Raw genomic sequence first — 226,902 nt, forward strand, 5'->3', positions numbered from 1 at the left:
CAGATTACCCACGTGTTACTCACCCGTTCGCCACTCATCACCACCGAAATGGATCAGCGTTCGACTTGCATGTGTTAAGCACGCCGCCAGCGTTCGTCCTGAGCCAGGATCAAACTCTCCAACAATGTCTTCGAATTCAATCGAGGCAATTTAATGCTCTCAAAGGAACCTCATACGAGGTTTCAATACATAAGCTCTACTGGCTTAGTTCACTAGCACACTGTTGAGTTCTCAAGCAACACACTCCGAATCCAACCGCTTTATCGGCGGCCAAATCCTCGGCAGTTGTTCCAAGCGATATTCACAAGCTTTTGGTCGAGCATGCCTCAGCCTACGGGTTTAGTCGTAGGGAGTCGGCGGCCGCTCGTGGGCCGACGCTGAACATTACCCGGTCCGATCCGCGGTGTCAACCCGCTCGTCCCGGCCTGGTCCTCCGGGGCTTGCGGCCCCGGTGTGACCCGGTGTTCCTGGCGACGAAGAGAAGATTACATGCCCCGGAACCGCCTCGGAACAGGGGGGTCACTTAACGCCATTTTCGCAGGTCAGGACGCTCACGCAGGGCTACGACGGCAACGTCGGCAGGTACCGCGGCGGGACCCGCGCCGGCGCCACCCGCTCGAAGTCGGCCGCGAGCGCCAGCACCCGGGCGTCGGACCACCGGGCGCCCATGAACGAGATGCCCACCGGGAGAGGTCCGGCAAACCCCGCGGGCACCGTGACGTCCGGGTACCCCGCGACCGCGGCCGGCGTCGACGACGGGATCACGTCGTCGTCGCCCACCGCGCAGTCCGTCTTCCACGCCGGCGGGTTGGTCGGCGAGGCGATCGCGTCGAGGCGGTACGCAGCCAGTGTCTCGTCCAAAGACCGGCGGGCCAGGTCCGACAACTCCGCCCGGCCGGCGAGGTAACCCGGGTCCGTCGGCGGCGGCGCGGCCAGTGCCTGCTCGAACAGCTCCTGCCCGGCGAAGCACGTCCGCTCCAGCGGGTCCGCGCGGTTGTAGGCGATCAGGTCGGCCAGGTTCCGCGGGCCGGTCGGGCGGGTCGCGAGGTAGGCGTCGATGTCGCGGTGGAACTCCGTGAGCAGCGCCGGGAACTCCAGTTCGCCCAGCCGCGCCTGGTACGGCAACGTCACTTCGACGACCGTCGCCCCCGCCTTGACCAGGGAATTCCGGGCCGAAGTCATGATCGGCGTCGGCCGCCGGGCCGAGGACGGGCAGCCGCCACAGGCCGATCCGGGCGCCGCGCAGGACACCCGGGCGAAGCAGCTTCGCGTAGTCCGTCGGCTGGGTGCGCGGATAGGTCAGGGTCGCCGGGTCGGACCGGTCACGACCTTGCAGGACCGACAGCGTCAGTGCCGCGTCGACGACGTGGCGGGCGATCGGGCCCGCGGTGTCCTGCTCAGCCGAAATCGGCACCACGCCGGTGCGGCTGACCAGGCCGAGGCTGGGTTTGTGCCCGACCGTCGCGGTCATCCCGGCGGGGCACACGATCGAGCCGTCCGTTTCCGAACCGATCGCGACCTGGGCCAGTGACGCCGCCACGCCGGCCGCGGATCCCGCGGACGACCCACACGGGTTGTGGTCCAGCACGTACGGGTTGTTCGTCTGCCCGCCGACGCCCGACCAGCCGGACGTCGGTTTCGCGGCGCGGAAGTTCGCCCATTCGGAGAGGTTCGCCTTGCCGAGGATCACCGCGCCGGCGTCACGCAACCGGGTGATCAGCGTGGCGTCCTTCGCCGGGTAGCTGCGCAGTGCGCGGGACCCCGCCGTCGTCCACTGGTCGCGCGTGTCGACGTTGTCCTTGACCAGCACCGGGATGCCGTCGAGCGGGCCGCGGAGGTGGTGCGCGCGACGGCGGGCGTCACTGGCCGAAGCCTGCGAAAGCGCGGCGGGGTTCACGGCCAGGACCGCGTTGACCTTACCGTCGATCCGGTGAATCCGGTCGAGGTAAGTGCTGGTCAGCCCGACCGCGGTGAGCCGGCCGGACGCCATCCGCGCCTGCAGCGCCGGGATGTCGGCGGAGTCGAGGTCGAACCTCGGCGGAGACGCCGATGCGGCGGGCGCCGCGGGGACGAGCACGAGTGCGGCGGCCAGGATCGCGAGGAACACCGGCCGCCGCCCCATCAGAGCACCGGGAGGAGCGTTCGGAGTTCGTACGGGGTGACCGCGCTGCGGTAGTTGTCCCACTCCACGCGCTTGTTCCGCAGGAAGAAGTCGTAGACGTGCTCGCCGAGCGCCTCCGGCAGCAGTTCGGACTTCTCCATCTCGGCCAGGGCTTCTCCCAGGTTCTGCGGTAGCTGGGCGTACCCCGCGGCGCGCCGCTCGGCGTCGCTCAGCTGCCAGATGTTGTCCTCGGCGGGTGGCGGCAGCTCGTAGCCCTTCTCGATCCCCTTGAGCCCGGCGGCCAGGATGACCGAGTACGCCAGGTACGGGTTGCACGCCGAGTCCAGCGTACGGATTTCCACCCGCCGGGATGACGCCTTTCCGGGTGAATACATCGGGACGCGGACGAGCGCGGAGCGGTTCGCCCGGCCCCACGAGACCGTCGTCGGCGCTTCACTGCCGCTGATCAGGCGTTTGTAGGAGTTCACCCACTGGTTGGTGACCGCCGAGATCTCTTTCGCGTGGTGGAGCACCCCGGCGACGAAGGCCTTGCCGGTGTCCGACAGCTCGTGCGGGTCTTCGGCGTCGTAGAAGGCGTTGCGGTCGCCTTCGAACAGGCTGACGTGCGTGTGCATGCCGGAGCCGGGCTGGTCGGTGAACGGCTTCGGCATGAAGGTCGCGCGCACCCCCTGGGTCAGGGCGACCTCCTTGACGACGTAACGGAACGTCATCACGTTGTCGGCCATCGTCAGCGCATCGGCGTAACGGAGGTCGATCTCCTGCTGCCCCGGTGCCCCTTCGTGGTGGCTGAACTCGACCGAGATGCCCATCGCCTCGAGGGTCTCGATGGCGTGGCGCCGGAAGTGCGTCGCCGTGGCGTGGCTGGCCTGGTCGAAGTAACCGCCGTTGTCCGCCGGCTCCGGTTCGCTGCCGTCGTCCGGCATGGTCGAGAGCAGGAAGAACTCGATTTCGGGGTGTACGTAGCACGTGAAGCCCGCTTCGGCGGCCTTCGACAGCTGGCGGCGCAGGACGTGCCGCGGGTCCGCCCAGGACGGCGAGCCGTCGGGCATCGCGATGTCGCAGAACATGCGGGCCGAGTACGGGCCGCCTTCGGGGGTTTCCCACGGCAGGACCTGGAAGGTCGACGGGTCGGGCTTGGCGACCATGTCCGATTCGTACACGCGCGCGAAGCCCTCGATGGCCGAGCCGTCGAAGCCGATCCCGTCGTTGAACGCGCCTTCGAGCTCGGCCGGCGCGACCGCGACGGACTTGAGGAACCCCAGCACATCGGTGAACCAGAGACGGACGAAACGGATGTCGCGCTCCTCGAGCGTGCGGAGCACGAATTCCTGCTGGCGATCCATGGCCGCACCCTAACCACAGCGTGTTAACGGCATGTTTCACGACGCGCCGTGGCAACCGAAGTCACGTCGCGAGTACCGCGACGGGTTTCTTCGCGCGCGTGATGGCCAGCGAAGCGGCCGACGCGATGACGGCCAGGGCCGCCGCGGAGTACCAGGCCAGGGTGTAGTTCCCGAGCTGGTCGCGGACCAGGCCGGCGGCCGACGCGGCGAACGCGGCCCCGAGCTGGTGGCAGGCGAACACCCAGCCGAACACGATCGGGCCGGCGTCGCCGAAGGCGCGGACGCAGAGCGCGACGGTCGGCGGGACCGTGGCCACCCAGTCGAGGCCGTAGAACAGGATGAACGCCCACATGCTCGGCTGCACGGAGCCGGTGAACAGCTGCGGCAGCAGGGCCAGCGAGAGCCCGCGCAACGCGTAGTAGACGCCGAGCAGCACCCGCGGGTCGACGCGGTCGGTGAGCCAGCCGGAGAAGATCGTGCCGACGACGTCGAAGACGCCGACCAGGGCCAGCAGGCTCGCCGCGGTCGTCTGCGGCATGCCGTGGTCGTGCGCGGCCGGGACGAAGTGGGTGCCGACCAGGCCGTTGGTCGTCGCGCCGCAGATCGCGAAGCCGACGGCGAGCAGCCAGAACGTGCGCGTGCGGGCGGCTTGGCGCAGCACCGACAGGGCGCGGCGGACCGAGCCGGTCCGCGGCGCCGGGCGGCCGACCTCGGCCGCGGCGGGTGCGCCGTAGGCCGTGGTGCCGACGTCGGCGGGGTGGTCGCGGATCACCAGCAGGACCACCGGCACGACGGCGAGCGCGGCGATCGCGATCACCAGCGACGCCGTCCGCCACCCCGAGGTCACCGCCAGGTTCGCGATGAGCGGCAGGAAGATCAGCTGGCCGGTGGCGCCCGCCGCGGTCAGGACGCCGGTGACGACGCCGCGGCTGCGGACGAACCACCGCGTCGCGACCATCGCGGCGAAGCCCATGGCCATCGAGCCGGTGCCCAGCCCGACCAGCACGCCCCAGCACAGCACGAGCTGCCAGCTCGCCGTCATGAACACCGTGCCGCCGGCACCGGCGGCGATGACGGTCAACGCCGCCGCGGACACGCGCCGGATGCCGAAGCGCTCCATCAACGCGGCCGCGAAGGGCGCGAAGAGGCCGAAGAGCACGAGGTTCACCGAGACGGCCGAGCTGATGGTGGTGCGGGACCAGCCGAACTCTTCGTGCAGCGGGTCGATCAGGACGCCGGGAGCGGCGCGGAAGCCGGCGGAGGCGAGCAGCGCGACGAAGGCGGCACCGGCGATCAGCCACGCGCGGTGCAGCTTGGGAGCGGGACGGGTCTCAACGGTCACCCAGGCAGTTTCTCCGCGCGCGCGTGACGGCGACAGTGGCCGGAAGGACATCATCCGAAAGGATCGGGCCAACAGTAGGCTTCGGGGATGCGTCGCCTCGCCCTCTTGCTCGTGGTCATGCTGACGGCCGGCTGCACCGGCTCACCCGACACGCGAGGGCCGTTCCCGGCGGGCGCCGACCTGGTCCGCGAGGCCGCGACGTCGTTCGCGGCCGTGCGGGGCGTCCACTTCGCGGCGGGCGTCAACGGCGTCCTGCCGGGCTTGCCGCTCCGGCAGATCGAGGGCGACGCGACCCTCGACGACGGCGAGTCCGCGACCGGCACGGCCGACGTCCAGGACGACAGCACCACCGGCGGCCACACCGAGTTCGGCTTCATCGTCAACGGTGCGCACGTCGACACCGGCACCGAGGCCGGTCCCCTGCCCGACGCGTACACGGTCAGCAGGTTCCTCGGTCCGCACGGCGGGCTGAAGCGGCTGCTCGATGGGGTGACCGACGCCGAGACCGAAGGCCGCGAGAACGTCGATGGCGCGCCCGCGCTGCGCGTCGCCGGGCGCGTGCCCGCCGCGGTGGCGTACAGCGTCCTCGCGCCGGCCGCCGCCGACCTCACCGTCAAGATCTGGGTCTCCGACGACGGCGGGCCACGGCGCTTCGTGCGCCTGTGGGCGCAGGTCCCGCCGGCCGGCAACCACCTCAGCCCGGTGATGATCGAGCTGTCGCTGACCAAGCAGCAGTTTTAACTACTGGCCCGAGCACCGCTTGCCGTCGGGCGGCAGCGTGCCGTCGACCAGGTAGTCCGTGCCCGCCTCGTCCACGCACTTCACGCCCTGCAGGAAGACCGTGTGCTGGGTGCCTTCGAAGGTCAGCAGGGCGCCCTTCAGGCCCTTCGCGAGGTTGACGCCGGCCTGGTACGGCGTCGCCGGGTCGTTGGTCGTCGAGATGACCAGCGTCTTGGCGAGGCCTTCGACGTTCGGCACGTGCGGTTCGGAGGTGTTCGGCACCGGCCAGAACGCGCAGGCGTCCCGCGCCGCCGAAGCCGGGCGGCCGTCGTCCAGGAACGGCGCCACCCGCACGTACTGCTCCTGCGCCTTGAGGATGACGGCCGGGTCCGTGACGCGCGGGTCGTCGACGCAGCGGATCGCCGTGAAGGCGTCCTGCGTGGTGCCGTACCTGCCGTCGGAGTCGCGCTCGTTGTAGATGTCGGCGAGCTTCTCCAGCGTCGCGCCGCGCTGCTGCTTCAGCTCGTTGAGGCCGGAGTTGAGGGTGTCCCAGAGGCTTTCCTGGTAGAGCGCCTGGATCACGCCGGTGGTCGCGTCCTCGTAGGAGAGCTTGCGGCCGTCGCCGACCGGCACCGGGAAGTCGATCAGTGGCCGGACGAGGTCCTGGAACGCCTTGACCGCGGCGCCGGCGTCCGGGCCGAGCGCGCAGTCCTGCTGGGCCGCGCACCACTTCGCGAACTGCGTGAACGCCGTCCCGAAGCCCTGGCCCTGCGCGACGAGGGACTCGACCGCGTCCTGCTCCGGGTCGACCGCGCCGTCGAGGACCAGCGCGCGGACGTTCTTCGGGAACGCTTCCGCGTACGCCGACCCGATCCGGGTGCCGTAGGAGTAGCCCAAATAGGTGAGCTTTTCGTCGCCGAGGACCGAGCGGAGGACGTCCAGGTCCTTCACGACGTCGCGGGTGCCGACGTTGGCCAGCATTTCGGTGCCGTCCTGGGTGCGCTGGGCGCACCTGGCGGCGAAGTCCTTTTCCTGCGACTCCTGCCTCAGCACGCCCGCCGGCGAGCCGTCGGTCTCGCTGTCGTCGGCGCGGTCGGCGTCGCGCTCGGCGTCGCTCAGGCAGTGGATGGCGGGCTGGCTGGCCCCGATCCCCCGCGGGTCGAAACCGACCAGGTCGAAGCGTTTGCCGAGGCCGGTGCTGGTCACCGGCTTGATCAGCCCCGCGGCGGCGACCATGCCCGACGCGCCGGGGCCGCCCGGGTTGACCACCAGCGAGCCGATCCGGTCACCGGTCGCCTTGCGCCGGAGCAGGCCCAGCGTGATCGTGTCCCCGGCCGGTTCGGCGTAGTCGAGCGGCACGGTCAGGCGCGCGCACTGGACGTCCTTCGCCTGGAACGCCGACCGGGAGTCTTCCGACGTCGCGTAAGGTGCGCAGTCGGCCCAGGTCAGGCTCTGGCCGTAGAACCGCTCCAGCCCGGCGGGCACCGGCCCGGACGGCGGGTGCGATTCGGTCGTCGGCGCGGGCGGTTCGGTCTTTCCGGTGGACGTGCACGCGGCCAGCGAGGCCGCGAGCAGCACGGACGTCGCGATCGCGGTGATCCGGCGAGGTGGGATACGTCGGGGCCTGGCGCTGGGATGTGGGAACACGGTTGGATCGTCCCATCCGGCCGCGGAACTCGAACGCACCACCGTCGCGTTGGGTGGTGGAGGCCGGTCGAGCGAGAGAGAACGGGAGACCAGGGGTGGCAGCACTGATCAGCCGGGTGGGCAAGAAGCTCCGCCGGATCATCCAGCGGCCGGGCAGCGTCGAGCTGACCCGCTACGAAGCACTGCTGCCCGCGGTCGAGAAGCTCGAACCCGAGCTCGAGAAGCTCTCCGACCAGGAGTTGACCGAGCGGGCGGGCAAGCTCCGCGAGACGCTGAAGGACACGGCGTTCGGCGACGACCACCTGGTCGAGATCGGCGCGCTGGGCCGCGAGGCCGCCAAGCGCGCGCTCGGCGAGCGGGCGTTCGACGTGCAGGTGCTGGGCACGATGGGCCTGCTGACCAAGCACGTCGTCCAGATGGAGACCGGTGAGGGCAAGACCCTCGCGGGTGCGCTGGCCGCGGCCGGGTACGCCCTGCGCGGAAAGCGCGTTCACGTCGTCACGGTCAACGACTACCTCGCCCGCCGCGACGCCGAGTGGATGGGCCCGGTGTACGCGCTGCTCGGCGTGTCGGTCGGCTGGGTCGAGCCGTCGCACTCGCGGGAGGAGCGCCGGGAGTCCTACGCGAAGGACGTCACCTACGGCGCCGTCGCCGAGATCGGCTTCGACGTGCTGCGCGACCGGCTGGTGACCTCGGTCGACGACCTCGTGCAGCCCGCCCCCGAGGTGGCGATCGTCGACGAGGCGGACTCGGTGCTGGTCGACGAGGCCCGCGTCCCGCTGGTGATGGCCGGTTCGATCGACCGCAGCGACGCCGACGAAGAGGTCGCCAAGATCGTCCGGCGGCTGCGGCTCAACCTGCACTACGAGACCGACAGCGAAGGCCGCAACGCCTGGCTGACCGACGCCGGCTCCTCCGTCGTCGCGAAGTCGCTCGGCATCGAGGTCGACGACCTGTTCAACGAGCAGGCCTCCGACCGCCTCGCCGCGGTGAACGTCGCCCTGCACGCCCACGCGCTGCTCACCCGCGACGTCGACTACCTGGTCCGCGACGGCAAGGTCCAGCTCATCAACGCCGCCCGCGGCCGCGTCGCCGAGCTGCAGCGCTGGCCGGACGGCCTCCAGGCCGCCGTCGAGGCGAAGGAGCAGGTCACCGCGACCGACCGCGGCGAAATCCTCGACTCGATCACCGTCCAGGCGCTGCTGGCGCGGTACCCGGAGGTCGCAGGCATGACCGGTACCGCGGTCGCCGTCGCCGAGCAGCTGCGGGAGTTCTACGAGCTCGAGGTCGCGGTCATCCCGCCGAACACCCCGAACATCCGCGAGGACCTCGAGGACCGGATCTTCGCTTCGCCGTCGCAGAAGCTGCGGGCGATCGAGGAGGAGATCCGCACGGTGCACGAGACCGGGCGGCCGATCCTCGTCGGCACCCAGGACGTCGCCGAGTCCGAAGAGCTGGCCGAGAAGCTCGCGAAGGTCGACCTCGAGTGCGTCGTGCTCAACGCGCGCAACGACGCCGAAGAGGCCGCCATCATCGCCGAGGCGGGCAAGAAGGGCGCGGTCACCGTGTCCACGCAGATGGCGGGCCGCGGTACCGACATCCGGCTGGGCGGCACCGACGGCGCGAGCCGCGAAGAGGTCGTCGAGCTGGGCGGGCTGCACGTCATCGGCACCGCGCGGTACCCGTCGAGCCGGCTCGACGGCCAGCTGCGCGGCCGCTCCGGCCGCCAGGGCGACCCGGGCAGCGCGATCTTCTTCGCGAGCCTGAACGACGAACTGGTGCTCTCGAACGCGCCGGACGTGCCCGACGGGATCGTCCCCGACGAGGAGACCGGCGAGATCACCGACCCGGCGGCGCTGCGGCAGATCAACCACGCCCAGCGCGTCGCCGAGGGCGTGGACCTGGAGATCCACCGCAACACCTGGCGCTACACGCGGCTCATCGAGCGGCAGCGGCGTGACCTGCTGGTGCACCGCGACAAGGTGCTTCGCACCGCGTACGCGGCGGAGCAGCTGGAGAAGGCGCACCCGGAGAAGTTCGGCGAGCTGAAGGAGAAGCTCGACGACCAGGCCAAGCTGGAGCAGATGTGCCGCGAGGTGCTCCTGTTCCACGTCGACCAGCTGTGGTCGGACCACCTGGCGTACCTGACCGACGTCCGCGAGAGCATCCACCTGCGCGCGCTGGCCCGGGAGACGCCGCTGGACGAGTTCCACCGCGCGGCGATCCCGGAGTTCCACAAGATCATCGGCGAGGCCGATGCGCGGGCGGCGAAGACGCTCGAAGAGGCGGAGCTGACCGACGAGGGCATCGACCTCGGCGACGCGGGCGTCCGGCGGGCGAACACGACGTGGACGTACCTCGTGCACGACAACCCGTTCGATTCGGACTTCGAGCAGACCATCAAGAAGGTCCGGAGCATGATCAAGCGGAAGTAGCTCCTGGTTTCGAAAGGCCCCCGTCCGGTTCGCCGGGCGGGGGCCTTTCGATTTCGCCCACATTCGCTCGGCCTTCCGGGTGACGGTGAGCCAGAATGGCGGCATGCCGCAACTGCGCATCGCGCTCGCCCAGGTCAACCCCACCGTCGGCGACCTCGACGGCAACGCCGATCTGCACGTCGAGTGGGCCCGGCGGGCCGCCGAAGCCGGCGCGCACGTCGTCGTCTTCCCCGAGATGTCGCTGACCGGGTACCCCATCGAGGACCTGTCGTTCCGCAAGACCTTCGCCGCCGCCTCGCGCCAAGGCGTCGAGTCGCTGGCGCGCCGCCTCGACGAGGCCGGCTGCGGTGAGCTGCTCACCTACATCGGCTACCTCGACCTCGACGACGTCGGCCCGCGTGACGCCGCCGCCGCGCTGTACCGCGGCGAGGTCGTCGCGCGGCAGTTCAAGCACCACCTGCCCAACTACGGCGTCTTCGACGAGCACCGCTGGTACAAGTCCGGCACCTCGCTCGAGGTCGTCCGGTTCCACGGGCTCGACATCGGCATGGTCATCTGCGAGGACATCTGGCAGGACGGCGGGCCGATCTCGGCGCTGGGCCGCGCCCGCGTCGACCTCGTCGTGGCGCCGAACGCGTCGCCGTACGAGCGGTCGAAGGACGAGCAGCGGCTGCCGCTCATCGCCCGCCGCGCCGCCGAAGCCGGCGCGCCGCTGGTCTACACCAACCAGATCGGCGGCCAGGACGACCTCGTGTTCGACGGCGACTCGCTCGTCGTCGGCTCGGACGGCACGCTGCTGGCGCGGGCGCCGCAGTTCGTCGAGCACCTGCTCGTGCTCGACATGGACCTGCCGAAGACCGAGTACGCCGGCGACGGCTCCTACGAGGGCCTGGCCGTCCGGCGCCGCGTGCTGAGCGAAGAGCCGCTGCCGGCGTACGAGCCGACGGCCGAGCCGGTGATCAGCGAACCGCTGTCGGACGAAGCCGAGGTGTGGCACGCCCTCGTCGTCGGGCTGCGGGACTACGTGCACAAGAACGGGTTCTCGTCGGTCACCTTCGGGTTCTCCGGCGGCATCGACTCGGCGGTCTGCGCGGCGCTGGCGGCGGACGCGCTGGGCGGCGGGAACGTCTACGGCGTCTCGATGCCGTCGAAGTACTCGTCGGGGCACTCGAAGGACGACGCCGCCGACCTGGCGCGGCGGATCGGCGCGCACTACCGGGTCGAGCCGGTCGAGGACATGGTGCGCGTGTACGTCGACCAGCTTTCGCTGACCGGGCTGGCCGAAGAGAACATCCAGGCGCGCACGCGCGGGATGCTCCTGATGGCACTGTCCAACCTGGACGGTCACCTGGTGCTGGCCACCGGCAACAAGACCGAGCTCGCCGTCGGGTATTCGACGATCTACGGCGACGCCGTCGGGGCGTTCGCGCCGATCAAGGACGTCTTCAAGACGCACGTGTGGCAGCTGGCCCGCTGGCGCAACGCCGAAGCCGTGAAGAACGGCGAAACCCCGCCGATCCCGGAGAACTCGATCACCAAGCCGCCGTCGGCGGAGCTGCGGCCGGGCCAGGTGGACACGGATTCGCTGCCGGACTACGAACTGCTCGACGACATCCTCGACGACTACGTCGAGGGCGACCGCGGGTACGCCGACCTGGTGGCCGCGGGCTTCGACCCGGAGACCATCGACCGCGTGGTGCGGATGGTCGACAAGGCCGAGTACAAGCGGCGCCAGTACCCGCCGGGCACGAAGATCACGTTCAAGGCGTTCGGCCGCGACCGGCGGCTGCCGATGACCAACCTGTGGCGCGAGGGCAAGGCCTAGCTCAACGCGACCTGGCGGCCTTCCGGCGTCCGCAGGGCCGCCGTCAGGCTCGCCGTGCCGGCGCGGCGGACGAGGAATTCCAGGCCGAGCGCGTCGGTGGCGGTGGTGACCGAAGCCGGGTCCGGGTGGGTGCCGGTGACCATCAGCAGCGGCAGGGACGGCAGGTCGCGCGTGGTCGGGTGCGGCGTGGTGCCCCAGTCGATGAGGAACGGGCGCAGGCTGCCCGGGGCACTCGGCGGCGTCAGGCGCCAGCGCAGGAGTTCGCCTTCGGCGGTTTCGCGGGACATCTCGACGGCGTCGCCCGGGTCGAACCCGCGGGCGCGGGCCCGGGCGATCGTCGCGTCGATGTCCGTCGTGCGGACCGCCCAGGCGACGAGCGCGGGCCCGGCCAGGTCGTCGATGCCGAACGGGCGCCGGTGTGCCGGGGCCGGCTGGGCGGGGTCCGGGCCGACGACCTCCAGGTACATGCCGGCCCCCAGGTCGGCGAGGTGGTTGGCGGTGCCGAGGCCGACGTGGCGGCCGCCGGGCACGGGCGTGACGCCGGTGAGCGCGGTGACGCGGGCGACGGCCTCGGCGAGGTCCGGGCCGGCGTAGACGAGGTGATCGAGCACGGGCCCATCTTGTCGTACCCCGGTCGTATCGTGGCGCAATGACTGTCGGGTTCACGGTGTTCGACACGGCGATCGGGTTCTGCGGGCTGGCGTGGCGCGGCGACGTCGTGCTCGGGACGTCGCTGCCCGAAGGGAGTGCGGCGCGGACCCGGGCGTGGCTGCTCCGGCGGTTCCCGGACGCCGTCGAAGGGCCGCCGCCTCCGGTGGTCGGGGAAGCCGTGGCCGGGATCGTGGCGTTGCTGGGCGGTGAGCGCCGTGACCTGGCGTCGGTGCCGCTGGAGATGGCGGGCGTGCCGGAGTTCCACCGGCGCGCGTACGAGGTCGCGCGGGCGATCCCGCCGGGCAAGACGCTGACGTACGGCGACATCGCGCACCGGCTCGGGCAGCCGGGGTCGGCGCAGGCCGTCGGGCAGGCGATGGGGCACAACCCGTTCCCGATCATCGTGCCGTGCCACCGGGTCCTGGCGGCGGGCGGCAAGGACGGCGGGTTTTCGGCGCACGGCGGCGTCGGGACGAAACGCCGGATGCTCGTGATCGAGGGTGCGCTGGCGGACGAGCCGACGCTGTTCTGACGGCCCGAGGGTCGGTCTGGCGCAGGAAGCGGCGCGCCGGTCCCCGCGGTGTGTCTGGAGGGGCATCACACGTGACTGGCCGGGCATTACGCGTGACTGGAGAGGCATCACGCGTGATTCAGGGGGCATCACCCGTGATTGCGGGGGCGGCTCGCGTGCCTGGAGGGTCGGGTTGCGTACCTGGGCGGTCGGGTCGCGTACCTGGGCGGTCGGGTCGCGTACCTGGAGGGTCGGCTCGCGGGGGCGCGAGCCGAGCCGGGTCAGGCTGGTTGGGGGTTGGGGGTCCAGGGCTTGAGCCAGGGGGACTCCGGCCAGCCCTCGGCCGCGGCCATCAGGGGGAAGGCCGTGGCGCCGTCGATGTGCTCGCGGATGATGTCCGCGTGGCCCGCGTGGCGGGCCGTTTCCTGGATCAGGTGCAGCAGGACCCAGCGGACCGACCAGGCCTCGACGTCCTCCGGGAACCACGGCACGCCCTTCGGCACCGGGACCGCCTGGCCGAGGTCGTCGATGCCCGCGATGACCTCCGCCGTGCGGGCCGCCACCTCGTCGTAGCGGGCCAGCAGGCCTTCGAGCGTTTCGTCCGGGCCCATGCGGTGGGCGGCTTCGTAGTCGGCCACGCCTTCCGCGAACGGCTTCTGCGGCACCTGCAGCACCGTGTCCATCCAGCCGTGCTCGGTGCTCGCGACGTGCTTGACCAGCCCGCCCACCGACAGCGCGCTCTTCGTCGGAGCCGTTCTCGCCTGCTCGTCGGTCAGCCCGTAGGCCGCCAGCTTGAGGACGTACCGCTGCTGCTCGAGGTAGCTGAGCAGCCCGTCACGCTCGTCGGCCACCGGACGCACGTTTCCCGCCATGTCGATCCTTCCGCTCGGGGACACTGCGGTGATCGTGCCACCCACCACCGACAGTTCCGGGCCGCCGCCGCGTGGGGACGTTAGGCCTGCGGCCGGACGAACGGGAAGAGGACCGTCTGGCGGATGGACGCACCGGTGAGCATCATCAGCAGCCGGTCGACGCCCAGGCCGAGGCCGCCGGTCGGGGGCATGCCGTGCTCCAGGGCGAGCAGGAAGTCCTCGTCCAGTTCCATCGCCTCGACGTCGCCGCTGGCCGCCCGCAGGGACTGCGCCTCCAGCCGCCGCCGCTGCTCGATCGGGTCCGTCAGCTCCGTGTAGGCCGTGCCGACCTCGGACCCGAACGCGATCAGGTCCCAGCGCTCGGCCAGCCGCGGGTCAGCGCGGTGCTGACGGGTCAGCGGCGAGACGTCGGTCGGGTAGTCGGTGTAGAAGGTCGGCAGCACGGTCGCGCCCTCGACGAGGTGCTCGAACGCCTTGAGCACGAGGTCGCCGTGGCTCGGGTCCTCCCCCACCGGCACCCCCGCGGCGGCGCACAGGCGGCGCAGGCCGGCCACCGGCGTCCCGGAGTCGATCTGCTCGCCGAAGGCCGCCGAGACGGCGTCGTGCACCGTCACGACCGGCCAGTCGCCGGAGATGTCGTGCTCGACGAGCTTGCCGCCGGCGTCGGGCCGGCGCACGACCTGGGCGCCGTACGCCGCTTCGGCCGCGTGCTGGACGAGCTCGCGGGTCAGCGTCCGCATCGTGTCGTAGTCCGCGTACGCCTGGTACGCCTCGAGCATCGTGAACTCGGGGTTGTGCGTCGCGTCGACGCCTTCGTTGCGGAAGTTGCGGTTGAGCTCGAAGACGCGCTCGACGCCGGCCACGCACAGCCGCTTCAGGTAGAGCTCGGGCGCGATCCGCAGGTACATCCGCATGTCGTAGGCGTTGATGTGGGTGACGAACGGCCGGGCGTTCGCGCCGCCGTGGACCGTCTGCAGCATCGGCGTCTCGACCTCGAGGTAGTCGGCGTGGTGCAGCCGGTCGCGCACCGCGCGGACCACGGTGGACCGCAGCCGCAGCATGTTCGTCGAGTCCGGGTTGACCGCCAGGTCGAGGTAGCGCTGCCGGACCCGCGTCTCCGGGTCGGTGAGGCCCTTCCGCTTGTCCGGCAACGGGTGCAGGCACTTCGCGGTGACCGTCCACTCGTCGACGAGCACCGAGAGCTCGCCCCGCTTCGACGTCACGACCTGGCCGCTGACGCCGACGTGGTCGCCGAGGTCGACCCCGGTCCGCCAGCGTTTCAGGTCGAGCTCGCCCGCCTCGAGCATCAGCTGGATCTCGCCGCTGAAGTCCTTGACGCGGGCGAAGCACAGGCCGCCGAGGACGCGCAGGTTCAGCACGCGCCCGGCGATCCGGACCCGGTGCCCGGTCGCGGTGTCCGGGGCCAGGTCGCCGAACTTCTTCACGACGTCGCCGATGTGGTCGTCGCGGCGGAACCCGACCGGGTACGGGTCGATGCCGGCCTCGCGCAGCTTGTCGAGCTTGGCGATGCGGACGCGGACCTGTTCGGGGCGCCGCACGGCCTTCGGCGCCGGTGCCGCCGCCGACTCCTCGATCTCCTTGACGCGCGCGACGAAGTCCTCGCTGACCGTCTCCAGCCGCAGCGACCGCGCCCGTCCGGTCGGGACGAACCCTTCGAGCGCGCCCGCGACGATGCCGACCCGCGGCAGCCGCCGGGCCGAGGAGTAGCAGAGGAACCGCGGTTCCCAGTCCGGCCCGTACTTGGCGTTGGACCGGTACAGCGACTCCAGCTGGAAGAACCGCGAGAACACGCTCAGGATCCCGCGCCAGGCCCGCAGCACCGGGCCCGCGCCGATCCGCTCGCCCTCGGAGAACACCGCGCGGAACATCGCGAAGTTGAGCGAGATCCGCTGCGCGCCGAGGTGCTGGGCGGCCGCGACGGTCTCGGCGATCATGTACTCGTTGAGGCCGTTTTCGGCGTCGCGGTCGCGGCGCATGAGGTCCAGCGAAAGGCCGCGGCGGCCCCACGGGACGAACGACAGCAGCCCGCGCAGCTCGCCGTGGGCGTCGTAGGCCTCGACCATGACGCTGCGGCCGTCGCTGGGGTCGCCGAGGCGGCCCAGCGCCATCGAGAACCCGCGTTCGGTCTCGGCGCCGCGCCAGGCCTGCGCCCGCGCGAGCAGCTCGGTCATCTCGGCTTCGGGGATCTCGCCGTGGCGGCGGACGCGGGAGGTGTAGCCCGCGCGCTCGATGCGCTTGACGGCCTGGCGCACCGAGCGCCGCTCGGGCCCGGCCAGGGTGAACTCGCGGACGTCGAGCACCGCTTCGTCACCGATTTCCAGGGCGCGCAGGCCCGCGCCGGTGTACGCCTTCGCGCCGCGTTCGCTCGCGCCGAGCACGCCCGGGGTCCAGCCGTACCGCCGCGTCTCGTCGAGCCACGCGCGGACGGCGTCCGGCCACGCCTCCGGGTCGCCGACCGGGTCGGCGCTGGCGACGCTGGTGCCGCCGAGGACGCGGTAGGTCACGGCCGCGCGGCCGCTCGGGGCGAAGACGACGCTCTTGTCGCGCCGGGTGGCGAAGTAGCCGAGGGAGTCGTCCTCCCCGTGCTCGGCGAGCAGCTGGCGCAGGCGGAGCTCTTCGTCGTCCGTGCGCAGGCCGCGGCTGCGCACGCCGCGGAAGAGCAGGTACAGCGCCGCGGTGGCGACCGCCGTCGCGCTGAGGTCCAGGAAGGCGTCCAGCCACGCCGGTCCCTCGCCGACGCCGATCCGGCGCAGCTGCAGGTTCTCACCGGTCGCGTGGTTGACGACCCAGGCGAAGCGCTCCCACGTGTCGCCGAGGTGCCCGGGGAACGCTTCCGCGAGCCCCCAGCCGACCAGGATGACCACGGCGATCCCGCCGAACAGCATGGTCAGGCCGTCGCGCCAGGCGCTCGGCGCGAGCCGGGCCGGGAAGGCCGGGCGCAGCGCGAGCAGGAACACGATCAGCGCGATCGATGCGAGGTCGGCCAGGGTCAGCACCCACAGCTGGGCCGGGATGTGCCGGACCTGCTTCGGGCCCAGCGTCAGCAGTTCGGGTGACCACAGCAGCGTCGCCTGGAGGGCCAGGGTGAGGACCAGGCCGCCGACCTGGAAGAGCACGAGCGTGTACAGCGCCGCTGCCTTCCGGCGGCGCAGCGCCCCGCCGAGGACCACCAGCAGCAGGACCATGACCAGGCTCGCGCTGGTCGGCACGCTGAGGGCCGAGAACGCCATGTCGATGCCGTTGAGGACGCGGCCGTGCGGGCCGTTCGTGAACAGCAGGACCACCGAGAAGACGGCGGCCAGCTGGACCACGGTCGCGACGATGCCGCCCGACTTCGCCTTCCAGGCGGGCAGGCGGCGGCGCGGGCTCGCGAGGTTTCCCATGGGTGGTTTCGTCGCCTTTCGCGGCCGTTCGGTGGTCATGCCCTCTTCTTGACGTGAGTGAACCCGGATCGGTTGTCCCCCGGCATCAACCTGAAGTCTGACCGCCCGTGGTCCTCGGGGGTGTGAAGCTGGTCGCAGGCGGTTGGGGCCGGTACGGGGGCGTGTCACCCTGTGAGACACCCCTGCTCCACGACCCGGGGACCTCGCCGAGGCCTCGAGGGAAGGACGGTCGACGACGATGTCCGCCAGCGCCGAAGAACCCGCCCCGTACGGCACCGGATCCGCCGCTCCCGCGGCGCGCCCGCCGGGCCGGAAGGTCCGCGTCCACCACCTGCGTGAGCTCAAGGAACGCGGTGAACCGTGGCCCATGCTCACCGCCTACGACATGTACACCGCCGCGCTCTTCGACGAGGCCGGGATCCCCGTGCTGCTCGTCGGCGACTCCGCGGCCAACAACGTCTTCGGGTACGACACCTCGCTGCCGGTCACGGTGGACGAGCTGCTGCCGCTGGTCCGGGCGGTCACCCGGTCGGTCAAGCGGGCCCTCGTGGTCGCGGACCTGCCGTTCGGCTCCTACCAGCTCTCGCCGCAGCAGGCGCTGGAAACCTCGGTGCGCTTCATGAAAGAGGGTCGCGCGCACGCCGTCAAGCTCGAAGGCGGCCGCCGGTTCGCCGCGCACGTCGAAGCGCTGACCTCGGCCGGCGTGCCGGTGATGGGCCACATCGGGTTCACCCCGCAGAGTGAGCACAACCTCGGCGGCTACCGGGTGCAGGGGCGCGGCGAAGCGGCGGACGTGCTGCTCGCCGACGCGCTGGCGCTGCAGGAGGCCGGGGCGTTCGCGGTGGTGATGGAGATGGTGCCCGCCGAAGCCGCCAAGCGCGTCACGGCGGAATTGGCGATCCCGACGGTCGGCATCGGCGCGGGCCCGGACTGCGACGCGCAGGTGCTCGTCTGGCAGGACATGGCCGGCCTGCGGCGCGGCAAGGCGCCGCGGTTCGTCAAGCGCTACGCCGACGTGGCGACGGTGCTGCAGAACGCGGCGGCGGAGTTCGCCGAGGACGTCCGGCGCGGGGAGTTCCCGGCTCCGGAGCACGCCTTCCACGACTGAGCCCGAGCGCCCCAAGGCGGCCTTGGTTGCGTCAGACGCACCGAAGGCCACATTGGGGCGCTTGGGGGTCGGGGTCATCGGTGCTTGAACCGTTCCGCGAGGGTCGGGTCGGATTCCCACCAGAGCGCGGACGGCCCGGCGGTTTCCTCTTCGTCCAGGTGGGCGTCGATCTGCTTCGCGCGCCGGGCGTCGTCGCGGGCCCACCGGACCAGCAGCGCCACCACGAACGGCAGGCCCGCGACGTCGCCGCCGATCCACAGCACGCCCGCGCCGATGATCTGGTCGGTGCGCGGGTCCGGGCCCCGGCCCGGGTGGGCGGCCGCGTAGTGCGCCGGGGCCAGCAGCGGGCCGAGCCACAGCACCAGGCCCAGTGCGCCGTCGAAGATGACCTCGGTGAGCGCGATCCAGATCGACACCAGGTGCGGGTCCTCCCGCGGCGTCGGATCGAGGCCGAGGCGCGTCCAGAAGTACGTGAACCCGGCCAGCACCAGCACCAGCCGCACCAGGCCGTCGACGAACGGCGAGCGCAGCGTGAGGTCGTAGAGCGGCGTCAGGTACAGCACCAGCACCGGCGCGACCAGGACGGCCGTGACGACCGGCGGGAACGTCAGCGCGCGGGCGAGCGGGCCGCGGCCGTGCCGCCGCAGCCAGGCCGCGCGCGGGAAGGCGTCCAGGAGCAGCCGGACCGGCGCGCCCAGTGCGAGCAGCAGCGGCGTGATCATCAGCAGCGTGACGGTCTGGACGGCCCGGACCCAGAAGAACGTCGTGTCGTAGACCGCCAGCGGGGAGCAGGTGACGACGAGGATCGTCGCGAGCCCGAGGAGGAACGCCGTCGTCCGCCCCGGCGGCCAGCGGCGGCCGTGGGCCGCGCGGACGTAGAGCGTGCCGAGGGCGAGCACGCCGATGACCGCCGGAGCGTCGAACGTCAGTGGCACGTCAGACCGCGAAGAAGATCAGGCTGCCGATTCCGGCGACCACGCAGTAAATGGCGAACGGGGTCAGAGTACGCGTTTCGAAGTATCCGGTGAGGAACCGGACAGAAATGTACGAAGCGACCCCGGCGATGACGCTGCCGACGAGCGCCGGACCGAGCGAAGCGTGGTTCTCGGGGGCGAACAGCGTCGGCATCTTCAGCACGCCCGCGGCCAGGATCACCGGCGTGGCGAGCAGGAACGCGAACCGCGCCGCGTCTTCGTGGCCCAGCCCGCGGCGCAGGCCGGCGACCATCGTGATGCCCGAGCGGCTGATGCCCGGCAGCAGCGCGAGGATCTGCGCGGCGCCGATCAGCACCGCCTCGCCGACCCGCAGCTTCGCCAGCCGGACGTCGGTGGCTTCCTCGACGGTGACCGCCCGCATCACCAGGGTTTCTTCGGCCGAAAAGTCCACTGTGTCCGCATCCGCCGCGGCCTTGCCCGGCCGGGAGAACTTCTCGGCGGCGTAGAGCACGCCGCCGTTCAGCGCGAGGAAGATCGCCGCGGGCACCGGCTTGCCGAGGAAGTCGCGCAGCAGGCTTTCGAAGAGCAGGCCGGCCAGGCCGACCGGGATGGTGGCGAGCACCAGCAGCCACGCGAGCCGCTGGTCGGGGGTGCGGACCTCGCGACGGCGGATCGACGTCCACAGCCCGCCGATGATCCGCACCCAGTCCTTGCGGAAGAACAGGACCAGCGCGAGCGCGGTGGCGACGTGCATCGCCACGAGCACCGCCAGGTACGGCGAATCCTTCCCGATGCTCAGGTCCCGCTGCCACGAGCCGCCGAGCCAGGCGGGCAACAGGATGCTGTGGCCGAGACTGGACACCGGAAACAATTCCGACACCCCTTGCAAGGCGCCGACGACAATCGCCTCGACGTAGGTAACCGCGGACATTCCGTACCCCTTTTTTCCTGAATCCCGACACGGAAAGTACCGGCCCGTTCGTTAGCACCGGGCAAGGGGGACGCGCGGGCTCAGCGTCCCCACAGCTGGTGTTCACATGTATGAACATCAATCATGTTCTTGACTGGTGTTCGACTCGTGGCTTAGCGTTTAGCCCGTCGCCGCCACGACGAAGCATCGAACCTCGACGAGGAGGACGGGAATGCGTGTGCGGATCACCGGCCGTCGTGCCCACCCCGACGGCACCGGACTCGCCGTCCCCTCGGAACTCGCGGAAGCAGTCACCCACCGCTGACGCGGCACGGACCGGGGACCCGCTCAGCCCGGCGGCGGGGGCGGGTCCCCACCTTTCTTGGCCGTCGCCCCGGCACCCGGCGGCGAGGCACCGGGGCGGCGGCCAGGGCCCTGCGGCACAGGTTCCGTTTCGCGGAGCCCTCGGCCCGGGGCGCAGCCCCGGAATGTCACAGCCGTCTTTCGGGGGTTCCGGGTGGCGGAGCCCTCGGCCCGGAGCGAAGCTCCGGAATATCACAGCCGTCTTTCGGGGGTTCCGGGTGGCGGAGCCCCCGGCCCGGGGCGCAGCCCCGGAATGTCACAGTGGCGGCATGGACGAGCTCTACCCGCCGATCGGACCGCGCGCCGAAGGGTTCCTGGACGTCGGCGACGGCCACCGGATCCGCTGCCAGGAGGCGGGGAACCCGGCCGGGAAGCCGGTGGTGGTCCTGCACGGCGGTCCCGGCAGCGGGATCGCCCCGATGTCACGGCGGCACTTCGACCCGGCCGCGTACCGGATCGTGCAGTTCGACCAGCGCGGGTCCGGCGCGTCGACACCGGGCGCGGACGACCTCGGTGCCAACACGCTCTGGCACCTGGTCGCCGACCTGGAACTGCTGCGCGAGCGGCTCGAAATCGAGCGTTGGCAGCTCTTCGGCGGCTCCTGGGGCGCGACGCTGGCCCTCGCGTACGCCGAGACGCACCCTTCGCGGGTCAGCGAAATCATCCTCCGGGGCGTGTTCACCGTCCGGCAGAGCGAGCTCGACTGGATCTACCGCGGCGGCGCGGCCCACCTCTTCCCGCGCGAGTGGGAGGCGTTCCTCGCCCCGCTCCCGGCGGCCCTGCGCGACGACCCGCTCGCCGGGTACGCCGGGTTGCTCGACGACCCGGCCGCGGAGGTCCGCCACCGCGCGGCGGTCGCGTGGAGCACCTGGGAAGGGGCGACGGTCTCGGTGGTGCCGCAGGAGTCGTTCGTCCGCCAGTACGCCGCCCCGGCGTTCGCGCTGCCGTTCGCCCGGCTCGCCGTCCACTACTTCACCCGGGGCGCCTGGCTCGAGGACGGGCAGCTGATCCGCGACGCGGGCAAGCTCGCCGGCATTCCGGGGGTGATCGTGCAGGGCCGCTACGACACGGTCTGCCCGCCGGTCACGGCGTACGAGCTGCACCGGGCGTGGCCCGGTTCCGAGCTCAGGCTGCTCGAAGGCGCCGGGCACGCGGTGACGGACCCGGGTGTGCTGGCCGCGTTGCGCGCGGCGACGGATTCATTCCGCGAGTAGCACGGCGAACACCTGCTCGAGCTTGCGCCGCAGCACGTCTTCGCCGGCCCGGCTCAGCTCGGTGCTGCCGATGAGCGTGCGCATCAGCCAGAACCCGGCGATCACCGACAGGGCCAGCGCGGCGCCCGGCTGCTCCCGCTCCGGGAGCAGATCGGTCAGGTGCTTCTCGACGTGCCGCTCGATGCCGGCGCGCAGGATCTCCGCCGCCCGCGGGTTGGCCGCCGAGCGCAGCACGAGCAGGAACGGGTCGAGCCGCCCGGCGTCCGGGGCGGTCCGGCGCACGAGCGAGGCCGCGAGGTCGGCGGCGAGGGTTCCCGGGTCGCCGGTGAGCACGGTCCGCTCGGTCATCGCCGCCTCGACGACCTCGGCGAAGAGCCCTTCCTTCGAGCCGAAGTAGCGGTTGACGAGCATCGCCGTGACGCCGGCGGCTTCGGCGATCTCGCGCACGCCGACGCCGTCGTAGCCGGCCCGGGTGAACGCTTCGAGCGCGGACGCCAGGATCGCTTCCCGGGTCGCGGCGGCGTTGCGGGGTCTCATGTATACGAGTGTAGACTTTCGCTAAGTCTACAGGCGTATACCTCTTGGGAAGGCGCTCGATGGATCTCGGAATCGCTGGTAAACGCGCTCTGGTCACCGGCTCCAGCGCCGGGCTCGGCGAGGCGATCGCGCGCCTGCTGGCCGCGGAAGGCGCGGCCGTGGTCGTCCACGGCCGGGACGCGGCCCGGACGGAAAAGGTGGCGGCCTCGATCGCCGCGGCCGGGGTCGCCCTGGGCGATTTGTCGACCGACGCGGGAGCGGACGCGGTCGCCGAAGCGGCCGGGGACGTTGACGTCCTGGTCAACAACGCCGGCGCGTACGACCACCTCGGGTGGACCGACGCGACGCCGGCGGACTGGACCGCGATGTACGAGGCCAACGTCGTCTCGGCGGTCCGGATGGTCCACCGGTTCGTGCCGGGCATGCGCGAGCGCGGCTGGGGCCGGGTCGTCCAGATCGGCGGCGGGCTGGCGAGCCAGCCCCTGGCCATGCAGCCGCACTACACGGCGACACTGGCCGCCCGGCACAACCTCGCGGTGTCCCTGGCCCGGGATCTGGCGGGCACCGGCGTGACGTCGAACGTGGTCTCCCCCGGCGCGATCCTGGTGGACTCGGTGCGAGAGCTGCTGACGTCAATTGCCCCGCAGCGCGGCTGGGGCACGGAGTGGGCGGAGATCGAAGCGGCCGCGGCCCGCGACCTGGTGCCCAACGACGTCGGCCGCCTCGGCCGTCCCGAGGAGGTCGCGGCCGCCGTCGGCTACCTGGTGAGCCCGGCGGCGGCCTACGTCAGCGGCGCGACGATCCGCGTGGACGGCGGCACCATCCGGTCGGTCCACTAGAGCCGGCCACCCGAAGCCGTGTCGCCCGAAAGCCGTTGCGCCAGGTACACCGGGACCGTCGACACGACGATCAGCACGGCCGCCACCACGTTCACGATCGGCGCCTGGTTCGGCCGGAACAGGTTGTCGTAGATCCAGATAGGCAGCGTCTCCATGCCCGTGCCCAGGGTGAACGTCGTCACGATGATCTCGTCGAACGACAGCGCGAACGCCAGCAGCCCGCCGGCCAGCAGCGCCGAGCGCAGCATCGGGAACGTCACCAGCCGGAACGTCGTGAAGCCCGTCGCGCCCAGGTCCATCGACGCCTCCTCGAGGCTGCCGCCCATCCGGCGCAGCCGCGCGACGACGTTGTTGAACACCACGACGATGCAGAAGGTCGCGTGGGCGATGATCGCCGTCAGCAGGCCGAGGTCGATGCCGAGGATCGTCCGGAACGCGTTGTTCAGCGCGATGCCCGTGACGATCCCCGGCAGCGCGATCGGCAGGATGATCAGCAGCGACACGGGGTTGCGGCCGAAGAACCGGTAGCGCTGCAGGGCGAACGCCGCCATCGTGCCGAGGACCAGCGCGATCGCCGTGGCCGCCAGGCCCGCCTCGACGCTCGTCCACAGCGCGTGCAGCGCCCCTTCGTTGGACGCGGCCCGGCTCCACCACTCCACGGTGAACCGGGTCGGCGGGAAGCCGAACGTCGTGTCCGCGTTGAACGAGTTCAGCAGCACCACGACCAGCGGGAAGTAGATCACCGCCAGGCCGAGCCCCAGCGCGGTCCACAGCAGCTTGCGCACGAGAGCTCCTAGAGGTTGTCGAGCGCGCCGGTACGGCGGACGGCGGCCAAGTACACGAGCATGATCACGACCGGCACGGTCGCCACCGTCGCCGCGAACGGGAGGTTGTTGGCCGCGCCGATGTTGTCGTAGACGACGTTGCCGAGCATCTGCGATGTCCCGCCGACGATCTTCACCGCGATGTAGTCGCCCAGCGACAGCGAGAACGTGAAGATCGAGCCCGCCACGATCGCCGGGAACGTCAGCGGCAGGATCACCGAGCGGAACGTCCGCAGCGAGCGGGCACCCAGGTCACCGGAGGCGTCCACCAGGGAGTCCGGCAGCCGGTCGAGGCCCGCGTAGATCGGCAGGATCATGTACGGCAGCCAGAGGTAGGACAGCGTCATGATGGTGGCCGTGACGCCGTAACCGGGCGAAAGCCAGCTCAGGGCGCCGTTGCCGGACAGCATCGAGCGCCACGCGTACGCCTTCACCAGGTAGCTGGCCCACAGCGGTGTCATCACCGCGATCACCAGGATCCGCTGCGCCCGCGGCGAAGCGAGCTTGGCCATCGCGTACGCCATGGGGAACGCCACCACCGCGTCGATCACCGTGACCAGCGCCGCGATCCCGACCGTGCGGAAGGTGATCGTGCGGTACACCGCGTCGGTGAACAGGGTCCTGAAGTTGTCCAGCGACCAGTCGATGACGACCTGGCCGGTGAAGGCGTCGGTGCGCCAGAACGCCGTGACGAACAGCGCGGCGAGCGCGCCCAGGTAGGCCAGGCCGAGCCAGAGCAGCGGGGCCGACAGCAGGAAACCCAGGCGCAGCCGGGGTTTCCGGTAGAAGAAGGCGGAAACGGCGGTCATCGTGCCTCGCAGGGATGGGTCCGGGAGCGGCGGGCGGAGTGGGGGGACACAGCCCGCCGCTCCCGGAGTTCGGGGGGATCAGCCCTTGATCTCGGTCCAGGCCTTCGTCCACTCGCCGTAGTCCTTGCACTTGACGTCCGTGCGGCCGTCGAGGCACTGCTGGATCGGCGTGGTCCAGTAGGCGATCTTCGCCGCGTATGCGGCGTCGTTGGCGTGGTAGGTGTCGCAGAGGGTCTTGTCGGTCAGCTCCGCGCACGCCTTCGGGTTGGCCGGCGCCTCACCGAAGTACTCGGCGACCTGGGCGTTGACCTTCGGGCTGATGATGTAGTCGAGCCACTTGTACGCGCACGTCTTGTGCTGCGACTTCGCCGCGACCATCCAGGTGTCCGACCACCCGGTCGCGCCTTCGCTCGGCACGGCCGACTCCAGCGGAGCACCTTCGCCCTTGGTCAGGTTGACCGTGACCTGCCAGGCCGTGCCGACGACGGCGTCGCCGTTCTTCAGCGCCTGCGACTCCTTGAGGTAGTCCGACCAGTACTCGGACACCAGCGGCCGCTGCTGCTTGAGCAGGTTCACCGCGGCGGTGAACTGCTTGTCGTCCAGTGCGTACGGGTTCTTGATGCCGAGGTCCGGCTGGTGCGCCATCAGGTACAGGGCGGCGTCGGCGATGTAGATCGGCGAGTCGTAGGCGATGACCTTGCCCTTGTGGGGCGAGTTCGCGTCGAACAGCACCGACCACGAGGTCGGCGCGGGCGTCACCTTGTCGGTGCGCCAGGTCAGCAGGTTCGCGCCCCAGCCGTGCGGAATGCCGTACGCCGTCCCGTTCACGCTGTTCCACGACTTGTTCTTCAGGAACGACTGGACGTCGTGGTAGTTCGGCACCAGCGCGGTGTTCACCGGCTCGGCGTCGCCGGAAGCGACGAGCCGCAGCGACGCGTCACCGGAGGCGGACACGACGTCGTACTGCCCGGTCTTCATCAGCGTCACGGCTTCGTCGGACGTGCCGAACGGCTTGACGTTCACCTTGCAGCCGGTCTGCTGCTCGAACGGCGTGACCCAGTTGACCTTCGGGTCGTTCGAGCCGTTCTCCGCGTACCCCGGCCAGGCCAGGACGTTCAGCTGGCCCTCCGGCTGCCCGAGCGCCTTCAGCGCTTCGAGCTTCGGCGGCGTGAACCCCTGCCCGCCCGGCGGCGCGGACGAACTCGTGCCCGACGTGCCACATGCAGCCAACAGCAGGCTGGCGCCGAGGAGCCCGGCCAGCCGCGTCTTCCTGTTCTTCATGGCAACCCTTCTGGACTACTACTGGACCTGGAAGCTGTGTTCGTCGCGCCAGCTGAGCCGGACGCGGCCGTCCGCCAGGACGCCGTCGGTGTTCTGCCGGACGACCGAGAGCTGTCCCCCGGCGTCGAGCGCGACCGAGTACCGCACGGTGGCCCCGGCGTAGACGACGTCGGTGACCGTGCCGGTGGCGCTGGTGTCCCCCACCGCGGCGGGTTCGGACAGGGCGTCGTCGATGCGGATCTTCTCCGGCCGGATGCTGAACAGCCCGGGTCGGCCGATCACGGACTCGGCGCCGCGGCCGCCGAGCAGGTTCGACGTGCCGACGAACCCGGCGACGAACGCGCTCGCGGGCCGTTCGTAGACCTCTTCGGGCGGCCCGACCTGCTCGATCTTCCCGTCGTTGAACACCGCGATGCGGTCGCTCATGGTGAGGGCTTCGTCCTGGTCGTGGGTGACGAAGACGAACGTGATGCCGACGTCCCGCTGGATCTGCTTGAGCTCCAGCTGCATGGTCTGGCGCAGCTTGAGGTCCAGCGCGCCGAGCGGTTCGTCGAGCAGCAGCACCTTCGGCCGGTTCACCAGCGCGCGGGCGAGCGCGACGCGCTGGCGCTGGCCGCCGGACAGCTGCGCGGGCTTGCGCGAGCCGTAGTCCGCCAGCCGCACGGTCTTCAGCGCCTCGAGCGCCCGCTCCCGGCGTTGCTGCTTCGGGACGCGCTTGACGCGCAGGCCGTACTCGACGTTCTGCTGCACGGTCATGTGCGGGAACAGCGCGTAGTCCTGGAACACCGTGTTGACGTCCCGCTCGAACGGCGCGAGCCGGCTGACGTCGTGGCCGTCGAGCTCGATGGTGCCCCCGGTGGGCAGCTCGAACCCCGCGATCATGCGCAGCACCGTCGTCTTGCCGGAACCGGACGGGCCGAGCATCGAGAAGAACTCGCCGGGCGGGATGTCGAGGTCGACGCCGTCGACGGCGTGGACGTCGCCGAAGTGCTTGCGCAACCCGGAAAGCCGGATCGCCGGGCGCGTGCTTTCCGGCGCCGCGGGCTCTTCCCGCGTCTCGGTCGGTGCTTGGTTGGGCACGGTCAGCCTCACAGTGCGCTCATCACGTGCTTGACGCGGGTGTAGTCCTCGAGGCCGTAGAGCGAGAGGTCCTTGCCGTAGCCGGACTTCTTGAACCCGCCGTGCGGCATCTCGGCGACCAGGGGGATGTGCGTGTTGATCCAGACGCAGCCGAAGTCGAGCTTCGCGGCGGCGCGCATCGCCCGCTGGTGGTCGCGGGTCCAGACCGAGGACGCGAGGCCGTACTGGACGGCGTTCGCGGCCTTCAGCGCTTCGGCCTCGTCTTCGAAGCGCTGCACGGTGATGACCGGGCCGAAGATCTCGTGCTGGCTGATCTCGTCGTCCTGGCGGACGCCGGAGACCACGGTGGCTTCGTAGAAGTAGCCGTCGCCGTCCGCGCGGTGTCCTCCACAGTGGACGGTGGCGTGCGCCGGCAGCCGGTCGACGAACCCGGCCACCTTTTCGAGTTGCGCGGCGTTGTTGAGCGGGCCGAAGGCGACGTCTTCGTCGTCCGGCCGGCCCGTCTTGGTCTGCTCCGCCTGCCGGGTGAGGGCGGCGACGAAGGTGTCGTGCACGTCGTCGGCGACCAGCACGCGCGTGGCGGCGGTGCAGTCCTGGCCCGCGTTGAAGTACCCGGCGACGGCGATGGCTTCGGCGGCCGCTTCGAGGTCGGCGTCACCGAAGACGATGACCGGCGCCTTGCCGCCGAGCTCCAGGTGCACGCGCTTGACGTCGTTCGCGGCGGACTTCGCCACTTCGATGCCCGCCCGGACCGAGCCGGTGATCGACACCGTCGCCGGGATCTCGTGCTCGACCAGCGCACGGCCGGTGTCGCGGTCGCCGCAGACCACGTTGAACACGCCCGGCGGCAGGAACTCGCCGGCGATCTCGGCGAGCAGCAGCGTCGACGCCGGAGTGGTGTCGGAGGGCTTGAGCACGACGGTGTTGCCGGCGGCCAGGGCGGGCGCGATCTTCCAGATGGCCATCAGCAGCGGGTAGTTCCACGGCGTGACCTGGGCGCACACCCCGACCGGCTCGCGGCGGACGAAGGAGGTGTGGCCTTCCAGGTACTCGCCCGCGGCCCGGCCTTCGAGCACGCGCGCGGCGCCGGCGAAGAACCGGACCTGGTCGAGGACCATCGGGATCTCTTCGGCCATGGTCAGCGCGATCGGCTTGCCGGTGTTCGCGGACTCGACCCGGACGACCTCTTCGGCACGGGCTTCGAGCGCGTCGGCGAGCTTGAGCAGCGCGAGCTGGCGCTGGGCGGGCGTCGTCGCGCGCCAGGTCTCGAACGCGGTCGCGGCGACCTGCAGCGCATTGTCGACGTCCTCGGGGCCGGCGATCGGCGCGGTGCAGTAGGGACGGCCGGTGACCGGGTCGATGATCTCCGCCGTCCGGCCCGACTTGGACTCGACGTACGCGCCGCCGACGTAGTGCTTCAGCTCCTGCGGCGGGGTGGGTGGGCTGGTAGAGGACACGGTGCCTCCTGGCTGCGCTCGGGGAGCTAAAACATATAAGTCCATATGTAATAGGACAAGAGGATGCGGCAAGATTGGTGCGAACGGGTAATCGACGGCCGAAGGATCACCATGCGCAAGGGCATGTCGCACAGCGCGCGATCCGCCATGTTCGCGCCGCTCGGCCAGGTCGGGCGGGCGGAGGCGGTGGCGGCGCGGCTGGTCGACGCCATCACGCTCGGCCTGCTCGCCGACTCCGAACAGCTGCCCAGCGAAGCCGACCTGGCCGCGCAGTTCGGCGTCTCGACGGTGACGGTCCGGGAAGCGCTGGTGGCGTTGCGGCAGCAGGGGCTGGTCGAGACGCGGCGGGGCCGCAGCGGCGGCAGCTTCGTCCGCGCGCCGGCCAACCCGCCCGCGGACGCCTGGCGCGCGCGGCTGCGCGAGGTGTCGCTGTCGGACCTGCGGGACGTCGGCGACCACTACCTCGCGATCGCCGGGGCCGCGGCCAAGCTCGCCGCCGAGCGCAGCTCACCCGAGGACGTCGCCCGCCTGCGCCTGGCGGCCGACGACCTCCGCACGGCCCACGGCCTCGACTTCACGCGGGCCGAGCGGCAGTTCCACCTGGAGGTCGCGGCGGCCGCGCAGTCGCCGCGGCTGACGCACGAAGAGGTCCACCTGCAGAGCGAGCTGGGCGGGCTGCTGTGGCTGCCGCTCGCCCCCGGAGCCCACGCGCACGAAGAGCACGTGGCGATCACCGCCGCGATCGACGCCGCCGACGGCGAACTGGCCCGCAAACTCACCGAGGAGCACCTGCTGGGCGCGCTCGACCGCCTCGCGGACGTGCACCTGGAGTTGCCGGCCTCGTAGACTCCAGCAATCCGCGCATCGAGGTGAGCACCGTGAACGACACCCGCACGCTGGCCGGCGACGAGGTCGTCGAGCAGGTTTCCGCGTTGGTGGAAGGGGTTTTCGAGCGGCTCAAGCCCCTGCTGGCCGCCGCCGAGTCGGTACTGGCGGACGCCCCCGCCGCGGCGGCCCTGCACCGGATCCGGCCGCAGGTCGCCGAGGTGCTGGGCGGCCTGGTCATCGGCGCGGGCTTCGTCAGCGCACCGCACGTGCTGACCGATTCGGAGTTCGGCTTCGAATGGTGGACGGCCGGCTCGCCCCCGGCCCAGCTGTTCATCAGCCTCGACCCGGCGAGCGAGAACTTCCTGGACTACACGCGCCAGTCGTGGTTCACGGTCCCCCGCGACACCGGGCGGCGGCACATCAACGGCCCGTACGTGGATTACCTGTGCACCGACGAGTACACGCTGACGTTCACGATCCCGGTCACGCGCGCCGGTGCTTTCGCGGGTGTGGTGGGCGCGGACGTGTACGTGCGCGAATTCGAGCGCGCGGTGCGGCCGCGGTTGCGTTCCCTGGGCCGCGGCGCGGCGTTGCTGAACGCGCAGGGGCGGGTGATCGTGTCCAACAGCGTCCGGCAGCCGACGGGCTCGCTGGTCCGCGAGGCCGACGTCCCGGCGTGGTGGTCGGCGGGCGCGGAGCCCGGGCCGGGCCTGCGGCGCTGCGGGGACTCGCCGATCGTGCTGTTCGGCTAGGTCTGCAGCGCCACCCAGAGCTCCGCGCGGACGCCGGGTGAGTCGAGGTCGCGGCCCAGCAGCTCCTGCGCCTTGGTGATCCGGTTGCGCAGGGTGTGCCGGTGGACGCCCAGCCGCGCGGCGGCGGTGTCCCAGTGGCCGTGGTGCTCCAGCCAGCAGCGGAGGGACTCGACCAGGTCGCCGCGGCCCGTTTCGTCGTGGCGGCGCAGTGGGGCAAGCAGGCCGCCGGCAAACGCTTGCGCCACCACCGGGTCGATCAGCGACAGGAGGCCGCGGCCGGTGTGTTCGGCCGCCGAGACCAGGATTTTGCCTTCCGCCTCCGCCGCCCGGGCCGCCAGCTCCGCCTGCTGGAGCCCGGTGGCGAAGTCGCCGGGGGCGACCGGCCCCGCCACCCCGCCGTGCAGGCCACCGATCCGCAGTGCCGCCTCGGCCGCCGGCTCGACCACGCTCGCCGGGCCGAAGGCGACCACCGACGAACCGGAGCGGGCCGCGAACGACTCACCCTCCATCGCCCCGAGCAGTTTGCGCCGGGCCGCGGGCGGTCCGAGGAACACCAGCACCGACCACGGCGCTTCCGGCGGCTCACCGCCGGAAGCGATCAGCACCCGCAGCGCCAGCTCGGCTTGACCGCCCGCGAGCAATTCCACCAGCCCGGTCCGCAGCGCCTGCCGCGCCGCCGCTTGCGCGCGGTCCTGTTCCAGTGCCAGGGAAAGCACCGAAACCGCGGTGTTCACGATGTGCCGGCCCGCGGTGTCGAGCGGCTCCGCGGTGCCGACGGCGAGCACCCGCCGGGCGCTGGTGTCGAGGGTCTGCAGCGCCACCTCCTGCCCGTCGAGCGAGAAGGCTCGCGTACCGGTGCGAAGCCGCTCCAGCTCTTCGCGCAGCGAAACGCCGTACGCCCGGGCGCTTGCCGGAGCGGCTTCGGTCACGGTCGTGCGATCGAAGAGCAGCACCCAGCCGTCGATCAGCTTCGCCAGCTTCCGCAGCACTCCGGCCGGGCCGCCCTTGCCGACCGCCGTGCGGGTCAGCTCCTGCTGGGCGCGGCCGATGCGGACCGTCGTCGCGTACTCGTCGGCCGCCACCGCGCGCGAGACCGCCCGGGTGATCGCGATGAACGGCGTCTTCCGCGGCACCTCCAGCACCGGCAGCCCCACTTCGGCCGCCGTCGTCACGAGGGCCCGCGGGACGTGCTCGTGGCTCAGCCCGACGCCGAAGCCGAGGCCGGCGACCCCGGCGGCCACGAGACGGCGGACGTAGGCCGGAGCCGTCCCTTCGTCCAGGGCCAGGCCGGTGGTGAGCAGCAGCTCGCCGCCTTCGAGGAAGGCCTGGGGATCCGTCAGCTCGGTCGGGTGGACCCAGCCGATCGGGCGGTTCAGGAGGTCGTCGCCGGTCAGCACCCGCAGCCCGAGCGGGCGCTCGGCGGCCAGCCCGGCCAGCGTGAGTGCCATAACGGCCAATTCTACGCGCGTTCCTGTACGGAACGGCCAGCTGACGGCGCCCGCGGCCGGGCTCATCCTGAGGACGTCCACCGACTTCCCAGGAGCACGCCGTGACCGCAAGCACCACCACCGAGCCGCAGGCGCCGGCGCCCCGGCAGCGCAGGCTGCAGACCGAGATCCCCGGCCCCGTCTCGCGCGAGCTGCAGCAGCGCCGCGCCGCCGCCGTCGCCGCCGGGGTCAGCTCGGTGCTGCCCGTCTACGTCACCTCCGCCAGCGGCGGTCTGCTCACCGACGCCGACGGCAACGTGCTGATCGACTTCGGCTCCGGCATCGCGGTGACCAACGTCGGGCACTCCGCGCCGGCGGTCGTCGACCGCGTCCGCAAGCAGGCGTGCTGGTTCACCCACACCTGTTTCATGGTCACGCCGTACGAGGGGTACGTCGAGGTCTGCGAAGCACTGGCCGAGCTGACCCCGGGCGACCACGCGAAGAAGTCGGTGCTGTTCAACTCCGGCGCCGAAGCGGTCGAGAACGCCGTGAAGATCGCGCGGACGGCGACCGGGCGCCAGGCCGTCGTCGTGTTCGACCACGCCTACCACGGCCGCACCAACCTCACCATGGGCATGACCGCGAAGTCCGTGCCCTACAAGCACGGCTTCGGCCCGTTCGCGCCCGAGATCTACCGCGTGCCGGGCTCGTACCCGTTCCGCGACGGCCTCTCCGGGCCGGAAGCGGCGGCGCTGGCCATCGACCGGATCGAGAAGCAGATCGGCGGCGACCAGGTCGCAGCGGTCGTCCTCGAGCCGATCCAGGGCGAGGGCGGGTTCATCGAGCCGGCGCGCGGCTTCCTGCCCGCGATCGCGGCCTGGTGCCGCGAAAACGGCGTCGTGTACGTCGCCGACGAGGTCCAGACGGGCTTCTGCCGCACCGGCTCGTGGTTCGCCTCCACCGACGAGGACGTGGTGCCGGACCTGATCGCGACGGCCAAGGGCATCGCGGGCGGCCTGCCGCTGTCCGCCGTCACCGGCCGCGCCGAACTGCTGGACGCCGTCGGACCCGGCGGCCTCGGCGGCACGTACGGCGGCAACCCGGTCGCCTGCGCCGCGGCGCTCGGCTCGATCGAGACGATGAAGACCGAGGACCTCGCCGCGTCGGCCAAGCGCATCGAAGGCGCCGTGCTGCCGCGGTTGCGCGCGCTCGCTTCGGAAACCGGCGTCATCGGTGACGTCCGCGGGCGCGGCGCGATGCTGGCCGCGGAGTTCGTCCGCCCGGGCACGACGCAGCCGGACGCCGACCTGACCAAGCGCGTCGCGGCGGCGTGCCACCGCGCCGGGGTCGTGGTGCTGACCTGCGGGACGTACGGCAACGTCGTCCGGCTGCTGCCGCCGCTGTCGCTGTCCAACGACCTGCTCGACGAGGGCCTGTCGGTGCTCGAGCACGCTGTCCGGACGGAGGCCCGCGCATGACGTTCCCGTTCTGGGTCGCCGGGAAGCCGGTGACCACCGGTGCCACCGCCCTCGTCCGTCACCCGTTCGACGGCTCGGAGGCGGGGTCGCACTTCGTGCCCGCGGACGCGGACGTCGAAGCCGCGGTGCAGACCGCGGCCGAGGTCGCCGGCGAGTTCGCGACGCTGCCCGCGCACGTTCGCGCCGGGGCGCTGGACCACGTGTCCCGGTCCTTGGGCGAACGGTCCGAAGAGATCGCCGCGTTGATCACGGCGGAGTCGGGCAAGCCGCTGAAGTGGGCGCGCGGCGAGGTCGGGCGCGCGGTGTCGACGTTCCGCTGGGCCGCCGAGGAGGCCCGCCGCTTCTCCGGCGAGTTGCAGCGGCTCGACACGGACCCGGGCGGCACCGGACGGCTGGCGCTGGTCCGGCGCGTGCCGCGCGGCCCGGTGCTCGGCATCACGCCGTTCAACTTCCCGCTGAACCTGGTGGCGCACAAGGTGGCCCCGGCGATCGCGGTGGGCGCGCCGATCGTGCTCAAGCCCGCGCCGGCGACGCCGCTGACGGCGTTGGTGCTCGGCGAAATCCTGGCTTCGACGGACCTCCCGGCGGGGTCCTGGTCGATCCTGCCGGTGGACAACGAGACGTCGTCGCGCCTGGTCGAGGACCCGCGGCTGCCGGTGGTGTCGTTCACCGGCTCGGTGCCGGTCGGCTGGGCGATCCGCGACCGCGTGCCGCGCAAGCACGTGGCCCTGGAGCTGGGCGGCAACGCCGCAGTCCTCGTCTGTCCCGACTGGCCGGACCTCGACTTCGCGGCGCAGCGCATCGCGACCTTCGCGATGTACCAGGCGGGGCAGTCGTGCATCTCGGTGCAGCGGGTGTACGCGCACTCCGACGTGTACGACGCTCTGGTGTCGAAGGTTCTGGCGCAGGTCGAGGCGCTGCGCACGGGCGACCCGCGCGCGGACGGCGTCGACGTCGGCCCGCTGATCAACGAGGACGCGGCGACCCGGGTGTCCTCGTGGGTCTCCTCGGCGGTGTCTTCGGGAGCCCGCTTGCTGACCGGCGGCGGCCGGTCCGGCGCAACGGTGGAGCCGACGGTGCTGGCGGACGTCCCGGAGGACGCGCCGGTGATGGCCGAGGAGGTGTTCGGGCCGGTGGTCTCGCTGGTCCGGGTGGTTTCGGTGGCCGAGGGCGTTTCGCGGATCAACGCGTCCCGCTTCGGGTTGCAGGCCGGGGTGTTCACCCGGGACGTCCCGACGGCGTTCTCGGTGTCGGCCGCGTTGCAGGTGGGCGGCGTGATCGTCGGTGACGTGCCGAGCTTCCGCGCGGACCAGATGCCCTACGGCGGCGTGAAGGACTCGGGCGTGGGCCGCGAGGGCCCGGCGGCGGCGATGGCGGACTTCACGGAGGAGCGGGTAACGGTGTTGACCGGTTTGACGCTGTAAGCGGTGTGAGACCGCTGATCCTGCTCGACGTGGACGGCCCGCTGAGCCCGTGGGCGGCTCCGCGGCACGCGAAACCCGCCGGCTACGTCGAGCAGGCGCTGCGGCTCTCCCGCTGGAGCCGCAAGCGCTTGCGGATCTGGCTCGACCCGGCCCACGGCCCGCGACTGCTCGCCCTGGCCGGTTCCGCGGACGCGGAGCTGGCCTGGGCAACCAGCTGGGAACACCGGGCGAACCGCTGGATCGGCCCGGCGATCGGGCTGCCGCCGCTGCCGGTGATCGAGTTCCCCGGCCCGTCGCCGACGTGGAAGTTCGGCCAGGTGGCCCGCTTCGCGGCCGGCCGCCCGCTGGCCTGGTTCGACGACGACTTCGACCTGTTCCCCGAGGCGCGGGACGCGTTCCTGGACCGCCGCACGGGTTCGGCGACCGAGCTGATCCCGGTCGACGCGCACACCGGGTTGACCGACGAACACTTCGGCCGCCTCGAACGGTGGCTGCGCGACCGGGTCTAGGTGCTCGCCAGCGCGTCGGTCAACGCGGCGTGCGCCTCGACGAGCGACGGCCCGTACCACGTGAGGTACCGCCCCGAGACCAGCACGTACCGCACCTCCGGGAAGTGGTCCGGGCCGTCCTCCCCCGTGAACGCGTACGGCTCGTCCGGGAGCACCAGCAGGTCCGCGTCCGCCGCGAACCGCGCCCGCAGCTCGTCGATGTCCGGCCGTGGATAGCGCTCTTCCGAAGCCGCGTACGCGTTCGCCACGCCGACGCGGCGCAGGACGTCGCCCGCGAACGTGTCGCGGCCCAGGACCACCCACGGCTTGCGCCACACCGGGACCACCGCGTGGAAGCGCACCGGCCGGACTTCGCGCCACACCTCTTCCGCCGTGACCAGCCACTCCGGCTCGTCCAGCTCGTACGCCTGCGTCAGTATCCGCCGCAGCGAGCCCAGCGCCGCCGGGACGGACGCCGCCGCGGCCATCACCCAGACCGGGATCCCGTTGGCGCGCAGGCGTTCCACGTCCTCCGGTCGGTTCTCCTCCGCGTTGGCGAGCACCAGGTCCGGCGCCAGGTCCAGGACCCGGTCGAGCTTCGGGTACTTCGAGCCGCCCACCCGCGGAACGTCCAGAGTGGACGGATGCATGCAGTAGTCCGTCGCGCCGGCCAGGCGGCCGGGCGCGCTGACCTCGACCGCTTCGGTCAGCGACGGCACGAGCGACACCACGCGTGCGGCCGGTCCGGACAGCGGCACCGGCTCCCCGAGGTCGTCGACGAGGTGGGTCATGCGCGTTCGAACGACACCTTCCGCTTGTCGACGTCGACCGCGGTCAGCCGGACCGCGATCCGCTCGCCCGCGGTCAGCTTCTCCCCCGCGCACTTCGCCATCACCGTCGGGTCCTCGACCAGGATCTCCGCCTTGTTCTCGTCCGCGCGCAGCACCACCGCGCTGAACTCGCCGCCGACGTGCTCGGCCAGCACCCACGCCTCGACCTGGTCGATGCAGGCCCGTTCGACCTTCGCCGCGAGCGTGTCCGACGCGCTCATCCGCTCCGGGACGTCGGCCAGCGCCGCCCGCACCCACTCCGGGACCTCGCGCCCGGCCGAGACGGCGAGGCAGATCTCCGTGGCGAACCGGTCCACCAGCCGCCGGATCGGGGCCGTGACGTGTGCGTACGCCCCGCCGATGCCCGCGTGGGTCGTCAGCGCGGGCAGCTCGCCGTCGAACGCCGTGTAGCCCGCGCCGCGCAGCAGCCGGGTCGTGTCGGCGTAGAGCGCCATAGACGCCGGCTGCCCGGGGTCCAGCTTGGACAGGAACTCCGAGACGGTCGTCCCGGGCGCCCAGGCGATGCCCAGCGCCTCGGCCGAGCGGCGCAGCCAGTCGACGGCCTCGGGCTCCGGGTCGGGCAGCGTGCGCAGGACGCCGATCCGCGCGTCAAGCATGATCCGCGCCGCGGCCATGCCGGTGAGCAGCGAGATTTCGGCGTTCCAGGCGTCGACGGCCGTGCGCGGGCGGCGGGCGAGCACCCAGCCGCCGTCCGGGTCGCCGGTGATCTCCTGCTCCGGCAGCTGCAGCTCGACGGCGCCGCGCCGGACGGCCAGCTCGCGCCGCCGACGGCCCAGCTCGGGCAGCGCGGCCACCGACGGGTGCGGCTTGCCGGCGTCGAGCGCGGCCTGCACCGTCTCGTAGTCGAACTGCTCGGTGGACCGGACCAGCGCGCGGCGGACGCGGGTGGCGGTCGGCTCGCCCGTCTCGTCGGTCTCGATGGTCCAGAGCACCGCGGGCCGGACCTCGCCGGGCAGCAGGCTCGCCGCGCCTTCGGACAGCACCGGCGGGTGCAGCGGGACGTTGCCGTCGGGCAGGTAGAGCGTCTGGCCGCGCCGGCGCGCCTCCCGGTCGAGCGCGCCGCCGGGTGGGACGAAGGCGGCGAGGTCGGCGATCGCGTAGTGCACGCGGAAGCCGTGCGCGGTCTTCTCGACGACCATCGCCTGGTCGAGGTCCTTGGCGCCGGGCGGGTCGATGGTGACCAGCGGGAGGTCCGTCGCGTCCTCCCGGGGACCCGCGTCGGCCAGCGGATCGAGCACCGCCGCTTCCGCTTCGGCCAGCACCTCGGGCCCGAACGACTCCGGCAGCGAGAACTCGGCACGCAGGGGGCCGAAGTCCCCGCCCGCCGAGTGTGTCCTGATCACGAGGGGAGGCACCCCCCAACCCTAACCCGCTCCGGGCCCGGAGATCGCCCGATCGGGCGCGGGCCGGTCGGGTGTACGTTACGCGGCAATAATGAAAACCGTCTTCATTCCCAGAAAGGTCCTCCTGTGAAGATCGCGTTCGTCGGCAAGGGCGGCAGCGGCAAGACCACGCTTTCGTCGCTGTTCGTGGCGTACCTCGCCGACGCGGGCCTGCCGGTGCTCGCCATCGACGCCGACATCAACCAGCACCTCGCCGTCGCGCTCGGCGCGACCGAGGAGGAAGCGCTCGCCTGGCCGACGCTGGGTGACAACACGGCGCTGATCAAGGACTACCTGCGCGGCGACAACCCGCGGATCCCGGACGCGGCGTCGATGATCAAGACGACCCCGCCGGGACGCGGCTCGCGGCTGGTCCGGCCGTTCGAGGACAACCCGGTGTTTTCGGCGTGCTTCCGCCAGCTGGGCGGCGTCCGGCTCGGCGTCACCGGGCAGTTCGACGAGGACGACCTCGGCGTCAAGTGCTACCACTCGAAGGTCGGGGCGGCGGAGCTGCTGCTGAACCACATGGTCGACGTCGAGGGCGAGTACGTCGTGATGGACATGACGGCGGGCGCGGACGCGTTCGCTTCGGGGCTGTTCACCCGGTTCGACGTGACGTTCCTGGTGTGCGAGCCGACGCTCCGCAGCGTCGGGGTGTACCGCCAGTACGCGGACTACGCGCGCGACTTCGGCGTACGGCTCGTGGTGGTGGGCAACAAGGTGACGGACGCCGAAGACGTCGAGTTCCTGCAGGAGCAGGCCGGCGGCGCGCTGCTGGGCTGGCTTTCGGCGTCGAAGCACGTCCGCGCGGCGGAGCGAGGAACGGCCCGGCCGATCGCCGAACTCGAGCCGCGCAACCTCTCGACGCTGCGTTCGATGCAGGCGACGGTGGACGCGGAGCAGCGCGACTGGGCGCGTTACCAGCACCAGGCCGTCGAGTTCCACCTGCGCAACGCGCACGCCTGGGCCGGCGCCGACCTCGCCGCGCAGGTGGATCCCGACTTCGTGCTGGGCCCGGGACTGCCGGTTTAGCCGCCTTAGTCGTCGTCCTGCGCGTCGGCCTGCCGGGTGCGCTCCCGGGCGATGTCGAGGGCGCGCCGGGCGGTGGCCTCGTCCGGGTAGGGGCCGAGCAGGTCGACGCCACGGCTGCGTTCGAGGTGCTCGACCTGGTGGGTGCGGGTGTTGTAGTACCACCCCTGGTCGGGGTTCGGATCTTTGGACATGGTCCTAAGGTTCGCACCCCGCGGCCGGGCTGTCAGCGCTTGTACCGGTAGGGGATCTCGGTCGGCTGCCCGGTGGGGCCGAAGTCCTGCGGTTCTTCGGCGGCGTCCGGGGATTCGGGGAACTCGTCGAACCAGCCGCGCGGGGTGCCCCGGGGCGGGGTTTCGGGTTCTTGGCGGGTGGGTTGCGGAAGCGGGGTGTCCCGCCCGGGAAACACGGGCCGCGCATTCGGGGCGGCGGGCGGGACGGGAGGCATGGTCCCGGGGCCGGGGAAGACCGGCCGCGCCGGGGCGGCGTGCCGGGCGGGGAACGGCTGGGGGGTGGACTCGGGACCGGGGAAGACCGGCTTGGGGCGCGCTGGTGGGGTTTGGGGCGCTGCGGAGGGTTGGTGGATGGGGGTTTGCGGCACGGGGGTTTGCTGGGGTGTGGGTGCTTGCGGGGTTGCAGAGCTCAGCGGTGGGGTGGAGGTTGGCGCTGCGGGGCTCTGCTGAAGGCGGCTTTCCCGCGGGGTAGGGCTGTTCTGGGGAGCAGAGCCTGGCGGTGTTGCAGGGCTCAGCGGCGAGGAGACCGGCACTGCGCTCTGCTGAGCTGCGGGGCTCTGTTGGAAGGGGCTTTCCCGCGGGGTGGGGCTGTGCTGGGGTGCAGCGCCTTGCGCCGCGGCGGAATTCTGCTGGCTGGGGTCATGCCGTGTGGCAGGGCTCGGCGGCGAAGTGGAACTCTGCGCTGCAATGGGCTTCTGCGGAACTTCGGGGCTCTGCTGAGGTGCGGGAGCCTGCGGAGAAGTGAAGCCTTGCGCCGGGTTCTGCGGCGGGTTAAGAGCCGCGGCATACCCGGCCGGGGCGGTGGTTTGCGCAGGGCCGGCAGCCGGGACCGGACCGGGATTGGGCGCAGTCGGACTGGCCGAGCCGGAGTTGATGTCCGCCTGAGAGCCCGCTGGGCCGGGGCCTTGCGCCGCGCTGGGCGCAGGGCCGGATCCGGGGAGGCCAGAGCTGTGGGCGGGAACCGTACCGGCTGGGCCAGTGCTCTGCGCGGGTTCGGGGCTGGCGCTGTGCACGGGAGCCGGGGCGCTTTGGGCAGCCGCTGAACCCGGCACGGGAGTGATGCCATGCGTCGGAACCGGGCCGGGCCCTTGTGCGGAGCCGGGGACCGGGCTGGTGCCGTACGTGGGAGCGGGTGCCGGACCGTTGCCGGGAGCCGGCAAACCGGCCTGCCCCCAGGGCGGCCTGGGCAGGTGAGCGCCGATCATCGGCGGCTGTTCCTCTGGCGCCGCGGACTGGGTCTTATCGCCTGTTGTCGTCGGCTGCGAAGTGCCGGGCGCTCCCTGCGGTTCAGTGGGCGGCACGGTGGCTGGAGCAGCTGTCGGTTCCGTCGATCCGGCAGACGGCTGTGCAGCATCTGCAGCCAACGGTTCCGAGGAGGCGGCCTGCGGTTCGGTGGGCGGCACGGTGGCTGGAGCAGCCGTCGGTTCCGTCGATCCGGCAGACGGCTGTGCGGCATCTACAGCCAACGGTTCCGAGGAGGCGGCCTGCGGTTCGGCGATCGGTGCAGCCGGCGGCTCCGAGAGAGCACCGGAGGGCTCCACCGATTCGGCGGTCGGTGCAACTGGCGGCTCTGAGGAAGCGCCAAGCGGCTCCCCCGATTCGGCGGTCGATTGCGCACCGCCTGCCTCAGCCGCCGTAGCCGACGGCTGCGGCTGCGGCTGCGGCTGCGGCTGCGGCTGCGGCTGCGGCTGCGGCTGCGGAACGACAGCTGCCACTTCCGGCGCGGTGGGCGCGCCTGTCGGGTCATCGGACCCGAGCGAATGGACCGGCTGTTGTTCGGCCGGAGCGGGCGCCTCGATTCCAGCCGCTTCGCCCGCCGTGGGCTCGGCTGGTTCGGGTGAAGCTTCCTCAGGCTGGGAACCGTTCGCCGACTGCGCCTCGGCCGCCGCGGGTTCGACCGCTTCCCTGGGAGCAGCCTCTGGCGCAGGTTCGTCGGATGCTGCTGAAGCACCTTCCGGCAGGCCGGAGTCCTGTGGCGCCGGTTCGTCCGAAGCTGAGGCAGCAGCTTCTGGCTGCTCGGGCTCCTGCAACACCGGCCCGCTCACAGCCGAACCGGCGGACTCTTGCCTCTCCGCCTGTGGCGAATCCGGTCCGCCAGGGGCCGAAGCATCCTGTGGGTGACCCGCCTCTTCCGGCCGCTCCGCCGCCGATCCACTCACGTCAGGCGCCGGTGCCTCCGCCTGACCGGACATCTCCGCCAGCGGCGGAACGGCAGCCTCTGACTGACCGGCGCTCTGCGAAACCGATTCGGCCGACGCCGGTGCGCCAACCTGGTCGAAGCCCTGCGGCGCCGACTCGCCGGAATCCTGCTGCATCGACTCGGCCGGTCCCGAAGGGGCAGCTTCCGGCTCCCCAAAGCCCCGCTGCCCCGACTCGGCCGCTACCGCAGCTTCCGACTGCTCAAAGCCCTGCTGCACCGGCTCCACCGGTCCCGCAGCAGCGGTCTCCGACTCCCCGAAACTCCGCTGCCCCAACCCGACCGGCGCCGGGGTAACAGCCTCCGGCGAACCCACAACCTCCTCCGGCCGAGCCACCGATGACGGCAACGCCACCTCAGGCTCCCCGGCCCAAGCCGGACGCGACTCCGCCGCCGCATGCCGCGGAGACGACTGAGGCGACTGCGGCGCCTTCACCGGCCCCGGCAAATCCGGCTCGGCCGCCACCGACCACTCCGGCGCCACCCCCGCCGCTCCAGGTGGGTGAGCCTCCTGACGGGACTGCGGACTCCCCCACACAGGCTCCGGGACCGGCTGCGCCGCGGGCGGCTGCGCCTGGACCGGCTGCGCCGGGGGCGGCTGGGCCTGGACCGGCTGCGGCACCGTTCGCCACACCGGAGCCGGGCCGATGTTCATCGGGGCCGGGGCCTGCCCAGGCGGGGCCGCGGCCGGGGGTGCCGGGCGGGCCGCCGGCTTGGGGATCGGGTCCAGGCACGACACCAGGACCGACGTGTTCTCCGGGTCGTCGACCTTGCGGCCGCTCCGCTCGCGGTAGACCATCTCGCCGTCGGCGTCCATCTCCACCAGGTAGCCCGCCTCCGCGAGCTGCTCCTCGTCGAGGTCCGCCAGCTTCTCGTACCGGGACGGCACCACCCGGTAGATCGGCCACGCCAGCCCCGCGTGCTCCGCGTGGAACTGGGCCAGCAGCGCCGCCATCTGGTGCTGCCATGGCAGCGACATGCCCTCCGCCAACGACCTCGGCAGGACGACGTACCCCGCGTCCACGCCCGGGTAGCCCTGGCCCAGCTGGTCGGCGAGCGGGGTGCTGGACGCGGGACGCGCACTCTGCCGGGGCGGCTGAGGCGCGCCGAACAGCGCCGCCGGGTCCCCGGGCTCGCCCGCTCCGGGCTTGCCCCGCCTGCCGAATTTGCGTCCCACGTGCTCATCCTCTGCCAGTACGCGGTCACCTGCTCGTGGAAGCGCCGCGACGTCGGTGAATCGGTCCGACCCTGTCCAGGCCCTCGCCACCCATGCTAAACGCCGGGACGGACCGCCTGCGGCACCAGTTCGCGCTCGTCGAACGAGAAGGCCCGGGTGTGCACCGGGACGCCCGTCTGCTGCGCTTCGACGATCTTGTTGTCGCCCAGGTACATCATCACGTGGTGGATGGACGCCGGGTCGGACGGGTCGGTGGCCAGGAACAGCAGGTCACCGGGCTGCGCCTCGCGCACCGGCAGCAACGCGCCGGCGTGGTACTGGTCCTGCGAGACACGCGGCAGGATGATCCCCGCCGACTCGTACGCCCGGAGCATCAGGCCCGAACAGTCGTAGGAATCCGGGCCCGTGGCGCCCCACACGTACGGCTTCCCCTGCTCGCCCAGCGCGAACTTGATCGCCTGCGCGGCGGCCTGGCTGGGCGGCAGCAGCGCGCCCATGCCGGTGCCGCAGGAGACGACGTCGACGACCTGGCCGACCGACTCCACCAGCGTGGCCGCCATCGGCTCCCACTTGTGGTAGCGGTCCGGGAAGCCCGAGCGCTCCACCGCCTGCGCGGCGTCGCCGGGCCGCTTGTTCTCCCAGTCCGGCACCGCGAGCAGCACGTCGTAGAACTTGTTGACCTCGTACGTCGGGTCGGTGACCTGCGCCACCGTGCCCCAGCCCATCGACGGGCGCATCTGGAAGATGCCCAGGGAGTCGCGGTCGCCGAAGGTCAGGTTGTGCAGGCCGGACTCGGTCATCCCGGCCTGGATCGCGACCTGCCACGCCCGCGGCGCCAGCGACCGCTGCTTGCCGAGCGAGATGATGAGCGCGACAATCCCGCGCTGCTCGTCGTCCAGTTTCGACGCGTCCACCGTGCCGCGGTCGCCCTGGCCGGGCTGGGTCGGCCCGACCGAGGCGTCGCAGCTCATCAGGTTCACGCCGCGAGCCTGCGCCTGCTGGTTGTCGATGACGACCTTCGCGGCGACCGCGGTCACGACCAGCGCGCCGATCGCGACGAACACGACCAGCCCCAGCCACAACCCCAGGCGCCGCACGGTCAGCTCGCCTGGTCGTAGTCGGCGACCCGCCAGCCGGCGTTGGTGCTCACCACCGTGATGGCCAGCTTCGGCCCGTCGGTCGGAATGGTGACCTGCACGGACTTCGGGTACGCCGTGCCGGCCACCGGCTCACCGGTGACCTTCGTCGCCGGGATGTTCGCCGGGTCGACCGTGCCCATCACCGGCAGGTACTCGTCGGTGGTGTACGGCTTCAGCTGCGCCAGCCACTGCGCCGAGGTCATGCCGGCCGGGTGGTTCACCCAGGCCGCGGCCCACTCCTTCGCGACGCGGATGGCGTCGGCATTCGGCGTGGTCGGTGTCGGCGTGGCCAGCGGCGTGGACAGCCGCGTCGGCAGATTGGACGTCGGGACGGGCGCGGCGACGCCGGGCGGGGTCGCGGTGACCGAAGTGGTCGTTCCCGGGCCGCCGGGTGCCGCCTTGGCCTGCGGTTTGCCGACGACCTTGGGCAGCACGATGCCGAGCGCGGTGACCAGGATGGCCAGGAACACCAGCGTCCCCATCAGGTGCCGCGGCGAGCGCAGCGGCCACCCCCACAGGCGCCGGTAGACCGCGGCGCGGCCGCGGTTGGTGCGGATCGGCATCGGTCACCGCCCCAGTACTTGGTCGGTGTCCCGCGGTTCCTCGCGGACCTCGATGCCCCGCGACGGCCGGTACAGCACGAAGACCGGCTTGCCCGCGACGACTTCGGGGTCCACGCGACGCGGCTGGGCGCGCACGCCCGGCGTGCGCGGCGCGTAGTCGCTGAACCCGGACTCGGGCGGCCGCAGGTCGGACGGCACGACGACGGGCTCCGGCTCGTCGCTCCAGCGCCGGTCGGCCACCGGCGAGGTGTCGACGCGCCGGCTTTCTTCCCGCGTCGTCGGACGGCCGCCCGCGCCGACGACGACGTACTCGCCGCCGTCGCTGCCGGCCGGGTTGTACTGGCCGAACACCGGGGCGCCGGGGCGGCCGCCCGCGGGCAGCGCGCCCGCGGAACCACGGGGGATGGACCCCGGCCACGCGCCGGACCAGGCCGCGGCCGGGCGGGCGGCGCCGGAGGTGCCGTCGAGGCGCTGGGCGTTGGCGAAGATCGTGGCTTCCGGCCGGAACCGGCCGCCGCCGGCGGTGGCCCCGAGCGGACCGCGCTGCTCGCCGTCGACGACGTCGTCGGTGTCGCGGACGTGCTGCCAGAACTCGTCCTGCGGGGTCGGGCCGTTCTTGTGCCGCCGGAACCGCGAGAAGATCCCGCCGCCGGGCGACGGCACGGCGGCGCCGACCATGCTGACCGACATCTCGACCATCTGCCACAGCCGCCGCACCGGGCGCCCGACCATGAACAGCAGCACGGTGATGAGCCCGGCGAGGACCATCTGCGTGAGCATGTTCAGCGAGTTGCCGGCGTCGAAGATGGCCTGCAGCAGCAACGCGTGCACGCCGGCGAGCACGGAGAGCACGACGAGGTTGAAGGCGACCCCGCCGGCGACCTTGAGCACGCGGCGCAGGATCTCCGGGTGCAGGAGGGCGACGAGGCCGATCAGCGGCGCGGTGAGGGCGAAGAGGCGGATAAGGACCTGGGCCAGGAGGACGCTCGCCTTGGCCAGGAGCTGGAAGAGGGAGTAGACGAGGGATTGGCCCAAGGCGAGGAAGCCGGCGCCGGTGCGGCCGCCGGCTTCGCCGGTGAAGTAGCCGGTGGCGGGGCCGAGCTTGGTGGAGATGTCCTTGTAGGCGTTCTTCTTGCCGTCGATGACGGCCTGGTTGCCGTCGTCGCCATTGCGCAGTTGCGCCCACGTGAAGGCTTGTGCGTCCAGGAGCGGACGGCCGTACTGCTCGGCCTGCGGCGCGGTCGGCGAGCCGAACTCCCCGCGGATCCAGTTCTTGTAGACGATTTCGTTGTGCAGGTTCGTCGGCAGCACGTGCCGGATGACCCGGTCGTTGGAGTCGTCGACGAACCCGGCCTGGATGTTCGTCGTGGTCTGGACGATGGCTTTGTCGATCGGGTCGAAGTACCGCAGCATCGCCAGCGATGACGCGGCGAGCCAGACGCCCGCCAGCGCGTACAGCGCCCGTTTGCTGACCGCGGCCAGGTCACCGCGCCAGATGTTGCGGAACAACATGATCGACATGATCAGCGCGACCAGCCCGAACAGCTGGGCGTAGATGTTGTTGTAGACCTTCTCCGCGCCCGACTTCACCGCGCTGTAGAGCGGGTTGAGCAGGCCGCCTTCGAGCACGGTGTAGTGCAGCGAGTTCGTTGCGCCGACGATGTTCTTGCCGAGGTTGAACAGCTGGTTGCCGCCCCAGGTGTCGAGCGTCGAGCCCGGTGGCGTCAGGCTGATGCCGGTGCAGTTCGTTTCGAAGGTGTTCCAGACGAACCCCGCGTAGCTGTAGTCGACGTACGGGCTGCCCGCCTCGCCGTGGCCTTCGGCGGGGTCGATCGCGCCGACCATGCCCGCGCCGGGGCGTTCCGGGTTGGGCGCCTCGCCGCAGGCCGCCGCGCTCGCCGCCGGAGCGGTCGCGATGGCCTGCAGCCCCAGGACGAGCATGACGGCGAACATCGTCGCCTTGCGTCCCGGCGTGCGCCGCCCCGGCCGCGGACCTTCCTTGATCCGCCGCTTGAGCGAATGCCACCCCGCGGCCAACGTCAGCACGACCGCCAGCGTCAGCACGGTGTTCATGCGGCGTCCCGGCCGGTGCCGCCCTTTCCGCCGGTGCGGGCGGGTTGCTGCCCGTTGGGCGACTCGACGCCGCCCTCCACCTCGCCTGTTTCGGTTGCCAGGGGGTCCGGGGCGCCGAGGAGGTTCTCGTCGGCCAGGCCGACCTCCAGTTCCGCCGCCAGCTCGAAGTCCTGCTCCAGCGCGATGTCGTCCTCCGGCGGGACCGCGACGTACGGCTTCTTCTCCTCCGCCGGCAGCGCCAGCTCGTTGCCCGGACGCCGCGACGGGGCCGCGTCCTTCGAACCCGGGGTCGTGTCCATCACCGCGCGCAGGTGGTCCAGGTGCGGGCCGGAGAAGTCGACGCGGATGCGCTCCACGCCGCCGGCTCCGTCGCCGAAGATGAACTGGCGGGGCTCGACGTCGCGCTCCAGGCCGCTTCGCTGGGAGCCGGGACGACGTCCCAGCGCCGCCACGACCTGCTCGTAGCCCACGCCGACCGGGACCTTCAGCAGCCGCAGCGCGTCCGCCTGGGCGTCGTCGTCGTCGAGGCGGCCCACGAACACCGAGTCCAGCAGGGCCACGAAACCCTGGATCTTCAGGAAGTCCGCCGGGATCTGGGACGACAGCAGGACGCGGACGTTCCACTTGCGCGAGTCACGCGCGAAGCGGTTCATCAGCACGCGCCCGGTCGGGACCTCCGAGAGGAAGAACGCCTCGTCGATCCAGACGCCCTTGCGCATCTCCTTCGGCTTCTCGTACACCGACCGCTGGGTCAGCCACGCCGCCAGGTTCAGCATCTCGACACCGAGCGACTCCGCGTCGGTCCAGTACTCGCGGGGGACGCCGTCCTTCGGCAGGGTCAGCCCGGCCATCGTCAGGACCGTCAGCCGGTCGTCGCGGGTCTCCGAGTACGGGTCCGCGTCCGTCTCCGGGATCAGCAGCGCCATCCGCTCGCGCATCTCGTCGAGGAAGTCCGCGACGACGCCCGCGTGCTCGTGGTGTTCCGACGAATCCCGGCGCAAGGCATCGATTACCTGGCCAGGATCGGCGTCGAACCGGCCGCCCACGGCCCGGACCGCGCGCAGCAGCACGATCCGCGTCTGCGCCATCCGGGACACCTCGTACGGCAGGACACCCGTCAGGACGTCCAGCACGAGACGCCGCCGCGTCGCGCCCGCGAGGGCCTTCTCACGGCGCCAGGAGCGCTCGGGGTCGTCCTCGTCCATGAAGTGCTCGATCAGCGGCTCGGCGACCACCCGGTACGGGTTGAGGATCCCCGGCTGGGCGTTGAGCAGGTTGATCGGACGCGCGTACGGCCGCAGCTCCGGCAGGTCGCACAACCGCGACAGCGGGCCGGAGGGGTCGAGGATCGTCCAGTTCGCCCCGGCGCGCAGCGTCTTGTAGACGATGCCACCGCCGAGGAACGACTTACCACCACCCAGGCCCGCCACCATGGCCGTCAGGCCGGAGCCGTCGCGGATCTCCTGGGCCATCCACGGGTCCCAGGCCACCGGGCGCCGCGTGGCCGTACACGTCTCGCCGAGCAGGATGCCGCGGCGGTCGCCGACCTCGGCGGTCGCCGTCGGGACCGCCGAGGACGCCCAGACCACCGACCCGCGGCGCATGTACGCCGCCGAAGCCAGCGGCTCGCCCGGGATGAACTCCCGCGCCATCGCGTACTGGGCTTCGGGGTGCTCGATGGCGATCTTCGGCTTGTACAGGTCGAGCAGCTGCTGGGCCAGGCGCAGCGCGTCGCGCTCGGTCGGGCCGGACACGGCCAGCCGCCACCAGGAGCGGACCCGGGTGGCCAGCGCGGTGAAGCCCGACGTCATCTCGTCGTCGATCTCCAGCACCCGGCTGGCCTGCCGGGACAGCGACTGCGGCGGTTCGAGCTCGTGCTCGTCGGTGTAGTGCTTGACCTGCGAGCGAACCTTGTTCATCTGCCGCTGCAGCTCGCCGGCCACGTCTTCGGGGCGGCGGACGTAGATGCGCGCGGACACCTCGACCGCGGCGGGCAGCCGGTCGGCGTGCTGGATCCACGGGTCGTCGACCTCGGGGATCTGCAGGCCGTGCATCTGCCCGACGGTGAGGATGGCCAGGTGCCGGGAGACGCCGGCGTTGGAGCCGGTGCGGCCGCGGACGGTCACCGTCGGCGCGTACGGCTCGGCGTAGAAGTCGGCGGCGTCGGTGAAGCTGGCCAGGTCTTCGGGCTCCCAGGCCGCGCCCGGCACCGCGGGCATGTTCCGCGGCGCGGGCAGGCCCAGCGAGCAGGACCGGTGCATCAGCCAGGACATCTCCTCGGCGTGCACCGGACGGCCTTCGAACCCGGCGCTGCCGATGACCTGGTCGAGGTGCTCGACCTCGGAGTCCAGCGCGGTCAGCTCGGCGTCGACGGCCTCGGGCAGGATCCGGCGCAGCACCGGCGCGGCCCGCTCGACCGCGCGGTCGACCATCCGCCGGGTCTGCACCTGGATGCCCAGGTAGACCTCTTTTTCGGCCATCGAGCGGCCCATCAGCTGCTGCTGCTCGCCGATCAGGTAGTCGTCGAAGGACAGCGCGCCCGGGACGTCGGCGGGACGGCCGTGCGCGTTGTAGACGTGCGCCTCGGCCCACATCCGGATCGGGTACGGGCGGTTCGTCACGCGCAGGTGCAGCCAGCGGCCCTGCAGCTCGGCGTACTGGCCGGCGATGGCCGCGATCAGGTCGCGCCGCTGGGAGTCCGAGCGGAACGACCAGCGCTGCGGCGCCAGCCGGTACCAGGCGTAGACCTCGACACCCGTGCGGACCAGGTGCCCGTCGATGCTGCGCACCGCGATCGACGGGGTGTAGGCGGGAATCGCCTGCTCACCGGGCAGGCGGGCCTTGTTGCCCGAGCCGTTCCGCGACGCGCGGACCTGCTCGGGCGGTTGCCACGCGCCCGAGTGCGTGTCCCGACCCCGTGTACCTCGGCTACCGCCGCGACCGAACAACGACTACCTCCCGGCCCGAGCCGGGTTGCCCCGGCTCCGGCGCGCTCGTGGTGCTCCCTGGTTAATCGACGCAGTGGCGCGAAGCGCCCCCGTTGAAGGTGGTGGTGGGGGCACGGCCGAACCGGCACCCAGCGGGCCGCCGTGGTGCCGGTACTGCCGTCTGCGGCGGTGCTTCGGCAGCGGGCGCTCGGCCCGCACCCGGACGCGGCTGGCGCTGACCGCGCCGCCCGTGCCCGTGCTCCGCACCCGGGGGGTGTTCAGCTCGCGGCCCGCCATCGCGACCACGGCGCCGAGCGGGCGCTCGTGGCTGATCTTGGCCGTGAGCAGCCGGGTGATCACGATGGTGGCGACGAACGCCCAGGCCGTCGAGAAGAACCCGAAGCTCCACCCGGCCCAGCGTTCGACGCCGAGCACCAGGAAGAACGTCGGGAAGCCGACGAGCCAGGCGACGTACCGGGCTCTCCAGGGAAAAGTCGCTTTCGGCGGGCCGAGCCACACGGCGTCGACCCGGTAAACCTCGTCATCGGTCCTGATGCGCACGCCGGCCCCGCCCTCAGCCGGTGAACAGGCCGGCGATCCACTGGCCCACGTTCACGCCCGCGCCGCTGACCGCGAGTCCGATGATGGCGAGCGCGATGACCACGCCGGCGAGCCGGCGCATGACACCGGCGTTGTCGCCCTTGCCGCCGCCCAGCCACAGGAGCAGGAGCGCGACGGACAGCAGCACCAGGGGGATGACGTTGTCGAGCAGCCACTGGCGCACGTTCCCGGTGCCCAGTTCGCCGGCGGCCAGCGTGTCGAGGGTGGTCAAGGTCATCATCGCGATACTCCCGGTGCGCGGTCGAGGCCGCGCGGTTCTGGCTCAGGCGGTGCTTCGAACAACATCATGGGGGCTACGAGGGGTAGTGGTCAAAGTGCACTGCGTACAGACCGGCTGGCTCGTCAACCGGCGTGGTGCGGGTGCCACGGGAAAACTCCACGCCCCCCATCATCGCGGCAAGGGGCCTCGGGTTGAAGCCCGGCCACCCATACTTCTCAGTGTGCTGACGAACTCACTCCATTGCCCGGGATTTGCTCACTGTGGGTACTTGCGCTCGCGCCGTTGTGCGGCCTGGAACAGTGTTGCATGACACGATCGGCCGTGTCGCGCGAGTCCGTTCTGTGACGGCCGTCCGCCGGTCGGCGCCTATGTCGATCTTGACCCCGCGTGCTGTCCGTCACGGCATGTCCGAAACTTCACCACTTTTTCACTACATAGCGTGATCTTGACCGTTCACGGTCGGCCGAGCGCGAACACCCCTTCGGGGAACGCGCCCGCGTCGACGACCCGTCGGCTGAGGCCGCGGCACAGTTCTTCGAGGCGGGCGGTCCGCTCGGCACCGAGGTGGTCCCACGGTCCTCGCGCGGCCGTTTCGGTGGCCGCCTCGAGGCGGTCACGCAGCGCGACGCCCGCGTCGGTGAGCGCCCCTTCGGCGTCGAGGACGCCCCGGTCCTTCAGCCGGTTCTCGGCGGCGGTCCACTGCTCGTCGCTCCAGCCGCGGGTGAGCTTGGCCGCGGGCGTGAAGAACCCGCGTCCGGTGGCGCTGTGGGTGACGAGCGCTTCGAGGCCGTCGATCCCTTCGAGGACGAGCGCGGCGATGTGCCCGTCGCCGCGGTGCTCGCGCAGCAGCGTGACGGCGTGCCAGAGCACCAGGTGCGGCTCGCCCGGCCACGGCAGGCCGGCGTGGCCCGCGTAGAGCGGACGGCCCTCCGGACGGCAGCCGGCGGTGGCTTCGCGCGCGAGCTCGGCGGCCTCGGCCACCTCGTCGCTCTTGACGTGCTCGCCGAGGAGCCGGGTCAGCGCCCGGTCGGTGCCTTCGAGCCGCGCGTCGAGGACCTGCTCCGGCGTCGCCAAGGTCCAGGCCCGCGGGATCGTGCGGGCGACGACCTCGGGGTTGAAGTTGTAGAAGGTGGCCGCGACGACGTCGGCTCCGACGGCCCCCATGGGCGCGGCCCGCCCGGCGAAGTACGGCATCCGCCCCGGCCGCAGCCCGACGCCGGCGAACGCGGCGTCGACCTCGGGCGCGAAGTACACGAACGCGTGCAAGGAGTCGAAAGCCGACTTGAACCGCTGCTCGTCACCCGCCATGAGCGCACCCTACTACCGGGTAACCCCCGCCGGAACCACATTCGCCCGGGCCGAAGCGGGCATCTCGCGTGATCCACGGGGCATCACGCGTGTCCGGATGGGCATCACGCGTGATCCGGCGGGCATCAGGCCGATGCCCCTTCAATCACGCGAGATGCCCCTGCAGTCACGGGCTCGGGGCGGACGAGCTGGCATGTAAGCCGGATCCTGTTCCCCGGTCGCCTTGCGGCTTCCGGGGCGGCGGCCATCCATCTCGGCCTGCCGTCGCCGGCAGGCTCCAGCGGCCTACCCGCAGGCTCGGACGGGCCGTCCTCGAACGCCTGCGCAGGAGCCCGGGGGCTCCCTCTTGGCCTTGCTCCGGGTGGGGTTTACCTAGCCGTCCCGGTCGCCCGGGACGCTGGTGGTCTCTTACACCACCGTTTCACCCTTACCCCCGTACAGGACGGAGGCGGTCTGTTTTCTGTGGCACTTTCCCGCGGGTCGCCCCGGGTTGCCGTTAGCAACCACCCTGCCCTGCGGAGTCCGGACTTTCCTCGAGCCGGGTCGCCCCGGCTCGCGACCGCCCTGCCAGCTCGTCCGCAGGCTGGATCGTAGCTCAGCGACCGGCCACCGCCCCCGTGCGGTGGCGGGGCCGGGCTTCGGGCGGCGGCTCGGCGGGCACCGGGTGCTGGCGGGCCAGTTCGGCGGTCCAGTGCAGGACGGCGGCGGGGCTGTCGAGGCCGATCAGGCCGACGAGCCCGCCGTGGCGGACGAAGCCGGTGATGGGCCGCGTGCCCGGGACGGGCGACTCCAGCAGCACGGTGTCCGTCGCGAGGGACGGCCGTCCGGCGACCTGGATCCGGACGCCGTGCTGCTCGGACCAGTAACGCGGCACCGGCGTGTAGGCCCGCGCCCCCTGGGGGCCGGTGAGCAGGTTCTCGGCGGCGGCGCGGCTCATCTCGACGGCGTTGAGCCAGTGCTCCTCGCGGTGCGGTGCGTGGTCGAAGCGGAGGTTGGGCCAGCGGGCGACGTCGCCGGCCGCGACGATCGTCGACGAGCCGACCACGTGGCAGGTCGGCGCGCAGACGACGCCGTCGTCCAGGGGCAGCTTGGCGCCGCGCAGCCAGGACACGGCCGGGACGCTGCCCACGGCGACGACGACGCAGGCGACCTCGACCGCGCGGCCGTCGGCGAACTCGAGGCCGACGTGCGTGGGCGCCGGCCGCCAGCGGCGGATGGTGGTGCCGAGTTCGAGGCGGACGCCGCGGGCGGTGTGCAGCGCCGTGAGCCAGTCGCCGATGTCGGGCCCGAGGACGTCGGCCAGCAGCGATCTCGCGCGGCCGAAGAGGACGACCTCGCGGTTCATCTCCCGCAGGCTGGAGGCGACTTCGCAGCCGATGAAGCCGTCCCCGACGACCGCCACCGGGCCGGGGTTCGTGGCGAGGGCGCGCTTGAGGGCGATCGTGTCGGCGAGGGTGCGGACGACGACCACGCGCGGGTGGCCGTGCGGCGCGCCCGGCAGCCGGCGCGGTTCGACGCCGGTGGCGATGACCAGGCCGTCGTACGGCAGCTCTTCGTCGCGGAGGTGGACGACCTGCCGGTTCGGCGAGAGCGCGGTGACCGGCGTGTCGAAGCGCCATTCGGCGTCGACTTCGAGGGGGTCGGCGAGCAGTGTGTCGGCGCGGCTGACCGCGCCGGTGAGCAGCTGCTTGGACAGCGCCGGCCGGTGGTAGGCGATGTCGGGTTCGGCGCCGAGCACGACGACTTCGCCGTCGAACCCGAGTTCGCGCAGCCGTTCGGCGGCGCGCAGGCCGGCGAGACCGGCGCCGGCGATGACGATGCGTTCGCTCATCGGGTGGCTCCCAACAGGTGGATGGCTCGCATGGGGCAGGCACGCGCGGCGGCCCGGACGCCGGGGACCAGCTGGGCACCGGGGCGTTTCTCGTACGCGAGCTGCCCGTCCAGGCCGAGCCGGAAGACCTGGGGCGCCTCGGCCTGGCAGACCCCGTAGGCGTGGCAGCGCTCGCTGTCGACGTCGACGCGCACGGTGGCCGGTTCCGGGCCGGCTCCGGCGGGCGGCGGGGCCACCAGCCCGGCGCGGGCCAGGACCGGGGCGGGCAGCACGCGCAGCACCGACAGCAGCACCGGCGGGACGAGCAGCGTGATGCCGGCGAGCCAGACGACGGCGAGGTGCCCGCTCGCGATGGCACCGAGCCACGCGTGCACGGCGAGCAGACCGATCGCGAGGTAGCCGGCCTGGTGGAACCGCAGCCAGCGGCCTTCGCGGGCGCCGCGGCGCAGGCCCGCGGTCACCGACACGGCGAGGACGAGCTCCAGCCCGGCGATGCCGAGCGCGTGCCGCGGGGTGCCGTCGTAGAACGGGAGGAGCAGGTCCGCGACGCCGAAGGGGTCGTCTTCGAGGAAGAGGAAGGTCAGCCCGTGCAGGGCACCGGTGGCGAGGGTGACGGCGGCGAGCGCGGTGTGCCCGGTGCGGATCGCGTCCTGGCCGCTGAACCGGCGGACCCAGCCGGTGGCGGCCAGGACGCCCCAGCACAGCGTCAGGCACATGCAGAGGTAGGTGAGGCGGCCGGAGAGCGCGGCGGCCTCGGCGATCCCGGTGTCGTGCGGCGACACCGGGACCAGCGCGGCGAACGGGGACATGGGGCGGCTTACCTCCGGGTGCGCGGCGCGGGCCTGCCGGGGGTTCCGAGCAGGCGGAGCAGGCCGAACGTGGCGACGGCGGCGAGGGCCACGAGAACGGCGCCGAGTGCGACGGCGCCGCCGCCGAGGGTGTCGTCCTCGGTGGCGGAGACGAGCAGGGACGTGGTCTCGGCGAGCCCGGTGCTCTCGAGCAGCGTCAGGTGCCCGAGTGAGGTGTCGACGGCGGTCTGGGCGAACGCGCGGACGTCGTCGTCGCGGGTGCCCGCGCGGACGTCGGAGGCGAGGCCGAAGAGGGTGCCGTACTCGGCGCGGAGGCGGTTGACGTAGGCGCGGTCGAACGCGTCGCCCGAGCCGGCGGCGATCTCGCCGGCCCAGGAGCGCTCCTGGGCTGTGGGCTCTCCCGGCAAGGTGACGGCGAGCCGGTCCGCGACCGCGCGCAGGGCGACCTCGAGCCGGGCCTGGTCGTCGGCGATGCGGAGGGCGACGGCACGCACGCGCCGGTTGGTGGCCCGCTCGACGGCGAGCCTGCTCGACGGCACGGCCCACAACGTGTGCTGCTTGAGCCGGATCAGCAGGGTGCGGTCGGTCTGCTGCAGTTCCCCGGCCGACGCCGGCACGGCGCAGCCCAGCACGAGCGCGGCCGCGGCGGCCAGCAACGCCACGAATCGGAGCGGCATCCCCGTTGTCCCTTCGCGAAGGAGTCCTCACCTCCTGTTACGGGGAGAAGGGGTGGTCCGGTTCTCGCCGTCACCCTTTGGTGACCTGTGACGTGTATCACAAGACGCATTGTGAACTCGTGCGCGGTGGCGGTCGTCGATGGTGCGTCGAATTGAGTGTCGAAACTAATGCATATGGCCTATTAAGTGTTTTTGCGCTACGCTCCGACGACCCCACGGTCCGCCAGTCAGGTGAGGTTGCGAGCTTCTATGGAAGAGCTGGGAAGAGAAAGTCGCGGCCACGTCGGCTACGCCTCGTCCGCCACGGCGGTCGACGCCGGCCCCGCGGCGGGCGACGACCTCGTCCCGTTGCTCTACAAGGACTTCCGAGCCACCCTGTTCGCGCAGGTACTGGCCTTGACCAACCACGACCGGCAGTGGACCGAGGACGTCGTGCAGGAGACCATGATCCGCGCCTGGCAGCACTCCGACACCCTCGAACGCGAGCCCGGAATGCTGCGCGGATGGCTGCTCACGGTGGCCAGGCGGATCGTCATCGACGGCTGGAGGAATCGCCGCGTCCGCCCGCAGGAGGTCGCTCTGGAGATCCCGGAAAACGCCGAGTCCACCGATCGCACCGACAGCTCGTTAGCCGCGCTAACGATTACGGGGGCATTGCGGGAACTGGACGCGAAATACCAGTCCGTCATCTACGAGACGTACCTCGCCGGAAATACCGTTCGACAGGCGGCGGAAATTCTCGGAATTCCGGAGGGGACCGTCAAATCGCGGTTGTACACGGCGATGCGGCAATTGCGGAAGGCGCTCGGGGAAGTGACGATCCGATGAGGGGCCGGAAGGGGGACGCCGCGGCGTACGGGCTCGGCGTCCACGACGATCCGGAAGAGTTCGAGGCCCACCTGCGCGGCTGCGCCCGCTGCCGGGGCCGGGTCGCCGGGTTCACCCCGGTGGCCGGCGCGCTGGCGGAGGCGGTGCGCCTGGGCTACCTGCCGCCGGGCGACGGGGCGGCCCGGCGCCGGAAGCCGGCGGGCCCGGCCGCGCTGCAGGGGCCGGCGGCCGGCCCGCTCCTGCTGCTCGCGCTCGGCGTGGCCGCGTTCACCCTCTGCGGGGCAAGGCCGGCCACGGGGAAGATCCGGTTCGCATCCGCTGCGTCCATCGTCTCCCCTGGTCAGGTCGTCGCCGGTACCGGCAGCGGTCCGCGGTCACTCCCGTGGTCGGCCGGTTTCCAGTAGTCTGCCCCAACCCAACATGAAAGTCCTTACGGTGGATACCGAAGTAAATCCCGAGCACCCCGGCAACGGGGCTTCGGTACCGAAGCGTCCCGCCCCGCGGCTCCCCGGCCGCGAGCCCGAGCTCGGCCGCCTGACCGGGCTCTTCCCGGTCGTGGTGGGCGGCGCGGCCGCGAGCGCCGTGCTGGCCGGTGAGTTCGGCATGGGCAAGAGCGCCACCCTGCGGACCGCCGCGGCGCTGGCCGCGGACGCGGGATTCACCGTCGCGATGGCCACCGGGTCGCGGCTGGAGAGCCACCTGCCCGGGGGGCTCGTCCGCCAGCTGGCCGAGGCGCTCGAGCAGCCGGGAGCGCCTCCGCGTCCGCCGGTCACCGAACTGTGCGGAGCGGCAGGCGAGAGCGAAGCGCTCGACCTCTTCTTCCGGATCGTCCGCGACGCCACCGAGCGGGGTCCGCTGTTCCTCGGCATCGACAACATCCACCTGGCCGACGCCTGGTCCATGCGGTGCCTGGCCTACGTCCGCAACCGCGTGCTCGACCTGCCGGTGCTGCTCGTCCTGACGTCGGTCGTCGGCTATCCCCCGCACCGCGAGGTCGCGCTGCTGGACATGGTGGGGAGCACCCCGGTCACGACCACGCTGAACGGCCTCGGCGACGCGGCCGCGGCCGAAATACTCGGCCTCGCCCCCGGGGAGCTGGCCTCCGCCTGCCGCGAGGCGACCGGCGGCAACCCGGTGCTGCTGCAGGCGCTGCGGCCGCGGCTGCTGCCCGGCGCGGACCCGCACGAGCTCGGCTCGTCGCTGATCGGGCAGGTGCTCACCACGCGGGTGCAGGAGTTCCCGCACGCACCGGCCATCCTGCACGCGGCGGCGATCCTCGGCGAGGACGCCGGCTTCGACCTGCTGGCCCGGCTGGCCGGCGTCGACGAGCTCGACGCGCTGCAGGCGATCGACACCCTGGTCCGGCTGCACGTGCTGAACAACAGCGACCAGCCGACGCTGACCTACTCCTTCGTCCGCAACTCGCTGCTCAAGGACATGCCGCAGACCACGCGGGCGGTCAACCACTCCCGGGCGGCGAAGCTGCTGACCGAGGCGGGGGCGCCGCCCGAGCGCGTGGCCGCCCACCTGCTGGAAGCGACGTCGATCCGGATCCCGTGGGCCGTGGACGTGCTGCGGCTGAGCGCGCGCGACGCCGTGTTCTCCGGACGGCCCGAGCTGGCCGCCCGGCACCTGCGGCGGGCGCTGGACGAGCGGCTCACGTCGGGGCGCCGGATGGCGGTGCTGCTGCAGCTCGCGCACGCGGAGTTCCAGTTCGACCCGCCCGCCGCGGCGAAGCGGGTGCGGGAAGCCGTCGACACGGTCGGCAACCGCGAGACCGCCGCGTACATCGCCACGGCGATGCTGCTGTCCCTCTGCGGCGGCCAGGACGCCCGGCTCGGGATCAGCGCGGCCGGGCAGATCGCGGCGCGGCTCGACGCCGGCGGCCCGGACGCCGTGTGGCCGCTGCTGTGCATGACCTACCTCGCCGAGGCCGGCAGCCGGCTCGGCCCGCCGCCGGAGTTCCGCGACTTCGAGGAGCAGTGGGCGCCGCTGACCGACCCGGCGGCCCAGCGGAGCCGCTCGGCGCTGCTGGCGCTGGACGCCGTCCGCAGCGGCGAGTCGGCGCAGGAGGCCGTCGGCCACTTCGCCGACGCGTTGACCGGCGACGACGGTGATTTCCTGTTCGAACAGCACTACTTCTTCACGCTGGCGACGGCGGTGCTCGCGGAAGAGCCGGCGCACGTCGACCGGCTGTGCCGGGTCCTCGACGTCGAGCGCGAGCCGTGGGACGTGCACGTGCCGCACGGCGCGCTGCCCACCCTGGCCCGCGGGATCGCGCTGCAGGCCAGCGGCGACCTGCAGCGCGCGAGCGTCCACTTCGAGTCGCTCCTGCGGCGGTTCGACGAGCGCGGCGGCACGACGACGTGCCCGGTCGGCGTGCTGTGCGCGGCCAAGCTCGTCGAGTGCTGGGTGGACCTGGGCCGGTTCGAGGCGGCGACGTCGCTGCTGGACCGGATGGACTTCGTCGCCAGCCAGGGCCTGTTCACGCACACGTACCTGCTGTACGCGCGCGGCCGCCTGCGCGTCGCGACGGGCTACACGCGCTTCGGGTTCGAGGACCTGCTCAGCTGCGGGCGGCGGCTGGCGCACCACGGCATGCGGTTCCCGGGGTTCGTGCCGTGGCGCGCGCACGCGGCGCGGGCGGCGCTGGCCCTCGGCCAGGCCGACGACGCGGCCCGCCTGGCGGAGGAGGACAGCACCGCCGCGGCCCGCTGGGGCGCACCCCGGCCGCTGGGCACGGCGCTGACGACGTTGGGCCTGGTCCGCGAGGACGACGAAGCCGAGCGGGCGCTGCAGAAGGCGATCACGACGCTGCGGACCTCGCCGTCGCGGCTGCAGCTGGCGACGGCGTTGACGGAGCTGGGCACGCTGCAGGCCCGCCACGGCCAGTCGGAGAAGGCGATCGAGACGCTCCGGCAGGCGGTGGAGCTGAGCGAGCAGTGCGGCGCGCGCCCGCTCGCCCGCCGGGCGGCGGAGGAGCTGAGATCGGCGCGGCGGGCGCTGACACCGGCGAAGGACAACGAGCACGGGCTGACCCGCCAGGAGAACCGCATCGCGGTGATGGCGGCGCAGGGGCTGACGAACCGCGAGATCGCCACGGCCCTGCACTTGACGCGGCGGACGGTGGAACTGCACCTGTCCGGGGCGTACCGGAAGCTGGGGATCCCGGGCCGGGCGGAGCTGGGTGGGGCGCTGGCGAAGTCTTCGCAGCGGGGGGACGGTCGCTGAGCTGGCGCGGGGTCGCGTGGGTCCGCGGGGCGGCTGCGCTGAGGCGCTGGATGGCGGGGCGCTGGCGGAGTCTTCGCAGCGGGCGGACGGTCGCTGAGCTCGCTGGGTGGGGTGGCCGCTGAGCTGGTGCATTGGTCCGCGGGACGGCTGCGCAAGGCGGCGGGCGGAGCTCGGCGGGGCGCTGGTGAAGTCTTCGCAGCGGGCGGATGGCCGCCGAGCTCGCTGGGTGGCCACTGCAGTGGGGCGGCTGGGCGGCTGGCTTGCAGGTCGATGGCGGCGGTGCTCGCAGCTGAAGTCGCGGGGCCGATGGCCGCTTGATCCGAGTACAAGCCCGCGAGGCGGATGGCCGCCGCCCCGGGCGCGAGCTCACGGGGCCGGAGATCGCCGAGCTGAGGCGCGAGGTGGCGAATCGATGGCCGCTCAACTCGGCGCGAGCTCCAGGCGACGACCACCGAACCGGGGCGAAGGCGGCGAGCCTCAGCCTCCGGAACCCGGGCAAAGGCGGCGAGCCTCAGCCCCCGGGGCTCAGGCGCGAGGCAGGGGGTCTCAGCCCGCAGAACTCAAGGCGCGAGCCGCCGGGCCACACTGCCGCCGTCCACTTCGGACTCCGACCCGCGGGGGCGCCCCCCGTCTTCCACACTACCCGGGGGGACCGACAAAACCGGACCGCAGTTAGCGTGAACGCGTGAATCTCCTCGCGGGCGCGGCCAGTCTGCTGCTGTTGGCCGGTGTGCTCGTCTTCGCCATCGTCCGGCCGCGGGGCTGGCCCGAGGCCGTCGCCGCCGTTCCCGCGGCCGGGGTCGTGCTGCTCCTCGGGCTCGTGAAACCCTCCGCCGCCGGGGCGCGGGCCGTGGAAATCCTGCCCACTCTGGGGTTTCTGGCCGCCATTCTGCTTTTGTCCTTTTTGGCCAGTGTCGACGGGGTCTTCTCCTGGCTCGGCAACCGGCTCGCCGAAGCGTGTCACGGACGGCCGCGGCGGCTGCTCGTGCTCACCTTCGCCGCCGCGGCCGGGGTCACCGCCGTTCTCAGCCTCGATGCCACCGTCGTGCTGCTCACGCCCGTCGTGCTGGCGACCGCCACCAGCCTCGAGCTGCCCGCGCGGCCGCACGTCTACGCGTGCGCGCACCTCGCGAACTCGGCGTCCACGCTGCTGCCGGTGTCGAACCTGACGAACCTGCTGGCCTTCGCCACGTCGGGGCTGACCTTCGCCGGGTTCACCGCGCTGATGGCGTTGCCGTGGCTCGTCACGCTCGCCGTCGAACTGCTCGTGTTCCTGCGCTTCTTCCGGGCCGACCTGCGGCCGCGCGAGACTGCCGAACCGCGGCAGCACCTCGAGACGCCGACGTTCGCGCTCGTCGTGCTCGGCCTGACGCTCGCCGGGTTCGCCGTGGGGCAGCTCGGGCACGTCGAGCCGGTCTGGATCGCGGCGCTGGCCGCGCTGGTCCTCGGCGTGCGCGCGGTCGCGCAGCGGAAGATCCGGCCGTGGCAGCTGATTACCGAGGCGGCGCCGCAGCTGTGCCTGTTCGTGCTCGGCCTGGCTGTCGTGGTGGAGGCGGTGTCGGAGCACGTCCTCGGCGGCGTGCTGCGCCAGGTGCTGCCGACGTCGACGGGCCTGGTCGACCTGCTGATCGCGGCCGGGGTGGCGGCGCTGCTGGCCAACCTGGTCAACAACCTCCCGGCCACGCTCATCCTGCTGTCGGTGCTGGGCCCGCACCCGGCGCCGGGCGTGCTGCTGGCGGTGCTGCTCGGCGTCAACATCGGCCCGAACGCCGGCTACCTCGGCTCGCTCGCGACCCTGTTGTGGCGCCGGACGCTCCCGGAGCCGCCCTCGTTCAAGACGTTCCACGTCCTGGGCGCGCTGACGACGCCGTTGAGCCTCGCCGCGGCGACCGTGGCGCTGTGGCTCGGCCTCAGCTGGGCATCGTGATCGTCTGGCCCGGCTTCATCGTCGGGCCGCAGTCGTCCAGCGGGCCGCCGAAGCGGTCCGCGGCCACCGCCGGGATCGTCTTCGCCGCGTAGTCCTGGGCCGCCTTCAGCTTGGCCGGGTCGGTGACCGCGTCCTTGCGGACCCAGTCGCCGTTGCGCAGGCCCTCGATCGGCGAGCTGTAGATGAGCACGTAGTCGCGGTCCAGGCGCTGGTCCAGCGCAATACCGTTGCCCGCCGCCCAGGGGCCCCACGAGTGGATGAACGTCGGCTTGACCGTGTCGAACACGTAGTTGCGCAGGCCCGCCAGGTCGTTGTCGTGCACCAGGTCGGCGATCGGCTTGTTGACCAGGCCGGCCATGTCGACCAGCTCGAGCCGGCTGGTCATCGACGAGCCGCCGAGGTCCGGCAGCAGCAGCGACGCCTTCGGCAGGCCCAGGATGTCGGCGTAGGTGTTGAAGCCGCGGCCGAAGCGGTCGGCCACCAGGCACGCCGTGATGTTCGGGTTCTTCGCGAACTTGTCCGCCGAGGCCGCGAAGCCGATCGCCGACGGGACGAACGCGCCCACCAGCACCACGACCACGCCGACGCGCAGGAGCGCCTGGCGGTGGCGCAGCAGCTCACCGGCCGACAGCGTGCCCGCGATGACCGCCAGCGGCCAGACCGGGCTGGCGAACCGGTGCTGGTACATCCAGTCGGCGACCATCACGCCGTACGCGACGATCCCCAGCCCCAGCGGCACCAGCAGCGCGACCAGCGACCGGCGCCACGGCGCCTTGGCCAGCGCGAACACGATCACCAACGCCAGCGCGACCACGCCGGTCCAGCCCGCGTAGCCGGCCAGCTCGAACGGCCGCTTCACGGCGTCGAACCCGGGCAGGCCCTGCTGCTTCGCCACCGACGGGTTCGCCAGCAGCCGCCCGAACTCGGCGTGCCGCCAGACGACGTACGCGCCGAACGGCACGGCGAACGCCGCCACCGACAGCAGCGCGAGGCGGAAGCTCTTCCAGAACAGCCCCGAGCGCAGCAGGAACAGCGCGGCCAGCGGGTACGCGCCCGCGTAGATGAGGCCTTCCGGCCGGGTCAGCGCGGCGAACGCCACCAGGACACCCGCCCAGAGCGCGACCTTCGGGGTCAGCAGGACGTCCCGCTTGACCGAGACGAACAGCGTCACGCCCAGCGTGACGACCGCGAACGCGAACAGCGAGTTCTCCAGGCCGGAGACGACCCAGATGACGTACGACGGGATCGTCGCCAGCGTCAGGCCGGCGACGAGCGTCGCGAGCCACGCGAAGCGGGTGAAGATCTGCTTCGCGGCGATGTGGCAGGCCGTCAGGACGCCACCGGTGAACAGCAGGCCCAGCGCCTTCGGGAAGAGCACGTAGTCCGGGACGCCGAAGAGCGTGCCGTGGTCGAAGAGGCCGACGAGCTTGCCGAGGCCGAGCAGCACCATCCACGTCGGGTCGGAGAAGCCCTCGACCGGCGGGGCGCCCGGCTGCAGCACCGGGCCGAGGCCGTCGGCGAAGCTGCGGGCGTAGGAGAAGGTGATGGCGGCGTCGTCGACGATCCAGTGGCCGTACCGGGTGGCGTGGACGGCGACGGCCGCGACGCCGGCGAGCACGGCCAGCACCGGCGCCAGGCGCGCGCCCCAGCCGCGGGTGGCCGTGGTGGTGGCCGGGTCCTCGGGGACGTCGCTCGGGGAGGTCTCGGTGAGTGCGCTAGCCGTCATGTCCTCGTCACTGTTCCGCCCGCAGGCTTCTGCCGGTGGGATACGCGCGAGCCGGCGCCCCCTGAGTGGATCCGTCGGCGGATCCGCCACCGCGGCGACGCGGTCGAGACACTGTAGCCAATACCCCATCCGGGGTCCGCCAGGCGTCGGTGTCGAGCGTGATCCACCCCACACTTTCCCCGGTCAGGCGAGGTGCGAGGTGTCGTTGACGAGCCGGACCGAGGCGTTCCCGTCGGGGTAGAACTCGACGATCGAGAGCGCCGCCAGGTCCAGGTGCAGGCGGAACAGCAGCTGGGGTCCGGCGTCGAGGCCCATCCGGAGCAGCGTCTTGATCGGCGTCACGTGGCTGACCAGCACCAACGTCCGGCCGCCGTGCTCGGCGATGAGCTCGTCGCGGGCCTTGCGGACGCGCCGGTGGACGACGTCGAAGCTCTCCCCGCCGGGCGGCGGCACCGAAGGGTCGCCCAGCCAGGCGCGGTGCAGTTCGGGGTCGCGGTCGGCTGCTTCGGCGAAGGTCAGGCCTTCCCACTCGCCGAAGTCGGTCTCGATGAGGCCGGGGTGGGTCTCGACGCGCCCGCCGAGCGCGTCGGCGACGGCCTGCGCGGTCTGCTTCGTGCGGGTCAGCGGCGAGGCGATGATCGGGACGGCCTCCCCGTCGACGACCAGGCCCTCGGTCGCGGCCAGCCGCTTCGCCGCGGCCGCGGCCTGCGCGCGGCCGAGCTCGGTCAGCGGGACGTCGCCACGGCCGGAGTAGCGGCGCAGGGCCGACATCTCAGTCTGGCCGTGGCGGAGCAGGAGGAGGCGGGTCGGGGTGCCTTTCGCGCCGGTCCAGGCCACGGCGGCGCGGTCGGGTTGCCGGGTGGGGAGTTTCGGCTTGGTGGCCGGGGCCGTGGTGGCGCCGGTGGCCCCGGCGGAGGTAGCTGCCAGGTCCGCGGCGGTGCCGGTCGGGTCGGCGGTGGCGCCGGTGACGGCCGCCGCCCTTGCCGCCGTGCCGGGGCGGCCGGCGGCGGGGCGGCCGGTCGCCGCGTCCATCGCCTCGTTCGCCAGGCGGTCCGCGTGGGAGTTCTGCGCGCGCGGGATCCACTCGTACCTGACGCGCGAGAACCCCGCCGCCAGTTCCTTGGCCCGCTCGGCCAGCGGCTGCATGTCCGGGTGCTTGATTTTCCAGCGCCCGGACATCTGCTCCACCACGAGCTTCGAGTCCATCCGGACGTCCACTGTGGACGCGCCCAGCTCGGCCGCCGCGGCGAGGCCGGCGAGCAGGCCGTTGTACTCGGCGACGTTGTTGGTGACCACGCCGAGGCTTTCCTTGCGCTCGGCGAGGACGTCGCCGGTCTCGGCGTCCTTCACCACCGCGCCGTAGCCCGCCGGGCCGGGGTTGCCCCGGGAGCCGCCGTCGGCCTCGATGACGACGTGCGATGTCACAGACCCGACTCCAGGGTCCGGACCAGGATCGCGCCGCAGTTCTCGCACTGGATGACGTCGTCCTCCGGCGCGGCCTTGATCTCGTTGACCGTGTTGCGGTCCAGCTCCAGCTGGCACGCGCCGCAGCGGCGGGCCCGCAGCAGCGCGGCGCCGATGCCCTTGTGCTCGCGGACGCGCTCGTACAGCTTGAGCAGCGGCTCCGGGAAGCGCGGCACCAGCTTCTCGCGGTCTTCGACGCGGCGCGCGCGGGTGGTGTCGAGGTCCTTGAACGCCTCGTCGCGGCGGGCGATCGCCGCCGCGACGCCGGCCTCGGCCTTGTCGACCTCGGCGCCGGTGCGCTGCGCGTCCAGGCCGAGGGCCTCGCGCTGCTCCATCAGCTCCAGCAGGTCGTCCTCCAGCGCGCTCTGCCGGCGTTCCAGCGACTGCAGCTCGTGCTCGATGTCGGTCATCTGCTTCGAGTTCACCGAGCCGGACGCCAGGAGCTTGCGGTCGCGGTCCTCGCGGGCGCGGACCGACTCGATCTCCTTCTCCTGCCGGGCGATCTCGCGGTCGAGGTCGGACGCGGCGGTCTCCACCGACACGAGCGCGTCGCGGCGCTCGCGGGCGGTCTTCTCCCCCGCGTCGATCTCGGCCAGCTCGGGCAGGGTGCGGCGGCGGTGCGCGGTGCGCGAGAGCTCGGCGTCCACCTTGGCGAGCTCGAGCAACTGGCGCTGCACGGCGGGTTCGGCCTTCACGGTGCTCCTCTAAATCGATGTGCGCTCGGCGCGGACGTTCCACGGGTCGGTGCACCGCGTGGACACGTGAACGTCGACGTTACCCGCAAAGGCCTGCGCCACGAGCGCCGAGGCTTGCCCGCACCAGGGCCACTCGCTGGCCCAGTGGGTCAGCCCGACCAGCGCGGGCACCGGGCCGCGGCCCGCGAGGTGTTCGCCGGCGGGGTGATGCCGCAGGTCGGCGGTGACGAAGGCGTCGACACCGGCCGCGGTGGCCTGCTTGAGGTAGGAGTCCCCGGCGCCGCCGGACACGGCGACCGTGCGGATCGGGCGGTCCGCGTCACCGGCGCCGAGCACGCCGGGCACGGTCGCGGGCAGGGCGTCGGCGACGCGCTGGACGAACGCCGAGAACGGCTCGGGTCCGGGCAGTTCGCCGATGCGGCCGATGCCGGTGACGCCGTCTTCGTTGGGGGTCAGCGGGCCGGTGACGCGCAGCCCGATCGCCGCCGCGAGGGCGTCGGAGACGCCGGGGTCGGCGGAGTCGGCGTTGGTGTGGGCGCAGTAGAGGGCCACGCCTTCGCGGATCATCCGGTGCACGAGCGCACCCTTGGCCGTGTCGGCGGGCACGCCGTGCACGCCGCGCAGCAGCAGCGGGTGGTGCGCGACGATCAGCTGCGCCCCGAGCTCGACGGCTTCCTCGACGGTCTCGGCGACGGGGTCGACGCAGAACAGCGCGCGGCGCACGGGTTCGGCGGGATCGCCGCAGACGAGGCCGACGGCGTCCCACGACTCGGCGAGCGCGGGCGGGTAGGCCCGCTCCAGCACGGAGATGACTTCGGAGAGGGCGGGCATCCGGGAATTTTGGCACGGGCCGCGGTCCCGGCGTTCCGTCACCCGGCGGGTTGGGGGCGCCGCGGCGGCAACGCACCGCCGCGGGCGCCGGGTGGGATCAGTTGCAGTTGCCGCAGCAGCCGCAGCCCTGTCCGGTGCACTTCGAGCAGCACCCGTGCATGATCGCTCTCCTTCCGGTTCGCGTCCTCGCCCGATCGACGCTAAGTGGCCGCCGCGGGCCGCGGATACCGCCGAGCGGGCGGGTGACCGGGTGAACCCGGCGGTCACCCTCGGCGGCGGCACGCCCGGCACCGGCGACACTCGCCGACTCCGCCCGGCGATTTCCGCACCTCGGCCGCCCAAGCCAGATCGAGCGCCCGACGGCAGCGAGCGGGCGACCGGGTGAACTGCGGCGGTCACCCTCGGCAGCCGCACGCCCCGCACCGGCAACGCTCGCCGACCCCGCCCGGCAATCTCCACACCTCACCCTGCCCGAGCAAGCGCCGCGCAGGCACCCCCGGCACCCGGGCCGTGCGGTCTTCCACGCCGGTCCGGTCGTTACCCTCACGGCGTGACGCACATCGTCTTCGTCTGCTCCGGCAACATCTGCCGCTCTCCGATGGCCGAACTCGTCTTCCGGGCCGGACTCGACGACGCCGGGCTCGGGGACGTCGTCCGGGTCGGCAGTGCCGGTACCGGGCCCTGGCACGCCGGGGAGCCCGCCGACAAGCGGGCCCGCGCCACCCTCAAGGCGCACGGCTACCCCACCGCGCACGTCGCCTCCGAGGTTTCGGACGAGGACCTCGCCGCCGATCTGCTGCTCGCCGCCGATCAGGGGCACGCCGACTTCCTGCGGGCGCGGGTCGACGATCCGGCGAAGGTGCGGCTGCTGCGGTCGTTCGACCCCTCGGCCCCCGAAGACGCCGAAGTCCCGGACCCCTACTACGGCGGGGACGACGGCTTCGAAGACGTCCTCGGGATGATCGAGCGCGCGGTGCCCGGCCTGCTGGACTGGGTCCGCGCGCACGGGTGACCGGCGTCACGATCCGCCGCTGTACTGTTTCGCGCCCCTCGGCGATACCCCCTCCGGCATCGTCATCGATGAGGGGAATCGCGTGTTCAAGAGAATTTCGGGTGTGCTTGCGCTCGTGACGGCGGCGGGGGTGCTGGCCGTCGCTCCGGCGGCAGCCATCACCGGGGGAAGTCAAGCCGCCGACGGGACGTATTCGTTCGTCGCCAAGGTGAACACCGCCGGCCGGGCCTGCACGGGGTCGCTGGTCGCGCCGCAGTGGGTGCTCACCGCGTCGACCTGCTTCGGCGACGCCGTCCCGGCGGGACCGCCGCCGTCGGCGGCCACCGTGACCGTCGGCGGGCGGACCGCCCCGGTCACCACGCTCGTGCCGCGGACCGACCGGAACCTCGTCCTGGCCCGGCTCGACGCGCCCGTCTTCACCGTCGCGCCGGTCGCGCTGGCCAAGAGCCCGGTGCAGACCGGCGAAGTGCTGCGGATCGCCGGCTGGGGCCGGACCGCGACCGAGTGGGTGCCGGACAAGCTGTCCACGGCGAACTTCACCGTGCAGTCCAGCACCGCGACGACGCTGGCGGTGACGGCCGACGCGACCACCTGCAAGGGTGACGCGGGCGGCCCGGCGCTGCGCGAGACCGGCGGCCCGGCCGAGCTCGTCGCGATCAACGCGGCGTCCTGGCAGCACGGCTGCCTCGGCGAGACCGAGACCCGCCAGGGCACGTCCGAAACGCGGCTCGACGAGATCGCGGACTGGGTGCGGGCGCAGATCCCGCCGTACGCCATCCGCAACTTCAACGGCCTGTGCACCAGCGCCGGTGCCCGGGTGACCACCGAGGTCTGCGCCGCGGACGCGGTCGCGCAGCGGTGGACGCTCCCCGGCGACGGGACCGTGCGCACTTCCGACGGGCGTTGCCTCGGTGTCTCCGGCACCGCGGTCGGCACCGGGACGTGCACGGGCGCGCCGGAGCAGCAGTGGCGCTTCCCCGGCGACGGCACCCTGCGGACGGCGGCCGGCGCCTGCGCCGACCTCGGCAACAACGCGCCGGCCACGCCGCTGCTGGTCACCGGCTGCGCCACCGGCAACCCGAGTCAGCAGTGGTCCCTCAAGGGCGACGGCACCCTGCGCAACCACAACGGCCTCTGCGCCGACCTCGGCTCGAACGCCGAGCTGACGCCGATCACGATGGTGGCGTGCGGCGAGGGCCAGGTCAGCCAGCGCTGGGGGCTGCTCGGCGGGGTGCTGGTCAACACGAACCAGCTCTGCGCCGACCTGCGTTCGAACAACCCCGGGACGCCGCTGATCATGGTGGCGTGCGGGGCCGGTCAGCCCAGCCAGCAGTGGACCGCGCCGGGTGACGGCACCCTGCGCAACCGCAACGGCCTGTGCGCCGACCTGGGCTCCAACGCCCCGGGCACCCGGGTCATCACGGCCGTCTGCGTCGCCGGGAACCCGAGCCAGCAGTGGCGGCTGGATCGCTGAGCCGCGTTCGCCCCGGCCCGGGCGGTTCGTCCGGCCTCCGTCACACCGGGCGGAGGTCGGCGGGCGGCCCGGCCGGGGTACGGCCTACCGTGGAGGGGTGCGGTTGCGGTTCCTGCTCCGGCCCGGGTGGCTGGCACTGACGGCGGTGGTGTTCACCTTCGCCATCTGCTGCTTCACGCTGCTCTCCCCGTGGCAGTTCAGCCGCAACGCCGAGCGCGAGCAGCAGAACGCCGCGCTGCAGGCGTCGTTCACCGCGGCGCCGGTGCCGCTCGCGCAGCTGCTGCCGCCGGGCAGCGTGCCCGGGGGGCGGACCGAATGGCACCTCGTCACGATCACCGGCCGGTACCTGCCGGACAAGGAAGTCGTCGCGCGGCTGCGGACGGTCCAGGGCGAAGGCGCCTTCGAGGTGCTGACACCGATGCGGACCGCCGACGGCACGGTCGTGCTGATCGACCGCGGCTACGTCGGGCTCGACAGCAAGTCGGCCGCGCAGCCGTTCGCGCCGCCGCCGGCCGGGACCGTGTCCGTGACGGCCCGGGTGCGGGCCGACGAAACCGACCCGAAGAACCGCGACGCGTTCGCCGACGCCTCGACCGGCGGCCGGCTGCAGAGCTACGTCGTCGACTCCCGCGTGGTGGCCCGGGCGGGCGGCCTCGACATCCGGCCCGGGTACTTCCAGCTCGACGTCGGCCAGCCCGGCGTGCTCGGCGCGCTGCCGCTGCCGCAGACGGACTCCGGGCCGTTCCTGTCGTACGCGCTGCAGTGGATCGCGTTCGGGGCGATGGCCCTGCTCGGCTGGCTGTACTTCACGGTCCGCGAGCTGAAGCCGGGCGGGGCGCTGGACGCGTCCTCGGCGCCTTCGCGGCGGAAGTCCGTCGCGGAGATCCTGGCGGAGGACGAGCTCGCCGAAAGTGGCCATCAGAAGTAGGCCGGAACTGGCCCTGTGGCCAGGCCACTTCGCGCGGTGATACTCGGGTCATGTTGATCCACCCCTGGGACGCCTCGCCGGATGCCGAGTGGCGCGAGTGGCTGGCCGGGCACGACTTCGGCCAGCTGATCGCCGGGGGAACCGGCCGCGACCTGCCCGTGGTGACGCCGGCGCACTTCGCGTTCGACGGCGACCGCACGGTCGTGACGCACCTGGCCCGGCCGAACCCGATCTGGCCGTTGCTGGAGGAGCACCCACGGGCCCTGCTGACGGTGATCGGCGACTACACCTACGTCCGCGCGGACTGGAACACGACCGGGGACCCGGCGTACGGCGTGCCGACGTCGTACTACGCGACCGTCCAGCTCGAAGGCGACGTCCGGTTGGTCGACGACCCGGCGGCCAAGGCCGCGCTGCTGGACAAGCAGCTGCGCCACTTCGAGCCCGACGGCGGGCGCGCGCCGGTGAGCGCGGCCCCGGACGCGCCGGACCGGCGGCTGCTGCCGGGCATCCGCGGGATCGAGTTCTCGATCACCGGCGTCCGGGCGAAGTTCAAGTTCGGCGGCAACAAGACGGCCGAGGACCGGACGCGCATCGGGGCCCGGCTGGCGGAACGCGGCGGGCCGCTGGACGAAGAGGCCTTGGCGCAGCTGCGCCGCCGCGGCTGAGCGACCTCAGCCGCGGCGGGCTTCCTCAGCCGCCGCAGGCGGGCTCCGGGAGCACGTCCACGAAGCCGTGGACGGTCTCGCCGGTGGTGTGGTTGCGCGCGTCCGCGGTCATGTGCTGCGTGACGCCCGGCTGGTTGGCCGTCGCGTGCTGCTCCCGGATCCCGGCCGTCGTCGAGACGTCGTCGCCGGTGAAGAAGACCTTGCCGTTGTCGGCGAAGGTGATGGTCCAGGTCTGGCCGGCCACGGTCGTGTGGATCTCGAACTCCTCCCCCACGACGAACGACCCGCCGGGGCCGTCGTCGTCGTGCTTGGACTTCAGCGTGTAGGGCGTGCCCAGGCTGCCGGAGCCTTCCTGCTTGTAGGTCGGGCCGCAGGGCCGGCTCTTGGCGTCGGCGGTGCCGGTCACGACCAGGGTGAGCAGGCTCGCGGCGACCACGCCGGCCGCCATGTGCTTGTACCGCAAGGGTTCCTCCCGGGTTTCGGCGAAGCGTTGCCTACGCTCGTCGATACGCGGCGGGGTTACGCCCTGCGACGCCGGAAGCCCGTCAGCACGGCGAGGACCACCGCGGTCGCCCCCGCCAGCCAGCCCACCACCCGGGACAGCTCCACCGCGCGCGTCACGTGGCCGGCGTCCGGGTTGCGGCCCACGCCCAGCACCGGCAGCTCCAGCACGCCGTGCGGGTACACCGTCCGGCCGCCGACGCGGATCTCGAGGGCTCCGGCGAACGCCGCCTCCACGCGGCCCGCGTTGGGGCTCGGGTGGGCGATCGTGTCGCGGCGCCAGGCTCGCCACGCGCCGCCCGCCGAGCCGCCGACCACCGGGGCCGCCAGCACGGTCAGCGCCGCCGCCACGCGGGTCGGGACCAGGTGGACCAGCTCGTCGGCGCGGTCCACCGCCCAGTGGCCGCGGCGGCCCACCCGGGACCGGCGCAGCAGGCTCACCGCGCGCGCCCCCAGCAGGCCCGGGACGCCCGCCACCGCGCCCCACACGAGCGGGGCCACCACCGCGTCGGACGTGTTCTCCGCCAGCGTCTCCACCGAGGCGCGGGACAACGCGATCGCGCCCAGGCCATCGGCCACCCGTGGGTCCAGTTCGGACAGCGTGGTGCGCGCCGGCTCGAAGCGGCACTCCTCCAGGTCGCGGGCCAGTTCGGTGCCCTGCTGGGCCAGGCCGGCCGCGCCGAGCACGGCCCACGTCGTGATCGCCGTCGCCGAGGCCTGCACCAGCGGGCGGCCCCGGCCCGCGCGTTCGAGCAGCGCCCCGCCGGCCACCGCCGCGGCCGCGGCCAGCACGCCCGAACGCGGCGGGAGACGCCGGAACGCCGTCACCGGAGGACGGCGGCGCGGGTCGCCGAGGGCGCCGTCGGCCGCCACGCCCAACACCAGTCCGATCGCGCGCGCCGCGCTCACCCGTGCCCCCCGGCGGAAGTAAGTCCAGTTCCCCGGGGAGGCTACTCGGCCTCGGAAGCCCCGCCCGCCGCGACTACCCGTCCCCGGCGTCCCCCTCCGCGACCAGCGCCGCGATCTCCTCGCGCGCCTGCACGACGATGTCCCGCATCGCCCGCTCCGCGCGGTCCGCCTCGCCGGCGGCCACCGCCGCGGAAACCTCCAGGTGCAGCGCCACCGCTTCGGGCTGGGGCTCCGGTGGCATCAGGCCGTGGCCGGTCCGCCCGGTGAGGACCTCCGCGACGACCTCCGACAGCTGCCCGAACATCGGGTTGCCGGACGCGGTGAGCAGCAGGTCGTGGAAGGCGATGTCGAACCCGAGGAACGCCGGGAGGTCGCGCGCCCGGGCCGTCCGCGCCAGGCGCTCGCCCAGCGCGCCGAGGCGGCCGCGCTCCTCCGGGGTCGCGCGCAGGGCCGCGTACCGGGCCGCGCACGGCTCGATCGCCGACCGCAGCTCGTTCAGCGTGGCCAGGGCCGCCGGCCGGGCCGGGCCGTCGAGCTGCCAGCGGATCAGCCGCGGGTCGTAGTGGTTCCACTCCGCCGGGTCCCGGACGATCACCCCGACCCGCCGCTTGCTGCTGGTCAGCTGCATCGTCTCGAGCACGCGGACGACTTCGCGCGCCACGGTCCGCGAAGCGCCGAAGCGTTCCTGGAGCTCTTCGGAGCGCAGCACGGTGCCCGGGACCAGGGCACCGTTAGCGATCGCCGCGCCGAGGGCATCCAGGACCTGCTCGTGTCTCACCCGGTCAACCTAACCGTCTGATTCGATTAAGTAGTACTTCATCTTGAATAAGTAGTACTTTTGAGTTTGACTCACCTGAGCACAACGAAGTGGGAGGTGCGGATGACCGTCATCGTGGTGATGGGGGTGTCTGGCTCCGGGAAGACGACGATCGGCACGGCGCTCGCCGCGGCACTGGGCGTCGAATACGCCGAAGCGGACACGTTCCACCCGAAGGCCAACATCGACAAGATGACCGCCGGCACGCCGCTGACGGACGAAGACCGCGCGCCCTGGCTCGAGGCCATCGCCGGCTGGATCCGCGCGCACCAGGACACCGGCGGCGTCGTGACGTCGTCCGCGCTCAAACGCCGGTACCGGGACGTGCTCCGCAGCGGCGGGGACGTCTTCTTCGTCCACCTGCACGGCGACCGGGCCCAGCTGGCCGAGCGGATGAAGACCCGGAAGGGCCACTTCATGCCCGTGTCGCTGCTGGATTCGCAGCTCGCCGACCTCGAGCCCCTCGAGCCGGACGAGGCCGGCATCGTCCTCGACAACACCAGCGGGACTCCGGCGGAAATCACCGAAGCCGCGCTGACCGCCCTTCGGGAGCACGCGTGAACGCCGTCCTCGCCGCCGGCTGGACCGGCCACGACACCCGCCTGATCATCGCGACCGTCGTCGCGATCGCCGTCATCGTCGTGCTGATCACGAAGGTGAAGCTGCACCCGTTCCTGTCGCTGGTGCTCGGCTCGCTCGTGCTCGGGCTGACCGCCGGGATGCCGGTCGACAAGCTGCTCAAGAGCTTCACGAACGGCGTCGGCAGCACGGTCGCGTCCGTCGGCATCCTGATCGCCCTCGGCGCGATGCTCGGCAAGCTGCTCGCCGACTCCGGCGGCGCCGACCAGATCGTCGACACCGTGCTCGGCAAGGCCCGCGGTGCCGCGCTGCCCTGGGCGATGGCCCTGGTGGCCGCGCTGATCGGGCTGCCGATGTTCTTCGAGATCGGGCTCGTCATGCTGATCCCGGTGGTGCTGCTCGCGGTCAAGCGCACCGGGAAACCGCTGATGCTGCTGGGCATTCCGGCCGTCGCCGGGCTTTCGGTGCTGCACGGGCTCGTCCCGCCGCACCCGGGCCCGCTGGCCGCGGCGGGCGCGCTGAACGCGAACGTCGGCATCACGCTGGCGTTCGGCCTGCTCGTCGGCGTTCCGACGCTGGTCATCGCGGGCCCCCTGTTCGCCCGCGTCGCCGCCCGGCTCGTCCCGGACGCGGCGCCGCCGGAGCGCCTGATCCCGGAGCGTGCCGACACGGACAAGCCGCGCCCGAGCTTCGCCGCGACGCTCACGACGGTGCTGCTCCCGGTCGTGCTGATGCTGGCGAAAGCGCTGTCGGACATCCTGCTGGCCAAGGACAGCCAGGCGCGCAAGATCCTGGACTTCGTCGGCGACCCGCTGATCGCGCTGCTCGCGGCGGTGCTGGTCGGCATGGTGCTGCTGGGCCGCCCGGCCGGGCTCGACCGGTCCCGGCTGTCCACTGTGGTCGGTGACTCGCTGGGCCCGATCGCCGGGATCATCCTGATCGTCGGCGCGGGCGGCGGCTTCAAGCAGACGCTGGTCGACGCGGGTGTCGGCGACGTCATCACCGGCCTGGCCAAGGACGCGAACCTCTCGCCGCTGCTGCTCGGCTGGCTGGTCGCGGTGGCGATCCGCCTGGCGACGGGCTCGGCCACGGTCGCGACCGTGTCGGCCGCCGGTATCGTGGCCCCGCTGGCGGCGACCATGGACCCGTCGCACAGCGCTCTGCTGGTGCTGGCGATCGGCGCCGGCTCGCTGTTCTTCTCGCACGTCAACGACGCCGGGTTCTGGCTGGTCAAGGAGTACTTCGGCCTGTCGGTCGGCCAGACGCTGAAGAGCTGGTCGGTGATGGAGACGCTGATCTCCGTGGTGGCGATCGCGCTGATCCTGCCGCTGTCGCTGATCGTTTAGCCGCGGACGAAGGCCGTCACCCCCACCGCGGGTGACGGCCTTTTTTCGCACATTGACATGTGACCTTTTGGTCACCTATCTTGGGCGGGTGCCCGACGACGACCTGGTGTTCAAGGCGCTGGCGGATCCGACCCGCCGGTTCCTGCTCGACCTGCTCTTCGAGCGTGACGGCCGCACGCTCACCGAGCTGGAGACCCAGGTGGAGATGACCCGCTTCGGCGTCATGAAGCACCTGAAGCTCCTCGAAGAGGCCGGGCTCGTCGTCGCCAGGAAGGAGGGCCGCGAGAAGCGGCACTTCCTCAACCCCGTCCCGATCCGCCAGATCCACGACCGGTGGATCGACAAGTACACCGAGCGCCACGTGACCGCGCTGCTCGACCTCAAGAACGAACTGGAAGGCGAAGAACCATGACGGACACCGTGCAGGTCTACCGCGTCTACATCAAGGCGTCCCCGGAGCGCATCTGGGACGCCATCACGAAACCCGAGTGGACGGCGAAGTACGGCTACACCGGCCTGGTCGACTTCGACCTGCGGCCCGGCGGCAAGCACCGCACCCGCCCGACGCAGGCGTTCATCGACGCCGGGATGACCGGCGACGTCGTCGACGGCGAGGTCCTCGAGGTGGACCCGCCGCGGAAGCTGGTCCTCACCTGGAAGCTGCTGATGGCGCCCGGCGACGTGAGCGAGGAGCCCTACACGACGCTCACCTACGAGATCGAGGAATCCAAGACGGCCGGCACCCGGCTGACCGTCACGCACGACGTCACCGGCGCCCCGAACACGGCCGGGATGGTCAGCGGCGCCTTCGAGCAGCTCGACGCGCCGCCGAACGAGAACGCGGGCGGCGGCTGGCCCTGGATCCTCTCCGACCTCAAGTCCCTGCTGGAAACCGGCGAAACCATCGTCCCGGCGCCGTGAGGTGGGTCTGGTGGCCTGCCTCGCGCCGCTTCGAGGCAGGCCACCAGGTCTAGGTGCGCTGGGTCGCCGCCTTGAGCGCCGCCTTCGCGGCCTCCGGCGCGCCCAGCGTGTCCAATCCGAACAGCGCCGCGCCCACCACGGGGTTCACGTCGACGACGCGGACCACCGCGCGCGGCGCGACCTTCAGGCACCGGCGCTCGATCTCCGCGATCACCGGCGCACCGATCCCGGTCAGCACGCCGCCGCCGAGGACGATCTCCGGGGCGTCTTCGGTCAGGTCCAGTTCGCGGAGGATCACCGCCGCGAAGACGCTGACCTCCTCGACGAACCGCGTGACGATGTCCTGCGCGACCTCGTCCCCCGCGGCCGCCACCTCGAACAGCAGCGGGCACAGGCCGTGGATCGACGCCGGGTCGATCTCCTCGAAGTGCAGGCCCTGCACGACGTCCAGCAGGGTCGGCTTCCCGAAGTACGCCGCCACCGCGGGCATCAGGGCCGTGCGCGGGCCGCGGCCGTCCTCGGCGCGTACGGCCCACCACAGCGCCTCTTCGCCGAGCCGGTAGCCGCCGCCCCAGTCGCCGGAGATCTTGCCCAGCGCGGGAAAGCGGTGGACGCGGCCGTCCGGGCCGACGCCGGCGCCGTTGATCCCGGCGCCGCAGACCACGGCGACCCCCACCCCCGCGCTGCCCGCCCGGAGCAGCGCGAGGGTGTCGTTGCCGACGGTCAGGGTGTCGCTCCACCCGCGGGCGGACAGCGCCGCGTGCAGTGCCTCCTCCTCGCGCGGGAAGTCCAGCCCGGCCAGGTACGCGGAGGTGTGCACCGCGAACGGCCGCTCTCCGAACGCCGGGTAGGCCTCCAGAACCAAGTCCTCCAGCGCCGCGACGCAGGCCTCGACGCCGATGTTCTGCGGCGACGCGCCGGGGCCCCTCGACTTGCCCAGCACCACGCCGTCGTCCGAGATCACCAGGACCTCGGTCTTGCTGTTGCCGCCGTCGATCGCGATGACAGCGGGCCTCATCCGCGCGCCCAGGGCAAGTACTCGCGGTTGATCTGCACCAGCGAGTCGGCGAGCGTGTCGGCCTTGGAATACTGGCCGACCAGCGGGTGCGCCAGCAGGGCGTCGGCGACGCGGTCCCGGCCGCCCTTCACCGCCGCCTCCAGCGCCAGGTACTCGTACGACGTCGTCGCCGCGATGAGCCCGGCGAACCGCTGCTCGACCGGCGGCTGCGCGATCGGCGTCGCACCCTTGGAATCCACAGTGGACCGAGCCTCGATGACGGCGTCGTCCGGCAGGAACGGGAAGGTCCCGTCGTTGCGGACGTTCACCACGTGCTCCTCGGCCGGACCGCCCGCGGTCAGCGCGTGCACCAGCTGCACCGCGGCTTCCGAGTAGTACGCGCCGCCGCGCTTCTCCAGGGACTCCGGCTTGGTGTTCTGCTCCGGGTCGAGGTAGATCTTCAGCAGCTCTTCCTCGACGTCGGAGACGACGTCCGCGCGCGGGCGCTCGGTGCGCTGCTTGGTGACCTGCTCGTCGTGCGCGTAGAAGTACTTCAGGTAGTACGACGGCACGACGTTCATCCGCCGCAGCCACTTCTCCGGAACGCTGACCTCGTGGGACAGGTAGTCCAGGTGCTGCTCCAGCAGCTCCGGCAGCCGGTCGACGCCGTCGACGAGCGCGCCGCGCTCCCAGCTCAGGTGGTTCAGTCCGGTGTGGACGAGTTTGACGTCGTCCGCGCCGACACCGAGCAGCTTCCCGAACTGACGCTGCAGGTTGATGGCGACGTTGCAGAGCCCGACCGCGCGGTGGCCCTCGTTGAGCAGGGCGCGCGTGACGATGCCGACCGGGTTGGTGAAGTTGACGATCCACGTGTCGTCGCCGGCGATCTTGCGGACGCGGTCGGCGATGTCCAGGACCACCGGGACCGTGCGCAACGCCTTCGCGAGCCCGCCCGCACCGGTCGTCTCCTGGCCGACGCAGCCGCAGGCGTGCGGGAACGTCTCGTCCGAGCGCCGCGCCCGCTGGCCGCCGACCCGCAGCTGGATCAGCACCGCGGAAGCGCCGTCGACGCCTTCTTCCAGCGACTGCGTGGTCTTGACCCGCGCCGGGTGGCCCGCGTGGTCGAGGAGGCGCTGGCTGAACCCGCCGACGGCCTCGACGCGGTAGGCGTCCGGGTCGACCAGCACGATCTCGTCGACGTCCAGAGTGGACCGTCGGCCGGCGATCCCGTCGATCAGCTCCGGCGTGTAGGTGGACCCGCCACCGACGACTGCCAGCTTCATCCCTTGACTCCCGTGAATGTGATGCCCTTGACGAACGACTTCTGCGCGAAGATGAACAGCACGATCACCGGCGCCATGATCAGCGCGGTCGCCGCCATCGTCATGTTCCACTCGACGTGGTGCATGCCGCGGAAGGACGCGATCGCGAGCGAAAGCGGCCAGTGGTCCTGGTCCTCGCCGGTGTAGAGCAGCGGCCCGAAGTAGTCGTTCCAGGTGAACAGGAAGCAGAACATGGCGGTGGCCGCGATCCCGGGCTTGGCCATCGGGATCAGCACGCGGTACATCGCCTGGAACTCGTTGCAGCCGTCGATCTTCGCCGCTTCGAGGTAGTCCTTCGGAATGGTGAGGAAGAACTGCCGGAGCAGGAAGATCGAGAACGCGTCGAAGAAGAAGTACGGCACGATCAGCGGCACCAGCGTGCCGGTGAGGCCCATCCGCACCCACAGGTCGTACAGCGGCACGACGGTGACCTGCGGCGGCAGCAGCATCGCCGCCACGGTCAGCATGAAGAACAGGTTCTGCCCGCGCCACTTCAGCTTCGACAGCGCGTACGCCGCCGGGATCGCCGAAAGCAGCGCGCCCGCCGTCGCCAGCGCCGAATACAGCAGGCTGTTGCCGAAGTATTCGAGCAGCGGCGCCTTCTGGAACACCTTGACGAAGTTCTCGAAGTGCCATTCCGTCGGCCACAGGCTCGCCGTCATCGCCTGGTCGCTCGCCATCACCGCGGTGAGGAACACGAACAGGATCGGCAGCATGAAGATCACGCCGAGGGCGATGCCGACCGCGTGGGTGGCGATGTAGGACAACCGCTTGTCCCAGCTGCGCTTGAACTTGACCTTCGGCGGCACGCCCGCCGCTTTTTGCGGCGCTTCGGCCAGTGCGGTCATGCCCCCTCCTCCTGGTGCTGGGACTTCCTCAGCTGCCGCACGAGGATCCAGGTGAATCCGGACGACACGATGAACAGCAGGACGGCCATCGCCGCCGCGTAACCCATGTTGAAGTAGCGGAAACCCTGTACGTACAGCCAAATCGGATAGGTGAGCGTCGAGTTCTGCGGCGCCCCGATGAGCTTCGAGTTGCCGGCGACGTCGGCCGTGCCCGCGGAAGCGGACGACGCGACGATCGCCTGTGTGAAGAACTGCAGCGCGTAGATGATCGAGTTGACCACGCCGAACAGCAGCACCGGCGAGATCGACGGCAGCGTCACGTGCCAGAACCGGCGGACCGGCCCGGCGCCGTCCAGCTCGGCGGCTTCGTACTGCTCGGTCGGGACGTCGAGCAGCGCGGCCAGGATGATGATCATCAGCTCGCCGGAGCCCCACAGCGCGAGCAGCGTCAACGCGGGCTTCGACATCGCCGGGCTGTTGAACCAGAGGCCGCCGTCGATGCCGACGAGCCGCAGGAACCGGTTGACCGGGCCGAACTCCGGGTTGAACACGAAGACGAACGCCAGCGTGGCCGCCGCGGGCGGCGCGAGCGTCGGCAGGTAGCAGAGCGTCCGGACCAGGCCGACACCCGACTTCAGCCGCGAGATCACCGACGCGATGCCGAGGGAGAACACCACCCGGCAGACCGTCAGGACGACCACCAGCCACAGCGTGTTGTACGCCGCCGTGCCGACCAGCGGCTCGGTGGTGAACATCCGGACGTAGTTGTCGAAGCCGATGAACTGCGGCGGGTTGATCAGGTCGTAGCGGGTGAAGGAGTAGTAGACCGTGGCGATCAGCGGGTAGCCGAAGAAGACGAGGAACCCGATGAGCGCCGGGGCCATGAAGAACAGGACGGTCCGGCGGCGCTTGGCCCGGCGGGCCCCCGCCCGCACCTTGGCAGGTGCGGACGGGGAAGCCTTTTCCGCGAGTGTGCGGGGCGAGGTACTCGTTACCGCCGAGACCCCATCGGACAGAGTCATCCGCCCGCGCCCTTCTGCTTGAGCTCGTCGTCGATCTGCGCGTCGACCTTCTTCAGGCCTTCGGTCAGGTCGGGCACCGAACCGGCCTGCCACTTCTCGGCGAAGTCGTTGACCGCCTTGAGGTGCGCGTCGCCGATCGGGGTGGTCTGGTTGGCGACCAGCTTGCCGCTGTCGTAGATGTCGAGGAACGTCTTGAACTGCGGCTGCAGGTCCAGCTTCGGCGAGGTCAGCGACGCCTTGGTGCTGGGCACGTTCTTCAGGCCGTTGGCCATGTCGACCAGCGTGTCGGTGTCCAGGGTGACCTGCTTGATCAGCTCCCACGCGGCGCCGGGGTTCTTGGCGCCCTTGGGGATGGCGATGATCGTGCCGGTGGTGAAGCCGCCGCCGTAGTGGTCGGCCATGCTGTCGAGCACCGGCGCGGGCGCGGTGCCGTAGTTGACGTTCGGCGCCTGGTCCTTGAGGAACGCGGTGCGGAACTCGCCGTCGTAGATCATCGCCAGCTTGCCCTTGTGGAAGCCGTGGTCGGCGGAGTACTCGTCACCGAGACCCGCCTTGAACTGCTCGACCTTGGCGTGGCCGCCGTAGAAGTCGATGAGCTGCTTCTGGAACTCGAACATCGCCTTCCAGCCGGGGTTGGTGGCGAGGTCGGACTTGCCGTCCGGGCCGAGGAAGGGCGCGCCGAAGTTCGGCGCCCAGTACTGGGCCTGGTTGGCGTAGAACGGCATCGAGGGCAGGAAGCCGGCGACCTTGATCGAGCCGTCCGGGTTGAACTCGGTCAGCTTCTTGGTCGCCTCGAACAGCTCGGACGTCGTCTTCGGCGGCGAGGTGATGCCCTTCGCCGCGAACATGTCCTTGTTGTAGTAGAGCCCGTAGACGTCGGCGAGCATCGGCATCGCGCACCGCTTGCCCTGGTACTCGGTGTAGTTGCGGACGGCTTCGGGGATCTGGTTCAGGTCGATCTTGTCGCGCTCGATGTAGGGCTTGAGGTCCTGGAAGCTGCCGGTGGAGCACCAGGCACCGAGGTTGTCGGTGTAGAACGAGATCGCGACGTCCGGTGGATTGCCGCCGCGGATCGACTGCGTGAGCTTGTCGTCGTCCTGGTTGCCTTCGTGCTTGATCTCGATGTTCGGGAACTTGGCCTTGAGCTTGTTGAGACCCGCGGTGACCACACCGTACTCGCGGTCGGTGAACTTGGAGTACACCGTGATGGTCAGCTTGTCGTCCTTGCCGGGCGCGGCGGCCGCGTCCTTCGTGGACGGCGCGGCCGCGCCGGAACAGGCGCTGGTCAGCAGGACGGACGCCGCGGCGGCGGCCACCAGCAGGGCGCCGCGGCGGGTCCGGGTGGTCGGGGGCATGGCCCTCCTCCTCATCGGTTGGGGCTACTCGGTCGGGGACGGGTGATGTCGCCCTCGGGCCTGCGCGACCCGAGGAGCGTGGGGGTGACGACGCCGAAGACGTCCTCACGGGTGGTGGCGAGCGCCGACTGCAGCGCGCCCGCGCGAACGGCGTTGCCCTGCACGGAAGCGCAGCCCACGGGCGTGCGCGGCAGGACGAGTTCGTGCAGCTTTTCCTGGACGAGCGCGGCGAAGTCCTCCCCGCCGGCCCGGCTGGTGTCGCCGCAGAGGAGCACGAGCTGCGGGTCGGCGACGGCGACGAGGTTGGCGACGCCGCCGGCGACCCGCTTGGCCAGATCGTGCCGGAAGGGGTGGCCCGGCCCGGTTTTCGCCACGGCTTCCCAGGCGGTGGCGGCTTCGACGCCGTGCGCGGCGGCGAGGCGGCAGATGGCGGGCGAGTCGACCAGGTTGCCGAACCGGGCGCCGGCTTCGGGCCAGACGTCCCCGGTGTCCACGGTGGCCGGATCGGGCACGCGCATCCAGTCGATCTCCCCGCCGCCGCCGGTGGCGCCGCGCAGCAGCCGCCGTCCGATGACGACGGCACCGCCGACGCCTTCGGAGAGCCAGACCATGACGAAGTCGTCGACGTCCTGGGCCTGTCCGACGGTCATCTCCTCGACGGCGACGAGGTTGACGTCGTTTTCGATGAGGACGTCGACGCCGAGCTCGTCGGACAGCTTCTGCGGGACGTCGAAGCCGAGCCAGCCGGGGATGTGCGGAGCGGACGAGAGCAGGCCGGTCCGCGGATCGAACGCCCCCTGCGCGCCGATCACGACGTGGGCGAGGTCCGTCCGCTCGATCCCGGCTTCTTCGGCGACCTTCTGGAGTGCTTCCCCGAAGGTCCCGACGACGTCGGCGCCTTCGTGCACGGGCAGCGGAGTCCGGTACTCGGCGAGCACCACGCCGGCGACATCGGCGACGACGAAGTCGGCGACGTGCGGCGTGAGGTCGACGGCGGCGACGAAGGCGAGGCTGCCGTTGGCCGCCCAGAGCTGGGCCCGCGGTCCCCGGCCCCCACCCCGCACACCGGCTTTCGTGACGAGGTTGTCCAGCTCGAGCCGGGTGAGCAGCTGCGCGGTGGCGGGCTTGGACAGGCCGATGGCGAGCTCGAGCTCGGCGCGCGTGAGCGGCCCTTCCCGGAGGAGGACCTCGATGGCGGCGCGATCGTTGATCTCGCGCAGCATCCGCGGACTGCCGGCTCGCACTCGTCGTCTCCCGACTTAATTAGGATACTTTACAGACGGTTTCCGGGGACTGTAGTGAGCCGCGGCACAGCCGTCAACGGTCTGGTGAAACGAGCAGGTAACGCCTCGCCGGCGCTGGGCCACGTGGCCGAAACACCGGTGAACGAGTTGCGCCGGCGGTCCGCGCGTTGGTCAGCGGATTTCCGCTTGCGCGGGCGGGGATGCGGGTCTGCGTGGACGTCGTGGCGCAGCGGGTGCGGACCACCTGGACCAAGCGGTCCCGGGGCGGTCCGGCGGCAGCCGTGCGCAACCGGGTGCCGATCGTTTTCCCGCTGCCGCCGGGCGCGGCGCTGCACGAGGTGGATGCTGAACCTGGCCTACGGCGGCCCGGCGGACTTCACGGGTGAGCCGGACCGTTCGATGATCGAGCGCCGCGACCTGCGCTGAAGGCCCCGGAAACAAAACGGCCCCGGCGGAAAGCCGGGGCCGGTTCGTAGCGAGTCGTGTTCGGACGGTTACTCCTCCGCGTCCGCCCACGCCTTCAGCATCACGCGGGCGATGGACGAGTTCCCCGGCAGGATCATCTCCGCCGAGCCGCCCGCGATAGGCGTGGGGCGAGACCCCTCACCGCGCGCCGAGCTGTTCTCGAACGCCGCGCGCACCTCCTCGCGGGACACCCACAGCGCCTCTTCGATCTCGCCGTCCGCCGGGACCAGCGGCAACGACCGGTCCGCGCGGGCCGTGAACCCCAGCATGATCGACCGCGGGAACGGCCACGGCTGGCTGCCCAGGTAGCGGACGTCGGACACCGACGCGCCGACCTCCTCGCGGATCTCGCGCACCACGCAGGCTTCCAGGGACTCCCCCGCCTCGACGAACCCCGCCAGCACCGAATACCGCCCCGCCGGCCAGATCGGCTGGCGGGCCAGCAGCACGTGCGAACCGTTCGCGCCCTCCGGGGAATGGACCAGGCAGATCACCGCCGGGTCCGTGCGCGGGTACTCCTCGCGGCCGTCGTTCGTGCACTTGCTCGCCCAGCCGAACTGGATCAGCTCGGTCGGGTGGCCGCAGCGGGTGCAGAACTTCGACTGGCGACGCCAGTTCCGCAACGCCTGCGCCGTGGTGAACAGGCCCGCCGACGTGTCGTCCAGCAGGTCGCCGTACCCGCGCAGCTCGACCCAGATTTCGCCGTCGATGCTGGGGACCTCCTCGACGAAACCCCAGCTGCCCGCCATCTTCACCGTGCCGGCGTCCCCCGACGGGCCGCCCGGCAGCGACCAGTGGTCGACGCCCTGCCACTCGCCGAGGAACACCGCGTCCTCGGGCGGTGCGGTGCCGTAGTCGATCGCCTTGCGGAACGCCAGCGTCGACGAGCCCTCGACGACCGGGGTGCGCCCGGCGTCGTCCAGGAGGACGACCCGGGCGTCGGCCCAGCGCGACACCAGCCGGGCGGGGTTGGTGCGCAAGCCTTCCTGACGGTCCACAGTGGACCGGGACAGGGTCGGCAGGGCACCCAGGGTGAACGGGACGGACATCAGGCCGGCTCGCCCACGACCACGTCGCCGAGCGCCAGGAGCTTGCGCTCGAGGACGGCCGCGTCGCCGACCACGACACCGGTGAACCGCTTGGGCGCGAAGTACTTCAGCGCCGCGTCCGCGACCTCGGCCGCCGTCACCGCGGCCACCCGCGCCGGGTGCTCGTTCAGCCACTCCAAGCCCAGCCCGGTCGACGCCAGCGCGAGCACCTGCCCGGCCAGCCCGGCCTGCGACGACGTCGACGTCAGCAGCGAGCCGATCGCGTACTGCCGCACCGACTCCAGCTCGTCGCCCGACGGCGGGACCTGGCCGAGGCGACCCAGCTCGTAGCGGGTCTCCAGCAGCGCCGGGGCCGTCGCGTCGGTCGCGGTGTCCGCGTCGACGTTCACCACCGCCGTGCCGTCGGTGAACTCGAACCCGGAGTGCGCGGAGTAGGTGTACCCCTTGTTCTCGCGGATGTTCTCCACCAGCCGCGACGAGAAGTACCCGCCGTAGGCCAGGTTCGCCAGCTGCAGCGCCGCGTAGCCCGGGTCCGTGCGCGGGACCGTCTGCGCCGACAGCCGGATCTGCGACTGCACCGCACCGGCGCGCGGCACCAGCAGCACGTCCGGCCCGGTCAGGTCCGGCAGCGGCGGCAGCCGGACGGCGGAGCGGTCCGACGCCCAGCCGCCGAGCACCTTCTCGAGTTCGTCGATGACACCGGACGGGTCGAGGTCGCCGACCAGCACCATGACCGAACCGCGCGGCAGCACCGACGCCTGGTGCAGCGCCCGCACCTGCTCCGGCGTCACGACGGCGACGTCCTCGGCCTGCGGCACCTCGCGCGTGGCCGGGTGGTCGCCGTAGCGGTGCTTCTGCAGGGCCTCGCGCGCGATCGTGCGCGGCTGCGTGCGCGAGACGGCGATCCGCTCGACCAGCCGCTCCTTTTCGCGCGCGATCTCCTCGTCGGCGTAGGTCGCGCCGGTGAGGACGTCGCCGAGCACGTCGAGGAACGTCGGCAGCTTGTCGGCCAGCGCGGACCCGGTGAGCACCAGGCGCTCCGGGTCGACCCCGGCGCCGATGTCGCCGCCGATCAGCGCCAGCTCGGCGTCGATCTCGATGCGGTTGCGGCGGGCGGTGCCGGTCAGGATCGTCTCGGCGAGCACCTCGGCCGTGGCCGGGTGCAGGGCGTCGTCACCCGCGAACGGGATCCACAGCCGCGCCTCGACCATCGGCACGGTCGCCTTGCGGACGGCCACCACGCGCAGGCCGTTCGCCAGCGTCGTGTCCACATGGGACAGATCGGCGGCGGCCCGCTGCGACCCGAGCGCGGGCAGCGGCCGCGGACCCCGCTCGGTGCGGCCGATCTCCTCGGCGCTGCGGTGCGTTGCTGAAGTCACTGCTCGTTGTTCCCTTCCGAAGCGGGCTTGACCACCAGCACGGCGCGCGCGTCCGGGCGCAGCGCCTTGGCCGCCGCCGAGACGGCTTCCGCGGTGACGGCGGACATCCGGTCCGCGAGCCGGTACACCAGCGACGCGTCGCCGTAGAGCAGTTCGAACGAGCCGAGGGCCAGCGTCCGCGACACGAGCCTGTCGTGCTCCGAGTGCAGGCTCGCGGTCCAGCGGGCGGTGACCTTGCGCAGCTCCTCCTCGCTCGGCGGGGTTTCGGCGAGCTTCTCCAGCTCGTCGTCCAGCGCGGCGAGCACGCGCTCGCGCGGCACCTCGTGCGGGTGGATCAGGGTGATGGTGAACGTGTCGGGGTCGCGGGCCTCGAACGGGCCGAACAGCCCGGCGCCGGCGCCGATGTCGACGACCAGCGGCTCCTTGTGCACGAGCCGCTGCTGCAGGCGGGAGCCGTCGCCGTCGGTGAGCACGCCGGCCAGCACGAGGTAGGCCAGGTAGCTGTCGACGTCGTTGATCGGGTCCGGCATCCGGTAGCCGATGCCGAGCGCGGGCAGCGGAGCGTGCGCGTCTTCGACCTCGCCGCGCAGCTCGGTGGTCGGCAGCGGCTCGGCGAACGACGGGCGCTGCGGCGCCGGCCGGTGCGGGACGTCGCCGAAGTGCTCCTCGATCAGCTTCTTCGCGTTGTCCACCTCGAAGTCGCCCGCCACCGTGAGCACGGCGTTCGCCGGCGAGTAGTAGGTGTCGAAGAAGGCCGCGCAGTCGTCCACCGTGGCGCTCTCGAGGTCCTCGAAGCCGCCGTAGCCGTTGTGCGCGTTGGGGAACGTCGAGTACAGCACCGGCGGCAGGGTGATCCACGGGAACCCGCCGTACGGCCGGTTCAGCACGTTGAGCCGGATCTCCTCCTTGACGACGTCGATCTGGTTCGCCAGGTTCTCCGCCGTCAGCTTGGGCGCGCGCATCCGGTCGGCCTCGAGGAACAGCGCGCGCTCGAGCGCGGCGCTCGGCAGCACCTCGAAGTAGTCGGTGTAGTCCGGGTGGGTGGACCCGTTGAAGGTTCCGCCGCTGGACTGCACGTGCCGGAAGTGCGCGAGTTTCTCCAGGCTCTCGGAGCCCTGGAACATCAGGTGCTCGAAGAGGTGCGCGAAACCGGTGCGCCCCTCCGGCTCGGAACGGAAACCCACGTCGTAGTGCACGCTGACGCCGACCACCGGCGCGGTCGCGTCGGGGGCGAGAACCACCCGCAGACCGTTGTCGAGGGTGTATCGGACGAGCTCGGGATCGGCCATGGCCCCACCCTACGACGGCTGGGCGGTCGCCTGCGTCCCGACTGGCTGCTGAGCAGGGGTCTCCCGGCCGGCCCCGCCGAGCAGCCGGCCGCGGTGCGCGGCGGCGAACGTCCCCGCCGGCGCCGACGCGAAGGATCCGGCCTGGTCAGGCGACACGTCACCGGCGTGCCAGCCGACCGGCGGCGGGTGCGCGAGCCCGTCGAACGCGGCCACCCACGGCGCCAGTTCGCCCAGAGCGAGCGCGTAGGCCCCTTTCGGCGCGCCCGCGCAGCCACTCGGTCCCGGTGGCGCACCCGGGCCCCGTGCACGGCGCCACCGAGAACCGCAACCAGCAGTGCAACACGTGGCTCGCCCCCGCGGGCGACGTCTCCCAGCCTTGTGTCGACCCTCCGATCACGCGTGCCGGCTCCCGGATCACCCGGGCCGGCTCCTCCCGCACGTTCAGCCCGACTCGGGCAGCGCGTCCCCGGCGTCGCGAGCCGCGAGGTCGCCGACCTCGCCGTCCTTCGCCGCGCGGCGGCCGAGGGTGAACACGTAGGCCAGGAAAGCGATTTCCACCGCCACGCCGATGCCCACGCGCACCCACGTCGGCCAGCCCGACGGCGTCACGAACGCCTCGATGACGCCGGACACGAACAGCACGCACGTCAGCCCGAGCGCCATCACCACCACCGAGCGGCCCTGCTCGGCGAGCGCCGCCGTGCGGGAGCGGCGGCCCGGGTCGATCACCGTCCAGCCGAGCTTCAGCCCGGTGCCCGCCGCGACGAACACCGCCGTCAGCTCCAGGAGGCCGTGGGGCAGCAGGAGGCCGATCATGACGTCGCCGCGGCCGGCCGCGCTCATCGCGCCGATGATCAGCCCCGCGTTGAGCGAGTTCAGCCACAGCGCGGCCAGCACCGGCAGGCCCAGCGCGATGCCGAGGAACAGGCAGGTCGCCGTCACCCACGCGTTGTTCGTCCAGACGTGCGCCGCGAAGGACGCCGCCGGTCCGGTCGAGTAGTAGCTCTCCGCTTCGCCGCCCGGCTCGGTCAGCCGGCGCAGCTCCTCCGGCGTCCCGACCGACGCGCGGACCACCGGGTCGCGCGCGACCCAGACGGCGATCACCGCCATCACCGCGATCGACACCAGCGCGGCCGGGATCCACCAGCGCCGCGACAGGTAGACCGCGGCGGGGAACCGGCGCGTGAAGAACAGCGCGACCTCGCGCCAGGCCGGGTTGTGCGACCCGGAAACCGCCGACCGGCCGCGGGCGACCAGATCGGACAGCCTGCCGAGCAGCGCCGGGTCCGGCGCGACCGACCGGACCATCGACAGGTGCGTCGCGGTCCGCTGGTAGAGCGTCACCAGCTCGTCGGCTTCCGGCCCGGTCAGCTTGCCGCCGCGCCGGGTCAGCTCGCCGAGCCGGTTCCACTCCGCCGCGTGCGCAGCGACGAAGACGTCCACATCCACGCCGACCACCCTATCCGTCGATACGCTGGACCTCGTGCACGAGGAATCGGAGCTGGTCACCGGCGAAGCGGTCGTCCTGGACCTGCGCGTCGCCAAGCTCGCCAGCCGCGCGGTGGCGATGGCGCTGGACGTGCTGGTGCAGTTCGCGCTGCTGTTCGGGGCGTTCACGGTGCTCACCTTCGCGGTGCCGTTCGACGACCAGTCGCTGTTCGTGGCGCTGCTGCTCGTCTTCGTCGTGCTGGTCGTGGTCGGCTACCCGGTCCTGTCCGAGACGCTCTCGCGCGGCCGTTCGCTGGGCAAGATGGCGATGGGGCTGCGGGTGGTCCGCGTCGACGGCGGCCCGATCCGGTTCCGGCACGCGCTGGTGCGCGGGCTCGCCGGGTTCGTGGTGGACTTCTGGGCGCTCGGGCTGTTCGGCGCGGTCGCGGTGATCGTGTCGCTGTGCTCGTCGAACGGGCGCCGCGTCGGCGACTTCCTGGCCGGGACGCTGGTGATCCGCGAGCGCGTCCCGGACGGCGGGACGTACGCGGCGGTCGCGATGCCGCCGGGCCTCGAAGGCTGGGCGGCGCAGCTCGACCTGACGCGGTTGCCGGACGACCTCGCGCTGGCGAGCCGCCAGTTCCTGAGCCGGTACCGCGAGCTGCGGCCGGAGGCGGCGCACGCGCTGGGCTGGGGGCTCGCGCAGCAGGTGGGGAACGCGCTGGGCACGCCGGTGCCGCCGGGCGTCCCGCCGTGGGCGTTCCTGGCGGCGGTGCTGGCGGAGCGCCGCAACCGCGACCACGCCCGGGCGTTCCAGGCCTACGCGGCCAGGGCCGATCAGCCGTTCCCGGCACCGCAGGCGGCGTGGCCGGGTCCGCCGGCGAACATCCAGCCGGGGCCGGCCTTTCCGGCACCGCAAGCAGCCTGGCCGGGTCCGCAGGCGAACGTCCAGCCGGATCCGCCGACTCCGCCGTCCGGCACGCCGATCCCCGCGGAAAACCCGTTCACCCCGCCGAGCTGACGCTCACAGGCGTCCGGCGGCCTTCAACGCCAGGTAGCGGTCCGCCAGTGCCGGCGGCAGTTCCTCCGGGACCGCGTCCACCACGCTCACCCCGTGCCGCGTGAGCCGTTCGGTCATCCGCGCGCGCTCGGCCGTCGTGCGGACCGCCGATGCCGCGTCGTAGACCGCTTCCGCGTCGCCGCGGGCCGACAGCATCTCCGCCACCCGGGGGTCCGCCACCGACGCCACCACCAGCTCGTGCCGCCCGGTCAGCGAGCTCAGCACCGGGAACAGGCCCTCCTCCAGCGGCGCCGCGTCCAGTCCGGTCAGCAGCACCACCAGCGCCCGGCGGCGGGTCCGCTGCAGCACCTGGGCGACCATGCCCCGCGCGTCCGTCTCGACCAGCGACGGCTCGAGCGGCGCCATCGCGTTCACCAGCGACGTCAGCAACGACGCCCCCGACGAGCCCTGCACGGCCGCCCGCAGCCGCCGGTCGTAGGCGAGCAGGTCGACGCGGTCGCCGGCCCGGGTGGCCAGTGCGGCCAGCAGCAACGCCGCATCCATCGCCGCGTCGAGGCGGGGCGCGTCACCCACCCGGCCCGCCGAAACGCGGCCCGTGTCGAGGACCAGCACCACGTGCCGGTCGCGCTCGGGCCGCCAGGTCCGGACCATGACGTCGGCGGCCCGCGCGGTCGCGCGCCAGTCGATGGACCGGACGTCGTCGCCGATGACGTATTCGCGCAGCGAGTCGAATTCCGTGCCCTGGCCCCGGATCAGCACCGCGTTGCGGCCGTCGAGCTGCTGCAGCCGCGCCAGCCGCGACGGCAGGTGCTTGCGGCTGTGGAACGGCGGCAGCACCCGGACCGTCCACGGCACCGCGTGCGAACCCTGCCGCGCGGCGACGCCCAGCGGCCCGACCGACCGGACCGTCACGCGCACCGCCGTCCGGTCACCGCGCCGCGACGGCCGCAGCGCGGTCACGAACGCACGCCGCTCCCCCGGCGGGACGCGCACCGCGTGCCGGTCCGCCGCGCCCGCCGAAGGCGGCCACGCGTCGCGCAGCTGCCCGCGCACGGTCCGGCCGCCGGGGTTGGCGACCACCAGCGTCACCTCGCACGGCTCGCCGAGCCGGACGGAAGTGTCGCCGGAGCGCGAAAACGCCAGCCCGCGCACGCTGCCCGCCAGCAGGAGGTCGACGACGACCAGCACCAGCAGCACCGCGCCGACGGCCAGGATCCCGGTGACCGACGGCAGGAGCAGCCCGACCACCAGCGCGCCGAACAGCGCCAGCAGCCCGAGCCTTCCGGTGACGGCCATGTCAGCGCGGCACGGGCACGGACGCGAGCACGCGGTCCAGCACGCCGTCCGCGGTGACGCCCTCGAGCTCGGCCTCCGGCCGGACGTCGAGGCGGTGCCGCAGCGCCGGCCGGGCGAGGGCCTTGACGTCGTCGGGCGTCGCGTAGTCGCGTCCGGCGAGCCAGGCCCAGGCCCGGGTCACCGCGAGCAACGCCGTGGCGCCACGCGGGGAAACGCCGATCCGCACCGAGGGCAGGGACCGCGTCGCCCGGCACAGGTCGACGACGTACCCGATCACCTCCGGCCCGACCGTCACGCGCGCCACGGCTTCCCGGGCCGCGGCGAGTTCCGGGGCGCCGGCGACGGCCTTCAGCCCCGCCGCCGCGAGGTTGCGCGGGTCGAAGCCCTGCGCGTGCCGCCAAAGGATGCCGATCTCGTCCTCGCGCGAGGGCGCCGGCATGGTCAGCTTGAGCAGGAACCGGTCCAGCTGCGCTTCCGGCAGCGGGTAGGTGCCTTCGTACTCCACCGGGTTCTGGGTGGCGATCACGATGAACGGGTCCGGCAGCGGCCGCGACTTGCCGTCGATCGACACCTGCCGCTCCTCCATCGCCTCCAGCAGCGACGATTGCGTCTTCGGCGGCGTCCGGTTGATCTCGTCGGCGAGCAGCAGGTTCGTGAACACCGGGCCTTCGCGGAAGGAGAACTCGCCGCTGTGCGCGTCGTAGACGATCGACCCGGTGACGTCGCCGGGCATCAGGTCCGGCGTGAACTGCACGCGCGTGGTCTCCAGGTCCAGCGCCGCGGCCAAGGCGCGCACCAGCAGCGTCTTCGCCACGCCCGGGACGCCTTCGAGCAGCACGTGGCCCCGGCAGAGCAGGGCCAGGATCAGCCCGGTGACCGCGGCTTCGTTGCCGACGACGGCCTTGCCGACCTCGGCGCGCAGCGCGATCAGCGCGTCACGGGCCCCGGTCGCGTTCTCGCTGGTCAAGTTCGCCCTGCCTCTCGTTCCACCCTGTCCAGTTCGCCGGCCAGCCGGACCAGCGCGGGATCGTCCGGCACCGGCGGCCCGTAGAGGACCGCACCGACGTCGTTCGCCGGGCGGTGCGTCCGCGTGCTCACCGACTCCACCAGCGCCGCCGGATCGGCGTCGCGCGGCAGCCCCAGCGCGGTCCGCAGCCGGCCGCGGGCCGCCTCCCGCAGCGTCTCACCCGCGTGCCCGGCGGCCTTCGCCCGCCGGTACAGCCGCGCGCGGCCTTCGGCCGTTTCGGCCGCGCGGACGACGATCGGCAGCGGCTCGGTGACGACCGGGCCGAGCCGGCGGGCCCGCCACAACGCCAGCAGCGCCACGGCGACGAACGCCTGCGCGGCGCCGTAGTACCAGCCGTCCGGGATCAGGCCGAAGATCGACCGGCGGTCGCTGTCCAGCGCCGGGTCGGTCTCCGACGGCAGGTACCAGACGAGCTTCGGGTGCGCGCCCAGCAGGCGCAGCGCCAGCGCCGCGTTGCCCTGTTCGGCGAGCCGCGCGTTCGTCAGCGGCGCCGGAGTGCCGAGCAGCGTCGTCGTGCCGCGGCCGCCGGCGAGCTGCAGCAGCGAGCCGCCGCCGTCCTCGCCGGGGTAGCACGAGCGCGCGCCCGGGGCGGCGTAGCCGATCCCGCCGAGCGTGGCCTCGCCCGCCGCGACCGCCGCGGCGACCGTGCACTGCGGCGGCAAGGTCCCGACGTCGCTGCGGCCGGCTTCCTGCACGAGCGGCAGGGAATCGTGCAGGGTCCGCTCCCCCGGCGTCACGAGGACGACGTCCGCCGCGCGCTCCCGCAGTGCGTCGAACTGCTTCGCCGGGGCGAGGTCCGGGGCGGTGACGAGCAACGTCGTGGCTTCGCCGACCTCGGTGTCCGCTTCGGCGGCCGTGCGCGCGGTCCGGACGTCGACGCCCTGGTCCTTCAGCAGGGCCGCGAGGGCGTGCGCGCCGGCGGGCTCGTAGGAGCCGGGTTCGAGGGCGCCGTGGGCCTGCTCGCCGCGACCGAGCAGGAGCAGGGCACCGGCGACGAAGATCAGCGCGAGGAGCGCGAGCGGGACCCGGGCACCGCGCCAGATCCGGCGCAGGTCCGGGGAAACCGAGGTGGTCACGGGGCCGCCACGGCGACCGGTCGCGCCCGGCGGCAGCGTTCGTCCAGCTCGGTCAGCGCGCGGTACGCCGCTTCGGTGCCTTCGCGGCCGCCGTAGTGGACGTCGTCGAACAGCCGCGCGCCCCGCCGCAGGTCCTCGGCGACGTCCGGCAGCAGCAGCCCGGCTTCGGCGGCGGCTTCGTCCGCCGTCCGGCCGGAGCGCGTGTCGAGCAGCGCGCGTTCTTCCAACGCGCGCACGACGGCCCGGAACTGCTCGCGCACGGCGTCGCCGAACCGGCCACCGGCGGCGGCTTCCGCCGCCGACCGGCGGTGGTCGGCGGCGCTTCTGCGCTGCCCGCCGAAGACGAGCCGATCGGCCTTCGCCGCGCGGGCGACCTTGCCCGTGCGCAGCCGGACCACCACCACGAGCACGATCAGCAGCCCGACGACGAGCAGCACGCCGAAGATGCCGCCGGGGACGTCCGAAGAGAGGCTGTTCAGCAGCTTTTCGAGCTGTTCACCCAGGAACTGCCCGATCTGCTGCAGGAATCCCGGCCGCGCGTCCCGGTACTTCGGGTCGGACAGCTCGTCGGCGGCCGCGCGGCGCGCGGTGTCCCGGTCGATGTCGACCGGGACGTCCGTGGGCCTGAACGTCACCATGCCTGCGGCGGCTGGACGCCGGCGGCGCGGGCCAGCTCGATGTCCATGCCTTCGCGGCGCATCCGCTGGTCGAGGTAGACGATCACGGTGACCAGCGCGACGAACGGGATCGCGATGGTGCCGGCGATGATCTGCCCGGCCGACTGCAGCAGCAGGTCTCCGGTGCTCGGCACGACCACCTTGCCCGGGTTGAACATCTGGCTGAACGCGCCGGAGCCGACGGAGAACGGCAGCGAGATGATGTTCTCGAAGACCCCTTCGATGATCCGGGCCAGCAGCAGCACGCCCAGCACCCGCCAGAACGCGCCGCCGACCAGCTTGACCGACCGCGCGAACGCCTCGCGGAACGTGCCGCGCTCGAGCACGAGCGCCGGGGCGGCCAGCGCCCAGAACACCCAGACGAGCACGCCGGGGATGATGCAGAGCATGACGCCGATGGTGCTGAGCAGCGCGTAGACGAACGCCACGCCGAGCAGCGGCAGCAGCCGCGGCTGCACCTCGCTCCAGGCGATGCCGAAGGTGACTTCGCGGCCCAGCGCCGCGCGGCCCATCACCGCGGCCATCAGGCCGGTGGTGACGGTCAGCAGCAACGTCGAGACCAGCGTCGAGGAGATCAGCACGAGGAAGAAGTCGCCGAAGGTGCCGAAGACGGCGTTGCGCAGTTCCTCGTCGGTCGTGGCGGGGCCGAGCTGGACCGTCTTGGCGAGCCCCTGCAGCTCGCCGAACGCGAACTTCGAGACGACGAAGCCGATCGCGGCGGTGATCACCGACGCCACCGCGCCGATGCCCAGGATCAGCAGCGGGTGACGGCGGATGGCGGTGATCGCGCCGTCGAGGATGTCGCCGATGTTGAGCGGCCGCAGCGCGATCACGCCGGGCTTGCCGAGCCCGTGCGGGTTCCAGCGCGGCTGCTGGTGCGGCTGGTACGGGGGCTGCTGCGCGGTGAACGGCGGCAGCGCGTCCGGCCGGTGACCGGGCCCGTGCTGCCAGCCCGGCGGCGGAGCCGGCGTGCCCGGCGCCTGCCAGGCCCGCGGCGGCGTGGCCGGTGACGCGGCGTGATCTTCGGGCCGGTTCGGTTCACCCGATCCGGCGGCGGGAGCCTGGGGCACGCCCTGGCTCGGAGTCGGCGTGTCGGCGCCATCGCCGCCGGTGTCTGTCATCGAAGCCCCTCGCCTGCAGTACCTGCTTGCCGACATGCTCTCAGAGCCGGTTGCACCCGGCCAGACCTGGGGTGACGTCGGTGCGCCGTGACCGCACGCGCACGCATGGGTGCGGGCCGGCCCGTTCCCCCGATATGCTGAATGGCGGGATCGGGTACCCCCGGTCCGTACCGAGACCCTTCGGGACTGCCCAGTGACGCAACCGCCCCACGGCCAGGTACCGCCGCCCCGCGGAACCGTCCAGCCGCCGCCGGTGCCGGCTGCGCAACCGGATCTCCCGTGGCTGGGCCGCCCGCACACCGTGTCCGCTCCGAAGCGCCGCTCGCCGGCGGCGGTGATCGGCGTGTGCCTCGGCGCGGTCGCCGTGCTGGTGCTCGGGCTGGTCGCGATCGTGGCCCTCAACAGCGACAACACGCCACTGGCGACCCCGAACCTCCGTGACGTCCCGACGTCCGAGGACCTCCCCTCGCAGCTGCCGCCCGGCGGCGCGGGTGCCCCGGCGTCGGCGTCGTCGTCGACCCCGTCGACCGAGCTGTCGACACCCAGCCCGACCGGCCCGCAGAAGGTCCTCAAGCTGGCCGACCACCCGATCCTGCAGGACCCGAACGCCGGCCTGCAGAACCGCGTCTGCACCCTCCCGCCGTGGCAGAGCACGCAGGACGGCGCGGAAGCGTTCTTCACCGCCGCCAGCAAGTGCCTCGACGCGGCGTGGGGGCCGTTCCTCGAGGCCTACCACCTGCCGTTCACGCCGCCGGCGCTGCACTTCCCGACCGGCGCGAGCTTCGAAACCGAGTGCGGCACGATCCAGGTCGGCATCGCGACGGCCGCGTACTACTGCGAAAACAACCTGTACGTCCCGTTCCGCGGGCTGCAGACCGACCAGTACGGCAACAACCCCGGCGTCTACCTGGCCCTGTTCGCCCACGAGTACGGCCACCACGTCCAGGAGGTCGCCGGGCTGATGGACGCGGCCTGGCAGAAGATCTACGAGGCCGGCCAGAACAGCCCGGCCGGGCTCGAGATGTCGCGGCGCAAGGAACTGCAGGCCCAGTGCTTTTCCGGGATGTTCCTCGGCGCGCACGTCGACCAGGGCGGCACGATCAGCCGCGACATGTACAACAAGGCCTGGAACGACCAGGAGACCCGCGGCGACAACACTTCCCGCAGCCACGACCACGGGACGAACGCGCACTACGCGTCCTGGTGGCGGGCGGGCGCGACGAGCAACCGGATCGCCGACTGCAACACCTTCGCGGCGCCGTCGTCCGAGGTCAGCTAGCGGTTCCGGCCTTGGGCCGCAGCGGGATGCTCAGCCAGAGGTAGACGAACATCCCGCCGGAGAAGCACGCGAACACCAGCAGGGCCATGCCGAGCGGGCGCCGGGCGTCGGAGGCGCCCATCGACGTGTCCGCGAGGGTGACGCTGACCGCGCCCTGGTCCGGCACCGCCTCGGGCACGGCGACCTCGACGCGTTCGCCCTGGGCGTGCCCGCAGCCGTCGAGCGTGCCTTCGTGGGGCTTGCCGGCGACGGTGAACTGCACGGTTTCCTTCGCGTCCGCCTGGCCGCACGGCGCCGGCTTGGTGACCTGCGCCTGCACCGGCGCGCCGAGGACGTCACCGGCGATGCCCAGCAGCCCGGGCCCGGCCAGCCAGGCGAGGAGCACGACGAGCACGCCCGCCGCGGCGGGGATCGCCACCGTGGGCCACCTGAGGGCGAGGGATCGCGGGGGCACCCGGCCATGGTTCCAGATTCCGCGGCCGAAACCCAGGCGCCCCGGTCAGCGCTCGATCTTCTCCGCCTGGGTGACCTTTTTGACGTAAAGCAGCTTGTCGCCCGGTTCGATGGCGTCGGCTTGCGGCGCGTCCACGCGGTACAGGACGCCGTCGCGGACCAGGCCGAGGACGAGGTCGCCCAGGTGCCGCGGCGACCCGCCCTCCTCCGACGGCTCGACCGCGCGCTCGGCGATCGCGAGCCCCGATTCCGGCGTCAGCAGGTCCTCCATGATGTCGACGACCAGCGGCGTCGACGTCGCCATGCCGAGCAGCCGCCCGGCCGTCTCGCTGGAGACGACGACCTGGTCGGCCCCCGACTGCTTGAGCAGGTGGACGTTCTCGGCCTCCCGCACCGACGCGACGATGTGCGCCTTGGGCGCCAGCTCGCGGGCGGTGAGGGTGACGAGCACGGCCGTGTCGTCCCGGTTCGGGGCGACCACGACCGCCCGCGCGTGCTGCACCGCGGCGACGCGCAGCACGTCGGACCGGGTGGCCGAGCCGTGCACGGCGACGAGGCCGAGCGCGCTCGCCGCGTCGAGGGCCTGCTGGTCGGTGTCGACGACGACGATCTGGCCGGGGGCGATGTTCTCGTCGCCGAGCAGCGCGTTGACGGCGGACCGGCCCTTGGTGCCGAACCCGACGACGACCACGTGGTCGCGCACCTTCGTCCTCCACTTCTGGATCTTGAACGCCTGGCGGGAACGCTCGGTGAGCACCTCGAGGGTGGTCCCGACCAGGACGATGAGGAAGAGCACCCGCAGCGGCGTGATCACCAGGACGTTCACCAGCCGGGCGGACGACGTGGCCGGCGCGATGTCGCCGTACCCGGTCGTCGACAGCGAGACGGTGGCGTAGTACAGGCTGTCCAGCAGGGACAGCCCGTCGCCGTTCGCGTCGCGGTAGCCGTCCCGGTCGAGGTAGACGATGACGACCGTGGCCAGCAGCGCGAGCAGCGCCCCGATGATCCGCTTGACGATCGAGCGGAGCGGGCTGACGGTGAGCTCCGGCATCCGCAGGACGCCGACGAGCTCGTGATCGGGCCGATCGGTGAGACTGCCCAGCGGCAGCCGTTTGAGAGCTTTCATGCCGGCTCGTCACCCACGCCCGGAGGATAGCCGAATCCGAGACCGCGCCGCCGCGTGAAACGATGAGTTCATGGCAACCTCGCAACGCCCCGCGCACGTGCTGGTCGGCGCACTGGGCACGATGGGCGTCCTGCACTTCGCGGTCCCGAAGCCGTTCGACGGCCTGATCCCGGCTTCGCTGCCGGGGTCCCGCCGGGCGTGGACGTACGGTTCGGGCGTGGCGGAGCTGGCGGTGGCGGCCGCGGTGGCGGCCCCGCGCACCCGCCGCCTCGGAGCCCTGGCGGCGGCGCTGTTGTTCCTGGGCGTGTTCCCGGGCAACGTGAAGATGGCCCTGGACGCGGCCGAGGCCCCGGCCCCCCGCCGCGCGATCGCCTGGGCGCGCCTGCCGCTGCAGTGGCCCCTGATCGCCTGGGCCCTCAAGGTCCGCGACAACGCGTAACTCGTGCGGGTCGAGATCACCGAGGTGCCGGCGGACGGCTCGGTCCGCTTCGTGTGCCCCGCCGGGTCGGCCCGAGCCCGGTGGCACGGACCCGCGCGTACCGGTGGCTGGGACGTCGAACTGGATTTTCCGGCCGCGGTGAGCACCTGGACGGTGTCGGACCACGGAACCGGCACCCTGACCGGCAGCGGGGCACGGACCCGGATCACCGGTCGCGTCGCCGCCTTCGACCCCGCCGACGGCGTGGCGACGATCGAGGTGTCCGGCAGTCTCGTCCTCGTCGAAGTCGCGCCCCCTGCCCGAATCCAAGCCGGCGACTGGCTTTCCTTCACCGCGGAGCTGCACCTGTACCCGGTGGACCTGTAGTAGCCCACCGACGGAGCATCACCCGTGTCCCGAGAGGCATCACCCGTGTCTCCAGGGGCATCACGCCGATGCCCCGCCGATCACGCGAGTTCCGCCTCTGATCACGCGAGTTCCGTCCTCAATCACGCGAGATGCCCCTCCAATCACGCGAGATGCCCGTCTGATCACGCGAGATGCCCTACGGGTCACGCCTCCGGGATGTCACGCAGCAGCCGGCGGAGGCGTTCCGGGTCCAGGAGGTCCGCCGGCCGGACCGTGCGGTTCGCGCGGACGTAGTGGAACGCGGCCCGTACCTGCTCCACCGGGACGTTCTTCAGCGCCGCCCACGCCATCCGGTACGCCGCCAGCTGGACCGACAGCGCCGGGATGCGCGACTCCGGCGGGACCGCGCCCGTCTTCCAGTCCACCACCGTCCAGCCACCGTCGGGGTCGGCGAAGACCGCGTCCATGCGGCCGCGCAACGTGATGCCTTCGACGTCCGCCGAGAACGTCACCTCCACCGCCACCGGGACGCGCGCGGCCCACTCGCTCTTCTCGAACTCCGTCTGCAGTTCCTCGAAGTCCGCGTCGGGGGCCTCGCCGAAGTCGGCCGCGCCCGGGAGGTCGTCGATCTCGATCAGCTGGTCGCCGGCGAACCGGCGCTCCAGCCAGCCGTGGAACTCCGTGCCGCGGCGGGCGAAGCTGTTGGGCTCCACCGGGAGCGGGCGGCGCAGGTCGCCGGCGAGCCGGGCGGCGTCGTCGGCCAGCGCGACCAGCTGGCTCACCGAAAGCCGCGAAGGCAGCGGCACCCGGTGCACGTGGTCGTCCTTGCGCGCCCACTCCTCCAGCAGGACGTCGGTGTCGGTCACCCAGCCGTCCGGATCGTCGTCCGCTTCTTCGGAAGGATCGGGAGAAGCCAGCGCCTCCGACACGAGCTCGACGCCGGTCTGCACGCCGGTCCGGCGGTCGCCAAGCGGGTCGACCGGCCAGCGCGCCGCCCGCGAGTCCGAGACCAGCGGGTTTTCGTCGTCCTCGGTGGGTTCCGGCGCCCACTCCGCCAGCTGCCCGACGCCGCTCTCACGCAGGACGCCGGCGATCTCCGTGAGGAACTCCGACGGTCCCTTCGCCCGGCTGCTGCTTTCGTTCCACCAGTGCCCGGAAACGATCAGCGCGTGCTCGGACCGCGTCAGCGCGACGTAGCAGAGCCGCCGTTCCTCCGCCTGCTCCCGTTCGACGAACCCGGCTTCGTGCAGCTCCAGTCCTTCTTGGACTTCCTTGCGGTCGTACCCCTCGGCGATCGCCAGCGCAGGCAGGTCTTCGGCGTCACCGCGCAACGCGGCCGGCAGCGACGTCGCCGTCCGCAGCCACGACGACGACCGCCGCCGTCCGGGGAACACCTCGTGCACCAGGTGCGGCACCGCGACGACCTCCCACTCGAGGCCCTTCGCCGAGTGCACGGTCAGCACCTGCACCCGGTCCGGGACGACCTCCACCTCGCCCGGGGTGAGCCCGTCCTCGGCGTGCGCGGCGGTGTTCAGGTAGTCCACAAAGGACAGCAGCGTCGCCGTCGGCGCCGTTTCGGCGTAGTCGGTGACGACCTCGGCGAACGCGTCCAGGTGCGCGCGGCCCGCGGAACCCGGGCGCGCGAGGGATTCGACGTCCAGCAGCATCGTGCGTTCGACGTCGGCGACGAGCTCCGGCAGGGACTGGTCGAGCCGGCGCCGCAGCGCGGCCAGCTCCCAGCCGATCCGCCGGATCCGCTGGTACCCCTCCTCGGAGTACCGGGCGGGATCGCCGGGCTCGTCGATCGCGTCGATGAGCCCGGCCTGCTCGACGCGCTCGACGACCAGTTCCGGCGTGTCCGGCTTCTCCGGGCTGGACAGCTCGCCGGCGCGCCGCCAGAGCGCGGCGACGTCGGCCGCCGAAAGCCGCCAGCGGGCGCCGGTCAGCAGCCGGGCCGCCGCGCTCCCGGACAGCGGATCGGCCAGGACCTTCAGCGTCGACACGAGGTCCGCGACCTCGGGCTCGTCGAGCAGGCCGCCGAGCCCGACGACCTCGACCGGCAGCCCGCGCGCCCGCAGTTCGGCGGCGATCGGCGCCATGTCGGCCCGGCGCCGCACGAGGACCGCGGCGGTCGGCGGCTTGCCCGTCCGTTCCTGGTGGGCGTACCAGCGCCGGGCGAGGGCGTCGGCGACCCACGCGCGTTCGCCGCGGATGTCCGGCAGCAGCGCGCACGCGATGTCCGCGGGGCCGGCGCCTTCGCGCGCCCGCAGGCGTTCGACGCCGAGGCCGCGGGCGCGCAGCGGTTCGGCGATGGCGTTCGCGAGGTCCAGGATCTCCGGTGGGTTGCGGAAACTGGTCAGCAGCCCGAATTCGTGCGCGGGGACGAGCCGTTCGCCGTCGAAGCGCGGGAAGTCCGTGGTGAACCGGGGCAGGTTGGCCGCGCTGGCGCCGCGCCAGCCGTAGATGGCCTGCGCGGGGTCGCCGACGGCGGTGACCGGCATCGGCGGGTTTTCGACGCCGCCGAACAGCGCGCGCAGCAGCACGCGCTGGGCGTGCCCGGTGTCCTGGTATTCGTCGAGCAGCACGGCGCCGTAGCGCTCCCGCTCGCCGCGGACGACGGACGGGTACCCGCCGGCCAGCTGCGCGGCGAGGGACATCTGGTCGGCGAAGTCGAGGGCGCCTTCGTTGCGCTTGCGGCGGTGGTAGTCGTCGACGAGCGGCAGCAGTGCGAGCCGGAAGTGCTGCGCCGCCATGATTTCGGTGAGCTTCTGCGGCAGCGCGGCCCGCTGTCCCTTGGCGCGCGGGGCGTTCTCGATGACGCGGCAGAGCCAGGTCGTGTACTCCGCCAGCTGTTCGGTCGAGACGAGGTGCTCGCCCAGCTCGCCGGCCAGCGCCAGGAGATCGGCTGTCACGGTCGGCGGGACGCGGTCGGTGTCCAGTTCGTTGTCCCAGGTGGACACCACCCGGTGCGCGATCTGCCACGACGACGTCTCCGACAGCAGCCGGACGCCGGGCTGGACCGGCAGGCGCAGGCCGTGTTCGGAGAGCAGGCGCCCGGCGTAGGCGTGGTAGGTGAGGACGGTCGGTTCGCCGGCGACCACAGTGGACCGCAGGCCGCCGGTCGGGTCGAGGCGGTCGAGGAGGCCGGACCCGGCGAGGCGCCGGAGCCGGGCGCGGACGCGTTCGCCGAGCTGGCGCGCGGCTTTGCGGGTGAAGGTGAGGCCGAGGACGCGGTCGGGGCTGACGATCCCGTTGGCGACGAGCCAGACGACCCGCGCGGCCATGGTTTCGGTCTTCCCCGCCCCGGCCCCGGCGACGACGAGCGAGGGCTCGACGGGCGCGGCGATGACGGTGGCCTGTTCGGGCGTGGGCCGGTGCAGCCCGAGCGCGTCGGCGAGTTCGGCCGGTTCGACGGGGTTGGCGATGACGAGCGGGCTCACGGGCGCACCGCCCAGGGCATCGGCTCTCGGGCGGTGGCTGAACTAACCAGGTAGTTCACAAGCCCGTCGCGCACACGCTTCGCCGCGCGACCGAGCGAACTCACTAGATAGTCCACAGCCGCAGCGCCCGCCCGGCCTCCTGCAGCCAACGAACTCACCAGATAGTCCACGGCCCCGGCGCGTAGACCCTTCCTCGCGCCACCGAACGAACTCACCAGATAGTTCACAAGACCAGCGCCTACCCGGCCTCCCGCCGCGAACGAACTCACCGGATAGTTCACGGCCCCGGCACCTGCCGCCCCTCCGGCCGGAGCGGGCAGCACCCCCGCGCCGGGCAGCGGTCGCAGTCCGGGTTCTCCTGCGCCTGGTAGTCCGGCCCGGCCGCCGAAGCCGCCGCCTTCTGGACCAGCTCCAGCCACTGCTTGCCGCCCACCTCGTCCATCGGCGGCTGGGAGCGTTCCGTCGACCCCGTCTTGTTGTTCGCCTTCGCGACATACACCAGCCGCGCGCCGCCGGCCTCGGTCCGGCCTTCGATGGCCCCCAACAACACCGCCAGCTGGTACGCCGCCAGCTGCGGGTGCGCCTCGGCGTCCGCCCCCGACACCGGGACCTTGCCCGTCTTGATGTCGACGATCACCGGCCGCCCCTCGGAGTCCAGCTCCACCCGGTCGACCCGGCCGCGCAGCAGCACCCGGACCTCGTCGTCGCTGCCCGCCGGCAGCTCGACCTCGATGTCCTGCTCGACGCCCGCTTCCTTGAGCTCCGCCCGGCTCCGCTCCAGCCACGTCGTGAAGTTCCGCAGCATCTGCTCGACCCGGCGGCGCTCCCGCCGCGAAAACCACGGCGCTCCCGCGTCGACGCGCACCCAGGCCTCGTCCAGCGCCGCCTGCAGCTCGGCGTCCGTGCTGCCGGACGCCACCGCCTGCGCGAGCCCGTGCACCAGCGTCCCGGTGACCGCCGCCAGCTGGGCCGGGTCGCTGCCGCCGTGGCGCTCGATCATCCAGCGCAGCGGGCACTTCGTCAGGATCTCCACTGTGGACGGGGAGATCCGGATCAGGTCGCCCGGCGGGTGCACCGGCTCGTCGCTCGACGCCGGGAGCAGGCCGTACCAGGTCGACGGATGTGCGCCGGGCACGCGAGCGTCGGCCAGGCGCGCCAGCTGCTTCGCCGCCCGACGCCGTCGCGCGGGGTCCGCCTTGTCGTCGCAGACGACCTCGCGCAGCTCGCCCACCAGCTCGGCGAGCACCAGCGACCGGCCCGGCGGCTTCATCCGCGAGTCGAGCCCGCCGTCGTCGGCGCCGTTCTCCTCCAGGTCGTCGAGGAACCTCGACGGCTGCTCGTCCTCGCCCGAAACCGCCGTGACCAGCAGCGTCTGCTTCGCCCGGCTCATCGCCAGGTAGAACAGGCGCCGCTCCTCGGCGAGGATCGGCGCGGTCTGGGAGACGGCGTCGTCGTCGACCCCGGCCATCAGGTCCTTGAGCCGTTCCACGCCCAGCACGGATCCCCGCAGCCGCAGGTCCGGCCACGCGCCCTCCTGGACGCCCGCGACGGCGACGACCGTCCACTCGCGACCGGCGGCGGCGTGCGCGGTCAGCAGCGAGACGCCGTCGGACGGGACGGCCGCCGGCGCCAGGGTGTCACCCGCGATCCGTTGCGCGCCCAGGTAGTCCGCGAAAGAAGCGACACTCGCGCGGGGCAGCCGGTCGACGTACCGGCCCGCGGCGTCGAAGAGCGCGACGACGGCGTCGAGGTCGCGATCGGCCTGCGCGCCCAGCGATCCCCCGCGTTCGACCTGCTTCAGCAACTTCTCCTGCAGCCCGCTTTCCCGCCACAGCTGCCACAGCACCTGCTCGACACCCTCGCCGCGCGCCACCGCCTGGTTCGTGACCCGCAGCAGCCCGCCGACGCGCCGCACGGGCTCGGCTTCGGCGTTGGCCAGCCCGGCGAGGATGTCCCCGCCGCGCAACGCTTCCACGAGCAGCTCGTCGCTCGACCGCTGGCCGCCGCCGGCCAGTTCCAGCCGGCGCAGACCGCGCCGCAACCGCCGCAGCGCCAGCGGATCCGCGCCGCCGAGCGCGGACGAAAGCAGCATTTCGGCGAGGTCGACGTCCAGGAGCTCGGGCGACGGCGCGAGCTTCAGCACGGCCAGCAGCGGCCGCACCGCGGGCTGCTTCGCCAGCGGGAGCTCCTCGGTCGCCGACCCGATCGGGACGCCGGCCGCGCGCAAGGCGCGTTGCAGCACCAGGAAAGTCCGCGCGGGCGACCGGACGAGCACCGCGATCTCCGACCACGGCACGCCGTCGACGAGGTGCGCGCGGCGCAGCTGGTCGGCGATCCAGCTCGCCTCGGCGGCCGGGGTCGGCATCACGCGGACGCGGACGTTGCCGCCGGTGGCTCCGCACGGGGGGACGATCTTGCGGTGCGGTGACGCGCCCGGCAGCGTCGCGCCGATCTTGGCCACCGCGAGCCGCACGGCCGGGGCGAGCCGGTGGGCCGTGGTGAGCGTGACGGTCCGGCTGCCGTCCGGGTCGGCGTCGGCGAACAGGCGCGCGTCGGCGCCCCGGAAGGAGAACACGTTCTGGTCGGGGTCGCCGGCCACGACGAACTCGGCGGCGGTGTGCCCGATCACCCGGACCAGGCTGGTCTGCAGCGGGTCGAGGTGGTGGGCGTCGTCGACGAACAGGTGCCGGACGCGGGTGCGCTCGCGGTCGCGCAGCTCGTCGTCGTCCTCCAGGGCGAGCAGCGCGGAGGTGACCAGCTCGGCGGCGTCCAGCGCGGGGGCGCTCGCCACGCCGAGGGCGTTGCCGCCGGCGCCCTGCAACTGCGTGACCTCTTCGTACTGCGCCCAGAACTGCCCGGCGGCGATCCACTCTTCACGCCCGCGGCGACGGCCCAGCTCGGCGAGGTCCTCGGGCCCGAGCCCCCGCTCGGCGGCACGCATCAGCAGGTCACGCAGCTCCTCCGCGAACCCGGGGACCATCAGGGCGGGCCGCAGCGACTCGGGCCAGTACTCGGCCTCTTCGTCGAGGTCACCGGCCAGGAGTTCGCGGACGACGACGTCCTGTTCGGCGCCAGCGAGCAGCCGCGGCGGCGGGAGCTCCTCGGCCATCGCCTCCAGCCGCAGCAGCGAGTAGGCGTAGGAGTGCACGGTCCGGACGAGCGGCTCCCGGACGGTCCGGGGCAGCGGCCGCGCGAGGTCGGGGTCCGCGGTCAGCCGCCGCGTGATATCGGCGCGCAGCGTGTCGGCGGACCGGCGCGAGGTGGTGAGCACGAGCACGCTCTCCGGATCGGCGCCCTCGGCGATCCGGCGCGTGGCGGCCGAGGCCAGCAGCGCGGTCTTGCCGGTGCCGGGGCCGCCGAGCACGCGGAGGAACCCCCCGGGCGCGGAGAGCACGCGGCGGGCGCCTTCGTCCCAGGTGAAGGAGGGTGTGGCGGTGTTCGGCGTGCGCACCAGCCGCGCGTCCGCCTGCGCCGTTCGCCTCCCGTTCACCCCGCGATGGAATCACGCCGGGTCCCCCGGGTGGCGCACCGGCACGGCTTAGCGCGGGTCGGTTCGGTGAAGGCGCCCGGTGGTGCGGTGGATGGTTGCCGAAAGTGTCGGTGGTGTGCGGCACAGTAGGGGTCATGGACGACGTTCTGCACGAGCGCGTGCGGGAGATCATCGAGTCGGTGCCGGCCGGCACGGTGGCGACGTACGGCGACATAGCGAGCCTGGCGGGCGCGCCGTCGCCGCGGATGGTGGGCGCGATCCTGGCCGAGGACGGGCACGACCTGCCGTGGCACCGGATCCTGCGCGCGAACGGAACCCCGGCACCCCACCTGGCCCACGACCAGCTGGAGCGGCTGCGGGCGGAGGGTGTGCTGGCCGACGGGCAGCGCGTTGACCTGCGGAAGTACCGGTGGAAGCCGGACGGAGAGGAGGAACCCGAGGGATTGTTCTGAGCGGCACCCGGCGCCGCCAAGTTTTGCCGAGGTGAGTGGTCGGCCGACCGCGGCTGAGGGACGCTGCCCGCGGCTGGGCGATGCCGCCCGCGGCCGAGCGACGCTGCCCCGCGGCTGAGGGACGCTGCCCGCGGCTGGGCGACGCCACCCGCGGCCGAGCGACGCCGCCCCGCGGCCGAGCGACGCTGCCCGCAGCCGAGCGACGCCGCCCGCGGCCAGGCGCTGCCGAGCTGCGCCCGAACCCGGCCGCGCCGCTAAGCCTTGCCCAGCCTCGTGGCCAGCAGCTTGACCAGCGCACCAAGGCGCTGGCGCTCCGGCTGCAGGGTCGGCACGCCCGCGGCCTCGAGCGGCGCGGCCGTCACCGGGCCGACGCACGCCACCACCACGCGGCCGCGCAAAGCGTCGAGCAGCTGCGGGTACCGGCCGGATGCCCCCGCCAACGCCAGGAAGTTCGTCGCGGCCGGGGCGCTCGTGAACGCCAGTGCGTCCAGCTCGCCGGCCACGGCCGCGTCGATCAGGTCGTACACCGGCGTCACGTCCGGCGGCGAGTGCCAGCGGTACGGCTGCACCTGGACCAGCCACGCGCCCGCCTCCACCAGCGGCGCGGTGTACTCCGGCAGCGACGTGCCGTGCAGCTGGACCGCGGTCCGCTGCCCCCGCACGCCCGCCGACGTCACCGCTGCGAAGAGCTCGGCGTTCGACTCCGACGCGGCCGAGAACGTCTCGCGCAGGCCGGCGCCCCGGACCGCGCCGACCGCCTTCGGTCCACGGGCGTAGATCCGGGAGTCCCCCAGCGCCGTCACGAGCCGGTCGCGCAGGCCCCAGCCTTCGGCCGCGTCGAGCCAGCCGCGGAAGCCGGCGCCCGTCGTGACGACCGTGAGGTCGACCGGCGACGTCACCAGCTCCAGCGTGGCGTCCTTCAGCTCGGGGTCGCTGTCCAGGGGCACGATGGTGATCGTCGGCGCGTGCCGGACGTCGGCGCCGTGGCGTTCGAGGGCCGCGATGAATTCGCCGGCCCGGCGTTCGGCCGTGACGCCGATGGCGATCCCGCTCAGTTCACCCATAGAACGCGCCCATCTCCTCGATCGCCGCCGCCAGCTCCGCCCGCAGGTCCTCGGGTTCGAGGACCTGCAGGTGCGGCCCGAAGCGCAGCAGCTCGCCGATGGCCGGTTCGCCCGGCTCCACCGGCAGCTCCACGGTGAGCCAGCCGTCCGCGTCGGGCTCGTTCGGGCAGTCGCGCAACGCGCGGGCGCCGACGGAACCTGCGTAGAACGGTACGAGAGCCCGCGCCCGCGGCGAAAGCCGCACCACCGCGACCCGCGGGTACATCCGGCGTTCGAACTGCTCGGACCACTCCTGCCAGTACCGCGCGAGGTCGAACCCGGCCGGCCGCTCGAACACCTCGCCGAGGTCGGTCAGCTCCAGCACGCGCGAGATCCGGTACGTCCGGTCGGTGCCCTCGCAGCGGCCCGCGAGGTACCAGTTGCCCGCCTTGAGGATCAGCCCCAGCGGCTCCAGCTCCCGCTCGACGACCCGCTGCCCCCACCGTTCGTAGCGGATCCGGATCCGGTGCGACGACCACACGGCGTCGGCGATCGCGGACAGCGTCGGCAGGCTTTCGATGCCCCGGTGCCAGCCGGGGACGTCCAGGTAGAACCGCTCGGCGACGCGCCCGGCGCGGTCCCGCAGTTCGGCGGGCAGCGCGGCGTACAGCTTGAGCTGCGCCGCCGCCAGCACCGTGCCGAGGCCGAGTTCGGCGGCGGCCACCGGCAGCCCCGCCAGCGACAGCGACTGCGCCTCTTCCTCGGTCATCCCGGTGAGCCGGGTGCGGTAGCCGTCGACCAGCCGGTAGCCGCCGGTGCGGCCGCGGTCGGCGTACACCGGGACGCCGGACGCCGAGAGCGCGTCGATGTCCCGGTAGACCGTCCGGACCGACACCTCGAGCTCTTCGGCCAGCTCCTCGGCCGTCATCCGGCCGCGGTTCTGCAGCAGCAGGAGGACGGAGAGGAGCCGGCTGGCGCGCATGGTCCGATTCTGACAGAAATACCTGACACAAGTTGACAGGTATGCCCGGCAGAGTGCTCCGCATGAACGGATTCACCACGAAGAGCTGGGAAGAGAAGATCGTCAGCGGCACCGAAGGCGGCCCGCGGGTGGCGTACGCGCACGCCACCTTCGCGTACGAAGGGGTCCTCGAAGGCGAGTCGATCTGCGATCTTCTGCTGTACTACGCGGGCGAAGGCTACGAAAGCGGCGAGACGACGTCGCCGTGCTTCGAGCGCTTCGAAGGCAAGGTCGACGGTCGCGAAGGGACGTTCGTCGTGCGCCACGAGTACACGTTCGACGCCAACGGCATCGCGTCGACGTTCACCGTCGTCCCCGGCTCGGGGACCGGCGAGCTGGCCGGGCTGACCGGCAGCGGCACGGCCGGGGGCGCCCTCGGCGAGGACAAGGTGGCCTACACCTTCGAGTACGCGTTCTAGGAGCAGCCCGTGGACCGCCGTCAGGTACTCGCCTACCGCATCGCCGAGCACGGCCTGCACCGCTCGGCGCGGGACGTCGCCGACCTCGCCGTGGTCCGGGCCGGGCTGCAGGACAGCATGCGCGACACCGCGCTGCTAGCCCTCGCCGCCCGGCTCGAGGACCCGGTGTCCCCCGAGGACGACGAGCGGCTCGTCCTGGCCTGGACGCTGCGCGGGGCGCCGCACTACCACCTCCGTCCGGACCTGGCCGAGACGATCCGGGCGCTGATCCCGCTCGACGACGCGGACGCGCTGGCCCGGATGCTGTGGCAGCGCAAGGAAGTGGCGGCGGCGGGGCTGGCGGCGTCCGAAGTGGTGTTCACGGCGGCCGCGGCGCTGCGCGAGGTCGTCACGAAACCGATGACGAAGGGCGCGGTTTCGACGGCGGTGACCCAGCGCCTGCCCCCGGCGTTCTCGCGCTGGTGCCGCGGCTGCAACGCGACGCACATCCAGGAGCAGCTGATGCGCATCGCGGCCCCGCTGGGCGGCGTCCGCCTGGTGGCGGGCGCGTCCCCGGCGACGCTGGCCCCACTGGAGGGCCGCGGCCGGCTGCGCAAGACTCCGGACCCGGCCGCGGCGACGGCGGTGGTCGAGCGCTACCTGCGGCTCAACGGCCCGGCCTCCCCGGGCGAGGCGGCGGAGTTCGCGGGCACGGCCCGCGCGGTGGTCGACCGGACGTGGCCGGCGGACCTGGCGGAGGTGCAGGTCGAGGGCAAGAAGCGGTACCTGCCCGCGGACCGGCTCCCGGCGTTGGAGAACCCGCCGGAGCCGGACGTGGTGCGGCTGCTGCCCCCGCTGGACCCGTTCATCCAGGCCCGCGACAAGGCGTTGCTGGTCCCGGACCCGTTGCGGCGCAAGGAGGTCTGGAAGATGCTGGGCAACCCGGGAGTGCTCCTCGCGGACGGCGACATCGCGGGAACGTGGCGCACGAAGGGCAGCGGGACGAAGCTGACGGTGACGCTGACGGCGTTCGACCCGCTGCGTCCGGCAGTCCGCGAGGAAGCCGAGGCCGAGGCGGCCCGTGTGGCGGCGGCGCGCGGGTTCGAGAAGCACGCGGTCACCTGGCTGGACTGACCCCCGCCCGCGGGGGCGCCCCCCGTTTCCTACGCTACCAGCGGGCACCGACAATTCCGGGCGCCGAACGCGTTCCGGCCCGCGGGGGCGCCCCCCGGTTTCCACGCTACCGGAAGGCACCGACAATTCCGGGTTTTCCCAAGCGCCCCAAGGCGGCCTTGGTTGCGTCTCACGCACCCAAGGCGGCCTTCGGTGCGTGAGACGCACCGAAGGCCACATTGGGGCGCTCGGGCACCGGCCTCACAGACTCCGGGCCTCGATGTCGCCGTAGGACGTGGTCGCCCGGATGGCCAACCCCGCCACACCCTCGTTCCGCAGCGCGTTGCTGATCCGGCCGTACGTCGTCCCCGCGTCCAGCGATGCGGACGTTCCCGCCGCCGCGCCCACCGTGATGTTGCCCATCTGGGTGCTCAGCACCACGGTGCCGCTCGACGCCTCGGCGATGCGGATGTCGCCCTGGCCCGTGGTGATCTCCGCCGGGCCCGTCAGGCGGCCCACCGAAACGTCGCCGCCGTGGGCCGTCAAGCGCATGCCGGCCGCTTCGTCGAAGACCACCTCGCCGTGCGCTCCCGAGACCGTCACGTCGCCGAGGCGGCCGACCCCTCGCACCGACACGGAGGCGGCCGCCAAGTCGACCGAAGAGCCGGCCGGCAGCGAAACCGTCACGTCCACCGCCCCGGATGGGCCGAAGTACTGGTTCTTCGCCGCGATCGAAATCCGCAGCACGCCGTCGGCGAAGGAAACCTCGGCCTGCGAAGCCGCCTTCACGTCGCGGCTCTTCGCCGGGTCGGCGGGAAGCACCTCGACGAGCGTGTCCGAACGCGGCGAGGCGGCGAGCCGGACCTGGCCGGCCGGGATCGAAAGGACGGTGGCGATCGGGGCGGTGGTGGTGAACTCGTGCATCGGAATCTCCTCGAGGGCAATGAAGCAGCTCTTGTGGAAACCACCTTCGCCCCGCCCGCTGACACCGGAAGGCCACCGCACTGACACGGCCGCTGACACGCTCAGGCGTCCACCGCCAGCCGATACCCGCGCTTCACCACCGTCTGGACGACCTTCCCGCCCCCGAGCGACGTCCGCAGCCGCCCGATCGCCGTCTCGACCGCGTGCTCCTCGCCGCCTCCCGGGAGCGCCGAGATCAGCTCGCGCCGCGACACCACCCGGCCCGGTGACGCCGCCAGCGCCCGCAACAACGCCATCGGCGCCGGGGCCACCTCGCACCACTCGCCGTCCACGATGGCCGCCTGGCCGCGGAGCTCGATCGACCGCCCGCCCGCGCGCAGCCGCGGGGAACGGGCCACCAGGGTCTCCGCCACCGTGCGGGCCAGCGCGCCGATCCGCGCGCGGTGCGGCTGGACCGTCGGCACCCCCAACGCCGCCAACGGGCCGGCCGTGATGGGGCCGACGCACGCCGCCACCACCGGCCCGGACAGCGCCGCGACGAGTCCCGGCAGCCGGCCCGTACGCCGGGCCAGTGCGATCAGCGACGCCGCCGCCGGCGCGCTGGTGAACGGCAGCGCGTGGATCGAGCCGTCCAGGACGCCGTCCAGGAGCCGGTCCACCGGGCCCGGGTCGGCCGGGCCGACCCAGCGGTACACCGGGATTTCGATCACCTCCGCACCGGCCGCGCGCAGCGTGTCCACGAAGTACGGCAGCGGCTCCCCGTGCAGCTGGACCGCGATCCGCAGCCCGTCGACCCCCGACGACAGCAGGTGCTGCAGCAGCTCGGCGTTGCTCTCCGACGCCGGCGAGTACGACTCCGAGAGCCCGGCCGCCCGCAGCGCCCCGGTCACCTTCGGCCCCCGGGCCAGCAACGACGCCGAGGACAGGCGCGCCAGCAGCGGGTCGCCCAGCCCCCAGCCCTCGGCCGCCTCGAGCCAGCCGCGGAACCCGATGCCGGTGGTCGCGACGACCACGTCCACCGGCGAGGAGAGCAACGCGGTGGTCGCCGCGCGCAGCTCGGTGTCGTCCGTCAGCGGCACGATCCGGATCGCCGGGCCGTAGCGGACGCTCGCCCCCTTGCGCACCAACAGCGCGCCGAGCTCGTCGGCCCGGCGCGCCGCGGTGATGCCGATGACGAAACCGGCCAGCGGGAGCACATCGCTCACGCGCTCTCCACTTCGACGACGCCTTCCCGGACGCGCACCTCGTACACCGGCACCGAAACGCCGTCGGCGTCCAGGCACCGGCCGGTTTCGAGGACGAACCGTTCCTTGTAGACCGGCGACGCGACCACCGGGACGCCGTCCGCGTCGCCGACGATGCCGCGCGAAAGCACCGCCGCGCCGCTGCACGGGTCCCAATTGGACAGTGCGAACAGCCGGTCGCCGGGCAGCCGGAAGACCGCCACCTGCACGCCGCCGTCGAGCAGCGCCGCCACCCCGGCGGATTCGGGCACGGCGCCGACGGGGCAGACCGCGGTCCAGGTCCGCTGGATCGAAGTAGTCATCGACGCACCTCGCTGTTCGGAAAGCCCGGTACGCCGAGCATCACGGGCACTTTCTGCTGCCGCTCCTCGCGGAACGAGATCGCCGGGTCGGGCGTGCCCGGAGCGTTGACGAAGGAGGTGAACCGGGCCAGCTTCTCCGGGTCCTCCAAAACGCCCTTCCACTCGTCGGCGTAGTTGTCGACGTGCTTGGCCATCGCCGCGTCGAGGTCCTCGCAGATGCCGAGCGAGTCGTCGACGATCACCGCGCGCAGGTGGTCGAGGCCGCCGTCCAGCTCCTCGATCCACGGCGCGGTCCGTTGCAGCCGGTCGGCGGTGCGCACGTAGAACATCAGGAATCGGTCGATCGTGCGGATCAGCGTCTCTGTGTCCACATCGGACACCAGCAGCTCGGCGTGCCGCGGGGTGGTGCCGCCGTTGCCGCCGACGTAGAGGTTCCAGCCGTTCTCCGTGGCGATGATGCCGAAGTCCTTGCTCCGCGCCTCGGCGCATTCCCGGGCGCACCCGGACACCGCCGACTTGAGCTTGTGCGGCGAGCGCAGGCCGCGGTAGCGCAGTTCCAGCTCGATCGCCAGCCCGACGCTGTCCTGCACGCCGTAGCGGCACCACGTCGAGCCGACGCACGACTTCACCGTCCGCAGCGCCTTGCCGTAGGCGTGCCCGGACTCGAACCCGGCGTCGACGAGCCGCCGCCAGATCAGCGGCAGCTGGTCCACCGTCGCGCCGAACAGGTCGATCCGCTGGCCGCCGGTGATCTTGGTGTACAGCCCGAAGTCGCGCGCCACCTCGCCGATGACGATCAGCTTGTCCGGCGTGATCTCGCCGCCCGGGATCCGCGGGACGACCGAGTACGTGCCGTTGCGCTGCAGGTTCGCCAGGTACCGGTCGTTGGTGTCCTGCAGCGTCATCTGCTCGCCGCCGAGCACGTGCCCGTTGCCGAGGGTGGCCAGGATGGACGCCACCGCCGGCTTGCAGATCGCGCAGCCGCTGCCCGTGCCGTAGCGGGCGATCAGCTCGCTGAACGTCGTGATCCGGGTGGCCTGGACGATCTCGAACAGCTCCGCGCGCGACTGCGGGAAGTGCTCGCAGACGGCCTTCGACTGCTCGACCCCGGCCGCGTTGAGCAGCTTGGACAGCAGCGGGACGCACGACCCGCAGGCCGTGCCCGCGCGGGTGCACGCCTTCAGTTTCGGGACCGTGTCACAGCCGTCCTCGTGGATGGCGTTCGTGATCGCGCCCTTGGAGACGGCGTTGCACGAGCAGATCTGCGCCGCGTCGGGCAGCGCGTCGACGCCGACCGCGGCACCACCGCCCGCCGGGGCGAGGATCGCCCCCGGCTCGGCCGGCAGCGGCCGCCCGACCAGCGCCCGCAGCGTGTTGTACTCGGTCGCGTCGCCGACGAGCACGCCACCCAGGAGGGTCTTGCCGTCGTCGGTGACGACGAGCTTCTTGTACGTCCCGGCGACCGCGTCGTTGACGGCGACTTCGAGGGCGCCCTCCGTCTTCGCGTGGGCATCCCCGAAGGAAGCGACGTCGACGCCCATCAGCTTCAGCTTCGTGGATGTGTCCGGTTCCGGGAACGTCCCCGAACCACCCGTGAGCTGCGCGGCGACGATCTCCGCCATCGCGTAACCGGGCGCCACGATGCCGTACACGCGCCCCTCGACCGCGGCGCACTCGCCGATCGCGTAGATCGCCGGGTCGCTGGTGCGGCAGGACGCGTCGGTCAGCACCCCGCCGCGCGGGCCCAGCTCCAGGCCGGACTGCCGGGCGAGGTCGTCGCGCGGCCGGACACCGGCGGAGAACACGACGAGGTCGACGTCCAGCTCGGTGCCGTTGCCCAGCTTGGCCAGCAGGCGGGAGCCGTCGGCCTCGATGGCGTTGGTGGACGTTCCGGTGTGGACGGTGACGTCCAGGTTGGTGATGAGCCGCCGCAGCAGCGAGCCGCCGCCCTCGTCGACCTGCAGCGGCATCAGCCGCGGCGCCATCTCGACGACGTGCGGGGACAACCCCATGTCCCGCAGCGCCTTCGCGGCCTCCAGCCCGAGCAGGCCGCCGCCGATGACGACGGCCGAGCGACGGCCGCGGCCCGGCTTGTCGACCGCGGCCGCGCGGATCGCGTCCAGGTCCTCGATGGTCCGGTAGACGAAACAGCCGTCCAGGTCGTGCCCGGGCACCGGCGGCACGAACGGCCGCGAGCCGGTGGCCAGCACCAAAGCGTCGTAGGGAACGACATCTCCGGACGCCGTGGTGACGGTCTTCGAAGACCGGTCCACCGAAACCGCCAGCTCGCCGAGCCGGAGGTCGACGTGGGAGTCGCCCGCGTAGTCCGAGCCGGGCAGCGCCAGCGCGGCCGGGTCCCAGGTGTCCACGTAGGACGTGAGGGCCACCCGGTCGTAGGCCGGGCGCGGCTCCTCGGACAGGACGACGATGTGCCAAGTCCCCGAAGGGTCTTCCGCGCGCACCGCCTCCACGAGCCGGTGGGCGACCATGCCGTGTCCGGCGACGACCAGGGTGGGCATCTCAGACCTCCGCTCCCGCGAGCGCCAGACCGCGCTCACTCGTGGGCTGTTCGGCGGGCTTGCGCAGGTAGACCGCCCAGGTGACGGCGAAGCACAGCCCGTAGAAGACGAGGAATCCGATGAAGGCGGGCACTCCGCTCTTCGCGTCGGCGAAGGACTGCCGGAACGCCAGGTTGATGAACAGGCCGCCTTCGGCGCCGATCGCGCCGGCCAGGCCGATCAGCGCACCGGACAGCCGCCGCGCCTTGAGCAGCTCGGCCGTCTCCTCGGCGCCGTTCGCGATGGCCACCTTGGCCTTGGCGCGGAAGATGGCCGGGATCATCTTGTACGTCGAGCCGTTGCCGATGCCGGTCAGCACGAACAGCACGATGAAGGCGATCGTGAACAACGCCAGTGACTTCGACGTCGAGGCGAGGATGAGCACGACCGTGGCCAGCGCCATCCCGGTGAAGGTGGCGAAGGTGACCTTGCCGCCGCCGATCCGGTCGGCCAGCCAGCCGCCGGCCGGCCGGGAGAACGAGCCGAGCAGCGGGCCGAGGAACGTTACCGCGGCCGCCTGCAGCGGGGTGCGGCCGAACTGGTTCTGCAGCACCAGGCCGAAGGCGAAGCTGTAGCCGATGAACGAACCGAACGTGCCGACGTAGAGGAACGACATCACCCAGGTGTGCGGGTCCTTGACGACCTCGCGCATCGCCTTGGTGTCGCCCTTCATCGTGGCGAGGTTGTCCATGCAGAAGTACGCGCACAGCGCGGCGACCACGATCAGCGGCAGGTAGACGAACAGCACCAGCCGCGGCGCGGTCGCGCCCGCCGTGCCGATCACCAGCAGCCCGACCAGCTGGATCGCCGCGACGCCGAGGTTGCCGCCGCCGGCGTTGAGGCCCAGCGCCCAGCCCTTGTGCTTCTCCGGGTAGAAGGCGTTGATGTTCGTCATCGACGACGCGAAGTTGCCACCGCCGACGCCGCCAAGGGCCGCGACGACCAGGAACGTGCCGAGCGGCGTGCCGGGGTGCAGCACGACCGCGGCCAGCGCGGTCGGGATCAGCAGGAGCAGCGCAGACACGACCGTCCAGTTGCGGCCGCCGAACTTCGCCACGGCGAAGGTGTAGGGCAGCCGCATCAGGCCGCCGATCAGCGTCGGCGTCGAGACGAGGAGGAACTTGTCCGCGGCGGAGAAGCCGTAGTCCTTGCCCATGAACAGGACGATGACCGACCACAGGGTCCAGATGGAGAAGCCGATGTGCTCGGCGAAGACCGAGAACCACAGGTTGCGGCGGGCGATCTTCTTGCCGGTGGACTCCCAGAACTCCTCGTTCTCGGGTTCCCAGTGCTCGATCCAGTGCTTGCCTTGGTGGGCCACGGCGTTCTCCTTCGTGCGGCGGTTCAGGGTGGTCAGTGGGGATCGGTCACTGCGCGGCGAGCCAGTTCGCGATGCCGCCGACGGTGTCGGAGCACCCGCCGCATCCCGTCGTGGCTCGCGTGGCCCGCGCCAGTGCGGAGGTGTCGGTGGCCCCGGCCTTCCAGGCCTCGATCAGCCGGCCCTTGGTGACGTTGTTGCAGCGGCAGATCACCGCCGTGGCCGGCAGGTCGGCCGGGCTGGCCGCCGGGGTGGCGCCGGTGGGCAGCGCGCGGCCGAGCAGGACGGCGAGCCGGTCTTCCGGCAGCGGCGTCCCGCGGTCGTGGAACTGGGTGATGGTCGCGGCCGCGTCGGGCAGCCCGAGCAGGATCGCGCCGGTGACGCGGTTTTCGCGGACGACGAGCTTGCCGTACCGGCCGCCCGTCGGGTCGTTGAAGGTGAGCACCTCGGCGTCCGGGGTACCGGCGTCGAGCTGCGTTTCACCCAGCGCGGCGAGGTCGATGCCGCGGGCCTTGAGCCGGGTGACCGCCGTCGTGCCGCGGTAGCGCGCGGCGGCGTTGGTTCCGGTCAGGACGTCGGCGAGCACCGACGCCTGTTCCCACGCGGGCTGGATCAGCCCGGCCGGCGCGCCCGGGTGGCGGGCGCAGTCGCCGAGCGCGTGGATGCGGCCGTCGCTGGTGCGCAGCACGTCGTCCACCAGCACGGCGCCGTCGACGTCCAGCCCGGCTTCGACGGCCAGGCGCGTCTCGGCGCGGACGCCGGCGGCGACCACGACCAGGTCGGCCGGGACGAGGGTGCCGTCGTCGAGCTTGAGCCCGTCGCCGGGCAGGTACCGGGCGGCGGTGGCGCCGAACTTGAACGTCACGCCCATGTCGGTGAGCTGCCGGGCCAGCACGTGGCCGGCGGCCGGGTCCAGCTGGCGTTCCATGACGTGCGCCAGCGGGTGCACGACGGTCACCTGGTTGCCGCGCCCGGCCAGGCCGCGGGCGGCTTCGAGGCCGAGCAGGCCGCCGCCGAGCACCGCGACCGGCGCGCCGAAGCGGGCGGCGTCGAGGATCTTGGCGCAGTCGTCGAGGCTGCGGAAGGCGACCACACCCGGTCCGGCTTCGAGCCCTTCGACCGGCGGGATATACGGGTTCGCGCCGGTGGCGAGGACCAGGGCGTCGTAGTCCACGCATGCGCCGTCGGCGAGTTCGACACAGCGCTTCCCGCGGTCGATGCGTTCGACGTCGACGCCGAGCCGGAGGTCGACGTTGTGGCGCTGCGCCCATTCGTCGTCGTGCAGGCGGACGCTCTCGGCGCTCATGCCCCCGGCGACGACCGCGGACAGCAGCACCCGGTTGTAGGCGGCGTGCTTTTCGGCGCCGAGGACGGTCAGCCGGACCCGCTCGGCGATCGGGTCGCGACGGCGGATCTCGTCGGCCAGCCGGGCGCCGGCCATGCCGTACCCGACGATGACGACTTCACGAGGGCTCACGCGGCACCATCCACAGTAGACAAGGACACGGCACACACCTTGAACTCCGGCATCCGGCTGACCGGGTCGAGCGCCGGGTTGGTGAACAGGTTGGCGCGTTGCTCACCCGGGAAGTGGAACGGCAGGAAGACCAGATCGGGCTTGAGGCTCTGGGCGAACCGGACCTTCGCCACGGTTTCGCCCCGGCGCGACCGGACCAGTGCCCGGTCGCCTTCTTCGAGCCCGGCGCGCTTGGCGGTGTCCGGGTGGACTTCGACGAACGCCTCCGGGACGACTTCGTTGAGCTCTCCGATCAGCCGGGTCTGCGCGCCCGACTGGTAGTGCTGCAGCACGCGGCCGGTCGTGGCCTGCAGCGGGAACTCCTCGTCCGGCAGCTCGGCCGGGCCGGTGTGCTCGACCGGCGTGAACCGCGCCCGGCCGTCCGGGTGCGCGAACGCGTCGAGGAACATCCGCGGGGTGCCGGGGTGATCGTCTTCCGGGACCGGCCAGTGCAGGGCCTCGCCGTCGCGCAGCCGGTCGTAGCTGACGCCGGAGTAGTCGGCGATGCCACCCTTGGACGCGATCCGCAGTTCCTCGAACACCGTCTCGGCGTCGGTCGGGAACCTGCTTTCCGGTTGCCCCAGCCGGAGCGCGAGTCCGTGCAGGACGTCCAGATCGGACCGGACACCCGGCGGCGGCGCCAGTGCACGGCGCCGCAGCAGGATCCGGCCTTCGAGGTTGGTGAGCGTGCCGTCCTCCTCGGCCCACTGGGTGACCGGCAGGACGACGTCGGCGAGCGCCGCGGTCTCCGACAGCACGAAGTCGGCGACGACCAGGAAGTCCAGTTCGGACAGTCGCTCCTGGACGCGCTGCGAGCGCGGCGCCGAGACGACCACGTTGCTGCCGAACACCATCAGCGCCTTCGGGCCGTCTTTCTGGCCGAGCGCTTCGAGCAGCTCGGTGGCCGAGCGACCGGGCCCGGGCAGGCTTTCGGCGTCGACACCCCAGACGCCGGCGACGTACTCGCGCGCGGCCGGGTCGTCGAGCTTGCGGTAGCCGGGCAGCTGATCGGCCTTCTGGCCGTGCTCGCGCCCGCCCTGGCCGTTGCCCTGGCCGGTGAGGCAGCCGTAGCCGGAGCCCTCGCGGCCGGGCAGGCCGAGGCTCAGGGCCAGGTTGATCCAGGCACCGACGGTCGCGGTGCCGGTGGCGTGCTGCTCGGTGCCGCGCGCGGTGAGGATGTAGGCGTTGCGAGCGATGGCGAGCTTCTCGGCGGCGTGGCGCATGTCGGCGGCCGAGACACCGGTGACGCGCTCGGCGCGCTCCGGCCACCAGCTCGCCGCGATCCGCCACACCTCGGCGAAGCCGCTCGTGCGATCGTCTACATAGGACTGGTCGAGGTGGCCGCCTTCGACGACGGCGTGCAGGATGCCCAGGGCCAGCGCAAGGTCCGTGCCCGGCGCGGGCGCGAGGTGCAGGCTCGCCAGCTCGGCGGTCGGCGTGCGCCGCGGGTCGACGACGACGAGGTCGGCCCCGCGCAGGTGCTGGACGAACGGCGGCATGGTCTCGGCCGGGTTGGCGCCGGCGAGCAGCACGACGTCGGCGTTCTGCAGATCGGTGACGGGGAACGGCATCCCGCGGTCGGCCCCGAAGGCCTTGATCCCCGCGGCGGCGGCCGAGGACATGCAGAAGCGGCCGTTGTAGTCGATCTGCGAGGTGCCGAGCGCGACGCGGGCGAACTTGCCGAGCAGGTAGGCCTTTTCGTTGGTCAGCCCGCCGCCGCCGAAGACCGCGACACCGTCCGGGCCGTGGGTTTCCCGCGTCTCCCGCAGTTTCCGGGCGACGTGGTCGAGGGCGAAGTCCCAGCCGACCGGCTCGAGCACGCCGTTCACCCGCAGCAGCGGCGTGGTCAGCCGCTTCGGGCTGGTGAGGAGCGAGCCGGAGGTCCAGCCCTTCTGGCACAGGCCACCGGCGTTGACCGGGAAGTCCCGCGGCGTCACACGAGCGCCGTCGAGGCGCATCCCGCACTGCAGAGCGCAGTACGGGCAGTGGGTGTCGACCTGCGGCATCGGGCACCTCCTCGGCGGTTCGGGGATGCCCTGACGCTAAGGAGGCCGTGTTAACCGGATTCGACCGAATGTTTCAGGCAGTTGACATTACGGCGGTGGGAGCGTGGCCCGTCCGGTGAGATCCGCGTCCATCTGCCGGGAGCTTGGAGGTCAGCCGAGCTTTCCCGAAGGTGACGTCGAAGGGGGTTGGGACGCGGGTCACAAGCGCGAATACTCGTGAGCCGCCACCCCGAAGCCCAATTGTGACTACGGCCGGCAGCACCGCGTCAAGGCGGGAAAGCGTGCCTTGACCCGGTACTACCGGCCGTGTTCTGGCTTCGGATCGGGGTTGCGGGGGGCCCTGGATGGAGTCGGTGCCGGTTTGGGTTGCGGGGTCCTGGTGGGTGAGTGCCAGGCGACTACAAGACCCCGGACACCTCGCGCGCCGCCGCGCGCAGGCCGTCCAAAGATGCCTGCGTCGACCTCGGGTTCAGGGCGTTGGCCGCCAGGCGGAACAGGACCGCGCGCAACAGCAGCTGGGGCCACTCCGGGAGGTGCGCCCAGCGTTCCAGCAGGTCACGGCCCTCGCCACCCCAGGCCAGCGCGTCCACCGCCACGATCGCCGCGCCGTACTCGCCCGGGCGGTAGTACGGCACGAAGTCGACCACTCCTGGGACGTCGTCGCCGTCGAACAGCAACCCCGCCAGCAACTCGCCGTGGGCCACCTGGTGGGGGAGGTCGATCGGGCGGCGGGCGCCCGCCAGGACCTCGAACCAGCGGCCGCCCTTCGTCTCCTCGAGGGGGACTTCGAGCTCTTCCCAGGCGATGCGGTCGGCGACCGCGTCGACGTCGGTGCGTGCGTCGAGGAAGTCCGGCCGGGGCAGGCCGATCGTCGCCCGGTGCAGCTTCACCGCGGCCAGCACCGACGCGTCACCGCGGTGCTCCGGTGTGCCCGGGACGAACCGCGACGCCGTCCAGCCGCCGACGATCCAGCGGCCGTCGGTGGAGCGGACCGGCTTCCCGACCCGCAGCCCCGGCTCGCGGACGTAGTCGAGCGCGTGGGCGGTCCACAGCGTTCTCACCTTGTCGGTGACCGGCTTGAACACGAGGTCGCCGCAGCGCCACGCCGTCGAATCCGGCAGGCGATCGGAGCCGTCGGCGGAGCCGCCGAAGGCCGCGCAGACGTGCGCCGGAGGAGGTTCCTGTGGAGACCGCACGATCGCTGACGTTACCCGGCCGGGCGTGCCACGAATGAGAAGACGCGCTGCTCACACCGGGTTTCCCCGGCCGGGTAAACACACACTGTCAGTAGGTCGGCAGGCTCGGATCGATCTGCTTGGCCCAGGCGAGCACGCCGCCGCCGAGGTGCGTCGCGTCCTTGAAACCGGCCGCGTGCAGGGCGGCGAGGGCCTCGGCGGAGCGGGCACCGGACTTGCAGTGCAGGACGATCGGCTTGTCCTGCGGCAGCTCCGCGAGCGCCTCGCCCGAGAGGATCCGGTCCTTCGGGATCAGCGTCGCGCCCTTGATGTTGACGATCTCGTACTCGTGCGGCTCGCGGACGTCGATCAGCGCGAAGTTCTCGCCGCTGTCGAACTTGGCCTTGAGCTCCGCCGGGGTGATCGTGTGCCCGGACGCCGCCGAAGCGGCCTCGTCGGACACCACACCGCAGAACGCCTCGTAGTCGATCAGCTCGGTGATCTTCGGCGTGTCCGGGTCCTTGCGGATCTTGACCTCGCGGTACTTCATCTCCAGCGCGTCGTAGCTGATCAGGCGGCCGAGCAGCGGCTCGCCGATGCCGGTGATGAGCTTGATCGCCTCGGTCACCATGATCGAGCCGATGGACGCGCACAGCACGCCCAGCACGCCACCCTCGGCGCAGGAGGGGACCATGCCCGGGGGCGGCGGCTCCGGGTAGAGGTCGCGGTAGTTGAGGCCCTTGCCGTTCGGCGCGTCCTCCCAGAACACGCTGACCTGGCCCTCGAACCGGAAGATCGAGCCCCAGACGTACGGCTTGCCCAGCAGCACCGCGGCGTCGTTGACCAGGTAGCGCGTGGCGAAGTTGTCGGTGCCGTCGACGATCAGGTCGTACTGCTCGAAGATCTCGAGCGCGTTCGAGGAGTCCAGCCGGTCGGTGTGCAGGTGCACCTTGACCAGCGGGTTGATCTCCGCGATCGACTCCTGCGCGGACGCGGCCTTGAGCTTGCCGACGTCGGACTGGCCGTGGATGACCTGGCGCTGCAGGTTCGACTCGTCCACCACGTCGAAGTCGACGATGCCGAGCGTGCCGACCCCGGCGGCGGCCAGGTACAGCAGCGCGGGGCTGCCGAGGCCGCCGGCCCCGATCACCAGGACCTTCGCGTTCTTCAGCCGCTTCTGCCCGTTCACCCCGACGTCCGGGATGATCAGGTGACGGCTGTACCGGGCCACCTCTTCCTTGGTGAGCTCGGCAGCCGGCTCGACGAGCGGCGGCAGTGCTGACATGGGTCCTCCATCTCGCGCGCGTATCGCGTCCATCCCACTATGCACAACGCGCGCAGGCAAACGGGTCTTCCCGGGTCCAGATCGTGAGAAGACCTACTGCGGTTGCGGGGTGGGGTTCGGCCAGGAGTTGGTCTTGCAGATGCGGCCGTCCTTGGCCACCTTGCCCTTGTCGCCGCCGGGGATGTCGTTGAGCATCGACACGTAGTCGTCGGAGACGCCGAACGACTGCTGCATCATCACCGGCGCGGGCTGGTCCGTGCCCGTGCAGCCGACGTGCTGGTTGCCCAGTGCGTGCCCGACCTCGTGGTTGATGGCGTACTGCCGGTACCCCGTCATGTCGGCGCCGTACGCCTTGGCGCCGCGCACCCAGCGGGCCAGGTTGATCAGCACGCGCCCGAGGCTCTTGCGGTAGCAGGACGCCTCGAACTTGATCTGGAACCCGCAGGCGTCCGGCCGGTGCGTGGTCTCCGGCGTGGTGAGGCTCACCCGGAACGACGGGTTCGGGAAGTTCGCGTCCACCCGCTGGAACGCGATCTTGCCGTCCCAGGTCCAGCCCTGACTCGGGTTCGACAGGGTGCCCTGGACGGTCGCGGCGAAGGCGTCGTCGCCGGCGTAGCTCGACGGGTCGATCCCGTCCTCGACCTCGACGGTGTAGGTGTACAGCTTCCCGTTGCCGATCTTCGGGCCGCTGCCCGGGACGACGTGCCACTTGCCCGCGCCCGCCTGCGTGAAGGGGATGCCCTCCGGCAGTTCCGCGGTGGGCACCTTGAGGTCGACCGGGGTGGCCGGGTTCTCCGGGATGGGCTGCTCGCCGTTGCCGTCGATCGCACCGCTGCCCGCTGCGTCGCCGCCCGCCGAACCGGTGCCGGCCGCGGCGCCCTGCTCGGCGATCGGCTGGGCCGGGCTGTTGGCCGTGTTGACCACGACGAGCACGGTCAGCACGACCAGGATCGGCAGGGCGTAGACGCGCCAGCCGTAGGTCTTCGTCAGCTTCGCGATGCCGGACTTCGACGCCGGCTCCGCTTCTTCCCGCGCGACCGGCACCTCCGGCTTCCAGGAGGCGCTCAGCGGCTCGGCGCTGGTCCGCCGCCCGCCGGGGCGGTAGCGGTCTTCGCCGACGCGCTGGGCCGGCGCCTTCGACGGGCGGTACTGCCCGGTCCGGGGGTGGTCCTCGGCGTCCGGCGTCCGGCGGGCCGAGGCGCGGTGGGGCGTCCGCCGATCTTCGCCTCGCGCGTCCTGCTTCACCCGGTCCACCGCACCAGGGTGCCACAGCGGCGAGGCGCGGCTCTCGCCGACTGGCGGATCATCGGGTGTCACCCGATCGGCCTACCAAGTGCCCGCTTCGACGTGCTCCCACATGCCCAGCACGGCCTTCGCGACGACGACCGGGCGTTCCATCTGCGCCACGTGCCCCGTGCGCGGCAGCACGAGCAGCCGGGCGCGCGGGATCGCCCGGGCCGTCCGCACCGCGCGCTTCACCGAGATGACGCGGTCCTCCCGGCCCCACACGACGAGCGTCGGCGCCTTGACGCGCGGCGCGACCGACCAGAGCGACGCCTTCCCCAGCGTCGACCACGCCCGGAAGATGGCGAACGTGCTCCGGGCCATCGCCGGCGCGGCCCAGGCGAACCCGGCGCGAGCGCCGTGCTCCTCGGTCAGCTCGTCGAGCCGGCTCTCCGGGAACCGCGAAGGGTCGGCGAAGCAGAGCTTGATGACCTGCGCGGCGCGTTCCCGCGGCCCGAGCGCGGCCAGCTGGGCCCGCACGCGCGCGCCGACCAGCGGCAGGTAGGCGAACGCCATCCGCGGGTCCGACAGCCGCCGCGGGTCGAGGCGCAGGTCCGGGACCGCCGGTGAGATGAGGGTCAGCGTCTTGACCAGCTCGGGCTTCTGGGCGGCGACGAGCAGGGCGATCGCGCCGCCCATGGAGTTGCCGAACAGGTGCACCGGCCCCCCGACGTCCTCGATGTGCCGTGCGACGACGTCCGCATGCGCTTGCAGCGTGAAGTCGAAGCCCTTCTCGGGCTCGGAGCGGCCGAAGCCCGGCAGGTCGATGGCCGTGCCGCCGGCGACCGGCGCGAGCAGCGCGGCCAGGTCGGTCCAGTTCGTCGACGAGCCGCCGAGGCCGTGGACGTAGACGGCGGGCACGCCGTCCGGACCCGGCGTGCGGCGGACGTGGAGCCGCGCGGTGCCGACCTCTTCGAACGCCGCCGGCCAGGGCGGCGGGAGCGGGTCGAGCGAAGGCAATGCCCTGGTCGAGAGGGGCACGTGGGTCAGCGGCGCCCGCGCCGTCACGGGGGTGGTCACCGGTCCAGAATGCCCGACCCGTGGCACGGGCTACATACCGGCGAGTAATCTTCAGGGCGACTTCACGCGGTGGCGACCCCGCCCGTCGAAGAAGCGATGACGGGAGGACGAGCATGACGGAGATGACGCGGGTGCAGCAACGTGGGGTGCGGCTGCCCCGGACCGAGCGCCGGGCCCAGCTCCTCGCCGCGGCGCAGCGGGTCTTCGCCGAGAACGGCTACCACGCCGCCGCGATGGACGAGATCGCCGAGGTCGCGGGCGTTTCCAAGCCCGTGCTGTACCAGCACTTCCCCGGCAAGCTCGACCTGTACATCGCGCTGCTGGAGAGCCACGTCGACGAGCTGGTCAAGCGCGTGCAGAACGCACTGGACTCGACGACGGAGAACAAGCAGCGCGTCCCGGCGACGGTCGGCGCGTTCTTCGACTTCGTCAGCGAGGACGCGGGCGCGTTCCGGATGGTGTTCGAGTCCGACCTGCGCGGCGAGCCGGCGGTCCAGGAGGCGGTCGACCGCGCGACTTCGGCGAGCGTGGACGCGATCACCGAGACGATCACCGCGGACGCGGGCCTCGACGAGGACAAGGCGCGGCTGCTGGCGGTCGGGCTGGTCGGGATGAGCCAGGTCAGCGCCCGGTTCTGGCTGGCGCACCACCAGTCGATGAGCCGGGAGGAAGCGGTGGCCCTCACGGCCAACCTGGCCTGGCGCGGCATCGGCGGCGGCTTCCCGCTCAAGGATTCCTGACCTGCTCCGGGCAGCAATGAACTATCCGGTTAGTTCTCTCGGACTAACCGGATAGTTCATTCGTGGGGACCGGCAGGTTCAGGGCCGCGTTAATGGACTAACTGGTGAGTTCGCGTGAACTCACCAGTTAGTCCACAACCTCAGCGGGAGGCAGCCGTCCGGACCAGCGCGGAGATCCGGCGCGCCACCTCGTACGGCCGTTCCTGCGGGAGCATGTGCCCGGCACCCGGGAACCGGACGAACTCCGCGTGCGGCAGCTCGTCCGCGATCACCTTCGCGTGCGGCAGCGGGCACAACCGGTCCCGCTCCCCCGCCAGCACCACCGACGGCACGTCGCACAGCGCGCCGAGCCCGCCGATGCCCCGGTGGGACGCGATCGCGTCCAGGAACAGCCCCGCGCTCGCCGGGTGCGTGCGCAGCAGCTGCTCGACGACGCTGTCCACCTGTTCCCGCCCCGGCCGGACGCCGAACACCAGCCGCCGGGCCCCGGACCGGACCAGCCCGGGCCGCAGCCGCAGGGTGTCCGACTCCAGCCCGGCCAGCAGCTTCGCCACCCTCGGCTCGAACCGCGTGACGCTCCGGCCGACCAGGCCCGGGAACCCCAGGGTCAGCTGGTCCATGTCCCCCGACGACGTCGCGACGAACGCCGCGCCCGCGAGCCGCTCACCGACGAGGGCAGGGTGCCGCTCGGCGAGCACCATCAGCGTCATGCCGCCCATCGAATGCCCGGCCAGCACCAGCGGCCCGGCCGGAACGCCGTCGGCGATCAGCTCGGCCAGGTCGTCGGCCAGCCGGGCGATCGTGGCGCCGCCGGGCCGGGCGGGCGCCGAGCCGCCGTGGCCGCGCAGGTCGTAGCGCAGCACGCGCAGGCCGGGGTCGAGGTGCGGCAGCACGAAGTCCCACGTCCGGTGGTCCTGCGTCCAGCCGTGCACGAGCACCAGCGTCACGGCGGAGTCCGCGGGCCCCGAGGTGACCACGTGCAGCGCGGCGCCGTCGCTCGTCACGAACCGGCGCCCGGGCGAAAGGACGGCGGTCATCGGGCCGCCGGGAGCAGGAACGACTTGCGCCAGAAGTACGTCCCGGGCAGCCCGACCAGGCCGGACTCCTGCAGGAACGGCATGATCTTCTCCCCGGCCCACGCGATCGTCCCCTGCCAGTGCGGGTTGTTCAGCGCCGCTTCGACGCCGTCGCGCGGCCGGATGCCGACCGCCTTGTAGACGTCCGGGTTGATGAACGCCCGCGTCACGAAGTACGAGATGACCGCGATGATGAACTGCTGGTAGGCGATCTCGGCCTTCGACAGCTTCGCCATCCCGCGCGTGACCTCTTCGCGGGCGAAGGTGACGTGCCGGGCCTCCTCCAGGACGTGGATCCGGTTGACCATCCGGACCAGCGGCTGGACGCCTTCGTCGTTCATCTGCTCGCGCTGCAGCCGGTCCAGGACCTCCTCGGCGACCAGGATCGCGCCGTAGCGCGCCGGGCCGTAGGAGATCGACGGCATGAGCTTCGCCAGGCGCCGCAGCCACGGCACCGGGCCGTAGGCGGGGCAGCCGATCCGCGACGCCATCCGCGCGAACATCGTCGAGTGCCGGCATTCGTCGGCGATTTCGGTGAGCGCGAACTGGGCGTGCGCGGACGTCGGGTCCTCTTCGTAGACCTCCTTGAGCAGCATCTGCATCAGGAGGATCTCGAACCACAGCCCGGTGGTCGCGACGCTCGCGACCTCGTGCTTGCCCAGCTCGATGCGCTGCTCGGGGGTCAGCTTGTCCCAGAGTTCGGTGCCGTAGAGCGAGGAACGCTCATCGAGGATGAACCGCTTGCCCTCGACGAGCGGCGCGCTCCAGTCGATGTCGACGTCGGGGTCGTAGAACTTGTTCGCCGACGACTTCAGCAGGCGGTCCGCGGTCTTTTCGCGGTCCGGTTCCTTCAGCGTCCGCGTCATCGCCGACACCCCTTCCGGATGTGTAACTTGAGGTAACAGTTACCTGTGCGTAGCATGACCCTCGTGATCGAACGTGTCAAGCGCCCCAAACAGCCCGGCAAGTCCTCCCGCGGCGAGGAGACGACGGGCGACGCCCGGCGCGACCGCTGGCGCAAGCACCGGATCGCCCGGCGCAAGGAGTTCGTCGAGGCGGCGCTGCGGGCGCTCGACACGCACGGCCCCGACCTCGGCATGGAGGACGTCGCCGCGGAAGCCGGCGTCACGAAACCGGTGCTGTACCGGCACTTCGACGACAAGGCCGACCTGTACGTGGCCCTCGGCCAGCGCGGCACGGAGATCCTGTTCGAGCGGCTGATCCCGGCGATCAACGCCGAGCTCGCGCCGGTCCCGCGGATCCGGATGGCCCTCGACGCGTTCTTCACCGTGATCGAGGAGCACCCGAACCTCTACCGGCTGCTGGCGCACGGGCGGCCGGAGAAGCCGGTGTCGTCGGACGTCGTGGCCGAAGACAAGGAACTGATCGCCACGGCGCTGACGGCGCTGCTCGGCGACTACATGCGGATGTTCAACATGGACTCCGGCGCGGCCGAGCCGTGGGCGCACGGCATCGTCGGCATGGTCCAGAACACCGGCGAGTGGTGGCTGGACCGCCGCTCGATGAGCCGCGACGCGGTCGTGGAGTACCTGACGCAGATCATCTGGGCGGCGATCGACGGCCTGACCCGCCAGAACGGCGTGGTCGTCGACCCGAACCTGCCCCTGGAAGCCAACAAGGTGGTCCAGCTGGGCCGCACCTCGGAGTCATCGGAGCCGTTGGAGGAAACCTCATGAGCGAGCACGACGAAGACGGCTACAGCGGCCCGGCGACACTGGAGGTCGACGGCGTTTCGCTCTCGGCCTCGGTCGAGCTGCGCGGCTACTTCCAGCCGATCGACGGCTATTACCGCTGGTACGGCCGGGTGGCGGTGAACGAGGAGCTGACCCGCCTGGCGGGCGGCAAGAAGAAGGCGGTCTCGCTCCAGGCGGGCGCGTACTCGGCGACGGGCGAGCTGTCGGACCCGGACCCGTGGGGCCGCTACCGGATCACGGGCACGAGCACGCCGCCGTTCCACGTCCCCACGACGCTGGAAGAGCTCAACGCCTGAAGCCCGTGAAGGCCGCCCCGGCAGGTTCCGGGGCGGCCTTCACGGTTGGGCGTTCGAGGCCGTCAGTCGCCGACGCCGAAGCCGACCTTGCGGACGTCCGAGGGGGCGATCTCGACGTACGCGATGCGGTCGGACGGGACGATGTACTTGCGCCCCTTCTCGTCGTTGATGCGGAAGAGCCCGTCACCGGCCGTCAGGGCCTCGGCGACCAGCTTCTCCACCTCTTCGGGAGACTGGCCACTGGACACCACCAGCTCGCGCGGCGTGTCCTTGATGCCGATCTTGACCTCCACGTGGGACCTCCGCTGGAAATTCGTAAGGGATGTGCCGGCCAAGGCTAACCGAACCGGCTCGTTCCGGTGGCGCATGTCCGCGCCCGACCGCGTCGTCACTTCCGGGTACTCCATCGGGTTCAGCCCAGGCCGAGCGCCTGCATGCGCTTGGTGTGCCCCTGTTGCAACCGCCGGAACAGCGCCGCAATTCCGGAGAGGTCCCCCGAACCGCCGATGATCAGCTCGGCCAGCCCGTCGCGCTCGGCCACGACGTACTGGGCCTGCGTCAACGCCTCGCCGAGCAGGCGGCGGCCCCACAGGGCGAGCTTGTCCCGGCTCTTCGGGTCGGCCTCGATGCCGGCCGCGACCTCGCGTTCGGCGAAGGCCGAGTGGCCGGTGTCGGCCAGCACGGTCAGCACCAGGTCCTTCGTCTCCGGGTCGAGCCAGCTGGCGATCTCGCGGTAGAGGTCCGCGGCCAGCCCGTCGCCGACGTAGGCCTTGACCAGCGACTCCAGCCACGACTTCGGGGGCGTCGAAGCGTGCCAGGCGTCGACCTGGGCCACGAACGGCGTCATCGCGTCTTCGATCTTGACGTCGTGGGCGGCCAGGTGCTGGGCCAGCAGGCCGTAGTGACCGATCTCGGCGGCCGCCATGGTCGCCAGCGCGGCGCGCCCGGCCAGCGTGGGCGCGCTGCGCGCGTCCTCCGCCAGCCGGTCGAACGCGGACAGTTCGAGGTAGGCGATCACACCCAGAAGGTCGACTACGCCTTCGGAGATCTCTTTGGGCTCGGTCACGGGGGCAGGGTATCGCCGAAGCACCCGGGCGTGTCGGGACGAGACCGATCACACGGCTTCCGGCGCGCCGGGTACTGCCGAAAAACTGCTGACCAGGTACACTGGCACACGACAACGAGCTTCCGTACGCCATACCGGCGTCGGGAAACAGGCAGGTCACGTGGCTTGCCGACGTACTGCAATGTGCGTGCACGCCTCTTCCGGCATTCCCGGGACGGACCGGTTCCGCGCTCCAGAAAGCGCCAGGGACCAGGGTTTACTCCCGGTCGAGTGTCGAGCGGACCAACGGCGGTGCGCGCTGGTCACGAGAGAGGCGATCACCCTGACCGCAGAAATTCCCACAACCGAACAGCCCCCCGCCGTCGCGCTGGAACACAGCGAGACAGGCCCGGCCGCGCTCGACACCTCGCACCCGCTGCAGGCGGGCGTCGAGGTCGAGCCCGAGGCCCCCACCTTCGCGTCCTTCGGCGTCAAGCCGGAGATCGTCAAGGCCCTCGGCGAGGCCGGCATCGAGCGGACGTTCGCCATCCAGGCGCTCACGCTGCCCCTGGCCATGGCCGGCGACGACCTCATCGGCCAGGCCCGCACCGGCATGGGCAAGACCCTCGGCTTCGGCGTCCCGCTGCTGCACCGCGTCCAGGTCCCCGGCGACGGCACCCCGCAGGTGCTCGTCGTGGTCCCGACCCGCGAGCTGTGCATCCAGGTCGCCAACGACCTCAAGGGCGCCGGCAAGCACCTCGGCATCCGCACCCTGGCCATCTACGGCGGCCGCCCGTACGAGCCGCAGATCGAGGCCCTGCGCAAGGGCATCGACGTCGTGATCGGCACCCCGGGCCGCCTGCTCGACCTGGCCGAGCAGCAGCACCTCGTGCTCGGCAAGGTCCGCGGCCTGGTGCTGGACGAGGCCGACGAGATGCTCGACCTGGGCTTCCTGCCCGACATCGAGCGCATCCTGCGGATGGTGCCGGACGAGCGGCAGACGATGCTGTTCTCGGCCACCATGCCCGGCCCGATCATCACGCTGGCCCGCACGTTCCTGCGCCAGCCGACGCACATCCGCGCCGAGGAGAACGACGCCGGCGCGGTCCACGAGCGCACCACCCAGTTCGTCTACCGGGCGCACTCGATGGACAAGCCCGAGGTGATCGCCCGCGTGCTGCAGGCGAAGGACCGCGGCCTCACGATGATCTTCAGCCGCACCAAGCGCACCGCGCAGAAGGTGGCCGACGACCTGGTCGAGCGCGGCTTCGCGGCCGCCGCCGTGCACGGCGACCTGGGCCAGGGCGCCCGCGAGCAGGCGCTGCGCGCGTTCCGCTCCGGCAAGGTCGACGTGCTGGTCGCGACCGACGTCGCCGCCCGCGGCATCGACATCGACGACGTCACGCACGTGATCAACTACCAGTGCCCGGAGGACGAGAAGACCTACGTCCACCGGATCGGCCGCACCGGCCGCGCCGGGCGCACCGGCGTCGCGGTCACGCTCGTCGACTGGGACGAGGAAGCGCGCTGGAAGCTGATCTCCGACACGCTCGGCCTCGACATGCCGGAGCCGGTCGAGACGTACTCGTCGTCCAAGCACCTGTTCGAGGACCTCGGCATCCCGGAGGGCACCACCGGGCGGCTGCCGCTGGCGAAGCGGACCCGCGCGGGGCTGGCCGCCGAGGAGGAAGAGGATCTGGGCGGCAAGAAGCGCGGCCGTGGCCGTGGCCGCGCCGGCGAGACCGCTCCGGAGGACGAGGCGCCCCGCAAGCGCGCCCGGGCTCCGCGCAAGCGCACCCGCGGCGGCTCGCGGGCGGCCGAGGCGATCGAAGCCGCGGACAATGCGGCCGCTTCTTCCCCGGAAGACGCTCCCGCCGCCTCGGAGGGACGCAGCCGGACGCGCCGCCGCACCCGCAGCGGCAACGCCCCGGAAGCGACCGGCCCGGCCGTCGAGAAGGAGGCCGGCGAGAACGCCGAGCGTCCGGCTCGCCGACGCCGCCGTCGCCGTCCGGCCGCGACGTCTGATACACCTGCGTCGGCAGACTGAGGCTTCTCCATCGGGGGGTTCGGGTACGTGAGCGACGTCGAGACGCCTGACTACGGGTCCGAAACCGTCCTCGAGGACGCTCCCGAGAGCACTCCGCCCGCCCCGCGGGTCAAGGCGCGCCGATCGCCGTGGAACCGCGGGCGGGACCGGGTGATCGCCGCGCTGATCGCGGTCGCCGTGGTCGCCGTCGCGCTGGTCATCGGCGTGACGAGCGACAGCGCGGCCACCGACCGGACGGAAGCGGCGGGACCGCCCCCGGCGTTGCCCGCGGCCCCGGACAAGGTGCCGGGGTCGCTGGCGGAGATCTGGAGCGCCCCCAGCGCCGCGACCGCGGTCCCGGTCGTGGCCGGCGACTCGGTGGCCACCGCGGACGGCGGCGAGGTCGCCGCCCGCGACCCGCTGACCGGGCAGATCCGCTGGCACTACACGCGTGACCTGCCGTTGTGCACGCTCGACCAGGCGTGGGGGCGGCTGAACGCCGTCTACCACAAATCGCGCAACTGCAGCGAGGTCACCCAGCTGGACCCGGCCACGGGCCGGATCACCGCGCAGCGCAACGGCAACGCGGAGCTGGGCACCGAGCTGGTCAGCGACGGCTCCCACGTGACCGCGACGGGCAAGCAGCTCCTCACGACCTGGCGCGACGACCTGGTGCAGAGCGCCGAGTACGGCCAGGTCCCGGCGCTGGTCAACGCGGGCAAGCAGCCGCGGACGGGCTGCACGTACGGCACGGTCGCGGCGTCCTCGGGCAAGGTCGGCGTGATCGAGCGCTGCCCGGGCGACCCGGCCGACCGCCTGACGGTGTACAAGGCGGCGCCGGAGAAGGACGACGAGCCGCAGGTCGCGTTCAGTTCGGTGCTGGCGGGCAAGCGGGCGCGCGTGATCGCGATGTCGGGCGACCTGACGGCGGTGGTGCTGCCGGAGAAGAAGCTCCTGGTGGTCTACAACGGCGACGGCACCCAGCGCGCGGCGTACCCGCTGGACGTCCCGCCGGCCGACCTGGCGGCCGACCCGCCGGCCGGGGTCGAGGCCACCACCCAGACGGCGGCGAACATGTACTGGTTCAGCGGGTCGAAGGTGGTCGCCCTCTCCCGCGACGACCTGTCCCCGCGCTGGACGTTGAGCAGCGCGGTGGGCCCGGGCGCGACGTTCGCCCAGCAGCTGGTGATCCCGATCAAGGGCGGCCTGGCGGTGCTGAACGAGAACGACGGGTCGACGATCCGCACGGTGGGCGTCGAGCGCCGGGGCTATTCCGGAGTGGTCCGGCTGGGCTCGGCAGGCCCGGTCCTGCTCGAACAGCGCGGCCCGACCCTCACGGCCCTGAAGTGACGTGATGCCCCGCCGAACACGCGAGATGCCCCGCCAATCACGCGAGATGCCCGCCTGATCACGCGAGTTCCGCCCCGGGTCACGCGAGTTCCGCCTTCAGTCACGCGAATCCCGTCTGCGATCACGCCGGTTCCGGCCCTGATCACCCGAGTTCGGGCAGCGAGCCCGGTGGTTCGAGGCGAGGTTTCCGCGAGCCGAGGGGCATCTTCCCGTGATCCGGGGCGGATCTTACGTGCCCGAATCCGGAGCCGGCGTGATCGAATCCGGGACTGGCGTGATTGAGCCCGGGACTCGCGTGATTGAGGACGGAACTCGCGTGACCGGGGTCAGGTGAGCCAGAAGAGGGTCACGGCGGAGACCGCGAACAACACGACCACCGTGCCGGCGCCGACGGCCGCGGGCCCGTTGCGGCGGTCGGCGACCCGCTGGGCGACCAGGGCCAGCGCTGCCGCGATCGGGTGACCGATCAACAGGGTTGCGCCGGGACCGGGGGCGCCGGTGAACAGGCAGATGACGGCCACCACCACAACCCCGGCCGCGAGGACCGTGAGACCGGCCGCCAGCGAGCCGGTGAACCCGCGCCACCAGCGCCCGCCCGGGCGTGGCGGCGCCGCCGGGGCGGTGCGGTCCGGCTCGATCCGCTCGGGCTCGACCCGCTCCTGCTCGACCGTCGCCGCCTCGGCCGCGCTCGGCGCCTCAGTCCGTGCGGCCGCACGGCCCGGCACCTCGGCCGCGCGCGCTGCAGCCGAGACCCGCTCCCGAGCCTCTGCCGACGCTCGGTCCGAACCGGGCTCGGCACGGGCCTGGGGCACGTCCGTCCCGTCGGGCTCGGCTCGCTCTCCGCGGCCCTCCGGTGCTCCGGCGGGCCGCGGCACCGTTGGCAGTTCGTCGGTGTCCGGTGAAGCCACGTTCCCTCCCGTTCAGGGCGCGAGCAGGTCCCACGGCTGCGCCTGCGGGGCCGCCTCCTGGCCCGCCGCGCAGCTCGGCCTGAAGTCGCACCAGGCGCAGCGCCGGTCCGGGCGGGCCGGGAACAGCACGTCCCCGTCGCCGCCCGCGTCCAGGGTATCCGTGGCCACCCTCAGGTCCGCGGCGGTCTCTCCCGCGCGTTGCAGGTGCCGCTGGAGGCTCTCCGGGCTGTGCTCCGCCGCCGCGATCGTGCCCGTCGGCAGGTGGTGCAGTTCCACCGTCGTGCACGGCATCCGCAACGTCCGCGCCGCCGCCACCGCGTACAGCGCCAGTGCTTGCGACGCGCGGGCCTCGTACTCGTCCGGCGGACGGCGGCCCGTCTTGTAGTCCACGATCACCAGCGAACCGTCGCGCGCGTCGATCCGGTCCGCGCGGCCCTCGATGATCATCGAGGGCCGCTCCCCCGGCGACGGGCTCACCGGCGCCGAAACCCAGCGCTCCAGGCCCACGGGATCGTGCGAGACGTCGTTGTCCTCGACGTACTCCGCCACCCAGCCCTTCGCGCGCGCCCGGTACCGCGCGGCCTGCTCCTCGGTCTCGAAGCCCGCGTCCTTCCAGAACTCCGCGACCAGCGCGATCGCCCGCTGCGGCACGCGCTTGAGCACCGGCAGGTCGAACAGCGCCCGCAAGGCGTTGTGCACCACCGCACCCAGCGTGCTGTGCGCCCACGGCCCGGTGCGCTGCGGGGTCGGCCGCTGCAGGTACGCGAGGCGGTACCGGCGCGGGCAGTCGTCGAAGGTCGCCAGCCGCGCCGGCGAGACCTTCGTGAGCCGCACCGGTTGCGCTACGCCGAAGTCGAAGCCCATCTGCTCCTTCACGTTGCCCACGCTACGCACCACCACCGACACTTTTTTCGGGGGTTCGGGTGGCGGAGCCCCCGGCCTGGGGCGAAGCCCCAGATGTCACTGCCACTTTCCGCGCGGGGCGAACGAGCCTCGCGCGGAAAGTGCGGCTTACCGCACGACGAGGACTGTGTGCGTGCCGCCGGAAACGGTCAGCGGACCCGCCGCCCGCACCGACCGCCCGTCCAGCAACACCAGCCGCCCACCCGGCACCACCAGCGACCCGGAAGTCCCCTGCGGCGCGGTCACGGTCAGCGAGAACACCGAACCCTGCTGAGACCACGAAGCCGACAACGCACCCTTCGGCGTTGGCACCGCTCCCCGCGCCCACGAAACCGGACCCGGGTGCGGCGAAACCGTCCACGTCCCGAAGCCCGGCGACGTCGGCGAGACGCCCAGCAGCTCGTTCGTCAGCGCCGGCACCACCCCGGTCGACCAGCCGTGCGCGGCCGACGTGTACCCCTGCTCGTAGTGCGAGCCGCCTTCGCCGATGCCTTCCCACGCCGTGATGCCCGGGTCGTGCGTGGCCATCCAGCCGTACATCCGCTTGATCTGGTCGATCGCCGACGCCGCCTGCCCGCTCCGGAACCGCGCCTGCAGCTCCGGGAACGACGTGAACGCGTACACGCGCTTCGTGCCGTCGCCCACCAAAGTGTCGTTGTCCATGAACGGGTTCCCGTACGGCAGCGCGCCCGCCGCGAGCCGCGCCAGCGCCGAAGTTGCCTGCGTCGGCGAAGCGATCCCAGCCAGAATGGCGTGGCTGTTGCCGTCCTGGCCGTGGCGCACCGCGCCGGTCGACGAGTCGAGGTACGCGCCCGCCGCCGGGTCCCACAGGTACTGGTTCACCGCCGCAGCAACGCCCGAAGCACGCGAAAGCCACCGCTCCGCGTCGGCCGCGTGTCCGGTCGCCCGCGCGAGACCCGCTGCGCCCTGAAGCGCCCGGACGTACAACGCGTTGTAGTACGTCACTTCGCCCGTACGCGGCAGGAACGCGTAGTCGCCGTAGCCGCCGGTGCCGTTGAGGCCCTTCGCGAGCAACCCGCGCGAATCGGTGACCGACGGATACCAGCTGTCGAGCGTCTTCACGAGCTGCGAGTAGTACGAAGACGCGTACGCGGTGTCGCCCGTGTAGAGGACGTAGTCCCAGCTCGACGTCACCCACCAGAGCGGATAGTCGAACAGCGGCAGCGTGTAGCCGTTGATCGACGCGGGCGGGATCCAGCCGTCCGCGCGCTGGTGGTCGGCCAGGTCGGCGAGCACGTTCCGCGCCGCCGTGCCGTCCTGGTGCGTCAGGTACTCCGTCAGGCCCGAGACGGCGACGTCACCGACGTACGGGTCCCGGTCGCGCTTCGCGCCGTCGTGCAGCACCAGTTTCCCGGCCAGCGACGGCGAGAACGCGCCGCGTGGGTCCACATCGGACTCCCGGAAGGTGTCCATGCCCAGCTCGTTCGTGTAGGACGCCGCGTACCAGTACCTGTTCAAGTCTTCGTCCGATGACTCGAACCAGCCGCGGTAGGTCGACGGCGTGCCGAGGAACGGCGTGAAGTCGAGCGAGACGCCGTTGATCCGCACCTCACCGGACGGCTGCGTCAGCGGCGCGTCCGACGCCAGCGCGTCGAGGCTGATCCGCAGGTAGCGGAAGCCACGCAGGCCGTCCGCGCACACCTGCGTCCCGCTCACGCAGCCCTTCGTGTCCCGCCAGACCGCCGGGGTCGCGGGCACGGCGATCTGGTCGCTGCCGGGCCCGCCCGAGAAGTCCGAGCGCGAGAAGTCGGAACGTTCGCCCAGGAACTGCTGGGTTTCCGAGGTCGACACCCGGACGCCGGGGTGGTTCGCCGACGCGCCTGCGAAGGAGATCTTCGGGTACCCGGCGACGACCTTGCCGAAGTCCACCACCGCGACCGGCACCGGCGGGTCGGCGACCAGGCCGGGCCAGACCTCGGTGATGCGGCTGAACTCGCCCGAGGGCGTGTTCTGGTCCTTCGTGACCGTGATCCGGACCTGCGCGGTGGTCACCGGGCGGTCGAACGGCACCGCCCGTTGCACCGCGGTGTTCCCGCTCACCGAAGCCACCACGCGCCACGCGCCCGCGTCCGGCACCTCGACCGTGAAGTCCTGCGGCACACCGTCCACACTGGACAGGATGGTGACGCCGGGCAGCGCGACCGGCGCGCCCGCGGTGACCGTCAGAACGTCGGGATACGCACCGATCGTGTCGTCGTTCCAAAACGTCTCGGTGTTGCCGTCGACGGCGTTGCCGGGGTCGTAGGTCCGAGGCTGCCCGTTGCCGCCGTTGTTCGGCGCGTGGAACGACGACGCGGCCGCCGTGGTCCCCGCCGGCCACCCCGGCTTCGGTGGCGGCGCCTGCCGCTCGAACGTCGCCACCCCGCGCCCGAGCAGGCCGTCCGGGTTGGTGACGTCCCCGGTCGTGGACAGCACCCGCACCGGCCGGACGTCCCGGCTTGCCGGTGCGACGACGTACTTCTGCCAACTCGGGGCGGCGTCGGCGGGCGCGGCGACCACGCCGCTCGCCACCAGCACCGCGACCGGCAGGACTGCTCTGAGCCACTTCATCGAGGCCTCCGCAGGACGTTGAATCGTTTCAAGCGCTGAGCTGAGATTCAGGCTGCGGGAGCGGCGCCAACGATGTCAACGCGCCGGGCGCATCCTGTCCGGCAGGACAACCCGGGTGGCGGCGTCAGCCGGCGCCGGAGATGAACCCGCGCACGGAGTTCGCGACGAGCTCCACGGCGATGGCCGCGAGGAGCAGGCCGGCCACCTTGGCCAGCAGCGTGATGCCGCTTTCCTTGATCAGCCGGATGACGAGGCCGGAGTACCGCATGCAGAGGTAGATCACCAGGTGGACGGTGACGATCGCCAGCGCCAAGGCGATGTAGGCGCCGATGTGCCCTTCGGCCTGCCGGACGAACACGATGGTCGCGGCGATCGCGCCGGGCCCGGCCAGCAGCGGCGTGCCGAGCGGGACGAGTGCGACGTTGACGTCGTCGGCCGCCGCCTCGGGCTCGTGGCCGTTGCTGGTGAGCAGCTGCAGCGCGATGAGCAGGAGCAGCAGCCCGCCCGCGCCCTGCAGCGCGGGGATGCCGATGCCGAGGTAGGCCAGGATCGCCTGGCCCGCGACCGCGAACAGGCTGATGACCAGCAGCGACACCAGGACGGCCTGCCGGGCGGCGCGCGCCCGGGTCGCCATCGGCTTGCGGCCGACGAGGCTGAGGAACACCGGCACGGTGCCGGGCGGGTCCATGATGACGATCAGGGTGATCGTCGCGCTCATGAACAGTTTCGCGTCGAAGAGCGCCATATCAGCCCTTCACGACCTGGAACCCCGTGGCGCGCGAAGCGAGTTCCTCGAACTGCCCGGGGTCGGTGGTGCACTCGCCGAGTTCGATCGTCTTGTTCGTGCCGTGGTAGTCGCTGGATCCGGTGAAGACAAGCCCGAGCTCGGCGGCCAGCTCGCGGACGCGGGCCCGCGTCGGCTCGTCGTGGTTCGGGTGGTCGGCCTCGACGCCGGTGAGCCCGCGCGCGGCCAGCTCGGCGAGCGTGTCCTCGCTGATGGTGGCGCCGCGGCTGAAGGCGAAGGGGTGCGCGATGACCGTGACGCCGCCGGCCGCGGCGATCATGTCGATGGCCTCCTCGACCGGGGTGTCACGCCGGGCGACGTAGTAGCCGCGGCGCGGGCTGAGGTAGTCGGCGAAAGCCTCGTCGACCGACTTGACCAGCCCGGCCCGGACCAGCGCCTGGGCCAGGTGCGGACGTCCCGGCGGGGAGTCTTCGGGCAGCAGGCCGAAGATCTCGTCGATGTCGATGGGCAGGCCGTCGGCGGCCATCCGCTCGGCCATCCGGCGCAGCCGGGTGCGGCGCTCGACGCGCAACCGGGTCTGCTCGGTGACGATGGGCTCGGACGTCGGGTCGAAGAGGTAGCCGAGCAGGTGGACGCTGATCTGTCGGCCGGTCTCCGGGTCGGTCGACACCGTGGAGAGCTCGGCGCCGGGGACGAGGGTCAGGCCGGGTGACACCGCTTCGGAGGCGGGCGCCCAGCCCGCGGTGGTGTCGTGGTCGGTGATCGCGACGACGTCGAGCCCGGCTTTCGCGGCCGCGGCGACGAGCCCGGCCGGCGTGTCGGTGCCGTCGGAAGCGGTGGAGTGGGCGTGCAGGTCGATGCGCATCGGGTCCATTGTCGACGATGCGCTGGGTCACACGCGCGGCGGGACCGCCAGTCTCAGCCGACCGGCTTCTTCCCCCGGGCGGCGCGCTGGGCCTTGATCATGGAGAAGCGTTCGGCCTGCTTCTGCTTGTCGCCGAAGACGAGCTCCGAGATCGTGTCGTAGAACTCTTCGGGCCGGGGAAGGAAGTCGATCTTGTTCAGCGCCTGGATCTGCCCGGCGGACTCGACCACCATCGTGCCGTAGCCCATCATGCGGCCGGTGGCCGTGCGGACGTAGCTGAGGTCGGTGACCTTGCTGATCGGCATCATCAGCACCTTGGTGGTGAACACCCCGGTGGTCATGACGAACCGCTTGTCGGTGACCACCAGGCGTTCGACCCACCACTCCATCACCACGTAGGCGAACCGCAGGACGACGAGCAGCGCGACGTACCAGAGGATGTTCTGGCCGATGTACAGCGCCGGTGGCAGCAGGTAGGACACCAGGACGCAGACGGCCAGCAGCGCGGCCGCCTCGAAGGTGTCCCACAGGAGCACCGCCCAGTGGCGGCGGATCCGGATGACCCGCCGCTCGGTGTCGAGGAGGTACTCGTCGGGGTCGCGTGGCGCGAACATGGTTCGAGGGTAACCCCCCGATCAGCCCTTGAACACGTTGCTGACGAAGGTGATCACCGATTCGGCCGAGCTGCGCAGGAAGTCGATGATGTTGCCGACGAGGCCGGCGGCCTGCCCAGGCTGGGCGATGACGAAGAACAGCACCAACGCGATACCGGCGAGGCCCGCAATCTTCTTCACGTTCACCGCGATCAAATCCCGTCTCTTACGGTGACACCGGACAACAGCAGTTTTTTACGTTGTACCGCACTGAACAGGCACACGGGAGGAAAGTCCCGCGCTTGGGTCAGCGCGCGGTCCGAAGTGTACCGCACGGCTACTCTCCGTGTACAGGACATCGGTTTTCAAGTCGAGGACGTCTACCCTTCGGGACATGGACGGCCTCACCACCACCACGATCCGCTGCGTCGGCGGGATCGCGCACGACCCACAGGGCCGTTTGCTGCTCATCCGGCGCCGCAACAACCCCGGTTCGGGGCAATGGTCGCTGCCGGGTGGCCGAGTTGAACCGGGCGAAACGGACAAAAAGGCCGTGATCAGGGAGCTGTCGGAGGAGACGGGACTCGACGTGATTCCCGGCACACTGATCGGCTCGGTGCGGCGGGGACCGTACGAAATCTTCGACTACGCCTGCGAAGTCGAAGGCGGAGTTCTCACGGCGGGTGATGACGCATCGGACGTGCGTTGGTCCGATGCGGCAGACCTTGCGGAGCTGGAGGCCGGCGGGGAGCTGGTGGACCTGCTGTTCGTGACGCTGCGTGAGTGGAACGCCCTGCCGCGGGCCTGACTACAGCGGCAACCAGGTCATCCGCTGCCCGTGCGGGGCGGTTCTCGCCAGTGCGTGCGCTTCGGCCTTCCCGTCCTCCCACCGCACCACGCCCAGCGTCGCCAGGCCGTCGGCGCCCGCGAGGTCCGAGCGCCCCGGCAGGACCAGTTCCAGCCCCGCTCCGTAGAACTCCTCCGAAACCCACCACACCGGCCGCGAAGACGCCAGCGAAGCCAGCGCCGCCACGAACGCGGACCGCTTCGCAGCCGAGAAGTACGCCAGGGCGTGGCTCGTCAGCACCACCAGCGGCCCCTCCAGGGTCGATGCCGCCCGCTCCAGGTCGTCGACGCCGTCGCCGGTGATCAAGCGGGGCCGGTGCTTGGCCTGCTCGGCCGCCGCCGTGCGGAGCAACCTGATGCGGTCCGGCTGGTCCGCCCAGACGCACGCCTCCAGCCACGCCAGCTCGTCCTCGTCCGACAGGTCCACCGGGGCCCGGTCCAAGCCCGCCCGGTCCAGCAGGGCCAGCTTCTTCGGCAGCTTCGGCACCGCCGCCCCCGGGGCCAGGTCCAGTGCGCAGTGCAGGCCGACCGCCGCCTTCGCCGGGCCCGCCGTCAGCTGGTCGCCGCCGTCGCACTGGTAGCGGTAGCCGAAGCGGTCCAGGCCCAGCAGCAGGCCCGCGCTGCAGCCCACCTCCAGCAGCGACACCTTGCCGCCCGCTTCGCGCGCCGCCCGCGCGAGACCCGGGTACACCAGCGCCGCCCGGCGGACCTCGTTCGTCTGCGTGTAGCGCGAGGCGATCAGCTCACGCGCCTTCGACGCCCGCTCCAGCAGGAACGACCGGAACAGCGGCCACGTGTCGGAGTCGACGCCGTCGAAGCCGCCCAGTGACGGGTAGTACCGCGAGAGCGGGTGGATCGGGTCGGCCTGCACGAGCCGGTGCGCGACCGCGAACAGCAGCGTGCCGCGGACCTCGCCGTCGCGGGCCGACGCCAGCAGCCCGGCGACGTCGTCGTCCGAAGCCGCCTGCAACGCCAGGTGCTCGTACAGCGGCGAGACCCCGCGGGCCTCGACTTCCGCGAACGTGCGGAGTATCCCCTTGATCCCGTCCAGGTCCATCAGAGCCTCATTCGTGCGGCACCGGCCGGCCCGGCTGCTCCCCGCCCCGAGTCTCCCCGTAGGAGCGCTTCGGCACCATGACCTTGCGGCGGAACGTGCACACGATCGTGCCGTCCTGCTTGTAGCCGCGCGTCTCGACGTACACGACGCCGCGGTCGTCCTTGGACTTCGACGGCGTCTTGTCGAGCACCTCGGTCTCGCCGTAGATCGTGTCGCCGTGGAAGGTCGGCTTCACGTGCTTGAGCGACTCGACCTCGAGGTTCGCGATGGCCTTGCCGGAGACGTCGGGCACCGACATGCCCAGCAGCAGCGAGTAGACGTAGTTGCCGACGACGACGTTCTTGCCGAAGTCGGTCGTCTCTTCCGCGTAGTGCGCGTCGAGGTGCAGCGGGTGGTGGTTCATGGTGATCAGGCAGAACAGGTGGTCGTCGTATTCGGTGACCGTTTTGCCCGGCCAGTGCTTGTAGACCGCACCGACCTCGAACTCCTCGTAGTACCGCCCGAACTGCACTCGTCATCTCCTGTCGCGTAACACCGCGTGAGCCTGGTCCGACACGCATCAGTAGTGAGGAGTACCCTCAACCATCGGTGTTCGCGCGTCAACGCGAGCCCCACCACTCTGCACCGGCCCGAAGGAGGTGAGGAACTCGATGAGTAGTGGCGATAGTCCGCTCCCTAGTAGTCCCAGCGTTCCCACCTCACCGGCCGGCCGGCTCATCTCTCGGTAGGCCTTCTCTTCCCGGGAACGCTGGTGTGTCGCCGGGCGGACGCATTTCCGCCCCTGGTCCGTCGTCTCGCACGACCACGCACGACACCAGGAGATCCCATGCCTGCCATTCCCTCGCTCGGCGGCCTCCGCGGCCGCGGCAACAAGGCCACCGTCCCGGTCCGCCCGGTTCCGGTGCCGCTGTCCGCGTACGTCGTCGACTGCGCGGTGTACGTCGGCGGTGAGCGCCTGCCCGGCCGCTGGACCCACTCCGAGGCGATCAAGGAGGTCCGGAAGCGGCACGAGGGGTTCGTCTGGATCGGGCTGCACGAGCCGGACGCCCAGCAGATCCAGGGCGTCGCGGACACGTTCGGGCTGCACGAGCTGGCGGTCGAGGACGCGCTCGAAGCGCACCAGCGGCCGAAGCTGGAGCGCTACGACGACACGCTGTTCCTGGTGGTCAAGACCGTGCGGTACGTCGAGCACGAGTCGCCGACGACGGCGAACGAGATCGTCGAGACCGGCGAGCTCATGGTGTTCCTCGGCCGCGACTTCGTGATCACGGTCCGGCACGGGAACCACTCGGGGCTGGCGCGGCTGCGCCGCGAGCTGGACGAGGACCCCGAACGGCTGCAGCTGGGCCCGTCCGCGGTCGTGCACGCCATCGCCGACCACGTCGTCGACCACTACCTCGACGTCACCGGCCGGATCGAGAACGACATCGACGTCATGGAGGCGCAGGTCTTCGCGCCCCGCTCGCAGGTCAGCGCCGAGCAGATCTACCTGATGAAGCGGGAAGTCCTCGAGCTGCGCCGCGCCGTTATGCCGCTGGCCACGCCGATCCAGCGGCTGGCCGAGGGCTACACGCGGCTGGTGCCGGACGACGTCCGCTCGTACTTCCGCGACGTCGCCGACCACCTCACGACCGTGTCCGAACGCGTGGCGGCGTTCGACGAACTGCTGTCCACCCTGGTCGACGCGACCGTGGCGAAGATTTCCCTGCAGCAGAACACCGATATGCGCAAGATCACGTCGTGGGCGGCGATCATCACCGTGCCGACGATGATCGCGGGCATCTACGGGATGAACTTCGACTACCTGCCCGAACTGCACTGGAAGTTCGGGTACCCGCTGGTGATCACCATCATCCTGGGCATCTGCCTGTTGCTGTACCGAATATTCCGGAAGAACGGCTGGCTCTAGGTCCCCTTTCTTTCCACCGGAATCCTGCGGAGAACCGTCATGTCCCGGATGCTGTCCAACCTCAAGTTCTGGGCGCTCGCGCTCAGCCTCGTGTGGATCTTCGTGATCACTTTCGTCATCGTCGCCGACCCCGGGTTCGCGCACGGGATGAAATGAGGCTTGTTCTGGTTAGGCCGCCGCGCCCCACGCTGGGAGCTGCGCGTCGCCGCAGAAGCCATGCGGCGGCCGACGGCTGAACAAGCCTCACCAACGGCCCGGCGCCTTATCCTGGGCGCATGCCGAAAGCGCTGGTCGTCTCCGACGAGGTCGACGAGCGGTTGTGGACCGACGCGGTCCGCGCCGTCTCCGTCGACCTGGTCATCGGCGCCGGCGACCTGCCGTACGACTACCTCGCCTTCCTGGCCAGTGCGCTTGACGTGCCGTGCGTGTTCGTGCCCGGCAACCACGACCCCGACCTCAGCGGCTACACGCGCTACGGCGGGCTGTCCATGAAGGACGGTTTCCCGACGGTCTGGCCGGGCCCGGCGGGCGGCATCAACGCCGACGGCCGGGTCGTCGACGTCGCCGGCCTGCGGTTCGCCGGGCTCGGCGGCTCGATCCGCTACAACGACGGGCCGAACCAGTGGACGCAGCGCCAGCAGGCGCGGCGGGCCCGCGGGCTGGTCCGGCGCGCCCGGTGGCGGCGGTGGCGCGACGGGCGGGACGTCGACATCCTGCTGACGCACTCGCCGCCGCTGCACCTGGGCGACCGCGCGGACCCGCCGCACCGCGGGTTCGCGTGCCTGCACCGGACGATCGACGCGCTGCGCCCGAAATGGCTGCTGCACGGGCACATCCACCCCCACGGCGAGCCGGTCCCGGACCGCGTCGCCGGCCCGACCCGCATCCGCAACGTGGTGGGCCACCGGATCATGGAGTTCTGATGAAAGAGACGGGATTCCCCCGCGCCGACGCGGAGAACGACTTCCTCCGCGCGCGTCGCGGCCAGGTGCTCTCGCGGCTGTCGACGTGGCTGCGGCGCGAGCCCGACGACGTCAACATCATGCTGCCGTTCCACGAGGTGGTGGAGGCGCTCGGCTACCTCGGCGAGCACCGGATCGGGCTGCGGGTGATCAAGCTGGAGTCGATCGTCGGCACGGTCGACCGCAGCCGCGACTTCGACCGCCGCTTCCGGCCGACGTCGGCGCGCGTGCGCGAGCGCTGGGAACGCCTGGCGCTGGCCGCCCGCCGCGGCGAGGAGATCCCGCCGATCGAGGTCTACCGCGTCGGCGAACTGCACTTCATCATCGACGGCCACCACCGCGTCTCCGTGGCGATCGCCCAGGGACTGTCCACAATAGAGGCATCGGTAACGGTGGTCCGGACCAAGCTGGCCCCGGGTGGGATCCGCCACCGCGGCGACCTGATCGTCAAGGACTACCGGCGGCTGTTCCTGGAGCGCGTCCCGCTGACCGGCCACGCGCGGGCGTCGGTGATCGTGTCGGACCCGTGGGACTACGCGCGGCTCGGCGAGCACGTGGAGGCGTGGGGTTTCCGCCTGATGCAGGACGAAGGCCGGTTCTGCGACCGGGCGAGCGTGGCGCAGCGCTGGTTCGAGGAGGAGTTCGGGCCGGTGGTGGGCATGCTGCGGCAGGCCGGGCTGATCGGCGACCGCACGGACGCCGAGGCGTACATGTGGGTGGCCGCGGAACGCTACCGGCTGATCCGCACCCACCGCTGGGACGACGAGGTCATCGAGACGCTGCGGTCCCGCCGGCACTAGGCAGGTGGTAGACCACCAGCGTCTGTTCGGGCCGCTCGGCGACGTGGAACGCCGCGTGCGCCACGGTGATCAGGCCCAGCCGGGGGTGGCGGAGGCGCTTGCGGCCGGCCTGGCTGAATTGGACGTCGTACTGCGGCCACCACGCGCGCACTTCGGGGCTGGCCTCGGTCAGCTCGGCCACGAGCCGCGTCACGCGCGGGTGGCCGGGGTGCTGCCCGGCGATGGCGCGGAGGCGGGCCAGTACCGCGCGGGCCTCCTGCTCCCAGTCGACCAGCACCTCGCGGGCGGCCGGCTCGGTGAACAGCCAGCGCACGATGTTGCCGCCCGGCCCGATGCCCCGGAACAGCTCGTCGGCGGCGTCGTTGCACGCGAGCACGTCGTAGCAGATGCCGGTGACGTACGCGGGGTTGTCACCCAGCAACGCCGGGACGCCCGCGACCTCCGGCGCGGCTTCTTCGCCGACGCTCTCCTCGGGCGCTACCCCGCCGCCGGCGAGGCGGTGCAGGTGCTCCCGCTCGGCGCCGGTCAGCCGCAGCGCCCGGGCCAGCGCGTCCAGCACCTGGCCGGACGGCCGCACGTCGCGGCCCTGCTCGAGGTAGGTGAGCCAGGTGGCGCTGATGCCGGCCAGCAGGGCGAGCTCTTCGCGGCGCAACCCCGGGGTCCGGCGGCGCCCGGTCGGCGGCAGGCCGGCGTCGGCCGGGGTCAGCCGCTCCCGGCGGCTGCGCAGGAACGCGCCCAGTTCCGTGCTCACCCTGGAACCTCCAGTACCAGAACAACGCGATTCTGGATACCAGCTTAACGGCCGGGGAGGCTGGACCCATGCGAGCTTGGACTGTGACTGCGCAAGACGACGACGTCCGCCTCTCCGAGGTGCCGGAACCCCGGCTCCAGGGCGGCGGCGTGCTGGTGGAGGTGCTCGCCGCGCACCTCCCGGCGTACACGAAAGCGGTGGTGCAGGGGAACCGCGGCGGCCTGCCGGTGCCCCTGACCCTGGGGCCGTCCTGCGTCGGGCGCGTGCTCGACGTCGCGCCGGACGTCTTCCACGTCGCCCCCGGCGACGTCGTGGTCGACACGGCGCTGCTCGACGCGGGCGACGGTGACGAGGTACTGGTGGGGTGGGTCGGCTTGGGCGGCTCCGGCGCCGGCAGCGAGCGCACGGACCGCATGCGCGCGGTGTGGCGTGACGGCGTCTTCGCGGAGAAAGCGTTGTGCGCCAAGGAAACCCTGATCAAGCTGCCCGGCGCGGAGGCGTACCCGGACGCGGCCCGGCTGGCGTTCCTGCCGTGGCTGTGCATCGCCGCCTCGGGCGTGCACGCGGCGGGCCCGGTGGCCGGCCGCGACGTCGCGGTGCTCGGGGCGACCGGTCAGCTGGGCGGCGCGGCGGTGCTCACGGCGCTGGCGGAAGGCGCCGCGACGGTGACCGCGGTGGGCCGGAACGAGGCAGCGCTCGACCGGCTGGCCGCGCTCGGCCCGCGCGTGCGCACCCACCGGCTGACCGGCGACCGGGCCGCGGACGCGGCGGGGATCGGCCCGGTGGACGCCGCCGTCGACACGCTCGGCGCGGCGCCGTCGGCGGAGGCGACCATGGCCGCCTACGACAGCTTGCGGGTGCGCGGCACGCTGGTGCTCGTCGGCGGCGTGCGCCAGGACCTGGCCATCCCGTACGGCGACCTGATGCACCGCCGGCTCACCCTGCGCGGCTCGTGGATGAGCGACGCCCGGACGGTGACGACGGTGTGGAACCTGGTCCGGTCCGGCGTGCTGGACCTCTCCGCGGTCGAGCTGGTGACGGCCGGCCTGGAGGACCCGGCGGCCGCCCTCGACCTGGCCGAGCGCACGACCGGCCTGGGCTTCGTGGCCCTGACCCCCTGACCGGGCGAGGTCCGGCACCGACAGAGGTCGTCGACGCTCATCGAGCCGGGCAGGTCCCGAGCGCCCCAAGGCGGCCTTGGTTGCGTCAGACGCACCGAAGGCCGCCTTGGGTGCTCCATCCATGCCCCCACCGCCACCCTCAACGGAGGCGCTCCGCGCCGCAGTGCTGATTCAACGCACCGAAGGCCACATTGGGGCGCTTGGGCCGGGTCGCGCTCAGCGAAACTTGGACGCTCGTCGCGCTACAGGTCCAGGCCCGGGGTCAATGCCAGCTGCCGCACCTGGTCGAGGGTCAGCGTCGGCTCCGGGCGCTGCTTCGGCAGCCGGACGCCCGTCTGCTGCAGCACCCCGCTGTTGTCCGACCAGAACTGCACGTGCGCGGCAGGCGCCGCCAGGCCCACCCGGTTGGTGACGACGTCGCCCGAGCGCAGCGTCGCCAGCCACAGCAGGCCGCGGGGCGTGGTTTCCGTGCGGCAGGTGAGCTGCTCCGGGTCGCCGCACGGCGGGCCGCCCGCGCCACCCGGCAGGATCAGGAAGTACACCGAGCCCGTGCCCCGGGCGTCGGTCACCCGGACGCCCATGTGGAACAGCGCGTCGCGGGGGGCCGCCCCGGCCGGGTCGGCGATCAGGTGGAACGGGTCCGCGGGCGGGGTTTCGCCCGGGATCGTCAACCGCGAGATCTGGGCATCGGGCGGGAGCAGCGCGCGAACCGCCCGCCCCACCAGGCAGCTCAGGCGGTCGACCAGCGCCGCGCGCGTGTCCGTGGCAACCGGGCACGCCGGGCCGGCCACCGGAGCCCGGTGCGGCAGCACCACCACCGCCAGCCCGAGGGCCAGCACGACCACGCCCACCGCCGCCGCGGCCGTGAGCAGGTGCTGCCGGCGCGCCCGGCGGGCCGCCGCGAGGACCGCCTCGCCGGACAGGCCGATCGGCGGCTCGGCTTCGGTCACGTAGGCCGTCAGCAGGGACCGGACGTCGTCCATCACGCCTCCTCCGTCGTCGGCGCCGGCAGGACCGCGCGCAGGGCTTCGACCCCGCGGGCCGTCTGGGACTTGACCGTTCCTTCGGCGACGCCGAGCAGCGCCGCGACCTCGCTCACCGGGAGGTCTTCGAGGAACCGCAGCACGACCATCGCGCGCTGCCGCGGCGTCAACCCGCCCAGCGCGCGCTCGACGTCGAGGCGCAGCGGCGTGTCCCGGTCCGGTGGCGACTCGCGCTCCGGCACCGAGGACGTCACGTACTCCCGGCCGGAAACCCGCCGCCCGGCCAGGAACAGGTTCAGCAGGATGCGGCGCGCGTAGGCGTCGACGGTGCCCGGCCGCACCCGCCGCCAGCGCCGGTACAGCTGGACGAACATGGTCTGGACCAAATCTTCGGCCGCGTGCCAGTCCCCGCAGAGCGCGAACGCCACGCGGCGGAACCGCTGGACCCGCGCGGCGAAGTACTCGCTGAATTCGGCGTCTTGGACCACACCCCTATTAGTGCGCCGGGCCCGCGAAAGGTTCAAGCGTCCCCCGCGAGAGCTACGCGCAGGTGTCCACCGCGAGGGGACGATTACCGGCCGTCCGATCCCTAGCGTTCGTGGCAACCGCGGAAACGCCGCGGGTGACGCGAAGGGGTTCTCATGAGGGTCGTCTGGCAGTTCCTGGCGGTGGCGGCGGTGGCGTTCGCCGGCAGTCAGGGCGCGGCCGCGGTCGACGGAAATCCGTGGCTCACGCTGCTCGTCGGCGGCGCGACCGCCGTGCTCGCGGTGGTCGTCTACCGGTGGGTGGTGCGGCGGACCGAGCACCGGCCGGTCACCGAGCTGAGCCGGCCGGGTGCCGGGCTCGCGCTCGGCCGCGGGGTGCTGATCGGCGTGGCGCTCTTCGGAGCCGTCATCGCGAACATCGCCCTCCTCGGGGACTACGAGGTGCGTGGCTGGGGTTCGGTGCCGGGCGCGGTGGGCCTCATCGGGTTCATGGCCGCCGCGGCGGTGACGGAGGATCTGCTGTTCCGCGGCATCCTGTTCCGGTTCGTCGAAAAGTGGACCGGCACCTGGCTCGCCCTGGTGCTCACCGGCCTGCTGTTCGGGCTTTCGCACCTGTTCAACCCGCACGCGACCCTCTGGGGCGCCCTCGCCATCGCCATCGAGGCCGGTGGCCTGCTGACCGCCGCGTACGTCGCCACGCGCAGGCTGTGGGTGCCGATCGGCGTGCACTTCGGCTGGAACTTCGCCGCGGCCGGGCTCTTCGGCACGGAGGTCTCGGGCAACGGCACCCCGCAGGGACTCCTCCACGGCGTGACGTCCGGCTCGTCCCTGGTGACCGGCGGCGACTTCGGTCCGGAGGGCAGCCTCTATTCGGTGCTGTTCTGCGTCCTCGCGACGGGTGCGTTCCTGTGGCTGGCGCGCCGGCGGGGTCACCTGATCAGCCGGCACGAGCGCGCCGAGCGGGTCGACACCGTCACTACACTCGCCCCGTGATCGATCACCGGCGGCTCCTGGCGCGCTGGCGCCTGCTGGACCCGGTCCTCCGCGATCTCCCGCTCGGCCTGCTGTTCCTGGCGGCGGCGTTCGTGCCGGCGCTGCGCAACCACGGGACCGAACTCGGCGGCCTGCCCGCCCGGCCGTTCGACGCGACGGCGATCGGGGTGCTGCTGCTCGAGACCCTCCCGCTCGCCGTGCGGCGGCGGTGGCCGGCGCTGTGCCTCACCCTGGTTTCGCTCGGTTTCGCACTCGACCAGCTCCGCGGCTACCACTCGGTCGCGGGCACCGCGCTGGCCGTCGCGCTGGTCGCGGCGGGCGCCCACGGGCACCGGCCCCGCACCACCGCCCTGCTGTTTTCCGCGGCGTACGTGCTGCTGGCGGTCGTGCTCTTCCGGTCCGGTACCGAGCCGGTGGTCGAGTTCGTCACGTTCTACCTGCTGCTGGCGTTCGCGTGGGGCATCGGCGCGTGGCTGCGCTCGACCCGGGCGGCGGAGGCCGACCGCCGCCGCCGCGTCGCCGAGGACACGCTCACCGCGGAACGCACCCGCATCGCCCGCGAACTCCACGACGTCGTCACCCACCACGTGACGGCGATGGTCGTGCAGGCCGAAGCGGCGCGGTACCTCACCGCCGCACCCGATCGGCTGGACGGGACCTTGACCGCGATCACCGACACCGGCCGTCGGGCCATCGCCGACCTGCGGCACCTGCTCGACCTGCTCAACCCCGAGCACGAGGCCAAGGCCCCGACCGAAGGCGGGCTGCTCGCCCTCGTGGAGCAGGCCCGCCAGGCCGGGCAGCCGGTGGAGTTCACCGAGGAGGGCACGCCCGCGGAGTCCGCCGGCAGCGCCGAGCTCGTGGCCTACCGGGTCGTCCAGGAGGCGCTGACGAACGCCCTCAAGCACGCGCGCGGCAGCCGCACCTCGGTCGAAGTGCACCACGGGGCCCGGGAAATCGCGGTCGCGGTCCGCACGGCCGCCGGGTCCGGGAGCGTGTCCCCCGGCGGGAGCGGCCGCGGCCTCACCGGCCTCCGGGAGCGCGTCGGCGTGCTGGGCGGCGACTTCAGCGCGGGCGGCCACGACGGCGCCGGGTTCGTCGTGGCGGCGCGGATCCCCACCGGGACCCCGGCGTGAGCGCGCCGATCCGGGTCCTGGTCTGCGACGACCAGATGCTGATCCGCACCGGGCTGGTGACGATCATCGGCGCCCAGCCCGGGTTCGAGGTGGTGGGCGAGTGCGGGGACGGGCGGGCCGCGGTGGACCTCGCCGCCCGGCTGCGCCCGGACGTCGTGGTGATGGACGTGCGCATGCCGGTGCTCAACGGCATCGAGGCCACCCGGCTGCTGGCCGGAGCGGGCGTCCCGCACCCGGTCAAGGTGCTGGTGCTGACGACGTTCAACCTCGACGAGTACGTGTACGAGGCGCTGCGCGCGGGCGCGAGCGGCTTCCTGCTGAAGGACGCCCCGCCGGACCGGCTGCTGCACGGCATCCGCACCGTGGCGACGGGCGCGGCCCTGCTGGACCCGGAGGTGACGCGGCGGCTGGTCGGCCGCCACGCCGCCCGGATCCGGCCCGCACCGGACGCGGCACCGGAGGTCCCGCTGACCCCGCGTGAACTGGAGGTCCTGCGTCTGCTCGCGGACGGCCTGTCCAACAGCGAGATCGCGGCGCGGCTGGTGATCAGCCAGGAGACCGTGAAGACGTTCGTGTCGCGCATCCTCACGAAGCTGGACCTGCGCGACCGGGTCCAGGCGGTGGTGTACGCCTACCGCCACGGCCTGGTGACGTGACCGGGCTCCTCCCTGAGCCCGGTCACGCCGCCGGAACTACATGTGCACGGCGCCCGGCGCCGCTTCGCCCTTCGGGACGCCCGGGCGCAGGATCAGGCCGCTGAGCAGCGCGCCCGCCACGAAGATCACCGCGGCCCACGTGAACGCCGTCGTGTAGCTCTCGATGGCCGCCTCGGCCGCCAGCTGCGGGGTCGGGGTCTTGCCCACGAGGTACGCCGTGGCCGCGTTGCCGGCCAGCGTCGAGAGCAGTGCCGTGCCGATCGAACCGCCGACCTGCTGCATCGTGTTCACCGCCGCGGACGCGACGCCCGCGTCGTGCGCTTCGACGCCGAAGGTCGCGACGCTCATCGCCGGCGCCATCGCGAGCCCGATGCCGAAACCCATCACCAGGAGCGGGCCGAGGACGCCGGAGGCGTACGTGCTGTCGAGGCCGATGCCGCTCAGCCAGAACAGGCCGGCGGCGGCGATCGCCATGCCGGTCGGCACCAGCGGCCGCGGGCCGACCCGCGGCAGCAGCACGGCCGTCGCCGTCGTGGCCGCCAGCATCAGCGTCGCCACCATCGGCAGGAACCCGACGCCGCTCTGGATCGGCGTGAACCGCAGGTTCTGCTGCACGTAGAACGTCAGGAACAGGAAGATCGCGAACATCCCGATGGCGAGCAGGAACATCGCCAGGTACGAGCCGCCGCGGTCCCGGTCGAGCAGCACGCGCAGCGGCAGCAGCGGGTGCGCGACGCGCTGCTGCAGCCAGACGAACACGCCCAGCAGCACCACGCCGGCGCCCAGGAAGCCCCACACCGACACCGCGGACCAGGAGTGCGACTCGGCGTTGGCGAAGCCGTAGACCAGCGCGAACAGCCCGGCCGACGCCGTCAGCGTGCCCGGCAGGTCGAGCTTCGGCCGCGGACCCTCGTCCCGCTGGTTGCGCAGCAGGACCGAGCTGCCGGCGAACGCGACCACCGCGAAGATGATGTTGACGAACATGCACCAGCGCCAGTCGAGGTACTCGGTGAGCACCCCGCCGAGCAGCAGCCCGACCGCCGCGCCGCCACCGCCGATGGCGCCGAACACGCCGAACGCGCGCCCGCGTTCCTTCGGGTCGGTGAACGTCGTGGTCAGCAGCGAAAGCGTGGCCGGCGCGAGCAGCGCGCCGAACACGCCCTGCGCCGCGCGGGCGATGAGCAGCATCTCGATGTTGGTCGCGAAGCCGCCGAGCGCGGACACCGCGGCGAAGCCGGCCAGGCCGACCAGGAGGGTGTTCTTGCGGCCGAAGAGGTCCGCGAGCCGGCCGCCGAGCAGCAGGAGGCTGCCGAACGCGAGCGCGTAGGCCGTGACGACCCACTGCCGGGCGTCGTTGGAGAAGCCCAGGTCGAGCTGGGCCGAGGGCAGCGCGATGTTCACGACGGTCGCGTCGAGCACGACCATCAGCTGCGCGATGCCGATCATCACCAGGATCAGCCAGCGTCTGGCGTGGTGCGGGTTTCCGGCGGTTTCACCGGCGCGCGTGTCCCCCGACGGCGCGACGAGTGTGGACTCGGGCATGGAGTGTCCTCACAGAAGGTGATCACAAGATTATGTGGAGTAGGTATCTCCCCTTACTCGCCCCAAGGTACACAAGAACCGGAGACGGCGCCTCTACTTCACGAGCTAGACTGGACCCATGGCACGGGACGCTGGTCCCGCCGCACCGGCGCGGCCGCTGCGGCGTGACGCTGAACTCAACCGCCGTCGCATCCTCGCGTCGGCCCGCGAAGTGTTCGGCCGGCGCGGGCTCGAGGCCACGCTGGACGACATCGCCCACCACGCCGGTCTCGGCGTCGGCACGGTCTACCGCCGCTTCCCCAGCAAGGAGCACCTGGTCGAGGCCATGTTCGCCGAGCGGATGGAGGAAATCGGCGACCTCGCCGCGGAGGCGCTGACGGCCGAGGACGCGTGGCAGGCGTTCGTCGACTTCACGTGGAAGGCGGCCGAGCTGCACTCCGGCGACCGCGGCCTGCGCGAAATCATGCTGTCCAACCAGTTCGGCCACGAACACGTCGCCGAAGAGAAAGCCCGCATGGTGCCGTTGATCACAAAGCTGGTCGAGCGGGCGAAGGCGGCGGGCGGGCTGCGGGCCGACTTCGCCCCGACGGACCTCCCGCTCCTGCACATGATGATCGGCTCGGTGGTGGAGTACACCTGCGCGGTGGAGCCGGACCTGTGGCGCCGCTGCCTGGCGATGCTGCTGGACGGCCTCCGCGCCGAACCGGGCCGGGCGTCGGAGCTGCCGCACCCGCCGCTCGACGAGCAGGAGATCGACGAAGCGATGTCCTGCTGGCGCCCCTGAGGACAGCGAAGCGCCGGTGATCGCCTCGGATCACCGGCGGCTGACGGGAAAAGCCGTTATTCGGCCGGGATGACCGCCCAGAGGATCAGGTAGGCCACGAACTGCGGCCCGGGCAGCAGGCAGGACAGCACGGCCAGCAGCCGCACGGTGCCGGGCTTCATGCCGTACCGCTGGGCGAGGCCCGCGCAGACGCCGCCGATCATGCGGCCGTGGCGCGGGCGGGACAGCCGTCGTGTGACCGGTGCGCTCATCGTCGTTTCCCTTTCCTCGAAGTTCCGATATCTCCACTTCACCACCGGAGTACCCGCTTCCGCATCGCTCGCGGGGTGGATCGCTCCCTTAGGGGACGGCAAAACCGAAAAAGCTTCAACAATGCTGCGGCCGTACCCGGGAAAGCGCCTGAACTGCCCGTTCGCCGCGGGAAGTCAGGAAGATAGTGAGAGATGTCCCCGTCAGGGCTGGCTTTTCCGCGTGATGTGGTGATACTTGCACCCCGTGTACCCGCGTCCGAAATGCTTGGCCGTCGCGATGCTCTGCGCCCTCCTCACCGGTGGCTGCGCCACGACCCGGGCCGAGCCCGCGCCGGACCCCGGACCCACCCCGCTGACCGCCGCGGCCGCGCTCGGCGACTTCGGCACCGTCGACTACTGCAGCCTGCTGGACGTGCCGTCGGTGGCGCCCGGTGCGGTCGCCGTCCCGACGTTCGAGAACTGCCACGCCGAAGCGGGCCCGCGCACGATCCTCGTCGGGCCGCTGGCGTTCGACTCCGACCCGAACCTCAAGCCCTACGACTACCCCGGCCCGGTGCCGGACGGCGTCGCGATCCAGCAGTCGATGTTCAACGACCGCAGCGCGTGCACCCGCGCCATCACCTTCGCCGACGGGAACCGGCTCGACGTGTCGGTCACCGACGGCACCGGCGACCAGGCCGCCCGCTGCGGTGTCGCGGACGCCGCCGTCGGCTCGGCGCTGGCCGCGATCACCGGGAACAAGGTCGGGCGCCTGACCTTCCCCGACCGCTCGTGGGGCCGGGTGGCGCCGTGCGTCCTGCTCGACGACCACGCCCTCGACGGCGCGGCGGGCCCCGCCAGCCGGCCGGCGACCGGCCTGTCCGGGCACAGCTGCATCCGCGGCAAGGTGAGCCTGAAGCTGACGGTGGAAACGACGGAACCGGCGACCGCGCCGGAGACCCTCAGCGGCCGTGAGGCGCGGGTCCGGGTGGCCGGCGCCTTCTGCCTGGTCGACACGACACAGCCGGCCCCGGGCCTGCCGGGCCACCGCGAGCTCGCGGAGATCAGCGTCGTCGAAACCGCCGGCACCGCGGGGGACGCCACGTGCGCCCAGGCCCGCGCCGCGGCGAACGCGATCTTCCCGCGGCTCCCGGCGCCGTAAGAGCCGGGAAAGCCGAAAGGCCGCCTCGGGGAGCGCGGAGCTCCTCGAGGCGGCCTTTCGGACCCGGTCAGTCCTCGTAGGTGAGGTTCTTGCCGTTCGAGGGGTCGAACAGCTTGATCTTGTCCGCGTCGTACCAGACCTGCAGGTCCGCGTTCTCCTTCGCGGCCGACTCCGCGGAGAGGCGGGCCACGATCTGGGACTCCGCGCCCGGGACGTCCGACGAGCCGCTGTCCGCGGCCAGCTCGGCCAGCTCTTCGGACGTGACCGACTCGCCTTCCAGCGTGAAGTGGGCGAACTTCTCCGAACCCATCGACTCGAGCACGTCGATGTGCGCGGTGAACGTGGCGCCGGGGGTCTGGACCAGCGCCGCGTCCTCGAAGTGCTCCGGCCGGATGCCGACGATGACGTCGCGGGGCGCGTTCGCCCGCTCCACCAGCTGCCGGACGCGGTCGGTCAGCGGCGTCGTGCCCAGTGCACTGCGCAGCTCGTTGTTCTCCAGCGTCGCCGGGACGAAGTTCATCGACGGCGAGCCGATGAACCCGGCCACGAACAGGTTCGCCGGGTTGTCGTAGAGGAACTGCGGCGAGCCGATCTGCTGCACGTACCCGGCCCGCAGCACCACGACCCGGTCGCCCAGCGTCATGGCCTCGGTCTGGTCGTGCGTCACGTACAGCGTGGTCGTGCCGAGCTGCTTCTGGATCTTCGACACCGACGTCCGCATCTGGCCGCGCAGCTTGGCGTCCAGGTTGGACAGCGGCTCGTCCATCAGGAACGCCTTGGGGCTGCGGACGATCGCCCGGCCCATCGCGACCCGCTGGCGCTGGCCACCGGAGAGGTTGGCCGGCTTGCGGTCCAGGTGCGCGGTCAGGTCGAGGATCTTCGCCGCCTCTTCGACCTTCGCCCGCACGGTCTTGTCGTCGACCTTGGCCAGCCGCAGCGGGAAGGCCATGTTCTCCCGGACGCTCATGTGCGGGTAGAGCGCGTAGGACTGGAACACCATGGCGATGTCCCGGTCCTTCGGCGCCTTCTCGTTGACGCGCTGCCCGTCGATCCGCAGCTCGCCGGCGGAGATGTCCTCCAGGCCGGCCACCATGTTCAGCGTCGTCGACTTCCCGCAGCCGGACGGGCCGACCAGGATGATGAACTCGCCGTCGGCGATGGTGATGTCCACGTCGGACACGGCGAGAGCGCCGTCGGGGTACTTCTTCGACACCTTGTCGAGCACGATCTCTGCCATAGCGCTACCCCTTCACCGCACCGGAGGTCAGCCCCGCCACGATGCGACGCTGGAAGAACAACACGAACACAATGATCGGGATGGTGATCACGACGGCGGCCGCGCACACCTGCCCGGTCGGGTCCTCGAACTGCGAGGACCCGGTGAAGAACGACAGCGCCGCCGGCACCGTGCGCGACGCCGTGGTCGACGTCAGCGAGATGGCGAACAGGAAGTCGTTCCAGCAGAAGATGAACACCAGGATGGCCGTGGTGAACACGCCCGGCGCGGCCAGCGGCGCGATCACCCGGCGGAACGCCTGCGCCGGCGTCGCGCCGTCCATCTTCGCCGCCTTCTCCAGCTCCCACGGGATTTCGCGGAAGAACGCCGACAGCGTGTAGATCGACAGCGGCAGCGCGAACGTGATGTAGGGCAGGATCAGGCCCGGCCACGTGTCGAACAGCCCGAGGTTCCGCTCGATGTTGAACAGCGGCGTCACCAGCGACACCTGCGGGAACATCGCGATCAGCAGGGACAGCCCGACCAGCAGCTGCTTGCCGGGGAAGTCCAGCCGGGCGATCGCGTACGCCGCCATCGTGCCCAGCACCACCGCGATCACCGTCGAGATGATCGCGATGCCGATCGAGTTGACCAGCGCCCGCAGGAACTCCGACGTCTGGAAGATGTCCGCGTAGTTCTGCCAGGTCCACGACTGCGGGACGAACGCCCCGTCGGTGATCGTGTCCTTGGTCTTGAACGACAGCGAAACCACCCAGAGCACCGGCACCAGCGCGAACACCAGCACGAGGATGTCGACGAGGCCCCACCTGACCTTGCGGCCCGTCGTGACGGTTCCCATCGTCATCAGCGCTTACCCCCGTTGTCCGAACCCGGTGCGGCCGTGCCGAACACCTTGATGAAGATGAACGCGATGATCGCCACCGTGATGAAGATCAGCACCGCCATCGTCGACCCGATGCCGAGGTTGAGGCCTTTGACCAGGTTGTCGTAGGTCTGCATGGACACCGAGCCGGTGTCCTGCGCGCCGTTGGTGAGCACGTAGATGTTGTCGAAGATGCGGAACGCGTCGAGCGTGCGGAACAGCAGCGCGACCAGGATCGCCGGCTTCATCACCGGCAGCATCACCTTCGTGAACCGCTGCCACGCGCTCGCGCCGTCCATCGCCGCGGCCTTGAGCAGGTCGTCCGGCACCAGCGCCAGGCCCGCCATCAGCAGCAGCGCCATGAACGGCGTGGTCTTCCACACCTCGGCGCCGATGATGATGAACAGCGACGGCCACTGCTCGGTGAGCGGGGCCGCGTCCGAGGCGAGCATGTTCGCCAGGTACCCGGTCTTCGGCGTCCACGCGTAGTACCACGAGAACGCCGCGACGACCGTGACGATGCCGTACGGGATCAGCGCGACGGTGCGGACCAGGCCGCGGCCGACGAGCGTCCGGTGCATGATCAGCGCCAGCGCCATGCCGAGCACGAACTCGATCGCCACCGACACCACGGTCAGGAGCATCGTGGTGCCGAACGCCGTCCACCAGTACGAACTGGACAGCACGGCCGCGTAGTTGTCGAAGCCGACGAACTGCTGCTGCGACGGGAACCGCAGGTCGTACCGCTGCAGCGACAGCCAGATCGAGTAGAGGATCGGGTAGCCGGTGACCGCGATCATCACGATGAACGCGGGCGCGCAGAGCCACAGCCCGAGCCGCCGCTCGGCCTTCTTCCCTTCGGACAGGACGGGTTTGCCCTTCTTGGGCGGGGCCGCCGCCGGGGCGGCCGTGGCCCCGGCGGTGCCGGCCGGGGTCGAGTCCTGGACGGTCACGGGATCACTCCCTTCGACTGGAGCGCGTCACCGAGCTGCTCGCGCAGCTTGGCCGCGGTGGCCTGCGGGTCGATGTCCGACGGCGGCGAAAGGATCTTCGACATGACCGTCGAGGCGTTCTGGTACGCCGGGGTCAGCGGACGCACCGCCGCCGTCTTGAGCGCGGCCAGGATGGCCTCGCGCATCGGGTACTGGGTCGCCATGTTCGGGTTGTCGGCCGACGCCGGCTTGCTCGGATCCAGCGGAACGTCGTTGTGGTACACCGATTCGATGCTCGGCGGCACGCCGTCGTTGATCGCGGAGATCTTCTGGCTTTCCGGGCTGCGCAGGCACAGCGCCGCCTCGAAGGCCTCCGGCTTGTGCTGCGAATAGGTGCTGACGGCCAGGTCGAACCCGCCGATCGTGGTCCGGGCGGGCACGCCGGGCGCGGCCGCCGGGTAGACCGCCCACTTGAAGTGCGGCAGGTCCGCCTTCTTGTCCTTGGCGTAGGCGGCGTAGACGTAGGGCCAGTTGAGCTGGAACGCCGCCTGGCCGCGCTGGAACGCCTGCCGGATGTCGTCTTCCTTCATGTTGCTCAGCGACGGGTCGGTGAGCCCGGAGGTCGAGACCTTCTTGAGCAGTTCCAGCGCCTTGACGGCACCGTCGTCCATCACCACGGACTTGCCGTCGTCGGACAGGATGTGCCCGCCCATCGACGCGACCAGCGTGTTGTAGAAGACCACCAGGCCTTCGTACTGCGCGCCGGTGAACACGATCTCGTACGGCTTGCCCTGGGACTTCAGCTCCTGGGACTTCTGCATCATCTCGTCCCACGTCGCCGGCGGTCTCGGCGTGACGCGGTCGTCGTACCAGAGCAGCTGCACGTTGGTGTTCTTCGTGGCCGCGTAGAGCTTCCCGTTGTGGGTCGCGGTGTCCAGCGGTCCCTGCAGCACCCCCTGCGACGCCTCGGCCTTGTTCTGGCCGGTCCACTCCTCGGCCCAGCCGGCCTCGGCGAACTCCGAGACCCACGTGACGTCGAGCCCCAGGATGTCCATGGCGGTGTCACCCGCCGCCAGCCGGCGCGCCATCTGCAGCCGCTGGTCGTCCGCCCCGCGGGGCAGCTTGTTGTAGACGATCTCGTACTTGCCGGCGGCTTTCTGGTTGCAGCCGTCGACAACCTTCTGGAAGTTGTCCTCGGGCGACATGTAGACGTTGATCTTGAGCCCGGAACTCGTGCCGCAACCGGCGAGCACGCCGGTCACCAATGCCCCTGCCCCCAGCAGGACGGCGGTGCGGCCGGGCGACCGTCCTCGTTTACCCGCGCCGATCCTCTTCCCCATAAGGCCTCCTCACCCGCGTGCACGCCGGTTACCGCGGTACCCGGAGGGCACCGCGGCGCGATGAGGCGAAACCGCGCCAGCACCCCGACGTGCTAGTGCTCGGGCCGCCGCGCTGGTTGGGCGAGGCCGCCCGACTGTGTCGGCCAACTTATGCCGGGCGATCACACCCCGCAAGCAGTATCGGTAACGATTCAGCCCACCGCGCGTCGAATTGTGATTTTTCCCTGCTAGGAGCGGGGTTCTAGGGGTTGGCCGTCGGCGGTTTGAGAGCGAGCTTCGCCAGCAGTTCCCGGCCCTGTTCGGCCGAGCGCGGCTGGCACAGGACGTCGTAGCGGCCGGCGACGAGCTGGCTCGCCGAGGAGAAGTCCCGGCGGCGGCCCCGCGACATGCTGTACCCGATGGCGGCGAACATCAGCCCGGACAGCACCCCGAGCACGACCCCGGTCAGCACCTGCAACGCGAAGCCCTGGTTGACGAACAACCCCAGCAGCAGCCCCGCGAACAGGCCGAACCACGCACCGGACACCGCGCCGGTGCCGAGCACGCGGCCCCAGGTGAGCCGCCCGATCACGCGCTCGACGAGCATCAGGTCGACCCCGACGATCGTGACGTCGCCGACGGCGAACTCGCTTTCGGCGAGGAAGTCGACCGCCTGCTGCGCCTCGCCGTAGGTCGCGTACGACCCGATCGGCCAGCCGGTCGGCGGGGTCGGCAGCCGCGGCAGGCCACCGGGCGCCCGCCCCCCGCCAAAGGGACTACTCACATCATCACCTGCGCACTCGTTGTCCGGGCGTCCATCTTGTCAAGAACGCCCGGACCGTGCGAGCCGCTTAGCCCGAAAGGCCGGGCGGTCGATTGTCGACAGAGCGACAAACCGGCGGGGGCACTTTCACGGGAAAGTGCCCTTCAGGAACGGGACTTGTACTCCCGCAGCAGGCCGCGGCTGATGATCGTCTTCTGGATCTCGCTGGTGCCCTCGCCGATCAGCAGGAACGGCGCCTCGCGCATCAGGCGCTCGATCTCGTACTCCTTCGAGTACCCGTAACCGCCGTGGATGCGGAACGCGTCCTGGGTGACCTCGGCGCAGTATTCGGAAGCGATCAGCTTCGCCATCCCGGCCTCGACGTCGTTGCGCGCGCCGGAGTCCTTGAGCCGGGCGGCGTTCACCATCATCAGGTGCGCCGCTTCGACCTTGGTCGCCATCTCGGCCAGCTTGAACGCCACGGCCTGGTGCTCGGCGATCGCCTTGCCGAACGTCTTGCGCTGCTGGGCGTACTCCACGGCGAGTTCGAACGCCCGGATCGCGATGCCGCAGGCGCGCGCGGCGACGTTCACGCGGCCGACCTCCACACCGTCCATCATGTACGCGAAGCCCTTGCCCGGCGCTTCGCCGAGGACCATGTCGGCACCGATCTCGTAGCCGTCGAAGACCGCCTCGGTCGTGTCGACGCCCTTGTAACCCATCTTGTCGATCTTGCCGGGGATGGTGAGCCCGGGCGCGACCTCGCCGAAGCCCTCGGGCTTCTCGACCAGGAACGTGGTCAGGTTCTGGTGGGGCTTCTCCGCGCCTTCGTCGGTCTTGACCAGCAGCGCGATCAGGTTGGACGACCCGCCGTTCGTCAGCCACATCTTCGAGCCGTCGATGACGTAGCCACCGTCGGTCTTCTTCGCCTTCGTCTTGATCGCGGCGACGTCCGAACCGAGGTCGGGCTCGGACATCGAGAACGAGCCGCGGACCTCGCCGGTGGCCATCCGCGGCAGGAAGTGCTGCTTCTGCGCTTCGGTGCCGTGGCGGGTGATCATGTGCGCCACGATGAAGTGGGTGTTGATCACGCCGGAGACGCTCATCCAGCCCCGCGCGATCTCCTCGACGACCAGCGCGTAGGTCAGCAGCGATTCGCCGAGCCCGCCGTACTCCTCCGGGATGGTGATCCCGAACAGGCCCATTTCCTTCATCCCCGCGACGATGTCGGCGGGGTAGGTGTCGGCGTGTTCGAGCTCCTGCGCGTGCGGGATGACCTCCTTATCCACGAACTGGCGGACGGTCGCGAGGATCTCCGACTGCACGTCGGTCAGGCCGGCGGTCTGGGCGAGACGGGCCATCACGGCTCCCTTTCCGGAGTACGACGCCGCTCCCGGCGCTGGGTTACCGGTGAGTATGACCCGAAAGCCGAAACCCTGCTATGAGGGCGCTCACGCTCGGCGGGTCCGGCCCCGTAAAGTGCGACGGGAGGGGAGAGATCATGACTTATCCGCAGGACCCGAACAACCCGTACGGCGGGCAGCCGCCGTCGGGGGGTTACCAGCAGCCCGGCTACCAGCAGCCCGGTTACGACCAGCCCGGCTACAGCCAGCCCGGTTACGGTCAGCCTGGTTACGGTCAGCAGTACCCGAGCGGTGGTTATCCGCAGTACTCCGGCTACCCGGGGATGCCGGGGCCGCGCGAAGGCTCGGGCCTCGCGGTGGGCGCGCTCGTCTGCTCGATCCTCGGCTTCGTCCTGTGCTTCCTGATCGGCGTCGCCGGCATCATCATGGGCCACATCGCCCACGGCAAGGCCAAGCGCGGCGAAGCCGAAGGCCAGGGTGTCGCGCTCGCGGCGATCATCGTGGGCTACGCCGGGATCGCGCTCAACATCGCGTTCTTCGCGCTCGGGATCGCGCTCGGCTTCCTCGGCTACGCGTGACCCGGACGCCGGGGCGCCCCCCGTTTTCGACTCTACCGGCGACCACCGACAATTCCGCCGAGCCGTCGGCCTCCCACCCGCACCGAGGGGACCCGTCATGACCGACCTGTCCGGGGACAAGGACCGCCCGGCCGCCGACCCGGCCGCGGCGTACGACCCGCCGCCGGCGGCCGACCCCGCGCCGTACGAGCCGGAGAACTACGACCCGCCCGCGGCCGACGCCACGATCGCCTCGGAAACGCCTTCGGACCCGCCCGCCGCCGATGTCCCCGTCACCGAAGCCGCCGCCACGGAGGTCCCGGCGGCCGAAGTCCCGGCGGCCGAAGTCCCGGCGGGCTGGGAGCCGACCGTCGCCGCCGAGCAGCCGGGCCAGCTGCCGCCGGGGGCGTACGAAACGCCGGCGGCCTACATCCCCGGCACGCCGTACGCACCGCCGCCGCCCGGTCAGCCGGTCCCCCAGGCCTACCAGCAGCAGCCGTACCCGCCCGCCTACGGGCAGCCGTACGCCGCACCGGCGCCGTACGGGCAGCCGTACGGCCAGGGGTATGCGACGCCGCCGCGCAGCCACAACGCACTCGCGATCGGCGCTCTCGTGTGCTCCATCCTGGGCTTCTGCTCCGGGATCACCGCGCTCGCCGGGCTCGTCATGGGCCACATCGCGCTGAGCAAGACCAACCGCGGCGAAGCGGGCGGCCGCGGGCTGGCCACGGCCGCCGTGATCGTCGGCTACGTCGTGGTCGCGCTCTGGGTCGGGTTCTTCACCACCCTGATCATCCTGGGCACGAACGGCTACCTGGGCAGCTAGTCCGCCGACGGCAGCACCGCGTCGCCTGGACTGCGTGGCGACGGCGTCGCGTGGCCGTTCACCTCCGGCTTCGCCTCGACCTGCTCCGGCTGCGGTTCGGGTGCGGCGGCCGGCGCCGGGGCAGCCGGCTTCGGCGTCTGCGCGTCGAGGAACCGCAGCAGCTCGACCGGGAACGGCAGCACCAGCGTCGAGTTCTTCTCCGACGACACCTGCACGACGGTCTCGAGCAGCCGCAGCTGCAACGCCGCCGGGGTGTCGGCCATCTGCGCGGCCGCCTGCGAGAGCTTGTACGACGCCTGCAGCTCACCGTCGGCGGAGATGACGCGCGCGCGTCGTTCCCGCTCCGCCTCGGCTTGGCGCGACATCGAGCGCTTCATCGCCTCCGGCAGGGCGACGTCCTTGATCTCGACGCGGTCGATGTGGATGCCCCAGTCCAGCGCCGGGCTGTCGATCATCAGCTCCAGGCCCTCGTTGAGGCGCTCGCGGTTGGAGAGCAGGTCGTCGAGGTCGCTCTTGCCGATGATCGAGCGCAGCGACGTCTGCGCGACCTGGCCGACCGCCGAGCGGTAGTCCTGCACGTTGACCGCCGCGACCACCGGGTCGATGACCTTGAAGTAGACGACGGCGTCGACGCGGACCGTGACGTTGTCGCGGGTGATGCCGTCCTGGGCGGGCACGGGCATGGTCACGATCTGCATGTTGACCTTCTGCAGCCGGTCCGCGAACGGCACCAGCAGGGCCAGCCCGGGTTCCTGGACCCGCGACCGCACCCGCCCGAACCGGTAGACCAGTCCGCGTTCGTACTGCTTGACGACGCGCACGCTCGACGCGAGCCAGGCCCCACCCGCGATGACGACGGCGCTGAAGATCTCCACCAGCATGGCTGCCTCCGGGGGCTTCCGACAAGCCCTGAAAGCCCAGCGTACGCCCGCGCCGACCGTGACGAAATGCGCTGGACCGGCTCACCAGACTGGGGTGGTGACCGATCTCCGCGTCCCGCCGCTGTTCGCCGCCCGTGCGCCGAAGGTGCTCGGGCGGGAGGCCGTCCCGTGGCTCGCCGCCCTGCCGGAGCTCGCCGCGGCGTACGCCCGCAAGTGGGACCTGGCGTTCGAGGGCGAAGCCATGCACGGCTACGTCGGCGTGGTGCAGCCCGCGCGGCTGCCCGACGGCACGCCGGTGGTGCTGAAGCTCGGCTGGCGGGACGCCGAGTCCGACGGCGAACCGCTGGCACTGTCCACATGGGCCGGTCGGGGTGCGGTGCTGCTGCTGGCTTCCGCGCCCGACGACGGCGTCCTGCTGCTCGAACGGCTCGACCCCGGGCGCACCCTCGACGACCTCCCGCTGCGCTCGGCGGTCCCGCTCATCGGCGGCCTGGCGCGGCGCTTGGCCGTCCCGGCACCCGTGTCGATGCGCCGGCGCCTGCGGGCCGAGGCCGCGCGGCTGACCGAAGAACTCCCCCGCCGCTGGTCCGAGCTCGGCGAGCCGTTCGACCGGCGGCTGGTCGCCGACGCCGTCGCGATCTGCCGCGAACTCGGGCCGTCGGCGGCTGAAGTCCTGGTGAACGAGGATCTGCACTTCCAGAACGTCCTCGCGGGTACCCGTGAGCCGTGGCTGGTGATCGACCCGAAACCGCTGGCGGGAGACCTCGAGTGGGGCGTGATCCCGTTGTTCTGGAACCGCTTCGGAGAGTCCACACCGGACGAACGGTTCGCGGTGATCGTCGCGTCGCAGGAGCTGGACCCGGCGAAGGCACGGGCCTGGACGCTCGTGCGGGCCGTGCAGAACTGGATCTGGATGCTCGAGGAATTCGCGGAATCGGGCGAAGACAGCGACGACCCGGCCTTGATCACAGTGACATCCGGGGCTTCGCCCCGGGCCGGGGGCTCCGCCACCCGGACCCCCGAAATAAGCGGGGTGGCGGAGATCGCTGTCTGGGCAGCCAGCCGATAGTGTCTGCCCCATGGCCGGGGTCAACAGGGTTTTCGCAGCTCAGCTGTCCGGGTTGCCGGTTTTCGGCCCCGACGGCGAGTCGATCGGCCGGGTCCGCGACCTGGTCGCCGGGCTGCGGCTGGACGCGCAGCCGCCGCGGATCCTCGGGCTGGTCGTCGAACTGAGTACCCGGCGGCGCGTCTTCGTGCCGATGCTGCGGGTCACCTCGATCGAGCCGACCGCCGTCACGCTCGCCACCGGCTCGGTCAACATGCGCCAGTTCAACCAGCGCCCCAACGAGGTCCTGGTGCTCGGCCAGCTGCTCGACGCGCACGCGACGCTGGCCGGCCCGGGCACCCGGATCACCGTCGTCGACGCCGGCATGGAGCCGACCCGCACCCGTGACTGGGTCCTGGCCAAGCTCGCCATCCGCGAGCGGCGCCTCGGGCTGGGCCGCCGCCGGTCGACGATGCAGGTGCTGCCGTGGTCGGAGGTGGCCGGGCTCGGCCTGGCCGACCTCGCGCGCCAGCCCCAGGGCGCCGGGCAGCTGCTCATGCTGTTCGACACCATGCGCCCGGCCGACATCGCCGCGACCGTGCGCGACCTGCCGCTCAAGCGCCGCCACGAGGTCGCCGACGCGATGGACGACGAGCGCCTCGCCGACGTCATCGAAGAGCTGCCGGACGACGACCAGAAGGAGCTGCTGGCCTACCTGGCCGAGGAGCGCGCGGCCGACGTCCTGGAGGCGATGAACCCCGACGACGCGGCCGACCTGCTGGCCGAGCTGGCCCCGGCCGACCAGAGCCGGCTGCTGGAGCTGATGGAGCCGGAGGAGTCCGCGCCGGTCAAGCGGCTGCTGGAGTACTCGTCGGACACCGCGGGCGGCCTGATGACGCCGGAGCCGGTGGTGCTGACCCCGGACACGACGATCGCCGAGGCGCTGGCCCACATCCGCAACGCCGAGCTGCCGCCGGCGCTGGCCAGCATGGTGTTCGTCTGCCGGCCGCCGACCGCGACACCGACCGGGCGGTACGTCGGCGTCGTCCACTTCCAGCGCCTCCTGCGGGAGCCGCCCGCGGAGCTGGTCGCCAGCGCCGTCGACACGGGCCTGCCGCCGCTGAAACCGAAGGCCTCGCTGGCCGAGGTCACGCGGTACTTCGCGGCCTACAACCTGACCTGCGGCCCGGTCGTCGACGCCGAGGACCACCTGATCGGCGCGGTGACCGTCGACGACGTCCTCGACCACCTGCTGCCGGAGGACTGGCGCGAAACCGGGCTCCACGACACCTTGGAGGAAGAGCGTGCCTGAGCTGACTTCGGGACGGCGGCTGGACCAGCCCCGCGGCCAAGCGCGGTTCAGGCTGAACATCGACCCGGACTCCTTCGGCCGGTTCACCGAGCGGATCGCGCGGTTCCTGGGGACCGGGAAGTACCTGTTCTGGCAGACGCTGCTCGTCGTCGTCTGGATCGTGCTGAACATCACGGCGGTGTCGCTGCAGTGGGACCCGTACCCGTTCATCCTGCTCAACCTGGCTTTTTCGACGCAGGCGGCGTACGCGGCGCCGTTGATCCTGCTGGCGCAGAACCGGCAGGACGACCGCGACCGCGTCTCCCTGGAAGAGGACCGCAACCGGGCGGCCCAGACCAAGGCCGACACGGAGTACCTGGCCAGGGAGCTCGCGGCGCTGCGGCTGGCGATCGGCGAGGTGGCCACGCGCGACTACCTGCGCAGCGAGCTCGACCGGCTGCGGGAGGACCTGGACGTAAAGCCCAAGAAGTCACGCACTCCTACCGGCTCGTAACATGGACGGGGTGACCAGCACCCAGCAGCTCCCCAGCGTCGACGACGTCCGCAGCGCGCTGAAGAGCGTGCAAGACCCGGAGATCCGGAAACCCATCACGGACCTGGGGATGGTCAAGGACGTGGCCGTCGGCGCCGACGGCGTCGTGACGGTCGGCATCTACCTGACGGTGGCCGGCTGCCCGCTGAAGGCGACGCTGACCAACGACACGAAGGCGGCCGTCTCGAAGCTCCCGGGCGTGGCCGACGTCCGGGTCGAGCTGGACGTGATGAGCGACGAGCAGCGCTCCGAGCTGCGCAAGTCCCTGCGCGGCGACGCGGCCGAGCCGGTGATCCCGTTCGCGCAGCCGGGCTCGATGACCCGGGTGTACTGCGTGGCGTCGGGCAAGGGCGGCGTGGGCAAGTCGTCGGTGACGGTGAACCTGGCGGCGGCGATGGCCGCGCGCGGCCTGTCGGTGGGCGTGGTGGACGCGGACATCTACGGGCACTCGATCCCCCGCATGCTGGGCGCGCGCGAGAAGCCGACCAAGGTCGACACGATGATCATGCCGCCGCAGGCCCACGGCGTGAAGGTGATCTCGATCGGCATGTTCACCCCGGGCAACACCCCGGTGGTCTGGCGCGGCCCGATGCTGCACCGGGCGCTGCAGCAGTTCCTGGCGGACGTGTTCTGGGGCGACCTGGACATCCTCCTGCTGGACCTGCCCCCGGGCACGGGCGACATCGCGATTTCGGTGGCCCAGCTGATCCCGAACGCGGAGATCCTGGTGGTGACCACGCCCCAGCAGGCAGCGGCCGAGGTGGCCGAGCGAGCGGGCGCGATCGCCCTGCAGACGCGCCAGCGAGTGGCGGGGGTCATCGAGAACATGTCGTGGCTGGAGACGCCGTCCGGCGAGCGCATGGAGATCTTCGGCTCCGGCGGCGGTCAGACGGTGGCGGATTCGCTGACGAAGTCGATCGGCTCGGAGGTCCCCCTGCTGGGCCAGGTCCCGATGGACCCCCGAGTGGTCGCCCAGGGCGACGCGGGCACCCCGATCGTGCTGTCCGAGCCGGAGGCCCCGGCCTCGGCGGTGCTCAGCGACGTGGCGAAGAAGCTCTCGGTCCGGGCGCGGGGGCTGGCGGGGATGATGCTGAACGTGACCCCGGCGGGCCGCTGAGCGAAGGCCGCCGCCGGTCCGCGGGCCGGCGGCGGTCGGCACCGCTTCGAACCGGCTCGGCAGTCACCTGAAGATCAGCAATTCGGCGCCGGAAGCGATCGTCAGAGAACGGTAGCCGCCGACTCACCCGACCGGCGGCGGCCAGAACAGCCGCGGTTTTTGCAGGCCTCCCGGCCCAGAAGACCCCCAGAAACTCCCCCACCCTCTCCGGGGGGCGTCCCCAGGTCCATTCTATCGAGACCCCCCGACGAAAACCCCGAAAAGGCCGCCGCGCGGCCTGCTTGTCCACATCACGGCCGGCCTGTGGACGGCCGTGCCTCGCGTCGGTAGCCGTAGTGGATCAGGCCCGGGTGCAGCTTCCCCACCTGGTCGTACAGCGCGCGACCCGGGGCGTCTTCAAGCGTGTTCCAGTACAACCCCGGGTAACCCTGCTCCTCGGCGTCCCGCGCCACCCACTCGATCATCGCCCTCGCGACACCCCTCCGACGGGCCCGGGCCGCCACGAACAGGTCCGCCAGGTAGCACTTCCCCGCGTACCAGACACTCGCGTGGAACAGGTAGTGCGCGAACCCCACCAGCTCGCCGTCCAGCCGGGCGCCGATCCCGCGGATCCGCTCGTCGTCGAGCAGGCGCCGCCAGGTGCGTTCGTAGGCGTCGTCGCTGCGGGAAACGTCGAAGTACGCGTCCTTGCCGCGGGCCAGGACCTCCCAGCGGGCGCGGTCGGATCCGGTGAGGAAACCGATGTCGGCTATGTCGCGTCCGGGTCGATCGGTGGACGCTCGCCCGGCTTGAGCGGTTCCGGCGCCGGCTGGGTCTGGCCGCCCGCGTAACCGTTCGACGGCGTGCTGCTGCCGTTCGTGATGCCCTTGAGGCCGAGCGGGTCGGTGTCACCGTCGAACAGGTGCTGCGTCACGACCCGCTTCGGGTCGAAGTTCCGCAGTCCGCGCAGGTCCTCCAGCGGCTTGCGCAGCTGGTCGAACTCCGGGCCCATCTCCTCGCGGAGCTGCTCCTTCGCGCCGTTCGCGAACTCGCGGACCTTGCGCAAGCTCTTCGCCAGCCAGGACGCCGCCTCCGGCAGCCGTTCCGGACCGAGGATGAACAGACCGGCGATGATGAGGACGAGGATTTCGCCCCACCCGACGCTGTCGAACACCAGTCAACCTCCGCAGAAGAACCTACCCGCCCAGGGTACCCGCCACCCGCCGCGCTCCGGCAGGCCGAACGCGGGAACTCAGTCGGAAGCCAGGGTTACGTCGACGACGAAGCTGGCGCCGTCGCGGGCCAGCTGCACCGGGACCACTTCGCCGACGTCGTGCGCGCGGACGGCGACCGTCAGTTCCGCGGAGTCGCGGACTAGCCGGCTGCCGATCTTCGTGATGACGTCGCCTTCCTTGATGCCCGCGTTCGCCGCCGGGCCGCCGGGCGCGACGTTCTTGACCTGGGCACCCATCGTGGACGACCCGGCGACCGTCGACGACGCGTTGATGCCGATGTCGGCGTGCTGGACCTTGCCGTCCTTGATCAGCGCCTTCGCGATCTTGATCGCGTAGTCGCTCGGGATGGCGAAGCCGATGCCGATGCTGCCGCCGTCCGCGCCCGCCGAGCGGATCGACGAGTTGATGCCGACGAGCGCGCCGGTGGAGTCGACGAGCGCGCCACCCGAGTTGCCGTGGTTGATCGCGGCGTCGGTCTGGATGGCTTCGTAGGTGACGGGCGGGGCGCCGTTGTCGCCGCCCGCGGTGATCGGCCGGTTCAGCGCGCTGACGATGCCGGCGGTCACCGAGTTCTGCAGCGCGAGCGGCGAGCCGATCGCCATCACGGTGTCGCCGACCTGCAGGTCCGCGGACTTGCCGACCTGCAGCACGGTCGGGTTGGTGACGTTGACCTTCACGACGGCGAGGTCGGTCTTCTGGTCGGCGCCGACGAGCTTGGCTTCGGTGCGCGTGCCGTCGATGAAGACGGCGGTGACCTTGACGCCCGGGTCCGCGGCGGCGGAGGCGATGACGTGCTCGTTGGTGAGGATGTAGCCCTGCGGGTCGATCATGACGCCGGAGCCCTGCTCGCCGGATTCGGCGCCGGGCTTGAAGACCTCGAGCGAGACGACGGCGGGCGCGACGCGCTTGGCGATTTCGGCGACGGACCCGGCGGGGCGTTCCTTGCCGGCCTCGGCTTCGGCGATGGTGGCGGAGCCGGTGAGCTCGGTGCCGGTGTCGGCGACCCACCAGCCGACGAAGCCACCGGCGGCGCCGATGAGCAGCGCGACGACACCGAGCAGGACGAGCGCCTTCGGCTGCACGCGCCGCCCGAAGAGCACCTCGGGCAGGCTGAGCAGCGCACCGGGCGGCCGCTTGGCGGGCTTTTCCTCGTCTTCGGCGGGCACGGCGGGCCCGGCGAGCACGGCGGCGGCACCGGGATCACGCCACGGATCGCGGGTACCGGTCCACAGGGGCGGCTCGGTTTCGGGTGCGTCACCGGTGGCTTCGCGGGGCCGTTCGAGCAGGACACCTTCGGCACCGGGCGGCCGCCTGAAGGCCTCGGCGAGCGACTCGGGCGCGGGCGGAGCGAGGTTGACGCCGTTGGATTTCTGCGGCGAATAGAGCTTGTCGAACGCCCCGTCGACCCCTTGCGGCCTGCCGAACACGGCGGCCTGCGCCGGGTCGACAGCGGGCCGCGCGAGCGGCCGCGGGCCCAGCCGGTCGGCATCACGCGCGCCGGGCTGCTCGGGATTCACGTTCGGCTCGGTCATCATTCCCCGGTGCAGAAGATCAGGTGGCTGGGCGTGACGATACCCAAGCCCAGTGCTCCGAGTCTGCCGGTCCAGGGGTGAAGTGGCTGTTTCTTGGCTGGTTGTCCCCAGAGTGGCTGTGATGTGGACAAAACGGCGTCCAGGGGCGTTGAGCGGCGGTTTTCGTCGGGGGGTGGCGATAGGCTGGACATGGGCACGCCCCCCTAGGGAGGGCGGGGGCTGCGCTGGGGGCAGTCGTTTCGCTCGGCACTTTGATGGGGCCGCCACCCCGAAGCCGGATTGTCACTACGGACGGTGGTCCCGCGTCAAGGCGGGAAAGCGTGCCTTGACCCGGCACCATCGTCCGTGTTTTTGGCTTCGTATCGGGGTGGGCGGGGAGGTCTGGGGGGGGGACGCCCGTCAGGGCCTCGGCGTCGCCGTTCACGCTGGGGCTTCTGCCCCTGGAAGGGTTGGGGCCGGTTGTCGGGCCGCGCCGCCGAGCGTGCCCCTCGTCTGCGAGCCCTCCCCGGACACACCGAAGGCCGCCGCGAAACCGAATTCGCAGCGGCCTTCAAAGTTCGCTCAGCGGATGCCCGCGGGTACTGCCACCGGGGTCGTGCTCACCGGCGTCGAAACCGGCGCCAACGGTTGCTGTGGCACCGCCATCTGCGCCGGCAAGAGGTTCGCCGGCTGGGGTGCGCCGCCGCCTGTCTCAGGAGCTCCGTCGCCGTCTGCCGATGTTCCCACCAGGGCCAGTGCGCTCAGCACCAGGCCCGAAACCACCACGCCCGCGCCCTGTGCCGCGCGGCGCTTGAAACGGCCGCCGCCGAGGACGTTCGGGGACTGGCCCAGCGGAGCCGATGATCCCAACGGCGCCACACCACCCAGAACGCCCGAATCGCGCAGGCCCGCGACCCGTTCGGGGCGCTGGACCGCGACCAGCTGGCCGTCCGCGGTGATCGCCAGGTTGTCCGGCGTGCTCGGGAGCTCGGTGTGCTGCGGGATCGACTGGAGGCTCGCCAGGAAGCCGGCCGACATCGAGGGCGCGCCCGCCCGGCGGATCGCCTCGACCGCCTGACGCTGCGCCTGCACCTCGGCCGCGCACGCTGCGCAGCGGGTCATGTGCGACGCCGCGCGGTCGCGTGCGCCGTGGGAAAGCTCGCCGTCGACGAACGCCACCACGACGTCCGGCAGCAGGTGCGACTCGGGGAGTGCCCAGCCTCGCGGTGCGGTCATACCGTCACCTTCGCAGATTGCGGTGCGTGAGCGCGACGACGCTCGAGCGACGCGCGCAGCGCCTGGCGCCCGCGGTGGATGCGGCTGCGGACGGTGCCCAGCTTGACGTTCAGGGTCGCGCCGATCTCCTCGTACGACAGCCCTTCGACGTCGCACAGCACCACGGCGGCGCGGAACTCCGGGGGCAGCTCGTCGAGCGCCGCCTGCAGGTCCGGGTCCAGGTGGGTGTCCGTGTAGACCTGCTCGGGGCTGGGGTCGTCGCCCACGATGCGGTCGGTGTCCTCCGGCAGGCCTTCCATCCGCACGCGCGAGCGGCGGCGGGCCATGTCCAGGAACAGGTTGGTGGTGATCCGGTGCAGCCAGCCCTCGAACGTGCCGGGCTTGTAGGACGCCAGTGAGCGGAAGACCCGGATGAAGGTCTCCTGCGTGAGGTCCTCGGCGTCGTGGGTGTTGCCGGTCAGGCGGTAGGCGAGCCGGTAGACCCGGTCGCCGTGTTCACGGACGACCTCGTCCCAGGACGGGGGCGTCCAGGCCACCTCGTCCAGGCTCACGGGCTCGGCCCCGGTGTCGGCAACGGCGTTCTGCATCGCGGGAGCAGGCACCTCCATCAGCGTTTCTCCTGTCTGCTCCACCCAACGCGGGCCCTCGGCACGGTGTTCCCGTGTGTTCGGATTTCAGTCTCTCGGGGTTCCTTATGGTTCTAGTGAGACTGGACTGAGAGCAGCCTGAGAACTTCTTCCCGGGTGCTTACCAGGGAGCCTGCGCGGATTTATCGACAACCAACGCTAACCTCCGTGCGTGAACACGCCCACCCCTGCGGCCGCACCGGCCGATTCCGGGTTCGTCGACGGGTACCTGCCCGACGACGAGGTGCTGTCTTCGGCGCGGGCGCGGGCCGAGGACCTGGGCTGCACCCCGCTCAGCGCGGGTGCGGGCGCGACACTGCGCTTCCTGGCCGCGACGCTGCGCGCGAAGGCCGTCGTCGAAGTCGGCACGGGCGCGGGGGTGAGCGGACTGAGCCTGCTGCGCGGCATGGCCCCCGACGGCGTCCTGACCTCGATCGACGTCGAGCCGGAGTACCAGCGGGCGGCGCGCGCGACGTTCCGCGAGGCGGGCTTCGCCCCGGGCCGGACGCGCCTGATCATCGGCCGCGCCCTGGACGTGCTGCAGCGGCTCACGCCGGGCGGCTACGACCTGGTGTTCGTCGATTCCGCGCACATCGAGTACCCCGGCTGCTACGAGCTGGGCGTGTCGCTGCTGCGGCGCGGCGGGATCATCGCGTTCCACAACGTCCTGGCGGGTGGCCGGGTGATCGACCCGGCCCACCGCGATCCGGAGACGCTGGCCCTGCGCGAAGTGGCGAGGGCGTTCCGGGAGGACGAGCGCCTGGTCCCGGCGCTGCTCCCGGTGGGCGGCGGACTGCTGGTCGGCGCGGCTACCTGACCTCTTGTCCACAGGCAGGCCGGGCTGTGGACAACTGACTGTTCCGGAGCGGTTTCGTCGGTGGGGGCCGGTAGACTGGAACTGGGGACGCCCCCCGGAGAGGGCGGGGGCTGGGTTGGGGGCGAGGGGCCGGCGTCAGGGCCCTGTTTCAGCCCACCTCGACCAGTTCACGGCGTTCGGCACCCACCCGCGTCCCGAACCCCACCGCCGCCACCGCCAGCAGCAGCCACACCGCCACGGCCGCGATCAGCCACGCCCACCCCGCGTGCCCGTACACCCACGCTCCAGCGGCCCCGCCGACACTGCTGCCCAGGTAGTACGTCGCCGTGTACGTGCCGCCCACCTGGCCGCGGGCGCTCTCCGGTGCGTCGGCCGCCGCCCAGCCGTTCGCTACCGCGTGGGCCGCGAAGAACGCGCACGTCAGCACCAAGAAACCCGCGATCACCAGCGGCAACGAGTCCGGCAGCGTCAGCGCCGCCCCGGCCGCCGTCAGCAGGAGCGCTCCGATCAACGCCCGGCGGCGGCCCACCCGCGCCACCAGCCGTCCCGCCGCTGCCGAGGACACCGAGCCCGTTGCGTACGCCAGGAACACCAGCGACGCGATCGCCGGTGACAGGCTCAGCGGCTCGCCCGTCAGGCGGAATCCCGCAGCGTTGTAGAGCGCGACGAACGAGCCCATCGCCAGCAGCGCGACCGCGTACTGCGCCAGCAGCACCGGCTTGCTCAGCGCGGTCACCAATCCCCGCGTGACGTCCTGCAGCCGCGCGTTGCCCGTCGGCCGGGTGCCCGGCGGCAGCGTCACGACCGTCACCGCCGAGCACACCGCTCCCACCAGCGCCACGACCAGCAGCGCGCCGCGCCAGCCGAGCGGGCCGGCCGTGAACCCGCTGGCCAGCCTGCCGAGCATGCCGCCGACCGTGTTGCCCGCGATCATCGCGCCGACCGCCGCCGCGACGCCCGCTCGGCCGAGCCGTTCGGCCAGGTACGCCGCCGCCACGCCGGGGAAGCCAGCGATCGCGACGCCCTGCAGCGCGCGCAGGACCAGCAGCGCCGGGTACGACGGCATCAGCGGCAGCAGCAGGCCGAACACGACCGACGCGATGACCGACGTCAGGATCACCGGACGGCGGCCGACCACTTCGGACAGCGCCGCGATGGGCAGGACCGCGATGGCGAGCGCGCCGGTCGCGACGCTGATCGCCAGCGCTGCGCCGCCGGGATCCAGGTGGTACTGCGCGGCGAGTTGCGGCAGCACCGGCTGCGGCGCGTAGAGCAGGGCGAACGAGGAGATCCCCGCCGCGGCGACGGCGGTCTTGACTCGGCGGGAGGAAGTCACCTCCCGAAAGTAAGCAGGCCTAACCAATACGTCCAATGCACTTGCCTGGCAGGATCGATGCGATGACGTATGACTCGCTGTCCGCGCAGGTCGCGCCGCACTTGCCGCTGCTCGCCGCGCTGCGGGAGACGAGGAACGTCACACGCGCGGCCGAGCTGCTCGGCGTGCCGCAGCCGACCGTGAGCCGCCGGTTGGCGGCGCTGGCGGACGCGCTGGGCGCGCCGCTGACGGTCCCCGACGGCCGCGGCATCCGGCTGACGCGCGCGGCGGAACTGCTGGCCGAGGCGGCCGAGCGCGGGCTGGCGGCGCTGGAGACCGGCGTCCGGCTGGCACGCGAGGAGGTGTCGCCGGAGTCGGGGCACGTCGTGCTGGGGTTCCTGCACCTGCTGGGGCGGTCGTTGGTGCCTTCGCTGCTGCGCGGGTACCGAGCGCGGTACCCGGGGGTGCGGTTCACGCTGGTGCAGGGCTCGCGGCAGGAGATGGTCGACCGGCTGGCGGGCGGCGAACTGGACTTGGCGCTGGTGGCGCCGCTGCCCGACGTCCCGGCGCTGGCCTGCGCGGGCTTGGTGGACGAGGAGATCCTGCTGTCGGTCCCGGCCGGCCACCGCCTGGCGGGCCGGCGGTCGGTGCGAGTGGCGGAGCTGGCTTCGGAGGAGTTCGTGCTGCTCGAGCCGGGGTACGGCGTCCGGACGCTGACGGACGAGCTGTGTGCGGCGGCGGGGTTCACGCCGCGGATCGCGTTCGAGGGTCAGGAGTCGGATACGGTTCGCGGGCTGGTGGCGGCGGGGTTGGGGGTGGCGCTGCTGCCGCGGTTCGGCCCCGGTAGTCCGGCGGGGGTGGCGGAGGTGCCGCTTTCGCCGCGGCCGTACCGGACGATCGGGCTCGTGTGGCGGGCTGAGGAGCCGATGACGGCGGCGGTGACGGGGTTCCGCGACCACGTGCTGGCGACGGCCAAGGCTTGACCCGCCCTGGCCACTTCAGCTGGCCTCAGGCCAGTGAAGCCGCCAGCTCCACCAACGTCCGGGCCGCGAACCCCGTCGCTCCCGGGACCACTTCCTCGTAGTTCTTCTCCGACCGGGCCGGGCCCGCGATGTCCAGGTGGGCCCACGGCACCCCGTCCGTGAACTCCCTCAAGAACAGCGCCGCCGTAATCCCTCCCGGGCCGCCCGGAGTCTGGCGGACGTCGCCGAACTCGCCGCGGACGTTCTCCGCGTAGTCCTCCACCAGGGGCATTCGCCACCACGCCTCGCCCACCCGGGCCCCGGCCGCGCTCACCGCGGTCGCCAGGCCGTCGTCCGAGGCGAACAGGCCGCCCGTGCGCAGGCCCAGTGACACCTTCATCGCGCCCGTCAGCGTCGCCGCGTCCACCACGTAATCCGGGGTGAACCGCTTGATCCCGTAGGCCAACGCGTCCGCCAGGACCATCCGGCCCTCCGCGTCCGTGTTGCCCACCTCGGTCGTCTTGCCGCCGTAGTGGCGGACGATGTCGCCCGGGCGGTACGACGAGCCCGACACGTGGTTCTCCGCGCACGGCACCAGCGCCGTCACGCGGACCGCCAGGCCCAGGGCCGCGATGCCGCGGACCGCCGCGATCACCGCCGCGCCGCCCGCCATGTCCGTGCGCATCAGGTGCATTCCGTCGGCCGGCTTGATCGACAGGCCGCCCGTGTCGAACGTGATGCCCTTGCCCACCAGCAGCAGGTGCCGGGAAGCGCCTGAGGGCTTGTACGCCAGCTCGACCAGCCGCGGCGGGCGCGCGGAACCGCCGCCGACGGCCAGTACGCCGCCGAAACCCTCCGCCGCCAGCCACTTCTCGTCCCGGACCGTCACCTCGACGCGCGGGCCGGCCACGCGGGACGCCGTGTCGGCCAGCCACGCCGGCGTCTTCACGTTGGACGGCGTGTTCGCGAGGTCGCGCGTCAGCGCCCTCGCCGCGGCCAGCACCGAGGCCCGCTCGACCAGCGAAGCCAGCGCCGGCTCCGCCGACACGAGCCGGATCGTCCGCACCGACGGCGCGGGATCCTCGCCGGTCACCTTGAAGCGGTAGCCGCCCAGCAGCAGGCCCAGCACGAGCTCGGTGACATGCTCGTCCGAGGCCTCCTCGGGCAGCTCCAGCTGCACTGCGCGGAACGCCTTGCCGCCGTGCGCCACGTCGTCCGCCAGCGCCGCGTTCACCGACCGGACCAGCGCCGCGCCCGTCCTGCGGTACTCCTTCGGCTCGCCGCCGCCCAAGCCCGCGACCCAGCGGGGCCCGCCGCCGGGCACCGGCTGGACGTCGCCCGCCTTGCCCGTGATCCGGACGCCCTCGATCTCCAAGGGCTCGACGTCATCGTTGTCCGGCGCGGCCACCAGCCGGGCCGTCGGGACGCCGCGGCGGAGCTCCGCGGCGACCTCGATGTCGAGCAGGGTAGCCGGAACGGGGGGTAGCGGATTACGCACAGTGAGCAACCTTCGGGCGCTGAGGAACCGCAACCCCGGCCTCCGCAGGGAGACCGGGGTGCGACGGAAGGACGGATCGGGAAGGCGGGCTCAGCCGGTGACCTCCGCCAGTGCGGCGCCGAGGTCCTTCGCTTCTTCCGCGGAGAGTTCGACGACGAGTCGCCCACCACCCTCGAGCGGTACGCGCATCACGAGGCCCCGCCCCTCCTTAGTCACTTCGAGGGGACCATCTCCGGTCCGGGGCTTCATGGCCGCCATAGCGTGCTCCCTCCGTCTCAACCGGCGCGCCCGGGTCGCGCTCGCGTGAAAGCCAGCCGGGTCTGCTGTCCATTGTCCCTCATCAGCGGCCGGGCGCATCAGCGGAGGGGATCTTTTGCCGCCGTATCGGTGCTGGTATGCGGCCCGCGCGAGGTGAAAGACTCTCGGCCGACCGAAGTTTTCCGCGCAAGGAGAAGACGTGACCACATCCGACGTCCTGTTGACCGCCGACGCCGACGGGGTGCGCACCCTCACCCTCAACCGGCCCCAGGCGTACAACTCGCTGACCGTGGAGCTGAAGGAAGCACTGCTCGCGGCGCTGCGCGAGGCGTCCGGCGACGAAGGGGTCCGCGCGGTCGTGCTGACCGGTTCCGGCAAGGCGTTCTGCGCCGGCCAGGACCTCAAGGAGCACGTCGGGCTGCTGCAGGCGGGTGACCCCGCCCCGCTACAGACCGTGAAGGAGCACTACAACCCCATCGTGAAGGCGATCGTGTCGATGGAGAAGCCGGTGATCGCGGCGGTCAACGGCACCGCCGCCGGCGCCGGAGCCGCCTTCGCCTACGCCAGCGACCTGCGGATCGCCGCCGAGTCGTCGTCGTTCCTGATGGCCTTCGCCAACGTCGGGCTGGGCCCGGACTCGGGGGCGTCGTGGACGCTGCAGCGGCTGGTCGGCTACGGCCGCGCCGCCGAGCTGATGCTGCTGGCCCGGACCGTCGACGCGGCCGAGGCGCTGCGGCTCGGCCTGGTCGGCGAGGTCGTGCCGGACACCGAACTCGCGGGCCGCGCCCAGCAGGTCGCGGCGAAGCTCGCGGCCGGGCCGACCGTGGCCTACGCGAAGATCAAGGGCGTGCTCAACCTCGCCGCGCAGTCGACGTTCGAGGAGGCCCTCGCCGCCGAGGACGCCGCCCAGACGGCGCTCGGCGCGACGGCCGACCACACCGAGGCCGTCGAGGCCTTCGTCGGCAAGCGCAAGCCGTCCTTCCAGGGCAAGTGACGGCCGGCTGCTTCCGGGCTCAGACCGCCCGGAAGCAGCCGGCGACGTGGTCGTCGACCATGCCGGTCGCCTGCATCAGGGCGTAGCAGGTCGTCGGGCCGAGGAAGACGAAGCCGCGCTTCTTCAGCTCCTTCGCCATCGCCTTGGACTCTTCGGTGATGGCCGGGACGTCGGCCATGGTCGCCGGGCGCGCGTGCGAGTCGGGCGCGAACGACCACAGGAGGTCGTCCAGCGGCGTGTCCAAGGAAGCGATCGCCTGGGCGTTCTTGATCGCCGCCAGGATCTTCGCCCGGTTCCGCACGATCGACGCGTCCTGCATCAGCCGCTCGACGTCGGCCTCGCCGAACTTCGCCACCTTCGCCGGCTTGAACTGCTTGAACGCCTTCCGGAAGCCCTCGCGCTTGCGCAGGATCGTGATCCACGACAGGCCCGATTGGAACGACTCCAGGCAGAGCCGCTCGTACAGCTCGTCCTGCCCGTGCAGCGGCGTGCCCCACTCCTTGTCGTGGTACTCCGCGTAGTCCGGGGTCGAATTGCCCCAGCTGCACCGCGCGACGCCGTCGGCGCCGATCAGCTCACTCATCCCCACCCACCGAATAGTTCTCCGCGAACCGCGCGAACCGCCGCAGCGACTGGCGGACCCCCAGCGCGAACGCCGGCCGCACGACCGGCCAGCCGAGCCTGCCCAGCGGCCCGAACGGCAGCCGCAGGTGCTCGGCCCAGACGAACGTCGAGCGCGCCGCACCCTTCGGCACCACCTGGAACGTACCGGTGCCCTGCACGAAGCTGCCCAGGTGCCGGACCGCGCACCGGACCGGCGGCTCCCAGCTGGTGATCTCCATGGTGTCGGTGAAGCCGAGGCCGGCCACGCCGGTGAACGCCGAGAGCCGCGAGCCGACGCTGCGGCCGTTGCCCTCGACCACCTCGACCTCGGTGCCGAGCATCCACTCGCCCTGGCGCGCCCAGTCGGTCAGCGCGAGCCAGGTCGTGCCCGCCGGCGCGCGGACGTCGACCGAGAGGATCAGGTCCGTCACGGGGACGCCTCTGGCGTGCTCTCCCGCTCGCGTTCGCGCTGCTCCAGCTCGGCGACGCGGGCGCGCAGCTCGTCGATCTCGACGCCGAGCCGCCGCACCACCCAGTCCACTTCGGACATCTTGTAGCCGCGGAACACCAGCTGGAAGCGGACGTCGGCCAGGTCGTCGCCGGTGATGTCCTCCGCGGGCAGCCGCGTCGGCGAGCTGCCGGGGGGCAGCGGGGCGAGCTCCTCACCCCGGCCGAAGACCACGGCGGCCAGCAAGAACACCACGGCCGCCACCAGCAGCATGACTACGAGGTAGATCAGCGCGGTCGTCACGCGACGATCGTGGCATACTCACCCCAGGATCGTCTCGCGAGCACGACGAGCCGGACCGAAAGCGCCACCCAAGCGAACATCAGCAGCACGCACGGGACGCTCAGGAACAGCCGTGAGACGTCGACGAAGCCGGTCGCGCCGATCACCAGCCCGAGCGAGGCGAGGTTGACGCCGACCGCGAGCGCGATCAGGATCCCGCAGAACCGGGCGAGCCCGGTCCCGTCGACGCGGCGGCTCAGCCAGCGGATGCCCAGCAGGGCGACGATCCCGATCACCGGCACGACGAAGACGGCGCCGTGGGAAGCGTGCGCGACGACCCGGTACCAGGCCGGGGTCGGCGTCGACAGGTTCGTCCATTCGCCGAAGGTGAGGATCCGGGCGTAGTCCCACGAAACCTGCATCAACGGGACGCCGATGACGAGCTTCCACAGCGTGCGGACGCCGCTGAGCATGCCCAGTTCGGCCTGGTAGTCGCGGGCGACGACGGCGGCCGGGCCGAAGTCGGCGACGGCACGGCGCTCGGCTTCCTCGCCGGGCCACCCGCCGGCGCGGTAGGCGTCGGCGGCGTCGTGGAGGCCGTCACGGGCCTCCTCCAGCAGGTCGGCCTTGAACCGGCCGCAGCCGTGCAGCCGCCGGTCGAGGTCGGCCAGGTATTCGTCGATCATGCTTCCAGCACTCCCCCGATGACGGCGGTGAACTCCCGCCAATCCGCGCGTTCGGCCGCCAGTGCCTGCTGGCCGGAGCGGGTGAGCCGGTAGGTGCGCCGCTTCCGGCCGGACACCGTGTCCCATTCGCTGGCCAGCCAGCCGGCGCGCTCGAGCCGGCGCAGCGCCGGGTAGACCGTGCCGGTCGGCAGGTCGAGCGCGCCGTCGCTGCGCAGCTGGAGCGCCTCGATGATCGCGTAGCCGTGCAGTTTCCGGCCGTCGAGCACGGCCAGCAGCAACGCGTCGAGGTGCCCGCGCAGGGTGTCCGCCTTCATGGGTACGCAGTCTACACGTCGGCTCGCTACATGTAGGCAGACTACGTGTAGCCTGCCTACATGAACGCACTCCCGGTCGCGAGACTCCAGTTCGCGACGACGACTTCGTTCCACTTCTTGTTCGTGCTGCTCACGCTGGGGCTGGTCACGCTGGTGGCCGTGATGCAGACGCGCTGGACGCTCGGCGGCAAGCCCGAGCTCCTGCGGATGACGCGGTTCTGGGGCCGCCTGTACGTGATCAACTACGCCCTCGGGATCGCCACCGGAATCGTGATGGAGTTCCAGTTCGGGCTGACCTGGACCGGGCTGTCGGCCTTCGCCGGCGACGTCTTCGGGGCGCCGCTGGCCATCGAGACGCTGGTCGCGTTCTTCCTCGAGTCGACCTTCCTCGGCCTGTGGATCTTCGGCTTCGGGCGGCTGCCCAAGGGCCTGCACCTGGCGCTGATCTGGCTGGTCACGCTCACCGCGTACGCCTCGGCGCTGTTCATCATGGTGGCCAACTCGTTCCTGCAGGACCCGGTCGGCAGCCACGTCGAGAACGGCGCACTGCGCCTCGACGACTTCGGCGCGCTGTTCTCGAACCCGGCGCTGGTCGCGTCGCTGCCGCACGTGCTCAGCGCCGGGCTGGTGACCGGCGGGTTCTTCGTCGTCGGCGTCAGCGCGTGGCACTTCGTCAAGCGCACCACCGAGGTCGAGTTCTTCGGCCGTTCGATGCGGATCGGCGTGGTCGCTTCGCTCGCCGGCTCGATCTTCGTGGTCAACCAGGGCTTCGCGCAGTTCGGCCAGCTGAAGGTGTACCAGCCGGACAAGCTGGACGAGAACGTCGTCGGGATGCCGCTGGGCGCCATGATCGGGCTCGGGTTCCTGATGTTCGCCTGCGCGCTCCTCGGCACGCTGCTGCTGTTCCGCAACTGGCTCACGAAGGCCCGGTTCCTGCACTACCTGATGGTCGCGGCGATCCCGCTGCCTTTCCTCGCGGCGATCATGGGCTGGCTGGTGCGCGAGCTCGGCCGCCAGCCGTGGCTGGTCTGGGGCAAGCTGCGCACCGCCGACGCGGTCGCGGGCGTCCCGGCGGGCCAGATCCTCTTCTCCTTCATCGCTTTCACACTGCTGTTCGCCGCGCTCGCGGTGGCCGACTGGGTGCTCATGGCGCGCGTCGCCAAGCGCGGCCCGGACCCGGTCGAAGCGCCCGCCGAACGGCCCGTCCTGAGCGGAGTCTGACCGATGACGACCTTCTGGTGGTCCGTGCTGGGCCTGCTGACCTGCGGCTACTTCGCGCTGGCGGGGTACGACTACGGCGTCGGCATGCTGCTGCCCGGGTTCGAGGCCGGCGAGCGGCGGCGACGGCAGACGCTCGGCGCGCTCGGGCCGTTCTTCCTGGCCAACGAGGTGTGGCTGGTGGCGGCCGTCGGCCTGCTGTTCGGCGCGTTCCCGCACCTGGAGGCGCAGGTGTTCACCGGAGCGTACGTCCCGGTAGTGACGCTGCTGCTGGGGCTGGTGACGTTCACGGCGTCGATGCAGCTGCGCAGCCGCCGCCCGGACGCCCGCCGCGGCGCCTGGACGGCCGGCATCGTCGGCGGCGCGCTGGTGACGGCGCTGTCGTGGGGCCTGTTCCTCGGCAACCTGGTCGTCGGGCTGCCACCGGTCGGCGATCTGTTCGCGCTCTTCAACCCCTACGCGGCGCTGTGGGCGCTGGGGTTCGTCGCGCTGTTCTGCCTGCAGGGCGCGGTGTTCCTGGCCGTGCGGGCGCCGGCCGAGCTGACCGGCCGCGCGGTCCGGCTGGCGCGGGCCTTCTCGACGCCGGTGCTGGCCTTCCTCGTGATCGCGACGGGGTGGGGTTTCTTCGCGCTCGACGACGTTTCGGTGTTCGCCGCGGTGGCGGCGGCGCTGGCCTTCGCGGCGTTCGCCGTCACCCGGCTCGGGCTGGCGGGGCGGCGGTACCGGGTCGCGCTCGTGGGGTCGATGGTGCTTTCGGCGTGTCCGGCACTGCTCGCCGGGACGTTGCGGTTCCCCACGGTGCTGGTTTCGTCGGGGCACGCCTTGCCGCTCGACCAGGCGGCGACCGCGCCGGAGACGTTCGCGGTGCTGGCCTGGTTCACGCCGCCGTCGCTGCTGGTGCTGCTGGTGGTGCAGTGGCTGACGTGGCGTGCGCACCGCCGTCCCGTCGACCAGCACTCGCTGCTGCACTTCTAGGGGGACGCCGTGCCTGCTCTGCCCGGACTCCGGCGGTACCTGGCCGGATTGGGCCTCCTCGGCGTCTTCACTGCGCTGGCGGTGCTCCTCCAGGCCGAAGGCCTGGCCACGCTGCTGACCGGCGGCGGACTTCCGGTGGTGCTGGTCGTGGCCGTCGCCGCGCGGTTCCCGCTCACCTGGGGCCACGGTGTCCTCAGTGGACGGTTTGCGGCGTCGGTCCGCGCTTTTCTGCGCCGCCGGCTGCTTTCGTCCACTTCGGACCGCGCGGGTGTCGTCGCGACGCAGGTCACGCGGGGCGTCGACGCCACGGACAGCTACCTGACCGGGTACCTGCCCGCCCTGGTCGTGTCGGTGGTGGTGCCGGTCGCGGTGATCGTGCGGCTGTTCACCACGGATCTGGCCTCGGCGGTGGTCGTGGTCGTGACGCTGCCGCTGATCCCGGTGTTCGCGGTCCTGATCGGGAAGCACACGCGGGCGTCGGCCCAGTGGGAGCTGCTGACGAAGCTGGGCGGGCACTTCCTGGACGTCGTCCGCGGGCTGGGGACGCTGAAGGTGTTCGGCCGGGCGGCGGAGCAGGCGGCGACGGTGCGGTCGATGGCGTCGGCCCACGCGGACGCGACCATGAAGACGCTGCGGGTGGCGTTCCTGTCGGCGCTGGTGCTGGAGCTGGTGGCGACGTTGTCGGTGGCGCTGGTGGCGGTGCCGATCGGCTTCCGGTTGCTTTCGGGTGACCTGGCGGCGCGGCCGGCGTTGCTGATCCTGCTGCTGACGCCCGAGGCGTACTTGCCGCTGCGGGCGGCGGGCGCGAAGTTCCACGCGGCGACGGAGGGGTTGACGGCGTTGCGGGAGGCTTTGGCGGCGCCGGTGGTGTCTTCGGCATCCGGAACTCGGTGTCGTCGCCGGGGTGCACCTTCTGTTGTCCTGGAGCGGGTTTCCGTTCGCTTCGCCGGGGTGCCGGCATTGTCCGATGTGGATCTCTCGGTACCCGCCGGGTCGCGGGTGGCCCTGGTGGGGCCGAGCGGTTCGGGGAAGAGCACGCTGCTGGCGGTGCTGATGGGTTTCGTGACGCCGTCTTCGGGGCGGGTCCTGGTGGACGGGGTGGATCTGCGTTCGCTGTCCTCTTCGGACTGGCTGGCCGACGTGGCGTGGGTACCGCAACGGCCGACGTTGTTCCAGGGAACGCTGCGGGAGAACATCGCTTTGGGTGCTCCGGCCGACGTCCCCGCGGCGGCCCGGGCGGCAGCACTGGACGCGGTGGCCGCGGGGTTGCCCGACGGGCTCGACACACAGGTCGGCGAGCTGGGCGAGGTGCTGTCGGCGGGCCAGCGGCAGCGGGTCGGCCTGGCGCGGGCGTTGGCGCGGACTTCGGCGGGGTTGGTGTTGCTGGACGAGCCGACGGCTCGGTTGGACGCACGAACGGAAGCGGCGGTGCTGTCGGCGACGCGGCGGCTGTTGCCGGACCGGACGGCGGTTCTGGTGGCCCACCGGCCGGCGATGGTCGCGCTGGCGGACCGGGTGATCGAGCTGCGCGACGGGCGGGTTTGTACGGGAGTGGGGGTGTGATGTCAAGTTCGGTATCCACAGGGCCGGAGTTGTCCACAGATCGCCGAGCGGCGCTTTTTTCCGGGGTGGGGGCGGTAGGATGGGATCGGGGACGCCCCCCGGGAAGGGTGGGGGCTGCCCTGGGGTCCTGGGGGCTGTCCACAAAGGACCTCCTCCGCCTTCTCCGCACCGCCCTGCTCGGGGCGGCCGCCGAGCTCGCCGCCCTCGGGCTCATGGCCACCGCGGCCTGGCTGCTGCTTCGCGCCGCCGAGCGGCCGCCGCTGGCCTCGCTCACCGTGGCCAGCGTCGGCGTCCGGACGCTCGCGCTCCTCCGCGGGGGCCTCCGGTACGCTGAACGGCTCGCCGGGCACGATGTCGTCCTGCGGTGGCTCGGCCGGCTGCGGACCCGTCTCTACCAAGCCCTGCTGCCCGGCACCCGGCACTCCGGCGGGGACCTCGTCACCCGGCTCGTGTCCGATGTGGACGCCCTGCAGGACGCCGTCCTGCGGTGGGTGCTGCCCGCCGGGGTCGCCGCCGTCGTCGGGGGCGCCGCGGTCGCGGTCACCGCCACCGCGTCGGCGCAGGCGGCCGCCGTGCTCGGCGCCGGGTTGCTCGGCGCCGGGGTGCTGCTGCCCTGGGGCGTTGTCCGGCTCACCGCCGAAGCCGCCCGGGAGAGCGCTCCGCACCGAGCCGAACTCGCCGAACGGGCCGTCGAGCTCGTCACCGGGCACCGGGAACTCGTCGCCGCCGGGGTGCTCGGCGAACACCGGCGGCGAGCCACCGGAGTCGTCCGCGCGATCGCCGACCGCGAACGCACGACCGCGGGCAGGACCGCCCTGCTCACCGCCGCCGGGGTGCTCGTGCAGCTGGCCACCGCCGTCGGCGTCGGGCTGCTCTGCCACGCCTCCGGGCCCGGGACCGCCGCCCTCACGCTCACTGCCGTCACCGCCTTCGAGGTCGTCCTCCCGCTGATCGGCGCCGCGCGGCGCGTGCCGGAAATCCGGGCCTCCGCTGCCCGCCTTCGAGCGGTGCTGGCGCACGAAGCTGCTCCTGCGGGGACCTGGACCGCGGCCAACGGCCATTTCCGGCTCGAGAACGCCGGTGTCCGCCACCCCGGCCGGGCGCCGGCGCTCCGGGACATCGAGCTCGACCTGCCGCCCGGCAAGCGCGTCGGCGTCCTCGGCCCCAGCGGCGCCGGCAAGACGACCCTCCTCCGCCTGCTCCTCGGCAGCCAGGCGCCCACCGAAGGCCGCGTCACCCTCGACGGCCATCCACTCAGCGAGTACGCCGACCTGTCGAAGACCATCTCGGGCGCCGAAGCCGACGCCCACGTCTTCCACACGACCGTGCGCGAGAACCTGCTGCTCGCCAAACCCGGCGCGACCGACGAGGAACTCCGGGAGGCCTGCGAAACCGCCGGGTTCGACCTGGACCTCGACCGCGACACCGGCCCGGACGGCGACGCGCTGTCCGGCGGTCAGCGCCAGCGGCTGGTCCTCGCCCGGGCCGTCCTGGCCGCGCCGGCCGTCCTCGTCCTCGACGAGCCCGTCGAAGGCCTCGACCCGGCCCACGGCGACGCCGTCCTCGCCAAGGTCCTCGCGAAGGCGAAGGGCAGCGTGGTCCTCGTCACCCACCGCCCCGAGCACCTCGACGGCTTCGACGAGGTCCTCACCCTCGAGGACGGGCGAGCACTTCCCGCATCGGCGGCCGGTCGGCGACGCGGACGTCCGTGACGTCCGGCAGCCACTCCTCGTCCACCGGCACGAACTGCGTGAACGGCGCGTCGGCGGCCGGGACGCCGCAGCGCTCGAGTGCCGTGCCGAGGATCTGGCGGGACATCACCCCGAGCTGGCGCAGCGACCGGTTCCGGTGCTTGCGGACGCCCAGGTTGACCTGCGCGAGCGCGTCGAGGCCGTACCGCGCTTCGGCGTCGAGCAGCAGCCCGATCTCGACGCCGTAGCCGGCGGCGAACGGCACCGACTCGAGGAACTCGCGGGTGCCCGCGTACTCGCCGCCGAGGGGCTGGATCAGCCCGCCGAGCGCGGGCCGCAGCGCCGACAGCACCGGCCGCGCCAGCAGCTCGGTGACGCGGCCGCCGCCGCTGCTCTCCAGGCGCAGCGGACGGCGGTAGAAGCCCTTGACCAGGTGGACGCCGCTTTCCGACACCAGCGGCCCGAGCAGCGACGGCACGAACGCCGGGTCCGGGTCGACCAGGTCGGAGTCGAGGAAGACGACGAAGTCGCCGGTGGTCGCGGCCAGCGAGCGCCACAGCACCTCGCCCTTGCCGGGGACCGGCGGCAGGTCGGGCAGCACGTCCTCGCGGCGGACCACCCGCGCCCCGGCGGCCTCGGCGGTCTTCACGGTGGCGTCGGTCGAGCCGGAATCCACGACGACCAGCTCGTCGACGACCGAGCCGACCAGCGGCCGGACCGACGCGACGACGTCACCCACGGTCCGCTCCTCGTCGAGGGCCGGTAGCACGACCGAAACCGTCCGGTCACCCTTCGCGGCCACGATGTCCCCGGGCGTCCACCCGGGCTCCTGCCACGTACGCCGCTCGAACCAACTCACGGGTAACGATCGTGCCATGCTGGGGGCCACCGCCACCGAGGAGGAGGACCACTTGATCGCGCTGCTTGTCCGGTTCGTGCTGGGCCCGCTGGCCAGGGCGGTGTACCGGCCGGAAGTGCACGGCGTGGAGAACGTGCCGCTCAGCGGCCCGGTGCTCCTGGCGGCGAACCACCGCGCCGCGCTCGACACCGGCGTGATCACGTTCGCGACGCCGCGGCAGGTCAAGTTCCTGGGCAAGGCGGAGTACTTCGCCGGCAAGGGGCTCAAGGGCAAGGCACTGGCCGGCTTCCTCGGCGGCCTCGGGTACGTCCCGGTCGAGCGCGGCAACGCCCAGGCGGGCCTCGCCGCCCTGGAGGCGGCCCGCAAGGTGCTCGACGCGGGCGGCGTCTTCGCGATCTACCCCGAGGGCACGCGCTCCCTGGACGGCCGGCTGCACCGCGGCCACACCGGCGTCGCGGCACTGGCCCTGGCGACCGGGGCGAAGGTGGTACCGGTCGCACTGACCGGCACCGAAAACCTCCAGCCGCACGGGGCGAAGATCCCCCGCCCGGCCAAGATCGGCATCACGTTCGGCAAGCCGCTGGACTTCTCGCGCTACGAGGGCCAGGACTACTCACCGGCGATCCGGCGGTCGGTCACCGACGAGGTGATGTACTCGATCCTGGAGATCTCGGGGCAGGAGTACGTGGACACCTACCACAAGCGGCCGAGCGAGGGCGTGGCCTGAGGCGGCTACGGAACCAGCCAGCGCAGCGAGCTGGTGATCCCGGCGAAGTTGTACTTCGGCTCCAGCGGACCCCGCCAGCCGTTCGCGACGAGCAGGTGCCGGCCCTTGTCGTCGTAGTGGATGTTCTCGTAGAGACCGAACAGCATGCCGCTGCGGTTGTAGGCGTACTTGAACTTGTCGTTGAAGACGTAGCCGTTGATCGGCTTGGTCAGGTCCTCGTCTTCGGTCTTGAAGTACGCCCAGTGGCCGGTGGCGTCCGCGTTCTCCCAGGCGCAGAACCGCCCCTCCGGGCAGGCGTCCCAGCTGCTGACCGTGGCGAACCCCATGAGCACGGCGCTTTCCGAAGCCTCGGCGGGCGCCGCGGCGACGGCGAGCGCCGCCACCGGCACGGCGGCGGCCGCCAGCGCTTTCCGGGCGGCGCGACCCCGCGACCTGTTCCACTCGACCATGACCGTTCCTCCCGATGCGTCGTGCGCTGACGCCGGTACACGCGCGGTGCGGCGGAACGGTTTAGCCGGCTTCAGATCCCCGGCGTTTCCTTCGCCCACTTCGGCGGGGCCGGCGGCTCGTAGCTGTCGAACCGGTCCAGCAGCGCCGCCGGGTCGGCGTCGGTCAGCAGGAGCCGCCGGTAGCCCTCCCGCACGAAACCTTCGGTCACCATGTGGTCGGCGAACGCCATCAAGGGCGCGTAGTACCCGTCCACGTCGACCAAGCCGATCGGCTTGCCGTGCAGGCCGAGCTGGGCCCACGTCCAGACCTCGAACAGCTCCTCCAGCGTGCCCGCGCCGCCCGGGAGGGCGATGAACCCGTCGGACAGCGCCGCCATCTTGGCCTTGCGCTCGTGCATGTCGGCGACCACGTGCAGCTCCGACAGGCCCGCGTGCGCGATTTCCACCGACGACAGCGCCTCCGGGATCACGCCGATCACCTCGCCGCCGGCGGCCAGGGCCGCGTCGGCGACCACGCCCATCGTGCCGACGCTCGCGCCGCCGTACACCAGGCCGATGCCGCGTTGGGCCAGCAGCTTGCCCAGCGCCGCCGCCTGCTCGGCGTACCGCGGCGAGAAGCCCATCGACGAGCCGCAGAACACGCAGATCCGCCGCATCAGTGCGAGTCCTCCCACGCCTGGTAGGAGTCCTGCACCACGCGGACGGCGTCGTCGATGTCGTCGGTCAGGTGCAGCAGGTCCAGGTCGGCCGGGCTGATCTTGCCCTCGGCCATCACCGAGTTCTTGATCCAGTCGTAGAGGCCGCCCCAGTAGTCGCTGCCGAAGAGCACCACCGGAAACTTCGTGACCTTCTTCGTCTGCACCAGGGTCAGCGCCTCGAACAGCTCGTCGAGCGTGCCGAAGCCGCCGGGCAGGCAGATGAAGGCCTGCGAATACTTGATGAACATCGTCTTGCGGGCGAAGAAGTACCGGAAGTTGACGCCGAGGTCGACCCACGGGTTCAGGCCCTGCTCGAACGGCAGCTCGATGCCGAGCCCGACGGAGAAGCCGCCGGCCTCGGCCGCGCCGCGGTTGACCGCCTCCATCGCGCCCGGGCCGCCGCCGGTCATCACCGCGAAGCCGGCGTTGGCCAGCGCGCCGCCGATCTTGCGGCCGAGCTCGTACTCCGGGTTGTCGCGCTTGGTGCGGGCCGAACCGAACACCGTGACCGCGCGCGGCACCTCGGCGAGCGCGCCGAAACCTTCGACGAACTCCGCCTGGATCCGCAGCACGCGCCAGGGGTCGGTGTGCACCCAGTCGCTCGGGCCGCGCGAGTCGAGCAGCCGCTGGTCGGTCGTGCTGCCCTGGTCACGGCGGTCGCCGCGGAGCACGACCGGGCCCTTCTGGCGCTCCACCGGGCGTTCGGGGTACTGGCCGTCCGGCCACTCAGACTGTTCGCTCACTACGCCATGTTACGGCCTGACCGCCGGCGGAAAGGGCGGCAACGCCGTGGCGGTGCACCCCGGTGGCGAGCAGGTTGCCGGGCCGTGAACCCGGACCGTCCCTCCACAGTGGAGCACACCGGGCCTGGACAGCGACCGAAGGCTTGCTATAGATTTCAGTCGTGACTGAAACTACTAGCAGAAGCAATCGGGAGTGGTGGTCGTGACGGTGCAGCCGGAACCCGTGTTCTTCACCAGCCTGGGCACCCGCTGCGCGGGCGACCTCTACGTGCCCGACGGCGTGTCCGCGGACTCCCCGGCCCCCGCGCTGGTGCTCGGGCACAGCGGCGTGATGGTGAAGGAGGCACTGGTCTACTTCGCGCCCTACTTCGCGGCGGCGGGCTTCGTCGTGCTGGCCATCGACTACCGGACCGTCGGGTCGAGCGAAGGCGAGCCGCGCGGGCTGGACTACCCGGAGCGCCAGGTGGAGGACTTCCGCAGCGCGATCTCCTACCTCCGGACCCGTCCGGAGGTCGAGCCCGAGCGCATCGGCCTGTGGGGCGTCAGCATCGGCGGCTCGGTCGCCGTCCAGGCCGCCGTGCTCGACCGGCGCGCCAAGTGCGTCGTCGTGCAGAGCCCGAGCGTGTGGAACGGGTGGCGGTACCTGGAACGGCTGCTCGGCCGGAACGGGCTGCACGCCCTGCGCGGGCGGCTCGACGAGGACTGGCAACGCCGCTACGAGACCGGCGAGAGCGCGCGGGTGCCGCACCTGAACCTGGACCACGAGAACGCCAAGGGCGCCCAGGACCTGTCGATGGAGCTGTATCCCACCTACCGCAACGAAAAGACCCTCGACTCCACCGAGCACCTGCTCACCTTCGCGCCGGAGAACCTCATCGACCGGCTCGCGCCGACCCCGCTGCTGATGATCGCCAACGGCGGCCACGACCCGTACCACATGCTCGAGGAAGCCCAGACCGCCTTCGCCAGGGCCGGCGAGCCCAAGCGGCTGGAAGTCCTGCCCTACGACGTCCTCGGCCTCTACACCGGCCCCGGGCTCGAGGAGGCGATGGCGCTGGCCGTCGAGTGGTTCGACCGCTACCTGCGCCGGACCCGGCTCGCGACGCCCACCCCGACGCCTACGCCGGAATCCGTCGCCGCTATGAAACGGTGAGCAGCGGACACAGGGAGTGAGGCGTCATGGGCGACGAACGGCAGGACCGGCTCATGCGGTGGGTGGAACGCGTGGCCACCTTCTGCGTGGAGGAGTGGGGGCTGCCCCCGATCACCGGCCGTGTCCTCGGCTGGCTGATGATCTGCGACCCGCCCGAGCAGTCCGCGGGGGCGATCGCCGACACGATCCAGGCCAGCCGGGCGTCGCTCACCTCCAACATGCGCCTGCTCACCACCATCGGGCTGGTGCGCAAGGTCCGCCGCCCCGGCGACCGCACCGCCTACTACCGCATCGAGGACGACGCCTGGCACAAGGTCGTCCAGCGCAAACTCGACAGCCTCAGCGCGTTCGGCGAAATCGCCGACGAGGGCTTCGCCATCACCGGCCACGAAGGCCCCGGCACCGAGCGCATCAGGGCGGCCCGGGAATCCCTGACCTGGCTGCGGGACCTCGCCGCCCGCAACCCCCCGAAGCGCTAGGAACACCCATGCCATCCCCGCTCCGCCTGGACCCGGTCCAGGAGACCCTGCTGCTCACCCTGTACGCACGAGCACTCGACAGCAAGGCGCCGCACCCGATCCTCGGCGACACCCGGTCCGCCGGGCTCGCGGACCGGATCGCCGAGGACACCGGCTACGACTTCGCGAAGCTCAAGCTGAAGCCCAGCCTCGTCACCAGCACCGCGCTGCGCGCGAAGAAGCTCGACGACGTCATCCGCGGGTTCGTCGCCGCGCACCCCGACGCGGTCGTCGTCGACCTGGGCTGCGGCCTCGACCCCCGGTGGGCCCGCTGCGCCCCGCCCGACGGCGTCGACTGGTACGACATCGACTTCCCCGAGGTCATCGAGCTGCGCCGGCGGTACCTCCCGGACCGGACGCACCTGGTGGCCGCCGACGTCACCGAGCCCGGCTGGTCCGGGACGCTGCCCGGCGACCGGCCCGCCGTGGTCGTGGCCGACGGCGTGCTGCCGTTCCTGCCCGGCGACTCGTTCCGGACCACGCTCCGCCGGCTGACCACCCGGCTCCGGAGCGGCGAACTCGCGTTGAACGGCTACACCCGCTTCGCCGCCTGGGCGATGAAGTACCACCCGTCGATCAAGGCCCTCGGCATCGCCGCCGCCCAGGGCTTCGACGACCCCCACGAGCCGGAACAGTGGGACGCCGGCCTGACCTTCGCCGAGGAGCAGCTCCTCACCCGCGCCCCGGAGGTGGCCGCGTTCCCGCAGCCGCTGCGGGCGCTCACCCGACTGGTCGCGCGCAGCACCGCGTTGTCCCGCCAAGGCACGCGCGTACTCCGCTACCGATTCTGATCCGGCGGCCACGAGACGGGCCTGCTGCTCACAGGCAGAAAGCGCTGTCCCGGATGGCCGGACGGGCATCGATCTGTCCGTTCCCGCGCTCACCGGGCCGATGACCTACCGTGGGGAGATGACCAGCGCCCCCGCCGAACCGCTCGGCGCGCGGATCCGGCGGCTGCGCACCGGCCGCGGCTGGACCCAGCGCGAGCTGGCCGAGCCGGGCTACGACCGGGGCTTCCTGGCGAAGGTCGAGACCGGCAGCCGGCCGCCTTCGGAGGAGATGCTCGCCTACCTGGCGCAGCGGCTCGGGCTGACGGTCGACGACCTGCGGTTCGGGCGGCCGCCCGGCGTCGCCGACGAGCTGCGCGCGGCACTCGACGAGGGCTACCGCGACCTGGAGCAGGGCCGGATCGCCGCCGCCGAGGCGCGGTTCGCCGCCGTGGGCGCGCAGGCGGCGGGCTACCACCTCGGCGACGTCGAGTGCTACGCCCGGTTCTGCCGGGCCGAGGTGAAGTGGCAGCTCTTCGACGTCTCGGGAGCCCAGCGGGCGCTGGAGCACGCCGACGAGCTGGCCGCCGCGGCGCCGCCGTGGTTGCGGGCGATGATCGCGCACCGGTGGGCGGGCTGCCGGTTCCAGAGCGGCGACCCGGGTCCGGCGATCGCGCGGATCGAAGCCGAACTGGCGGCGCGGCCCGCCGACCCGGACGCCGAGTTGTGCCTGCTCACCGCGTTGATCCACCCGCTGATGGAGATGGGCGGCCTGCACCGGGCCCGGCGCGCCGCCGAGGACGGGCGGCGGCTGGCGCGGGCGGCGACGCGGCCGGACTTCGTCGCGCGGTTCCACCGGCAGGCGTCGCAGGTGTGGCAGGCGATCGGCCGCGCGGACCGGGCCGACGAGGACCTGACCGAGGCGTGCCGGCTGTTCGCCTCGGTGGGGTTCGAGCGCGACGCGGCGCGCTGCCGCTGGGCCCGCGGCTACCTGCTGCGCCACCTGGGCCGCCTCGACGAGGCCCGCGCGGAGCTGACGGCGGCGCGCGACCAGCTGGCGGCGATCGGCGCCGAGGAAGGCTTCGCGGGGGCGACGCTCGAACTGGCCGAGGTCCGGCTCCGCCAAGGCGCCCCGGAAGAGGCCGCGGCACTGGTCACCGAGGTCCGCGCACTGCTGTCCCGTGACGTCGAATCGCTGGGCGAGGCGACGAGCCTGCTCGGGCAGGTCGCCCGCACCCGGGGCGACCTCGAGACGGCGATCCGGCTGCTGCGGGAAGCGTTCGAGGTCCAGACCGGCGCGTCCCTGCACGGGGCGGCAGTTTCGACCGCCCTGCGGCTCGGCGACGCGCTCCGACAACGTGGTCATCTCGACGAAGCGATCGAGGCGTACCGGCGCGGCCTGGACTCGGCGGCCGGCACCGACTAGCGGACCCGAACGGTCGGTTGGCGCACCTGGAGGGTCGGCTCGCGTACCTGGAGAGTCGGCTCGCGTACCTGGAGGGTCGGTTCGCGAGCCGACCCTCTGGGTACGCCGGCCGACCCTCTGGGTACGCGAGCCGACTGTCTGGGTACGCGGACCAGTGGGCTCGGTGGTCCGGACCAAAAGCAACTTTCCTACGAAAGTCTGTTAATTGGTTCAGACCAGTCCGCAGAACGACTCCCACCAGCGGTTTTCTGCCGTGCGCGATGATCTTCGTGGACTCGCGCTGCTCCGTTCGGCCCATTGACCCGTCCCCGGGCTGAACCTTTACTCGGACGCGTCCGGCGCAATAACAGCAGTTAAACCACCGGACACATTGCTCACGGTCCCCGGAAAGGTTCCCCATGAGATCCCCACGTGGGCTGGCGGCGATCGCCGGCCTGGCCCTGACTTTCGCGGTGCCGGCGATCCCGGCCGCCGCCGCCCCCGCACCTCCCGCCGCCACCCCGCCCGAGGCGCTCGCCGCGCGAGCCGCCGATCAGGCCGCCCTCAACGGCGCCGACCGGCTCGCCAAGAGCGCCGGGGAGGCCTTCGTCCGCACCGGGGTCACCCCGGGTGGCGGCGGGCTCTACTACGCCTCCTACCAGCGCACCTACCACGGCCTGCCGGTGGTCGGCGCGGACGCGGTGGTGGTCGCCGACGGCGCCGGCAACGTCCGCGGCACCGAAGCCGCGCACACCGCCCCGATCACCGTCGGCACGCAGGCCGCGCTCCAGGCCGAGCAGGCCACGAAGATCGCCGCCGCCAAGGTGTCCAAGGTGGACAAGACCGAGACGCCGAAGCTGGTCGTGCTGGCGGGTGACGCCCCGAAGCTCGCCTACGAGGTCGTGGTCAGCGGCCGTGACCACGGCAAACCCACCCACCTGCACGTCTTCGTCGACAGCGCGACCGGGGCCGTCCTCGACACGCGCGACGACGTCCGCGAAGCCGGCACCGGGAACTCCTACTACGCCGGCACCGTCTCGATCGACACCTCCGGCTCCGGCAGCTCGTACTCGATGACCGACCCCGTCCACCGCGGCATCGCCTGCGGCCGCGAGGGCGGCGCGATCTTCACCAAGAGCTCCAACACCTGGGGCAACGGCTCGGGCACCGACCTGGAGACTGCCTGCGTCGACGCGCTCTACAGCGTCCAGACCGAGTGGAAGATGCTCGGCGACTGGCTCGGCCGCAACGGCATCGACGGTGCCGGCGGCGGCTTCCGCGCGAGCGTCGGGCTCAACGACGTCAACGCGTACTGGGACGGCTCGTCGACCCACTTCGGGCACTCCCAGGACAACCGCCGCCAGGCCACGCCGATGGACGTCGTCGGCCACGAGTTCGGCCACGCCATCTTCCAGACCACGCCGGGCGGCGCGGGTTCGGGCAACGAGAACGGCGGCCTCAACGAGTCCACCGGCGACATCTTCGGCGCGCTGACTGAGTTCTACGCCAACAACCCGGTCGACACCCCGGACTTCACCGTCGGCGAAGGCGTCAACCTGGTCGGCAACGGCCCGATCCGCTACATGTACAACCCGTCGCAGGAGGGCGACCCGAACTGCTACTCGGCGTCCATCCCGAGCACCGAGGTGCACGCCGCCGCGGGCCCGCAGAACCACTGGTTCTACCTGCTCTCCCAGGGCAGCAACGCCTCGCCGGCCAGCCCGACGTGCAACGGCTCGTCGGTCACCGGCATCGGCATCCAGAAGGCGGGCAAGATCTTCTACAACGGCCTGCTGAAGAAGACCTCGTCGTGGAACCACAAGGCCGCCCGCAAGGCCACGCTGGAAGCCGCGGTCGCGCTCTTCCCCGGCAGCTGCACCGAGTTCAACGCCACCAAGGCCGCCTGGGACGCGGTGAGCGTCACGGCCGTCAGCGGGGAGCCGACCTGCAGCGGCCAGCCGCCCGCCGGCAACGACTACTCGTTGACGCTGTCGCCGACCTCGGCGTCCGTCCAACCCGGACAGACGGCGACCACCACGGTGACCACCCGGATCACCTCGGGCAACGCCCAGACCGTGTCGCTGGTGGCGTCCGGCCTGCCCGAGGGCGCGAAGGCGACGATCAGCCCGTCGAGCATCTCCTCCGGTGGCACGGCGACGCTGACCATCACCACCTCGGCGACGACCCCGCAGGGCACCAGCCAGGTGACGGTGACCGGCGACGGCACCGACGCCGACCACTCCGCGCAGTTCACGCTGACCGTCGGCAGCGGCGGCCCGCCGCCGACCGGCTGCACCGGGCTCGCCGAGTGGGACTCCGCGAAGGCGTACGTGCCCAACGACGTCGTGGGCCACAACGGTCACAAGTGGACGTCGCTGTGGTACTCGACCGGAGCCGAGCCCGGCGCGCCCGGCTCGTGGGCCGTGTGGAGTGACAGCGGCGCCTGCTGAACCCCGCACCGCGCGGTGGTGGGCCACCCACCACCGCGCGGCTTACCCTTGGACGACCCCGGCGGAAAGGCACCCGAGTGAGCGAGACCGTCGGCGAACGCCTGCGTGAGCTGCGCACCGAACGCGGGCTCACGCAACGCGAACTCGCCGGGCCGCAGTACTCGGCGGCGTACGTGTCGTCGGTCGAGACCGGCGCGCGGACGCCGTCGGGCGACGCGCTGCGGTTCTTCGCCCAGCAGCTCGGCATCGACCCCGACGAGCTGCTCGGCGGCCGGTCCCCGCGCGAGCTGCTCGAACTCGACCTCGAACTGATCGAGACGGCCGACCGGTTCCTGGCCGGCGACGCCCGCCGCGCGACCCCGCGGATGCAGCGGATCCGGCGCCGGGCCGAGCGCCTGGACCGGCCGCGGCAGGCCGGGATCGCGCTGCTGTGGCTGGCCGGGTACTCGACCGGCGACGTCCGCACGAAGTACGTCTCGGACGCCGAAACGGCCCTGTCGGGTGAACCGCCGCCGGTGCGGGCGATGGTCGTGCCGCTGCGCGCGGCCGTGCTGACCGCCTGGGGTGAGGTGCAGTATTCGGTGCACCTGCTGGAAACCTGCCACGCCGAGCTGCTGCGCGACGGCTACCCGCAGCCGACGATGCTGCTGACGCTGCGGGCCTGCCTGGCCGAGCGGCACCTGCGCCAGGGCGACCTCGAGCGGGCGGCCGAGTACGCCGATTCCGCGCTGCGGCTCGCCCGCGGCGGCCCGGCGGTGCTCGCCGAGCTGACCCGCAGCCACGTCGAGGTGAGCCGCAGCCACCTGGCGGCGGACCGGTACGCCGACGCCGCCGCCTCGGTCGCCGCGGCCTACGACCTCATGCAGGAACGGGCCCTGCACCCGGCGATGGCGTACTGCCTGCTGGCCAGGGCCCGGGTCCGCGGCCGCGCGGGGAACGTCGAGGGGGCACTGGCCGACCTGGGCGCGGCGCGGGAGACCGCGTGGCCGGACGACGTCCCGGGGATCACCGTCGAGCTCGCCGCGGAATACCTCGCGGCGGGCCGGCTGGAGACGGCGTCGGCGCTGCTGGACCAGGTCCGCCCGGCGGTCGTGGCGGGCACGCCGCTGGCCGCGGAGCTGCGGCTGCAGCTGGGCTCGCTGGCCAGGGCCCGCGGCGACGACCGCCGCGCGGCCGAGGACCTGCGCGCCGCCGTCGAGCTCGCCACCGGGCTCGGCGCGCGCGGGGTGCTGGTCCGCGCGCTGCGGCCGTTGAGCGAGCTGCTGGGCGAGACCGGAAAGCGGGCGGAAGCGGCGGACGTGCTGCGCAACGGCCTGCTCGCACTGGGCGCGGAAGCCGACTGAGCAACCGTTTTCCACCGCGGTACCAACGAATCCCGATGATCGAGACCGCCCGGCGTTCGGATGGTGTCGCCGACAATCCCTACGAAAGTCGTTCCGGCGCGGAACGCGGGGAGAATCCCCTGCTGCGGCGGGGTTTGTACGAATTGATTCGATAATCCGGAACGCGCGCTTGGTCCGTTCGGCGCATTGACGCCCGGATCGGCTGATCCTTTACTCGGATGCGTCCGGACGCATACCTGCTGTTAGTCCCCGGGACACGTCCCTCTTTTCCTTCACCACACCCCTCCTTCGTGGAAGGAAGAACTCGATGACCCATCGTGGGTTCAGCACGGGCTTGGCGGCTGCCGCCGGGCTCGCCATGACGCTCGCGTTACCGGTGACCCCGGCGAGCGCAGCGTCCGCAGCACAGCCCGCCGCCACGGAAGCGGCGGCCGCCCGCGCCGCCGACCAGGCGGCCGCCAGTGGTCTCGACGCCCTGCGCCGAGGCCCGGCCGAGTCGTTCCGGCGCGTCGGCCTCACCGCCGGCGGCGGTGGCCTCTTCTACGGCGCCTACCAGCGCACCTACCAGGGCCTGCGGGTCGTGGGCGGGGACGCGGTGGTCGTCGCCGACGGCGCCGGGCGCGTCCGCGGCACCAGCGCGGCCGAGACCGCGGCCATCACCGTCGGGACGCAGGCGTCCCTCGACGCGGCGAAGGCCGCCGCCACCGCGCGCGCCCAGCTGGCCTCTGTGGACAGCGTGAGCACGCCGGAGAAGGTGGTGCTGGCCGGGGCGAGCCCGAAGCTGGCCTACGAGGTCGTCGTCACCGGGCGCACCGCCACGGCACCGAGCAACCTGCACGTGTTCGTCGACGCGGCGACCGGTGCGGTGCTCGACAAGCGGGACGACGTCAGGACGTTCGCCTCCGGCGCCCGCACGCAGGCGCAGCCCGCCACGGTGAACGTGGCCGGGACCGGCAACAGCTACTACGTCGGCAACGTCTCGATCGACACGACGCAGTCCGGCAGCACCTACACCCTGCGCGACCCGGGCCGCACCGGCATCAGCTGCGGCCGCGAGGGCGGTTCCGTCTACAGTGGACCAGACAACAACTGGGGCAACGGCTCCGGCACCGACCTCGAGACCGGCTGCGTCGACGTCCTCTACAGCGTGCAGACCGAGTGGAAGATGCTCGCCGACTGGCTCGGCCGCAACGGCATCAACGGCAGCGGCACCGGCTACCCGGCCAGCGTCGGCCTGGCCGACGTCAACGCGTACTGGAACGGCTCCTCGACGCACTTCGGGCACTCGCAGGACAACCAGCGCCAGGCCACCTCGATGGACGTCGTCGGCCACGAGTTCGGCCACGGCATCTTCCAGTTCACCCCGGGCGGTGCCGGTTCCGGCAACGAGAACGGCGGGATGAACGAGTCGACCGGTGACATCTTCGGCGCGCTGACCGAGGCGTACGCGAACAACCCGAAGGACACCCCGGACTACGAGGTCGGCGAGGGCGTCAACCTGGTCGGCCAGGGCCCGATCCGCTACATGTACCAGCCGTCGAAGGTCGGCGACCCGAACTGCTACTCCTCGTCCATCCCGAGCACCGAGGTGCACGCGGCGGCCGGCCCGCAGAACCACTGGTTCTACCTGCTGGCCGAGGGCTCGAACCCGGGTGGCGGCAAGCCCACCAGCCCGACCTGCAACAACTCGTCGGTCACCGGCGTCGGCATCCAGAAGGCCGGCAAGATCTTCTACAACGGCCTGCTGAAGAAGACCTCGTCGTGGAACCACAAGGCCGCCCGCAAGGCGACCCTCGAAGCCGCGATCGCGCTCTTCCCGGGCAGCTGCACCGAGTACAACGCCACCAAGGCCGCGTGGGACGCCGTCTCCGTCACGACCGTCAGCGGCGAGCCCACCTCGTGCAGCGGCGGCGGGCCGGACTTCTCGGTCGCGCTGAACCCGGCTTCGGGTTCCGTGCAGCCAGGCGCCTCGGCGACCACCACGATCAGCACCGCGATCACCTCCGGCGCGGCCCAGTCGATCACGCTGTCCGCCTCGGGCCTGCCCGCCGGCGCGACCGCGTCGTTCAGCCCGGCCACGATCTCCTCGGGTGGCTCCTCGACGCTGACCATCGCCACGACGTCGTCGACGCCGACCGGCAGCTTCCCGATCACCATCACCGCCGACGGGGCCAGCACCGACCACACGGCGACCTACACGCTGAGCGTGGGCACCACCGGGTCGTGCGCCCCGGTGACCAACTCGACCCGCTTGGACATCCCGGACTACCCGGCGAGCGCGGTCAACAGCACCGGCACCGTGTCCGGCTGCGCCCGCAACGCCTCCGGCACCACGAAGGTCGAGGTGCACATCGTCCACACCTACCGCGGTGACCTGGTCATCGACCTGGTCGCGCCGGACGGCACCGCCTACCGGCTGAAGAACTCCAGCAGCGACTCCACCGCGAACCTCGACACGACCTACACCGTGAACGCCTCCTCCGAGGCCGCGAACGGCGCGTGGCAGCTCCGCATCCGAGACGTCGGCCCCGCCGACACCGGTTACCTGTCCTCCTGGACGTTGACCGTGTAGCCCGCCCCGCCCCGTGAAGGCCGCACCAGCCAGGTGCGGCCTTCACGGTCGTCATCCCCAACCCCCACCGAAGGAATTCACCGCCATGAAGTGGAAGAGCAAGATCGGCGCCGGGGTCACCGCCCTGGCGGCCGTCCTCGGTGTGGTGACCGCGCCGGCGGCCACCGCCGCCCCGGCCACCGCGCTCGCCGCGCCGGACATCTCGCTGGCCAACATCAAAGCCCACCTCAACCAGCTGCAGACCATCGCCAACAACAACGGCGGCACCCGCTCGGCCCGCGGCGGCGGGTACGCGGCCTCGGTGTCCTACGTGGAGAACCTGCTGAAGAACGCCGGGTTCACCACGACCCGGCAGACCTGCACCAGCTGCCTCGGGCAGTCGCAGAACCTGATCGCCGAATGGCCGCAGGGTGACGCGAGCCAGGTCATCATGCTCGGCGCGCACCTCGACTCGGTCAGCGCGGGCCCGGGCATCAACGACAACGGCTCCGGCAGCGCGTCGATCCTCGAGACCGCGCTGACGCTGGCCCGCACCAACCCGGCGATGGCCAAGCGCGTCCGGTTCGCCTGGTGGGCCGACGAAGAGTCCGGTTTGGTCGGCTCGAAGTACTACGTCAACAACCTGCCGAGCACCGAGCGCACGAAGATCAAGACCTACCTCAACTTCGACATGATCGGCTCGAAGAACTGGGGCTACTTCGTCTACGACGACGTCGCTTCGATCAAGGCGATCTTCGACGAGTACTTCGCTTCGATCGGCATCCAGACCGAGGGCGACAGCGAAGGCGACGGCCGGTCCGACCACGCGTCCTTCAAGAGCGCGGGCATCCCGGTCGGCGGCCTGGCCACCGGCGCCGGCGACATCAAGAGCTCCGCGCAGGCGCAGAAGTGGGGCGGCACCGCGGGTTCGCCGTTCGACAACTGCTACCACCGCGCCTGCGACACGACGTCGAACATCCCCGACACGCCGCTGGAGAAGAACTCCGACGCGATCGGGTACGCGCTGTGGAAGCTGGCCGTCGCCCCGGCGCAGGGCAACGACTTCTCGGTGACGCTGAACCCGACGTCCGGGACCGTCCAACCGGGACAGTCGCTGCAGGTGGCCGTCAGCACCGCGACGACGTCCGGCAGCGCGCAGTCGATCTCGCTGTCCGCGTCCGGTCTGCCCGCGGGCGCGACGGCGTCGTTCAGCCCGGCGACCATCTCCTCGGGCGGCTCCTCGACGCTGACCATCACGACGTCGTCGAGCACGCCGACCGGCACGTTCCCGATCACGGTGACCGCCGACGGCGCCAGCGCCGACCACACGGCGTCGTTCTCCCTCGGCGTCGGCAGCTCGTCGTGCGCGCCGGTGACCAACTCGACGCGGCTGGACATCCCGGACTACCCGGGAGCCGCGGTGAGCAGCACCGCGAACGTGGCGGGCTGCGCGCGCAACGCGTCCGGCACCACCAAGGCCGAGGTGCACATCACCCACACCTACCGCGGTGACCTCGTCATCGACCTCGTCGCCCCGGACGGCACGGCCTACCGGCTGAAGAACTCCAGCAGCGACTCGACGCCGAACCTCGACACGACCTACACCGTCAACGCCTCCGCGGAGGCCGCGAACGGCGCGTGGCAGCTCCGGATCCGGGACACCGGCCCGGCCGACACCGGTTACCTGTCCTCCTGGACGCTGACCGTCTGACCCCCACACCCGGGGCGTAGCTCTCACGTGAGCTACGCCCCAGGTGGGCACTTTCACGTGAAAGTGCCAGTTGTCTAGACCACCCGTTCGTAGGTAGTCAACGGTTTCCCGCGGCGCTTATGTTGGGCGGACACGCCGCGTTCGCCCCTCAACGACGATGGGAGCCGGGATGTCGAAACGGTTGTTCGGAACCCTGCTGGCCGCGGTACTGGCCGTTCCGCTGTTCGTGTCGGCCCCCGCGCAGGGGGCGGTGCAGGCCGACACGTGCGCGGTGAAGCCACGGCCCGCCGGCAAGGTTCTGCAGGGCTACTGGGAAAACTGGGACGGCGCCGCGAACGGCGTCCACCCCGGGATGGGCTGGGTGCCCATCACCGACAGCCGCATGGCCCAGCACGGGTACAACGTCGTCAACGCCGCCTTCCCGGTCATCCGCTCCGACGGGACCGTGCTGTGGGAGAACGGGATGGACGCCGGCGTGAAGGTGTCCACTCCCGCCGAGATGTGCGCGGCGAAGGCCGCGGGCGCGACGATCCTGCTCTCCATCGGCGGCGCGGCGGCCGGGATCGACCTGTCGTCGTCGGCGGTGGCCGACCGGTTCGTCGCCACGGTCGTCCCGATCCTGAAGCAGTACAACTTCGACGGGATCGACATCGACATCGAGACCGGGCTGACCGGCAGCGGGAACATCAAGACGCTGTCGGCGTCGCAGTCGAACCTGATCCGGATCATCGACGGCGTGCTCGCGCAGATGCCGGCGGGCTTCGGGCTCACGATGGCGCCGGAGACCGCGTACGTGACCGGCGGCAGCATCACCTACGGCTCGATCTGGGGCGCGTACCTGCCGATCATCAAGAAGTACGCGGACAACGGCCGCCTGTGGTGGCTGAACATGCAGTACTACAACGGATCCATGTACGGCTGCTCCGGCGATTCGTACCAGGCCGGGACCGTGCAGGGCTTCACCGTGCAGACGCAGTGCCTCAACAACGGCCTGGTCGTGCAGGGCACGACGATCAAGGTGCCCTACGACAAGCAGGTCCCCGGCCTGCCCGCGCAGCCGGGCGCGGGTGGCGGGTACATGTCGCCGAGCCTGGTTTCCCAGGCGTGGCGCTCGGTGCCGGGCCTCAAGGGCCTGATGGACTGGTCGATCAACTGGGACGGCTCGAAGGGCTGGACGTTCGGCGACAACGTCCGCTCCCTGCAGGGCCGCTGATCCGGTCGTGAGTGGGAAACAGTGTCAGGACACTGTTTCCCACTCACGAGCCGCAAGCTCGGATCGGACGAACTCCAGGAGCCGGCCCAGCCAGTTGGCGCCGCTCGAGCTCCAGTACCTCGAAGCCCAGTCGCTGTAGAGCAGGCGGGCGTCGCCCGTGCCGAGCAACGTCGCCGCCATCGCGGGGTGGCGCTCGAACTTGTCCCGCAGCAGCGCGGCCATCACGCCCAGCCGGGCCGCCGGCCAGCCCGCCCGCCGGGGCGCCTCCTCACCGAGGGTCCGGGCGTCGAGGCCACGGGCGGCGGCGGCGATCCGCTCTCGCCAACCGGCGTCGTCGGTGGACAGCGCCCAGTAGGCGTGCAGGACGCTCGCGTACTCCCGGCCGCCGTGGACCACCGTCGCCGGGTAGTCGATCTGCAGGACCTCCAGGCCCGCGGGGTCGGGCCAGCCGCTGGGGTGGACGTGCCCGCCCACGGTCAGCGGGATGGTCGTTTCCGGTCCGTCCGCCACCCGCCGCGTCTGCGCTGTGGCGGCACCGGCCTCGCTCCGGCGGAAGTAGCCGAGTGCCTGCTCCCGGACCTCCGGGGTCACCGTGATCGTCCGGCCCGGGTTCCGGGCCGGGATCGTCTCGCCGGCCTCGGCGAGCAGGATCCGCACCGGGACGTCGTTCTGGTCCATGTCGCCGAGCACGTAGATCCGCCGGTGCTCGGGCACCGCGTGGTACGACTCGCGGACCACCTCGAGGTTCGCCGGGGTCGGATCCGCGGCGTAACGCAGCAGCGCGGCCCAGCAGCGCCGGGAGGAATCCGGCCGGTCGTTGAGGTTGTCCACCTCGTCGGCGAGCTCGCCGATCACCAGCTCCGGGGTCAGCCACGACTCCAGTGCCGGCACGGTTCCCCTGGCCGTGCCGGCGATGATCAGCGGCGTGCCCTCGGGCGGGGTCAGGGTCAGCGTGCCGTCGTCGAACGCGGCGCGAAGACCGTCGAAATCGGTGGTTTCGTACTGCCAGCGGACGACGCCGTCCGCGAAGACGGCGAGCGTGGCGAGCACGTGGTGATCACCTTTGTGGACGAAGACGAGGCGTTGCCGCCCCTCGACGACGTCGCCGCCGGCCACGCGCGACGTCGGAGTGCTGTCCGGCATGCCGGCGAGCCTAACGGCAGATCAGGAATCGCCCGCCGGGATGGGGTCGTCGTACTCCCCCGGCGGGCCGGCGTACTCGCGGGCGCCGTCCGGGAACGGCCACGGGTTCGGGACGCAGCCGTGCAGCCCGAGCGTCTGCTGCTCCATCACCGGCGCCGGCTTGCCCGGGCCCGGGCACAGCTCGTGGCCCTGGCCCAGCCGGTGGCCGGTCTCGTGGGTGACCATGTACTGCCGGTAGGCGTCGAGCGGAGCCCCGTAACCGGGGACGGCGTTGGCCCAGCGGGCGACGTTGAGCACGACGTTGCTGCCGTTGCGGCAGGAGGTGTAGCCGTCCGGCGTGCCGCCGCACAGCTTGTCGCGGCTGGCCGGCGTCGCGAGGTAGATGGTGAAGTCGGCGCTGTCGGTGGGCCCGACCTGCTGCAGCCGCCACTGCCCGCCGGCGGTCCAGCCGCGCGGGTCGCCGAGGATCCCGCGGATGTCCTTGGCGAACGCGGCGGGCCCGACGCCCTCGATGTCGGTCTCGACGGCGATCCGGTAGCGCATCAGCCGGCCCGACTTCCCGGCGGCTTCGTCGCTGCCGGGGGTGAACATCCACTGGCCGGACCCGGTCCGCGGGAAGGTGATGGCGACCTCGGCGGGCGCGGGCCGCGGTGACGGCGCCCGCTCGTCCGGCGGCGGCGGGAGCGAGGTGGCGTCCCCGATGGCGGTGCGGATCGGCCCGGCCGCGGGCGCGGCCACGGGCTGTCGCTGCGCACCGCACCCGCCCACCGCCAGGACGAGCACGGCCACGGCCGCGGCTCGTCTCGCGGATTTCGGCATGGGTCCTCCCGGGGTGCGCGGTTTCAGAAGGACATACGGGCCGTGGCCGGGAAAAGTTGCGGTGACCTGTAGTGGCGAAGCGTCACCGCAGCTCACGACCATGCAGTGTGACGACGACCACAAGTGCCCCAAGGCGGCCTTGGTTGCGTCTCACGCACCGAAGGCGCTCGGGGCTCAGCCGAGGAACTTGCGCAGGATCTCGGTGACCTGGCGGATCTCCGCCGTCCGGACGTTCTCCTGCTGCGTGTGCGCCAACGTCGGGTTGCCCGGGCCGAAGTTCACCGCCGGCATGCCACGCGCCGCGAAGCGCGCCACGTCCGTCCAGCCCAGCTTCGCCGCCGCGCGGCCGCCCGCCGCGGCCACCAGTTCCGCCGCCGCCGGGGCCGACAGGCCCGGCAGCGCGCCCGGTGAGAGGTCCACAACGGACAGTTCGAACCCGGCGAACACCTCGCGCAGGTGCCGCTCGGCCGCCGCCGGGTCGCGGTCCGGGGCGAAGCGGTGGTTCACCGTCAGCACCGCCGCGTCCGGGACGACGTTCCCCGCGACGCCACCGCTGATCGACGTCGCCTGGAGGCCTTCGCGGTAGGTCAGGCCGTCGATGTCGACGATCCGCGGCGTGTACTCCGCCAGCCGGCGCAGCGGCTCGGCCAGCGCGTGGATCGCGTTCTCGCCCATCCACGCCCGCGCGGTGTGCGCGCGCTTGCCCGACAGCCGCAGTTCGACGCGCATGGTGCCCTGGCAGCCGGCCTCGATGACGCCGTTCGACGGCTCGCCGACGATCGCCAGGTCACCGGCCAGCCACTCGGGCAGCTCGCGCTCGATCCGGCCCAGTCCGTTCTTGACCGCCTCGACCTCTTCGTTGTCGTAGAACACGAAGGTGACGTCGTGCTTGGGCGACGGCAGCGTCGCGGCCAGGTGCAGGAAGACCGCGTCGCCGCCCTTCATGTCGACCGTGCCGAGGCCGTGCAGGACCTCCTCGTCACCGGAGCCTTCGCGCCGGGACGGCAGGTTGCCGTTCTCCGGCACGGTGTCCAGGTGCCCGGCGAGCACCACCCGCGACCCGCGGCCGAGGTTCGTCCGCGCCAGGACGGCGTCGCCGTTGCGGACGACTTCGAGGTGCGGCGCCTGCGCCTGCAGCGCTTCCTGCACCGCCGTCGCGATCTCGGCCTCGGCGCCGGACACGCTGAAGGTGTCCACCAGCGCGGCGGTCAGGTCCACGGGGTCGGCGTGCAGGTCGAGGCTCATGGCCCGCACGCTACCGTGGGAGTGTGCGTAGGTTCGGAGCCGCTGTGGGCGGCGCGGTGCTGGTCCTGGTCCTGTCGGGCTGCGGGAACGAGGCCGGCCCGGCCCCCAAGCCGCAGGCCGGGGCGCCCGGTCCGGACGCGCTGCCGGTCAAGCTGGACGCGCTGACCGTCGACCAGTGCTACGCCAGCCCGCGCACCCAGCTGCCGAAGGGCTGCGAGAAGTACGTCACCGAGGTCGGCAACGTCCCGGGCGCGGCCCGCAAGCGCGCGGCCGACGGCGACCCGCAGCTGGTCGCCGAGGCCGCCAAGCTGGAGCAGGCGGTCGCGGAGTTCCGCACCGCGGGCTGCACGACCGTCCCCGCCGCCGGTGGCCCCTGCTCGCAGGCGCTGGTCGACGTCGCCGCGGCGCTGTCCGGCCTGAAGAAGCAGGTAGCCGCGCGGCCCACGGGTGGTTGATCCGCGTCACTCCACTACGGTGAAGGCCGTGAGCGAGCAGAGCCCGAACCCCGAAACGACCGGCGCCAGCGGCGTCGGGCTGGCCACCGTCACGACCGGCGGGACGGTCCTCGACACCTGGTACCCGCACCCCAAGCTGGTCGAGAGCGACACCGCCGGCCCCGGCGGCACCGAACGCCTGAGCACCGAAGAGGCCGTCGAGCTGCTCGGCGAGGCCGCCGCGGCGCTGCTCGGCCCGGACACCGACCGCGGGGTCGAGGTCGTCGCCGTGCGCACCACGATCGCCAAACTGGCCGACGCCCCGGCCGGCACCCACGACATGTACCTGCGGCTGCACCTGCTCTCGCACCGCCTGGTCCGCCCGCACGGCCAGAACCTCGACGGCATGTTCGGCCTGCTGGCGAACGTCGTGTGGACCAACCACGGCCCGTGCCCGGTCGAAGGGTTCGAGACGACCCGGCTGCGGCTGCGCTCGCGCGGCGCGGTGACCGTCTACAGCGTCGACAAGTTCCCGCGCATGGTCGACTACGTCATGCCGTCCGGCGTGCGCATCGGCGACGCCGACCGCGTCCGGCTCGGCGCGCACCTGGCGTCGGGCACGACCGTGATGCACGAAGGCTTCGTCAACTTCAACGCGGGCACGCTGGGCGCGTCCATGGTCGAGGGCCGCATCTCGGCCGGCGTGGTCGTCGGCGACGGCTCCGACGTCGGCGGCGGCGCGTCGATCATGGGCACGCTCTCCGGCGGCGGCAAGGAGACGATCTCCCTCGGCAAGCGCTGCCTGATCGGCGCGAACGGCGGCATCGGGATCTCCCTGGGCGACGACTCGGTCGTCGAGGCGGGCCTGTACGTCACGGCGGGCACGAAGGTCGTCGTCGAGGGCAAGGTCGTCAAGGCCCGCGAGCTCAACGGCATTTCGGGCGCGGTGTTCCGCCGGAACTCGGCGACCGGCGCGGTCGAGGTCGTGCCGCGGACCGGCACCGGCGTCGAGCTGAACGCGGCGCTGCACGCCAACGACTGAGCCCGCCCGCTTCCGGAAGCCGCGAACGACTCGTCCGGGTCCTCCCGCGTCCCGAACGAGTCATCCACGGCCCGGTCACGAGCCGGAAATCGACCAGACGTAGCCGTCCGGCCGGATCAGCACCCGCCGCCCGCCTTCAGCCTCGTAAGCCGCGTAGGCGTGGCCGCCCTCGTCGACCAGGTCCGTTCCCGTCGCCACGCTGCCCGCCGGGAGGATCCGGTACCCCGAAGCCGCCCCCGCTCCGAACAGCAGCTCCGTCGCGTGCGGGCCGCGGAACAGCTCGAACAGCCGCACCCGCTTGCCGTTCGCGTCCACCAGCGGGGCGTCCGGGGCCCGGTCGCCCGGCTGCAGCGCCCCGGTCCCCGGCGGCGACAGCGGGCCGCCGCGGTAGGTGATGTCCAGCTGCTGGGTGTCCTCGCCGCGCCGGTGGGCGTCCTCGTCGCCGTCGACGTACTTCTGCAGCAGCTCCGTCGAGACCCCCAGCACCCGGGCCGCGACCGTGCGCCGCTCGGGCTCGTAGCTGTCCAGCAGCTCCGGTGCGCCGTCCGCGAGCTTCCAGCCCAGGTTGTAGCCGTCCTGGACACCGGTGTTGAGGCCCTGGCCGCCGGTCGGCGGGTGGACGTGCGCCGCGTCGCCGGCCAGGAACACGCGGCCGTCGCGGAACCGCGCCGCCAGGCGGACGTTCGGCCGCCACACCGTCGACCAGGCCAGGCCGGACAGCTTGACCGTGCCACTGCTGAGCACGTCGAGCCGGGCCTGGACCGCGGGCAGCGCCGTCTCGACGTCGGTCTCGCCGTCCCCGAGCGAGGCGCCGAACTGGAAGTGCGGTGTGCCCGGCAACGGGCTGAACACCATGCCGTTCATCGGCTCGTCCGGTGTCGCGAACCAGTGGCCGTAGTTGCGGTCGAGCCCCTCGGCCACGACGTCGCCGAGCAGCATCCGGATCGACTCGTCCGTGCTGCCCTCGAACGCGATGCCGAGGGCCTTGCGCACGAAGCTCTTGCCGCCGTCCGCGCCGACCAGGTACGCCGCGCGGACGGTCTCGCCCGTGCTCAACGTCGCCGTGACGCCGTCGGCGTCCTGCTCGAAGCCGGTCAGTGCGGTGGCGAGCTCGACGCGCACGCCGAACTCGGCCAGCCGGTCGCGCAGGATGCCCTCGGTCTGCGACTGGCCGAGGAACCAGCCGGTGGGGTACGGCCGTGACGGCGTCGGCTCGACCGGGTCGAACATCGTCCGCTCGCCGACCACCTCGCCGCCGAGGTGGATCTTGATCGGCACCGGGGCCATGCCGGCGGCCAGCACCGCGTCGAGCACGCCCAGGTCCTCGAACACCTCCAGCGTGCGCGGCTGCATCCCGTCGCCGCGCGAGCCCACGAAGTACTCGGTCGCCTTGTCGATGATCCGCACGGGGACGTCCCGCCGCGCCAGCTCGATGGCCAGCGTCAGCCCGGTCGGCCCCGCTCCCGCGATCAGCACCCGAGTGTCCATGTCACCCTCCCAGTGAATTTAAGTTCAGTGAATCTAGATTCAGAATGGCGCTGCTAGCGTCCCGTGTCAAGGGAGGTGGCGATGACAGCGACGAGCCGCAAGGAAAAGGCCGCGGAGACCGAGAGCGCGCTCAAGGCCGCGGCCAAGCGCGTCTTCGCCCGCAAGGGCTACCTGAACACGAAGATCACGGACATCACGGCCGAGGCGGGCCGCGCCGCGGGGTCGTTCTACAACCACTTCGCGGGCAAGGAAGAGCTGCTCGAAGCGCTGCTGGCCGACATCGCGGCGTCCGGCGACGAGAGCGCCGACAGCGAGGACCACCTGGCCGACTTCAGCGACCCGGCCGCCGTGCGCTGGCACGTCGAGCAGTACTGGGAGTTCTACCGGGACAACGCCGCGACCATGCTGGCCCTGCGCCAGGCGGCGATGGTCAGCGAGTCGTTCGCGCGCACGCTCGCGCAGTTCGGCGCGTCCCAGGCCGCCGACCTCGACGACCACCTCGCGCACATCACCCGGGCCGGGCTGAAGCTGCCGGCGAGCCCGGACCGCTGCGGGATGCTGATGTACAACCTCGTCGACGCGTTCGCGGCCACCTGGCTGCACGGGTCACCGCCGGGCTGGACGCCGCCGTCGGACGAAGAAGCCGTCGAGCTACTGACCCGGTTCGTCTACCGCGGCCTGACCGGCCGGGACTACTGAGTGAGGCGCTCGACGGCGGCGTCGACGCGCTCGTCGGTCGCCGTCAGCGCGACGCGGACGTGCTTGCCGCCCTTCGGGCCGTAGAACGTGCCGGGCGCGACCAGGATCCCGCGCTCGGCCAGCCAGGCGACGGTCGCCGCGGCGTCCTCGTCCCTGGTCGCCCAGAGGTAGAGCCCGGCTTCGGAGTGGTCGATGCGGAAGCCGTTGTCCAGCAAGGCCTTGCGCAGGACGAGCCGGCGGCGGGCGTAGCGCTCGCGCTGGACTTCCAGGGCCTCGTCGTCGTTCAGGGCGGCGACCATGGCCTCCTGGACCGGGCGCGGCACGATCATGCCCGCGTGCTTGCGGACGTCCAGCAGCTGCTTGACCAGGCGCGGGTCACCGGTCAGGAACCCGGCGCGGTAGCTGGCCAGGTTCGCCGACTTGGACAGCGAGTGCACCGCGATCAGGCCGTCGGTCCGGCCGTCGCAGACGTCCGGGTGCAGGACCGAAAGCGGGGACGTCTCCCAGCCGAGCGCCAGGTAGCACTCGTCGGAGACCACGACGACGTCCCGCTCGCGCGCCCACTCGACGACCTTGCGCAGGTGCTCGGCGGGCAGCACCTTGCCGGTCGGGTTGGACGGCGAGTTCAGCCAGACCATCGCCGGCTTCTGCGGACCGAGGGCGACCGTGCTGTCGGCCCGCATGATCGACGCGCCCGCCAGCAGCGCCCCCACCTCGTACGTGGGGTACGCCAGCTCCGGGATGACGACGACGTCACCGGGGCCGAAGCCGAGCAGCCGCGGCAGCCAGGCCACGGCCTCTTTGGACCCGATCGTCGGGAGCACGGCGTCCGGCTCGATGCCGTCGACGCCGTGCCGCCGCGAAAGCGCCCCGCGCGCGGCTTCCCGCAACGCCGGGACGCCGTGGGTGGTCGGGTACCCGGGGATTTCGGACACCGACGCGAGCGCCTCGCGGATGCCCTCCGGGACCGGGTCGACCGGCGTGCCGATGGAGAGGTCGACAACCCCGCCGGGATGCGCCTGCGCCGTGGCCTTGACCTCGGCGAGCGAATCCCAGGGGAAGTCGGGCAGCGCGATCCGGTTCATTCGCCCTGCGGGGGCAGCGCCTTGATGAAGGCCGGGTCGTGCGCGGTCTTGCCCACCTTGGACGCGCCGCCGGGCGAGCCCAGCTCGTCGAAGAAGTCGACGTTGGCCTTGGTGTAGTCCGACCAGTTGTCCGGGACGTCGTCCTCGTAGTAGATCGCCTCGACCGGGCAGACCGGTTCGCAGGCGCCGCAGTCGACACACTCGTCCGGGTGGATGTACAGCATCCGCTCGCCCTCGTAGATGCAGTCCACGGGGCACTCGTCGATACACGCCTTGTCGAGCACGTCGACGCAGGGCTCGGCGATCACGTAGGTCACTGCGCACTCCTGCTTTTCTCTGCAAACAGCCAGTCGGGGCCGACATTACGCGGCGTCGGCACCCGTTCGGTCGGTGAGGCAAGCCTTAGCCATACCCCGGGTACGGTGCTCACTTCGGCCGGCGGCGCGGGGGCGGGGTCGCCCGGGCGTCACCGGTGATGACGAAGCGCGGCTTGGGGGCTTCGCCGGTGTCACTTTCGGCCTTCTTCTCCCCCACGGCCCGGTTGAACCCCTCGGAAATCTCGTCGACGAGCTTCTCGCTGTGCCGCTCGTCCTTGCGCTGGATGCCCACCGCCACCTCCTGAGGAAATCCGTTCCCGCGACCTTCACCGCCTCCGTCACAATCTAGCGGTGAACGCGCTCGAACGGCTCGAAGTCTCCTGCAGCAGAGCATGGCCGCCGCTGGTGGAGGAACCCCTAGGTGAGTGGTCTCTGCGCTGGGCGGCCGGGTTCACCGGCCGCGCGAACAGCGCACTCGCCGTCGGCGACCCCGGTCGCGGGCTCGGCGACGCCCTGGAGGCGGTGTGTGACTTCGCCCACGGCCGAGGCATCGCCCCGATGGTCCAGGTGGTCCGCGACAGCCCGAACGAGCGCGCGATCGCGGCCGCGGGCTGGGTCCCGGCGGCCCACCACGGCGCCGGCCACGAGGTCGCCGTCCTCACCGCCCCGCTGCGCCCCGCTCCCGCCGTCCCGGACGTCTCCGTGCGCGACGAGCCGGCGCCGGAGTGGTGGGAGCTCGCGTTGCGCCCGGGCGAGGACTCCCCCGCCGCGCGGCAGGTCCTGGCCGGCGGGAAGGTCGGTTACGGCGTCGCGACGGCCGAAGGCGCTCTCGCCGGCGTCGTCCGGGGCGCACTGGTCGAGGACTGGCTGCACGTCGGGCGGCTCGAGGTCGCCCCGGCCTTCCGCCGCCGCGGGCTGGGATCCGCGCTGATGGGCGCGGTGCAGGCGTGGGGTGCGGAACACGGGGCGGCCCGCGCGGTGTTGCAGGTCGCGGAGGGGAATTCGGGCGCGCTCGCGCTCTACGCGGGGCTCGGCTACGCCCCGCACCACAGATACCGGTACTGGGTGCCCGCACCCGGCTCGTGCGAGGATTCGACGTCGTGAAGATCGTGGTAGTGGTCGGCGGAGTGGGCGGGGCCCGCTTCCTGCTGGGTGTCAAGGCAGCGCTGGGCATGGCACCGGAAGGTGCCTCCGAGAGCGAGCACGAGGTGACGGCGCTGGTCAACACCGGCGACGACGTCTGGATGCACGGGCTGCGGATCTGTCCCGACCTGGACACCTGCATGTACACCCTGGGCGGCGGCATCGACGAAGAGCGCGGCTGGGGGCACTCGGGCGAGACCTGGGTGGTCAAGGAGGAACTGGCGGCCTACGGCGCCGAGCCGACCTGGTTCGGCCTCGGCGACAAGGACATCGCCACCCACCTGATCCGGTCGCGGATGCTGCGCGCGGGCTACCCGCTCTCGGCGGTCACCGAGGCGCTGTGCGACCGCTGGCAGCCCGGTGTCCGGCTGCTGCCGATGTCGGACGACCGCGTCGAGACGCACGTCGTGATCGACGACCCGGAGGAGGACGGCCAGCAGAAGGCCGTCCACTTCCAGGAGTGGTGGGTGCGCTACCGCGCCGAGCCGAAGGCGCATTCGATCGTCGCGGTCGGCAACGACGAGGCCAAGCCCGCGCCCGGGGTGCTGGAGGCGCTCAAGGACGCCGACGCCGTGCTGTTCGCGCCGTCGAACCCGGTCGTCTCGGTCGGGACCGTGCTGGGTGTGCCCGGCGTCCGGGACGCGCTGCGCAAGACGTCCGCCGGGGTCGTCGGGGTGTCGCCGATCATCGGCGGCAAGGCGCTGCGCGGGATGGCCGACGCGTGCCTGACCGCGATCGGCGTCGAGACGTCGGCCGAGGCGGTGGGACGGCACTACGGCTCCCGCAAGGACGGCGGCGTGCTCGACGGCTGGCTGATCGCCGAAGGCGAGACCGCGGACGTGCCGGGCGTGACCGTCCGCGACGTGCCGCTGCTGATGTCCGACGTGGACGCGACCGCGGCCATGGCCCGCGCCGCTCTCGAACTGGCTGGAGCCCCTGTTGAGTGACCACGCTTCCCCCAAGCTGGAGATCCTGCCGGTCACCGGGCTGCCGGAGTTCCGGCCGGGCGACGACCTGACCGGCGCGATCGTGACCGCCGCGCCCTGGCTGCGCTCCGGTGACGTCCTGGTCGTGACCAGCAAGATCGTCTCGAAGGCCGAGGGCAGGCTCGTCCGCGTGCCCAGCGACCCCGAGGCCCGCGACGCCGAACGCCGGAAGCTCGTCGAGCAGGAGGCCGTGCGGATCGTCGCGCGGATCGCGCGCACGGTGATCACCCAGAACCACCTGGGGATCGTGCAGGCCGCGTCCGGGATCGACGCGTCCAACGTGGCCGGTGACGAGGTCGCGCTGCTGCCCGCGGACCCGGACGCCTCGGCGCTCGCGCTGCGCAACGGGCTGCGCGAGCGGCTCGGCGTCGAGGTCGCCGTCGTCGTCACCGACACGATGGGCCGCGCCTGGCGGATCGGGCAGACCGACGCCGCCATCGGGTCTTCGGGCCTGCGCGTGCTGCACGCCTACCGCGGGCAGATCGACGGGCAGGGCAACGAGCTCGCCGTCACCGAGGTCGCCGTGGCCGACGAGCTCGCCGCGGCCGCCGACCTGGTCAAGGGCAAGCTGGGCGGGACGCCGGTCGCGGTCGTGCGCGGGCTCTCGATCGAGGACGACGGCTCGACCGCCCGGGACCTGGTGCGCCCGCTGGAGGAGGACCTCTTCCGGCTCGGCGTCAACGAAGCCGTCGCGCAGGGCCGGCGCGAAGCCGTCCCGGTCCGGCGATCGGTGCGGCAGTTCGCCGACGAGCCGGTCTCGCCCACCTCGATCCGGCGGGCGGTGGGCTCGGCGCTGACCGCCCCCGCGCCGCACCACACGCACCCGGTGCGGTTCGTCTGGCTGCGCGACTCCGGCGTCCGGAAGAAGCTGCTGGACGCGATGCGCGAGTCGTGGCGGGCCGACCTCGAGTCCGACGAGTTCACGCCGGAGCAGATCGCGAAGCGGCTCAGCCGGGGCGACATCCTCTACCGGGCCCCCGAGATCGTCATCCCGTTCCTGGTGCCGGACGGCGCGCACACCTACCGCGACGACCGCCGCAACGACTGCGAGAAGACGATGTTCACCGTGGCCGGCGGCGCCGCGGTGCAGGGCCTGCTGGTCGCGCTGGCGGCCGAGGGCCTGGGTTCGTGCTGGATCGGGTCGACGATCTTCGCCGCGGACGTCGTCCGGGACGTCCTGGGCCTCGACGAGCGCTGGCAGCCGCTGGGCTCGGTCGCCGTCGGCGTGCCGCTGTCCGAGCCGGCCCCGCGTGAACCGGCCCTGGCCGGGGAAGGACTGCTGGAGCTGTGAGCCTGCACGCGGACGCCGTCGCGACGCTCTCGTCGTGGCGGCCGGCGGTGGCGTCCCAGGAGTCGCTGCGCCAGGCGTTCCTCGGTTTCCTGGCCGCCCGTCCGGACAGCTGCCGGCGCTCGTGCGAGGCCGGGCACCTGACGGCGTCGGCGGTGGTACTGGACCACACGGGCACGCGGGTGCTGCTCACGCTGCACCCGCGGGTCGGACGCTGGCTGCAGCTCGGCGGCCACTGCGAGCCGTCGGACGTCTCGCTGGCCGGGGCGGCGCTGCGGGAGGCCACCGAGGAGTCCGGCGTCGCCGGCCTGCGGATTTCCGCGGAGCCGGTGCACCTGGACGTCCACCCGATCACGTGCTCGCTCGGGGTGCCGACGCGGCACTTCGACGTCCGCTTCGCGGTGCAGGCCCCGCCGGGTGCGACGCCGGTGCGCAGCGACGAGTCCGACGACCTGCGGTGGTGGCCGGTGGACGCGCTGCCGCCGGGTTCGGAAGATCTCGCCGATCCGGTGAATGCCGCGATTCCTGTCGGTGCCGGGCGATAACCTGGTCCGCGGACAGGGAGGGACCACATGGCCACGCAGTTCCCCGAGCGGGTGCACATCCACACCAGCAGCGGCGGTGGCGACGGGGTGTTCGGTTACATCGTCGTCGGCCTGCTGATCCTGGCGATCATCGTGTTCGTCGTCGTGGTGGCGGTTCGGGTGTCGAAGATGCGCCGCGAAGGGGCGGTGAAGAACGGCGGCCCGTTCCCGCCGAACCCGAACTTCCCGCCGCAGCAAGGGTTCGTGCCACCGACGCCGGGGTTCACGCCGCCTGCGCCGGGGTTCACGCCGCCTGCGCAGGGGGGCGCGCCGGCTTCGCAAGGCTTTCCGCAGCCTTCGCAAGGGTTCGCACCGCCTGCGCAGGGTTTCCCGCAGCCTTCGCAGGGGTTCGCGCAGCCGCCCGGGTACCCGCCTTCGCCGCAACAGGGGTTCCCCCAGCAGCCGGGGTATCCGCCGGCGCCCGCGCAGTACGCGCCGCCGGGTCCGTCGTTCCCGCAGCAGCCGCTGCCGGGGCCGGGAGCGGGTCCGCAGAGCTGGTGATCGTCCCCTTCGACAGCGGTTCGCCGGTCCCGCCGTACGAGCAGGTCCGGTCGGGGCTCGCGACGCGCATCAACGACCGGAGCCTGGCCGTGGGCACGAAGCTGCCCACGGTCCGGCAGCTCGCGGCCGACCTGGGCATCGCCCCGAACACGGTGGCTCGCGCCTACCGCGAGCTCGAAGAAGCGGGCCTGATCGAAACCCGCGGCCGCGCGGGCAGCTTCGTCGCGGCGGCGGGCGACCAGACCCGCCGCCGCGCCCAGCAGGCGGCGGCGGAGTACGCGAAGACGACCCGGAAGCTCGGCCTCGACGACGCGGAGGCCCTGTCGATCGTCCGCGCGGCACTCGACGAGGGCAGCGGCTGACGGCGAGCGTCCGCCGCTGCTGGTGATCGGCGCCATCGTCGCGGTGGCGGATTCGGCAACCCGAAGGCCGGGTATCCGCAGCCGGGATATCCGCTGCCGCAAGGGTTTCCGGGCGGGCAGTCGCCTTATCCGGGTCAGCCGGGCGGGTTTCTTCCGTCTGGAGCAGCAAGCCCGCGGCCGCGCCTCACATCGCGCGGTAGTCGCGCAGCTCGATCCGCGGTCCGAACCGCGGCCGCGTGTACCCGGCCGCCTCCAGGTACCGCACCGCCCGCTGCCGCTGGGGTGCGTACGGCGCCAGCACTTCCGCCATCCCCGTGTCGTCGAGCTTCGTGCCCAGCACCGCGTTGCCCACCATCGACGGGATGTTGTAGTCACCGAAGCTCACCGCGTCCGGGTCGCCCCACGCGCGCTGGGCGACCTCCGCCGCCGTCCACACGCCGATGCCCGGGACCTGGCGCAGCCAGTGCCGTCCCGCCAGCCCGCCCAGCTCCACCGCGCGCTCCAGGTGGGGCGCGACCAGCGCCGCGTTCACCAGGGCCGTCCGGCGCTTGATGTCCACCCCCGCGCGGTGCCAGTGCCAGTCCGGCAGCCCCCGCAGCACCGCCGGCGTCGGCGGGACGCGCAGCCGCTCGGGGCCGGGGCCCGGCGCGGGCGCCCCGAACCGGCGGCACAGCTCGGCCCACGACCGGATCGCTTCCTTGCCCGTCACCTTCTGCTCCAGCACGGCGAGCACCAGCCAGTCCCACACCACCCCGGTCGCGCCGAGCCGCAGGCCGGGGTTCGCCCGGCGGGCCCGCGCGACGACGTCGTGGTGCGCGACGAAGCCCGAGTCGTCGTCGTTCGCGCCCAGCAGCGCCGGCATCCCGCTCAAGAGCCGGTCCTTAGCCTCGCCCCAGGCCGCGGCCTCGATGCGGCCGTCCGCGTGGCGGCGCAGGGCGAGCGTGCCGGGGCCGTCCGGGGTGTTCGACGCGAGCCAGGTGATGCCGCGCTCGTCGGTCAGGATGTTGAGGGACCCGCGCCCGCGCTTCAGCGGACGCAGGACCCGGTCCAGGTCGACTTCGAACGCGGGACGCCAGAACATCGGCTACGCGTCGCTCGAAAAGCGGACGGATCCGTCGGGCAGCACGACGTCCGGCCAGACGCGGGCGCCGTCCAGGAGCTCGCAGCCGGCCCCGACCGACACGCCGTCGCCCAGCACCACGCCGCGCAGCACCGCGCCGGCGCCGACCCGCGCGCCGTGCCCGAGCACCGAACGCTCGACGACCGCGCCCTCCGAGACGGCCGCGCCGTCGAACAGCACCGAGCCGTCGATCTTCGCGCCCGAGCCCACGACGGCGGCGACGCCGATCGTCGACCCGCCGGACAGCTGCGCGTCCTCGGCCACCGACGCGCCGTCGAGCACCAGGAAGTCGCCGGGCCGGCCGGGCAGCGCCGACGTCGGCGCCAGGCCGCGCACGAGGTCGGCCGAGCCGCGCACGAACGCTTCCGGCGTGCCGACGTCCAGCCAGTAGGAGGCGTCGACGAACCCCTGGATGTGCGCGCCCTGCTCCAGCAGCTGCGGGAACGTCTCCCGCTCCACGGACACGCGGCGCCCGGCCGGGATGGCCTCGATCACCGGACGGCGGAAGACGTAGCAGCCGGCGTTGATCTGGTCGGTCGGCGGGTTCGGCGACTTCTCGAGGAACGCCTGGACGCGGCCGGTTTCGTCGGTCGGCACCGACCCGAACCGGCTCGGGTCCGGGACGCGCTGCAGGTGGAGCGTGACGTCGGCACCCGACTCGTGGTGCACCCGCAGCTGCTCGCCGAGGTCCGCGCCCGACAGGATGTCGCCGTTGAAGACGATCACCTGCTCGGCGCGCAGCTTGTCGTAGACGTTCCGGATCGCGCCCGCGGTGTCGAGCGGCTCGTCCTCGACGACGTACTCCAGCTCCAGGCCGATGGCCTTGCCGTCGCCGAAGTACTCCTCGAACACCTCTGCACGGTAACTCGTGCCCAGGACGACGTGCCGGATGCCGGCCTCGCGGATGCGGGAGAACAGGTGGCTCAGGTACGGCGTCCCGGCGGTCGGGAGCATCGGCTTCGGTGCCGAAAGGGTGAGCGGGCGCAGCCGGGTGCCCTTGCCCCCGACCAGCACGACGGCGTCGACAGCGTCGCTTCGGACCTCGGACGTCACGGAAATCTCCTCTTTTATCACGCACCGCTGAGCGACAAGCCGCGGGAAACCCTGACGGAGGTCGCCCGGAGGGCCTACCCTAGACAGGAAACAGGCGGGCCTTTCCCCAGAGGGCCCCGGGTCAGTCGGGAGGCCGAGGGGATGGACCCCCGCGATCGGGCGGACGCCCTGCTCGCACGAGCCCAGGCGCGCGGTGCGTTCGTCGTGACACCCGACAGTGCGACGTCACCGATGGATTCGTCGAACACCCAGCAGATCCCGCGCGCGCAGATCGACGGGCTCGACCGCAGCAGCGACCCCGACACGACCACGCAGCTGCCCGCGTCGCTGATCGAGGAGAACGACCACCCGCTGGCCGGCTCGGCGCCGACGCGGCGGATGGAGGTCCGAAGTGGCCGCCGCCCGCAGCAGACCACCCCGCTGAAGACGCCGTCGCCGACGACGCCGATGGCCGCGCCGCTGTCCCGCCGTCCGCAGGCCGAGCCGATCACGAGCCCCCTGAAGGAGCCCGATCCGGAGGACACCGGCCTGGTGCCGACGGTGACGCAGAACATCGGCAAGTCCGACCTTTCGCGCCGGCTCGACGGGATCTAGCGGGTTTCCAGCTTCAGCCGCAGCGCGAGGCCGAGCTTCACGGCGGCCAGCACCGGCTTCCAGGCGAGCCCCTGGTGGCGGTCGGCGAGGTAGCGGTAGGCACTGGCGTGGTGCGCGGCGAGCATCTTCTTCGACGCCTGCGACGTCGAGTGCCCGCCTTCGTGCGTGACCCGCGCGGACGGCGCGTAGACGTTCAGCCAGCCGGCCTTGCCGAGCCGGTCGCCGAGGTCGACGTCCTCGAAGTACATGAAGTAGCGGGTGTCGAAGCCGCCGACGGAGTCGAACGCCTCCCGCCGGAACAGCTGGCACGACCCGGAAAGCCAGCCCGAGACGCGCTCGGCCGGGGCGCCGGTCTCCTGCCGGTACTGCTTCGTCCAGGGGTTGCCGGGCCAGACCTTCGCGAAGGCGGCGTGCCCGATCCCGCGCCCGAAGGACGGCAGCAGCCGCGCCGAGGGGTAGACGGCCCCGTCGAGATCGTGGATCAGCGGCCCGAAGGCACCCCCACGCGGCCACCGCTTCGCGACGTCGAGCAGCGCGTCGAGCGACCCGGGCTCCCATTCGAGGTCCGGGTTGACGACAACGACCCACCCACAGGAGTCATCGAGCTCGGCGACCCCCCGGTTGGCGGCGGTCCCGTAGCCGACGTTCTCCCCGATGCTGAGCAGCTGCACGTTCTCCCGGCCGTCGACGACCTGCTCGAGGGCCCCCTCGACGGACGCGTTGTCGGCGATGACCACCTTGACCGGGCGCTCGGTGGCCTTCTCGAGGGTGTCGAGGAACCGCTCGATGGTGTCCTCGGAGAAGTAGGTCACGGTCACGACGCCGACATCGTCGCCGTAGCGGGGTTGCTCAGTCACCCGGCCATTGTCCACGCGTCACACACGGTGAATCGGGTGCCCCGCAGCCGGTGACGGCGGTCCAGCAGCCCAGATGCTGGAGCGTCACGCTAAGTGTCAACCCGAGCGCTCAGGGTGCCAAGGCTCGCGAGATGATGCCGCGATGACGGTGCATGCCTTCGTCGACGAATCCGCCCGCGGTGGCAGCTACCTGCTGTGCGCGACGATCGTGGAACCGGCACATCTGACGACGACCCGGCGCGCGTTGACGTCGCTCCTGCTACGAGGAGCTCGCGAACTGCACTTCAAGAAGGAAAAAGAGCCTCGTCGCCGGATGCTGATCGACCGGATGGCCGGGATGCCGATCACGACACGGCTCTACCACGGAACCTGCGTGCCCAAGACCGAAGAAGATGCCCGGCAACGCTGCCTGACGCTCCTCGCCGAGCACCTGCTCGGTCTCCAGGCGCACCGGCTGGTCCTCGACTCACGCGATCACCGTGACGGACACGATCGGCACACCCTGCAGCGCGCGCTGGGATTCCGCCCGTCCAAAACCGAACTCACCTACGAGCACGTCGATTCGACGGCCGAACCGCTCCTGTGGATCTCCGACGCGGTGGCCTGGTGTTCCGGCGCGGGTGGCGACTGGCGTCGACGTGCCGAACCGCTGATCGCAGTGCGCTTCGAAGTGTGAGGGCAGCGAAAAGCCCGCGAGACGACCGTCCGGACGCGTCACGGGCTTTCATACTCGGCCCCACAGGGACCTCGCACCCCGACGATACCACCCTTCGGTCACGGGATCAGCGGTTGCGGAGGTGGCGCGACCAGGCTTTGGCGTACGCCTCCCGGTGCCGCTCCGCGGTCGTGGCCCACGAGAACTCCTTCGCGCGCTGCTGCGCCGCCGTGGCCAGCTCGGCGCGTCGTCCCGGGTCGTCCAGCAGCTCGCCCAAAGCAGCTGCCACATCGCCCGCGCCCACGCCGCAGTACGCCACCGCGTCGCCGCCCACCTCCGGCAGCGACAGCCGGCGCGTGGTCAGCACGCACGCTCCGCACGCCATCGCCTCCAGGACCGGCAACCCGAACCCCTCGCCCAGCGACGGGTACGCCACCAGTTCCGCCCCGCCCAGGAACCCCGCCAGCGTGCCGAACGGCAGGTAGCCTGCGCGGATCACGCGCAGCCGGTGCGGGACCGCGTCCAAGGCGCGCTCCACCTGCGTGTCCCAGCCCGGCTGGCCCGCCAGCACCAGCGCGGGTGCGTCGCGGCGGCCGGCCACCGCGCGGGCGAACCCGCGGATCAGGGCGGGCACGTTCTTCCGCGGCTCGAGCGCGCCCAGGAACGCCACGTACGGCGTCCGGCCCAAGCCCACCGCCGCCCGCGCGGCCGCCACTTCGGCCGGGGACGGCGGGTGGAAGCGTTCGGTGTCGACGCCGTGGTGGATGACTTCCAGCGAGGCGTGCCGCACCTGACCCACGCGGGACAGCTCCGCGGCCGTCGCCGCCGAAGGAACTACACACAGCGTCGCGCGGCGAAGCGCCGTTGTCGTCCACGCGCGGAAGAAGCGGGCCTTGACCGACAAGTGCAGCACGGCGTCGGTGAAGAAGGTCGCGTCGTGCAGCGTGACCACCGAAGCGGCCGACGTCGCGAGCGGCATCGTGTAGTGCGGCGAGTGGACGACGTCCGCGCCGAGGCGGCGCGCCAGCCGGGGCAGGGTCGCCTGTTCCCAGGTCAGCCGGGCCGTGCGGGTGGTCGTCGCCGGCGAAGCGGGCACGACGCGCGAACGCGGCGCCAGCCGATCGTAAAGCTGCAGGTCACGGGGCTGGCAGACGACGGTGATCCGCGCCCCGTCCGCATCGAGGGCGGCGACGAGCGAGTCCACGTACCGGCCGACCCCACCGCGGTCCGCGGGAACCGCGGTCGCATCGATCAGCACGCGGGGGTCATCGCTCACCCCTGCAGGGTACGGCGGCGACCCTCCGTCATGGTGAGGAACTGGCAAACCCGCCTGGTGGCAGGCTCAACCGTGCGCCCGGCGGTGGCTGGCCCAACCCGCATCCGCCACCCGAACGAGCGAGCCCACCCGCCGCAACTGCGACAACCCGGCCGATGACGGCCCCAGTCACGCAGCCAGATGATCGACCGCCAAGACAGCCGCCGCGCCGGCTCCACCGCCCACCACGACAACCGCGCTCAGTCGTGCGCCCGGCGGTGGACGGCCCAACCCGGCGGGTGGCGCCCCCAGTCATACGCCCAGGCGGTCGACCGCCAAGACAGCCGCCGCGCCAGCTCCACCGCCCACGACGGCAACCGGCCTCAATCGTGCGCCCGGCGGTGGCTGGCCCAAACCGAACGAGCGAGCCCACCCGCCGCAACTACGACAACCCGGCCGGTGACGGCCCCAGTCACGCAGCCAGATGATCGACCGCCAAGACAGCCGCCCCGCCGACTCCACCGCCCACCACGGCAACCGACCTCAGTCGTGCGCCCGGCGGTGGATCGCCCAAACCGCCTCCGCCGCGCGCCGCCACGTGAACGCGCGCGCTCGCTCCCGGCCTGACCGCACCAAACCCGCCGCCACCGTCGGGGAGCCGAGGACTTCCCGCAGCGCCGCCGCCAGCGCCGCCGCGTCGCCGCGCGGGACCACGACTCCGGCGCCGCCCGCCACCTCGACCAGTGCCGGGACGTCGGTGTGGACCACCGGGACGCCCGCCGCCATCGCCTCCAGCAGGCCCAGCCCGAAGCCCTCCGCCAGACTCGGCACCGCCAGCGCGCCCGCCCGGCGCAGCACCGTCGCCAGCTCGGCGTCCGACACCTTCCCCAGCATCCGCAGGCGCTCCGCGGGGAGGCCGCGCTCGCGAGCCAGCGCCACCGGGTCGATGCCGCCCCAGCCCGGCTGGCCGGCCAGCACCAGCGCCGTGCCCTCCAGCGCCGCGACCGCGTCGACCAGCACGTCGATGCCCTTGCGCGGCTCGATCGTGCCGACCGCCAGCACGTACCGGTCCGGGAGCTCCAGCTCGGCCGATCCCGTCGGCACCCGCACGCCGTGCGGCACCACGCGCACCGGGACGTCGACGTCGATGAGCACCGCCAGCTCGTCGGCCACCGCCCGCGTCGGCACGACCAGCCCGGACGCCCGCCGCGCGGCCCGCGCGATCATCGAGCGGTGCCAGCTGACGCCGCGGGCGGTGAGCGTCTCCGGGTGGGTCCACGGCACGGTGTCGTGCACGGTCACGCTCAGCGTCTTCCCGGCCGGGGCCCGCGGCGGCGCGAACGGCGTCGGCGCGTGCACCGCGTCGCCGCCCGGCCACCAGCGCAGGCCCAGCTGCCACGCGGCGACCAGCGCCCGCGGCGGGATCCGCAGCACCCGGGGGCCGTCGACGCCGTCCAGCCGGGCCGCGCCGACGTCGGCGTGCCGCGCGACGACGCTGGACACCGTCCAGCCCGGCGGCGCGGTCTTCGCGAGCGCGGGGAGCAGCTCGGCCGTGTAGCGCCCGGTGCCACCCGGCACGGGCGCGAGGAGCTGCTCGGCGAGCACGACCAGTTCGGGCACGCGGCTATTGTGCGGGACGTGACCGCGAATCCCGCCACCACGGTGGTAGTCGTGACCTGGCGGGGTGCCGGGCACATCACCGCCTGCCTCGACGCGCTCACCGCCCAGACGCGTCCACATCGGACGCTCGTGGTCGACAACGCCTCCGACGACGGCACCGCCGCCCTGCTCGCCGCCCACCCGGCCCGCCCCGAGGTGCTCCGCCTGCCGCGCAACACCGGCTACGCGGGCGCCCTCGCCGCCGCGCTGGAAAAGCTCGGAACGCCGCTCATGGCGTGGCTGAACGACGACGCCGAACCCGCGCCGGACTGGCTCGCCACGCTGGAGGACACCCTCGAGAAGGCGCCACTGGCCGCCGCGGCGACGTCCCGGCTCGTGCGCGCCGACGGCACCACGCAGTCCGCCGGCGTCCGGCTGACCGCCGACGGCCACGGCGCCGACCTCACCGAGCCGGCCGGCGAGGTGTTCGGCTTCTGCGGCGGCGCGGCCCTGCTCCGCACCGACGCCCTGCGCAGCGTGCACGGCGTCCCGGCGAGCTTCTTCTGCTACTACGAGGACACCGACACGGCGTGGCGGCTGCGGCTGGCCGGGTGGGACGTCGTCGCGGCGCCGGACGCCCGCGTCCGCCACGCCCACGGTGTCAGCAGCGAGCTGGGGTCGAGGGCGTTCCACCGCTGGAACGAGCGCAACCGGCTGCTCATGCTGCTGCGGTGCGCGCCCCGCGGCGTCGCGGTGAACCAGCTGGTCCGCTTCGCCGTGTTGACAGCGGTGCTGCCGCTGCGTCCCGGGCGGCCGGCGGCGGCGAACTTCTCCCTCGGCCTGCGCTGCCGGGTCCTCGCCGACGTGGCCGCGCGGTTACCTGCGACGTTGCGGATGCGCCGCAAGATCACCCGCCGCGCGGCGCTCGGCCGAGGCGCGGTCTGGGAGGCGTGGGCGGGCCTTTAAGCTTGCTGGCATTCGACGACAGGAGCTGGCTTTGGCGCAGGGGGATCCGCAACCGCTCGTCTCGGTGATCGTGGTCAACTACCACGGCGCCGACGACACGATCACCTGCCTGCGCGCGCTCGCCGAGCACGACTACCCGGAGCTCGAGCTCATCTGCGTGGACAACTCGTCCGGGGAAGACGAAGCCGCGCGCATCCGCGAGGCCGTTCCGCAGGCCCAGGTCGTCGCGGCCGGCCGCAACTCCGGCTTCGCGGGCGGCTGCAACCTCGGGGCGAAGCACGCGAAGGGCACCGTCCTCGCCTTCCTCAACAACGACGCCCGCCCGGCGCCCGGCTGGGTCTCCGCCGCCGTCGCCGAGCTGCGCGCCCAGCCCGGCGTCGCCGCCGTCGCCAGCAAGGTCGTCGACTGGGAGGGCACCGGCACCGACTTCGTCGACGGCGGCCTGACCTGGTTCGGCATGGGCTACAAGCGGCACGCGGGCTCGCCGCTGGCCGACGTCCCGGCCGCCGAACACGAGGTCGCGAAGGACGTCCTGTTCGGCACCGGCTCGGCGCTGTTCGTCCGGGCGAGCGTGTTCGCCGAGGTCGGTGGCTTCGACGAGCGGTTCTTCATGTTCTACGAGGACGTCGACCTCGGCTGGCGGCTCAACCTGCGCGGCTGGCGCGTGCGGTACGTCCCGGCGTCGCTCACCCACCACCGCCACCACGGCACGATGGCGGCGGTCGACGCGCCGGAAACCGGCCGCGAGACGTTCCTCCTGGAGCGCAACGCCCTGGCCGCGCTCTACAAGAACCTCTCCGACGAGACACTGGCCCGCGCGCTGCCCGCGGCACTCGCGCTCGCCGTGCGCCGGGCCACCGCCCGCGGTGAGCTCGACGCGACCCAGCTGGACCTCGAACACGGCGGTGCTCCTTCAGGCCCGATCGAGACCGGCGACGTCGCCATCCCCCGCACCACGCTCGCCGGGCTGCTGGCCATCGACCAGTTCGTCGAGCAGCTGCCGTCGCTGGCCGAGTCCCGCGCGGCCGAGCAGGCCGCCCGCGTCCGCACCGACGCCGACCTCCTCCCGTTGCTGCGCAAGGCGCTCGAGCCGGCGTACCCGCTGCCGCGTTACCTGGCCGCGCACGACATCCTCGTCGAGGCGTTCGGCATCGAACAGGCCTTCGGGCAGCGCCGGAAGGTCCTGGTGCTCACCGGGGACGCGCTCACCGAGCGGATGGCGGGCCCGGCGATCCGCGCCTGGAACATCGCGCTCGCGCTCGCCGCCGAACACGACGTCCACCTCATCACGACGAACCCGCTGGCGACGCCGCCGCCCGCGCCGTTCCGGGTCAGCGCGGGCAAGCACCGCGAGCTGGACGCGCCGATCGCCTGGGCCGACGTCGTCGTCCTGCAGGGGCACGTGCTGGAACTGGCGCCGTCGTTGAAGAAGCAGCACAGCGGCAAGATCGTCGTCGCCGACCTGTACGACCCGATGCACCTGGAGCTGCTGGAGCAGGGCAAGGGCGTCGCCGACGACCGGCGCGCGGCCGACCTCGCCGGCGTCACCCGCGTCCTGGACGCCCAGCTCGAACGCGGCGACTTCTTCCTCTGCGCGTCCGAGCGGCAGCGGCACTTCTGGCTCGGGCACCTCGCCGCGATGGGCCGGCTTTCGCCGCGCCTCTACGACGCCGACCCGACGACGCAGTCGCTGCTCGCCGTCGTCCCGTTCGGCCTGCCCCCGGAGCCGCCGGTGCGCACCGGGCCGGGGCTGCGCTCGTCGCTCGGCATCGGCGGAACCGACCACGTCGTGCTGTGGGCGGGCGGGGTGTACAGCTGGTTCGACCCGCTGACCCTGGTCCGCGCGATCGAGAAGCTGCGCCGCCGCCGCAGTGACGTCCGGCTGGTCTTCCTCGGCATGAAGCACCCGAACCCCGAGGTCGCCGAGATGGACATCGGCACGCGGACGATCCGGCTGGCGGATTCCCTGGGGCTGACCGGGAAGCACGTCTACTTCAACGAGCAGTGGGTGCCCTACCACGAGCGCCAGAACTGGCTGCTGGACGCGAACTGCGGCGTCACCACGCACTACGAGCACGTCGAGACGACGTTCGCGTTCCGCACCCGCGTCCTGGACTACCTGTGGGCGGGACTGCCGATCGTCACCACCGACGGCGACGCGTTCGCCGACCTGGTCCGGGCGGAGCGGCTCGGTGTGGTCGTCCCGGCCGAGGACGACGCTGCCCTGGCCGACGCGCTCGAAAAGGCGTTGTACGACGAGGAGTTCGCCGCGGGCTGCGTCGAGCGGCTCGCCGTCGTCGCGCAGCGGTTCGCCTGGCCGGAAGCGCTGAAGCCGCTGGTCGAGTTCTGCCGCGACCCGCGGCCGGCGGCCGACCGGCTGCCCGGGTCGGCCGACCTGGTGACGACGCCGCCGGTGCGCGGGCGCGCGATGCTGCGGCGGGATCTGGACCTCATCCGCGAATACCTCGACGCCGGCGGCCCCGCGGAGCTGGCCCGGCGCGTGGGTGGTCGCGCGGTGAAGGTCGCGAAGCAACGGCTCCGCCGTGGCTAGGTCACTGCGCGTCCTCCTCGACGGCACCCCGCTGCTCGGCGCGCGCACCGGGATCGGCCGGTACACGGCCGCGCTGAGCGAAGAACTGGTCTCGATCCCCGAGGTCGACACGCGCGCGGTGGCGTTCACGCTGCGCGGCTGGCGGCGGCTGCGGCACGTGCTCCCGTACGGCGCCCGCGCCCGCGGGATGCCGGTGGCAGCAAGGCTGCTGCGGGCGGCGTGGCTGCGGTCGGACTTCCCGCCGGTGGAGCTGTTCGCCGGCCCCACCGACGTCGTGCACGGCACGAACTTCGTGCTGCCGGGCCGGTTCCGCGCGGCGGGCGTGGTGACGATCCACGACCTGGCGTTCCTGGACAACCCGGCGGAGCTGGCCCCGAGCGACCGCGGCCTGCCGGAGCTGGTCCGCCGCGGCGCCCGCCGGGCGAACGTCATCTGCACCCCGACGGCGGCGGTGGCGGACGCGGTGGCGGAGCGCCTCGACGTGTCCCGCGAAAAGATCGTGGTGACGCCACTGGGCGTGAACCCGGCGTGGTTCACCGCCCGGCCCCCGGACGACGAGCGCCGGGCGCGGCTCGGGCTGCCTGCGCGCTATTTGCTGTTCGCCGGGGCGGCGGGCCCGCGCAAGGGCCTGGACTGGCTGACCCGCGCCCACGAAGCGGCGCCCGACCTGCCGGACCTGGTGTTCGCGGGCCCGGGCCCGTTCCCCCGCGGCGCCCGGCGGTTCCGCACCGGTTATCTGTCCGATGTGGACCTGCGCACGGTGGTGGCCGGCGCATCGGCCCTGGTGCTGCCGTCGCGCGACGAGGGCTTCGGCCTACCGGTGCTGGAGGCGATGGCCTCGGACGTCCCGGTGGTCTGCACGGACATCCCGGCGTTGCGCGAGGTGGCGGGCGAGTGCGCCAGCCTGGTCCCGTACGGCGACGTGGACGGCTTGGCGGAGGCGCTGCGAACGGCGGTGACGGACCCGCACGCGGTGGCGACCTCGGCATCCAGGCGAGCACACGCGGCGAACTTCACGTGGCGCACGTGCGCGGAGCTGACGGTGGGCGCGTACCGGCTGGCCTCAGGACGCCACTGAGCCCTTGTAGGCGGCCAGGACCTCATCGAGCGGACCGGCCCGGCGGATCCGGCCTTCGTCCATCCACAGGGCGTCGGTGCACAGTTCCTTGAGCAGTTCGTCGGAGTGCGAGGCGAACACGAGCAGACCGGACCGCCGGGCGAGGTCCACCAGCCGTTCGCGGGCCTTGGCGAGGAAGGCCGCGTCGATCGCGCCGAGACCTTCGTCGAGGATGAGGATCTCGGGATCGATGGTGGTGACCACGCCGAGCGCCAGCCGGACGCGCATGCCGGCGGAGTACGTGCGCAGGGGCAGGTGGAGGTAGTCGCCGAGCTCGGTGAACTCGGCGATGTCGTCGACGCGCGCGGCCATCTGCGCGCGGTCCATGCCGAGGAACAGCCCGCGGATCAGGATGTTCTCCCGGCCGGAGACCTCCGGGTCGAGCCCGACGCCGAGGTCGAACACGGGCGCGATCCGCCCGGCGACCCGGGTGCTGCCCCGCGTCGGTTCGTAGATGCCGGACAGCAGCCGCAGCAGCGTGGACTTCCCGGCCCCGTTGTGCCCGACGAGCCCGACGCGGTCGCCTTCGCCCAGTGACAGCGTGATGTCCCGCAGGGCCTCGATGACCGGCGTCTTCGCCCCGGTGCCGATCTTCCCGCCGACCTTGCCGAGCACCCGTTTCTTCAGCGACCGGGTCTTGGCGTCGAAGATCGGGAAGTCGACGTAGGCGTTCCGCACTTCGATGCTCACCATGCTGCCACCCCTCCGCGGTCGAATGCGAACGCAAGTTATCATTCGCATCTCAGCGCCGACCGTGGAGGTACCCGTGCCGGAAGGTTTCCACCCGCCCCAGCAGGCTCGCAGCCGGGCGTCACTGGAGAAGGTGCTGGCCGCGGCCGAGCACGTGCTCGGTCACCGCGGCCACGAGGAGTTCACGATCGGCGCGGTCGCGGACCAGGCGGCCCTGTCGGTGGGCGCGATCTACCGCCGCTTCGCCGGCAAGGACCAGCTCCTGTTCGCCGTGAAGGACCAGCTGCTCGGCCGCCTGGAAGCGAACGTCGGCGATGCACTCCGCGACGCAGGCAGCGGAGCGCGCGAGGTCGTCGGCGCCTTCACCCGGGCGTTGGCGGATACGTTCGCCGCCCACGACCGGATCTTCTCCGAACTCCTCGACGGCCAGCGCGCCGACGGGCGCGAACGCGGTCTCCAAGCCCTGGCCGCCATCCAGCAGGCCTTCGTGGAAGCCGCGGGCGATCGCCCGGCCGTCCGGATGGCCGCCCGGACCGTCATCGGCGCGTGCGTGCACCGCGCCGCCACCGGGCGGTACTGGCCCGACGGTCTGGACTGGACCACCTGGGCCGCCGAGACCACCGAGATGGTGCTCGCCTACCTCGCGTCCGCGAAGTAGGCGTCCAGCGCCGCGTCCCACGGCCGCATCGGGGTCAACCCCGCCTTGGCCCACGACGCCGGGGACAGCACCGAGTACGCCGGCCGCGTAGCCGGGCGGGGGAACTCCGCCGTCGTGCAGGGCTTCACCCGGGACGGGTCCGCGCCCAAGTGGGAAAAGATCGCGCGGGCGAAGCCGCACCAGCTCACCGCGCCCGCGTTCGTGCAGTGCAGGATCCGCTGCGACGGCCCGTCGCCCGCCGCCACGCGGGCAGCCAGCTCGAGCAACCCCGCCGCCAGGTCGGCCGTCCACGTGGGACCGCCCACCTGATCGTCCACAACGGACAGTTCCGGGCGGGAAGACTCCAACGCGGCCATCGTCTTCACGAAGTTCGCCCCGGACCGGCCGTAGAGCCACCCGGTCCGCACCACCCACGAAGCCGCGCCCGACCCGAGGACCGCGTCCTCGCCCGCCGCCTTCGTGCGGCCGTACGCCGAGCGCGGGCCCAGCTCGTCGCCCGGCTCGTACGGCCGGGATGCGTCACCGGGGAACACGTAATCCGTCGACACGTGGATCAGCGGCACCCGCCGCGCCGCGCACGCCGCCGCCAGCACGCGCGGGCCGTCGGCGTTCACCGCGAACGCGCGTTCCTCGTCCGTCTCCGCCGCGTCGACCGCCGTGTACGCCGCCGCGTTCACTACCACCGGTGCCGAGCCCGCTTCCCGCGCCCGCTCGGCCAGTGCGCCGACCGCGGCCAGCACCTGGCCCGTCTGCGTCACGTCGAGCTCGGCCGACCCGGGGGCCACGACCTCCACCGCGGGCGACGCCAGTGCGGCGAGGTCCCGGCCGAGCTGCCCGGAACCCCCGGGCACGAGCACCGTCAGCGGCACAGAAAACCCCTACTTCTTCAGCGCGGCCCGGTTCGCCAGGGGCTCCCACCACGCGCGGTTGTCCGTGTACCAGGCCACTGTCGCGGCCAGACCGTCCTCGAAGGACACGCGCGGAGCGTACCCCAGCTCCTCGGTGATCTTCGTGATGTCCACCGAGTACCGGCGGTCGTGCCCCTTGCGGTCCTCGACCGGCTCGACGCTGTCCCAGCCCGCGCCCACCGCGGCGAGCAGCTTCTCCGTCAGCTCGCGGTTGGTCAGCTCGGTGCCGCCGCCGATGTTGTAGATCTCGCCCGGCCGCCCGCTTTCGGCGACCAGCTGGATGCCGTGGCAGTGGTCGTCCACGTGCAGCCAGTCACGGATGTTGAGCCCGTCGCCGTAGAGCGGCACCTTCCGCCCGTCGAGCAGGTTGGTGACGAACAGCGGGATGACCTTCTCCGGGAACTGGTACGGACCGTAGTTGTTGGAGCACCGGGTGATGCACACCGGCAGCCCGTGGGTGCGGAAGAACGACCGCGCCACCAGGTCCGACGACGCCTTCGACGCCGAGTACGGCGAGTTCGGCTCCAGCACGTGCTCCTCGGTCCACGAACCGTGCTCGATCGAGCCGTACACCTCGT

211 protein-coding genes, 1 rRNA gene, 1 other RNA gene and 1 pseudogene (1 of these 214 only partly in view) are annotated in these 226,902 nt (G+C 72.1%); 85 read left to right on the top strand and 129 right to left on the bottom strand.

Annotated features, from left to right (window positions below):
* The 4 genes and pseudogenes from ACLJPY_RS20405 to ACLJPY_RS20420 all read right to left on the bottom strand — a co-directional run.
* Window positions 1-125 (bottom strand): 16S ribosomal RNA (locus tag ACLJPY_RS20405); the annotation flags it as partial.
* 436 nt (window positions 126-561) lie between these two features.
* A pseudogene (locus ACLJPY_RS20410) lies at window positions 562-2,122 on the bottom strand (amidase).
* A complete protein-coding gene (gene glnA / locus ACLJPY_RS20415; RefSeq protein WP_410590597.1) occupies window positions 2,122-3,465 on the bottom strand; it encodes a type I glutamate--ammonia ligase in 1,344 nt (447 codons plus the stop codon). The pseudogene ACLJPY_RS20410 and the gene glnA overlap by 1 nt, the downstream one beginning before the upstream one ends.
* Before the next feature lie 61 nt (window positions 3,466-3,526).
* Window positions 3,527-4,807: an MFS transporter gene (locus ACLJPY_RS20420; protein WP_410590598.1), complete on the bottom strand. Its 1,281-nt coding sequence runs from the start codon at window positions 4,805-4,807 to the stop codon at window positions 3,527-3,529.
* An 87-nt stretch (window positions 4,808-4,894) separates the two neighbouring features.
* On the opposite strand from ACLJPY_RS20420, the gene ACLJPY_RS20425 reads away from it, so the two are divergent.
* Entirely contained in the window at window positions 4,895-5,548 is a 654-nt protein-coding gene (locus ACLJPY_RS20425; RefSeq protein WP_410590600.1) for an LppX_LprAFG lipoprotein, read from the top strand.
* On the opposite strand, the gene ACLJPY_RS20430 is transcribed toward ACLJPY_RS20425, so the two are convergent.
* Window positions 5,549-7,105 carry an alpha/beta hydrolase gene (locus tag ACLJPY_RS20430; RefSeq protein ID WP_410590602.1) on the bottom strand — a complete coding sequence of 519 codons (1,557 nt, stop codon included), beginning with the start codon at window positions 7,103-7,105 and terminating at the stop codon, window positions 5,549-5,551. It lies immediately after the preceding gene.
* 164 nt (window positions 7,106-7,269) lie between these two features.
* On the opposite strand from ACLJPY_RS20430, the gene secA2 reads away from it, so the two are divergent.
* Both secA2 and ACLJPY_RS20440 read left to right on the top strand, forming a co-directional pair.
* The gene (gene secA2 / locus ACLJPY_RS20435) at window positions 7,270-9,609 is read left to right on the top strand and encodes an accessory Sec system translocase SecA2 (protein ID WP_410590604.1); all 2,340 of its coding nucleotides are present in this window, start codon (window positions 7,270-7,272) and stop codon (window positions 9,607-9,609) included.
* Between the two features lie 103 nt (window positions 9,610-9,712).
* Window positions 9,713-11,434 (top strand): NAD+ synthase, encoded by a 1,722-nt coding sequence (locus ACLJPY_RS20440; protein WP_410590606.1) that lies wholly within the window; start codon window positions 9,713-9,715, stop codon window positions 11,432-11,434.
* Here the strand turns inward: ACLJPY_RS20440 and ACLJPY_RS20445 are convergent.
* Complete coding sequence (locus tag ACLJPY_RS20445) at window positions 11,431-12,045, bottom strand: VOC family protein (RefSeq protein ID WP_410590608.1); 615 nt, start codon at window positions 12,043-12,045, stop codon at window positions 11,431-11,433. The genes ACLJPY_RS20440 and ACLJPY_RS20445 overlap by 4 nt on opposite strands.
* Window positions 12,046-12,083: 38 nt before the next feature.
* Between ACLJPY_RS20445 and ACLJPY_RS20450 the strand changes: the two genes are divergently transcribed.
* Window positions 12,084-12,617 (top strand): methylated-DNA--[protein]-cysteine S-methyltransferase, encoded by a 534-nt coding sequence (locus ACLJPY_RS20450; protein ID WP_410590610.1) that lies wholly within the window; start codon window positions 12,084-12,086, stop codon window positions 12,615-12,617.
* Between the two features lie 260 nt (window positions 12,618-12,877).
* Here ACLJPY_RS20450 and ACLJPY_RS20455 read toward each other — a convergent pair whose 3' ends face one another.
* Complete coding sequence (locus tag ACLJPY_RS20455) at window positions 12,878-13,468, bottom strand: DinB family protein (protein ID WP_410590612.1); 591 nt, start codon at window positions 13,466-13,468, stop codon at window positions 12,878-12,880.
* 80 nt (window positions 13,469-13,548) lie between these two features.
* Window positions 13,549-16,872 carry a bifunctional lysylphosphatidylglycerol synthetase/lysine--tRNA ligase LysX gene (gene lysX, locus ACLJPY_RS20460; RefSeq protein WP_410591235.1) on the bottom strand — a complete coding sequence of 1,108 codons (3,324 nt, stop codon included), beginning with the start codon at window positions 16,870-16,872 and terminating at the stop codon, window positions 13,549-13,551.
* Between the two features lie 238 nt (window positions 16,873-17,110).
* Here lysX and panB point away from each other — a divergent pair, with 238 nt between their 5' ends.
* Complete coding sequence (gene panB / locus ACLJPY_RS20465) at window positions 17,111-17,980, top strand: 3-methyl-2-oxobutanoate hydroxymethyltransferase (RefSeq protein WP_410590614.1); 870 nt, start codon at window positions 17,111-17,113, stop codon at window positions 17,978-17,980.
* A 74-nt stretch (window positions 17,981-18,054) separates the two neighbouring features.
* On the opposite strand, the gene ACLJPY_RS20470 is transcribed toward panB, so the two are convergent.
* Together ACLJPY_RS20470 and ACLJPY_RS20475 are read right to left on the bottom strand one after the other, a co-directional pair.
* Entirely contained in the window at window positions 18,055-18,915 is an 861-nt protein-coding gene (locus tag ACLJPY_RS20470; protein WP_410590616.1) for a cytochrome c oxidase assembly protein, read from the bottom strand.
* A 1-nt stretch (window position 18,916) separates the two neighbouring features.
* Entirely contained in the window at window positions 18,917-19,846 is a 930-nt protein-coding gene (locus ACLJPY_RS20475) for an undecaprenyl-diphosphate phosphatase (RefSeq protein WP_410590618.1), read from the bottom strand.
* Window positions 19,847-20,457: 611 nt separating this feature from the next.
* Between ACLJPY_RS20475 and pip the strand changes: the two genes are divergently transcribed.
* Window positions 20,458-21,402 (top strand): prolyl aminopeptidase, encoded by a 945-nt coding sequence (gene pip, locus ACLJPY_RS20480; protein ID WP_410590619.1) that lies wholly within the window; start codon window positions 20,458-20,460, stop codon window positions 21,400-21,402.
* On the opposite strand, the gene ACLJPY_RS20485 is transcribed toward pip, so the two are convergent.
* Complete coding sequence (locus ACLJPY_RS20485) at window positions 21,388-21,939, bottom strand: TetR/AcrR family transcriptional regulator (protein ID WP_410590621.1); 552 nt, start codon at window positions 21,937-21,939, stop codon at window positions 21,388-21,390. The genes pip and ACLJPY_RS20485 overlap by 15 nt on opposite strands.
* Before the next feature lie 59 nt (window positions 21,940-21,998).
* Here ACLJPY_RS20485 and ACLJPY_RS20490 point away from each other — a divergent pair, with 59 nt between their 5' ends.
* On the top strand, window positions 21,999-22,778 hold the full coding sequence (locus ACLJPY_RS20490) for an SDR family NAD(P)-dependent oxidoreductase (protein WP_410590622.1): 780 nt from the start codon (window positions 21,999-22,001) through the stop codon (window positions 22,776-22,778).
* Here ACLJPY_RS20490 and ACLJPY_RS20495 read toward each other — a convergent pair.
* The 5 genes from ACLJPY_RS20495 to ACLJPY_RS20515 all read right to left on the bottom strand — a co-directional run bounded on the left by ACLJPY_RS20495 (window position 22,775) and on the right by ACLJPY_RS20515 (window position 28,229).
* Window positions 22,775-23,563 carry an ABC transporter permease gene (locus tag ACLJPY_RS20495; protein ID WP_410590624.1) on the bottom strand — a complete coding sequence of 263 codons (789 nt, stop codon included), beginning with the start codon at window positions 23,561-23,563 and terminating at the stop codon, window positions 22,775-22,777. The two genes, ACLJPY_RS20490 and ACLJPY_RS20495, sit on opposite strands and share 4 nt — an antisense overlap.
* Window positions 23,564-23,571: 8 nt before the next feature.
* Complete coding sequence (locus tag ACLJPY_RS20500) at window positions 23,572-24,411, bottom strand: ABC transporter permease (RefSeq protein ID WP_410590625.1); 840 nt, start codon at window positions 24,409-24,411, stop codon at window positions 23,572-23,574.
* Window positions 24,412-24,489: 78 nt separating this feature from the next.
* Window positions 24,490-25,692, bottom strand: coding sequence for an ABC transporter substrate-binding protein (locus ACLJPY_RS20505; RefSeq protein ID WP_410590627.1), 1,203 nt, complete (start codon window positions 25,690-25,692; stop codon window positions 24,490-24,492).
* 18 nt (window positions 25,693-25,710) lie between these two features.
* The gene (locus ACLJPY_RS20510; RefSeq protein ID WP_410590629.1) at window positions 25,711-26,784 is read right to left on the bottom strand and encodes an ABC transporter ATP-binding protein; all 1,074 of its coding nucleotides are present in this window, start codon (window positions 26,782-26,784) and stop codon (window positions 25,711-25,713) included.
* Entirely contained in the window at window positions 26,781-28,229 is a 1,449-nt protein-coding gene (locus ACLJPY_RS20515) for a gamma-aminobutyraldehyde dehydrogenase (protein WP_410590630.1), read from the bottom strand. The genes ACLJPY_RS20510 and ACLJPY_RS20515 overlap by 4 nt, the downstream gene beginning before the upstream one ends.
* A gap of 111 nt (window positions 28,230-28,340) precedes the next feature.
* Here ACLJPY_RS20515 and ACLJPY_RS20520 point away from each other — a divergent pair, with 111 nt between their 5' ends.
* Window positions 28,341-29,075, top strand: coding sequence for a FadR/GntR family transcriptional regulator (locus ACLJPY_RS20520; RefSeq protein ID WP_410590631.1), 735 nt, complete (start codon window positions 28,341-28,343; stop codon window positions 29,073-29,075).
* Window positions 29,076-29,107: 32 nt separating this feature from the next.
* Complete coding sequence (locus ACLJPY_RS20525; protein ID WP_410590633.1) at window positions 29,108-29,809, top strand: cache domain-containing protein; 702 nt, start codon at window positions 29,108-29,110, stop codon at window positions 29,807-29,809.
* On the opposite strand, the gene ACLJPY_RS20530 is transcribed toward ACLJPY_RS20525, so the two are convergent.
* Window positions 29,806-31,257 (bottom strand): PucR family transcriptional regulator, encoded by a 1,452-nt coding sequence (locus tag ACLJPY_RS20530; protein WP_410590635.1) that lies wholly within the window; start codon window positions 31,255-31,257, stop codon window positions 29,806-29,808. The genes ACLJPY_RS20525 and ACLJPY_RS20530 overlap by 4 nt on opposite strands.
* 101 nt (window positions 31,258-31,358) lie before the next feature.
* Here ACLJPY_RS20530 and gabT point away from each other — a divergent pair, with 101 nt between their 5' ends.
* From gabT to ACLJPY_RS20545, 3 genes are read left to right on the top strand one after another with little or no spacing between them, the layout of a single operon-like run.
* The gene (gabT, locus tag ACLJPY_RS20535) at window positions 31,359-32,714 is read left to right on the top strand and encodes a 4-aminobutyrate--2-oxoglutarate transaminase (protein ID WP_410590636.1); all 1,356 of its coding nucleotides are present in this window, start codon (window positions 31,359-31,361) and stop codon (window positions 32,712-32,714) included.
* The gene (locus ACLJPY_RS20540; protein WP_410590637.1) at window positions 32,711-34,138 is read left to right on the top strand and encodes an aldehyde dehydrogenase family protein; all 1,428 of its coding nucleotides are present in this window, start codon (window positions 32,711-32,713) and stop codon (window positions 34,136-34,138) included. The genes gabT and ACLJPY_RS20540 overlap by 4 nt, the downstream gene beginning before the upstream one ends.
* A gap of 5 nt (window positions 34,139-34,143) precedes the next feature.
* On the top strand, window positions 34,144-34,647 hold the full coding sequence (locus tag ACLJPY_RS20545) for a hypothetical protein (RefSeq protein WP_410590638.1): 504 nt from the start codon (window positions 34,144-34,146) through the stop codon (window positions 34,645-34,647).
* On the opposite strand, the gene ACLJPY_RS20550 is transcribed toward ACLJPY_RS20545, so the two are convergent.
* Together ACLJPY_RS20550 and ACLJPY_RS20555 are read right to left on the bottom strand one after the other, a co-directional pair.
* Entirely contained in the window at window positions 34,644-35,417 is a 774-nt protein-coding gene (locus ACLJPY_RS20550; RefSeq protein ID WP_410590639.1) for a helical backbone metal receptor, read from the bottom strand. The genes ACLJPY_RS20545 and ACLJPY_RS20550 overlap by 4 nt on opposite strands.
* Window positions 35,414-36,820, bottom strand: coding sequence for an RNB domain-containing ribonuclease (locus ACLJPY_RS20555; RefSeq protein ID WP_410590640.1), 1,407 nt, complete (start codon window positions 36,818-36,820; stop codon window positions 35,414-35,416). Before ACLJPY_RS20555 ends, ACLJPY_RS20550 begins: the two co-directional genes overlap by 4 nt.
* A gap of 126 nt (window positions 36,821-36,946) precedes the next feature.
* Here ACLJPY_RS20555 and ACLJPY_RS20560 point away from each other — a divergent pair, with 126 nt between their 5' ends.
* Window positions 36,947-37,891, top strand: a complete 945-nt coding sequence (locus tag ACLJPY_RS20560) for an AAA family ATPase (RefSeq protein WP_410590641.1) — start codon at window positions 36,947-36,949, stop codon at window positions 37,889-37,891.
* Between the two features lie 5 nt (window positions 37,892-37,896).
* Here the strand turns inward: ACLJPY_RS20560 and ACLJPY_RS20565 are convergent, their stop codons facing one another.
* The 13 genes from ACLJPY_RS20565 to ACLJPY_RS20625 all read right to left on the bottom strand — a co-directional run bounded on the left by ACLJPY_RS20565 (window position 37,897) and on the right by ACLJPY_RS20625 (window position 53,663).
* Window positions 37,897-38,082, bottom strand: coding sequence for a hypothetical protein (locus ACLJPY_RS20565; protein WP_410590643.1), 186 nt, complete (start codon window positions 38,080-38,082; stop codon window positions 37,897-37,899).
* Between the two features lie 32 nt (window positions 38,083-38,114).
* Entirely contained in the window at window positions 38,115-38,297 is a 183-nt protein-coding gene (locus ACLJPY_RS20570) for a hypothetical protein (protein WP_410590644.1), read from the bottom strand.
* Window positions 38,298-41,590: 3,293 nt separating this feature from the next.
* Window positions 41,591-42,592, bottom strand: a complete 1,002-nt coding sequence (locus tag ACLJPY_RS20575; RefSeq protein WP_410590645.1) for a C40 family peptidase — start codon at window positions 42,590-42,592, stop codon at window positions 41,591-41,593.
* Between the two features lie 2 nt (window positions 42,593-42,594).
* A complete protein-coding gene (locus ACLJPY_RS20580) occupies window positions 42,595-43,197 on the bottom strand; it encodes a hypothetical protein (RefSeq protein WP_410590647.1) in 603 nt (200 codons plus the stop codon).
* Between the two features lie 3 nt (window positions 43,198-43,200).
* On the bottom strand, window positions 43,201-45,270 hold the full coding sequence (locus ACLJPY_RS20585; protein ID WP_410590648.1) for a magnesium transporter: 2,070 nt from the start codon (window positions 45,268-45,270) through the stop codon (window positions 43,201-43,203).
* Complete coding sequence (locus tag ACLJPY_RS20590; RefSeq protein WP_410590650.1) at window positions 45,267-48,218, bottom strand: ATP-binding protein; 2,952 nt, start codon at window positions 48,216-48,218, stop codon at window positions 45,267-45,269. The genes ACLJPY_RS20585 and ACLJPY_RS20590 overlap by 4 nt, the downstream gene beginning before the upstream one ends.
* 3 nt (window positions 48,219-48,221) lie before the next feature.
* The gene (locus ACLJPY_RS20595; protein ID WP_410590651.1) at window positions 48,222-48,758 is read right to left on the bottom strand and encodes a hypothetical protein; all 537 of its coding nucleotides are present in this window, start codon (window positions 48,756-48,758) and stop codon (window positions 48,222-48,224) included.
* A 13-nt stretch (window positions 48,759-48,771) separates the two neighbouring features.
* Complete coding sequence (locus tag ACLJPY_RS20600; RefSeq protein WP_247061182.1) at window positions 48,772-49,038, bottom strand: hypothetical protein; 267 nt, start codon at window positions 49,036-49,038, stop codon at window positions 48,772-48,774.
* 453 nt (window positions 49,039-49,491) lie between these two features.
* Entirely contained in the window at window positions 49,492-50,346 is an 855-nt protein-coding gene (locus ACLJPY_RS20605; RefSeq protein WP_410590652.1) for an SCO6745 family protein, read from the bottom strand.
* Between the two features lie 180 nt (window positions 50,347-50,526).
* Window positions 50,527-50,921, bottom strand: an RNA gene (gene rnpB, locus ACLJPY_RS20610) — RNase P RNA component class A.
* 20 nt (window positions 50,922-50,941) lie between these two features.
* Window positions 50,942-52,177 carry an NAD(P)/FAD-dependent oxidoreductase gene (locus ACLJPY_RS20615; protein WP_410590654.1) on the bottom strand — a complete coding sequence of 412 codons (1,236 nt, stop codon included), beginning with the start codon at window positions 52,175-52,177 and terminating at the stop codon, window positions 50,942-50,944.
* Window positions 52,174-52,986: a ferredoxin gene (locus tag ACLJPY_RS20620; RefSeq protein WP_410590656.1), complete on the bottom strand. Its 813-nt coding sequence runs from the start codon at window positions 52,984-52,986 to the stop codon at window positions 52,174-52,176. Before ACLJPY_RS20620 ends, ACLJPY_RS20615 begins: the two co-directional genes overlap by 4 nt.
* Window positions 52,987-52,994: 8 nt before the next feature.
* A complete protein-coding gene (locus ACLJPY_RS20625; RefSeq protein ID WP_410590657.1) occupies window positions 52,995-53,663 on the bottom strand; it encodes a DUF4142 domain-containing protein in 669 nt (222 codons plus the stop codon).
* A 249-nt stretch (window positions 53,664-53,912) separates the two neighbouring features.
* Between ACLJPY_RS20625 and ACLJPY_RS20630 the strand changes: the two genes are divergently transcribed.
* The 4 genes from ACLJPY_RS20630 to ACLJPY_RS20645 all read left to right on the top strand — a co-directional run bounded on the left by ACLJPY_RS20630 (window position 53,913) and on the right by ACLJPY_RS20645 (window position 59,649).
* Entirely contained in the window at window positions 53,913-54,491 is a 579-nt protein-coding gene (locus ACLJPY_RS20630; protein ID WP_410590658.1) for a sigma-70 family RNA polymerase sigma factor, read from the top strand.
* Complete coding sequence (locus ACLJPY_RS20635; protein ID WP_410590660.1) at window positions 54,488-54,895, top strand: hypothetical protein; 408 nt, start codon at window positions 54,488-54,490, stop codon at window positions 54,893-54,895. Before ACLJPY_RS20630 ends, ACLJPY_RS20635 begins: the two co-directional genes overlap by 4 nt.
* A 31-nt stretch (window positions 54,896-54,926) precedes the next feature.
* On the top strand, window positions 54,927-57,722 hold the full coding sequence (locus ACLJPY_RS20640; RefSeq protein ID WP_410590662.1) for an AAA family ATPase: 2,796 nt from the start codon (window positions 54,927-54,929) through the stop codon (window positions 57,720-57,722).
* A gap of 685 nt (window positions 57,723-58,407) precedes the next feature.
* The gene (locus ACLJPY_RS20645) at window positions 58,408-59,649 is read left to right on the top strand and encodes an SLC13 family permease (RefSeq protein WP_410590663.1); all 1,242 of its coding nucleotides are present in this window, start codon (window positions 58,408-58,410) and stop codon (window positions 59,647-59,649) included.
* Here the strand turns inward: ACLJPY_RS20645 and ACLJPY_RS20650 are convergent.
* The 4 genes from ACLJPY_RS20650 to ACLJPY_RS20665 all read right to left on the bottom strand — a co-directional run bounded on the left by ACLJPY_RS20650 (window position 59,633) and on the right by ACLJPY_RS20665 (window position 64,365).
* Window positions 59,633-61,375: a hypothetical protein gene (locus ACLJPY_RS20650; RefSeq protein ID WP_410590664.1), complete on the bottom strand. Its 1,743-nt coding sequence runs from the start codon at window positions 61,373-61,375 to the stop codon at window positions 59,633-59,635. The genes ACLJPY_RS20645 and ACLJPY_RS20650 overlap by 17 nt on opposite strands.
* A 183-nt stretch (window positions 61,376-61,558) precedes the next feature.
* Window positions 61,559-62,800, bottom strand: a complete 1,242-nt coding sequence (locus tag ACLJPY_RS20655; RefSeq protein ID WP_410590666.1) for a bifunctional RNase H/acid phosphatase — start codon at window positions 62,798-62,800, stop codon at window positions 61,559-61,561.
* Entirely contained in the window at window positions 62,797-63,534 is a 738-nt protein-coding gene (locus ACLJPY_RS20660; protein ID WP_410590667.1) for a zinc ribbon domain-containing protein, read from the bottom strand. Before ACLJPY_RS20660 ends, ACLJPY_RS20655 begins: the two co-directional genes overlap by 4 nt.
* 9 nt (window positions 63,535-63,543) lie before the next feature.
* Window positions 63,544-64,365, bottom strand: coding sequence for a Nif3-like dinuclear metal center hexameric protein (locus ACLJPY_RS20665; protein ID WP_410590669.1), 822 nt, complete (start codon window positions 64,363-64,365; stop codon window positions 63,544-63,546).
* 550 nt (window positions 64,366-64,915) lie between these two features.
* Here ACLJPY_RS20665 and ACLJPY_RS20670 point away from each other — a divergent pair.
* The 4 genes from ACLJPY_RS20670 to ACLJPY_RS20685 all read left to right on the top strand — a co-directional run bounded on the left by ACLJPY_RS20670 (window position 64,916) and on the right by ACLJPY_RS20685 (window position 68,447).
* The gene (locus ACLJPY_RS20670) at window positions 64,916-65,377 is read left to right on the top strand and encodes a low molecular weight protein-tyrosine-phosphatase (protein WP_410590671.1); all 462 of its coding nucleotides are present in this window, start codon (window positions 64,916-64,918) and stop codon (window positions 65,375-65,377) included.
* Window positions 65,378-65,480: 103 nt separating this feature from the next.
* Entirely contained in the window at window positions 65,481-66,851 is a 1,371-nt protein-coding gene (locus tag ACLJPY_RS20675; protein WP_410590673.1) for a ricin-type beta-trefoil lectin domain protein, read from the top strand.
* 97 nt (window positions 66,852-66,948) lie between these two features.
* Window positions 66,949-67,779, top strand: coding sequence for an SURF1 family protein (locus ACLJPY_RS20680; protein WP_410590675.1), 831 nt, complete (start codon window positions 66,949-66,951; stop codon window positions 67,777-67,779).
* 50 nt (window positions 67,780-67,829) lie between these two features.
* Window positions 67,830-68,447 carry an FMN-binding negative transcriptional regulator gene (locus ACLJPY_RS20685; protein WP_410590677.1) on the top strand — a complete coding sequence of 206 codons (618 nt, stop codon included), beginning with the start codon at window positions 67,830-67,832 and terminating at the stop codon, window positions 68,445-68,447.
* Window positions 68,448-68,472: 25 nt separating this feature from the next.
* On the opposite strand, the gene ACLJPY_RS20690 is transcribed toward ACLJPY_RS20685, so the two are convergent.
* From ACLJPY_RS20690 to ACLJPY_RS20700, 3 genes are all read right to left on the bottom strand, one after another.
* Window positions 68,473-68,910 (bottom strand): hypothetical protein, encoded by a 438-nt coding sequence (locus ACLJPY_RS20690; protein ID WP_410590679.1) that lies wholly within the window; start codon window positions 68,908-68,910, stop codon window positions 68,473-68,475.
* Window positions 68,911-68,966: 56 nt separating this feature from the next.
* Window positions 68,967-69,857 carry a cobalamin biosynthesis protein gene (locus ACLJPY_RS20695; RefSeq protein ID WP_410590681.1) on the bottom strand — a complete coding sequence of 297 codons (891 nt, stop codon included), beginning with the start codon at window positions 69,855-69,857 and terminating at the stop codon, window positions 68,967-68,969.
* 73 nt (window positions 69,858-69,930) lie between these two features.
* Entirely contained in the window at window positions 69,931-70,635 is a 705-nt protein-coding gene (locus tag ACLJPY_RS20700) for a FadR/GntR family transcriptional regulator (RefSeq protein ID WP_410590682.1), read from the bottom strand.
* A 102-nt stretch (window positions 70,636-70,737) separates the two neighbouring features.
* On the opposite strand from ACLJPY_RS20700, the gene ACLJPY_RS20705 reads away from it, so the two are divergent.
* The 4 genes from ACLJPY_RS20705 (at window position 70,738) to ACLJPY_RS20720 (ending at window position 73,520) form a co-directional block, all read left to right on the top strand.
* Entirely contained in the window at window positions 70,738-71,235 is a 498-nt protein-coding gene (locus tag ACLJPY_RS20705) for a gluconokinase (protein WP_410590684.1), read from the top strand.
* Entirely contained in the window at window positions 71,232-72,599 is a 1,368-nt protein-coding gene (locus tag ACLJPY_RS20710) for a gluconate:H+ symporter (RefSeq protein WP_410590686.1), read from the top strand. The genes ACLJPY_RS20705 and ACLJPY_RS20710 overlap by 4 nt, the downstream gene beginning before the upstream one ends.
* A gap of 88 nt (window positions 72,600-72,687) precedes the next feature.
* Window positions 72,688-73,011 carry an ArsR/SmtB family transcription factor gene (locus ACLJPY_RS20715; RefSeq protein ID WP_003092533.1) on the top strand — a complete coding sequence of 108 codons (324 nt, stop codon included), beginning with the start codon at window positions 72,688-72,690 and terminating at the stop codon, window positions 73,009-73,011.
* A complete protein-coding gene (locus tag ACLJPY_RS20720) occupies window positions 73,008-73,520 on the top strand; it encodes an SRPBCC domain-containing protein (RefSeq protein WP_410590688.1) in 513 nt (170 codons plus the stop codon). Before ACLJPY_RS20715 ends, ACLJPY_RS20720 begins: the two co-directional genes overlap by 4 nt.
* Window positions 73,521-73,569: 49 nt before the next feature.
* Here the strand turns inward: ACLJPY_RS20720 and ACLJPY_RS20725 are convergent, their stop codons facing one another.
* From ACLJPY_RS20725 to ACLJPY_RS20775, 11 genes are all read right to left on the bottom strand, one after another.
* Window positions 73,570-74,538, bottom strand: coding sequence for an N-acetylglucosamine kinase (locus tag ACLJPY_RS20725; RefSeq protein ID WP_410590690.1), 969 nt, complete (start codon window positions 74,536-74,538; stop codon window positions 73,570-73,572).
* Entirely contained in the window at window positions 74,535-75,800 is a 1,266-nt protein-coding gene (locus tag ACLJPY_RS20730; protein ID WP_410590691.1) for a 6-phospho-beta-glucosidase, read from the bottom strand. The genes ACLJPY_RS20725 and ACLJPY_RS20730 overlap by 4 nt, the downstream gene beginning before the upstream one ends.
* Window positions 75,797-76,687: a carbohydrate ABC transporter permease gene (locus tag ACLJPY_RS20735; RefSeq protein WP_410590693.1), complete on the bottom strand. Its 891-nt coding sequence runs from the start codon at window positions 76,685-76,687 to the stop codon at window positions 75,797-75,799. Before ACLJPY_RS20735 ends, ACLJPY_RS20730 begins: the two co-directional genes overlap by 4 nt.
* Entirely contained in the window at window positions 76,684-77,622 is a 939-nt protein-coding gene (locus ACLJPY_RS20740) for a carbohydrate ABC transporter permease (RefSeq protein WP_410590695.1), read from the bottom strand. The genes ACLJPY_RS20735 and ACLJPY_RS20740 overlap by 4 nt, the downstream gene beginning before the upstream one ends.
* Window positions 77,623-77,705: 83 nt before the next feature.
* Window positions 77,706-79,064, bottom strand: coding sequence for an extracellular solute-binding protein (locus ACLJPY_RS20745; protein WP_410590697.1), 1,359 nt, complete (start codon window positions 79,062-79,064; stop codon window positions 77,706-77,708).
* A gap of 11 nt (window positions 79,065-79,075) precedes the next feature.
* On the bottom strand, window positions 79,076-80,287 hold the full coding sequence (locus ACLJPY_RS20750) for an ROK family transcriptional regulator (protein ID WP_410591236.1): 1,212 nt from the start codon (window positions 80,285-80,287) through the stop codon (window positions 79,076-79,078).
* 515 nt (window positions 80,288-80,802) lie between these two features.
* A complete protein-coding gene (nudC, locus tag ACLJPY_RS20755) occupies window positions 80,803-81,822 on the bottom strand; it encodes an NAD(+) diphosphatase (protein WP_410590699.1) in 1,020 nt (339 codons plus the stop codon).
* Window positions 81,822-83,201 carry a M16 family metallopeptidase gene (locus ACLJPY_RS20760; protein ID WP_410590701.1) on the bottom strand — a complete coding sequence of 460 codons (1,380 nt, stop codon included), beginning with the start codon at window positions 83,199-83,201 and terminating at the stop codon, window positions 81,822-81,824. The genes nudC and ACLJPY_RS20760 overlap by 1 nt, the downstream gene beginning before the upstream one ends.
* Window positions 83,198-84,490, bottom strand: a complete 1,293-nt coding sequence (locus ACLJPY_RS20765) for a M16 family metallopeptidase (protein ID WP_410590703.1) — start codon at window positions 84,488-84,490, stop codon at window positions 83,198-83,200. The genes ACLJPY_RS20760 and ACLJPY_RS20765 overlap by 4 nt, the downstream gene beginning before the upstream one ends.
* 9 nt (window positions 84,491-84,499) lie before the next feature.
* Window positions 84,500-84,703 carry a hypothetical protein gene (locus ACLJPY_RS20770; RefSeq protein WP_410590705.1) on the bottom strand — a complete coding sequence of 68 codons (204 nt, stop codon included), beginning with the start codon at window positions 84,701-84,703 and terminating at the stop codon, window positions 84,500-84,502.
* Between the two features lie 228 nt (window positions 84,704-84,931).
* Complete coding sequence (locus ACLJPY_RS20775) at window positions 84,932-85,939, bottom strand: stage II sporulation protein M (RefSeq protein WP_410590707.1); 1,008 nt, start codon at window positions 85,937-85,939, stop codon at window positions 84,932-84,934.
* A gap of 34 nt (window positions 85,940-85,973) precedes the next feature.
* Between ACLJPY_RS20775 and ACLJPY_RS20780 the strand changes: the two genes are divergently transcribed.
* A complete protein-coding gene (locus ACLJPY_RS20780; RefSeq protein WP_410590709.1) occupies window positions 85,974-86,939 on the top strand; it encodes an RDD family protein in 966 nt (321 codons plus the stop codon).
* Between the two features lie 3 nt (window positions 86,940-86,942).
* Here the strand turns inward: ACLJPY_RS20780 and ACLJPY_RS20785 are convergent, their stop codons facing one another.
* Genes ACLJPY_RS20785 through ACLJPY_RS20805 form a run of 5 tightly spaced genes read right to left on the bottom strand, consistent with a single transcriptional unit; the run spans window position 86,943 to window position 92,136 of the window.
* The gene (locus ACLJPY_RS20785; protein ID WP_410590711.1) at window positions 86,943-88,235 is read right to left on the bottom strand and encodes a DUF58 domain-containing protein; all 1,293 of its coding nucleotides are present in this window, start codon (window positions 88,233-88,235) and stop codon (window positions 86,943-86,945) included.
* Between the two features lies 1 nt (window position 88,236).
* Window positions 88,237-89,202, bottom strand: coding sequence for an AAA family ATPase (locus tag ACLJPY_RS20790; RefSeq protein WP_410590713.1), 966 nt, complete (start codon window positions 89,200-89,202; stop codon window positions 88,237-88,239).
* Window positions 89,199-90,338 (bottom strand): DUF4350 domain-containing protein, encoded by a 1,140-nt coding sequence (locus ACLJPY_RS20795; RefSeq protein WP_410590714.1) that lies wholly within the window; start codon window positions 90,336-90,338, stop codon window positions 89,199-89,201. Before ACLJPY_RS20795 ends, ACLJPY_RS20790 begins: the two co-directional genes overlap by 4 nt.
* A complete protein-coding gene (locus ACLJPY_RS20800; protein WP_410590716.1) occupies window positions 90,335-90,976 on the bottom strand; it encodes a DUF4129 domain-containing protein in 642 nt (213 codons plus the stop codon). Before ACLJPY_RS20800 ends, ACLJPY_RS20795 begins: the two co-directional genes overlap by 4 nt.
* Complete coding sequence (locus ACLJPY_RS20805; RefSeq protein WP_410590717.1) at window positions 90,970-92,136, bottom strand: hypothetical protein; 1,167 nt, start codon at window positions 92,134-92,136, stop codon at window positions 90,970-90,972. Before ACLJPY_RS20805 ends, ACLJPY_RS20800 begins: the two co-directional genes overlap by 7 nt.
* Before the next feature lie 253 nt (window positions 92,137-92,389).
* On the opposite strand from ACLJPY_RS20805, the gene ACLJPY_RS20810 reads away from it, so the two are divergent.
* Window positions 92,390-93,415 carry a neutral zinc metallopeptidase gene (locus tag ACLJPY_RS20810; RefSeq protein WP_410591237.1) on the top strand — a complete coding sequence of 342 codons (1,026 nt, stop codon included), beginning with the start codon at window positions 92,390-92,392 and terminating at the stop codon, window positions 93,413-93,415.
* Here ACLJPY_RS20810 and ACLJPY_RS20815 read toward each other — a convergent pair.
* Entirely contained in the window at window positions 93,408-93,833 is a 426-nt protein-coding gene (locus ACLJPY_RS20815; protein WP_410590719.1) for a hypothetical protein, read from the bottom strand. The genes ACLJPY_RS20810 and ACLJPY_RS20815 overlap by 8 nt on opposite strands.
* 81 nt (window positions 93,834-93,914) lie before the next feature.
* Window positions 93,915-94,994, bottom strand: coding sequence for a potassium channel family protein (locus ACLJPY_RS20820; RefSeq protein ID WP_410590721.1), 1,080 nt, complete (start codon window positions 94,992-94,994; stop codon window positions 93,915-93,917).
* Between the two features lie 70 nt (window positions 94,995-95,064).
* Here ACLJPY_RS20820 and ACLJPY_RS20825 point away from each other — a divergent pair, with 70 nt between their 5' ends.
* Window positions 95,065-95,433, top strand: coding sequence for a hypothetical protein (locus tag ACLJPY_RS20825; protein WP_410590723.1), 369 nt, complete (start codon window positions 95,065-95,067; stop codon window positions 95,431-95,433).
* 3 nt (window positions 95,434-95,436) lie between these two features.
* Window positions 95,437-95,799 (top strand): hypothetical protein, encoded by a 363-nt coding sequence (locus ACLJPY_RS20830; RefSeq protein ID WP_410590725.1) that lies wholly within the window; start codon window positions 95,437-95,439, stop codon window positions 95,797-95,799.
* A 185-nt stretch (window positions 95,800-95,984) separates the two neighbouring features.
* Here ACLJPY_RS20830 and ACLJPY_RS20835 read toward each other — a convergent pair whose 3' ends face one another.
* Together ACLJPY_RS20835 and ACLJPY_RS20840 are read right to left on the bottom strand one after the other, a co-directional pair.
* Window positions 95,985-99,221: an ATP-dependent helicase gene (locus tag ACLJPY_RS20835; RefSeq protein ID WP_410590727.1), complete on the bottom strand. Its 3,237-nt coding sequence runs from the start codon at window positions 99,219-99,221 to the stop codon at window positions 95,985-95,987.
* A 277-nt stretch (window positions 99,222-99,498) separates the two neighbouring features.
* On the bottom strand, window positions 99,499-102,672 hold the full coding sequence (locus ACLJPY_RS20840; RefSeq protein WP_410591238.1) for an ATP-dependent helicase: 3,174 nt from the start codon (window positions 102,670-102,672) through the stop codon (window positions 99,499-99,501).
* Between the two features lie 173 nt (window positions 102,673-102,845).
* Between ACLJPY_RS20840 and ACLJPY_RS20845 the strand changes: the two genes are divergently transcribed.
* On the top strand, window positions 102,846-103,163 hold the full coding sequence (locus ACLJPY_RS20845) for an MGMT family protein (RefSeq protein ID WP_410590729.1): 318 nt from the start codon (window positions 102,846-102,848) through the stop codon (window positions 103,161-103,163).
* Between the two features lie 254 nt (window positions 103,164-103,417).
* Here ACLJPY_RS20845 and ACLJPY_RS20850 read toward each other — a convergent pair whose 3' ends face one another.
* Together ACLJPY_RS20850 and ACLJPY_RS20855 are read right to left on the bottom strand one after the other, a co-directional pair.
* Window positions 103,418-104,227 (bottom strand): uroporphyrinogen-III synthase, encoded by an 810-nt coding sequence (locus ACLJPY_RS20850; protein WP_410590731.1) that lies wholly within the window; start codon window positions 104,225-104,227, stop codon window positions 103,418-103,420.
* On the bottom strand, window positions 104,220-105,188 hold the full coding sequence (locus tag ACLJPY_RS20855) for a helix-turn-helix transcriptional regulator (protein ID WP_410590733.1): 969 nt from the start codon (window positions 105,186-105,188) through the stop codon (window positions 104,220-104,222). Before ACLJPY_RS20855 ends, ACLJPY_RS20850 begins: the two co-directional genes overlap by 8 nt.
* 62 nt (window positions 105,189-105,250) lie before the next feature.
* Here ACLJPY_RS20855 and ACLJPY_RS20860 point away from each other — a divergent pair, with 62 nt between their 5' ends.
* Window positions 105,251-105,646 (top strand): DUF3224 domain-containing protein, encoded by a 396-nt coding sequence (locus tag ACLJPY_RS20860; RefSeq protein WP_410590735.1) that lies wholly within the window; start codon window positions 105,251-105,253, stop codon window positions 105,644-105,646.
* Window positions 105,647-105,655: 9 nt separating this feature from the next.
* Window positions 105,656-106,759 carry a DNA glycosylase AlkZ-like family protein gene (locus ACLJPY_RS20865; protein ID WP_410590737.1) on the top strand — a complete coding sequence of 368 codons (1,104 nt, stop codon included), beginning with the start codon at window positions 105,656-105,658 and terminating at the stop codon, window positions 106,757-106,759.
* Between the two features lie 240 nt (window positions 106,760-106,999).
* Here ACLJPY_RS20865 and ACLJPY_RS20870 read toward each other — a convergent pair whose 3' ends face one another.
* From ACLJPY_RS20870 to ACLJPY_RS20920, 11 genes are all read right to left on the bottom strand, one after another.
* Window positions 107,000-107,662 carry a DUF4097 family beta strand repeat-containing protein gene (locus ACLJPY_RS20870; protein ID WP_410590738.1) on the bottom strand — a complete coding sequence of 221 codons (663 nt, stop codon included), beginning with the start codon at window positions 107,660-107,662 and terminating at the stop codon, window positions 107,000-107,002.
* Window positions 107,663-107,763: 101 nt separating this feature from the next.
* Window positions 107,764-108,867 (bottom strand): uroporphyrinogen-III synthase, encoded by a 1,104-nt coding sequence (locus ACLJPY_RS20875; RefSeq protein WP_410590740.1) that lies wholly within the window; start codon window positions 108,865-108,867, stop codon window positions 107,764-107,766.
* A complete protein-coding gene (nirD, locus tag ACLJPY_RS20880; protein ID WP_410590741.1) occupies window positions 108,864-109,208 on the bottom strand; it encodes a nitrite reductase small subunit NirD in 345 nt (114 codons plus the stop codon). Before nirD ends, ACLJPY_RS20875 begins: the two co-directional genes overlap by 4 nt.
* Window positions 109,205-111,727 carry a nitrite reductase large subunit NirB gene (nirB, locus tag ACLJPY_RS20885; protein WP_410590743.1) on the bottom strand — a complete coding sequence of 841 codons (2,523 nt, stop codon included), beginning with the start codon at window positions 111,725-111,727 and terminating at the stop codon, window positions 109,205-109,207. The genes nirD and nirB overlap by 4 nt, the downstream gene beginning before the upstream one ends.
* Window position 111,728: 1 nt before the next feature.
* Window positions 111,729-113,087, bottom strand: coding sequence for a nitrate/nitrite transporter (locus ACLJPY_RS20890; RefSeq protein ID WP_410590745.1), 1,359 nt, complete (start codon window positions 113,085-113,087; stop codon window positions 111,729-111,731).
* A 46-nt stretch (window positions 113,088-113,133) separates the two neighbouring features.
* The gene (locus tag ACLJPY_RS20895) at window positions 113,134-114,561 is read right to left on the bottom strand and encodes an FAD-dependent oxidoreductase (RefSeq protein WP_410590746.1); all 1,428 of its coding nucleotides are present in this window, start codon (window positions 114,559-114,561) and stop codon (window positions 113,134-113,136) included.
* Window positions 114,558-116,606 carry a molybdopterin oxidoreductase family protein gene (locus tag ACLJPY_RS20900; protein WP_410590748.1) on the bottom strand — a complete coding sequence of 683 codons (2,049 nt, stop codon included), beginning with the start codon at window positions 116,604-116,606 and terminating at the stop codon, window positions 114,558-114,560. Before ACLJPY_RS20900 ends, ACLJPY_RS20895 begins: the two co-directional genes overlap by 4 nt.
* Before the next feature lie 398 nt (window positions 116,607-117,004).
* A complete protein-coding gene (locus ACLJPY_RS20905; RefSeq protein WP_410590750.1) occupies window positions 117,005-117,802 on the bottom strand; it encodes a TIGR02569 family protein in 798 nt (265 codons plus the stop codon).
* An 88-nt stretch (window positions 117,803-117,890) separates the two neighbouring features.
* Window positions 117,891-119,066, bottom strand: coding sequence for an adenylyltransferase/sulfurtransferase MoeZ (gene moeZ, locus ACLJPY_RS20910; protein ID WP_410590751.1), 1,176 nt, complete (start codon window positions 119,064-119,066; stop codon window positions 117,891-117,893).
* A gap of 93 nt (window positions 119,067-119,159) precedes the next feature.
* A complete protein-coding gene (locus tag ACLJPY_RS20915; protein ID WP_410590752.1) occupies window positions 119,160-120,320 on the bottom strand; it encodes a DUF3152 domain-containing protein in 1,161 nt (386 codons plus the stop codon).
* 72 nt (window positions 120,321-120,392) lie between these two features.
* On the bottom strand, window positions 120,393-121,370 hold the full coding sequence (locus tag ACLJPY_RS20920) for an alpha/beta fold hydrolase (protein WP_410590753.1): 978 nt from the start codon (window positions 121,368-121,370) through the stop codon (window positions 120,393-120,395).
* 113 nt (window positions 121,371-121,483) lie between these two features.
* Here ACLJPY_RS20920 and ACLJPY_RS20925 point away from each other — a divergent pair, with 113 nt between their 5' ends.
* Window positions 121,484-122,110, top strand: a complete 627-nt coding sequence (locus ACLJPY_RS20925; RefSeq protein WP_410568994.1) for a TetR/AcrR family transcriptional regulator — start codon at window positions 121,484-121,486, stop codon at window positions 122,108-122,110.
* Window positions 122,111-122,250: 140 nt separating this feature from the next.
* Here ACLJPY_RS20925 and ACLJPY_RS20930 read toward each other — a convergent pair whose 3' ends face one another.
* A complete protein-coding gene (locus ACLJPY_RS20930) occupies window positions 122,251-123,147 on the bottom strand; it encodes an alpha/beta fold hydrolase (RefSeq protein ID WP_410590755.1) in 897 nt (298 codons plus the stop codon).
* Window positions 123,144-124,052, bottom strand: a complete 909-nt coding sequence (locus ACLJPY_RS20935; protein WP_410590756.1) for an AurF N-oxygenase family protein — start codon at window positions 124,050-124,052, stop codon at window positions 123,144-123,146. The genes ACLJPY_RS20930 and ACLJPY_RS20935 overlap by 4 nt, the downstream gene beginning before the upstream one ends.
* A 54-nt stretch (window positions 124,053-124,106) precedes the next feature.
* Here ACLJPY_RS20935 and ACLJPY_RS20940 point away from each other — a divergent pair, with 54 nt between their 5' ends.
* Window positions 124,107-124,883: a TetR/AcrR family transcriptional regulator gene (locus tag ACLJPY_RS20940; RefSeq protein WP_410590757.1), complete on the top strand. Its 777-nt coding sequence runs from the start codon at window positions 124,107-124,109 to the stop codon at window positions 124,881-124,883.
* Entirely contained in the window at window positions 124,880-125,197 is a 318-nt protein-coding gene (locus ACLJPY_RS20945; protein ID WP_410590758.1) for a DUF4873 domain-containing protein, read from the top strand. The genes ACLJPY_RS20940 and ACLJPY_RS20945 overlap by 4 nt, the downstream gene beginning before the upstream one ends.
* A gap of 62 nt (window positions 125,198-125,259) precedes the next feature.
* Here the strand turns inward: ACLJPY_RS20945 and ACLJPY_RS20950 are convergent, their stop codons facing one another.
* Complete coding sequence (locus tag ACLJPY_RS20950; protein WP_013223016.1) at window positions 125,260-125,490, bottom strand: DUF3107 domain-containing protein; 231 nt, start codon at window positions 125,488-125,490, stop codon at window positions 125,260-125,262.
* 119 nt (window positions 125,491-125,609) lie between these two features.
* Window positions 125,610-126,263, bottom strand: a complete 654-nt coding sequence (locus tag ACLJPY_RS20955) for a ferritin-like fold-containing protein (protein ID WP_360173169.1) — start codon at window positions 126,261-126,263, stop codon at window positions 125,610-125,612.
* Between the two features lie 181 nt (window positions 126,264-126,444).
* Between ACLJPY_RS20955 and ACLJPY_RS20960 the strand changes: the two genes are divergently transcribed.
* Together ACLJPY_RS20960 and ACLJPY_RS20965 are read left to right on the top strand one after the other, a co-directional pair.
* A complete protein-coding gene (locus ACLJPY_RS20960; protein WP_410590759.1) occupies window positions 126,445-128,289 on the top strand; it encodes a DEAD/DEAH box helicase in 1,845 nt (614 codons plus the stop codon).
* A 27-nt stretch (window positions 128,290-128,316) separates the two neighbouring features.
* The gene (locus tag ACLJPY_RS20965; RefSeq protein ID WP_410590761.1) at window positions 128,317-129,618 is read left to right on the top strand and encodes a hypothetical protein; all 1,302 of its coding nucleotides are present in this window, start codon (window positions 128,317-128,319) and stop codon (window positions 129,616-129,618) included.
* 326 nt (window positions 129,619-129,944) lie between these two features.
* On the opposite strand, the gene ACLJPY_RS20970 is transcribed toward ACLJPY_RS20965, so the two are convergent.
* From ACLJPY_RS20970 to ACLJPY_RS21000, 7 genes are all read right to left on the bottom strand, one after another.
* Window positions 129,945-130,526: a hypothetical protein gene (locus tag ACLJPY_RS20970; RefSeq protein ID WP_410590763.1), complete on the bottom strand. Its 582-nt coding sequence runs from the start codon at window positions 130,524-130,526 to the stop codon at window positions 129,945-129,947.
* A gap of 12 nt (window positions 130,527-130,538) precedes the next feature.
* Window positions 130,539-131,390 carry a RecB family exonuclease gene (locus tag ACLJPY_RS20975; protein WP_410591239.1) on the bottom strand — a complete coding sequence of 284 codons (852 nt, stop codon included), beginning with the start codon at window positions 131,388-131,390 and terminating at the stop codon, window positions 130,539-130,541.
* Between the two features lie 147 nt (window positions 131,391-131,537).
* On the bottom strand, window positions 131,538-134,000 hold the full coding sequence (locus tag ACLJPY_RS20980) for an alpha-L-rhamnosidase C-terminal domain-containing protein (protein ID WP_410590765.1): 2,463 nt from the start codon (window positions 133,998-134,000) through the stop codon (window positions 131,538-131,540).
* A gap of 124 nt (window positions 134,001-134,124) precedes the next feature.
* Window positions 134,125-134,745, bottom strand: a complete 621-nt coding sequence (locus ACLJPY_RS20985) for a MarC family protein (RefSeq protein WP_410590766.1) — start codon at window positions 134,743-134,745, stop codon at window positions 134,125-134,127.
* 1 nt (window position 134,746) lies between these two features.
* Window positions 134,747-135,610 carry a PHP domain-containing protein gene (locus ACLJPY_RS20990; protein WP_410590768.1) on the bottom strand — a complete coding sequence of 288 codons (864 nt, stop codon included), beginning with the start codon at window positions 135,608-135,610 and terminating at the stop codon, window positions 134,747-134,749.
* Window positions 135,611-135,663: 53 nt separating this feature from the next.
* Window positions 135,664-136,224, bottom strand: a complete 561-nt coding sequence (locus ACLJPY_RS20995; RefSeq protein ID WP_003095467.1) for a PH domain-containing protein — start codon at window positions 136,222-136,224, stop codon at window positions 135,664-135,666.
* A gap of 21 nt (window positions 136,225-136,245) precedes the next feature.
* Window positions 136,246-136,410 (bottom strand): hypothetical protein, encoded by a 165-nt coding sequence (locus ACLJPY_RS21000; protein WP_162146229.1) that lies wholly within the window; start codon window positions 136,408-136,410, stop codon window positions 136,246-136,248.
* Window positions 136,411-136,597: 187 nt separating this feature from the next.
* Here ACLJPY_RS21000 and ACLJPY_RS21005 point away from each other — a divergent pair, with 187 nt between their 5' ends.
* Entirely contained in the window at window positions 136,598-137,011 is a 414-nt protein-coding gene (locus ACLJPY_RS21005) for an NUDIX hydrolase (protein WP_410590769.1), read from the top strand.
* On the opposite strand, the gene ACLJPY_RS21010 is transcribed toward ACLJPY_RS21005, so the two are convergent.
* Both ACLJPY_RS21010 and ACLJPY_RS21015 read right to left on the bottom strand, forming a co-directional pair.
* On the bottom strand, window positions 137,012-138,106 hold the full coding sequence (locus ACLJPY_RS21010; RefSeq protein ID WP_410590771.1) for a DUF2332 domain-containing protein: 1,095 nt from the start codon (window positions 138,104-138,106) through the stop codon (window positions 137,012-137,014).
* A 7-nt stretch (window positions 138,107-138,113) separates the two neighbouring features.
* On the bottom strand, window positions 138,114-138,617 hold the full coding sequence (locus tag ACLJPY_RS21015; RefSeq protein WP_361103451.1) for a MaoC family dehydratase: 504 nt from the start codon (window positions 138,615-138,617) through the stop codon (window positions 138,114-138,116).
* 315 nt (window positions 138,618-138,932) lie between these two features.
* Between ACLJPY_RS21015 and corA the strand changes: the two genes are divergently transcribed.
* The 3 genes from corA (at window position 138,933) to ACLJPY_RS21030 (ending at window position 141,777) form a co-directional block, all read left to right on the top strand.
* Complete coding sequence (gene corA / locus ACLJPY_RS21020; protein WP_410590773.1) at window positions 138,933-140,015, top strand: magnesium/cobalt transporter CorA; 1,083 nt, start codon at window positions 138,933-138,935, stop codon at window positions 140,013-140,015.
* Window positions 140,016-140,290: 275 nt separating this feature from the next.
* Entirely contained in the window at window positions 140,291-140,938 is a 648-nt protein-coding gene (locus ACLJPY_RS21025; protein ID WP_410590774.1) for a metallophosphoesterase family protein, read from the top strand.
* The gene (locus tag ACLJPY_RS21030) at window positions 140,938-141,777 is read left to right on the top strand and encodes a chromosome partitioning protein ParB (protein ID WP_410590776.1); all 840 of its coding nucleotides are present in this window, start codon (window positions 140,938-140,940) and stop codon (window positions 141,775-141,777) included. The genes ACLJPY_RS21025 and ACLJPY_RS21030 overlap by 1 nt, the downstream gene beginning before the upstream one ends.
* On the opposite strand, the gene ACLJPY_RS21035 is transcribed toward ACLJPY_RS21030, so the two are convergent.
* Complete coding sequence (locus tag ACLJPY_RS21035) at window positions 141,746-142,528, bottom strand: helix-turn-helix transcriptional regulator (RefSeq protein ID WP_410590778.1); 783 nt, start codon at window positions 142,526-142,528, stop codon at window positions 141,746-141,748. The two genes, ACLJPY_RS21030 and ACLJPY_RS21035, sit on opposite strands and share 32 nt — an antisense overlap.
* Before the next feature lie 68 nt (window positions 142,529-142,596).
* On the opposite strand from ACLJPY_RS21035, the gene ACLJPY_RS21040 reads away from it, so the two are divergent.
* Window positions 142,597-143,649 (top strand): zinc-binding dehydrogenase, encoded by a 1,053-nt coding sequence (locus ACLJPY_RS21040; protein ID WP_410590780.1) that lies wholly within the window; start codon window positions 142,597-142,599, stop codon window positions 143,647-143,649.
* 242 nt (window positions 143,650-143,891) lie between these two features.
* On the opposite strand, the gene ACLJPY_RS21045 is transcribed toward ACLJPY_RS21040, so the two are convergent.
* Entirely contained in the window at window positions 143,892-144,632 is a 741-nt protein-coding gene (locus ACLJPY_RS21045; protein ID WP_410590781.1) for a hypothetical protein, read from the bottom strand.
* A complete protein-coding gene (locus ACLJPY_RS21050; protein ID WP_410590783.1) occupies window positions 144,632-145,120 on the bottom strand; it encodes a SigE family RNA polymerase sigma factor in 489 nt (162 codons plus the stop codon). The genes ACLJPY_RS21045 and ACLJPY_RS21050 overlap by 1 nt, the downstream gene beginning before the upstream one ends.
* A 153-nt stretch (window positions 145,121-145,273) precedes the next feature.
* Here ACLJPY_RS21050 and ACLJPY_RS21055 point away from each other — a divergent pair, with 153 nt between their 5' ends.
* Genes ACLJPY_RS21055 through ACLJPY_RS21065 form a run of 3 tightly spaced genes read left to right on the top strand, consistent with a single transcriptional unit; the run spans window position 145,274 to window position 147,902 of the window.
* The gene (locus tag ACLJPY_RS21055) at window positions 145,274-146,110 is read left to right on the top strand and encodes a CPBP family intramembrane glutamic endopeptidase (RefSeq protein WP_410590785.1); all 837 of its coding nucleotides are present in this window, start codon (window positions 145,274-145,276) and stop codon (window positions 146,108-146,110) included.
* On the top strand, window positions 146,107-147,246 hold the full coding sequence (locus ACLJPY_RS21060; RefSeq protein WP_410590786.1) for a sensor histidine kinase: 1,140 nt from the start codon (window positions 146,107-146,109) through the stop codon (window positions 147,244-147,246). Before ACLJPY_RS21055 ends, ACLJPY_RS21060 begins: the two co-directional genes overlap by 4 nt.
* Window positions 147,243-147,902, top strand: coding sequence for a response regulator (locus tag ACLJPY_RS21065; protein ID WP_410590788.1), 660 nt, complete (start codon window positions 147,243-147,245; stop codon window positions 147,900-147,902). The genes ACLJPY_RS21060 and ACLJPY_RS21065 overlap by 4 nt, the downstream gene beginning before the upstream one ends.
* Before the next feature lie 36 nt (window positions 147,903-147,938).
* Here ACLJPY_RS21065 and ACLJPY_RS21070 read toward each other — a convergent pair whose 3' ends face one another.
* Entirely contained in the window at window positions 147,939-149,444 is a 1,506-nt protein-coding gene (locus tag ACLJPY_RS21070; RefSeq protein ID WP_410590789.1) for an MFS transporter, read from the bottom strand.
* 118 nt (window positions 149,445-149,562) lie between these two features.
* Here ACLJPY_RS21070 and ACLJPY_RS21075 point away from each other — a divergent pair, with 118 nt between their 5' ends.
* A complete protein-coding gene (locus ACLJPY_RS21075; protein WP_410590791.1) occupies window positions 149,563-150,228 on the top strand; it encodes a TetR/AcrR family transcriptional regulator in 666 nt (221 codons plus the stop codon).
* 56 nt (window positions 150,229-150,284) lie between these two features.
* Here ACLJPY_RS21075 and ACLJPY_RS21080 read toward each other — a convergent pair whose 3' ends face one another.
* On the bottom strand, window positions 150,285-150,479 hold the full coding sequence (locus ACLJPY_RS21080) for a PspC domain-containing protein (protein ID WP_003095420.1): 195 nt from the start codon (window positions 150,477-150,479) through the stop codon (window positions 150,285-150,287).
* A 244-nt stretch (window positions 150,480-150,723) separates the two neighbouring features.
* On the opposite strand from ACLJPY_RS21080, the gene ACLJPY_RS21085 reads away from it, so the two are divergent.
* A complete protein-coding gene (locus tag ACLJPY_RS21085; RefSeq protein WP_410590793.1) occupies window positions 150,724-151,620 on the top strand; it encodes a hypothetical protein in 897 nt (298 codons plus the stop codon).
* A 67-nt stretch (window positions 151,621-151,687) separates the two neighbouring features.
* Here ACLJPY_RS21085 and ACLJPY_RS21090 read toward each other — a convergent pair whose 3' ends face one another.
* The 6 genes from ACLJPY_RS21090 to ACLJPY_RS21115 all read right to left on the bottom strand — a co-directional run bounded on the left by ACLJPY_RS21090 (window position 151,688) and on the right by ACLJPY_RS21115 (window position 158,094).
* Window positions 151,688-152,857, bottom strand: coding sequence for an ABC transporter ATP-binding protein (locus ACLJPY_RS21090; RefSeq protein ID WP_410590794.1), 1,170 nt, complete (start codon window positions 152,855-152,857; stop codon window positions 151,688-151,690).
* A 4-nt stretch (window positions 152,858-152,861) separates the two neighbouring features.
* Window positions 152,862-153,701: a carbohydrate ABC transporter permease gene (locus ACLJPY_RS21095; protein WP_410590796.1), complete on the bottom strand. Its 840-nt coding sequence runs from the start codon at window positions 153,699-153,701 to the stop codon at window positions 152,862-152,864.
* Window positions 153,701-154,672 (bottom strand): carbohydrate ABC transporter permease, encoded by a 972-nt coding sequence (locus tag ACLJPY_RS21100; RefSeq protein ID WP_410590797.1) that lies wholly within the window; start codon window positions 154,670-154,672, stop codon window positions 153,701-153,703. The genes ACLJPY_RS21095 and ACLJPY_RS21100 overlap by 1 nt, the downstream gene beginning before the upstream one ends.
* Window positions 154,669-155,991, bottom strand: a complete 1,323-nt coding sequence (locus ACLJPY_RS21105; protein WP_410590799.1) for an ABC transporter substrate-binding protein — start codon at window positions 155,989-155,991, stop codon at window positions 154,669-154,671. Before ACLJPY_RS21105 ends, ACLJPY_RS21100 begins: the two co-directional genes overlap by 4 nt.
* A gap of 241 nt (window positions 155,992-156,232) precedes the next feature.
* The gene (locus ACLJPY_RS21110) at window positions 156,233-156,754 is read right to left on the bottom strand and encodes a general stress protein (RefSeq protein ID WP_410590800.1); all 522 of its coding nucleotides are present in this window, start codon (window positions 156,752-156,754) and stop codon (window positions 156,233-156,235) included.
* Window positions 156,755-156,897: 143 nt separating this feature from the next.
* Window positions 156,898-158,094 (bottom strand): acyl-CoA dehydrogenase family protein, encoded by a 1,197-nt coding sequence (locus ACLJPY_RS21115; RefSeq protein WP_410590801.1) that lies wholly within the window; start codon window positions 158,092-158,094, stop codon window positions 156,898-156,900.
* Between the two features lie 140 nt (window positions 158,095-158,234).
* On the opposite strand from ACLJPY_RS21115, the gene ACLJPY_RS21120 reads away from it, so the two are divergent.
* Entirely contained in the window at window positions 158,235-158,675 is a 441-nt protein-coding gene (locus ACLJPY_RS21120; protein WP_410590802.1) for a DUF4190 domain-containing protein, read from the top strand.
* Window positions 158,676-158,772: 97 nt separating this feature from the next.
* Window positions 158,773-159,480 carry a DUF4190 domain-containing protein gene (locus ACLJPY_RS21125; protein ID WP_410590804.1) on the top strand — a complete coding sequence of 236 codons (708 nt, stop codon included), beginning with the start codon at window positions 158,773-158,775 and terminating at the stop codon, window positions 159,478-159,480.
* On the opposite strand, the gene ACLJPY_RS21130 is transcribed toward ACLJPY_RS21125, so the two are convergent.
* Entirely contained in the window at window positions 159,477-160,361 is an 885-nt protein-coding gene (locus ACLJPY_RS21130) for a slipin family protein (RefSeq protein WP_410590805.1), read from the bottom strand. The genes ACLJPY_RS21125 and ACLJPY_RS21130 overlap by 4 nt on opposite strands.
* 94 nt (window positions 160,362-160,455) lie before the next feature.
* Here ACLJPY_RS21130 and ACLJPY_RS21135 point away from each other — a divergent pair, with 94 nt between their 5' ends.
* Genes ACLJPY_RS21135 through ACLJPY_RS21150 form a run of 4 tightly spaced genes read left to right on the top strand, consistent with a single transcriptional unit; the run spans window position 160,456 to window position 164,367 of the window.
* Window positions 160,456-161,430, top strand: a complete 975-nt coding sequence (locus ACLJPY_RS21135; protein WP_410590806.1) for an aminoglycoside phosphotransferase family protein — start codon at window positions 160,456-160,458, stop codon at window positions 161,428-161,430.
* A 10-nt stretch (window positions 161,431-161,440) separates the two neighbouring features.
* Window positions 161,441-162,718, top strand: a complete 1,278-nt coding sequence (locus ACLJPY_RS21140; RefSeq protein ID WP_410590807.1) for a magnesium transporter MgtE N-terminal domain-containing protein — start codon at window positions 161,441-161,443, stop codon at window positions 162,716-162,718.
* On the top strand, window positions 162,711-163,211 hold the full coding sequence (locus ACLJPY_RS21145; protein ID WP_410590809.1) for a DUF1003 domain-containing protein: 501 nt from the start codon (window positions 162,711-162,713) through the stop codon (window positions 163,209-163,211). Before ACLJPY_RS21140 ends, ACLJPY_RS21145 begins: the two co-directional genes overlap by 8 nt.
* Window positions 163,212-163,221: 10 nt before the next feature.
* On the top strand, window positions 163,222-164,367 hold the full coding sequence (locus ACLJPY_RS21150) for an Mrp/NBP35 family ATP-binding protein (RefSeq protein ID WP_410590811.1): 1,146 nt from the start codon (window positions 163,222-163,224) through the stop codon (window positions 164,365-164,367).
* 290 nt (window positions 164,368-164,657) lie between these two features.
* Here ACLJPY_RS21150 and ACLJPY_RS21155 read toward each other — a convergent pair whose 3' ends face one another.
* From ACLJPY_RS21155 to sigE, 5 genes are all read right to left on the bottom strand, one after another.
* Complete coding sequence (locus ACLJPY_RS21155) at window positions 164,658-165,119, bottom strand: GNAT family N-acetyltransferase (RefSeq protein ID WP_410591241.1); 462 nt, start codon at window positions 165,117-165,119, stop codon at window positions 164,658-164,660.
* On the bottom strand, window positions 165,116-165,520 hold the full coding sequence (gene tatB / locus ACLJPY_RS21160) for a Sec-independent protein translocase protein TatB (RefSeq protein ID WP_410590812.1): 405 nt from the start codon (window positions 165,518-165,520) through the stop codon (window positions 165,116-165,118). The genes ACLJPY_RS21155 and tatB overlap by 4 nt, the downstream gene beginning before the upstream one ends.
* A gap of 78 nt (window positions 165,521-165,598) precedes the next feature.
* The gene (locus ACLJPY_RS21165; protein WP_410590814.1) at window positions 165,599-167,116 is read right to left on the bottom strand and encodes a S1C family serine protease; all 1,518 of its coding nucleotides are present in this window, start codon (window positions 167,114-167,116) and stop codon (window positions 165,599-165,601) included.
* A gap of 558 nt (window positions 167,117-167,674) precedes the next feature.
* The gene (locus ACLJPY_RS21170; RefSeq protein ID WP_410590815.1) at window positions 167,675-168,328 is read right to left on the bottom strand and encodes an anti-sigma factor family protein; all 654 of its coding nucleotides are present in this window, start codon (window positions 168,326-168,328) and stop codon (window positions 167,675-167,677) included.
* Window positions 168,325-168,936 carry an RNA polymerase sigma factor SigE gene (gene sigE / locus ACLJPY_RS21175; protein WP_410590817.1) on the bottom strand — a complete coding sequence of 204 codons (612 nt, stop codon included), beginning with the start codon at window positions 168,934-168,936 and terminating at the stop codon, window positions 168,325-168,327. Before sigE ends, ACLJPY_RS21170 begins: the two co-directional genes overlap by 4 nt.
* 190 nt (window positions 168,937-169,126) lie before the next feature.
* On the opposite strand from sigE, the gene ACLJPY_RS21180 reads away from it, so the two are divergent.
* Window positions 169,127-169,771 carry an O-methyltransferase gene (locus ACLJPY_RS21180; protein ID WP_410590818.1) on the top strand — a complete coding sequence of 215 codons (645 nt, stop codon included), beginning with the start codon at window positions 169,127-169,129 and terminating at the stop codon, window positions 169,769-169,771.
* A gap of 148 nt (window positions 169,772-169,919) precedes the next feature.
* Here the strand turns inward: ACLJPY_RS21180 and ACLJPY_RS21185 are convergent, their stop codons facing one another.
* Window positions 169,920-171,107, bottom strand: a complete 1,188-nt coding sequence (locus ACLJPY_RS21185; protein ID WP_410590819.1) for an MFS transporter — start codon at window positions 171,105-171,107, stop codon at window positions 169,920-169,922.
* A gap of 62 nt (window positions 171,108-171,169) precedes the next feature.
* Between ACLJPY_RS21185 and ACLJPY_RS21190 the strand changes: the two genes are divergently transcribed.
* Complete coding sequence (locus tag ACLJPY_RS21190) at window positions 171,170-172,069, top strand: LysR family transcriptional regulator (RefSeq protein WP_410590820.1); 900 nt, start codon at window positions 171,170-171,172, stop codon at window positions 172,067-172,069.
* Between the two features lie 25 nt (window positions 172,070-172,094).
* Here ACLJPY_RS21190 and ACLJPY_RS21195 read toward each other — a convergent pair whose 3' ends face one another.
* Window positions 172,095-173,546, bottom strand: a complete 1,452-nt coding sequence (locus ACLJPY_RS21195; RefSeq protein WP_410590821.1) for a leucyl aminopeptidase family protein — start codon at window positions 173,544-173,546, stop codon at window positions 172,095-172,097.
* Between the two features lie 90 nt (window positions 173,547-173,636).
* Window positions 173,637-173,804: a DUF3117 domain-containing protein gene (locus tag ACLJPY_RS21200; protein WP_013222969.1), complete on the bottom strand. Its 168-nt coding sequence runs from the start codon at window positions 173,802-173,804 to the stop codon at window positions 173,637-173,639.
* Window positions 173,805-174,003: 199 nt separating this feature from the next.
* Between ACLJPY_RS21200 and ACLJPY_RS21205 the strand changes: the two genes are divergently transcribed.
* Entirely contained in the window at window positions 174,004-174,798 is a 795-nt protein-coding gene (locus ACLJPY_RS21205) for an enoyl-CoA hydratase-related protein (protein WP_410590823.1), read from the top strand.
* A gap of 19 nt (window positions 174,799-174,817) precedes the next feature.
* Here the strand turns inward: ACLJPY_RS21205 and ACLJPY_RS21210 are convergent, their stop codons facing one another.
* From ACLJPY_RS21210 to ACLJPY_RS21230, 5 genes are read right to left on the bottom strand one after another with little or no spacing between them, the layout of a single operon-like run.
* Entirely contained in the window at window positions 174,818-175,381 is a 564-nt protein-coding gene (locus ACLJPY_RS21210; protein ID WP_410590825.1) for a DNA-3-methyladenine glycosylase I, read from the bottom strand.
* Window positions 175,374-175,832, bottom strand: a complete 459-nt coding sequence (locus ACLJPY_RS21215; RefSeq protein WP_410590826.1) for an SRPBCC family protein — start codon at window positions 175,830-175,832, stop codon at window positions 175,374-175,376. The genes ACLJPY_RS21210 and ACLJPY_RS21215 overlap by 8 nt, the downstream gene beginning before the upstream one ends.
* On the bottom strand, window positions 175,829-176,152 hold the full coding sequence (locus ACLJPY_RS21220; RefSeq protein ID WP_410590827.1) for a DivIVA domain-containing protein: 324 nt from the start codon (window positions 176,150-176,152) through the stop codon (window positions 175,829-175,831). The genes ACLJPY_RS21215 and ACLJPY_RS21220 overlap by 4 nt, the downstream gene beginning before the upstream one ends.
* On the bottom strand, window positions 176,149-176,817 hold the full coding sequence (locus ACLJPY_RS21225; protein WP_410590828.1) for a permease prefix domain 1-containing protein: 669 nt from the start codon (window positions 176,815-176,817) through the stop codon (window positions 176,149-176,151). The genes ACLJPY_RS21220 and ACLJPY_RS21225 overlap by 4 nt, the downstream gene beginning before the upstream one ends.
* Window positions 176,814-177,131, bottom strand: coding sequence for a helix-turn-helix transcriptional regulator (locus ACLJPY_RS21230; protein ID WP_410590830.1), 318 nt, complete (start codon window positions 177,129-177,131; stop codon window positions 176,814-176,816). The genes ACLJPY_RS21225 and ACLJPY_RS21230 overlap by 4 nt, the downstream gene beginning before the upstream one ends.
* A 60-nt stretch (window positions 177,132-177,191) precedes the next feature.
* Between ACLJPY_RS21230 and ACLJPY_RS21235 the strand changes: the two genes are divergently transcribed.
* From ACLJPY_RS21235 to cydC, 4 genes are all read left to right on the top strand, one after another.
* Window positions 177,192-178,352: a cytochrome ubiquinol oxidase subunit I gene (locus ACLJPY_RS21235; protein WP_410590832.1), complete on the top strand. Its 1,161-nt coding sequence runs from the start codon at window positions 177,192-177,194 to the stop codon at window positions 178,350-178,352.
* Between the two features lie 3 nt (window positions 178,353-178,355).
* Window positions 178,356-179,324, top strand: a complete 969-nt coding sequence (locus ACLJPY_RS21240; protein WP_410590833.1) for a cytochrome d ubiquinol oxidase subunit II — start codon at window positions 178,356-178,358, stop codon at window positions 179,322-179,324.
* Window positions 179,325-179,333: 9 nt separating this feature from the next.
* A complete protein-coding gene (gene cydD, locus ACLJPY_RS21245; RefSeq protein WP_410590834.1) occupies window positions 179,334-180,887 on the top strand; it encodes a thiol reductant ABC exporter subunit CydD in 1,554 nt (517 codons plus the stop codon).
* 119 nt (window positions 180,888-181,006) lie between these two features.
* Window positions 181,007-182,599 carry a thiol reductant ABC exporter subunit CydC gene (gene cydC, locus ACLJPY_RS21250; RefSeq protein ID WP_410591243.1) on the top strand — a complete coding sequence of 531 codons (1,593 nt, stop codon included), beginning with the start codon at window positions 181,007-181,009 and terminating at the stop codon, window positions 182,597-182,599.
* Here the strand turns inward: cydC and ACLJPY_RS21255 are convergent.
* The gene (locus tag ACLJPY_RS21255) at window positions 182,535-183,437 is read right to left on the bottom strand and encodes a glucosyl-3-phosphoglycerate synthase (protein ID WP_410590835.1); all 903 of its coding nucleotides are present in this window, start codon (window positions 183,435-183,437) and stop codon (window positions 182,535-182,537) included. The two genes, cydC and ACLJPY_RS21255, sit on opposite strands and share 65 nt — an antisense overlap.
* A 52-nt stretch (window positions 183,438-183,489) precedes the next feature.
* Here ACLJPY_RS21255 and ACLJPY_RS21260 point away from each other — a divergent pair, with 52 nt between their 5' ends.
* Window positions 183,490-184,164, top strand: a complete 675-nt coding sequence (locus tag ACLJPY_RS21260) for a lysophospholipid acyltransferase family protein (protein ID WP_410591244.1) — start codon at window positions 183,490-183,492, stop codon at window positions 184,162-184,164.
* Between the two features lie 5 nt (window positions 184,165-184,169).
* Here the strand turns inward: ACLJPY_RS21260 and ACLJPY_RS21265 are convergent, their stop codons facing one another.
* From ACLJPY_RS21265 to ACLJPY_RS21275, 3 genes are all read right to left on the bottom strand, one after another.
* Window positions 184,170-184,613: a peptidase inhibitor family I36 protein gene (locus ACLJPY_RS21265; protein ID WP_410590836.1), complete on the bottom strand. Its 444-nt coding sequence runs from the start codon at window positions 184,611-184,613 to the stop codon at window positions 184,170-184,172.
* A gap of 71 nt (window positions 184,614-184,684) precedes the next feature.
* A complete protein-coding gene (locus ACLJPY_RS21270; RefSeq protein WP_410591246.1) occupies window positions 184,685-185,269 on the bottom strand; it encodes a TIGR00730 family Rossman fold protein in 585 nt (194 codons plus the stop codon).
* Window positions 185,269-186,054 carry a TIGR00730 family Rossman fold protein gene (locus tag ACLJPY_RS21275; protein ID WP_410590838.1) on the bottom strand — a complete coding sequence of 262 codons (786 nt, stop codon included), beginning with the start codon at window positions 186,052-186,054 and terminating at the stop codon, window positions 185,269-185,271. The genes ACLJPY_RS21270 and ACLJPY_RS21275 overlap by 1 nt, the downstream gene beginning before the upstream one ends.
* 202 nt (window positions 186,055-186,256) lie before the next feature.
* Between ACLJPY_RS21275 and ACLJPY_RS21280 the strand changes: the two genes are divergently transcribed.
* The 9 genes from ACLJPY_RS21280 (at window position 186,257) to ACLJPY_RS21320 (ending at window position 199,165) form a co-directional block, all read left to right on the top strand.
* Window positions 186,257-187,207 (top strand): alpha/beta hydrolase, encoded by a 951-nt coding sequence (locus ACLJPY_RS21280; protein WP_410590839.1) that lies wholly within the window; start codon window positions 186,257-186,259, stop codon window positions 187,205-187,207.
* A gap of 26 nt (window positions 187,208-187,233) precedes the next feature.
* On the top strand, window positions 187,234-187,686 hold the full coding sequence (locus ACLJPY_RS21285) for a GbsR/MarR family transcriptional regulator (RefSeq protein WP_410590840.1): 453 nt from the start codon (window positions 187,234-187,236) through the stop codon (window positions 187,684-187,686).
* An 8-nt stretch (window positions 187,687-187,694) separates the two neighbouring features.
* Window positions 187,695-188,516 carry a class I SAM-dependent methyltransferase gene (locus ACLJPY_RS21290; protein WP_410590841.1) on the top strand — a complete coding sequence of 274 codons (822 nt, stop codon included), beginning with the start codon at window positions 187,695-187,697 and terminating at the stop codon, window positions 188,514-188,516.
* A 118-nt stretch (window positions 188,517-188,634) separates the two neighbouring features.
* A complete protein-coding gene (locus ACLJPY_RS21295; RefSeq protein ID WP_410590843.1) occupies window positions 188,635-189,918 on the top strand; it encodes a helix-turn-helix domain-containing protein in 1,284 nt (427 codons plus the stop codon).
* 398 nt (window positions 189,919-190,316) lie between these two features.
* Window positions 190,317-192,347: a M4 family metallopeptidase gene (locus ACLJPY_RS21300; RefSeq protein ID WP_410590844.1), complete on the top strand. Its 2,031-nt coding sequence runs from the start codon at window positions 190,317-190,319 to the stop codon at window positions 192,345-192,347.
* Window positions 192,348-192,424: 77 nt separating this feature from the next.
* Window positions 192,425-193,690, top strand: coding sequence for a helix-turn-helix domain-containing protein (locus ACLJPY_RS21305; RefSeq protein ID WP_410590846.1), 1,266 nt, complete (start codon window positions 192,425-192,427; stop codon window positions 193,688-193,690).
* A gap of 307 nt (window positions 193,691-193,997) precedes the next feature.
* Entirely contained in the window at window positions 193,998-196,262 is a 2,265-nt protein-coding gene (locus ACLJPY_RS21310; protein ID WP_410590848.1) for a M4 family metallopeptidase, read from the top strand.
* Between the two features lie 85 nt (window positions 196,263-196,347).
* Window positions 196,348-197,952 (top strand): M28 family peptidase, encoded by a 1,605-nt coding sequence (locus tag ACLJPY_RS21315; RefSeq protein WP_410590850.1) that lies wholly within the window; start codon window positions 196,348-196,350, stop codon window positions 197,950-197,952.
* Between the two features lie 169 nt (window positions 197,953-198,121).
* On the top strand, window positions 198,122-199,165 hold the full coding sequence (locus tag ACLJPY_RS21320; protein ID WP_410590852.1) for a chitinase: 1,044 nt from the start codon (window positions 198,122-198,124) through the stop codon (window positions 199,163-199,165).
* Window positions 199,166-199,189: 24 nt separating this feature from the next.
* On the opposite strand, the gene ACLJPY_RS21325 is transcribed toward ACLJPY_RS21320, so the two are convergent.
* The 3 genes from ACLJPY_RS21325 to dapE all read right to left on the bottom strand — a co-directional run bounded on the left by ACLJPY_RS21325 (window position 199,190) and on the right by dapE (window position 202,372).
* Complete coding sequence (locus ACLJPY_RS21325; RefSeq protein WP_410590854.1) at window positions 199,190-200,308, bottom strand: NADAR family protein; 1,119 nt, start codon at window positions 200,306-200,308, stop codon at window positions 199,190-199,192.
* A 21-nt stretch (window positions 200,309-200,329) separates the two neighbouring features.
* Window positions 200,330-201,127, bottom strand: a complete 798-nt coding sequence (locus ACLJPY_RS21330) for a DUF3152 domain-containing protein (protein ID WP_410590855.1) — start codon at window positions 201,125-201,127, stop codon at window positions 200,330-200,332.
* A 174-nt stretch (window positions 201,128-201,301) separates the two neighbouring features.
* Window positions 201,302-202,372, bottom strand: a complete 1,071-nt coding sequence (gene dapE / locus ACLJPY_RS21335; RefSeq protein ID WP_410590856.1) for a succinyl-diaminopimelate desuccinylase — start codon at window positions 202,370-202,372, stop codon at window positions 201,302-201,304.
* Window positions 202,373-202,416: 44 nt separating this feature from the next.
* On the opposite strand from dapE, the gene ACLJPY_RS21340 reads away from it, so the two are divergent.
* Both ACLJPY_RS21340 and dapD read left to right on the top strand, forming a co-directional pair.
* A complete protein-coding gene (locus ACLJPY_RS21340) occupies window positions 202,417-202,827 on the top strand; it encodes a hypothetical protein (RefSeq protein ID WP_410591248.1) in 411 nt (136 codons plus the stop codon).
* A gap of 28 nt (window positions 202,828-202,855) precedes the next feature.
* Window positions 202,856-203,848, top strand: a complete 993-nt coding sequence (dapD, locus tag ACLJPY_RS21345; protein ID WP_410590857.1) for a 2,3,4,5-tetrahydropyridine-2,6-dicarboxylate N-succinyltransferase — start codon at window positions 202,856-202,858, stop codon at window positions 203,846-203,848.
* 75 nt (window positions 203,849-203,923) lie between these two features.
* On the opposite strand, the gene ACLJPY_RS21350 is transcribed toward dapD, so the two are convergent.
* Complete coding sequence (locus ACLJPY_RS21350) at window positions 203,924-205,336, bottom strand: FAD-dependent monooxygenase (protein WP_410590858.1); 1,413 nt, start codon at window positions 205,334-205,336, stop codon at window positions 203,924-203,926.
* Between the two features lie 81 nt (window positions 205,337-205,417).
* Between ACLJPY_RS21350 and ACLJPY_RS21355 the strand changes: the two genes are divergently transcribed.
* Window positions 205,418-206,035: a TetR/AcrR family transcriptional regulator gene (locus ACLJPY_RS21355; protein ID WP_410590859.1), complete on the top strand. Its 618-nt coding sequence runs from the start codon at window positions 205,418-205,420 to the stop codon at window positions 206,033-206,035.
* Here ACLJPY_RS21355 and dapC read toward each other — a convergent pair.
* The 3 genes from dapC to ACLJPY_RS21370 all read right to left on the bottom strand — a co-directional run bounded on the left by dapC (window position 206,029) and on the right by ACLJPY_RS21370 (window position 207,729).
* Window positions 206,029-207,120, bottom strand: coding sequence for a succinyldiaminopimelate transaminase (gene dapC, locus ACLJPY_RS21360; protein ID WP_410590861.1), 1,092 nt, complete (start codon window positions 207,118-207,120; stop codon window positions 206,029-206,031). The two genes, ACLJPY_RS21355 and dapC, sit on opposite strands and share 7 nt — an antisense overlap.
* Window positions 207,117-207,437, bottom strand: coding sequence for a ferredoxin (fdxA, locus tag ACLJPY_RS21365; RefSeq protein WP_003083029.1), 321 nt, complete (start codon window positions 207,435-207,437; stop codon window positions 207,117-207,119). The genes dapC and fdxA overlap by 4 nt, the downstream gene beginning before the upstream one ends.
* 109 nt (window positions 207,438-207,546) lie before the next feature.
* The gene (locus ACLJPY_RS21370; RefSeq protein WP_410590863.1) at window positions 207,547-207,729 is read right to left on the bottom strand and encodes a hypothetical protein; all 183 of its coding nucleotides are present in this window, start codon (window positions 207,727-207,729) and stop codon (window positions 207,547-207,549) included.
* A 59-nt stretch (window positions 207,730-207,788) separates the two neighbouring features.
* Between ACLJPY_RS21370 and ACLJPY_RS21375 the strand changes: the two genes are divergently transcribed.
* The 6 genes from ACLJPY_RS21375 to ACLJPY_RS21400 are packed head-to-tail and all read left to right on the top strand — an operon-like array spanning window position 207,789 to window position 212,301.
* On the top strand, window positions 207,789-208,541 hold the full coding sequence (locus tag ACLJPY_RS21375) for a GNAT family N-acetyltransferase (protein ID WP_410590864.1): 753 nt from the start codon (window positions 207,789-207,791) through the stop codon (window positions 208,539-208,541).
* Window positions 208,538-209,527, top strand: a complete 990-nt coding sequence (cofD, locus tag ACLJPY_RS21380; RefSeq protein ID WP_410590865.1) for a 2-phospho-L-lactate transferase — start codon at window positions 208,538-208,540, stop codon at window positions 209,525-209,527. Before ACLJPY_RS21375 ends, cofD begins: the two co-directional genes overlap by 4 nt.
* Window positions 209,520-210,857 carry a coenzyme F420-0:L-glutamate ligase gene (locus ACLJPY_RS21385; protein ID WP_410590867.1) on the top strand — a complete coding sequence of 446 codons (1,338 nt, stop codon included), beginning with the start codon at window positions 209,520-209,522 and terminating at the stop codon, window positions 210,855-210,857. Before cofD ends, ACLJPY_RS21385 begins: the two co-directional genes overlap by 8 nt.
* Window positions 210,854-211,399 carry an NUDIX hydrolase gene (locus tag ACLJPY_RS21390; RefSeq protein WP_410590869.1) on the top strand — a complete coding sequence of 182 codons (546 nt, stop codon included), beginning with the start codon at window positions 210,854-210,856 and terminating at the stop codon, window positions 211,397-211,399. Before ACLJPY_RS21385 ends, ACLJPY_RS21390 begins: the two co-directional genes overlap by 4 nt.
* A gap of 27 nt (window positions 211,400-211,426) precedes the next feature.
* A complete protein-coding gene (locus tag ACLJPY_RS21395; protein WP_410590870.1) occupies window positions 211,427-211,939 on the top strand; it encodes a hypothetical protein in 513 nt (170 codons plus the stop codon).
* A complete protein-coding gene (locus tag ACLJPY_RS21400) occupies window positions 211,936-212,301 on the top strand; it encodes a GntR family transcriptional regulator (RefSeq protein ID WP_410590871.1) in 366 nt (121 codons plus the stop codon). The genes ACLJPY_RS21395 and ACLJPY_RS21400 overlap by 4 nt, the downstream gene beginning before the upstream one ends.
* 184 nt (window positions 212,302-212,485) lie before the next feature.
* Here ACLJPY_RS21400 and ACLJPY_RS21405 read toward each other — a convergent pair whose 3' ends face one another.
* Entirely contained in the window at window positions 212,486-213,382 is an 897-nt protein-coding gene (locus tag ACLJPY_RS21405) for a DNA-3-methyladenine glycosylase family protein (protein WP_410590873.1), read from the bottom strand.
* 3 nt (window positions 213,383-213,385) lie between these two features.
* Window positions 213,386-214,474 carry a sugar phosphate nucleotidyltransferase gene (locus ACLJPY_RS21410; RefSeq protein WP_410590875.1) on the bottom strand — a complete coding sequence of 363 codons (1,089 nt, stop codon included), beginning with the start codon at window positions 214,472-214,474 and terminating at the stop codon, window positions 213,386-213,388.
* Window positions 214,475-214,615: 141 nt separating this feature from the next.
* Here ACLJPY_RS21410 and ACLJPY_RS21415 point away from each other — a divergent pair, with 141 nt between their 5' ends.
* Complete coding sequence (locus tag ACLJPY_RS21415) at window positions 214,616-215,068, top strand: hypothetical protein (protein WP_410590877.1); 453 nt, start codon at window positions 214,616-214,618, stop codon at window positions 215,066-215,068.
* On the opposite strand, the gene ACLJPY_RS21420 is transcribed toward ACLJPY_RS21415, so the two are convergent.
* Complete coding sequence (locus ACLJPY_RS21420; protein WP_410590878.1) at window positions 215,065-215,925, bottom strand: glycosyltransferase family 2 protein; 861 nt, start codon at window positions 215,923-215,925, stop codon at window positions 215,065-215,067. The two genes, ACLJPY_RS21415 and ACLJPY_RS21420, sit on opposite strands and share 4 nt — an antisense overlap.
* 142 nt (window positions 215,926-216,067) lie before the next feature.
* Between ACLJPY_RS21420 and ACLJPY_RS21425 the strand changes: the two genes are divergently transcribed.
* Complete coding sequence (locus ACLJPY_RS21425) at window positions 216,068-216,601, top strand: hypothetical protein (RefSeq protein WP_410591250.1); 534 nt, start codon at window positions 216,068-216,070, stop codon at window positions 216,599-216,601.
* A 106-nt stretch (window positions 216,602-216,707) separates the two neighbouring features.
* On the opposite strand, the gene ACLJPY_RS21430 is transcribed toward ACLJPY_RS21425, so the two are convergent.
* Together ACLJPY_RS21430 and ACLJPY_RS21435 are read right to left on the bottom strand one after the other, a co-directional pair.
* On the bottom strand, window positions 216,708-217,838 hold the full coding sequence (locus ACLJPY_RS21430) for a glycosyltransferase family 4 protein (RefSeq protein ID WP_410591252.1): 1,131 nt from the start codon (window positions 217,836-217,838) through the stop codon (window positions 216,708-216,710).
* A 540-nt stretch (window positions 217,839-218,378) separates the two neighbouring features.
* Complete coding sequence (locus ACLJPY_RS21435; RefSeq protein WP_410590879.1) at window positions 218,379-219,455, bottom strand: glycosyltransferase family 4 protein; 1,077 nt, start codon at window positions 219,453-219,455, stop codon at window positions 218,379-218,381.
* Window positions 219,456-219,464: 9 nt separating this feature from the next.
* Between ACLJPY_RS21435 and ACLJPY_RS21440 the strand changes: the two genes are divergently transcribed.
* The 3 genes from ACLJPY_RS21440 to ACLJPY_RS21450 are packed head-to-tail and all read left to right on the top strand — an operon-like array spanning window position 219,465 to window position 224,029.
* Window positions 219,465-220,400 carry a glycosyltransferase family 2 protein gene (locus ACLJPY_RS21440; RefSeq protein ID WP_410590881.1) on the top strand — a complete coding sequence of 312 codons (936 nt, stop codon included), beginning with the start codon at window positions 219,465-219,467 and terminating at the stop codon, window positions 220,398-220,400.
* 31 nt (window positions 220,401-220,431) lie between these two features.
* The gene (locus ACLJPY_RS21445; RefSeq protein ID WP_410590882.1) at window positions 220,432-222,951 is read left to right on the top strand and encodes a glycosyltransferase; all 2,520 of its coding nucleotides are present in this window, start codon (window positions 220,432-220,434) and stop codon (window positions 222,949-222,951) included.
* Window positions 222,944-224,029 (top strand): glycosyltransferase family 4 protein, encoded by a 1,086-nt coding sequence (locus ACLJPY_RS21450; protein ID WP_410590883.1) that lies wholly within the window; start codon window positions 222,944-222,946, stop codon window positions 224,027-224,029. Before ACLJPY_RS21445 ends, ACLJPY_RS21450 begins: the two co-directional genes overlap by 8 nt.
* Here the strand turns inward: ACLJPY_RS21450 and ACLJPY_RS21455 are convergent.
* Window positions 224,015-224,761, bottom strand: coding sequence for an ABC transporter ATP-binding protein (locus ACLJPY_RS21455; RefSeq protein WP_410590885.1), 747 nt, complete (start codon window positions 224,759-224,761; stop codon window positions 224,015-224,017). The two genes, ACLJPY_RS21450 and ACLJPY_RS21455, sit on opposite strands and share 15 nt — an antisense overlap.
* Before the next feature lie 73 nt (window positions 224,762-224,834).
* On the opposite strand from ACLJPY_RS21455, the gene ACLJPY_RS21460 reads away from it, so the two are divergent.
* Window positions 224,835-225,416, top strand: a complete 582-nt coding sequence (locus ACLJPY_RS21460; RefSeq protein ID WP_410590886.1) for a TetR/AcrR family transcriptional regulator — start codon at window positions 224,835-224,837, stop codon at window positions 225,414-225,416.
* Here the strand turns inward: ACLJPY_RS21460 and rfbD are convergent.
* Both rfbD and rfbB read right to left on the bottom strand, forming a co-directional pair.
* Window positions 225,395-226,285: a dTDP-4-dehydrorhamnose reductase gene (gene rfbD, locus ACLJPY_RS21465; RefSeq protein WP_410590887.1), complete on the bottom strand. Its 891-nt coding sequence runs from the start codon at window positions 226,283-226,285 to the stop codon at window positions 225,395-225,397. The genes ACLJPY_RS21460 and rfbD overlap by 22 nt on opposite strands.
* A 9-nt stretch (window positions 226,286-226,294) precedes the next feature.
* On the bottom strand, window positions 226,295-226,902 hold the 3' portion of the coding sequence (gene rfbB, locus ACLJPY_RS21470; RefSeq protein ID WP_410590889.1) for a dTDP-glucose 4,6-dehydratase. Its footprint extends 382 nt past the window's final position; only the last 608 of its 990 coding nucleotides appear in the window; the start codon falls outside the window, past its right edge; it ends in the stop codon at window positions 226,295-226,297.

This window comes from Amycolatopsis sp. lyj-23, assembly GCF_046549135.1.
Classification (GTDB): Bacteria; Actinomycetota; Actinomycetes; order Mycobacteriales; family Pseudonocardiaceae; genus Amycolatopsis.

Coding starts and splice junctions, on each gene's coding strand:
- corA (WP_410590773.1), top strand. CDS start 138,933: ATGCCTGCCATTCCCTCGCTCGGCGGCCTCCGCGGCCGCGGCAACAAG.
- ACLJPY_RS20820 (WP_410590721.1), bottom strand. CDS start 94,994: ATGAAAGCTCTCAAACGGCTGCCGCTGGGCAGTCTCACCGATCGGCCC.
- ACLJPY_RS21310 (WP_410590848.1), top strand. CDS start 193,998: ATGACCCATCGTGGGTTCAGCACGGGCTTGGCGGCTGCCGCCGGGCTC.
- ACLJPY_RS20845 (WP_410590729.1), top strand. CDS start 102,846: ATGGACGACGTTCTGCACGAGCGCGTGCGGGAGATCATCGAGTCGGTG.
- ACLJPY_RS21225 (WP_410590828.1), bottom strand. CDS start 176,817: ATGATCGACGAATACCTGGCCGACCTCGACCGGCGGCTGCACGGCTGC.
- ACLJPY_RS20490 (WP_410590622.1), top strand. CDS start 21,999: ATGGATCTCGGAATCGCTGGTAAACGCGCTCTGGTCACCGGCTCCAGC.
- ACLJPY_RS20975 (WP_410591239.1), bottom strand. CDS start 131,390: ATGGGCTTCGACTTCGGCGTAGCGCAACCGGTGCGGCTCACGAAGGTC.
- ACLJPY_RS20900 (WP_410590748.1), bottom strand. CDS start 116,606: ATGCCGCAGGTCGACACCCACTGCCCGTACTGCGCTCTGCAGTGCGGG.
- ACLJPY_RS20540 (WP_410590637.1), top strand. CDS start 32,711: ATGACGTTCCCGTTCTGGGTCGCCGGGAAGCCGGTGACCACCGGTGCC.
- ACLJPY_RS20930 (WP_410590755.1), bottom strand. CDS start 123,147: ATGACCGCCGTCCTTTCGCCCGGGCGCCGGTTCGTGACGAGCGACGGC.
- ACLJPY_RS21455 (WP_410590885.1), bottom strand. CDS start 224,761: ATGGTGAGCATCGAAGTGCGGAACGCCTACGTCGACTTCCCGATCTTC.
- ACLJPY_RS20990 (WP_410590768.1), bottom strand. CDS start 135,610: ATGCGCATCGACCTGCACGCCCACTCCACCGCTTCCGACGGCACCGAC.
- ACLJPY_RS20750 (WP_410591236.1), bottom strand. CDS start 80,287: ATGCTGCGCGAGATCAACGATCGCGCCGCCATCGAGGTCCTCCTCCGG.
- ACLJPY_RS20615 (WP_410590654.1), bottom strand. CDS start 52,177: ATGAGCGAACGCATCGTCATCGCCGGCGCCGGTCTCGCCGGCCTGCGC.
- ACLJPY_RS21095 (WP_410590796.1), bottom strand. CDS start 153,701: ATGACGATGGGAACCGTCACGACGGGCCGCAAGGTCAGGTGGGGCCTC.
- ACLJPY_RS21130 (WP_410590805.1), bottom strand. CDS start 160,361: ATGCTGGTGGAGATCTTCAGCGCCGTCGTCATCGCGGGTGGGGCCTGG.
- ACLJPY_RS20860 (WP_410590735.1), top strand. CDS start 105,251: ATGAACGGATTCACCACGAAGAGCTGGGAAGAGAAGATCGTCAGCGGC.
- ACLJPY_RS20665 (WP_410590669.1), bottom strand. CDS start 64,365: ATGCCCGCCCTCTCCGAAGTCATCTCCGTGCTGGAGCGGGCCTACCCG.
- ACLJPY_RS20425 (WP_410590600.1), top strand. CDS start 4,895: ATGCGTCGCCTCGCCCTCTTGCTCGTGGTCATGCTGACGGCCGGCTGC.
- nirB (WP_410590743.1), bottom strand. CDS start 111,727: ATGCCCACCCTGGTCGTCGCCGGACACGGCATGGTCGCCCACCGGCTC.
- nirD (WP_410590741.1), bottom strand. CDS start 109,208: ATGACTACTTCGATCCAGCGGACCTGGACCGCGGTCTGCCCCGTCGGC.
- ACLJPY_RS20800 (WP_410590716.1), bottom strand. CDS start 90,976: ATGGTGACGTTCAGGCCCACGGACGTCCCGGTCGACATCGACCGGGAC.
- ACLJPY_RS21240 (WP_410590833.1), top strand. CDS start 178,356: ATGACGACCTTCTGGTGGTCCGTGCTGGGCCTGCTGACCTGCGGCTAC.
- ACLJPY_RS20580 (WP_410590647.1), bottom strand. CDS start 43,197: ATGCCGATCCGCACCAACCGCGGCCGCGCCGCGGTCTACCGGCGCCTG.
- ACLJPY_RS21230 (WP_410590830.1), bottom strand. CDS start 177,131: ATGAAGGCGGACACCCTGCGCGGGCACCTCGACGCGTTGCTGCTGGCC.
- ACLJPY_RS20475 (WP_410590618.1), bottom strand. CDS start 19,846: ATGTCCGCGGTTACCTACGTCGAGGCGATTGTCGTCGGCGCCTTGCAA.
- ACLJPY_RS21265 (WP_410590836.1), bottom strand. CDS start 184,613: ATGGTCGAGTGGAACAGGTCGCGGGGTCGCGCCGCCCGGAAAGCGCTG.
- ACLJPY_RS21290 (WP_410590841.1), top strand. CDS start 187,695: ATGCCATCCCCGCTCCGCCTGGACCCGGTCCAGGAGACCCTGCTGCTC.
- ACLJPY_RS20440 (WP_410590606.1), top strand. CDS start 9,713: ATGCCGCAACTGCGCATCGCGCTCGCCCAGGTCAACCCCACCGTCGGC.
- ACLJPY_RS21355 (WP_410590859.1), top strand. CDS start 205,418: ATGACAGCGACGAGCCGCAAGGAAAAGGCCGCGGAGACCGAGAGCGCG.
- ACLJPY_RS20725 (WP_410590690.1), bottom strand. CDS start 74,538: ATGAGGCCCGCTGTCATCGCGATCGACGGCGGCAACAGCAAGACCGAG.
- ACLJPY_RS21320 (WP_410590852.1), top strand. CDS start 198,122: ATGTCGAAACGGTTGTTCGGAACCCTGCTGGCCGCGGTACTGGCCGTT.
- lysX (WP_410591235.1), bottom strand. CDS start 16,872: ATGGGAAACCTCGCGAGCCCGCGCCGCCGCCTGCCCGCCTGGAAGGCG.
- ACLJPY_RS20705 (WP_410590684.1), top strand. CDS start 70,738: ATGACCGTCATCGTGGTGATGGGGGTGTCTGGCTCCGGGAAGACGACG.
- ACLJPY_RS21170 (WP_410590815.1), bottom strand. CDS start 168,328: ATGACCGCACCGCGAGGCTGGGCACTCCCCGAGTCGCACCTGCTGCCG.
- ACLJPY_RS21315 (WP_410590850.1), top strand. CDS start 196,348: ATGAAGTGGAAGAGCAAGATCGGCGCCGGGGTCACCGCCCTGGCGGCC.
- ACLJPY_RS21010 (WP_410590771.1), bottom strand. CDS start 138,106: ATGGACCTGGACGGGATCAAGGGGATACTCCGCACGTTCGCGGAAGTC.
- ACLJPY_RS20960 (WP_410590759.1), top strand. CDS start 126,445: ATGTGCGTGCACGCCTCTTCCGGCATTCCCGGGACGGACCGGTTCCGC.
- ACLJPY_RS20505 (WP_410590627.1), bottom strand. CDS start 25,692: ATGAAGAACAGGAAGACGCGGCTGGCCGGGCTCCTCGGCGCCAGCCTG.
- pip (WP_410590619.1), top strand. CDS start 20,458: ATGGACGAGCTCTACCCGCCGATCGGACCGCGCGCCGAAGGGTTCCTG.
- ACLJPY_RS20720 (WP_410590688.1), top strand. CDS start 73,008: ATGACGGACACCGTGCAGGTCTACCGCGTCTACATCAAGGCGTCCCCG.
- ACLJPY_RS21030 (WP_410590776.1), top strand. CDS start 140,938: ATGAAAGAGACGGGATTCCCCCGCGCCGACGCGGAGAACGACTTCCTC.
- ACLJPY_RS21425 (WP_410591250.1), top strand. CDS start 216,068: ATGACGGTGCATGCCTTCGTCGACGAATCCGCCCGCGGTGGCAGCTAC.
- ACLJPY_RS20550 (WP_410590639.1), bottom strand. CDS start 35,417: ATGACCCACCTCGTCGACGACCTCGGGGAGCCGGTGCCGCTGTCCGGA.
- ACLJPY_RS21165 (WP_410590814.1), bottom strand. CDS start 167,116: ATGATGACCGAGCCGAACGTGAATCCCGAGCAGCCCGGCGCGCGTGAT.
- ACLJPY_RS20450 (WP_410590610.1), top strand. CDS start 12,084: ATGACTGTCGGGTTCACGGTGTTCGACACGGCGATCGGGTTCTGCGGG.
- ACLJPY_RS20565 (WP_410590643.1), bottom strand. CDS start 38,082: ATGTCCAAAGATCCGAACCCCGACCAGGGGTGGTACTACAACACCCGC.
- ACLJPY_RS20945 (WP_410590758.1), top strand. CDS start 124,880: ATGAGCGAGCACGACGAAGACGGCTACAGCGGCCCGGCGACACTGGAG.
- ACLJPY_RS20500 (WP_410590625.1), bottom strand. CDS start 24,411: ATGACCGCCGTTTCCGCCTTCTTCTACCGGAAACCCCGGCTGCGCCTG.
- ACLJPY_RS20635 (WP_410590660.1), top strand. CDS start 54,488: ATGAGGGGCCGGAAGGGGGACGCCGCGGCGTACGGGCTCGGCGTCCAC.
- ACLJPY_RS21125 (WP_410590804.1), top strand. CDS start 158,773: ATGACCGACCTGTCCGGGGACAAGGACCGCCCGGCCGCCGACCCGGCC.
- ACLJPY_RS20520 (WP_410590631.1), top strand. CDS start 28,341: ATGCGCAAGGGCATGTCGCACAGCGCGCGATCCGCCATGTTCGCGCCG.
- ACLJPY_RS21210 (WP_410590825.1), bottom strand. CDS start 175,381: ATGAGTGAGCTGATCGGCGCCGACGGCGTCGCGCGGTGCAGCTGGGGC.
- ACLJPY_RS20600 (WP_247061182.1), bottom strand. CDS start 49,038: ATGATGACCTTGACCACCCTCGACACGCTGGCCGCCGGCGAACTGGGC.
- ACLJPY_RS20650 (WP_410590664.1), bottom strand. CDS start 61,375: ATGACGGCTAGCGCACTCACCGAGACCTCCCCGAGCGACGTCCCCGAG.
- ACLJPY_RS21415 (WP_410590877.1), top strand. CDS start 214,616: ATGGACCCCCGCGATCGGGCGGACGCCCTGCTCGCACGAGCCCAGGCG.
- ACLJPY_RS20925 (WP_410568994.1), top strand. CDS start 121,484: ATGACGGAGATGACGCGGGTGCAGCAACGTGGGGTGCGGCTGCCCCGG.
- ACLJPY_RS21405 (WP_410590873.1), bottom strand. CDS start 213,382: ATGTTCTGGCGTCCCGCGTTCGAAGTCGACCTGGACCGGGTCCTGCGT.
- ACLJPY_RS20530 (WP_410590635.1), bottom strand. CDS start 31,257: ATGGCACTCACGCTGGCCGGGCTGGCCGCCGAGCGCCCGCTCGGGCTG.
- moeZ (WP_410590751.1), bottom strand. CDS start 119,066: ATGTCAGCACTGCCGCCGCTCGTCGAGCCGGCTGCCGAGCTCACCAAG.
- ACLJPY_RS20625 (WP_410590657.1), bottom strand. CDS start 53,663: ATGCCGCTCCGATTCGTGGCGTTGCTGGCCGCCGCGGCCGCGCTCGTG.
- ACLJPY_RS20825 (WP_410590723.1), top strand. CDS start 95,065: ATGGCAACCTCGCAACGCCCCGCGCACGTGCTGGTCGGCGCACTGGGC.
- ACLJPY_RS21270 (WP_410591246.1), bottom strand. CDS start 185,269: ATGCGGCGGATCTGCGTGTTCTGCGGCTCGTCGATGGGCTTCTCGCCG.
- ACLJPY_RS21115 (WP_410590801.1), bottom strand. CDS start 158,094: ATGGCCCGTCTCGCCCAGACCGCCGGCCTGACCGACGTGCAGTCGGAG.
- ACLJPY_RS21070 (WP_410590789.1), bottom strand. CDS start 149,444: ATGCCCGAGTCCACACTCGTCGCGCCGTCGGGGGACACGCGCGCCGGT.
- ACLJPY_RS20730 (WP_410590691.1), bottom strand. CDS start 75,800: ATGAAGCTGGCAGTCGTCGGTGGCGGGTCCACCTACACGCCGGAGCTG.
- ACLJPY_RS20585 (WP_410590648.1), bottom strand. CDS start 45,270: ATGAACACCGTGCTGACGCTGGCGGTCGTGCTGACGTTGGCCGCGGGG.
- ACLJPY_RS21235 (WP_410590832.1), top strand. CDS start 177,192: ATGAACGCACTCCCGGTCGCGAGACTCCAGTTCGCGACGACGACTTCG.
- ACLJPY_RS20850 (WP_410590731.1), bottom strand. CDS start 104,227: ATGGGTGAACTGAGCGGGATCGCCATCGGCGTCACGGCCGAACGCCGG.
- ACLJPY_RS21330 (WP_410590855.1), bottom strand. CDS start 201,127: ATGCCGAAATCCGCGAGACGAGCCGCGGCCGTGGCCGTGCTCGTCCTG.
- ACLJPY_RS21005 (WP_410590769.1), top strand. CDS start 136,598: ATGGACGGCCTCACCACCACCACGATCCGCTGCGTCGGCGGGATCGCG.
- ACLJPY_RS21350 (WP_410590858.1), bottom strand. CDS start 205,336: ATGGACACTCGGGTGCTGATCGCGGGAGCGGGGCCGACCGGGCTGACG.
- ACLJPY_RS21325 (WP_410590854.1), bottom strand. CDS start 200,308: ATGCCGGACAGCACTCCGACGTCGCGCGTGGCCGGCGGCGACGTCGTC.
- ACLJPY_RS21285 (WP_410590840.1), top strand. CDS start 187,234: ATGGGCGACGAACGGCAGGACCGGCTCATGCGGTGGGTGGAACGCGTG.
- ACLJPY_RS20605 (WP_410590652.1), bottom strand. CDS start 50,346: ATGGCGGGTGACGAGCAGCGGTTCAAGTCGGCTTTCGACTCCTTGCAC.
- ACLJPY_RS20745 (WP_410590697.1), bottom strand. CDS start 79,064: ATGCCCCCGACCACCCGGACCCGCCGCGGCGCCCTGCTGGTGGCCGCC.
- ACLJPY_RS21190 (WP_410590820.1), top strand. CDS start 171,170: ATGACGTATGACTCGCTGTCCGCGCAGGTCGCGCCGCACTTGCCGCTG.
- ACLJPY_RS20855 (WP_410590733.1), bottom strand. CDS start 105,188: ATGCGCGCCAGCCGGCTCCTCTCCGTCCTCCTGCTGCTGCAGAACCGC.
- ACLJPY_RS20980 (WP_410590765.1), bottom strand. CDS start 134,000: ATGAAGTGGCTCAGAGCAGTCCTGCCGGTCGCGGTGCTGGTGGCGAGC.
- ACLJPY_RS21055 (WP_410590785.1), top strand. CDS start 145,274: ATGAGGGTCGTCTGGCAGTTCCTGGCGGTGGCGGCGGTGGCGTTCGCC.
- ACLJPY_RS21140 (WP_410590807.1), top strand. CDS start 161,441: ATGGCCGGGGTCAACAGGGTTTTCGCAGCTCAGCTGTCCGGGTTGCCG.
- ACLJPY_RS21300 (WP_410590844.1), top strand. CDS start 190,317: ATGAGATCCCCACGTGGGCTGGCGGCGATCGCCGGCCTGGCCCTGACT.
- ACLJPY_RS20805 (WP_410590717.1), bottom strand. CDS start 92,136: ATGACAGACACCGGCGGCGATGGCGCCGACACGCCGACTCCGAGCCAG.
- ACLJPY_RS20685 (WP_410590677.1), top strand. CDS start 67,830: ATGTTGATCCACCCCTGGGACGCCTCGCCGGATGCCGAGTGGCGCGAG.
- ACLJPY_RS21040 (WP_410590780.1), top strand. CDS start 142,597: ATGCGAGCTTGGACTGTGACTGCGCAAGACGACGACGTCCGCCTCTCC.
- ACLJPY_RS20985 (WP_410590766.1), bottom strand. CDS start 134,745: ATGGCGCTCTTCGACGCGAAACTGTTCATGAGCGCGACGATCACCCTG.
- ACLJPY_RS21395 (WP_410590870.1), top strand. CDS start 211,427: ATGGCCACGCAGTTCCCCGAGCGGGTGCACATCCACACCAGCAGCGGC.
- ACLJPY_RS20940 (WP_410590757.1), top strand. CDS start 124,107: ATGACCCTCGTGATCGAACGTGTCAAGCGCCCCAAACAGCCCGGCAAG.
- glnA (WP_410590597.1), bottom strand. CDS start 3,465: ATGGATCGCCAGCAGGAATTCGTGCTCCGCACGCTCGAGGAGCGCGAC.
- ACLJPY_RS20455 (WP_410590612.1), bottom strand. CDS start 13,468: ATGGCGGGAAACGTGCGTCCGGTGGCCGACGAGCGTGACGGGCTGCTC.
- ACLJPY_RS20765 (WP_410590703.1), bottom strand. CDS start 84,490: ATGGCCGATCCCGAGCTCGTCCGATACACCCTCGACAACGGTCTGCGG.
- ACLJPY_RS20995 (WP_003095467.1), bottom strand. CDS start 136,224: ATGTTCGCGCCACGCGACCCCGACGAGTACCTCCTCGACACCGAGCGG.
- ACLJPY_RS21045 (WP_410590781.1), bottom strand. CDS start 144,632: ATGGACGACGTCCGGTCCCTGCTGACGGCCTACGTGACCGAAGCCGAG.
- ACLJPY_RS21080 (WP_003095420.1), bottom strand. CDS start 150,479: ATGAGCGCACCGGTCACACGACGGCTGTCCCGCCCGCGCCACGGCCGC.
- ACLJPY_RS21295 (WP_410590843.1), top strand. CDS start 188,635: ATGACCAGCGCCCCCGCCGAACCGCTCGGCGCGCGGATCCGGCGGCTG.
- ACLJPY_RS21025 (WP_410590774.1), top strand. CDS start 140,291: ATGCCGAAAGCGCTGGTCGTCTCCGACGAGGTCGACGAGCGGTTGTGG.
- ACLJPY_RS20935 (WP_410590756.1), bottom strand. CDS start 124,052: ATGACGCGGACGCTGAAGGAACCGGACCGCGAAAAGACCGCGGACCGC.
- ACLJPY_RS20620 (WP_410590656.1), bottom strand. CDS start 52,986: ATGTCCCCGTTCGCCGCGCTGGTCCCGGTGTCGCCGCACGACACCGGG.
- sigE (WP_410590817.1), bottom strand. CDS start 168,936: ATGGAGGTGCCTGCTCCCGCGATGCAGAACGCCGTTGCCGACACCGGG.
- dapC (WP_410590861.1), bottom strand. CDS start 207,120: ATGAACCGGATCGCGCTGCCCGACTTCCCCTGGGATTCGCTCGCCGAG.
- ACLJPY_RS21105 (WP_410590799.1), bottom strand. CDS start 155,991: ATGGGGAAGAGGATCGGCGCGGGTAAACGAGGACGGTCGCCCGGCCGC.
- ACLJPY_RS20735 (WP_410590693.1), bottom strand. CDS start 76,687: ATGACCGCACTGGCCGAAGCGCCGCAAAAAGCGGCGGGCGTGCCGCCG.
- ACLJPY_RS20870 (WP_410590738.1), bottom strand. CDS start 107,662: ATGCACGAGTTCACCACCACCGCCCCGATCGCCACCGTCCTTTCGATC.
- nudC (WP_410590699.1), bottom strand. CDS start 81,822: ATGTCCGTCCCGTTCACCCTGGGTGCCCTGCCGACCCTGTCCCGGTCC.
- ACLJPY_RS20630 (WP_410590658.1), top strand. CDS start 53,913: ATGGAAGAGCTGGGAAGAGAAAGTCGCGGCCACGTCGGCTACGCCTCG.
- ACLJPY_RS21090 (WP_410590794.1), bottom strand. CDS start 152,857: ATGGCAGAGATCGTGCTCGACAAGGTGTCGAAGAAGTACCCCGACGGC.
- panB (WP_410590614.1), top strand. CDS start 17,111: ATGTCCGCCAGCGCCGAAGAACCCGCCCCGTACGGCACCGGATCCGCC.
- ACLJPY_RS21200 (WP_013222969.1), bottom strand. CDS start 173,804: ATGGCGGCCATGAAGCCCCGGACCGGAGATGGTCCCCTCGAAGTGACT.
- ACLJPY_RS21075 (WP_410590791.1), top strand. CDS start 149,563: ATGGCACGGGACGCTGGTCCCGCCGCACCGGCGCGGCCGCTGCGGCGT.
- ACLJPY_RS20785 (WP_410590711.1), bottom strand. CDS start 88,235: ATGGCCGTCACCGGAAGGCTCGGGCTGCTGGCGCTGTTCGGCGCGCTG.
- dapE (WP_410590856.1), bottom strand. CDS start 202,372: ATGAGCCTCGACCTGCACGCCGACCCCGTGGACCTGACCGCCGCGCTG.
- ACLJPY_RS20485 (WP_410590621.1), bottom strand. CDS start 21,939: ATGAGACCCCGCAACGCCGCCGCGACCCGGGAAGCGATCCTGGCGTCC.
- ACLJPY_RS21120 (WP_410590802.1), top strand. CDS start 158,235: ATGACTTATCCGCAGGACCCGAACAACCCGTACGGCGGGCAGCCGCCG.